Source organism: Cupriavidus pauculus (genome assembly GCF_008801835.1).
In the GTDB taxonomy this organism is placed as follows: Bacteria; Pseudomonadota; Gammaproteobacteria; order Burkholderiales; family Burkholderiaceae; genus Cupriavidus; species Cupriavidus pauculus.
On record NZ_VZOW01000008.1, the window covers coordinates 1 to 180,738 of the forward strand.

At 64.7% G+C, this 180,738-nt stretch carries 166 protein-coding genes, 2 pseudogenes and 1 riboswitch; of the genes and pseudogenes, 84 read left to right on the forward strand and 84 right to left on the reverse strand.

Features of this window, described 5'->3' with window-relative positions; translation table 11 throughout:
* The 3 genes from F7R19_RS10970 to pruA form a co-directional block, all read right to left on the reverse strand.
* The coding region (locus F7R19_RS10970; RefSeq protein ID WP_150980496.1) for an ATP-binding cassette domain-containing protein at nt 1-289 on the reverse strand (289 nt) is incomplete at its 3' end.
* Between the two features lie 98 nt (nt 290-387).
* Nucleotides 388-1,599, reverse strand: a complete 1,212-nt coding sequence (locus tag F7R19_RS10975; RefSeq protein ID WP_061959902.1) for an ABC transporter substrate-binding protein — start codon at nt 1,597-1,599, stop codon at nt 388-390.
* Nucleotides 1,600-1,721: 122 nt separating this feature from the next.
* Entirely contained in the window at nt 1,722-3,347 is a 1,626-nt protein-coding gene (pruA, locus tag F7R19_RS10980) for an L-glutamate gamma-semialdehyde dehydrogenase (RefSeq protein WP_150980501.1), read from the reverse strand.
* Between the two features lie 116 nt (nt 3,348-3,463).
* Here pruA and F7R19_RS10985 point away from each other — a divergent pair, with 116 nt between their 5' ends.
* Entirely contained in the window at nt 3,464-4,135 is a 672-nt protein-coding gene (locus F7R19_RS10985) for a GntR family transcriptional regulator (protein WP_061959904.1), read from the forward strand.
* 117 nt (nt 4,136-4,252) lie between these two features.
* Here F7R19_RS10985 and F7R19_RS10990 read toward each other — a convergent pair whose 3' ends face one another.
* Nucleotides 4,253-4,855, reverse strand: a complete 603-nt coding sequence (locus F7R19_RS10990) for a helix-turn-helix domain-containing protein (RefSeq protein WP_150980502.1) — start codon at nt 4,853-4,855, stop codon at nt 4,253-4,255.
* Between the two features lie 98 nt (nt 4,856-4,953).
* Here F7R19_RS10990 and kbl point away from each other — a divergent pair, with 98 nt between their 5' ends.
* The 9 genes from kbl to msuE all read left to right on the forward strand — a co-directional run bounded on the left by kbl (nt 4,954) and on the right by msuE (nt 13,982).
* Nucleotides 4,954-6,156: a glycine C-acetyltransferase gene (kbl, locus tag F7R19_RS10995; RefSeq protein ID WP_150980506.1), complete on the forward strand. Its 1,203-nt coding sequence runs from the start codon at nt 4,954-4,956 to the stop codon at nt 6,154-6,156.
* Nucleotides 6,153-7,145, forward strand: a complete 993-nt coding sequence (locus F7R19_RS11000) for an NAD-dependent epimerase/dehydratase family protein (protein ID WP_061959907.1) — start codon at nt 6,153-6,155, stop codon at nt 7,143-7,145. Before kbl ends, F7R19_RS11000 begins: the two co-directional genes overlap by 4 nt.
* Before the next feature lie 96 nt (nt 7,146-7,241).
* Nucleotides 7,242-7,706, forward strand: coding sequence for a MarR family winged helix-turn-helix transcriptional regulator (locus F7R19_RS11005; protein WP_061959908.1), 465 nt, complete (start codon nt 7,242-7,244; stop codon nt 7,704-7,706).
* Nucleotides 7,707-7,711: 5 nt separating this feature from the next.
* Nucleotides 7,712-9,688: an FUSC family protein gene (locus tag F7R19_RS11010; protein WP_150980509.1), complete on the forward strand. Its 1,977-nt coding sequence runs from the start codon at nt 7,712-7,714 to the stop codon at nt 9,686-9,688.
* Entirely contained in the window at nt 9,688-9,897 is a 210-nt protein-coding gene (locus F7R19_RS11015) for a DUF1656 domain-containing protein (RefSeq protein WP_061959916.1), read from the forward strand. The genes F7R19_RS11010 and F7R19_RS11015 overlap by 1 nt, the downstream gene beginning before the upstream one ends.
* The gene (locus F7R19_RS11020) at nt 9,894-10,871 is read left to right on the forward strand and encodes an efflux RND transporter periplasmic adaptor subunit (protein ID WP_170292588.1); all 978 of its coding nucleotides are present in this window, start codon (nt 9,894-9,896) and stop codon (nt 10,869-10,871) included. Before F7R19_RS11015 ends, F7R19_RS11020 begins: the two co-directional genes overlap by 4 nt.
* On the forward strand, nt 10,868-12,361 hold the full coding sequence (locus tag F7R19_RS11025) for an efflux transporter outer membrane subunit (RefSeq protein WP_150980512.1): 1,494 nt from the start codon (nt 10,868-10,870) through the stop codon (nt 12,359-12,361). The genes F7R19_RS11020 and F7R19_RS11025 overlap by 4 nt, the downstream gene beginning before the upstream one ends.
* Nucleotides 12,362-12,463: 102 nt before the next feature.
* A complete protein-coding gene (locus tag F7R19_RS11030) occupies nt 12,464-13,276 on the forward strand; it encodes a MetQ/NlpA family ABC transporter substrate-binding protein (RefSeq protein ID WP_061959911.1) in 813 nt (270 codons plus the stop codon).
* A 142-nt stretch (nt 13,277-13,418) separates the two neighbouring features.
* Nucleotides 13,419-13,982 (forward strand): FMN reductase, encoded by a 564-nt coding sequence (msuE, locus tag F7R19_RS11035; RefSeq protein ID WP_061959912.1) that lies wholly within the window; start codon nt 13,419-13,421, stop codon nt 13,980-13,982.
* Nucleotides 13,983-14,017: 35 nt separating this feature from the next.
* Here the strand turns inward: msuE and F7R19_RS11040 are convergent, their stop codons facing one another.
* From F7R19_RS11040 to F7R19_RS11060, 5 genes are all read right to left on the reverse strand, one after another.
* Nucleotides 14,018-15,493, reverse strand: coding sequence for an amidase (locus tag F7R19_RS11040; RefSeq protein WP_150980515.1), 1,476 nt, complete (start codon nt 15,491-15,493; stop codon nt 14,018-14,020).
* Nucleotides 15,494-15,574: 81 nt separating this feature from the next.
* A complete protein-coding gene (gene fghA, locus F7R19_RS11045; protein ID WP_150980519.1) occupies nt 15,575-16,423 on the reverse strand; it encodes an S-formylglutathione hydrolase in 849 nt (282 codons plus the stop codon).
* Nucleotides 16,424-16,434: 11 nt separating this feature from the next.
* The gene (locus tag F7R19_RS11050) at nt 16,435-17,541 is read right to left on the reverse strand and encodes an S-(hydroxymethyl)glutathione dehydrogenase/class III alcohol dehydrogenase (RefSeq protein ID WP_061959915.1); all 1,107 of its coding nucleotides are present in this window, start codon (nt 17,539-17,541) and stop codon (nt 16,435-16,437) included.
* A gap of 102 nt (nt 17,542-17,643) precedes the next feature.
* Nucleotides 17,644-19,032 carry an NTP/NDP exchange transporter gene (locus tag F7R19_RS11055; RefSeq protein WP_150980522.1) on the reverse strand — a complete coding sequence of 463 codons (1,389 nt, stop codon included), beginning with the start codon at nt 19,030-19,032 and terminating at the stop codon, nt 17,644-17,646.
* A 33-nt stretch (nt 19,033-19,065) separates the two neighbouring features.
* Nucleotides 19,066-19,986 (reverse strand): aldo/keto reductase, encoded by a 921-nt coding sequence (locus F7R19_RS11060; protein WP_150980524.1) that lies wholly within the window; start codon nt 19,984-19,986, stop codon nt 19,066-19,068.
* A 187-nt stretch (nt 19,987-20,173) separates the two neighbouring features.
* Here F7R19_RS11060 and F7R19_RS11065 point away from each other — a divergent pair, with 187 nt between their 5' ends.
* The 6 genes from F7R19_RS11065 to F7R19_RS11090 all read left to right on the forward strand — a co-directional run bounded on the left by F7R19_RS11065 (nt 20,174) and on the right by F7R19_RS11090 (nt 24,599).
* A complete protein-coding gene (locus tag F7R19_RS11065; protein ID WP_211922728.1) occupies nt 20,174-21,040 on the forward strand; it encodes a branched-chain amino acid ABC transporter permease in 867 nt (288 codons plus the stop codon).
* Entirely contained in the window at nt 21,037-22,035 is a 999-nt protein-coding gene (locus tag F7R19_RS11070; RefSeq protein WP_150980530.1) for a branched-chain amino acid ABC transporter permease, read from the forward strand. Before F7R19_RS11065 ends, F7R19_RS11070 begins: the two co-directional genes overlap by 4 nt.
* Nucleotides 22,032-22,784 carry an ABC transporter ATP-binding protein gene (locus tag F7R19_RS11075; RefSeq protein WP_150980533.1) on the forward strand — a complete coding sequence of 251 codons (753 nt, stop codon included), beginning with the start codon at nt 22,032-22,034 and terminating at the stop codon, nt 22,782-22,784. Before F7R19_RS11070 ends, F7R19_RS11075 begins: the two co-directional genes overlap by 4 nt.
* Nucleotides 22,777-23,484, forward strand: a complete 708-nt coding sequence (locus tag F7R19_RS11080; RefSeq protein ID WP_061956617.1) for an ABC transporter ATP-binding protein — start codon at nt 22,777-22,779, stop codon at nt 23,482-23,484. The genes F7R19_RS11075 and F7R19_RS11080 overlap by 8 nt, the downstream gene beginning before the upstream one ends.
* Before the next feature lie 217 nt (nt 23,485-23,701).
* Nucleotides 23,702-24,010 (forward strand): hypothetical protein, encoded by a 309-nt coding sequence (locus tag F7R19_RS11085; RefSeq protein ID WP_150980535.1) that lies wholly within the window; start codon nt 23,702-23,704, stop codon nt 24,008-24,010.
* Nucleotides 24,011-24,122: 112 nt separating this feature from the next.
* Nucleotides 24,123-24,599: a GNAT family N-acetyltransferase gene (locus F7R19_RS11090; RefSeq protein ID WP_150980537.1), complete on the forward strand. Its 477-nt coding sequence runs from the start codon at nt 24,123-24,125 to the stop codon at nt 24,597-24,599.
* 216 nt (nt 24,600-24,815) lie between these two features.
* Here F7R19_RS11090 and F7R19_RS11095 read toward each other — a convergent pair whose 3' ends face one another.
* The 7 genes from F7R19_RS11095 to F7R19_RS11125 all read right to left on the reverse strand — a co-directional run bounded on the left by F7R19_RS11095 (nt 24,816) and on the right by F7R19_RS11125 (nt 32,263).
* Nucleotides 24,816-25,115, reverse strand: a complete 300-nt coding sequence (locus F7R19_RS11095) for a c-type cytochrome (RefSeq protein ID WP_061956623.1) — start codon at nt 25,113-25,115, stop codon at nt 24,816-24,818.
* A gap of 5 nt (nt 25,116-25,120) precedes the next feature.
* Nucleotides 25,121-26,380, reverse strand: a complete 1,260-nt coding sequence (locus tag F7R19_RS11100; RefSeq protein ID WP_061956625.1) for a PQQ-dependent sugar dehydrogenase — start codon at nt 26,378-26,380, stop codon at nt 25,121-25,123.
* A gap of 199 nt (nt 26,381-26,579) precedes the next feature.
* The gene (locus F7R19_RS11105; protein WP_150980540.1) at nt 26,580-27,761 is read right to left on the reverse strand and encodes an ABC transporter substrate-binding protein; all 1,182 of its coding nucleotides are present in this window, start codon (nt 27,759-27,761) and stop codon (nt 26,580-26,582) included.
* 220 nt (nt 27,762-27,981) lie between these two features.
* The gene (locus F7R19_RS11110; RefSeq protein WP_061956629.1) at nt 27,982-29,337 is read right to left on the reverse strand and encodes a GntP family permease; all 1,356 of its coding nucleotides are present in this window, start codon (nt 29,335-29,337) and stop codon (nt 27,982-27,984) included.
* Nucleotides 29,338-29,475: 138 nt separating this feature from the next.
* On the reverse strand, nt 29,476-29,868 hold the full coding sequence (locus F7R19_RS11115; protein WP_061956631.1) for a RidA family protein: 393 nt from the start codon (nt 29,866-29,868) through the stop codon (nt 29,476-29,478).
* A gap of 14 nt (nt 29,869-29,882) precedes the next feature.
* Complete coding sequence (locus tag F7R19_RS11120) at nt 29,883-31,355, reverse strand: N-acyl-D-amino-acid deacylase family protein (RefSeq protein WP_150980543.1); 1,473 nt, start codon at nt 31,353-31,355, stop codon at nt 29,883-29,885.
* A gap of 2 nt (nt 31,356-31,357) precedes the next feature.
* Entirely contained in the window at nt 31,358-32,263 is a 906-nt protein-coding gene (locus tag F7R19_RS11125; RefSeq protein WP_150980546.1) for a MurR/RpiR family transcriptional regulator, read from the reverse strand.
* Between the two features lie 134 nt (nt 32,264-32,397).
* Between F7R19_RS11125 and F7R19_RS11130 the strand changes: the two genes are divergently transcribed.
* The 3 genes from F7R19_RS11130 to eda are packed head-to-tail and all read left to right on the forward strand — an operon-like array spanning nt 32,398 to nt 35,310.
* Nucleotides 32,398-33,666, forward strand: a complete 1,269-nt coding sequence (locus F7R19_RS11130; protein WP_150980549.1) for an amino acid deaminase — start codon at nt 32,398-32,400, stop codon at nt 33,664-33,666.
* Nucleotides 33,667-33,684: 18 nt separating this feature from the next.
* Nucleotides 33,685-34,620 carry a sugar kinase gene (locus F7R19_RS11135; RefSeq protein ID WP_150980551.1) on the forward strand — a complete coding sequence of 312 codons (936 nt, stop codon included), beginning with the start codon at nt 33,685-33,687 and terminating at the stop codon, nt 34,618-34,620.
* A gap of 48 nt (nt 34,621-34,668) precedes the next feature.
* Entirely contained in the window at nt 34,669-35,310 is a 642-nt protein-coding gene (gene eda / locus F7R19_RS11140; RefSeq protein WP_150980553.1) for a bifunctional 4-hydroxy-2-oxoglutarate aldolase/2-dehydro-3-deoxy-phosphogluconate aldolase, read from the forward strand.
* Between the two features lie 225 nt (nt 35,311-35,535).
* Here eda and F7R19_RS11145 read toward each other — a convergent pair whose 3' ends face one another.
* From F7R19_RS11145 to F7R19_RS11155, 3 genes are all read right to left on the reverse strand, one after another.
* Nucleotides 35,536-35,667: an entericidin A/B family lipoprotein gene (locus tag F7R19_RS11145; RefSeq protein WP_061956640.1), complete on the reverse strand. Its 132-nt coding sequence runs from the start codon at nt 35,665-35,667 to the stop codon at nt 35,536-35,538.
* Nucleotides 35,668-35,883: 216 nt separating this feature from the next.
* On the reverse strand, nt 35,884-37,218 hold the full coding sequence (locus F7R19_RS11150) for a GGDEF domain-containing phosphodiesterase (protein WP_150980556.1): 1,335 nt from the start codon (nt 37,216-37,218) through the stop codon (nt 35,884-35,886).
* A 476-nt stretch (nt 37,219-37,694) separates the two neighbouring features.
* Nucleotides 37,695-39,011, reverse strand: a complete 1,317-nt coding sequence (locus F7R19_RS11155) for a hemolysin family protein (protein WP_061956644.1) — start codon at nt 39,009-39,011, stop codon at nt 37,695-37,697.
* Nucleotides 39,012-39,342: 331 nt separating this feature from the next.
* Here F7R19_RS11155 and F7R19_RS11160 point away from each other — a divergent pair, with 331 nt between their 5' ends.
* The gene (locus F7R19_RS11160) at nt 39,343-40,236 is read left to right on the forward strand and encodes a helix-turn-helix domain-containing protein (RefSeq protein WP_150980557.1); all 894 of its coding nucleotides are present in this window, start codon (nt 39,343-39,345) and stop codon (nt 40,234-40,236) included.
* Between the two features lie 77 nt (nt 40,237-40,313).
* Nucleotides 40,314-40,475, forward strand: a riboswitch (FMN riboswitch).
* A gap of 126 nt (nt 40,476-40,601) precedes the next feature.
* On the forward strand, nt 40,602-41,297 hold the full coding sequence (ribB, locus tag F7R19_RS11165; RefSeq protein ID WP_150980560.1) for a 3,4-dihydroxy-2-butanone-4-phosphate synthase: 696 nt from the start codon (nt 40,602-40,604) through the stop codon (nt 41,295-41,297).
* Between the two features lie 293 nt (nt 41,298-41,590).
* Here ribB and F7R19_RS30615 read toward each other — a convergent pair whose 3' ends face one another.
* Nucleotides 41,591-41,722, reverse strand: a complete 132-nt coding sequence (locus tag F7R19_RS30615) for a hypothetical protein (protein ID WP_407648947.1) — start codon at nt 41,720-41,722, stop codon at nt 41,591-41,593.
* Between F7R19_RS30615 and F7R19_RS30620 the strand changes: the two are divergent.
* A pseudogene (locus F7R19_RS30620) lies at nt 41,721-41,957 on the forward strand (surface-adhesin E family protein); the annotation flags it as partial. The gene F7R19_RS30615 and the pseudogene F7R19_RS30620 sit on opposite strands and share 2 nt — an antisense overlap.
* Nucleotides 41,958-42,121: 164 nt before the next feature.
* Here the strand turns inward: F7R19_RS30620 and F7R19_RS11175 are convergent.
* On the reverse strand, nt 42,122-42,523 hold the full coding sequence (locus tag F7R19_RS11175; RefSeq protein ID WP_061956734.1) for an RT0821/Lpp0805 family surface protein: 402 nt from the start codon (nt 42,521-42,523) through the stop codon (nt 42,122-42,124).
* A gap of 221 nt (nt 42,524-42,744) precedes the next feature.
* A complete protein-coding gene (locus F7R19_RS11180; protein ID WP_150980563.1) occupies nt 42,745-42,942 on the reverse strand; it encodes a hypothetical protein in 198 nt (65 codons plus the stop codon).
* A gap of 156 nt (nt 42,943-43,098) precedes the next feature.
* Between F7R19_RS11180 and F7R19_RS11185 the strand changes: the two genes are divergently transcribed.
* Together F7R19_RS11185 and mdoH are read left to right on the forward strand one after the other, a co-directional pair.
* Nucleotides 43,099-44,613: a glucan biosynthesis protein G gene (locus F7R19_RS11185; RefSeq protein WP_150980766.1), complete on the forward strand. Its 1,515-nt coding sequence runs from the start codon at nt 43,099-43,101 to the stop codon at nt 44,611-44,613.
* Entirely contained in the window at nt 44,586-47,192 is a 2,607-nt protein-coding gene (mdoH, locus tag F7R19_RS11190) for a glucans biosynthesis glucosyltransferase MdoH (protein WP_084003964.1), read from the forward strand. Before F7R19_RS11185 ends, mdoH begins: the two co-directional genes overlap by 28 nt.
* A gap of 115 nt (nt 47,193-47,307) precedes the next feature.
* Here the strand turns inward: mdoH and F7R19_RS11195 are convergent, their stop codons facing one another.
* Nucleotides 47,308-47,889, reverse strand: a complete 582-nt coding sequence (locus F7R19_RS11195; RefSeq protein ID WP_150980567.1) for a hypothetical protein — start codon at nt 47,887-47,889, stop codon at nt 47,308-47,310.
* Between the two features lie 264 nt (nt 47,890-48,153).
* Between F7R19_RS11195 and F7R19_RS11200 the strand changes: the two genes are divergently transcribed.
* Nucleotides 48,154-49,377: a Bcr/CflA family multidrug efflux MFS transporter gene (locus F7R19_RS11200; RefSeq protein WP_061956656.1), complete on the forward strand. Its 1,224-nt coding sequence runs from the start codon at nt 48,154-48,156 to the stop codon at nt 49,375-49,377.
* 120 nt (nt 49,378-49,497) lie between these two features.
* Here F7R19_RS11200 and F7R19_RS11205 read toward each other — a convergent pair whose 3' ends face one another.
* Entirely contained in the window at nt 49,498-50,364 is an 867-nt protein-coding gene (locus tag F7R19_RS11205; RefSeq protein ID WP_061956658.1) for a mechanosensitive ion channel family protein, read from the reverse strand.
* A gap of 247 nt (nt 50,365-50,611) precedes the next feature.
* Nucleotides 50,612-51,814, reverse strand: coding sequence for an ammonium transporter (locus F7R19_RS11210; protein ID WP_061956660.1), 1,203 nt, complete (start codon nt 51,812-51,814; stop codon nt 50,612-50,614).
* 572 nt (nt 51,815-52,386) lie between these two features.
* Between F7R19_RS11210 and F7R19_RS11215 the strand changes: the two genes are divergently transcribed.
* From F7R19_RS11215 to F7R19_RS11225, 3 genes are all read left to right on the forward strand, one after another.
* Nucleotides 52,387-52,668, forward strand: coding sequence for an HU family DNA-binding protein (locus tag F7R19_RS11215; RefSeq protein ID WP_008651272.1), 282 nt, complete (start codon nt 52,387-52,389; stop codon nt 52,666-52,668).
* Nucleotides 52,669-52,870: 202 nt separating this feature from the next.
* Entirely contained in the window at nt 52,871-53,359 is a 489-nt protein-coding gene (locus F7R19_RS11220) for an acyl-CoA thioesterase (protein ID WP_061956662.1), read from the forward strand.
* Between the two features lie 71 nt (nt 53,360-53,430).
* A complete protein-coding gene (locus F7R19_RS11225) occupies nt 53,431-53,880 on the forward strand; it encodes a CreA family protein (protein ID WP_150980768.1) in 450 nt (149 codons plus the stop codon).
* A 60-nt stretch (nt 53,881-53,940) separates the two neighbouring features.
* Here the strand turns inward: F7R19_RS11225 and F7R19_RS11230 are convergent, their stop codons facing one another.
* From F7R19_RS11230 to F7R19_RS11240, 3 genes are all read right to left on the reverse strand, one after another.
* Nucleotides 53,941-55,707, reverse strand: coding sequence for a class I adenylate-forming enzyme family protein (locus F7R19_RS11230; RefSeq protein ID WP_150980570.1), 1,767 nt, complete (start codon nt 55,705-55,707; stop codon nt 53,941-53,943).
* 25 nt (nt 55,708-55,732) lie between these two features.
* Nucleotides 55,733-56,497 (reverse strand): SDR family oxidoreductase, encoded by a 765-nt coding sequence (locus F7R19_RS11235; RefSeq protein WP_150980572.1) that lies wholly within the window; start codon nt 56,495-56,497, stop codon nt 55,733-55,735.
* A 204-nt stretch (nt 56,498-56,701) separates the two neighbouring features.
* The gene (locus F7R19_RS11240) at nt 56,702-57,634 is read right to left on the reverse strand and encodes an arylamine N-acetyltransferase family protein (protein ID WP_150980575.1); all 933 of its coding nucleotides are present in this window, start codon (nt 57,632-57,634) and stop codon (nt 56,702-56,704) included.
* Nucleotides 57,635-57,786: 152 nt separating this feature from the next.
* Between F7R19_RS11240 and F7R19_RS11245 the strand changes: the two genes are divergently transcribed.
* A complete protein-coding gene (locus tag F7R19_RS11245) occupies nt 57,787-58,284 on the forward strand; it encodes an Mpo1 family 2-hydroxy fatty acid dioxygenase (protein WP_150980578.1) in 498 nt (165 codons plus the stop codon).
* A 261-nt stretch (nt 58,285-58,545) separates the two neighbouring features.
* The gene (locus F7R19_RS11250; protein WP_061956673.1) at nt 58,546-59,007 is read left to right on the forward strand and encodes an HU family DNA-binding protein; all 462 of its coding nucleotides are present in this window, start codon (nt 58,546-58,548) and stop codon (nt 59,005-59,007) included.
* Nucleotides 59,008-59,214: 207 nt separating this feature from the next.
* Here the strand turns inward: F7R19_RS11250 and F7R19_RS11255 are convergent, their stop codons facing one another.
* From F7R19_RS11255 to kdgD, 3 genes are read right to left on the reverse strand one after another with little or no spacing between them, the layout of a single operon-like run.
* On the reverse strand, nt 59,215-60,207 hold the full coding sequence (locus F7R19_RS11255) for an isopenicillin N synthase family dioxygenase (RefSeq protein ID WP_061956675.1): 993 nt from the start codon (nt 60,205-60,207) through the stop codon (nt 59,215-59,217).
* A gap of 12 nt (nt 60,208-60,219) precedes the next feature.
* Nucleotides 60,220-60,507, reverse strand: coding sequence for a hypothetical protein (locus F7R19_RS11260; protein WP_150980581.1), 288 nt, complete (start codon nt 60,505-60,507; stop codon nt 60,220-60,222).
* Nucleotides 60,508-60,548: 41 nt separating this feature from the next.
* A complete protein-coding gene (gene kdgD / locus F7R19_RS11265; protein ID WP_061956677.1) occupies nt 60,549-61,463 on the reverse strand; it encodes a 5-dehydro-4-deoxyglucarate dehydratase in 915 nt (304 codons plus the stop codon).
* Between the two features lie 428 nt (nt 61,464-61,891).
* Between kdgD and F7R19_RS11270 the strand changes: the two genes are divergently transcribed.
* Nucleotides 61,892-63,253: an MFS transporter gene (locus F7R19_RS11270; protein ID WP_150980583.1), complete on the forward strand. Its 1,362-nt coding sequence runs from the start codon at nt 61,892-61,894 to the stop codon at nt 63,251-63,253.
* 16 nt (nt 63,254-63,269) lie between these two features.
* Complete coding sequence (gene garD, locus F7R19_RS11275; RefSeq protein WP_150980586.1) at nt 63,270-64,862, forward strand: galactarate dehydratase; 1,593 nt, start codon at nt 63,270-63,272, stop codon at nt 64,860-64,862.
* Nucleotides 64,863-64,928: 66 nt separating this feature from the next.
* Here garD and F7R19_RS11280 read toward each other — a convergent pair whose 3' ends face one another.
* Nucleotides 64,929-65,297: a 5-carboxymethyl-2-hydroxymuconate Delta-isomerase gene (locus F7R19_RS11280; RefSeq protein WP_061956682.1), complete on the reverse strand. Its 369-nt coding sequence runs from the start codon at nt 65,295-65,297 to the stop codon at nt 64,929-64,931.
* Between the two features lie 99 nt (nt 65,298-65,396).
* Here F7R19_RS11280 and F7R19_RS11285 point away from each other — a divergent pair, with 99 nt between their 5' ends.
* The gene (locus F7R19_RS11285; RefSeq protein WP_150980589.1) at nt 65,397-65,891 is read left to right on the forward strand and encodes an MgtC/SapB family protein; all 495 of its coding nucleotides are present in this window, start codon (nt 65,397-65,399) and stop codon (nt 65,889-65,891) included.
* Nucleotides 65,892-66,003: 112 nt separating this feature from the next.
* On the opposite strand, the gene F7R19_RS11290 is transcribed toward F7R19_RS11285, so the two are convergent.
* Both F7R19_RS11290 and F7R19_RS11295 read right to left on the reverse strand, forming a co-directional pair.
* Nucleotides 66,004-66,906 carry an IclR family transcriptional regulator gene (locus tag F7R19_RS11290; protein WP_223506162.1) on the reverse strand — a complete coding sequence of 301 codons (903 nt, stop codon included), beginning with the start codon at nt 66,904-66,906 and terminating at the stop codon, nt 66,004-66,006.
* A gap of 7 nt (nt 66,907-66,913) precedes the next feature.
* A complete protein-coding gene (locus F7R19_RS11295; RefSeq protein ID WP_223506161.1) occupies nt 66,914-68,491 on the reverse strand; it encodes a class I adenylate-forming enzyme family protein in 1,578 nt (525 codons plus the stop codon).
* A gap of 298 nt (nt 68,492-68,789) precedes the next feature.
* On the opposite strand from F7R19_RS11295, the gene F7R19_RS11300 reads away from it, so the two are divergent.
* The 4 genes from F7R19_RS11300 (at nt 68,790) to F7R19_RS11315 (ending at nt 73,449) form a co-directional block, all read left to right on the forward strand.
* Complete coding sequence (locus tag F7R19_RS11300) at nt 68,790-69,089, forward strand: DUF3649 domain-containing protein (protein ID WP_150980591.1); 300 nt, start codon at nt 68,790-68,792, stop codon at nt 69,087-69,089.
* Nucleotides 69,089-70,723 (forward strand): PepSY-associated TM helix domain-containing protein, encoded by a 1,635-nt coding sequence (locus F7R19_RS11305; protein WP_150980594.1) that lies wholly within the window; start codon nt 69,089-69,091, stop codon nt 70,721-70,723. The genes F7R19_RS11300 and F7R19_RS11305 overlap by 1 nt, the downstream gene beginning before the upstream one ends.
* Nucleotides 70,720-71,112 (forward strand): DUF3325 domain-containing protein, encoded by a 393-nt coding sequence (locus tag F7R19_RS11310; RefSeq protein ID WP_150980597.1) that lies wholly within the window; start codon nt 70,720-70,722, stop codon nt 71,110-71,112. The genes F7R19_RS11305 and F7R19_RS11310 overlap by 4 nt, the downstream gene beginning before the upstream one ends.
* A gap of 123 nt (nt 71,113-71,235) precedes the next feature.
* Nucleotides 71,236-73,449: a TonB-dependent receptor gene (locus F7R19_RS11315; RefSeq protein ID WP_223506159.1), complete on the forward strand. Its 2,214-nt coding sequence runs from the start codon at nt 71,236-71,238 to the stop codon at nt 73,447-73,449.
* 121 nt (nt 73,450-73,570) lie between these two features.
* Here the strand turns inward: F7R19_RS11315 and F7R19_RS11320 are convergent, their stop codons facing one another.
* The 3 genes from F7R19_RS11320 to F7R19_RS11330 all read right to left on the reverse strand — a co-directional run bounded on the left by F7R19_RS11320 (nt 73,571) and on the right by F7R19_RS11330 (nt 76,605).
* A complete protein-coding gene (locus F7R19_RS11320) occupies nt 73,571-74,221 on the reverse strand; it encodes an HAD domain-containing protein (protein WP_061956692.1) in 651 nt (216 codons plus the stop codon).
* Nucleotides 74,222-74,545: 324 nt separating this feature from the next.
* Nucleotides 74,546-74,746 (reverse strand): hypothetical protein, encoded by a 201-nt coding sequence (locus F7R19_RS11325; protein ID WP_061956695.1) that lies wholly within the window; start codon nt 74,744-74,746, stop codon nt 74,546-74,548.
* A 254-nt stretch (nt 74,747-75,000) separates the two neighbouring features.
* Nucleotides 75,001-76,605: a methyl-accepting chemotaxis protein gene (locus F7R19_RS11330; RefSeq protein WP_150980599.1), complete on the reverse strand. Its 1,605-nt coding sequence runs from the start codon at nt 76,603-76,605 to the stop codon at nt 75,001-75,003.
* A 308-nt stretch (nt 76,606-76,913) separates the two neighbouring features.
* Between F7R19_RS11330 and F7R19_RS11335 the strand changes: the two genes are divergently transcribed.
* Nucleotides 76,914-78,746, forward strand: coding sequence for an EAL domain-containing protein (locus F7R19_RS11335; RefSeq protein ID WP_150980602.1), 1,833 nt, complete (start codon nt 76,914-76,916; stop codon nt 78,744-78,746).
* A gap of 129 nt (nt 78,747-78,875) precedes the next feature.
* Here the strand turns inward: F7R19_RS11335 and F7R19_RS11340 are convergent, their stop codons facing one another.
* A complete protein-coding gene (locus tag F7R19_RS11340) occupies nt 78,876-79,646 on the reverse strand; it encodes a response regulator transcription factor (protein WP_150980605.1) in 771 nt (256 codons plus the stop codon).
* 329 nt (nt 79,647-79,975) lie between these two features.
* On the opposite strand from F7R19_RS11340, the gene cls reads away from it, so the two are divergent.
* The 3 genes from cls to F7R19_RS29745 all read left to right on the forward strand — a co-directional run bounded on the left by cls (nt 79,976) and on the right by F7R19_RS29745 (nt 82,881).
* Nucleotides 79,976-81,409: a cardiolipin synthase gene (gene cls / locus F7R19_RS11345; RefSeq protein ID WP_150980608.1), complete on the forward strand. Its 1,434-nt coding sequence runs from the start codon at nt 79,976-79,978 to the stop codon at nt 81,407-81,409.
* Nucleotides 81,410-81,502: 93 nt separating this feature from the next.
* Nucleotides 81,503-82,150 (forward strand): TetR/AcrR family transcriptional regulator, encoded by a 648-nt coding sequence (locus F7R19_RS11350; protein WP_061956704.1) that lies wholly within the window; start codon nt 81,503-81,505, stop codon nt 82,148-82,150.
* A 254-nt stretch (nt 82,151-82,404) separates the two neighbouring features.
* Complete coding sequence (locus tag F7R19_RS29745; protein WP_170292589.1) at nt 82,405-82,881, forward strand: hypothetical protein; 477 nt, start codon at nt 82,405-82,407, stop codon at nt 82,879-82,881.
* 103 nt (nt 82,882-82,984) lie between these two features.
* On the opposite strand, the gene F7R19_RS11355 is transcribed toward F7R19_RS29745, so the two are convergent.
* The 5 genes from F7R19_RS11355 to F7R19_RS11375 all read right to left on the reverse strand — a co-directional run bounded on the left by F7R19_RS11355 (nt 82,985) and on the right by F7R19_RS11375 (nt 88,578).
* Nucleotides 82,985-83,410, reverse strand: a complete 426-nt coding sequence (locus F7R19_RS11355) for a hypothetical protein (RefSeq protein WP_061956745.1) — start codon at nt 83,408-83,410, stop codon at nt 82,985-82,987.
* 341 nt (nt 83,411-83,751) lie between these two features.
* A complete protein-coding gene (locus tag F7R19_RS11360; RefSeq protein ID WP_150980611.1) occupies nt 83,752-84,468 on the reverse strand; it encodes an endonuclease/exonuclease/phosphatase family protein in 717 nt (238 codons plus the stop codon).
* Between the two features lie 23 nt (nt 84,469-84,491).
* Complete coding sequence (locus F7R19_RS11365; RefSeq protein ID WP_150980613.1) at nt 84,492-86,732, reverse strand: VTT domain-containing protein; 2,241 nt, start codon at nt 86,730-86,732, stop codon at nt 84,492-84,494.
* 189 nt (nt 86,733-86,921) lie between these two features.
* Nucleotides 86,922-87,686, reverse strand: coding sequence for a helix-turn-helix transcriptional regulator (locus F7R19_RS11370; protein ID WP_150980616.1), 765 nt, complete (start codon nt 87,684-87,686; stop codon nt 86,922-86,924).
* Nucleotides 87,670-88,578, reverse strand: coding sequence for a DMT family transporter (locus tag F7R19_RS11375; protein WP_150980618.1), 909 nt, complete (start codon nt 88,576-88,578; stop codon nt 87,670-87,672). Before F7R19_RS11375 ends, F7R19_RS11370 begins: the two co-directional genes overlap by 17 nt.
* 261 nt (nt 88,579-88,839) lie before the next feature.
* Between F7R19_RS11375 and F7R19_RS11380 the strand changes: the two genes are divergently transcribed.
* Nucleotides 88,840-89,352 (forward strand): cupin domain-containing protein, encoded by a 513-nt coding sequence (locus F7R19_RS11380; RefSeq protein ID WP_150980621.1) that lies wholly within the window; start codon nt 88,840-88,842, stop codon nt 89,350-89,352.
* 30 nt (nt 89,353-89,382) lie between these two features.
* On the opposite strand, the gene F7R19_RS11385 is transcribed toward F7R19_RS11380, so the two are convergent.
* Nucleotides 89,383-90,255 carry a LysR family transcriptional regulator gene (locus tag F7R19_RS11385; RefSeq protein WP_061956714.1) on the reverse strand — a complete coding sequence of 291 codons (873 nt, stop codon included), beginning with the start codon at nt 90,253-90,255 and terminating at the stop codon, nt 89,383-89,385.
* Between the two features lie 95 nt (nt 90,256-90,350).
* Here F7R19_RS11385 and F7R19_RS11390 point away from each other — a divergent pair, with 95 nt between their 5' ends.
* Nucleotides 90,351-91,460, forward strand: coding sequence for an NADH:flavin oxidoreductase/NADH oxidase (locus tag F7R19_RS11390; RefSeq protein WP_150980623.1), 1,110 nt, complete (start codon nt 90,351-90,353; stop codon nt 91,458-91,460).
* Between the two features lie 150 nt (nt 91,461-91,610).
* Here the strand turns inward: F7R19_RS11390 and F7R19_RS11395 are convergent, their stop codons facing one another.
* From F7R19_RS11395 to F7R19_RS11405, 3 genes are read right to left on the reverse strand one after another with little or no spacing between them, the layout of a single operon-like run.
* On the reverse strand, nt 91,611-92,786 hold the full coding sequence (locus tag F7R19_RS11395) for an L-rhamnonate dehydratase (protein ID WP_061956718.1): 1,176 nt from the start codon (nt 92,784-92,786) through the stop codon (nt 91,611-91,613).
* 27 nt (nt 92,787-92,813) lie between these two features.
* Nucleotides 92,814-93,845 carry a 4-hydroxythreonine-4-phosphate dehydrogenase PdxA gene (locus tag F7R19_RS11400; RefSeq protein ID WP_150980626.1) on the reverse strand — a complete coding sequence of 344 codons (1,032 nt, stop codon included), beginning with the start codon at nt 93,843-93,845 and terminating at the stop codon, nt 92,814-92,816.
* A gap of 20 nt (nt 93,846-93,865) precedes the next feature.
* The gene (locus F7R19_RS11405) at nt 93,866-94,831 is read right to left on the reverse strand and encodes a Bug family tripartite tricarboxylate transporter substrate binding protein (protein ID WP_150980628.1); all 966 of its coding nucleotides are present in this window, start codon (nt 94,829-94,831) and stop codon (nt 93,866-93,868) included.
* A gap of 183 nt (nt 94,832-95,014) precedes the next feature.
* Here F7R19_RS11405 and F7R19_RS11410 point away from each other — a divergent pair, with 183 nt between their 5' ends.
* From F7R19_RS11410 to F7R19_RS11430, 5 genes are all read left to right on the forward strand, one after another.
* The gene (locus tag F7R19_RS11410) at nt 95,015-95,935 is read left to right on the forward strand and encodes a dihydrodipicolinate synthase family protein (protein ID WP_150980631.1); all 921 of its coding nucleotides are present in this window, start codon (nt 95,015-95,017) and stop codon (nt 95,933-95,935) included.
* Nucleotides 95,936-96,177: 242 nt separating this feature from the next.
* Entirely contained in the window at nt 96,178-98,532 is a 2,355-nt protein-coding gene (locus F7R19_RS11415) for a type VI secretion system Vgr family protein (RefSeq protein ID WP_150980634.1), read from the forward strand.
* Complete coding sequence (locus tag F7R19_RS11420) at nt 98,532-99,926, forward strand: DUF4123 domain-containing protein (protein WP_150980637.1); 1,395 nt, start codon at nt 98,532-98,534, stop codon at nt 99,924-99,926. Before F7R19_RS11415 ends, F7R19_RS11420 begins: the two co-directional genes overlap by 1 nt.
* Complete coding sequence (locus F7R19_RS11425; RefSeq protein ID WP_150980640.1) at nt 99,923-100,435, forward strand: DUF3304 domain-containing protein; 513 nt, start codon at nt 99,923-99,925, stop codon at nt 100,433-100,435. The genes F7R19_RS11420 and F7R19_RS11425 overlap by 4 nt, the downstream gene beginning before the upstream one ends.
* 2 nt (nt 100,436-100,437) lie before the next feature.
* Nucleotides 100,438-101,976, forward strand: a complete 1,539-nt coding sequence (locus tag F7R19_RS11430; RefSeq protein WP_150980644.1) for a T6SS phospholipase effector Tle1-like catalytic domain-containing protein — start codon at nt 100,438-100,440, stop codon at nt 101,974-101,976.
* Here F7R19_RS11430 and F7R19_RS11435 read toward each other — a convergent pair.
* The gene (locus F7R19_RS11435; RefSeq protein WP_150980649.1) at nt 101,924-102,850 is read right to left on the reverse strand and encodes a LysR family transcriptional regulator; all 927 of its coding nucleotides are present in this window, start codon (nt 102,848-102,850) and stop codon (nt 101,924-101,926) included. The genes F7R19_RS11430 and F7R19_RS11435 overlap by 53 nt on opposite strands.
* Before the next feature lie 158 nt (nt 102,851-103,008).
* Here F7R19_RS11435 and F7R19_RS11440 point away from each other — a divergent pair, with 158 nt between their 5' ends.
* The 10 genes from F7R19_RS11440 to F7R19_RS11485 all read left to right on the forward strand — a co-directional run bounded on the left by F7R19_RS11440 (nt 103,009) and on the right by F7R19_RS11485 (nt 111,580).
* Entirely contained in the window at nt 103,009-103,812 is an 804-nt protein-coding gene (locus tag F7R19_RS11440) for a MetQ/NlpA family ABC transporter substrate-binding protein (RefSeq protein ID WP_150980774.1), read from the forward strand.
* The gene (locus F7R19_RS11445; protein ID WP_223506157.1) at nt 103,809-104,969 is read left to right on the forward strand and encodes a methionine ABC transporter ATP-binding protein; all 1,161 of its coding nucleotides are present in this window, start codon (nt 103,809-103,811) and stop codon (nt 104,967-104,969) included. Before F7R19_RS11440 ends, F7R19_RS11445 begins: the two co-directional genes overlap by 4 nt.
* Nucleotides 104,950-105,603, forward strand: coding sequence for a methionine ABC transporter permease (locus F7R19_RS11450; RefSeq protein WP_150980651.1), 654 nt, complete (start codon nt 104,950-104,952; stop codon nt 105,601-105,603). The genes F7R19_RS11445 and F7R19_RS11450 overlap by 20 nt, the downstream gene beginning before the upstream one ends.
* Nucleotides 105,604-105,861: 258 nt before the next feature.
* Nucleotides 105,862-106,479, forward strand: coding sequence for a BON domain-containing protein (locus F7R19_RS11455; RefSeq protein ID WP_150980654.1), 618 nt, complete (start codon nt 105,862-105,864; stop codon nt 106,477-106,479).
* A 361-nt stretch (nt 106,480-106,840) separates the two neighbouring features.
* Entirely contained in the window at nt 106,841-108,181 is a 1,341-nt protein-coding gene (locus tag F7R19_RS11460; RefSeq protein WP_150980656.1) for a short-chain fatty acid transporter, read from the forward strand.
* A gap of 49 nt (nt 108,182-108,230) precedes the next feature.
* A complete protein-coding gene (locus F7R19_RS11465) occupies nt 108,231-108,527 on the forward strand; it encodes a YciI family protein (RefSeq protein WP_061954028.1) in 297 nt (98 codons plus the stop codon).
* 16 nt (nt 108,528-108,543) lie between these two features.
* Nucleotides 108,544-109,602, forward strand: coding sequence for a cyclase family protein (locus tag F7R19_RS11470; RefSeq protein ID WP_150980659.1), 1,059 nt, complete (start codon nt 108,544-108,546; stop codon nt 109,600-109,602).
* Between the two features lie 62 nt (nt 109,603-109,664).
* Nucleotides 109,665-109,949, forward strand: a complete 285-nt coding sequence (catC, locus tag F7R19_RS11475; RefSeq protein WP_061954032.1) for a muconolactone Delta-isomerase — start codon at nt 109,665-109,667, stop codon at nt 109,947-109,949.
* A 13-nt stretch (nt 109,950-109,962) separates the two neighbouring features.
* On the forward strand, nt 109,963-110,742 hold the full coding sequence (gene pcaD / locus F7R19_RS11480; RefSeq protein ID WP_150980662.1) for a 3-oxoadipate enol-lactonase: 780 nt from the start codon (nt 109,963-109,965) through the stop codon (nt 110,740-110,742).
* A 55-nt stretch (nt 110,743-110,797) separates the two neighbouring features.
* Nucleotides 110,798-111,580 (forward strand): YdcF family protein, encoded by a 783-nt coding sequence (locus F7R19_RS11485; RefSeq protein WP_223506155.1) that lies wholly within the window; start codon nt 110,798-110,800, stop codon nt 111,578-111,580.
* An 11-nt stretch (nt 111,581-111,591) separates the two neighbouring features.
* Here the strand turns inward: F7R19_RS11485 and F7R19_RS11490 are convergent, their stop codons facing one another.
* Entirely contained in the window at nt 111,592-113,187 is a 1,596-nt protein-coding gene (locus tag F7R19_RS11490) for an FMN-binding glutamate synthase family protein (protein WP_150980667.1), read from the reverse strand.
* A 294-nt stretch (nt 113,188-113,481) separates the two neighbouring features.
* Nucleotides 113,482-114,291, reverse strand: coding sequence for a sulfite exporter TauE/SafE family protein (locus F7R19_RS11495; RefSeq protein WP_150980670.1), 810 nt, complete (start codon nt 114,289-114,291; stop codon nt 113,482-113,484).
* Nucleotides 114,292-114,403: 112 nt separating this feature from the next.
* Here F7R19_RS11495 and F7R19_RS11500 point away from each other — a divergent pair, with 112 nt between their 5' ends.
* From F7R19_RS11500 to F7R19_RS11515, 4 genes are all read left to right on the forward strand, one after another.
* Nucleotides 114,404-115,174, forward strand: a complete 771-nt coding sequence (locus tag F7R19_RS11500) for an AraC family transcriptional regulator (RefSeq protein ID WP_150980673.1) — start codon at nt 114,404-114,406, stop codon at nt 115,172-115,174.
* Between the two features lie 61 nt (nt 115,175-115,235).
* Entirely contained in the window at nt 115,236-116,618 is a 1,383-nt protein-coding gene (locus F7R19_RS11505) for an FAD-containing oxidoreductase (protein ID WP_150980674.1), read from the forward strand.
* Nucleotides 116,619-116,759: 141 nt separating this feature from the next.
* Nucleotides 116,760-117,467, forward strand: coding sequence for a cysteine hydrolase family protein (locus F7R19_RS11510; RefSeq protein WP_150980677.1), 708 nt, complete (start codon nt 116,760-116,762; stop codon nt 117,465-117,467).
* Nucleotides 117,468-117,547: 80 nt separating this feature from the next.
* Nucleotides 117,548-118,495, forward strand: a complete 948-nt coding sequence (locus tag F7R19_RS11515; protein WP_150980680.1) for a LysR family transcriptional regulator — start codon at nt 117,548-117,550, stop codon at nt 118,493-118,495.
* Here F7R19_RS11515 and F7R19_RS11520 read toward each other — a convergent pair.
* A complete protein-coding gene (locus tag F7R19_RS11520; RefSeq protein ID WP_223506153.1) occupies nt 118,429-119,394 on the reverse strand; it encodes a LysR family transcriptional regulator in 966 nt (321 codons plus the stop codon). The two genes, F7R19_RS11515 and F7R19_RS11520, sit on opposite strands and share 67 nt — an antisense overlap.
* Before the next feature lie 132 nt (nt 119,395-119,526).
* Here F7R19_RS11520 and F7R19_RS11525 point away from each other — a divergent pair, with 132 nt between their 5' ends.
* From F7R19_RS11525 to F7R19_RS11535, 3 genes are all read left to right on the forward strand, one after another.
* On the forward strand, nt 119,527-120,750 hold the full coding sequence (locus tag F7R19_RS11525) for a CaiB/BaiF CoA transferase family protein (RefSeq protein WP_061954048.1): 1,224 nt from the start codon (nt 119,527-119,529) through the stop codon (nt 120,748-120,750).
* Between the two features lie 35 nt (nt 120,751-120,785).
* Nucleotides 120,786-121,781: a tripartite tricarboxylate transporter substrate binding protein gene (locus F7R19_RS11530; protein ID WP_150980683.1), complete on the forward strand. Its 996-nt coding sequence runs from the start codon at nt 120,786-120,788 to the stop codon at nt 121,779-121,781.
* A gap of 273 nt (nt 121,782-122,054) precedes the next feature.
* Nucleotides 122,055-122,429, forward strand: a complete 375-nt coding sequence (locus F7R19_RS11535) for a calcium-binding protein (RefSeq protein ID WP_223506151.1) — start codon at nt 122,055-122,057, stop codon at nt 122,427-122,429.
* Between the two features lie 93 nt (nt 122,430-122,522).
* On the opposite strand, the gene F7R19_RS11540 is transcribed toward F7R19_RS11535, so the two are convergent.
* The 4 genes from F7R19_RS11540 to F7R19_RS11555 all read right to left on the reverse strand — a co-directional run bounded on the left by F7R19_RS11540 (nt 122,523) and on the right by F7R19_RS11555 (nt 127,849).
* On the reverse strand, nt 122,523-123,311 hold the full coding sequence (locus tag F7R19_RS11540; RefSeq protein ID WP_061954052.1) for a hypothetical protein: 789 nt from the start codon (nt 123,309-123,311) through the stop codon (nt 122,523-122,525).
* A gap of 89 nt (nt 123,312-123,400) precedes the next feature.
* On the reverse strand, nt 123,401-124,780 hold the full coding sequence (locus tag F7R19_RS11545; protein ID WP_084003843.1) for a DUF1214 domain-containing protein: 1,380 nt from the start codon (nt 124,778-124,780) through the stop codon (nt 123,401-123,403).
* A gap of 176 nt (nt 124,781-124,956) precedes the next feature.
* Nucleotides 124,957-126,462 carry a DUF1254 domain-containing protein gene (locus F7R19_RS11550; RefSeq protein ID WP_061954054.1) on the reverse strand — a complete coding sequence of 502 codons (1,506 nt, stop codon included), beginning with the start codon at nt 126,460-126,462 and terminating at the stop codon, nt 124,957-124,959.
* Between the two features lie 214 nt (nt 126,463-126,676).
* Entirely contained in the window at nt 126,677-127,849 is a 1,173-nt protein-coding gene (locus F7R19_RS11555; protein WP_150980686.1) for a GGDEF domain-containing protein, read from the reverse strand.
* A gap of 420 nt (nt 127,850-128,269) precedes the next feature.
* Here F7R19_RS11555 and F7R19_RS11560 point away from each other — a divergent pair, with 420 nt between their 5' ends.
* Nucleotides 128,270-128,533 (forward strand): hypothetical protein, encoded by a 264-nt coding sequence (locus tag F7R19_RS11560; protein WP_061954058.1) that lies wholly within the window; start codon nt 128,270-128,272, stop codon nt 128,531-128,533.
* Between the two features lie 228 nt (nt 128,534-128,761).
* Here the strand turns inward: F7R19_RS11560 and F7R19_RS11565 are convergent, their stop codons facing one another.
* The 3 genes from F7R19_RS11565 to F7R19_RS11575 all read right to left on the reverse strand — a co-directional run bounded on the left by F7R19_RS11565 (nt 128,762) and on the right by F7R19_RS11575 (nt 131,965).
* The gene (locus tag F7R19_RS11565) at nt 128,762-130,234 is read right to left on the reverse strand and encodes a sensor histidine kinase (protein ID WP_150980689.1); all 1,473 of its coding nucleotides are present in this window, start codon (nt 130,232-130,234) and stop codon (nt 128,762-128,764) included.
* A 302-nt stretch (nt 130,235-130,536) separates the two neighbouring features.
* On the reverse strand, nt 130,537-130,971 hold the full coding sequence (locus tag F7R19_RS11570; protein ID WP_150980692.1) for a DUF3331 domain-containing protein: 435 nt from the start codon (nt 130,969-130,971) through the stop codon (nt 130,537-130,539).
* The gene (locus F7R19_RS11575) at nt 130,964-131,965 is read right to left on the reverse strand and encodes a helix-turn-helix transcriptional regulator (RefSeq protein ID WP_223506149.1); all 1,002 of its coding nucleotides are present in this window, start codon (nt 131,963-131,965) and stop codon (nt 130,964-130,966) included. Before F7R19_RS11575 ends, F7R19_RS11570 begins: the two co-directional genes overlap by 8 nt.
* 238 nt (nt 131,966-132,203) lie before the next feature.
* Here F7R19_RS11575 and F7R19_RS11580 point away from each other — a divergent pair, with 238 nt between their 5' ends.
* The 3 genes from F7R19_RS11580 (at nt 132,204) to F7R19_RS11590 (ending at nt 133,880) form a co-directional block, all read left to right on the forward strand.
* Nucleotides 132,204-132,590, forward strand: a complete 387-nt coding sequence (locus F7R19_RS11580; protein WP_061954066.1) for a response regulator transcription factor — start codon at nt 132,204-132,206, stop codon at nt 132,588-132,590.
* A 108-nt stretch (nt 132,591-132,698) separates the two neighbouring features.
* Nucleotides 132,699-133,358 (forward strand): response regulator transcription factor, encoded by a 660-nt coding sequence (locus F7R19_RS11585; protein WP_150980695.1) that lies wholly within the window; start codon nt 132,699-132,701, stop codon nt 133,356-133,358.
* Nucleotides 133,359-133,451: 93 nt separating this feature from the next.
* Entirely contained in the window at nt 133,452-133,880 is a 429-nt protein-coding gene (locus F7R19_RS11590) for a MarR family winged helix-turn-helix transcriptional regulator (RefSeq protein WP_150980698.1), read from the forward strand.
* A 78-nt stretch (nt 133,881-133,958) separates the two neighbouring features.
* On the opposite strand, the gene F7R19_RS11595 is transcribed toward F7R19_RS11590, so the two are convergent.
* Both F7R19_RS11595 and F7R19_RS11600 read right to left on the reverse strand, forming a co-directional pair.
* Nucleotides 133,959-134,735 carry an enoyl-CoA hydratase gene (locus F7R19_RS11595; RefSeq protein WP_061954070.1) on the reverse strand — a complete coding sequence of 259 codons (777 nt, stop codon included), beginning with the start codon at nt 134,733-134,735 and terminating at the stop codon, nt 133,959-133,961.
* A 78-nt stretch (nt 134,736-134,813) separates the two neighbouring features.
* Complete coding sequence (locus F7R19_RS11600) at nt 134,814-135,728, reverse strand: LysR family transcriptional regulator (protein WP_150980700.1); 915 nt, start codon at nt 135,726-135,728, stop codon at nt 134,814-134,816.
* 148 nt (nt 135,729-135,876) lie between these two features.
* On the opposite strand from F7R19_RS11600, the gene F7R19_RS11605 reads away from it, so the two are divergent.
* On the forward strand, nt 135,877-136,383 hold the full coding sequence (locus F7R19_RS11605) for a nucleoside deaminase (RefSeq protein ID WP_150980702.1): 507 nt from the start codon (nt 135,877-135,879) through the stop codon (nt 136,381-136,383).
* Between the two features lie 53 nt (nt 136,384-136,436).
* On the opposite strand, the gene F7R19_RS11610 is transcribed toward F7R19_RS11605, so the two are convergent.
* Nucleotides 136,437-136,961, reverse strand: coding sequence for a hypothetical protein (locus F7R19_RS11610; protein WP_150980705.1), 525 nt, complete (start codon nt 136,959-136,961; stop codon nt 136,437-136,439).
* Between the two features lie 456 nt (nt 136,962-137,417).
* Here F7R19_RS11610 and F7R19_RS11615 point away from each other — a divergent pair, with 456 nt between their 5' ends.
* Complete coding sequence (locus tag F7R19_RS11615; RefSeq protein ID WP_150980784.1) at nt 137,418-138,278, forward strand: transglutaminase-like domain-containing protein; 861 nt, start codon at nt 137,418-137,420, stop codon at nt 138,276-138,278.
* A 46-nt stretch (nt 138,279-138,324) separates the two neighbouring features.
* Here F7R19_RS11615 and F7R19_RS11620 read toward each other — a convergent pair whose 3' ends face one another.
* The 6 genes from F7R19_RS11620 to F7R19_RS11640 all read right to left on the reverse strand — a co-directional run bounded on the left by F7R19_RS11620 (nt 138,325) and on the right by F7R19_RS11640 (nt 145,222).
* A complete protein-coding gene (locus F7R19_RS11620; RefSeq protein WP_150980708.1) occupies nt 138,325-138,642 on the reverse strand; it encodes a hypothetical protein in 318 nt (105 codons plus the stop codon).
* 20 nt (nt 138,643-138,662) lie between these two features.
* Nucleotides 138,663-138,797, reverse strand: a complete 135-nt coding sequence (locus F7R19_RS30475) for a hypothetical protein (protein ID WP_263289883.1) — start codon at nt 138,795-138,797, stop codon at nt 138,663-138,665.
* A 241-nt stretch (nt 138,798-139,038) separates the two neighbouring features.
* The gene (locus F7R19_RS11625; RefSeq protein ID WP_061954272.1) at nt 139,039-140,334 is read right to left on the reverse strand and encodes an MFS transporter; all 1,296 of its coding nucleotides are present in this window, start codon (nt 140,332-140,334) and stop codon (nt 139,039-139,041) included.
* 310 nt (nt 140,335-140,644) lie between these two features.
* Nucleotides 140,645-143,527: a c-type cytochrome gene (locus F7R19_RS11630; protein WP_150980715.1), complete on the reverse strand. Its 2,883-nt coding sequence runs from the start codon at nt 143,525-143,527 to the stop codon at nt 140,645-140,647.
* A complete protein-coding gene (locus F7R19_RS11635) occupies nt 143,524-144,033 on the reverse strand; it encodes a (2Fe-2S)-binding protein (protein ID WP_061954082.1) in 510 nt (169 codons plus the stop codon). The genes F7R19_RS11630 and F7R19_RS11635 overlap by 4 nt, the downstream gene beginning before the upstream one ends.
* A 28-nt stretch (nt 144,034-144,061) precedes the next feature.
* On the reverse strand, nt 144,062-145,222 hold the full coding sequence (locus tag F7R19_RS11640) for an FAD-dependent monooxygenase (RefSeq protein ID WP_150980718.1): 1,161 nt from the start codon (nt 145,220-145,222) through the stop codon (nt 144,062-144,064).
* Nucleotides 145,223-145,552: 330 nt separating this feature from the next.
* Here F7R19_RS11640 and F7R19_RS11645 point away from each other — a divergent pair, with 330 nt between their 5' ends.
* From F7R19_RS11645 to F7R19_RS11660, 4 genes are read left to right on the forward strand one after another with little or no spacing between them, the layout of a single operon-like run.
* A complete protein-coding gene (locus F7R19_RS11645; RefSeq protein WP_061954086.1) occupies nt 145,553-146,305 on the forward strand; it encodes a maleate cis-trans isomerase family protein in 753 nt (250 codons plus the stop codon).
* A 12-nt stretch (nt 146,306-146,317) separates the two neighbouring features.
* Entirely contained in the window at nt 146,318-147,136 is an 819-nt protein-coding gene (locus F7R19_RS11650) for an alpha/beta fold hydrolase (RefSeq protein ID WP_150980721.1), read from the forward strand.
* 23 nt (nt 147,137-147,159) lie between these two features.
* On the forward strand, nt 147,160-148,227 hold the full coding sequence (locus F7R19_RS11655; protein ID WP_061954090.1) for a M29 family metallopeptidase: 1,068 nt from the start codon (nt 147,160-147,162) through the stop codon (nt 148,225-148,227).
* The gene (locus tag F7R19_RS11660) at nt 148,220-148,867 is read left to right on the forward strand and encodes an N-carbamoylsarcosine amidohydrolase (RefSeq protein WP_061954092.1); all 648 of its coding nucleotides are present in this window, start codon (nt 148,220-148,222) and stop codon (nt 148,865-148,867) included. The genes F7R19_RS11655 and F7R19_RS11660 overlap by 8 nt, the downstream gene beginning before the upstream one ends.
* Here the strand turns inward: F7R19_RS11660 and F7R19_RS11665 are convergent.
* Nucleotides 148,864-149,595, reverse strand: a complete 732-nt coding sequence (locus tag F7R19_RS11665) for a TetR/AcrR family transcriptional regulator (protein WP_061954094.1) — start codon at nt 149,593-149,595, stop codon at nt 148,864-148,866. The genes F7R19_RS11660 and F7R19_RS11665 overlap by 4 nt on opposite strands.
* Nucleotides 149,596-149,723: 128 nt before the next feature.
* On the opposite strand from F7R19_RS11665, the gene F7R19_RS11670 reads away from it, so the two are divergent.
* On the forward strand, nt 149,724-151,922 hold the full coding sequence (locus F7R19_RS11670) for a xanthine dehydrogenase family protein molybdopterin-binding subunit (RefSeq protein ID WP_150980723.1): 2,199 nt from the start codon (nt 149,724-149,726) through the stop codon (nt 151,920-151,922).
* Nucleotides 151,923-151,966: 44 nt separating this feature from the next.
* Here the strand turns inward: F7R19_RS11670 and F7R19_RS11675 are convergent, their stop codons facing one another.
* The 3 genes from F7R19_RS11675 to phnN form a co-directional block, all read right to left on the reverse strand.
* On the reverse strand, nt 151,967-153,070 hold the full coding sequence (locus F7R19_RS11675) for a porin (RefSeq protein ID WP_150980726.1): 1,104 nt from the start codon (nt 153,068-153,070) through the stop codon (nt 151,967-151,969).
* Between the two features lie 198 nt (nt 153,071-153,268).
* Entirely contained in the window at nt 153,269-154,261 is a 993-nt protein-coding gene (locus tag F7R19_RS11680) for a tripartite tricarboxylate transporter substrate binding protein (protein ID WP_061954100.1), read from the reverse strand.
* A gap of 43 nt (nt 154,262-154,304) precedes the next feature.
* Entirely contained in the window at nt 154,305-156,125 is a 1,821-nt protein-coding gene (phnN, locus tag F7R19_RS11685) for a phosphonate metabolism protein/1,5-bisphosphokinase (PRPP-forming) PhnN (protein ID WP_150980786.1), read from the reverse strand.
* A gap of 312 nt (nt 156,126-156,437) precedes the next feature.
* Here phnN and F7R19_RS11690 point away from each other — a divergent pair, with 312 nt between their 5' ends.
* Nucleotides 156,438-156,986 carry a MarR family winged helix-turn-helix transcriptional regulator gene (locus tag F7R19_RS11690; RefSeq protein WP_150980788.1) on the forward strand — a complete coding sequence of 183 codons (549 nt, stop codon included), beginning with the start codon at nt 156,438-156,440 and terminating at the stop codon, nt 156,984-156,986.
* A 130-nt stretch (nt 156,987-157,116) separates the two neighbouring features.
* Here the strand turns inward: F7R19_RS11690 and nadC are convergent, their stop codons facing one another.
* The 6 genes from nadC to F7R19_RS11720 all read right to left on the reverse strand — a co-directional run bounded on the left by nadC (nt 157,117) and on the right by F7R19_RS11720 (nt 162,842).
* Entirely contained in the window at nt 157,117-157,950 is an 834-nt protein-coding gene (gene nadC, locus F7R19_RS11695) for a carboxylating nicotinate-nucleotide diphosphorylase (RefSeq protein ID WP_150980729.1), read from the reverse strand.
* A 311-nt stretch (nt 157,951-158,261) separates the two neighbouring features.
* On the reverse strand, nt 158,262-158,762 hold the full coding sequence (locus tag F7R19_RS11700; RefSeq protein ID WP_061954106.1) for a MarR family winged helix-turn-helix transcriptional regulator: 501 nt from the start codon (nt 158,760-158,762) through the stop codon (nt 158,262-158,264).
* Between the two features lie 53 nt (nt 158,763-158,815).
* The gene (locus F7R19_RS11705) at nt 158,816-159,874 is read right to left on the reverse strand and encodes a vWA domain-containing protein (RefSeq protein ID WP_150980732.1); all 1,059 of its coding nucleotides are present in this window, start codon (nt 159,872-159,874) and stop codon (nt 158,816-158,818) included.
* Nucleotides 159,871-160,881, reverse strand: a complete 1,011-nt coding sequence (locus F7R19_RS11710; protein WP_150980736.1) for a DUF58 domain-containing protein — start codon at nt 160,879-160,881, stop codon at nt 159,871-159,873. Before F7R19_RS11710 ends, F7R19_RS11705 begins: the two co-directional genes overlap by 4 nt.
* Entirely contained in the window at nt 160,859-161,872 is a 1,014-nt protein-coding gene (locus tag F7R19_RS11715) for an AAA family ATPase (RefSeq protein WP_061954112.1), read from the reverse strand. Before F7R19_RS11715 ends, F7R19_RS11710 begins: the two co-directional genes overlap by 23 nt.
* Nucleotides 161,873-161,924: 52 nt before the next feature.
* Complete coding sequence (locus tag F7R19_RS11720) at nt 161,925-162,842, reverse strand: S1C family serine protease (RefSeq protein ID WP_150980739.1); 918 nt, start codon at nt 162,840-162,842, stop codon at nt 161,925-161,927.
* Nucleotides 162,843-162,915: 73 nt separating this feature from the next.
* Here F7R19_RS11720 and F7R19_RS11725 point away from each other — a divergent pair, with 73 nt between their 5' ends.
* Nucleotides 162,916-163,977: a VWA domain-containing protein gene (locus tag F7R19_RS11725; protein WP_150980742.1), complete on the forward strand. Its 1,062-nt coding sequence runs from the start codon at nt 162,916-162,918 to the stop codon at nt 163,975-163,977.
* Between the two features lie 9 nt (nt 163,978-163,986).
* Here the strand turns inward: F7R19_RS11725 and F7R19_RS11730 are convergent, their stop codons facing one another.
* The 5 genes from F7R19_RS11730 to F7R19_RS11750 all read right to left on the reverse strand — a co-directional run bounded on the left by F7R19_RS11730 (nt 163,987) and on the right by F7R19_RS11750 (nt 169,681).
* The gene (locus F7R19_RS11730) at nt 163,987-165,693 is read right to left on the reverse strand and encodes an ABC-F family ATP-binding cassette domain-containing protein (RefSeq protein WP_150980745.1); all 1,707 of its coding nucleotides are present in this window, start codon (nt 165,691-165,693) and stop codon (nt 163,987-163,989) included.
* A 202-nt stretch (nt 165,694-165,895) separates the two neighbouring features.
* Nucleotides 165,896-166,423 carry a hypothetical protein gene (locus tag F7R19_RS11735; RefSeq protein ID WP_084003858.1) on the reverse strand — a complete coding sequence of 176 codons (528 nt, stop codon included), beginning with the start codon at nt 166,421-166,423 and terminating at the stop codon, nt 165,896-165,898.
* Between the two features lie 435 nt (nt 166,424-166,858).
* On the reverse strand, nt 166,859-167,176 hold the full coding sequence (locus tag F7R19_RS11740; RefSeq protein WP_223506145.1) for a hypothetical protein: 318 nt from the start codon (nt 167,174-167,176) through the stop codon (nt 166,859-166,861).
* A 275-nt stretch (nt 167,177-167,451) separates the two neighbouring features.
* Nucleotides 167,452-167,808 carry a hypothetical protein gene (locus F7R19_RS11745; protein ID WP_150980748.1) on the reverse strand — a complete coding sequence of 119 codons (357 nt, stop codon included), beginning with the start codon at nt 167,806-167,808 and terminating at the stop codon, nt 167,452-167,454.
* A gap of 112 nt (nt 167,809-167,920) precedes the next feature.
* Complete coding sequence (locus tag F7R19_RS11750) at nt 167,921-169,681, reverse strand: sigma-54 interaction domain-containing protein (RefSeq protein WP_150980750.1); 1,761 nt, start codon at nt 169,679-169,681, stop codon at nt 167,921-167,923.
* Between the two features lie 174 nt (nt 169,682-169,855).
* Here F7R19_RS11750 and F7R19_RS11755 point away from each other — a divergent pair, with 174 nt between their 5' ends.
* From F7R19_RS11755 to F7R19_RS11780, 6 genes are all read left to right on the forward strand, one after another.
* Nucleotides 169,856-171,406 carry an acyl-CoA carboxylase subunit beta gene (locus F7R19_RS11755; protein WP_150980753.1) on the forward strand — a complete coding sequence of 517 codons (1,551 nt, stop codon included), beginning with the start codon at nt 169,856-169,858 and terminating at the stop codon, nt 171,404-171,406.
* A gap of 59 nt (nt 171,407-171,465) precedes the next feature.
* Nucleotides 171,466-174,783 carry an acetyl-CoA carboxylase family protein gene (locus F7R19_RS11760; protein ID WP_150980755.1) on the forward strand — a complete coding sequence of 1,106 codons (3,318 nt, stop codon included), beginning with the start codon at nt 171,466-171,468 and terminating at the stop codon, nt 174,781-174,783.
* A 47-nt stretch (nt 174,784-174,830) separates the two neighbouring features.
* Nucleotides 174,831-177,296 (forward strand): CaiB/BaiF CoA-transferase family protein, encoded by a 2,466-nt coding sequence (locus F7R19_RS11765; RefSeq protein ID WP_150980757.1) that lies wholly within the window; start codon nt 174,831-174,833, stop codon nt 177,294-177,296.
* Nucleotides 177,297-177,392: 96 nt separating this feature from the next.
* Nucleotides 177,393-178,388 (forward strand): Bug family tripartite tricarboxylate transporter substrate binding protein, encoded by a 996-nt coding sequence (locus F7R19_RS11770; protein ID WP_150980758.1) that lies wholly within the window; start codon nt 177,393-177,395, stop codon nt 178,386-178,388.
* Between the two features lie 238 nt (nt 178,389-178,626).
* Nucleotides 178,627-179,160 carry a metal-dependent hydrolase gene (locus tag F7R19_RS11775; RefSeq protein WP_150980760.1) on the forward strand — a complete coding sequence of 178 codons (534 nt, stop codon included), beginning with the start codon at nt 178,627-178,629 and terminating at the stop codon, nt 179,158-179,160.
* Between the two features lie 147 nt (nt 179,161-179,307).
* Nucleotides 179,308-180,285: a bifunctional helix-turn-helix transcriptional regulator/GNAT family N-acetyltransferase gene (locus tag F7R19_RS11780; protein WP_150980762.1), complete on the forward strand. Its 978-nt coding sequence runs from the start codon at nt 179,308-179,310 to the stop codon at nt 180,283-180,285.
* A gap of 74 nt (nt 180,286-180,359) precedes the next feature.
* Here the strand turns inward: F7R19_RS11780 and F7R19_RS11785 are convergent, their stop codons facing one another.
* Entirely contained in the window at nt 180,360-180,599 is a 240-nt protein-coding gene (locus F7R19_RS11785; RefSeq protein WP_211922727.1) for a hypothetical protein, read from the reverse strand.
* A gap of 45 nt (nt 180,600-180,644) precedes the next feature.
* Nucleotides 180,645-180,738 (reverse strand): annotated as a pseudogene (locus F7R19_RS11790) (MerR family transcriptional regulator); the annotation flags it as partial.

The window sequence follows — 180,738 nt, forward strand, 5'->3', positions numbered from 1 at the left end:
CGGTCAGGTGCGCGAACACGGCGGAGATCTGGAACGAGCGGATCACGCCGCGCCGCGCAATCTGTGCGGGCTTTTCGCGCGTGATGTCGATGCCGTTAAAGAGAATGGTGCCCGTGGTGGGCTCCAGAAATTTCGTGAGCAGGTTGAAGCAGGTGGTCTTGCCCGCGCCGTTCGGTCCGATCAATGCATGGATCGAGCCGCGACGCACGCACAGATTCACGTCGCTCACTGCGGTGAACCCCTTGAACGACTTCGTCAGGTTACGGACTTCCAGTACGTTGGTTGTCATCTGATACGCAAGGAATTGCCGCGCATGCAGCGCGGCAACGATTGGAAGACGAGATGGAAAGCCGACGGCGCCGCCGCCGGCAGGCCGCCCGGCGTGGCTTACTTCTTGACCAGCGTGCAGCGCGACTGCGACAGCGGCTGGAACGCCTCTTCGGCCGGCACCGTGGCGACGAGCTTGAGGTAGTCCCACGGCGACTTGGAATCCGCGGGCTTCTTCACTTCCATCAGGTACATGTCATGCATCATGCGACCATCGGCGCGGATGTAGCCGTTCTTGGCAAACGCATCGTTGATCTTTGCCTTTTTGAGCGCGGCCATCACGGTGTCCGAATCGTCGCTGCCGGTGGCCTGCACCGCCTTGAGGTACTGCAGAACGGCCGAGTAGGTGCCGGCATGAACCATGTTCGGCATGCGCTTCATGCGTGCAAAAAAGCGGCTGCCGAATTCGCGCGTCTGCGGGTTCAGGTCCCAGTACCAAGCGTCTGTCATCTTCATGCCCTGCGTGAGCTTCAGCCCCAGGCTGTGCACATCGCTGATCGTCATCAGCAAGCCGACCAGCGTCTGGTTCTTTGGCAGGCCGAAGTCGTTGGCGGCCTTGATGGCATTGATGGTGTCGCCGCCGCCATTGGCCAGCGCCACCACCTGCGCCTTGGAGGCCTGCGCCTGCAGCACGAACGACGAGAAGTCGGAGGCGTTCAGCGGATGCTTGACCTGGCCGACTACGGAGCCGCCCGACGCCTTGACGACGTCGGCGGTGGCAGTTTCCAGCGAGGCGCCGAACGCGTAATCGGCCGTCAGGAAATACCAGCTTTTCAGGCCCTGCTTGACCATCGCCTTGCCAGCCACGTTGGCCAGCGCGTAGGTGTCGTACACGTAGTGCACGATGTACGGCGAGCACTCTTCATTGGTGTGACGCAGATTGGCGCCGCCGGTGATCAGCGAGATGCGCTTCTTTTCGGACGCGATGCGCGAGACCGCCAATGCCACCGAGGAATTGGGCAGGTCGACGATGGCATCGACGCCGTCGCGGTCGATCCATTCGCGTGCACGGGCGCTGCCGATATCGGCCTTGTTCTGGTGATCGGCGGTGACCAGTTCGATCTTCTTGCCGGGCAGGCCATTGCCGAAATCCTCGATGGCCATCTTGGCGGCTTCGACGGAGCCCTTGCCGGCATAGTCGAGATACACGCCGGACAGATCGGTCATGACGCCGATCTTCACAACATCGCCCGAGATGGCTGCGCCGGCCGCGCCGGCAAATGCCGTCAGGCTCAACGCCAGGGCAGTGGACAACAGGGTGGCTCGCTTCATTTTTTCTTCTCCGTGGTGGTGTGGCTAGAAATCTGTTGCGCGGGCGACGTCGCCGTCCGCGCCATACGTCTCCATATGCCGTCCGTTGGCTTCAGGGGGTTCGCGGTTTGTCGATCCGCGCTTCAGGCCGCCATGTGCGCATAGCGGTAATCGCTGGGCGGCACGAACGTTTCCTTGACGGTGCGCGGCGACACCCAGCGCAGCAGGTTCAACGCGGAGCCCGCCTTGTCGTTGGTGCCGCTGCGGCGCGCGCCGCCGAAGGGCTGCTGGCCGACCACGGCGCCAGTTGGCTTGTCGTTGATATAGAAGTTGCCGGCGGCAAAGCGCAGCGCATCGGCGGCCTGCGCGATGGCGGCGCGCTCGGTGGCAAATACCGCGCCGGTCAGCGCGTAGGGGCTGGTGCTGTCGACCAGCGCCAGTACTTCGGGCCACTGCTTGTCGGCGTAGACGTAGACGCTCAGCACCGGGCCGAACAGTTCGGTTTCCATCAGCGTATGGCGCGGATTGTCGACTTCGAGCACGGTCGGCGCGATGAAATAGCCGACGCTGGCATCGGTCTTGCCGCCGGCCACCACCTTGACGCCGCTATCCGCCGCGGCGCGCTGCAGATGGCCGTCGATGCGGTCGAAGGCACGGCGGTCGATCACCGCGCCCATGAAGTTGGTGAAGTCGGTCACGTCGCCCATGCGAATGGTCTCGACCAGCGCCACCAATCGCGCGCGCACTTGCGGCCACAGCGATGCCGGCACATAGGCGCGCGAGGCCGCGCTGCACTTCTGGCCCTGGTATTCGAACGCTCCGCGCAGCAGGGCTACGGCAAGCGCTTCCACGTCGGCGGAGGCATGCGCCAGCACAAAATCCTTGCCGCCCGTTTCACCTACCAGGCGCGGATAGCTGCGATAGCGCGAGACGTTGCGGCCGACTTCGCCCCACAGCGTGTCGAATACCGCCGTCGAGCCGGTGAAGTGGATGCCGGCCAGTTCCGGGCGCGCCAGCACCGCGCCGCTGACGGCGACCGGATCGCCGGGCAGGAAGTTGATCACGCCCTTGGGCAGGCCGGCGGCTTCGAGCAGCTCCATAAACAGGAAGTTCGACAGCAATGCGGTTGCCGCCGGTTTCCACACAACGGTGTTGCCCATCAGCGCCGGAGCGATCGCAAGATTTCCGCCGATCGCCGTGAAGTTGAATGGCGTGACCGCATAGACGAAGCCTTCCAGCGGGCGGTATTCGAGATGGTTGCGCATGCCGGGCGACGAGATCGGCTGGCCGTTGGCCAGCTCATGGGCGAACTGCACGTTGAAGCGCAGGAAGTCGATCAGTTCGCACGCCGAGTCGATTTCGGCCTGGTAGGCGGTCTTGCTCTGGCCAAGCATGGTGGCTGCGTTCAGCCGCGCGCGCCACGGGCCTGCGAGCAGGTCGGCCGCTTTCAAAAAGACGGCGGCGCGCTCGGCCAGCGTTGCCTGGCTCCAGTCGCGCTGGGCAGCCACGGCTGCGTCGATGGCTGCGTGGATGGTGCCGGCATCCGCGTTGTGGATGCGGCCCAACTGCTGGTGGTGCGCGTGCGGCGCGCGCACGTCCGTGACGCTGCCGCTGGCGATGCGTTCGCCGCCGACGATCGCCGGGATTTCCAGCACGCGTGCCTGCTGCGCGTCCAGCTCCGCGATCAGCGCCTGGCGTTCGGCGCTGTCCGGTGCGTACGACAGTACCGTTTCATTAGTGAATTTTGGATGAAGATTGTGTGCAGACATATACGTTGTAAAGACTATTGGATATGTAAGTTTGTAAATTGGATCCAATATAGCAGCGCAAATATTCAGGCACAATAGGGGCCTCATTCGAATCGCACACCGATCTCCAGCACTCCATGTCCACGCAAACGGGCCGCGCAAGCGCTCCAACCAAGGGTTTACCCCAGATCATTCGCGATCAGCTCCGCTACGAAATCCTGAAAGGCACGCTGCCGTCGGGGGCGCAACTGCGCCAGGACGCGCTGGCCGAACGCTTCAATGCCAGCCGCATTCCGGTGCGCGAAGCATTGCGTCAGCTGGAAACCGAGGGCTTGGTGACCTACCAGCGCAACCGTGGCGCGGTGGTTTCAGGGATGGACGTCACGCAGATCTGCGAATTGCTCGATATCCGCGTGGCGCTGGAATGTCATGCGGCGCGACTGGGCGTGCCGAACATGGTCCAGCAGGATTTCCAGCAGATGCAGGAGATTCTGGATGCGTATTCCAAGTCGGAATCGCTGGTGGAATGGGCCGAATACAACCGGCGCTTTCACCTGGCGCTGTGCGCGCCGGCTAACAACAAGCGGCTGCGTCGCCTGATCGAAGAGTTCTGCCTGAATACGGACCGCTACACGCACGAGCAGATGTCGCTGGCCACGGGCAAGGATGGGCCGCAGGCTGACCACTACCGCATTCTTGAAGCGTGCAAGGCGCGCGATGCGCAACAGGTTGCCGCGCTGCTGGAGGAACACATTCTCGAGACCAAGCGCAACCTGCTGGCCAGCGAGCGCATGAAGGCCGAGGACTGATGCGCCAGTTCAAGGGGGCGGGCGCAATGCTGCGTTCCCTTGCCGCCGGCCGCTAGTCCCACGGCCGGCCGGTTTTGCCGACCAGTCTCCGCAGATCGCGGGACCGCGGCGGTTTTCTCAGCCCGGATGTACCACCACCAGCAAGGCCGTTGCCACGCTTTTGCCGGGATTGCCGATGGCATGGGCGACGTCCGCACCGTATCGCGCGGTTTCCCCGTGCTTCAGCTTTTTCTCTTCGCTCCCGGAGCGCACCGTCATCGATCCCGTCAGCACGGAAAGATGCTCCTGCGTGCCCGTGTCATGCGGCTCCGATGCCAGCACGCCGCCGGGCTGGATCGACAGTTCGTACCATTCAAAGCGTCCCGCCAGATCGATCGGCCCGAGAATGCGCAGCTCGCAGCGCGCGTCCGGGCTCTTCAGCGCGGGCACCGCATGCGCTGGCACCACGGCGATGGCCGGCGCCGCGGCCGCGGACGAGCCGTGCGCCAGGAAATCCGTCAGGCTCACACCCAGCGCGTTGGCCAGCCGCCACAACACCGCCACGGTGGGATTGGCCAGATTCCGCTCGATCTGCGAAAGCATAGACTTGGAGACACCTGCGCGGCGCGACAGGTCGTCCAGCGACAGGTGCTGGCTCTGCCGCAGGGCCTGGAGCGCGCTGCCTACTGCGGGCGGCCCGTCTGCGGTGGCGGGCGTTTTGGCGGAGGATGCTTGCGTCATCGATAGTCGTTCGTTATAGTGCACGAATCGTTCGTTATACAGAACGCGTTCGATTTATCGATCGAACGATCCGAGACACTACCACCGGGAGTCTGGCCATGTCGAGTACCGAGGCCTTTTACGCATCGATCCGCGCCGAGCTCGATGCGATCCGCGATGCGGGCCTGTACAAGCGCGAGCGCATCATCGCCACGCCGCAGGGCGCGCGCATCCGCACGGCGGATGGGCGCGATGTGATCAACCTGTGCGCCAACAACTATCTTGGACTGTCGTCGCATCCAAGCGTGATCGATGCCGCCCACGACGCCTTGCGCACGCACGGCTATGGTCTGTCTTCGGTGCGCTTTATCTGCGGCACGCAGGATCTGCACAAGACGCTGGAGCAGCGTCTGGCGCGCTTTCTCGGCACCGAAGATACGATCCTGTACGGCTCTGCGTTCGACGCCAACGGCGGCCTGTTCGAAACGCTGCTGGGACCCGACGACGCCGTGATCAGCGACGAACTGAACCATGCATCGATCATCGACGGCATCCGGCTGTCGAAGGCGCGCCGTTATCGCTACAAGCATAACGACCTGGAAGATCTGCGGGCGCAGTTGCGCCAGGCCGATGCCGATGGGGTGCGCTACAAGCTCGTCTTCACCGACGGCGTGTTCTCGATGGACGGCACCGTGGCGCGGCTCGACGCCATGCGCGCACTATGCGATGAATTCGGCGCGCTGCTAGGTATCGACGAATGCCATGCCACCGGCTTCATGGGCGCGCGCGGACGCGGCACGCACGAGGCGCGCGGCGTGTTCGGCAAGATCGACATCATCACCGGCACGCTTGGCAAGGCGCTGGGCGGCGCGTCGGGCGGCTTCACATCGGGGCGCAGGGAAGTGATCGACCTGCTGCGGCAACGCTCGCGTCCCTATCTCTTTTCGAACACAGTAGCGCCGGCGATCGTCGGCGGCAGCATCGCGGTGCTCGATATTCTCGAAGGCAGCACCGAATTGCGCGACAAGCTCGCGCAGAACACGGCATTTTTCCGCGCGGGCATCGCGCAGCTAGGCTTCGACATCAAGCCGGGCGACCATCCAATCGTGCCGATCATGGTCTATGACGCCGACAAGGCGCAGAAGCTGGCCGATCGCCTGCTGGAACTGGGCGTGTACGTGGTCGGATTCTTCTTTCCGGTGGTGCCCAAGGGCCAGGCGCGCATTCGCGTGCAGATGAGCGCGGTACACGATACGGCCACGTTGCAGGCGGCGCTCGATGCGTTCGCGCAGGCGGGCCGCGAACTGGGGCTGATTCGATGAGCGATCGGGGTCACACCAGTACTGCCACTATCGCGCCGAAGATCCTGATCGTGGGCGCGAACGGACAACTCGGCTCGGAGCTGGCATTGGCGCTGGCCGAGCGCCATGGCCGCGCGCAGGTCGTGACGTCGGACGTGGTGCCGACCGGCCGGCACATGCAGCTGTCCCACGAAATGCTCAATATCACCGACCGGGGCGCGCTGACCACCGTGATCGAGCGACATGGCATTACGCAGATCTATCTGCTGGCCGCGGCGCTGTCCGCCACCGGCGAAAAGGCCCCGCAATGGGCCTGGAACCTGAACATGACGGGCCTGCTCAATGTGCTGGAAGCCGCGCGTCATCACGGCATCGAGCGCGTGTTCTGGCCCAGCTCGATCGCCGCGTTCGGGCCCACCACGCCGCGCGTCGATACACCGCAGAAGACCGTCATGGAGCCCACCACCGTGTATGGCATCTCGAAGCTGGCCGGTGAAGGCTGGTGCCGCTGGTACTTCGAGAACCATGGCGTCGATGTGCGCAGCGTGCGCTACCCGGGTCTCATCTCGCACAAGACGCCGCCCGGCGGCGGCACCACGGACTACGCCGTGGACATCTTCCACCACGCCGTGCGTGGCGAAGCCTATACGTGCTTTCTCGACGCCGGCGAGCGCTTGCCGATGATGTATATGCCGGACGCGATCCGCGCGACGCTCGACCTGATGGACGCGCCGCGCGACGCCGTGCGCGAGCGCGGCAGCTACAACCTCGCCGGCATGAGCTTCACGCCGGAGGAGATCGCCGCGGCCATCCGTCGTCGTCTTCCCGAATTCGAGATCCGCTACCAGCCCGACTATCGCCAGGCCATCGCGCAGGGCTGGCCCGATTCGATCGACGACAGTGCAGCGCGTCGCGACTGGGGCTGGCAACCGGCCTATGGGCTGCAGGAGATGGTCGACGACATGCTGGCCAACCTGAGCGCCGTGGGCGGCACTGCGACGTCCGACTGAAATTCACTCGTTAAATGACGGCCGGATCACGCTTACAGAAACCATTCGTAAGGAAATCATTTGCATCCTAATTAGTTCAGGTCTATCATTTGACCTATGTCACAAATTGATGCCCTCCGATTCGCCTTCACCGGCCAGCTGATGCTGGCCGGTCGTCAATGGCGACAGATCAGTCAAGCCGCCGTGACCGCCCATGGCATTTCCGCGGCGGCCGCCGCGCCGCTGCTGTTTATCCGGCGCCTGGGCGGCGGGGTGCGTCAGGTCACGCTGGCCGACTATGTCGGTGTGGAGGGCGCCACGCTGGTGCGCCTGGTCGATCAGCTCAGCGCCGCCGAGCTGGTGCGCCGCGAGGTGGATCCCAGCGACCGGCGCGCCAATGTGCTGTCGCTGACCGAGGCGGGCGAGCGAATGGCCGAGCAGATCGAAGTGGAATTGAAGCAGTTGCGCGCCGAGGTCTTTGCCGACGTCAGCGAGGCCGATATGGCCGCCACGCTGCGCGTGCTCGAAGCACTGTCGCGCGCCGCTGCGGCGGCTTCCTCATCGGCCAGGCAGGAGTCCTGAGCAGCATGATGAGCTGGCCGTCTTCACGAGACTGGATCTTTTCCTTCAAGGCTTTTATCGCTGCGATGCTGGCCTTGTGGATCGCGATGTACCTTGGCCTGCCCCGTCCGTACTGGGCCATGGGTTCGGTCTACATCGTCGCGCATCCGCTGACCGGCGCCACACGTTCGAAGGCGCTGTACCGCGTGCTGGGCACGCTGCTGGGCGCAGCAGCTGCCGTTGCCATGGTGCCGCCGCTGGTCAATTCTCCGCCGTTGCTGATGGGCGCCGTGGCGATCTGGGTGGCTTGCCTGTTGTATGTGGCGCTGCTGCATCGCACGCCGCGCAGCTATCTGTTCATGCTGTCCGCGTACACGCTGCCATTGATCGCGCTGCCGGCCGTGGATAACCCCGTGGCGGTGTTCGATCTGGCCGTCGCGCGTTCCGAGGAAATCTGCCTCGGCATCCTGTGCGCCAGCGTGGTCGGCGCCATCGTGCTGCCGGCGAGCGTGGCCAACGTGCTGCGCGACAAGTCGCGGCAATGGATGGCCGACGCGGCGCTGTGGGCCGGCGACATGCTGTCGGCATCGCCGGGCGCCAAGGTTTCGCAGCACCATAGCCGCCATCGGCTGGCCGCCGATATCCTGGCGCTCGATCAACTGATCAGCCAGCTCTCCTACGATGCCGAAAGCGCCGAACGCGTGCGCGCCGCACGCGAATTGCGCGGGCGCATGACCATGCTGCTGCCAGTGCTCTCGTCGCTGGCCACCATCGTCGAATCTCTCCAGGCCGCGGGCGGCCTGCCCGCGGCACTGGCCGCGCAGATGCGCGCGGTCAAGGCATGGATCGAAGCCGGCGCGCCCGGCGACGCGCGGCCTGCGCTGACCGCCACGCCCGCGCAGGCGGGCTGGGACGCCGCGCTGGTGACCGCCGCCGAAGACCGGCTGCAGCAGATGGTGGTGCTCTGGCATGACTGCGTGTCGCTGTGCCGCCGCCTTGGCGAAAAACATATCGAAGGCAACTGGGTGCCCGAATTCCTGCGCTGGGAAGTGGGCCGCGCGCGTCACTACGACCACGGCATGCTGCTGTTTTCCACCGTGACGGTGGCGCTGGCGATCTTCGCCATGGGGATGCTGTGGATCCAGATGGGCTGGGCCGACGGCGCGGGCGCTGTCGCGCTGGGGGCGATCTCGTGCTGCTTCTTTGCCGCGCTAGACGAACCGGCGCCGATGATCCAGTCGTTCTTCAACTGGAACGTGGTCTGCCTGCTGATCTCGCTGGTCATGCTGTTTGCCATACTGCCGGTGGCACACGACTTTGAAATGCTGGTGCTGATGTTTGCCGTGCCGTACCTGATCATCGGCCTGCTGGTGGCGCAGCCCCGGCTGGCCATGATCGGCATGCCGCTGGCCGTGGTGACTGCCAACGATATCGGCATCCAGGGCGCATACAGCGCCAACTTCCAGGCGTTCTTCAACAGTAACGTGGCGGGCATTGCAGGCATCGCCTTTGCGCTGGCGTGGACGCTGGTGGTCCGGCCGTTCGGCACCAAAGCTGCCACGCGCCGGCTGGTGCGTGCGGGCTGGAGCGACATTGCCGAGAACGCGCTGGGCCGGCATCCCGATTCGCATACGCGCTTGCGCGCCCGCATGCTCGATCGCCTGGCGCAACTGGTGCCGCGACTGGCCGCCAGCGACAGCGAAGTATCGACCGACGGCTTCAGCGAAGTGCGCGTGGAACTGACGGCGCTGGCGCTGCAGCGCGAAATGGCCGACATGTCCGGCGACGAACAGCATGCGGTGCGCCGCGTGCTGCGCAGTATTTCCACCTACTACAAGGCGCGCCTCGATGGCTCGGCGGATGCGCCGCCGGCCGCGCTGCAAACGCGCCTGGCCCATGCGCAGCGCAAGGTGCGCTCGCGCGTGGCGCTGGCCGCATTGGTCGATATGCAGGTGGCCCTGTTTCCGCCGGCGTTGCCGGCACCCGTTTCCGCAAATGCATGATGCCCGGTGAATTCAGTATCTACGGCGTGTTCATCCCCAGCCTGCTGGTGTGGATGCTCGCGGCCTTTCTTGTCACCAGTGCGGCGCGCGCCGTGCTGACCCGCGTGGGCTTCTACAAGCTCGTGTGGCACCGATCCCTTTTCAATCTGGCGCTGTACGCCATCATCCTTGGTGGAGTGGTAGCGATGGCGCCGTGGCTGCAATCATGAAACTCAGACTCTCCTCGCTCGGGCCGATCGTGTTGACGTTGGCCGTCACCGCGGTTGGCGCGGTCGTTGTCAAACATCTGTGGGACTACTACACCGTGGCGCCGTGGACGCGCGACGGGCATATCCGCGCCGACGTGGTGCAGGTGGCGCCCGACGTATCGGGTCTGGTCACGCGCATCGCCGTGAAGGACAACCAGCATGTCAAGGCGGGCGATGTGCTGTTCGAGATCGACCACGAACGCTACGCGCTGGCGCTGCGTCAGGCGGAGGCCACCGCAGCCGCGGTGCGTGCGACCCTGGCGCAGGCGCGCCGCGAAGCATCGCGCAGCCAGAAGCTGTCCGACGTGGTGTCCAAGGAAATCATCGAAGAGGGCCTGGCCAAGGTGCAGCAGGGCGAGGCCCAGCTGGCGCAGGCCGAAGCAGCGATCGGCGTGGCACGGCTGAACCTCGAACGCACGCGCGTGGTGAGCCCGGTGGAAGGCTATGTCAACGACCGGCTGCCGCGCCTGGGCGACTACGTCGTGACCGGCAAGCCGGTGCTGTCGATGGTCGATTCGAAGTCGTTCCACGTGGAAGGCTATTTCGAGGAAACCAAGCTGCAGGGCATCCATATCGGCAGCCCCGTCGACATCCGCATCATGGGCGAAAAGCGCGTGCTGCCAGGCCATGTGCAAAGCATCGCGGCCGGCATCGAGGATCGCGACCGCACCAACGGGTCGAACCTGCTGCCCAATGTGAACCCGACCTTCAACTGGGTGCGACTGGCGCAGCGCGTGCCGGTGCGCATCCAGTTCGACCAGATGCCCGATGACGTGCGTCTGGTCGCCGGCCGTACTGCCACGGTGTCGGTCAAGGCCGATGGCAAGACGGCCGATCAGCCCGCCGCGCCGGCAGCGGCGGCTGACAAGAGTGCCTCGCAAGACAAGGTCGCGCTGGCCGGCAAGAGCGCGTCCGCAACCGGAGCCCTGCAGTGAAACGCTTTGCCCGCGCCACGCTTGCGGCCATGTTGCCGCTTGCCCTGGCTGCATGCATGACGGTCGGTCCCGACCACAAGGTGCCCGATGACGCCGTAGTCAAGGCGTCGGCCGCCAACGGTCCGTTCGCCGGCACCGAGAACGATGCCGTGTCGATTGGCGATGTGCCCAACGACTGGTGGCGCCTGTATGACGATCCGCATATCGACGATCTGGTCAAGCAGGCGCTGGTGGCCAACACCGATCTGCGCGTGGCCGCTGCCAATCTCAAACGCGCCATCGCCGTTTATCACGAGGTGGAAGCCGAAAACCTGCCCGAAGCGAAATTCAAGGCCAGTGCGGAACGTGGGCAGATTGCCGGCGAGCCGTTGCTGCATGAAGAAAAAATTCCGGCGATGAACTTTGGCGACATCGGCTTCGAGGTGTCGTACCTGATCGACTTTTGGGGCAAGCTCAAGCGTGCCGACGAGGCGGCGCTGGCTGCCGCGCAGGCCAGCCATGCGGCGCTGGACCAGGCCCGCGTGGGCGTGGTGGCGGAGACCGTGCGCGCTTATGTACAGGGCTGCACGGCCACGCATGAGCTGCACGTGGCGCAGCATCAGCTCGATCTGCAGGAGCGCGGCGTGCAACTGGCGCAGAAGCTGGTGGATGCGGGGCGCGGCCAGCCTACCGATCTGCTGCGCGCGCAGGCGCAGGCCGAAACGCTGCGCTCGGCGCTGCCGCGCTATCGCGCCGAGCAGGAAGGCGCCGCCTATCGCCTTGCGGTGATGTTGGGCAAGCCGCCTGCCGCGCTCGATGTGCGCAGCGTGGCGTGCGAGCACGTGCCTGCGCTCAAGCAGCCGTTGCCGGTTGGCGATGGCACGGCATTGCTCAAGCGTCGACCCGACGTGCGTCAGGCCGAGCGCGAACTGGCCGCCGCGACGGCCAAGATCGGCGTGGCGACGGCAGACCTGTTCCCGCAGATCCGCATTGGCGCTTCCGCCGGCTTCACCGGGATTCTCGATCACCTGGGCCAAGCGCCGACCGCGCACTGGGGCTGGGGACCGGCGATCTCGTGGACCATTCCCACCAGCGGCACGCGTGCGCGCATCCACAACATGGAGTTCGGCGCGGAAGGTGCACTGGCGCATTTCGACGGCGTGGTGCTCAAGGCGCTGCGCGAAACGCAGAGCGCGCTGTCGACCTACACGCACGAACTCGATCGCAACCGGTCGCTGCGCGCCGCGCGCGACAAGGCGGACGAAGCCGCGCGCCAGAATCGTCTGCTATGGCAGGCGGGACGTTCGCCGTATCTGCAAAGCGTCGACGCGGATCGCACGCTGGCCAACACCGATGCCGCGCTGGCCGCTTCGGACGCCCAAGTGGCGATGGACCAGATCAACCTGTTCCTGGCGCTGGGCGGCGGCTGGCAGGATGCGCCGGCGATTGCCAGCCATCCCGTGGGCAAGGCGGCCGGCGAGCCAGTCACGCTTCAGCCCGAAGCGCATTGAGGTAAAGTTCTGGCCTCGGCCGCGTCCCACTCGGCGCGGTTCGACCGCCATCATTGCGCACAACGCGATGGCGGCTTCTCGATTCCCAGGAAAACAAGACCTATGAAGATGCTCTCGATCACGAAGACCCTGGCCGCCGCAACCGTGGCGCTGGGTGTGGTTGCCGCCGGCAACGCCGCGGCGCAGGAACAGACGATTCGCGTTGGCACGGTGAGCGGGCCCGACGCCGAAGTCTGGCAGGTGGTGCAGAAGGTGGCGAAGAAGAACGGGCTGAACGTGAAGGTGGTGGAGTTCAACGACTACGTGCAGCCCAATGCCGCGCTGGATGCGGGCGACCTCGACGCCAACAGCTTCCAGCACCAGCCGTATCTCGATAGTCAGATCAAGCAGCGCGGCTACAAGATGGTCAGCGTCGGCTACACCTATATTTCGCCGCTGGGCATCTATTCGAAGACCCTCAAGTCGCCGAAGGACCTGCCGCAAGGCGCCAAGGTGGCGGTGCCCAACGATCCGTCCAACGAGAATCGCGCGCTGCTGTTGCTGGCCGCGCAGGGCGTGATCAAGCTGAAGCCCGGTGTTGGCACGAACGGTGTGAACGCCACGCCGCTGGATGTGGCCGACAATCCGAAGAAGATCAAGCTGGTGGAGCTCGACGCCGCGCAACTGGCGCGCGCGCTGCCCGACGTGGCCGCTGCGGTGATCAACACCAACTACGCGCTGGCCGCCGGCCTGCAGCCGACGACCAATGCGATCGCGCTGGAAGACATCCACAGCCCGTACGCCAACATCATCGTGGTGCGCACGCAGGACAAGGACAAGCCATGGGTGAAGAAGCTCGTGGCCGCTTACCAGTCGGAAGAGGTGCGCCAGTTCATGAAGGCGCAGTTCAAGGGCGCGATGGTGCCGTCGTTCTGATCCGGAACGCGCATCGTTGTGCACAGCGGAACGGCGGCCACGGGTCGCCGTTTTTGCATCTATCCATAGTCGAAATGCTTCGTTCGCATGCTGCGAGCGCAGCGCTAAGGTACGGAATCGAATCCCGCCCCGGAGTTACATTGTGTCCACACCGCTGAAAGTCGTCGCCGTGAATGGCAGCGCTCATCAACCGTCGCGCACGCTGGTGCTGATCCAGGCGCTGCTGGCAGAACTGGACCAGCGGCTCGTGCTCGATACGCAGATTGTCGACCTGAGCGAGATTGCACGTCCGCTCGGCGCGGCGCTGACACGCCAGGAACTGCCTGCCGATATCGAGGCACAGGTTGCCGCGATTGAATCGGCCGATCTGCTGATTGCCGCCGCGCCCGTGTACCGCGGATCGTTCCCGGGACACTTCAAGCATCTGTTCGATCTGGTGGGCATGGATGCGTTGATCGACAAGCCCGTGCTGCTGGCCGCCACCGGCGGCAGCGACCGGCACGCGCTGGTGCTCGAGCATCAGCTTCGCCCGCTGTTCAGCTTCCTGCAGGCACTGACGCTGCCGGTTGGCGTGTACGCGAGCACGGCGGATTTCGATGGCTATCAGGTCGGCAGCCAGGCGCTGGCCACGCGCATCGCGCTGGCCGCCGAGCGCGCCACGCCGTTGTTTGCGGCCTCGGCGCGCCAGCTGCGGCGAGTGGCCTGAAGCGAGTGATTTGACGGGCGAGCAGCCGCGCGCCCTCAGCTTTCCAGCGCCGGAGGCAGTCGGTCATTGACCCAGTCGCGCACCGCTTCATACGCGGCGGCCAGTTGCAGCACGCTCAGGTCGTCGCGCGGCCGGCCGATCAGTTGCATGCCCATCGGCAAACCTTCCGCATTGAATCCCACCGGGACGCTGATCACCGGGCAACCCGACAGCGTCCACGCCACCACCACCTCCATCCAGCGGTGATAGGTGTCCATGTCGCGGCCCGCAATCGATGTGGGCCAGTGCTGGTCCACATCGAATGGGAACACCTGCGCAGTGGGCACCGCGATGTAGTCGAAGTCGGCAAAGATGCGCTGCAGCGCCTGATGCCATGCGCTGCGCTGGACGCTGGCTGCATACAGGTCGCTGGCCTTGAGATCGAGCGAGCCTTCGATTTCCCAGATCGCCTCGGGCTTGAGCTGCGCGCGCGTGGCCGGGTTGGTGTACAGCGCCAGGCGCGCATTGCCCGTCAGGAAGTGCCGGTGCACCAGCCACATCTGCCAGATCTTCTCGGCAGGATAGGGCGGTGCGATGGCATCGACGCTGACGCCGAAATCCGGGAAGAAACGCAGCGCCTGTTCGCACAGCGCGAGGATGCCGTCTTCCATCGGCAAATAGCCGCCCCAGTTACCCAGCCACGCTACGCGCTTGCCCGACAGATCGGCGTCCAGCACGTCGCGCACATTGCGGGGCGTCAGCGAGGCCAGTATCGGATCGTGCGGCAGTGCCTGCGGAGTGCGCGCATCGGGACCGGCTTGCGTTGCCAGCAGCAGCGCCAGGTCCGCAACGTTGCGCGCCATCGGCCCCTCGCAGCCGAGCTGCGGCAGGAACAGTTCCGGCGCGGGGCCATACGGCACGCGGCCTGCCGATGGGCGGAATCCATAAACATTGCAGAACGCGGCCGGATTACGCAGCGATCCGCCAAAGTCGCTGCCATCGGCCACCGGCAGCATGCGCAGCGCCAGCGCGGCTGCCGCGCCGCCACTGCTGCCGCCGGCCGAACGCGTGCGATCGTAAGGATTGCGCGTTGCACCGTACACGGGATTGAACGTGTGCGATCCCAGGCCAAATTCAGGCGTGTTGGTCTTGCCGATAAGGATTGCGCCGGCATTGCGCATGCGTTCGACAATGACCGAATCGCTGGCCGGTACGTTGTCCTTGAAGATCGGCGACCCGTAGGTGGTGCGAATGCCGCGGGTCATGGCCAGATCCTTCGGCGCTTGCGGCATGCCATGCATCCAGCCGGCCGATTTGCCCGCCGCCAGCGACTGGTCGGCCGCGTCGGCTTCGCGCATCGACAGCCCGGAATCCTGTCGCGCAACGATGGCGTTGACGCCGGGATTGAGCGTGTCGATATGCGCGAGATAGGCCGCCATGACCTCGCGGCACGAGACCTCCCTGGCATGGATGGCGTGCGATAGCTGCCGCGCGGGCAGCATCACGATCGGGTCGGGTCGATAGGTGCTCATGGCAGGGGACGTTTTGCAGTCATTGGGGCAATCGCGGGGCGCTGGCAATCGGTGGCAGCGGTTGCCAGCCCTCGGCGTCGATCAGAGTCGTTCGGCGTGGTGCCGCAGATGATCGGCGATAAACGTCGTGATGAAGTAGTAGCCATGGTCGTAGCCGTCGTGCCGGCGCAGCGTAAGCGGCTGGCCCACGCTGGCACAGGCCGTCTCGAAGGCCTCCGGGTGCAGTTGCTCGGCCAGGAATTTGTCCGACAGCCCCTGATCGACGAGGATCCCGGACGGAAATGGCGCCGACGCCTGCGCCGCCATCAACGCGCTGGCATCGTGTTGCGCCCAGCGGCTGCGGTCCTCGCCGAGATAGCCGGTGAACGCCTTTACGCCCCACGGGCATTGCGATGGCGCGGCAATTGGCGCGAAGGCCGAGACCGAGCGGAAGCGCTGCGGGTAACGTTGCGCCAGCACCAGTGCGCCGTGGCCGCCCATCGAATGGCCGAAGATGCCGACGCGGCCCGCATCAACCGGCAGTTCACGCGCGACAAGGTGAAACAGTTCGTCGGCCACGTAGCTTTCCATACGCCAGTGCATGCGCCAGGGCGCTTCGATCGCGTCGACGTAAAACCCCGCGCCCACGCCGAAATCCCATGCATCGGCCTCGCCCGGCACATGCGCACCGCGCGGGCTGGTGTCGGGCGCCACCAGGATCAGCCCGAGGCGCGCGGCGTGCTGCTGCGCGCCAGCCTTGATCGCGAAGGTTTCCTCGGTGCAGGTCAGGCCCGCGAGGTAGAACAGCGCCGGCACGCGCGCGGCGTTGGCACCCAGCGCCTGCGGCGGCAGGAAGACCGAGAACCGCATCGGCAGCCCGATGGCGGACGACTGGTGCTGGTAGAAGCGCTGCACGCCGCCGTGACAGCCATGTTCGGAGAGCAGTTCCATGGCGCGCGTTCTCAGTACAGCACGACCGAGCGGATCGACTCGCCGCGCTTCATCAGGTCAAAGCCTTCGTTGATGCGATCGAGCGGCAGCGTATGTGTGATCAGGTCGTCGATGTTGAGCTTGCCTTCCATGTACCAGTCGACGATCTTCGGCACATCGGTACGGCCACGCGCGCCACCGAACGCCGAGCCCTTCCATTCGCGGCCCGTGACGAGCTGGAACGGACGCGTGGAGATTTCTGCGCCAGCCTCGGCCACGCCGATGATGATCGATTTGCCCCAGCCCTTGTGGCAGCATTCCAGCGCCTGGCGCATGACCTGGGTATTGCCGATGCATTCGAACGAATAGTCGGCGCCGCCATCGGTGAGCTGCACGATGTGGTCCACCACGTTGTCCACCTGCTTCGGATTGACGAAATGCGTCATGCCGAACTTGCGCGCCATTGCCTCGCGGCCCGGGTTGAGGTCGACGCCGATGATCTTGTCGGCGCCCACCATCTTCGCGGCCTGGATCACGTTCAGGCCGATGCCGCCCAGGCCGAACACCACCACGTTGGCCCCGGCTTCCACCTTGGCCGTGAACAGCACCGCGCCCACGCCCGTGGTGACGCCGCAGCCGATGTAGCAGACCTTGTCGAACGGTGCATCGGGACGGATCTTGGCCAGCGCGATCTCCGGCACCACGATGTGGTTGGCGAAGGTCGACGTGCCCATGTAGTGGAAAATCGGCTTGCCATCGATCGAAAAGCGCGACGTGCCATCGGGCATCAATCCCTTGCCTTGCGTGGCGCGGATGGCCTGGCACAGGTTGGTCTTGCGCGACAGGCAAAACTTGCACTGGCGGCATTCCGGCGTGTAGAGCGGAATCACATGATCGCCCGGCTTCAGCGACGTCACGCCGGGGCCGACGTCGGTGACAATGCCCGCGCCCTCGTGGCCCAGGATCGCCGGGAAGATGCCCTCTGGATCGGCGCCGGACAGCGTGTAGTAGTCGGTATGGCAGATGCCAGTCGCCTTGATCTCGACAAGCACTTCACCGGCGCGCGGGCCATCGAGGTCCACCTCTTCCACGGTGAGCGGGGCGCCGGCTTTCCAGGCGATGGCGGCTTTGGTTTTCATGAGGCAGCTCCTTACGTATGAGAGTGGGGCGACACGCGCGTGCGCCACCGAAAGGCCATGACTATACGGGCATCGACGCGGCGCGGCCAGCAGGCTGCGCGATTATCGGCTGCCTGTCGGGTCGCGCGCGAGCGCGGCGGGCAATGGCGTGCTTTGCTGCAGTTCGCCGTCGTGGCGCCGCCCGAGCCACCATCCCAGCCAGGCCCATGCAACGGCCAGCGCAGCGCCGGCCAGCGCCACGGTTGCGGGATGGCCGGACAGCGCGTCGATGGCGGTCTTGACCCACGCGCTTACCGCATCGCCGGCCCGATAGATCGCCGTGTCGATGACGTTCTTGGCATTGTACTTGGTTTGCGGATCGACCGCGGTGAACAGCATTTCGCGCCCCGGACGCAGCATCGCGTATTCGCCCACACGCCGCACGATCATCGCGGCAGCCAGCACGCCAAACACCGGCCACATCGACAACAGCAGGAACCCGCACATCACGGCCAGCGGCACGGCGGTGAGCAGCGCGGTGACGCCATAGCGCCGCGCCACGCGCCCGGAGAAAAAGATCTGCACGAGGATCGTCAGCGCCTGCACGCTGGCGTCCAGCGCGCTGAAGACCTGCGTCTGCTGCGCGCGCGAGGGAAACGCGGCCGACACCAGCCGCGCCTGCTCGAAATACAGGAACGTGCTCGACGTGGCCAGCAGGATCACAAACAGGCTGATGCCGAGCAGGTAGCGCGAGCGCACGATCAGCGCGAGGCCGGCCCACAGGCCGCCGCCCACGGGCAGCGCGGGATCGTGCCCAACCGCATCGGCGCCGGGCGGGGGCGGACCTGCGGGCGCCGGCGCCGCGCTGCGGGTTGCGTCATCGGCCGCGCCCGCGCCAAGCCGCTGCCGCCATCCGAACAGAAAGCCCACGATCGGCAATGTGGCGGCAAGCAATGCGGCGGACAGCAGCATCAATCCGGTCAGCCCGATCGGTTCAACCAGCCAGCCGCCCAGCACCGGTCCCGCCAGCCCGCCGGCGCTGGCACCCGCCGCGATCAGCGCAAACAGCCGGCGCGCCTGTTCGGGGCGGAAGACATCGGCCATCAGGCTCCATGCCACCGACACCACGAACAGATTGAACACCGACAGCCAGACATAGAAGGTGCGCGCCAGCCAAACGTTATCCGGCATCGCGCGCGTGGCCCCCGCAAAGCCCAGCAGATTGACGATGAAAAACGCATACACCCATGGCACGAAGCGGCGGCGCGGCAGCCATTTGCAGCACGCGCCGTATAGCGGGATGGCCGCCAGCATCACCACGAAGGTGGCGGTGAACAGCCATTGCAGATTCTTCACGCCGCCGGCGATGCCCATCGTTTCGCGCACGGGCCGCAGCATGAAATAGCTGGCGAACAGGCAGAAGAAGAACAGGAAGGCAGCCACCACGGCCGTCGTTTCGCCATCACGCACGCCCAGCAGTCTGCCGGTACGCGAGTTGTCGTGCGGGTTCATGAGCGGTGGCCGATGTGGGCGGAGGCGGCGGCGTTACGCGAGTGCCGCGGCAATGCGCGCGCGTTCGCGCGTGTCCGGCATGCGGCCGAACGCGGCGCCGAGATTGTCGGCCATGTTCTTCGGCTTCGAGGTGGCGGGAATGGCCGCCGTCACGGCCGGATGGCTGACGATGAATTTCAGGAACAGCTGGCCCCACGACGTGCAATCGATCTCGCCCGCCCAATCCGGCAGCGGCTTGCCCCTGACCGCGGCAAACAGGCGACCATCCTGGAACGGACGATTGATCAGTACCGCGACACCGCGCTCTTCACACAGCGGCAGCAGGGTCTTTTCGGCATTGCGCTCGGCCAGCGAATAGTTCACCTGCAGGAAGTCGACTTTTTCGGTGCGCAGTATCTGCGCCAGCGTGTCGTGCGCGTCCTCGCGGTAATGGGTGATGCCGATATAGCGCGTCTTGCCCTGCGCCTTCAACTGGCGCAGCAGCTTCAGGTTGTTCTGCCAGTCGATCAGGTTGTGCACCTGCAGCAGATCGACCACATCGCTGCGCAGGTCGGCGCGCGACTGGGTGAACTGCTCGATCGCATTGGGCGCACCGGAGGAAATCTTGGTCGCGACGAAGACGTTGCGCCGCGCGTTGGCGGCCTGCAGCAGGTCGCCGGTCACCACTTCGGCACTGCCATAGCTCGGCGCGGTATCGACTACGGCATGCGGAATGCGCTGCAGCAGCATCGCCAGGACCTCGCCGAGCGGCGCGCGCTCCTCGGACGTCCTGCCCACGTTGAAAGTGTCGGCGGTACCCATGCCGATCACGGGCAACTGCTCGTTGGTGCCGGGAATCTTGCGGCGCATCGGGGCTTCGACCGTGGCGGCCTGCGCGGCGGCCAGCGCGGGCGCGGCGCGCAGTGTGGCAAGCGCGGTGGAAATACCCAGAAAAGTGCGGCGGTCGATCGGCATGGCAACGTCCCGGCAGTCAGGTGCCAGAGACCTTAGCGCGCCCACCGGGCGATGTAAAGCCGTGCCCGCATGCGGGCCGGGTCACGCCCGATTGCAAATATGCGGCGTGCACTGAACAATCTGCGCCTTGGTTTCATGCAAAACCCCGTTTCCACGGCAGTGATCGACCTGAAAGGACCGGAACGTGATAGCGAGCCTGCTCGGCGTGCTGTTCGATGGTGTGACATACGGCAGCCTGCTGTTCCTGATCGGTATGGGCCTGTCGGTGACGATGGGACTGATGAATTTCATCAACCTGGCGCACGGCGCGTTTGCGATGCTGGGCGGCTATTTGGTGGTGGTGGCGATGAACCGGTTCGGCGTGCCGTTCCTGGCCGCGCTGCCGCTGGCATTCGCCGCCGCCGCGCTGGCCGGCGGCCTGTTCGAGCGCACGCTTTACCGGCGCCTGTATCGCGCCAGCCATCTCGATCAGGTGCTGTTCTCGATCGGCCTGACCTTCATGGCCATGGCCGGCGCCACTTGGTTGTTCGGGCCCGGGCAGCAGCCGGTGACGCTGCCTGCGTTCCTGCTGGGGCAGGTCAGGGTGGGCGGCCTCGAACTGGGCGCGTATCGGCTGTTCCTGCTGGCCGTCGTCGTCGTCATCACGCTGTCGCTGGGCTGGCTGGTGGCGCGCACCCGATTTGGCGCACAAGTGCGCGCGGCCGTGGACAACCAGCAGGCCGCCAGCGGGCTCGGCATCGACGTCGGGCGGGTCTTTAGCCTGACATTCGCGCTCGGGTCGGGGCTTGCCGGGCTGGGTGGCGCGCTTGGCATAGATGTGTTGGGGCTGGACCCGACGTTCCCCCTCAAGTACATGGTCTACTTCCTGCTGGTGGTCGCGGTGGGCGGCGCGGGCAGCATCCGCGGATCGCTGGTGGCGGCAATCGTGCTCGGCGTGGCGGATGTGGCCGGCAAATACTATGTGCCCGAGGTGGGCGCGTTCGTGATCTACGCGATGATGGTGCTGCTGCTGGTGGCGTTTCCCGCCGGGCTCTACGGGAGGCGCGCCGCATGAAACCGCTTGCGCGAGGCGTGCTGCCGGACGGTCGCTGGCATGCCGCGGAAATCGTTTTCTGGCTGGCGCCGGTCGCCGTGTTTTTCCTGCTGCCCGATTACCTGATTCTCGGCAGCCAGATCCTCATCGCCGGCTTGTTTGCACTGTCGCTCGATCTGATCCTCGGCTATGCGGGCATTGTCTCGCTGGGGCACGCGGCGTTCTTTGGCCTGGGCGCATACACGGCTGGCTTGCTGGGTGCGCATGGCTGGGGCGAACCGGTTTCCGGCCTGTGCGCCGCAGCCGGCGTGGCGGCCGTGGCGGGCTGGCTGTGCAGTTTCCTGGTGGTGCGCGGCGGCGACCTGACGCGCCTGATGGTGACGCTCGGCATCGGCCTGATGCTGTTCGAGGCGGCCAACAAGGCGGCATTCCTGACGGGCGGCGTCGACGGGCTTTCCGGCGTGGCGATGTGGCCGCTGCTGGGGCGCTTCGAATTCGATCTGTCCGGTAAAACCGCCTACGTGTACAGCCTGACGGTGCTGTTCGCGATGTTCGTGCTGATGCGCCGTATCGTTGCATCGCCGTTCGGCTTGTCGCTGCGCGGGGTACGCGAAGGCGCGCGACGCATGCCCGCGCTGGGTGCCGATGTGCCCAGGCGCTTGCGTACGGTGTTCACGATGTCGGCGGCCATGGCGGGCGTGGCCGGTGCATTGCTGGCGCAGACCACCCAATTCGTCGGCATGGATGTGCTGGGCTTCCCGCGTTCGGCCGAATTGCTGGTGATGCTGGTGCTGGGCGGCACGGGCAGGCTGTACGGCGCGCTGGTTGGCGCGGCGCTGTTCATGATCGCGCAGGACGTGCTCGCGGGGATCGATCCGGTTTACTGGCAGTTCTGGATCGGGCTGTTGCTGGTGGTGATGGTGTTGACGGCCAGGGGCGGCGTGATGGGCGCCGTCTCCGCGCTGGCAGCGCGCCGGCGGGCGGCCGCCATGGCGCATGACGGAGCCGACGCATGACGGCGACGCTGCGCACCGAAGGCCTGGGCAAATCGTGGGGCGCGTTTGCCGCCAACAGCGATATCTCGCTGACCTTTGCACCTGGGGCGCGGCACGCGCTGATTGGCCCCAACGGTGCGGGCAAAACCACGTTCATCAATCTGCTGACCGGCGCGCTGGCGCCATCGACGGGCCGCATCTGGCTGGGCGATCGTGACATCACCGCCTTGCCCCAGCATGCGCGCGTCCGGCTTGGCATGACGAGCACGTTCCAGATCAACACGCTGTTTCCCGGGCTGACGGTGCTCGAATCGGTGGCGCTGGCGGTGGCCGAGCGCGCCGGCGCGGCGCGCGTCTGGACGCGTACGGTTGCATCGCACACCGCGCTGCGCGACGAGGCGATGGCCGTGCTGGCGTTACTGCGGCTGGACCGCGATGCCGATAGCGAGACTCGGCACCTGCCCTACGGCAAGCAACGCCTGCTGGAAATGGCGCTGGCGCTGGCCACGCGTCCGTCGATCCTGCTGCTTGACGAACCGGCCGCGGGCATACCGGCTGGCGAGAGTGCGGAACTGTTCGCGGTCATCGCCGCGCTGCCGCGCGATATCACGGTGCTGTTCATCGAACACGACATGGATCTCGTGTTCCGCTTTGCCGAGCGCATCACGGTGCTGGTGGCTGGCGCCGTACTGACCGAAGGCACGCCGGCCGAAATTGCCGCGGACCGGAGCGTCAAAGAGGTCTATCTGGGGGAAAGCGCGCATGGGTGAGTTGCTGACGATGGCCGGCGTGAGCGCGGGCTACGGCGATGCCGTGGTGCTGGACCGCATCGACCTGGCACTGGGCGAGGGCGAAAGCCTGGCGCTGCTGGGGCGCAATGGCGTTGGCAAGACCACGCTGCTGGCCACGCTGATGGGCTTCACGCGCATGCGCGCCGGCACACTGCACTGGCGCGGGCGCGACCTGCTGCGGATGCCGCCTCATCGGCGTGCGCAGGCCGGCATCGGCTGGGTGCCGCAGGAACGCTGGATGTTCCCGTCGCTGAGCGTGGAAGAACACCTGAGCGCGGTGGCGCGTCCGGGGCCCTGGGACATCGCTGGTATCTATCGGACCTTTCCGAGGCTGGCCGAACGGCGGCGGCATCTGGGCAACCAGTTGTCGGGCGGCGAGCAACAGATGCTGGCAATCGCGCGGGCGCTGATGGTCAATCCCGCGTTGCTGCTGCTCGACGAACCGATGGAAGGCCTTGCGCCCATCATCGTGCAGGAATTGCAGCGCGTGATTGCGGGCCTGATCGCGGAAAGCGGGATGGCGGTGATCGTTGTGGAGCAGCATGCGCGCCTTGCGCTGGGCATGACGCAACACGCGGTGGTACTCGATCGGGGCCGCGTGGTGCAGCGCTGCCGCAGCGCCGACCTGCTGGCGGACCAGGCGCTGCTCGATCGGCTGGTGAGCGTCGGTCATGCGTGAGGTGTCGTGTCCGGGCATCGGACGCTTCTGACCTTTCAGATTCCTCTCATGGTGCCGGGGGCGCGCGGATTCCACAATGCACCTGTCGTCGCGTTGTGCGGCGCAGCGGGCGGCCAGCCCGCTTTCCATCACGATCCGAAGGAGTCAGCCATGCATTGCATCGAGGTACGCATCTTACCCACCTGTCCGGTCCCTCTCGCCGTGGGGAGGCCGGGCCATGGCTAAACCGGCATCGGGGTCCGCGCCGCGCAAGTCGGGCAGTGCAAGGCCGGTCGTCCATCATCATGCCGGGTTGCCGCCGTTGGCCGGGCTCTCGTCCGTCTGCGTGCTGGCGTTGCGCAAGTTGGAGCGGGTTCACGGCGCGATGGGCGTGATGACGGTGGCGCTCGAGCACGCAGCGTCACCCGAATTCTCGAACGAGGGCGCCGCGCTGATCCTGCGCATGCTGAGGCAGGAATCCGCCGCCGCGCTCACGGCGCTGGTGTCCGGCTCCGGTCCGCGCGACGCAGGGGCAACTGCGCAATGACCTGTCGCCGGGACGGCGGCGAGTCATGGCGTCGCTGTCCCGGCCGCCGGCAGACATGGCATTGGCCACTGTGCCGGTGTCGCTGTGTGATTCTTCATTTCTTCTTCGACACATGGACGAACTGCATACGCGGGCGGTAGGCCCGGATGATCTGGAACTGATCTGCAGACATCGCGAGGCGATGTTCCAGGAGGCCGGTTTCGCGGCCGATACGCTGCGCACGATGACCGTGCATTTCCGCGAATGGCTACAACCGCGGCTTATCGACGGCAGCTATTGCGGATTTCTGCTCATGAATGGGCCGCGCGCCTTGGCCGGTGTGGGGCTGATGGTGATCGACTGGCCGCCGCATCCCGCGCATCCCGCACAGGCGTCGCGCGGCTATGTGCTGAACCTGTATGTCGAGCCCGAGTCTCGAGGCCGCGGTGCGGCGCGTCGGCTGATGGCACTGGCCGAGGCGGAATTCGCGCGCCGCGGCGTGGACTTTGCCATCCTTCACGCCACGCAGGCCGGGCGGCCCATCTACGAACGCGACGGCTGGCGCCAGACCTCGGAGATGTCGAAGACGCTTTCGCCGCCCGGTGCATGACGATGCATGACGATATAGGGCAAGCCGCTGGCAGCGTCCCGCGTCTTATGCAGGGCAGGCTCGCGCATCGATCCCGCCTGGCACGCGAGGCAACGTGCCCGGAGGAAATGACCATGAAGCGATGACCACGCGGCGATGACCACGTGGCGACGACCAACGTTCACGTCGCAGTCCATGCCGCAGCGGCTACGCAGCAAGGACCACGCAGGCAAGGACCTAAGGCTTGAGACTGCTGTAGAACGCGGCGAGGTTGGCAATGTCGGCGTCGCTCAATGGCTTGGCCATCATGTTCATCATCTCGTCCTTGCGTGCGCCGCTCTTGTAGTCCTTGAGCGCCTTGGCCAGGTACTGCTCCACCTGACCGGCAAGATGCGGCGCCTCAGGCAGTTTCGACTTGCCGTCCAGCCCGTGGCAAGCCTGGCACTGCGTCGCCTTGGCCCGGCCCGCCTGTGCGTCGGCGGCCAGTGCGGGTGCACTGGCGCAGAGGCAAAGCCATGCGATGACGGCGATCCGCATGCCGATCATTTCGCACCCGAATACGAGATGCGATAAATCGCGCCGGCGAAGTCGTCCGAGACCAGCAGCGAGCCGTCCTGCAATTGCTGTACATCGACGGGACGTCCCATGTATTCGCCATTGGGCGTAAGCCAGCCTTCGGCAAACACTTCGGTCTCGCCGACCGATCCGTCGGACTTGACAGGGGTGTAGACGATGCGCGCGCCGATCGGCTTGGTGCGATTCCACGATCCGTGCTCGGCCGCAAAGACGCCGCCCTGGTATTTGGCCGGGAACATCTTGCCGGTGTAGAACGACATGCCGAGATCGGCCGCATGGGCTGCGTATTCCACCACCGGGAACACCACGTCCTTGGGTGGCTGTGCGTCCTTGTACTCGACGGTGCGGACCTTGCCACCGCCGTACCAGGGGAAGCCGAAGTTCTGGCCGGCCTTGGTCGCGTGGTTCAATTCTCCGGGCGGCTGGTCGTCGCCCATGCCGTCCACCTGGTTGTCGGTGAACCACAGCGACTTGTCGGCGGGATTGAAATCGAGCCCGACGGAGTTGCGCACGCCATGCGCATACACCTCGCGGTTCTTGCCGTCCTGGTCGATGCGGATGATGCCGGCCAGACCGGCCTTGTCCAGCGCGGCCAGCTTGTCCTTGGGCGGCACGTTCCAAGGCTGGCCCAGCGTGATGTAGAGCTTCTTGTCCGGCCCGACGCGGCAGGTGCGGGCGCCGTGATTGAAGCTCTCGAACTCGACCGGCACCAGCTTGCCTTGCGGCACCACCACGCCAGCGGCAACATCGGGCCCGCCTTCGCCAAAGAACTGCGCGGCGGGGAAGGCCAGCACGCGGTTCTGCTCCACCACATAGAGAATGCCGTCGGGCGAGAAACATACGCCATTGGGCACCTTGAAAGTGACGGCGCTGGCAAACTGCACGACATCGTCGGCCACGCGGCGTTTGGTGCGATCGGTAACCTGCCACACGCGGTTCTTGCGTGTGCCGACGAAGACTACGCCGGTTGAAGGCTCGATGGCCATGTGCCGCGCTTCCGGCACCACGGCATAGAGGTCGATCTTGAAGCCTTGCGGCAGCTTGATGGCTTTCAGGTTTTCGCGCAGCGCGTCGGCCTTCTGGCCCGTTTGCTGGACGGTTTCCGCCGGCGGCGCGCCGGTCTGCTTGAAACTCTGCAGCTTCTGCAGGTTGTCGGTGGGCGCTGCAAGGGCCGGCACGGCACCCACGAGCAACGCCGCGGCCATGGCAATGGCTGAGCTCTTCATCGTGATGTCTCCGAAAACTTCTTGTCTTTTAGTCGTTGCGCGGCGAGCGCAGCACCGCCAGACAAGGTTAGGTCAGCTTTCCCCGCAAGGGAAATGCAGATCTCAGATTTCACGCTGAAAGATTTCGAATACGCGCACGATGGCGGCCGACCGCACGTCCCGGCCCACAGGAGCGCGGGCCGGGGCGTGCGGCACGCGCTTATTTGCCCGAATCCTTGACGCCGTCGAACTTGTCGAACTCGACGTTGTAGAGTTCGCCGTTGACCTTTTCCACCTTGCGGATATACACGGTCTGGATCACATCGCGCGTGGCCGGGTCGATCGTGATGGGGCCGCGCGGACTTTGCAGCGTCATGCCCTTGAGCGCGGCGAGAAACTTGTCGCCGTCGGGCGCGCCATTGGTTCTCTTCAGCGCCTCGTAGATGGCGGCCATGCCGTCATAGGCCGCCACCGCCATGAAGTTGGGGCGGCCGGCGCCGGGGTTGGCAGCGGCAAACGCCTTCAGGAAGGCCTTGTTTTCCTTCGAATCGTGCGCGGCCGAATAGTGGAACGAGGTGATCACGCCAAGCGTGGCGTCGCCCATGGCCGGCAGCACGTGGTCGTCCGTCAGGTCGCCGGTCGCGATCACGCGGATGCCGGCGTCGGCCAGTCCGCGTTCGCGGAAGCCCTTCATGAAAGCCACGCCCTGTTCGCCCGCGGGCAGAAACAGGAAGACCGCTTCCGGTCGGGCATCCTTGATGCGCTGGATGAACGGCGCAAACTCGGGATTGCGCAGCGGCACGCGGATCGATTCGACAATCTGGCCGCCACCGCCGAGGAAATTGGTCTTGAATGCGGTTTCAGCGTCGATGCCGGGCGCGTAGTCGGCCACCAGCGTCACTACCTTCTTGATGCGATTGCGCACGGCCCAGGTGGCCATCGGCGCGGAAATCTGCGGCAGCGTCATCGATACGCGCGCGATGTAATTCGACTTGGTGGTGATCACCGACGACGCGGCGTTAAAGATCACCATTGGTTTTTTTGCCTGCTCGGCGATCGGCGCCACGGCTAGCGCTTCGGGCGTCAGGCCAAAGCCGGCCAGGATGTCCACCTTGTCGCGCACCACCAGTTCCTGCGCCAGACGCTTGGCGACGTCGGGCGCCGGGCCGGTAGTGTCCTTGACGATGATCTGGATCTTGCGGCCCGCCACGGTGTCGCCATGCAGCGATTGCCAGGCCTTGATGCCGCCCTCCATTTGCTTGCCATAGTCGGCAAAACTGCCGGAGAACGGCGCAATCAGTCCGATCTTCACAGGATCGGCGGCATGGCACAGCGTGGAATAGGCAAGGACGGCAACGGCGCCACAAGCCATCATGGCGCGGCGCAGCGGACTGACGATCATGGATGTCTCCCGGGAGTGCGGCATCGGACGGCCGCATCGATCAGGGAGTGTAGGGCGCGGGGCGGGGTGGAGCAATCCCCGCACGATATGGGGTATGCCCGGAGCCGCTGGCATGCGCCGAGCGGCGTTGCGATGACGTCCGCTTGCGTGCGGACGCGCACGGGCAGGCTGCCTTGCCGGCTCCGATACGCTGCTGTATCGGGAGCCGGCCGGGCGTGGATCAGACCACCGTGGCCAGTGCCAGCGTGAACAGCAGCGCTACCACCGAGATGATGGTTTCGGCGACCGACCAGGTTTTCAGCGTCTGGGTCACGGTCATGTTGAAGTACTCCTTGACCAGCCAGAAGCCGCCGTCGTTGACGTGCGAAAGGATCAGCGACCCGGCGCCCGTGGTCAGGACCAGCAGTTCCGGGCGCGTGCCCGGCACGCTGGCGGCGATCGGTGCGACGATGCCGGCGGCGGTGGTCATCGCGACCGTGGCCGAGCCCGTGGCGATACGGATCATCACGGCTACCAGCCAGCCCAGCACCAGCACTGACACGTTGGCGTGCGTGGCAACGTCGACGATGGCCGTCGAGATGCCCGAATCGCGCAGGATGCGCCCGAAGCCGCCGCCCGCGCCAACCACCAGCGTGATGATGGCGGTGGGCGCCACGCACTCGTTGGTCCACTTCAGAATCATCTCGCGCGTGAAGCCGCGCGACTTGCCAAACGTGTAGAAGCTGAACAGCGTGGCGATCAGCAGCGCCATCACCGAGTTGCCGATCAGCTTGAGGAAGTCGTTGGCAAAGGTCTTTGGCGTGGTGATCAGGTCCGCCCAGCTGCCGATCAGCATCAGGAACACCGGCAGCAGGATCGTCAGCACCGTAATGCCGAAGCCGGGCAGGTTGCCCTTGGAGGCGCCGGCTTCCTCGGTCAGCTGTTCGGCCAGCGGGTTGATGGCGGGCAGCGTCACATGCTTGTCGATCAGCTTGGCGAACAGCGGGCCGGCGATGATCGCGGTGGGAATGCCGACGATCAGCGCGTACAGGATCGTCTTGCCCATATCGGCGCCGTAGGCCTGCACGGCCAGCAGCGCGGCCGGGTGCGGCGGGATCAGCCCGTGCACCACGGACAGGCCGCAGACCATCGGGATACCCACCAGGATCATCGACGTGTTGGTGCGCTTGGCGACGTTGAACGCGATGGGAATCAGCAGCACGAAGCCCACTTCGAAGAACACCGGCAGGCCGACGATGAACGCGATGACCATCATGGCCCAATGCACGTTCTTCTCGCCGAAGAAATCGATCAGCGTCAGCGCGATGCGCTCCGCGCCGCCCGATTCGGCCATCATCTTGCCGAGCATCGTGCCCAGCCCGATCACCAGCGCGATATGGCCGAGCGTGCCGCCCACCCCGGCTTCGAACGACTTGATGATGTCGCCCATTGGCATGCCGACGGCAAAGCCGAGCAGCACGGAAACCACCACGAGCGTGATGAACGGGTTCAGTTTGAATCGGGCGATCAAGATCACCAGCGCGATCACGGCGATCAGCGCATATATCAAGAGCGTGGTTCCGGTAACGGCACCCATGTCTCGTCTCCTTTTGACGGTTGCTGTCCGCGAGGACAGTCCGCTTCCGCTATGAAAAAGCCGCTATGCCCGGTGCGTAGCGGCAGGTTGATAAAACTGTCGGAACATCGGCTGGCTCGCCGATGCCGGCGCCCGGTTTCAGGCTGCCGGTTTCTTGTAGGCGATGCAATCCACCTCGACCTTGCAATCGACCACCATGCTCGATTGCACGCAGGCGCGCGCGGGCGGATTGGCGCCGAAATATTCCTTGAAGATCTTGTTGAACGACGGGAAGTCGCGCGCGTCGTCCAGCCACACGCCGCAGCGCACCACGTGTTCGGGGCCGTAGCCCGCCTCGGCGAGGATCGCCATCACGTTCCTGATGGCCTGGTGGCTCTGCGTGACGATATTGCCTTCGACCACTTCGCCGTTGACCATCGGCACCTGGCCCGACACATAGAGCCAGCCGTCGGCCTGCACGGCGCGCGCGAACGGCATATGCGAGCCGCCCTGGCCCGTGCCGCCTTCGACGCCGAATCGTTTGATGTCCATGGAAACTCCTGTCTTCAGTTTGAGTGTTCGGAATCCCGCGCGGCGCGCGGCAGGAAGCGGCCAGCGCGCACGCCGGTCGCGGCGCGCTGCTGCCAGGTGAGTTCGCCGTTGACCCACACCGCGCCGATCCCTTCGGCCGGCTGCATCGGGTCGGTAAAGCTGGCGGCGTCGCGGATCGTGGCGGCATCGAATAGCACGAGGTCGGCCCAGTAGCCTTCGCGCACGAAGCCGCGTCCGGCCAGGCCGAAGCGCTCGGCCGACAGCCCTGTCATCTTGTTGACGGCGACCGTCAGCGGAAACAATTCGCGGTCCCGCGCGTAGTGGCCCAGCACGCGCGGAAAGGCGCCCCACAGGCGCGGATGCGGCAGCGGATCGTTGGGCAGGCCATCGGAGCCCACCACCGTGGCCGGATGGCTCAGGATGCGATCGACGTCGGCGTCTTCCATGCAGTGATAGACCGCGCCGGCCGGCTGCAGGCGGCGCGCGGCGTCGTGCAGATCGGTCTGCCATTCGGCGGCGATGTCGGCCAGAAGCCGGCCGCCCATTTCGGGATGCGGCTCGGACCACGTCACCTGGATATCGAAATCGCTGGTGACCTGTTTGAGATCGAGCGTCGACGAACTGGCCGTGTACGGATAACAGTCACACCCGACCGGTTGCCAGCGCTGCGCGGTCTCGAGCGACGCCAGAACTTCGGCGCTGCGTCCCCAGTTCGGCACGCCCGCGCATTTGAGGTGCGAGATCACAACCGGCACGCGCGCATGGCGCCCGATGCGATACGCCTCGTCCATGGCGTCGAGGATCTCGGCAAATTCGCTGCGCAGGTGCGTGGCGTACAGCGCGCCGGCATCGGCCAGCGGCTGCGCCAGCGCCAGCACTTCCTCGGTTGGTGCGCTGAAGGCATTGGCATAGGCCAGCCCCGTGGACAGGCCCAGCGCGCCATGCGCAAGCGCTTCTTCCAGCTGCGCGCGCATGGCCGCGATTTCGTCGGCAGTGGCGGCGCGATCGAAGCGGTCCATATGATTGCTGCGCAGCGCCGTATGGCCAACCAGTGCGGCAACGTTGACGGACGGCTGCGCGGCGTTGACCGCATCGACGTAGGTCTTGAAATCGGGATAGCAAAAGGCGTCGGCGCGGCCCAGCAGATTCATCGGGTCGGGCGGATCGCCGGGCAACGTCACCGGCGCGGCGCTGATGCCGCAGTTGCCCACCACTACCGTGGTCACGCCCTGCGAGATCTTCGGCGTCATGGCCGGATCGCGCACCACATTGGTGTCGTCGTGCGTGTGGACGTCAATGAAGCCGGGCGAGAGCACCAGACCGTGACCCTCCACGACGTGCGAGGCGGTGTCGGGATCGATCGCGGCGGCATCGTCGATGCGGGCGATGCGGCCATCGCGGATCGCCACGTCGGCCATGCGCGCTGCTGCGCCGGAGCCGTCGATCAGCAGCACGCAGCGGATCAGGGTGTCGAACAGATGTGGCATGGTCAGTCTCCCAGCGGCTGGCGGCTGTCCGGGCCGTCGCTGTCGTGGTTCACGCCGCGGTGGACGTCGAGCACATATTTCAGGCGGCGCAGCTTTTCCTTGCTCTGGTCCTGCTGCAGCAACGCGCAATGCGTGGCCAGCACATCCATCACCAGCATCATGGCGTAGCGCGATGCCGACGGCTTGAAAATGAAGTCGGTTTCCAGCGTGCGCACCGGCAGCAGGACGTCGGCGCGTGCCGCGAGCGGCGACCCGAGCGCGGTGATGGCGATCAGACGCGCGCCGTATTCGCGTGCGATATCGCAACTGGCCAGCATTTCCGGCACGCTGCCGCTGGCCGAGAACGCCAGCACAACATCGTCGCGCGTCAGCGTGGCGGCCACCATCTTCTGCAGCAGCGCATCGTGATAGGTCGCCACGGGCTGGCCCAGCCGCGCCAGGCGGTAGCGCGCCTCGTCGGCCATGAACGTCGATCCGCCACCCATGCCAAAAGCGTAGACCATGCGTGCGTCTAGCAACAGTCGCGCGGCAATGCCGATCCGCTCGGGATCGATCAGCTTGCGATTGACTTCGAGCGTGGTCAGCACGTCGGTGTGGATGCGCTCGGCCAGCGTGGCCGGGGTGTCGGTCTCGGAGGCAGCGGGCGCCGGCTGCAGGAAGCGCGAGCCGACCGCAGTGGCCTGCGCGAGCCGCAGCTTGAGGTCGCGCACGTCGCGGCAGCCGATGGCCTTGGCGAAGCGCGTCACGCTGGCCTCGCTGACGCTGGCGCGCCGCGCCAGCTCGTTGATGCTTGCCGCCGCCGCGCCCGCAAGATCCTCGAGGATCACCTGCGCCACTTTCTGCTCGGCCAGACGCAGCGACGGGCCACGTTCGGCGATGCGGGTCAGGATGTCGAAGGGAGCGGTCATGGGCGGAGCCAGGCTGGCGGCGGCCATCGTCGGGGCCATCGCGGGCACAGCGTGTTACTTTATAACAAGGATGAAATATCGTAGTTTCAAGGCTATGATTACGTCAATCGAATTTTTACAGGGTGATGTCAGCCATGCGTGAGACAAAGTACCAGACGGGAATGATCGATCCGCTGAACAAGGCGCTCGGCCGTCTGGACGCACCGCTGGCGCCGGCCGAGGCGAGCCGGCCCGACTGGCAGCTGCTGCAGGAAGACCTGAGCCTGCCCGCGGCCGTGCTCTACGAGGACCGGCTCGTTCACAACCTTCGGTGGATGCGCAATTTCATGGGCGCGTATGGCATGAAGCTGGCGCCGCACGGGAAGACGACCATGGCGCCCAAGCTGTTTGCGCGTCAGCTTGCCGAGGGCGCCTGGGGTATCACGCTGGCCACTGCGCAGCAGACTGCCGCCGCCGCCGCGCATGGTGTGAAGCGCGTGCTGATGGCGAACCAGCTGGTGGGCCGTCGCAATATGGAGATCGTCGCCGACCTGCTGCGCGCGCCTGATTTCGAGTTTTTTTCGCTGGTCGATTCAGCCGAACTGGTCGATCAGCTCGGTGCGTTTTTCCGCGCGCGCGGGCAGACCCTGCAGGTGTTGCTGGAGCTCGGTGTGCCTGGAGGGCGTACTGGCGTGCGCGACGCCGCGCAGCAGGCCGAAGTGCTCGAAGCGCTGTCGCGCTGGCCCGATGCGCTGTCGCTGGCCGGCGTGGAAGTCTACGAAGGCGTGTTGCAGCAGGAGTCGGGCATCCGCGCGTTCCTGCAGCGCACCGTGGCCGTCACGCGCGAATTGGCCGCCGCAGGCCGGTTCGCGCGCAGTCCCGTCGTCATGTCCGGGGCGGGATCAGCTTGGTACGACGTGGTGGCCGAGGAGTTCTCGCGCACCGAGATTGGTGTGCCGATCGATATCGTGCTGCGCCCGGGCTGCTATCTGACCCACGACGTCGGCATCTACCGCGCGGCGCAGGAGCGCATCCTGTCCAGCAATCCCGTGGCGCAGAAAATGCGCGAGGGACTGCTGCCTGCGCTGCAACTGTGGGCGTACGTCCAGTCGATTCCCGAGGCGACCCGCGCGATCATCGGCATGGGCAAGCGCGACGCCGCGTTCGATGCCGGCATGCCGATCCCCGCGCAGATCTATCGCCCTGGTACGCAAGCGCCGCGCGCAACGCCCGCGCACTGGCAGGTGACGGGCATGATGGATCAGCACGCCTATCTGGAAATTGCCGCTGGCGATGACGTGCGCGTCGGCGATATGATTGCCTTCGACATTTCGCATCCGTGCCTGACGTTCGACAAGTGGCGGCACATTCCCGTGCTGGACAGCCAGTTGCGCGTCATCGACATCGTGCAAACGTTCTTCTAAGACAGGAGTGGCACGCGCATGAGCATCGATATCCTCGCCTATGGCGAACCGCTGGTCGAATTCAACCAGCAGCCCGGCGACGCCACCCGCTATCTGCAGGGCTTTGGCGGCGACACGTCCAACTTTGCGATTGCCGCCGCGCGCCAGGGCGCCAGTGCGGGCTACATCAGCGCGGTCGGCGCGGACAGTTTTGGTGAGCGGCTGCTTGCGCTGTGGACGCAGGAACGCGTCGATACGCGGCATGTGAGCGTCGATGCCGCAGCGCCCACCGGCGTGTACTTCGTGTCGCACGACAGCCATGGCCATCGCTTCGATTACCTGCGCGCGGGGTCGGCAGCGAGCCGTTATCACCACGAACAGTTACCGCTTGCGGCCATAGCGCAGGCGCGATATCTGCATCTGTCTGGCATCAGCCTGGCCATCAGCACCTGTGCGTGCGATACGGGCCTCGCGGCGATGGAGCATGCGCGCAAGGCCGGCGTGAAGGTTTCGCTCGATACCAACCTGCGCCTGCGCCTGTGGTCGCTGGCGCGCGCACGCGGCATCATGCGCGAGGCGTTTTCCCTGACCGATATCTGCCTGCCAAGCTGGGACGACATCACGGTGCTGACCGGGCTGGACGATCGCGACGCCATCGTCGATCACCTGCTCGAATGCGGCGTGGGCGTGGTGGCGCTGAAACTGGGCGAGGAGGGCAGCTATGTGGCGACGCCCGAATCGCGCACGCTGGTGCAGCCGTATCCCGTCAAACCCGTCGACGCCACCGGCGCCGGCGATTGCTTTGGCGGCAGCTTTATCGCGCGGCTGTGCGCCGGCGACGACCCCTTCGAGGCCGCGCGCTACGCGAACGTGGCCGCCGCGTTGTCGACCACCGGCTATGGCGCGGTGGCGCCGATCCCGCACGCCGAAACCGTGCGGGCGCGCCTGGAACAAAACATCTCCGTGATTGCCTGACTTGCCATTGGTGCAATGTCGGCCCGGTCAACCTTTTCGAACCCAGTCATGCAAATTCAACCTTCCCCCTTGCTCGCGCGCCTGACCAATGTGCCGGTGATCCCGGTGCTGGAATTCCATTCGGTGGACGAAGCCCTGCATGTCAGCGAAGCGCTGGTGAGCGGCGGCCTGCCCATGCTCGAAATCACGCTGCGCACGCCGGTGGCCTTGCAGGCCATGGAGGCGGTGGCCAAGGCGCTGCCGCAGGCCGTGGTGGGCGCCGGCACCGTGCTCAGTGTGGAACAGCTGCACGCGGTGCGGGACGTCGGCGCGCAGTTCGCCGTGTCGCCCGGCCTGACCGAAAAGCTCGCCGTGGGCGCGCAGGGCGCGGGTATCTCGCTGCTGCCGGGCGTCGCGACGGCCAGCGAGGCGATGTTCGCGCTCGAATGCGGCTTTTCGTTCCTGAAGTTCTTTCCGGCCGAGGCGGCCGGCGGCGTGTCGATGCTGAAATCGCTGTTCGGGCCGTTGTCGCAATTGAAGTTCTGCCCAACCGGCGGCATTGACCTGGCAAAGGCGGCCACCTACCTGGCGTTGCCCAATGTGGTGTGCGTGGGCGGGTCGTGGGTAGTGCCGAAGGACGCCGTGGCAGCGAAGGATTGGTCGCGCATCCGCAAGCTGGCCGAGGAGGCCGCGCAACTGCGGCTGGGATGAAGAGTGGGATCGCGGCCACGGTAGGGCTTTTCGGGTACGAGCCGGTTGCCGTTGGGGAGCCGCGGTGCTCCGCGGGATAAGTGGCAATTGGTATGACTTTCCCTGCACGCGCGTTCCTTGCCTGTAAAAACTACAAGACGGCGTCGGTTTGACCTGCGGAACGTGGACCAATACAAAGGGGCGCCAGCGGCGCCCCTCTTTACTGCAACGGCCAAATCGAATCGATTACTTCGATTTTTCAGCCGAGGTTTCCAGCTTCTGACCGCCCTTCTGGACATCCTGGCCAAGGCCAGCCATGGTATTGCAGCCTGCCAGCAGCGTGGCAACGAGTACGCACCAGATCCATCCTTTTTTCACGAGTGGCTCCTTTCGGGATAGTAAGAAGTGGGCACATTTTAACGTCGCCCCAGCCGCAGTCGATGCAGGATGTGTGCCAATTTGTAAATACGAAAAGAACCGACAGACAGCGTGTGCGAAGCGGGGCGGACAAGATCGATTTAATCGGGCGTTTGCGGCCGGTGCGGTGGGTCCGATCGGCGTGGCCAATGCGCAGGCGTACTCGACGCGCGCCGGTTATGGCTTGAGCAACCGGGCCGCGCGTTCCGCGATGGCGGCGTGCGTCTGCGCCAGCCATTGCGCCGGGAACGGCTGGGCCAGCAGGTAGCCTTGCACAATGTGACATCCCCATTGGCGTACGAGGTCCAACTGGACCTGCGTCTCCACGCCCTTTACGCAGACCGCCGCGCCGTGCGCCGTGGCGAGCCTGCACGCAGCCTGCAAGGCGCTTGTCATGTCATGTTTCTGACGAGCATGGCCGAGGTTTCGGGCGTCGAGGGTCACCAGATCGGGTTCGACCAGTAGCAGCGCGCGACGGCTTTCCTCGTCGTCGGTGAAATCGTTTAGCGCGATGCGCACGCCGGCTTCACGAAGTTGTGCGGCTTTCGCGGAGGTTTCGGGAGAATCCGGGACGCTGCCAACGGGCACCTCGATGCAGATCTGACCCGGCGAGATGCCGTGGGCCTCGATGGCGCCGCGCAACATCGCGATGGCCTCGTCCGACTGCAGTTGTGAATCGGACACCAGGAGCGTGAACGTCATGCCCCGGACGCACTTCGTTTCGCGAACAAGTTGCAACAACTGCTGCAACGTCCAGCGGCCAATTTCGCTCATCAGGCCGATGGCGTCGGCAGCGGGCAGGAAATCCTGCGGCGCGACGCGACCCAGCACGGGATGCTGCCAGCGCAGCCGTACCGTGTAGCCGGTGATTGCGCCGGTGGAAAACGTGGCCCGAGGCTGCAGTTGCAGACTCAGTTCACCGCGTTCGATTGCGCCGGGCAGTGCGCTCAGCAAGGCGGCAAGCCGCGGTGCGGCAGGGCGCTGGGCCGAGCCGATGCCGTCGCCGCCGCGCCGGTTCACTTGCAGCATGGCGTCGAATGCTTGCTGTAGATGGCGTTCGGTGCCGGCATCGGGATGATCGATGGCGACGCCGATGCTGCACGAGAGAAATAGCTCGAAGCCATCGACCTGATAGGGTCGATTCAAAGCCTCGGCAATGGTCCGGCTCAGCGCATCGGGGTTTTCGACGTTGTCTGGCAATACGCAAGCAAGGCCGAGGTCCGCAGGTCCGAGCCATTGCATGACAACCGGCATCGCGGCGAGGCCGGCGACGCGCGACTTTACCTGTGCGCGGAGCAAATGTGCGCGATGTAGACCGATGGTGGCGCAGGCGTGCGCAAAGCGGTCCAGCCGCACCACCAGCACGGCCAGCGAATGCGCTGCGCCAAAGTGCGCGCGGTGTTCTTCCAGCGCGGCAAGGAACGCGGCCGGCTGAACCTCGGCGATTCGCCGATCGTCAAGTGACCCTTCGCCGGCCTCGTCAGCTGGCGCGTCGTTGTTTGTTCGATCCATCTAGACTCATGCTGGCAGCGAGGTCATCTCTGCAATGGCCACCGGCGATTCCCCGATATCCGGACTGCACCCCGTATTGGCTGCGCTTCGCGCGCCTATTTTTAAGCGTCTACGTAGTATTGCGGAACCCCTACGCGACATAGCCGGGATCATACGGCAGCAGCGGGGAAATTCGGATAACGACGATGTCGACGTGGCGCGCGCGTCGCACAGGTGTTTGATTTGGCGCAATGTTGCGAGTGTTGCTGGCCTTGTCGTCTTGACCAGTTGACCCGAATGGCGATAGGGCCTGCGAAATGCACGCTGTAAATGCGACAAGCGGGACAACTGCGGCGTCGGAGGTCTTGGATACCTTAGCGACAAGCAGCGCGGCTTGAGGGATCGCCTGCGACGGCTGTCGCAGTGCAAAAAAAATGGGCGCTCGATGCGCCCATTGGTTGTTGTTTCCCGCATGCGGGAATCGATCGTTGGCGAGATCAGCCAGTCGTTTCGGGTTCCGGACCGTCCTCGGGAGGGATGCGCGAAGCCAGCACCTTGTCGATGCGTTTGCCGTCCATGTCGATGATTTCGAACTTCCAGTCGGCCCACTGCACGGAGTCGGCAGTTTGCGGCAGGCGTCCCAGCAACAGCAGCAGCATGCCGGACAGCGTGTGATAACGCTCCTTGTCTTCCTCGGGAACCGAGCGCAGGCCGATGCGATCCTTGAGTTCCGGGATCGGAATCAGGCCGTCCAGCAGCCACGAACCGTCGTCGCGCTGCACCGCCCATTCCTCGCCCGCCGTTTCGGTCTTGAATTCGCCGGTAATTGCCTCGATCAAATCCTGCAGCGTGACCAGACCCAATACTTCGCCGTACTCGTCGATTACGAAAGCGATCTGCCCGCCCGAAGAGCGGAAGTTTTCGAGCAGCTCCATGCCGGTAACGCTTTCCGGCACAAATACCGCGGCCTGCAGCACAGCGGTCAGGTCGGCCTTTTCGCCGCGCAGGCGACGCGCCAGCAGCTGGCGTGCGCTGACGACGCCCAGGATGTCGTGCATGCCGCCGCGCACCACCGGAAAGCGCGAGTGATCGGATTCTTCGATGCGACGGATGTTCTCTTCTTCGGTCGCCTCGACATCGAGATAGACCACGTCACCGCGCGGCACCATCAGCGACGCCAACTGGCGGTCGTCCAGGCGGAATACGTTGCGCACCATCGTGTGCTCGTGGCGCTCGATCACGCCGGCTTCCGAACCCTCCACCAGAAGCGCGTGGATTTCTTCCTCGGTGACGGCGGGGCCCCGGTCGGTCTTGACGCCCAATAAGCGCAGCACCAGTTGCGTGGAGCCGGACAGCAGCTTGACGAACGGCTTGGACGCGACGGAAAGAAACGAGATGGGGCGCGCAGCCAGGCGTGCGATGGCCTCGGGCGCCATCTGGCCCAGGCGCTTGGGCACGAGTTCGCCCAGCACGATCGAGAAGTAGGTCAGGCCCGCCACAACGATGGCGGTGGCCGCGTAGCCGGCCGTGGTCGCCGGCAGGCCTGCCACGCCCTGCAGCCAGATGGCGAGCGGCGTGGCGAGCGTGGATTCGCCAACCACGCCATTCAGTACGCCGATCGATGTGATGCCGATCTGTACGGTGGACAGAAATCGGGTGGGATCTTCTCCAAGCTTCACGGCCGCCATGGCGCCGCGGTCGCCTTCGTCGATATAGCGCTGCAATCTGGCCTTGCGGGCCGTGACGAGCGCGATTTCGGACATGGCGAACAGGCCGTTGAGCAAAATGAGCGCCAAGAGTATGGCTATTTCCATCAGGGTGCGCGCCCTGTGCGCGCGGGAATTGAAAAATCAGAGCATACCATTCGCACCTTGCACCGCTGTGTCGTAGTGGCGTGCAAAGCACCTAAACACAGCAATATTCATGCCGTCCGTGGGGCCACTGCGGCAATGCCGGGCGATGTCCCCCGGACGGAGCCGGGCATGGCAAGCAATCCATCGCCAAGGTTAATCGCTGCTCCCGCACCGCCGCCATGCGAATTGTCTGAAAGGCGCGTGCCGCGTCCAACTCTGGCTTGTCGCTGAATTGCGCCAATTACGTTGCAGGTAGTCGCGCAGCATTACAGCCCGTGCTGTAATGCCAGCCATGGAAACGCTCACGCCCGGTTCTGAAACCGCTCTCGATTTTCCTGGACTCTTGCGCTACTGGCGCGGCAAGCGCGGCTATAGCCAACTGGCGCTGTCGCTGGCCGCGGGTGTTTCGCAACGGCATATCAGTTTTCTCGAGTCTGGTCGTGCGCGGCCGAGCCGCGAAATGGTGGTAGCGCTGGCCGATCGGCTTGGCGTGCCGCTGCGGCAACGCAATGCGCTGCTGCTGGCCAGCGGCTACGCGCCGGCATACAGCGAGCACACGCTGGCATCGCCGCCGATGCAGATGGTGCGTCATGCGATCGCGCTGATCCTGTCCAAGCAGGAGCCCTATCCGGCGGTTGTGCTCGATCGATTCTGGAACCTGATCGACGCCAATCAGGCGTACCGCCGCATGCTCGACAAGCTGCTCGCGGGGCGCGCGCCAACCACGCTGGACGATGCGCACGGGCGCATCAACCTGATGCTGGCGGTATTCGATCCCAACGGGCTGTGGCCGGTGATCGAGAACGCGCGCCAGGTGGGGCGCTACCTGTTGCGGCGTGTCTGGCAGGAACTGCAGGTGCAGGCGCATGATCAGGCCGCGCGCGAGATATTCCGGCGCATCGCGGCCTGGCATCCCGATATGGTCGGGCCGGGCGGCGTGCTGCTGGCCGACGACGATGCGCAGGAGAGTTCGCCCGGACCGCTATTGCCAGTGGTGGTGCACGCCGGGGATTTTCGTGCGTCGCTGTTTTCCACGCTGACCACGCTCGGCAATCCGCGGGACGTGACGCTGCAGGAAATACGCATCGAGTGTTTCTTTCCCGCCGACGATGCCACGCGGCAGGTGTTCGAAGCGCTTGCGAAGGCGCCATCCCCACCGGCGCCCGCCGCCGCGTCCGCCGCCTAGCGTCGTACTTCCGCCAGAAAAGCACACTCGTGCTAACATCACCCCGCCGCCGTGGCCGTCACGCCGCAGCGGCGTCGTTACGTCTTCAGGGCGGGGTGAAAGTCCCCACCGGCGGTATGTGGCAGGTGTCGAAAGATGCGTAGCCACGAGCCCGCGAGCGCCCGCATTCCCGTGCGGGGTCAGCAGATCTGGTGAGATGCCAGGGCCGACGGTCATAGTCCGGATGAAAGAAGATGGGCGAAATTCGCATGCATTCACGTACGCTCGCGGCCATGGTCGCGCGGCGTGCTGTTGTGTCTTGCGCGTTTTGCTGATCGTTCCCCTGAAACGCCCATGGAAACATTACTGCACGGAGCGTTTCACCAATGCTGACTCTTACCCAAACTTCCCCGTCCAATCTGTCGGAACTGCCTGGCGATAGCGTTGCCGCGTCCGATGCCGATGCGCGTCCGCTTGGCGAACGCATCGCGCAGGCGCTCGATGCCATGCGCGAAGGGCGGCCCGTTGTGTTGCTCGACGACGATGACCGCGAAAACGAAGCGGACCTGATTCTTGCGGCCGAATGCCTGACGCAGGCCAATATGGCGATGATGATCCGCGAATGCAGCGGCATCGTATGCCTGTGCCTGACCGCCGAAAAGGTGCGCCAGCTGGGCCTGCGCCCGATGGTCGAGAACAATCGCAGTCAGTACGGCACGGCGTTTACGGTGTCGATCGAGGCGCGCGAGGGCGTGAGCACCGGCGTCAGCGCGGCGGACCGCATCACCACGATTCGCGCCGCCATCGCCGACGATGCCGGCACCGATGCCGTGGTCAGTCCGGGCCATGTGTTTCCGCTGGTGGCCGTGGACGGTGGCGTGCTGCAACGCCGCGGGCATACCGAGGGCTCGGTCGAACTGGCCCGCATGGCGGGACTGGCGCCAGCGGCTGTGCTGTGCGAACTGATGAATCCCGACGGCACCATGGCGCGCCGCGCGGAAGCGCTGGCCTTTGCGCAGATGTATCAACTGCCGGTGCTGACGATTGCCGATCTGGTCGCCTGGCGCGAAATCCACGGTTGACGGGGCAGGGCGCGCGCCGCCCGCCGCGCGCCAGATCGCCTTCGAACCGCATCGGCCATGCTCGTTGAGGACAATTGTTCATCGCCTATCGTGCTGCGATGCGCCCATGCTGTGCGAAAATGCCGGGGCCTTTTTTCCCGTCCTTATGAGGGTTTCCCGATGTTTTTTCGCATTTTCTCGCGCGTGACGCTGCTTGTTGGCGCGTGTTTCAGTCTTGCCGCGCAGGCCGAATCGAATGGTGTGGCGCCTCTCAACAACGTCCCTGTGCGGCCAGCCGCGGCGAGCGCGCTGTATCAATGCCAGGGCGCCGCGGGCGGCACGGTGTTTCGTGCGTCGCCGCGCGATGGCTGCACGATGGTGGCTTCCGCCGACCCCGCGCCCCCGGATCCCCAGCGCTGGCTGCCGCTGATGGGCACCAACGGCATGATTTCCTATCTGGACCAGACGTCGATCCGCCGACGCGGTGTCGAGGTCGGCGTGGCATTGGTGCATAACGTGCCGCCTGGCGTGATCAAGACCACCAGCGGCGACACCATTCGCTCCTCTTTGAAGCGGATGGTGCTGAACTGTGCCACGTCGATGTACGCCGTGATCGAACAGACGCTGTACAGGAAGCGCTACGCGCGCGGCATTCGCTTTATACGATGCGCGGTCCCCAGTCCGGCATGCCACAGCCGGCGGCCTCCGGCACGCTGGCGGGCGATCTGGTCGCTCGCCTGTGCCGCTAGGCGCTCCGTTGCGCCGGTAAATCGGATCCGCGTCCCGGGCCTGATTTACCGGACGCGGCCGGAAATGCAGCCGGCAATCGCGGCGTTTGTCAGCCGTCAGTCCGCCACGTGGCGTGCTTTCCAGGTGCCGTCCGACTGCTTGCAGAACCAGCCCGACCACGCTTCGGTGGCGCTGCCGCGCTGCAATTCCGATTTCAAACGTCGGCAGGTCTGGCCGTTGTCGGTCTTGGTGGCGACGGGGCTGATCGTGCCATCCACGGCCTGACGCCGACCCTCGGCGGGGTAGTGCCATTCCACCACCTTGTTGTCCTCAGTGTCCTTGAGCGCAGTGCGCACGGCCTTCTGCAGCGACGCCGCTTCCTTCTGCGTCAGCGTGCCGACGATGCTGCCGGACAGGTAGTTCTCGAAATAGGCGAGCGCGGGCTGGGCGGAGCCGATAAGCAGTGCGAGGCCGACACCGGCGGCGACGGCGGGGCGGAATTGGCGCAGAACGGGCATGGCGGTTCCTTGTTGGTGAAAAGCCTTGATGCCGCCGATTGTAATCTCGGGATGTCGGCTTAGGCGCATTGCGATGCACAAAGTCGGGGGCGCGCAGTGCGGCGGACCGGTCCGCAAGGCGTCGATCTCGTCAAATATTGCCCGTGCCGATAGCGCCCATGGCATACGCGCACATGGCCTATGCTTGTCTTGCGCCCGCAAACCCACGCCGGATGCGGCTTTCAGCCCACCGGTGAGACATTTTGTTTCAAACGTTGCGGCACCGAAACGTGACTTTTAAGGCGCGGATTGATAAGGTTCGGCAATCGCAATGCAACAATCGCGACAAGCTCCATGCATCGTTTTTCCTCCAGGTTTGAGCACGCTTTCGACATCGTCACCGTCGTGTTACTGCCTGGTCCGTCTTTTGCTCCGGCCATCAGTTGAAATTTTCCGACGCACTCCGGGCGGCACGCTCCGTCCGGTGGCCTGATTTCCCACCAACCCTGCTATCGGCTTTCATGTCCGCTCACCCGACATCGCTCCATTCCGCCCATCGTCCGACCGCCGCGCCCGCGCGCCGATACGTCGGCAGGATGCCCGGGCTGGGACGATGGTTAAGTGGTGGCGTGCTGGCCGTGATGGCGCTTTCCGCGCATGCGTTCGACTTCGAAACGGTGGCGGCGCGTGCGCGGCAGTTGTCGGGCTCGCCGTACAAGCCGGTCAAGGCGCAGGAGTTGCCGCGCGAGTTGAAGGACCTGTCGTACGAGCGGTATCGCGAGATCGAATACAAGCCTGAGCGCTTTGCCTGGCGCGGCGCTCGCCTGCCGTTCGAGATCTCGTTCTTCCACGAAGGCATGGTGTTCGACCAGCCCGTCAGGATCAACGAGGTGGTCAACAACAGCGTGCGCGAATTCCGCTTCGATCCGGCGGCATTCAACTATGGATCGCACAAGGTGGACGCGGCCAAGCTCAAGGGGCTGGGATTTGCCGGCTTCCGGTTGATGTATCCGCTCAACCAGGGCAAGCGCAAGGATGAACTGGCGTCGTTCCTCGGCGCGAGCTATTTCCGCGCGGTCGGCAAGGACCAGTGGTATGGCCTGTCGGCGCGCGGTCTCGCGGTCGATACCGCGCTGAATTCGGGCGAGGAATTTCCACGCTTCGTCGAATACTGGATCGAACGTCCCGGCCCCAACGACAAGCAACTGACGATCTACGCGCTGATGGACTCGCGCCGCATGAGTGGCGCGTATCGCTTCATCATCAAGCCCGGCAACGAGACCGTGATGGAAGTGAAGTCGCGGCTGTTCCTGCGCGAGAACGTGACCAAGCTGGGTCTGGCGCCGCTCACCAGCATGTATCTGTTCGGCGAGAACCAGCCGTCCCAGACGGCGGACTTCCGTCCCGAAGTGCATGACTCCGACGGCCTGTCGGTGCAGCTCGGCACCGGGGAGTGGATCTGGCGACCGCTGGTCAATCCGAAGCGCCTGCTGGTGACGTCGTTCGGCGCCACCAATCCGCAGGGTTACGGGCTGATGCAGCGCGACCGCAGCTTCGACAATTACCAGGAAATCGGCGCGTGGTACGAGCGCAGGCCGAGCGCGTGGGTCGAGCCCAGGGGCAATTGGGGATCGGGCCGCGTGGAGCTGGTGCAGATTCCGACGCCCGATGAGACCAACGACAACGTGGTGGCTTTCTGGGTGCCCGACAACCCGCCCAAGCCCAAGCAGGCGTTCGACTACGAATACCGGCTGAAATGGCAGAAGGACGGCGAGAACCTGCCGCCGCTGTCGTGGGTCACGCAGACGCGCCGCGGACAAGGCATGACGCGCAAGCAGGACGACACCAGTTTTTCGCTGGTGGTGGACTTCGAAGGACCGGCGTTCAAGCGGCTGCCCGAAGAGGTGCGGCTGGATCCGGTGGTTTCGGCGGACGCCAATGGCGAAGTGCTCAAGACAACGGTCCAGCGCAATGAGGCCACGGGTGGCTGGCGCATGACGATGTTCATGCGGCGCAAGGACGAGAACAAGCCGGTTGAGTTGCGCGGCTATCTTCGCAACGGCAATACAACGCTATCCGAGACATGGAGCTACATCTTACCCCCCGGCTAAAGCAGCGCCCGGCCCAGGCGGCGGCAGCATGCGAGCGATATGTCGATCGGCTGCCGGCTTCGCCCGAACTGCGTAGCGAGTTGCTGGCCGATACCCCGAAGTCGCTGATGTCGAGCGTCCCGACCGAAGGGATCGAGGTGCCATCGGCCATGATTGAATTGCAGACGCGCCTGGCTGGGCGCGATCCGAAGGACAAGGACGCGAACGCTTTGAACCAAGGCAACGCGCCGGGCGGCGCCACATACGCATCGGTCGGACGCCGCTTCACGATGGCCTACGGCAATCCGCAGGTCGACGGCAAGCCGTTGCTGCAACGGCGCGACGACGGCACCGTGCATGTCGCCACCGGTCCCGAGCCGCAGCGCGCGTCGATGGTGCCGCGGCAATGGCCGCCGCACATCATCTGGGGCGGTCTGCGCAACGCGTGGCGCCGCATGCTCGGCCGCCCGCCGGTGCCCGAAACCTGGGATACGCTGCACGACGGCCCCGATGCCGAAGGCAAATGGCATCCGGCCGGCTCGCATCGCCGCTGGTTCCTGCTTGCGCTGGTAGTCGTCCAAACCATCATGGCCACCTATTTCATGGCCAAGGTGCTGCCCTATCACGGCGCCGATCCGCTCGAAGCGGCCATTCTTGCGCTGTTCGCCATCCTGTTCGCGTGGGTGTCCGCGGGGTTCTGGACGGCGATGATGGGATTCCTTGTGCTGCTAAAGGGCGGCGACCGGCATTTGATATCGCGCACCGCAGCCAGCGATGCGCCGATCCCCGCCGACGCGCGCACCGCAGTCATCATGCCGATCTGCAACGAGGACGTGACGCGCGTGTTTGCCGGATTGCGCGCGACGTACGAATCGCTGGAGCGCACGGGCGAACTGCAGCATTTCGATTTCTTCGTGTTGTCCGATAGCGGCAATCCCGACCTGCGCACCGCCGAACACGATGCGTGGATGGAGATCTGCCGCGCAGTGGGCGGGTTCGGCCGGATCTTCTATCGCTGGCGCCGCCACCGCGTGAAGCGCAAGACCGGCAACGTCGCGGACTTCTGCCGCCGCTGGGGCAGCAAGTATCGCTACATGATCGTGCTCGATGCGGACAGCGTCATGAGCGGCGAGTGCCTGGCCACGCTCACCCGGCTGATGGAAGCGAATCCCGGCGCCGGCATCATCCAGACCGCGCCGCTGGCAGTGGGGCGCGACACGCTTTACGCCCGCGTGCAGCAGTTCTCGACGCGCGTCTACGGGCCGCTGTTCACCGCGGGCCTGCACTATTGGCAACTGGGCGAATCGCACTACTGGGGCCACAACGCCATCATCCGCGTGAAGCCTTTCATGGAGCACTGCGGGCTGGCGCCATTGCCGGGCAAGGGGCCGTTGTCCGGCGAGATCCTCTCGCATGACTTCGTCGAAGCGGCCATGATGCGCCGCGCGGGCTGGGGCGTGTGGATCGCCTATGATCTGCCGGGCTCGTTCGAAGAACTGCCGCCGAACCTGCTCGACGAAGTCAAGCGCGACCGGCGCTGGTGCCAGGGCAACCTGATGAACTTCCGGCTGTGGATGAAGCAAGGGTTCCACGCGGTGCACCGCGCGGTGTTCCTCACCGGCATCATGGCCTATGTGTCGGCGCCGCTGTGGTTCCTGTTCCTGCTGCTGTCGACGGCCGCGCTGGCCAAGCACGCGCTGGTGCCGCCCGAGTATTTCACCAAGCCCTACCAGCTGTTTCCGACGTGGCCGGAATGGCATCCGGAAAAGGCGCTTGCGCTGTTCTCGGCCACGGCCACCCTGCTGTTTCTGCCAAAGCTGGCCAGCGTGATCCTGCTGCTCAGGGATGCCAGGCAGTACGGCGGTGTGGTCCGCCTGTTCCTCAGCATGTTGATCGAGATGACGTTCTCGGCGTTGCTCGCGCCCACGCGCATGCTGTTCCACACCAAGTTCGTGATTGCCGCGTACAGCGGCTGGGGCATCTCGTGGAAGTCGCCCCCGCGCGAAGACGCGGAGACCACCTGGGGCGAAGCGTTCCGTCGCCATGGCTGGCACACGGTGCTGGGTCTGGTGTGGGGCGCTGGCGTGTACTGGCTCAGCCCGGGTTTCATCTGGTGGCTGCTGCCAATCGTCGGTTCGCTGGCGCTATCGATTCCGCTTTCGGTGATGCTGTCGCGCGTGTCGCTGGGACGCGCCGCACGCCGAGCCGGCCTGTTCATGATTCCCGAAGAATCGGTCGTGCCGCGAGAAATCGTCGAGACGCAGCAGCATGTGGAGAGCGCGCAGGAGCCGCCGAAGTTTGTCGATGCAGTGGTCGACCCAGTAGCCAATGCGCTGATGTGCGCCACTGCCAGCGCGCGCACGATCCAGCCGCAGACCGCGCGCATGCAGCACGCGTCGCTGGTGCAGCACGCGCTGACCAACGGCCCGAACTCGCTGTCCGCAGCGCAGAAACACATCCTGCTTGGCGATCCGTTTGCCTTGTCGAAGCTACACGAACTGGTCTGGGGTTCGCCGCTGGCCGATGCGGCGTGGAAGGAGACACGGGTGCTGATGCGCCGCGCGCCCAACGTGTTGCCATTGCGACCACGCGCGGCATAAGCGCGCAGGGGCGCTTTCAGAGAAAAGGCAAGCCGGGTGCTTGCCTTTTTTATTGGGCGCGACTATCCGGAAGCCGTTGGCATAAGAACCGCAAAGTTTTAAACGACTCGGCGATTTATCGCAGTGCCGATACGCAGATCGGCGCGTTGATATAGACGTCGCCGACGCGGCGTTCGCCACGGTCGTTGCGGGTCATATATCGGAACATCATGCTCACGCCAAGCTTGGTGAGAATTTCGACGTCGCGATTGGCGCAGATGTTGCGCTGGAGCGGCGCAGCATAGCTGACCTCGAAGCTGGCCAGATCGAGCATCGGTCCGCGATAGTTGGTCAGTTCGAGCTGGAACAGGACGTGTTTGCCGGGGATCGACTGGCAACGCCGCAGACGCGTTTCGCCATCGATTTCCATGGGCAGCGCATCGTTGAGCTGACGGCAGGCGCGCGCCAGCACGCTGTCTGGCCGATTGGTATTGCGCAGCAGTTCGGGGACGCCGGCGCCGCCGGTGTTCTGGCCGGTGGCGGCGCCCTTGAGCATGCGCGGCAGTGCTTCGGCTTCGTCGACCACCACGGGCGCGGGCGACGGTGCGGATGCCACAGCGGGCGGCCTGCCCGGCGCGGCCCTTGCGGGCAGCGACGGCAAGGCTGCAAGGGCAACCAGGCTCAGCGTAGCGATAAACGGCTTGGGTCGTATGGTCATGCGGGATAACGGTGCCGGGGACGGTCCCGTGATGATCCGTCGCCCGCGATGCGTCTGACTCCGTGGACTGGATGACATCCGTCCCGACAGGCACGCATTGTACCCTCCACCCCGCTGCACGTGAAAGCCACGCCACCCAAGTTGCCGCGCGTGCAGACGCTGTGCAGCGGATTTTCCACGCTACTTCGGACGACTTGACGGGCGCGCCGCAACGCGCTGGCGTGCTATGCAACAATTGCGTCTTGCCTTTTGCGGATTCCCCCCATGACGTCCTCGACAAGCTCGCCTTCCAGTGCGCGCTTTCCCCTCTGGCTGCTGATCTGCGCGTCGCTGACCGCTATCGCGCCGCTTTCGATCGACATGTATCTGCCCAGCTTTCCAGCGCTGGCTGCCGATCTGCATACAGATATCGGCCAGGTACAGCTCACGCTGGGCACGTTCCTGGTGGGACTGGCAATCGGTCAGGCTTTTTACGGGCCGATCAGCGATCGCTTTGGCCGCAAGGCGCCGCTCTATATCGGACTGGCACTCTACGGACTGGCAGCGGCCGGATGTGCCATGGCGACGAGCGTCGAATCGCTGATGCTGTGGCGTTTTCTGCAGGCGCTGGGCGGGTGCACCGGGCTGGTCGTGTCGCGCGCGGTGATACGCGACAGGCTCGAGGCGCGTGAATCCGCGCGTGCGTTTTCGTCGCTGATGCTGGTGATGGGCCTGGCGCCGATCCTCGCTCCGCTGATTGGCGGCGCGGTGCTGGCGGCCAGCGGATGGCGCGCCATCTTCTGGATTCATGCCGGCGCGGCGGTGCTGCTGCTGTGGCTGGTGCATGCACGCATGGAAGAATCGCTCGATCCGCAGCGACGCCGCACCCTGCATCCGGGTACGGTGCTGCGCAGCTATTGGGAGCTGCTGCGCGATCGTGAATTCCTCGGCTATTCGCTGGCGGCGGGATGCGTGCAGGGTGGCATGTTTGCCTACATCGCAGGCTCGCCGTTCGTGCTGATCGAACTGCATGGCATCGATCCCTCCCACTACGGCTTCGTTTTCGGCGCCAACGCGTTTGGCCTGATCGCAATGTCGCAGGTCAACGCGCGGCTGGTGCGGGCGCGCGCGCTCGATGACGTGCTGCGCCACGCGTTGTTTGCACCATGCCTGGCGGGCCTGGTGCTGGCGGCCACCGCACTGGCGGGCGTGGCATCGTTACCGGTGCTGCTGCTCTGCTTCTTCGTATTCCTTGCCGGACTCGGCTGCATCACGCCCAATGCGTCGGCACTCGCGCTGGCGCACCAGAGTCATCGCGCCGGCACGGCTTCGGCGCTGATGGGCACGTTGCAGTTCGGCTTCGGCACTCTGGCCGGTGCGGCAGTGAGCCTGTGGCACGACGGCACGGCGTTGCCGCTGGCCGTGGTCATGGCGATCTGCGGCAGCGGCGCGGTGCTGTTGCGCCTCTATGGCCGGGCCGGCGTACACAGGCCCCGTCCTGCCGCATAGGTCCATGGCACATCGGCCGGTATGCACGTCAGGCACGGCGCGTCGCATGCGTTGCGCCGCGCCGGCTCTTCGTTGCTTATCCCGTCCGTTATGCCGTCCGTTATGTCGTCCCGTATGCCATCACGCGGCCTGGTTGGCGGGCTCGACAGGCGCGATCGACACGGCAGGCGCGCTTTGCATGACCACCAGTTGCGCGGGCATCGGCGCGGCAAATCCGGCCTGGCCGAAGCTGTCGCGAATGGTGCGATTGGTATCGAAATACACCTGCCAGTAGTGGTCGTTGTGGCAATGCGGCCGCACGGCCAGCACCGGGCCCACCAGCGTAAATTCCAGGATCTCCACGTCGACCGGCGGATCGCTTAGCACGTTGGGGATCGCGGCGATTTTTTCCTTGAGCAGCGCAATCGCGGCCATCGCGTCCGTGGTGCCGGCGAGTTGGGCTTTCAGTTCGACGCGGCGATACGAATTGGCGCTGAAGTTCTGGATGGTGTCGCTGAAGATCTTGTTGTTGCCGATCACGGTCATGACATTGTCAGGCGTGTCGATCGAGGTCGAGAACAAACCGATTTCTCGCACCGTGCCTGTGATGCCGCCAATGGTCACGAAGTCGCCGACCTTGAACGGACGCAACACCACCAGGAATGCACCGGCCGCGAAGTTGGCCATCAGGCCGGACCACGCCATGCCGATCGCCACGCCCGCCGCGGCAATCAGTGCGGCGAAGGTGGTGGTCTGGATGCCGAAGTATCCGAGGATGCCGATCACCAGCACGACATTGAGCGTGACCGTCACGATCGAGCCGACATAGCGCAGCAGCGTGGGATCGACGCTTTGCCTCGACAGCGATTTCTGGACCAGACGGACCACGAAATGGATCAGCCATCGGCCCACGACCCAGAACGCCAGGGCCGCCAGGACCTTTATGCCGAATACGGTGGCGTAGCCGTAGATGACATCGCGAATGCTTTGCAGTGAGGTGGTATCCATGGGACACGCTCCTGTGATGAACGGGCAGGGAAGAATCACGGACAGCGAAAGAGCAAACGCTGCTGATAATGTCAGGATCGCGAGACACGCGTGTGTCGGCGTTTCGGAACGGGCAAGGGCATTATTGGGCGCGTCGCCATGAAACTTCAAGGCAATCTTTGTGAATGGAAAGCAAAACGGCCGGACTCATGTCCAGCCGTTTTTCCTTGACGATCACCGTGTCCCTGGCGCGTGGCGCGCCATGCGGTTACCAGTTGGTTTCGCGCTCCGCGGTGGCGGAAATGCGGTGCAGCGTCAGGTCCGCGCCGTTGAACTCCTCTTCCGGATCCAACCGGATTCCCACCAGCTTCTTGAGCGCCCCGTAGACCACGGCGCCGCCCGCCAGTGCAATGACCACGCCCATGAGTGTGCCGATCAATTGCGCCAGCAACGATACGCCGCCAATGCCGCCCAGCGCCTTCGCGCCAAAAATGCCGGCGGCGATACCGCCCCACGCGCCGCACAGGCCGTGCAGCGGCCAGACGCCCAGCACGTCATCGATGCGCCATTTATTTTGTGCAAGCGTGAACATGTAGACGAACAGCACGCCGGCCACGGCGCCTGTGATCAATGCGCCCAGCGGGTGCATCAGGTCCGAGCCGGCACATACGGCCACCAGCCCGGCCAGCGGGCCGTTGTACGCAAAGCCGGGGTCATTGCGCCCCACGGCCCATGCCGCCAGCGTGCCGCCGACCATCGCCATCAGTGAATTGATCGCCACCAACCCGCTGATCTTGTCGATGGTCTGCGCGCTCATCACGTTGAAGCCGAACCAACCGACCGCCAGCACCCAGGCGCCGAGCGCGAGGAACGGGATATTCGACGGCGGATGTGCGCTGATGCGGCCATCCTTCTGATAACGCCCGCGCCGCGCACCGAGCAGCAACACCGCAGGCAGCGCGATCCAGCCGCCGACCGCATGCACTACGACCGAACCGGCAAAATCATGGAACGGTGCGCCTGCCACGGCGCTGATCCAGTCCTGAATGCCGAAGCGATTGTTCCAGGCGATGCCTTCGAAAAACGGATAGATAAAGCCCACTAGAACAAAGGTGGCAATCAGCTGTGGGTTGAAACGCGAGCGTTCGGCGATGCCGCCTGAAATGATGGCGGGAATGGCCGCCGCAAACGTAGCCAAAAAGAAGAACTTGACCAGTTCATGGCCGTTCTTTTGCGCCAGCGTTTCGGCGCCGGCAAAGAATTGCACGCCGTACGCCACGGTATAGCCGATAAAGAAATACGCCAGCGTCGATACCGCAAAATCGACCAGGATTTTCACGAGCGCATTTACCTGGTTTTTCTTGCGCACGGTACCCAGTTCTAGAAAGGCGAACCCTGCGTGCATCGCCAGCACCATGATTGCGCCGAGCAGGATGAACAAGGCATCCGTGCCAGTCTTCAAGTTGTCCATTGTGATCTCATGCTCAAAATGGGCGCATGAGTAAGCAAATACCGTTCCAGAAATTGTCCTTTATGGGGATTGGCGCGCAAAGACGGTGCGCGGCGCACCTGCATGGGGTGTTCGGGGACCATGGACGGCGGTGGCGGCCTGCCGGTTCTGGCGCCGTGGCCGATAACCGTCCGCATCGATTCGCCAAAACGATGCATGGGGTAGTCATCGGCAGAACCAATTCGGTGCGCCATGGTTTTTCGCACCGAATCCGGGCATTTGTGCGTTGCGCCTCATGTGGGTGTCCAAGCACATGAAAATTGCGCATTCGTGGCGCAAACGCCATTTTCCTGTCGCCTTGACGAAGTGCGCCGTTCGATGCGTCAACCGCGCCAAAAGTGACGAACCGATCGGGCAAATAAAGGGGTAAAACGCCCGCTAAGTCTTGTCAGAGAACGATTTCCGGCAGTTTTCGTTGCTTCGGTGCCACTAGGGATTGCCCAAGCCGCAAAGGGCAGATTAGACTGCGCCGATCGGACTTTTGCCAGCTGGCATAAAGGTTCGGTGACGACGACCAACAAGGGAAATCAGCCATGAATAAAGGTGAACTGGTATCGGCCATCGCCGCGGAAGCAGAACTCAGCAATGCCGCCGCCGAGCGCGCGCTGAACGCTGCGCTGGACAGTATCAAGAAGGCAGTGGCCAAGGGGGACTCGGTTACGCTGGTAGGATTTGGCAGCTTCAGCTCGGGCAAGCGTGCAGCCCGTACCGGTCGCAATCCGCGCACCGGCGAAACGATCAAGATTCCGGCCGCCAAGACGGTGAAGTTCTCCGCTGGCCAGGGTTTCAAGGACGCCGTGAACAAGAAGAAGTAAGCGCATCGTGTCCCAGCAGTAAAGAGAGCGGCCTGACGGGCCGCTTTTCTTTTTGGGCGATCCATTCCGAACCGCCGTCGGTGCATCGTTCCAATACCGGTTTATCGATGCCCGCCGCGCGATTGCAGCATTCGGCACGCCATTTGCGCGCGCGTCGAGTTACACTGCCCGCGCCTCAGGCTCGATTTCTGGATTTTCTGCGATGAACGATCTGTCCCACCAGCTTTCCATGACCGTGCTGATGACGCCGGACATGGCCAATTTCTCTGGCAACGTCCACGGCGGCACCATTCTCAAATACCTCGACATGGTGGCCTACGCATGCGCCAGCCGTTATGCCGGCCGCTACGTGGTGACGCTGTCGGTGGACCAGGTGGTGTTTCGCCAGCCGATTCATGTCGGCGAACTCGTGACCTTCCTGGCCGCGGTCAATTTCACCGGCCGCAGTTCGATGGAAATCGGCATCAAGGTGGTGACCGAGAATATTCGCAGCAAGGTCGTGCGGCATACCAACAGCTGCTATTTCACGATGGTGGCGGTGGACGACAACGGCACGCCGGCTGAAGTGCCGCCGCTGCAGCCGCGCGACGAGGTGGAGCGCCAGCGTTTCGAAGCGGCCAAGCAACGCCGCGCGCTGCGCCAGGAAATGGAAAAGCGTCACGACGAAATCAAGGGAGCGACGACAGAATGATGCGCAAGCTTGCCGTGCGGCCCGGCGGATTCGGCATGAGGGGCGCGTTTTGCGTTTTTGGCGTGTTGGGCATGATGGCCGGATCGGTGGCGCTGTCCGACGTTGCGCATGCCGAGGAAATCGCCAGCGTCTCCACCAACTTCCGCATGACCGGCTCCGACAAGGTCGTGATCGAGGCGTACGACGATCCGCTGGTCGAAGGCATTACCTGCTACGTATCGCGGGCGCGCACTGGCGGCATCAAGGGCTCGCTCGGCATGGCCGAGGACCCGCCGGAGGCGTCCATCGCTTGCCGGCAGGTGGGCACGATCGCCTTCAAGGGGCCGCTCAAGGCGCAGGAGGACGTGTTTTCAGAGCGGATGTCGATTCTGTTCAAGACGCTGCACGTAGTGCGCGCCGTGGATCGCAAACGGAACACGCTGGTGTATCTGACCTACTCCGACCGTATCGTCAGCGGCAGTCCGCAGAATGCCGTGACGGCGGTGCCGGTGCCCGCCGCAACGCCGATTCCAACGCGGTGAGCGACGGCGGCGCCCGGATCCATGCGATGGAGCCGGGCGCCGCATGCGGCGCGGGCGCGCCTACTCGAACAGCTTGCGCAGATTCGACTTGAGGATCTTGCCGTTGGGATTTCGCGGCAGCATCTCGTCACGCACGATGATCCGTACCGGCACCTTGAAGGCCGCCAGCCGCTCGCGCACGAATGCCTGCAATTCCGCTTCAGTGGCGTGCGCGCCGGGCTTCAGGCTGACCACCGCGCCTGGCTCTTCGCCCAGCGTGCGATGCGCGATGCCGACCACTGCCGCATCCATCACGGCAGGATGCGCATACAGCGCACTTTCCACCTCGATGCAGTAGATGTTTTCGCCGCCGCGGATCAGCATGTCCTTCATGCGATCGACGATGTAGAGAAACCCTTCCTCGTCGAGGCGCGCGATATCGCCAGTGTGCAGCCAGCCATCGACGAATGTCTTGGCGGTGGCCTCGGGCTTGTTCCAGTAGCCGTGCAGCACGTTGGCGCCACGCACCATCAACTCGCCGATTTCCCCGGGCGGCAGGGCGTTGCCGAAGCCGTCGTCGATCTTCATCTCGCCGATCGGCAGCGCGGGCCCGCTGCTGTCGGGGCGAAACACGTATTCCTCGGCGCTATGGCTGGTGAATGTGGCGGAGGTTTCGGTCATGCCCCAACCGATGCCCGGCGCGGCGTGCGCAAACGCTTCCTGGATGCGCCGCACCAGTTCCGGCGATGCGGGCGCGCCGCCGTAGTTGATGTTCTCCAGCGACGATAAGTCGAATTCGGCTCGTTGCGGATGCTCGATGATCTGCCAGGCGATCGTCGGCACGCCGCCAGCGGCGGTGCAACGCTCGCGCTCGATCAATTCCATCGCGCGCAGCGTGTCCCAGCGATACATCAGCACGATCTTGCTGCCCGACGCCAGCGCCCCGTTCAGCACCGACATGCAACCGGTGACATGAAAGAACGGCACGGCCAGCAGCATGCCTTTCTGCGGCGCATTGGGATCGGGTTCCGGAATCGGCTCGCCGCGCCGCAGCAGGTTGCGCATGGGACTGAACTGCGCGCATACGGCAACCGTGCTGGCGTTGCGATGGGTGCCGACTGCGCCTTTCGGGCGGCCGGTGGTGCCCGAGGTATAGAAGATCGTGGCGTCGTCGTCCGGATCCAGCGGCACGGCGGGCAGCGATTGCGAGGGCAGGGACGGCCATGCGTCCGATTCGCCGATCACGCCCGCAAGCGGCACGATGCGCGGATCGTCGAAGCGCGCGTCCGCGGGCGCGCGCGACACGTAGATGCGCTCCAGCGCCGGACAGTTAGGCAGATGTTCGAGGATACGGTCAAGGCGCTCGTAATCGACGATGGCGACGCGGCTGCCTGAATCGGTCAGCCCGTATTCGAGTTCCGGGCCGGTCCACCAGGCGTTCAGTGGCGTGACGATCGCGCCCGTAAGCAGCCCGGCATAGAACGCCACCGGCCATTCGGGCAGGTTGCGCATTGCCACCGCCACGCGGTCGCCCCGGCGCACGCCGTCCTTGACCAGCTGATGCGCCAGCGCGGTGGCGGCCAGTGCGAATGCGCGATAGCTGACGCGTTCGTCCTCATAGACCACGAACGTCTTGTCGCCCCACGCCGCGGCAATCAGGAACAGATCGCGCAGCGTGGGCGGCGCGTTCTTCCAGACCGTGGTGGGGATGCCGCGCACGACGCGCGTCTCGGTTTCGAACGGCGCGCCGGGCGCGGTCAGCCGCGCGTGGGCTTCGGCGATCGACATGGCCGGCCATCCTGCGCCGGCCTGCGGAAGTTGCTGCGGATGCTGCGATTGTTGCGACATGCATGGCCTCCCCGCAAGAAACAGCTCAGATGGTGACGCCTCCGTCGACGACCAGCGCCTGGCCGGTCATGAACGTGCTGGCCGCCGATGCCAGGAAGCACGCGGCGCCGGCAATTTCCACCGGCTCGCCGATGCGGCGCAGCGGCGCGTTTTCGGTCGACTGCTTGTAGCGCACCGGGTCTTCCCACAGCGCACGCGCGAAATCGGTCTTGATCAGTCCCGGCGCGATGCAGTTCACGCGCACGTTATGCGGCCCGAACTCCACTGCCAGGTTACGCGCCAACTGGAAGTCGGCGGCCTTGGAGACGTTGTAGACGCCGATCGTCGGCGAGCCGCGCAGTCCGCCGATCGACGACACGATGATGATCGAGCCGTCTTTCCGGTCGATCATCTGCGGCGCAACCATCTGGATCAGCCAGTGATTCGAGATCACATTGTTGTCGAGCACCTTGCGGAACTGATCGTCGGAGACGCCGCTCATCGGGCCGTAGTACGGGTTGGATGCCGCATTGCAGACCAGCACGTCGACCTTGCCGAACACGCGATTGGTTTCGTCGACCAGATGCTGCAGTGCTTCCTTGGACGAGATATTGGCAGCCACCGCGAGCGCCGTGCCGGCGCCGTGCTGCGCGTTGATGGCGTCCGCCACTTCCTGGCAGGCTTCGCCCTTGCGCGACGAGATGACGACCTTCGCGCCCTGCACGGCAAGCTGTTCGGCGATGGCGCGGCCGATGCCGCGCGACGATCCGGTGATGATGGCAACCTTGCCCGACAGATCGAACAATGACATGCGTGTCTCCAGGTGGGTGGCTGCGGTACATGCCGCTGCCTGATTCGTGAATTGGCCGGGACATTATGGGCAGGCGCTCGCGTCCAGTCCACAGCCGCAGACGTGCGCGGCAAGCTGTATCAGCAAACTTTCTGCCGGCAATTCATGCGATGCATGTCGCGTACCGCAGGGCGACGCGATCCCGGCGGCCCCGGTGCAAGCGCGCTAGTCCGACGCTGCCAGAAGGGCGCGAAGGCGCACCTGCAGTGCGGCGCGCAAGCCTTCGTCCAGACGGATGCCGAAGCGCTCCGACAGCAGTGCAATGACCGCATCGGGCGATTCCAGTTGCGTCCTGCGCACCGCACCATCGGTGCGGCGCTCGGCCAGACAGCCATTCGCCAGCGACAGCCGCGCACCGCTGTGGTCGGTGCGCGCCACCATCAACGTCTGTGTGAAATGGCTGTCCGGATGCGTGCTGACGTACCAGTTGCGCGCGACAAAATCGATCTGCGGCTGCGGCGTCAGGTCGAACCGGTACATCGCGCGCCAACTATCTGCAGCGTCAGCGGTCGTGCGGTCGGGCGGGTCCTGGTCGTCGTGCGCGTCCTCTGCGACGCGTACCGCAAGCTCGTACGTATGAAATGCCGCACCGCCCGTGGCGGTCGATGCAGGCGCGGGCTGCAGCCGATAACCGGCATTCCTGTCGATCGGCAAGGACAACGGCAGCGCAAAATCCGGCGTCGGGCCACCGAAGCCGACATCGGCGATATGGCTTTCGTGCGCCACATCGACGCGCAGCAGCATGTGCGAGAGCCCGGTCGGCGTGGTGTCGGGAACGTTCCAGCGCACGCGCGCGGCGAGTGGCGTGACGTGGAATCCCAGCGATTTCAGCCCGGCGCAGAACAGGGTATTGAGCTCGAAGCAGTAGCCGCCGCGGTGTTCGTCGACCAGTTTGCGGAAGACCGACGGCAGGTCGATGTCCACGCGTCTTCCCGTCAGCGCATCGAGGTTTTCGAACGGAATATGCGTCAGGTGCGCAGCGATCAGCGCGTCGAGCGCGGCCAGGGTAGGGGCTGGCGTGGCGTCGATGCCGATGCGCTGCAACCAGGCGGCGCGCTGGGGATCTGTCAATGCGGGAATCTCGTCGGCGGGCAGCATGATAAATAGGCAGAAATAGTGGGGCGGCTCGAACGGGCGTCAGGGGCCTTTGCGGCCGGGCGCGGCATCACTAATATAGGCCCACATCAAAACCGCACGCGCGGCGGGGTTTCACGCATGACGCCGTGGCCCCGAAAACAAGGAGACGCCCCGTGAAAACCCTGATCGATCATTTGTCGAACTACGCGGCCTATCATCGCGATCCGCGCAACGTGCTGACGCACTTCATCGGCATCCCGATGATCGTGCTGGCCGTCACGGCGCTGCTGGGCCGGCCGCAATGGCCGCTGGGCGATGGCGCGTGGTATCTGTCGCCCGCCATGATCGTCTACGCGCTGTCGTGTCTGTTCTATCTGCGTCTGTCGTTCGGATTCGGCCTGGCGATGGCAGCCATCCTGGCCGTCTTCGTCTGGGCGGGCGCGTGCATCGCAGCGCTTTCCACCGCTGCGTGGCTGCTGTCGGGCATCGGACTGTTCTTGCTTGGATGGGTGATTCAGTTCGTGGGCCACTACTTCGAAGGGCGCAAGCCGGCCTTCGTCGACGACCTTTCCGGCCTGATCGTCGGCCCGCTTTTCCTCGTGGCGGAAGCCGCTTTCGCAATGGGACTGGCGCGCGAAACACGCGAAGCGATGGTCGCGCACGCGCATTGAGCGAGGGAATTTTTCGCGGCAGCGCGTGCCTGACACACGCGAAAGTGGGGGGACGTCAGGCGTCTTGGCGTGTTTGCTGACGCAAACCAGCGACAAAACCCGGGGTTTTCACTTGGTTTGACCGATGCCACGTGAGAAAACCCCTTTACTTCTGGCCGTTTCCGCTATGATTCAGTGCGTGCCGGCCAGCACAGTCGCAACGCTGCAAACGCTGGCGTTGCAAGCAGCCGGGACTCTAATCTTCAACTCTCGTATATCGATATGGCGACCAAAGCGAAACCGACCGCGAAGACTGCAACCAAGCCTGCCGCCAAGAAGGCCGCAGCAACCAAGGCACCTGTGAAGGCTGCCGCAAAGAAGGCCGCCGCTCCGGCCAAGAAGGCTGCTCCCGCCGCTGCTCCGACCCCGAAGCCGCTGAAGGACACCTTCAACAAGTCGAGCCTGGTCGCTCACCTCGTGGCGCAAACCCAGCTCGAAGCCAAGGCCGTGAAGACGGTGCTGGCCCATCTCGAAAACACCATCGTTAGCGCGCTGAACAAGAAGGGCGCTGGCGAATTCACGCTGCCGGGCCTGCTGAAGGTCACCGCACAACAAGTGCCGGCAAAGAAGAAGCGCTTCGGCAAGGACCCGTTCACGGGTGAAGAGCGTTGGTTCCCGGCCAAGCCGGCCAGCGTCAAGGTGAAGGTGCGCCCGCTGAAGAAGCTGAAGGACGCCGCGGCCTGATCGCCCGATACTTTGGTAGTCGCCAGCCCGGCACCCACACGGTGGGAGTCGGGCGGCTTGAAACCCCGTGCTTGCAAGAGCGCGGGGTTTTTTGTTTGGTGCGGCGCGGTGATCGGAAATTTCGCCCCAACGCCGCGGGCGGGGCCGCAGCCCGGCGGCGGTGTTGCGCAGGCATGGCGCCGCGCCGCCGCACAACCTGGGCAAGCGTCAGTACGCCTTGAAGTTCGCGGCTACGCGCTGGCGTAGAAAATCGCCGGCCGTGATCGCCGGATACCGTGCCGACGGCCCTTCGATGATGGCGTTGCGATTGGCCTGGCAGAAAAACGCGAGGCTGTAACGCGGGCCCATGTACTCGCCCGGCGCAGGATTGCGTACGCGATGGAAGTTCGACGGCAGGCGGTCGTCGCTCCAGCGCATCAGCATGTCGCCGATATTGCAGGTGATCACGTCTTCGTCGGGCGGGATCGGCGTCCACGCCTGCGCTTCCATTTCCTTGCCGGGGCACACCTGGAGTCCACCTTGTCCCTGGCGCTGGAACAGCAGCGTCAGGCAATCGAAATCGGTATGCGCGCCGGCGCGCCAGAGGTCGAGCTTGTCCTGCGCTTCGGGCGGAATGGCGTAGTAGTGCAGCAGCCGCAGCGTGCTTTGATAGTCCGGCGCGGCGGGATCATGGGCGCGCGTGAAGAAATCGGCGTCGAATCCTAGCTTGTCGGCAAAGCAGGACAGCACCTTCATGCCGACCTCCCAGCATTGCCGTTCGAAGGCCAGCATGGTGGCCTGGAAATGCGGCAGCTCCGCCTCGGTGGGCCACAACGGCGCCATATGCGGACGCGTGATCTGGTACGACTCTTTCTGGTCAGGCGTGCCGGTGGACGGCCTGATCTGCGCGCGCGATTCCCAGCCGGCGTTGTTGGCCTTCTGCAGCGGATACTGGGCCTTGACGGCGTCCGGCAGTGCAAAGAACTGTTCGGTCATGGCAAACGCATTGCGCACGGCTGCCAGGTCGATACCGTGATTCTCCAGCTGGAAAAAGCCGATATCGACCGCGGCGTTCCAGAGTTGGTCCGCAATTTCAGATTTGCGTTGGGCAAAATCCGACAGGTCGATGCGCCGTACTTCGCGCGCGTCGGTCTCGTGCCCGTGCGCGCCCATGCGCGATTCGCGGGCCAGTTCGTGGAGGGATACGGAGGTGTTGGTCATGTCGTTCCGGGTTCAGGAAGGTGAACAGGTCCGGCCGACGGGGAACGCTTGATGCTTCAGGCTCTCGAGTTCCGGCGCGGGCACGGACATCAAGAGCAATTTCCTGCCGCCTTCCTTCGGGAAAGGAAAGGGCGGTTGAACGCTTCTACTCTTCGGGTATCGATAACGCAGGTTTCGGGCCAGCCGCCCGGGCCGCCAGAAATCGCTCGCCGCACGATGCTTTTCACCGCCATGGCGCATCGCCTGCTGCGCCATGGTGCAGACCGGTGGTCGGCAATGGTGCAAAAAAAGAGCCGACATCGTCGGCTCTCAATTCTTCAACACCGGGCGACCGGCAAGGCTTACTGCGGTCCGAGCTTGCGGATCAGCGCGTCGAGCTTGTCCAGTTCTTCGGCGGTCAAGTCGGTCAGAGGCGCGCGCACCGGGCCCGCATCGTGGCCCATCAGCTTGGCGCCGGCCTTCACGATCGACACGGCATAGCCTTGCTTGCGATTGCGGATATCGAGGTACGGCAGGAAGAAGTCGTCGATCAGGCGGCCAATCGTGGCGTGGTCGTCGGCGGCCACGGCGCGGTAGAACTCCATGGCCGTCTTCGGGATGAAGTTGAACACGGCCGACGAATACACGGGCACGCCGAGCGCCTTGTAGGCAGCGGCGTAGACTTCGGCAGTCGGCAGCCCGCCCAGGTACGCAAGGCGATCGCCGAGCTTGCGGCGTACGCGCACCATGGCCTCGATATCGCCCACGCCGTCCTTGAAGCCGATCAGGTTAGGGCACTTGTCGACCACCTTGGCCAGCAGGTCCGCGCCAATGCGCGAATTGGCGCGGTTATAGACGATCACGCCGCATTTGGTGGCGCGGCAGACTTCCTCGATATGGTTGGCGATGCCGTCTTCGCTGGCCTCGGTCAGGTAATGCGGCATCAGCAGGATGCCATGCGCGCCCAGACGTTCGGCTTCCTTCGCGTATTCGATCGCCACGCGGGTCGGGCCGCCGGCGCCGGCCAGGATCGGCACCTTGCCACGACAGGTTTCCACCGCAGTGCGGATCACGTTCGAATAGTCCTGCTGCGTCAGCGAGAAGAACTCGCCCGTGCCACCGGCGGCAAAAAGGGCCGACGCGCCGTACGGCGCCAGCCATTCCAGGCGCTTGGCATAGGTGTCGGCGCGGAAGTTACCCTGCGCGTCGAAATCGGTGACGGGGAACGAGAGCAGTCCTTCCGAGATGATCTGCTTCAGTTCTTGCGGTGTAGTCATGTCGCTCTTCCTGATCGCCACATGGCGAATGATGGTTGGTGTGGAACAAGGCGCTTGATACCTCGTGCCATCGTGTGGGATGTTTCGAGATAAGTCATCGTACAACTATCGATTCATGCACGCAAGCGGATGGTGATGAATTGAGGGAAAACCCCGGGTTGGTGCATCCAGATCCTACGGCCTGGAGCGCTTGCGCGACGCCTCGGTGTCATCCCCTTGCGGCCAGCAGCCAAGCCGGATCGCAAGGAAGATGAAAGATTTCCGGTAGATCGTATGCACCGGAGCGCGGCGCTTTGCACCGCCTTAGGGTAAACGCGCGCTGCAATGCGGGGAACCGCGTCTTTATAATCCTAGTCGTACGACGACATATCACAGAGGGGCGGCTGCGCATTTTCGCAACATGGCCCGCCGACTGTGAGGAGACCCAGATGACCGCAACATCCAATCCCAGCGCAGCGGTGTCAGCCGACACCCGCCGCACCAACGTCCGCTACTGGATCCTTGCCCTGATTTTCATTGTCACCACGATCAACTATGCGGATCGTGCCACGCTGTCGATCACCGGCCCCGCGATGCGCGAGGAGTTTGGTTTCACGGCGGTGCAGATGGGCTACATCTTTTCCGCCTTCAGTTGGGCCTACGTGATCGCACAGATTCCGGGCGGCTGGCTGCTCGACCGCTTTGGCGCGCGACGCATCTATGCGTTCAGCATTTTTGCGTGGTCCTTCTTCACGTTGTTGCAGGGCTGGATCGGCGTGTTTGCCGGAATCGGGCAGGCCATCGCCGTGCTGTTTGCGCTGCGCTTTGCGGTGGGCCTGGCAGAATCCCCGGCCTTTCCGGCCAATGCGAAGGTGGTGGCGAGCTGGTTCCCGACCGCGGAGCGCGGCACCGCATCGGCGATCTTCAATGCCGCCCAGTATTTTGCTGCGGTGGTCTTCACGCCGCTGATGGCCTGGATCGTTCATAGCTGGGGCTGGCATCACGTTTATCTGTGGATGGGCGTGATGGGCATGCTACTGGCGCTGGTGTGGCTCAAGGTGATGCGCAGCCCCGCCGCGCACCCGGGGGTGAACCAGGCCGAACTCGATCACATTGCCGAGGGCGGCGGTCTGATCCACATGGGCGAAGGCGAGGGCAAGTCACGCCAGGGCGCCAATCCGGCCGGCTGGTTCTACGCGCGGCAGTTGCTGACCAATCGCATGCTGGCCGGCGTCTACCTGGGCCAGTACTGCATCAACGTGCTGACGTACTTCTTCCTGACGTGGTTTCCTGTGTATCTGGTGCAGGCGCGCGGCATGTCGATTCTCAAGGCCGGATTCGTGGCGTCGCTGCCCGCCATTTGCGGGTTCCTGGGCGGCGTACTGGGCGGGGTGATTTCCGATGCGCTGCTGCGTCGCGGCCATTCGCTGACGCTGGCGCGCAAGGTGCCGATCGTGGCCGGCATGCTGCTGTCGGTGTCGATGATCGCGTGCAACTACGTCGACGCGGAATGGCTGGTGGTTGGCATCATGGCGCTGGCGTTCTTCGGCAAGGGCATCGGCGCGCTCGGCTGGGCCGTGGTGGCCGATACCGCGCCCAAGGAAGTGATCGGCCTGGCCGGCAGCATTTTCAATACGTTCGGCAATATCGCCGGTATCGTGACGCCCATCGTGATCGGCTATATCCTGAGCGCCACCGGTTCGTTCAACGGCGCGCTCGTCTTCGTCGGCGTCAACGCGCTGGTCACCGTGCTCAGCTATCTGGTGATCGTCAAGGACATCCGCCGCGTCGAACTGAAGCACCCCCAATAAGGAAGGAATTCCCATCATGTCGGATTTGTCGGTACAAAACGCGCAGACCCAACCGGCCGAACGCCCGCCGCTCTACATCCGGATCCACGCCAACGACAACGTGGCGATCGTCGCCAACGACGGCGGCCTGCCCGCCGGCGCCGTGTTCGACTGCGGCCTGACGCTCGTGGAACGCGTGCCGCAAGGCCACAAGGTGGCACTGGTGGATCTGAAGAAGGGCGACGCCATTACACGCTACAACGTGACCATCGGCTATGCGCTGCAGGATCTGCCGCGCGGCAGCTGGGTCAACGAGCGCGTGATCGAGATGCCCGTGGCGCCGGGCCTGACCGATCTGCCGATCGGCACGCGCGTGCCCGATCCGCTGCCGCCGCTGGAAGGCTATACCTTCGAGGGTTTCCGCAATCCGGATGGCTCGGTCGGCACGCGCAATATCCTCGCGATCACGGAGACGGTGCAATGCGTGTCCGGCGTGGTCGATTTTGCGGTGCGCCGCATCAAGGCCGAACTGCTGCCCAAATACCCGAACGTCGACGACGTGATCGGCCTGGAGCACACCTACGGCTGCGGCGTGGCGATCGACGCGCCCGACGCCATCGTGCCGATCCGCACGCTGCGCAATATCGCACTCAATCCGAACTTCGGCGGCACGGCGATGATGGTGAGCCTGGGCTGCGAAAAACTGCAGCCAGAACGGCTGCTGCCGCCCGGCACGATTCCGATCCAGACCGGTGCCGGCGAAGTGCAGGTAGGCGTGGTCTGCCTGCAGGACGACAAGCACGTCGGCTTTGCGTCGATGATCGAGTCGATCATGACGATGGCCGAGACGCATCTGGCGGCGCTCAACGCGCGCCGGCGCGAGACGGTGCCGGTGTCGGAACTCGTGGTCGGCGTGCAGTGCGGCGGCAGCGATGCCTTTTCCGGTGTGACGGCCAATCCGGCCGTCGGCTTTGCCACGGACCTGCTGGTGCGTGCCGGTGCCACGGTGATGTTCTCGGAAGTGACCGAAGTGCGCGACGGCATCGATCAGCTCACCTCGCGGGCGGCCACGCCCGAAGTGGCCGAGGCAATGATCCGCGAGATGGACTGGTACGACAAATACCTCGCTCGCGGCCGCGCCGACCGCAGCGCCAACACGACGCCGGGCAACAAGAAGGGCGGTTTGTCGAACATCGTGGAAAAGGCGATGGGATCGATCGTGAAGTCGGGCAGCGCGCGGATCTCTGGCGTGGTGTCGCCGGGCGAGCGCGTCAAGACCAAGGGCCTGATCTATGCGGCCACGCCCGCCAGCGATTTCATCTGCGGCACGCTGCAACTTGCGGCCGGCATGAACCTGCACATCTTCACTACGGGGCGCGGCACGCCGTACGGTCTGGCCGAAGTGCCGGTGATCAAGGTTGCCACGCGCAGCGATCTGGCACGACGTTGGCACGATCTGATGGACGTGAACGCCGGCCGCATCGCCACCGGTGAAGCCACCATCGAGGATGTGGGCTGGGAGCTTTTCCACCTGATGATCGACGTGGCCAGCGGCCGCAAGAAGACATGGGCCGAACATCATGGCCTGTACAACTCGCTGGCGCTGTTCAACCCGGCGCCGGTGACCTGAGGCGCGGGGTATCCGAGGCCGGCTCCGCCGGCGCTCTCGAAGCGCCGCAAAAGGCCCCGAGCCGAATCAGCCGCCGATCACCTGCTTGGCAAACGTCGCGCGTTCCATCTCGACCACGTTAGCGGTGATCTGGACGGTCTGGTCGGCCGCACCGGGGCGCACCATTTCCGCAATCGCGTTGACCACCAACTGGCCGAGCTGCTTGCGCACGCCTTGCTCGCGGCCGTCCAGGATTTGCAGCGTGGCATGCACGAACGCGCGTTCGGCCTGTTCCGTGCCCTGGCGGTAGGTGGTCAGCGTCACGCAGCGCGACTTGATATCGGGTTCCTGGAACTGTCCGCTGGAAAGCAGCGCCGCATTGCACTCGTCGAGCAATTCTTCCTGGGAACAGGTCAGGCGCGTGTTTTCCGTAATTTCGATAACGAGATGGGGCATGGCAGGGCGGTGATGTGAAAGCCGGGAAAATCGCATCGTACGGCAATCGGCAGCGGTTTGCCTCTGTCATGTCGATGCGCGGCGCGCTAAGCTTGCGCCATGGACCAATTTTCGCTCGAACTTTTCCTGCGGCTGGTGGGCGGCCTGGCGGCCGGCGCCATCATCGGCCTGGACCGCAACCTGCACGGCAAGGCCGCCGGCATGCGCACGCTCGGGCTGGTGTCGCTCGGCGCGGCCGCTGCCGTCTGCGTGGTTGCGCTCAACCAGCATCCGCCCGATGCGATGTCGCGCGTGCTCCAGGGGCTTTTGACGGGCATCGGTTTTCTGGGCGTGGGCGTGATCGCGCGCCATGGCAATTCCGACAAGCCGCAGGGACTGACCACTGCGGCTGGCATCTGGCTGGCGGCCATTCTGGGCGCTGCGGCTGGCGCGGGCTATTACGTCATCGTGGTGTTCTCGCTGGTGCTGGCGCTGTTGTTGTTGCGGCTCGGCGGCAAGCTGGAAAACAGCCTGCATGGCCGGTTCGAGGCCCGCCAGGCGGGCAAGCACGAAGAACGGCCGCACAACAATCCCGACGACCAGGGATTGCTCTGACCCGCGCCCATCGATCAGCGATTCAACGACGAACAACGAACCACGCACCACGAAACGTCATCGCGCGCCGGCCCGGCGGGGCTTCGGCGCGCGATGCGTCTGGGTCTGGCTGTCAGGCCGCCACGCCGAACGCGGCCTCGATCTTGCGGATGTGCTGTTGGAGCAGTGGGCGCACTTTGTCCAGCAGATGCGCGGGCGGCACCACGGCGTTGGGGCCGCTGCAGCTCAGCGTCATCGGCGGCAGCGACGGTCCGGGCCGGAATGCCAGCGCGATCGAGTTGATGTCCGGCAGCCATTCGCCGAACGACGTGGTGCAGCCCAGGCGCCGCGATTCGTCGCGACAGTTCGACAGCACGCCTTCGGCCATGGCCGCGCTGACCTTGTCATCGGTGCGGAACGCGGTGAGCGCCTGACGTTGTTCCGACGCCGGCAGCGCCAGCAGATAGGCGCGCCCGGCTGCCGTGTTCAGGCCCGATACGCGGCTGCCAACGGGCACGCGCAGCGTCAGATAGCTCTCGGCCTGGCAATTCTCGTAGATCAGCATACGGCCGCGGTCGCGCACGATCAGTGATGCGACGCCTTGCGACAGATCGGCCAGTTCCTGCATGAAGGGGCGCGCCACGGCCAGCACGTCCGCCCCTTGTTGGGCGGCCGGTGCCAGCGCCAGCGCGGAGCTGCCCAGGCGATAGCGCACGGGATCGGTCAGCGCCTGCAGGTAGCCGAGTTCGGTCAGCGTGTGCGTCAGCCGGGAAATCGTCGACTTGGGAAGTCCGCAGCGTTGGGCCAGTTCGGCATTGCCAAGTTCGCTGTCGAAGGCGCGGAAGCACGCCAGCACGTCCAGTCCGCGCGCCAGCGCGGTGACGAAGTGACGGTCTTCCTTGCGCTTGCTTTCCTTCTTCGCAGCCGCCGTCACGGACTCGGATGCGGTCGCGGGGTCGATGGCGGGCGTCGTATCGTTAAGGTCGGTCATATCGTTTGCGGCGATGCCGGTGCGGTCGATCGGATGGTCTGCCATGGCGCGCTCACATGTTGCCGGCTGCAAGCTGCTCGCGCAGCTTAGCCTTGAGGATCTTGCCCGATGGTGCGGCGGGCAACTGCGCAACGGTGCGGATTTCCGCGGGGATCTTGTAAGGCGACAGACGCTCGCGCAGGAACGCGCGCAATGCGGCCTCGTCCAGCGTCATGCCGCCGCGCACTTCCACGAACGCGATCACTTCCTCGTTGCCCTCGGTGGCGCGGCCGACCACGGCTGACTGCAGCACCGCCGGAAACGCATTGAGCGACTGCTCGACTTCCTCCGGGTACACGTTGAAACCCGAATGGATGATGATTTCCTTGGAACGCCCGACGATGCTGACCGCACCATCGGCATCGATCCGCGCCAGATCGCCGGTGTGCAACCAGCCATCGCTGTCGATGGTCTGCGCGGTCAGGTCGGGACGCCGATAGTAGCCCTTCATCACGTTCGGGCCGCGCACCAGCAGCTCGCCGCTGCCGTCCGGCAACGGCGTGCCAAGCCGGATCTCCACATCGGGCACGGCCGGGCCGACCGAACAGTCGCTGCGCGGATTGTCCACGCGGGTCTGGCATACGGTCGGCGAGGTCTCTGTCATGCCGTAGCCGTTGTGCAGCACGATGCCGAATGCGTCCTCAAAGGCCGCCTTCAGCGACGCGGTCAGCGGGGCGCCGCCAGACTGCGCGATGCGCAGCGACGGCGTGCGTAGCGATTGACCGTTGGCACGGCTCCATTCGACCACTTTCGCGTACATCGCCGGCACGCCGTGCAGCACGGTCAGTTGTTCGTCAAGCAGCGTGCGGGCGAGTTTTTCCGGGCGGAAGCGCGGCTCGTAATAGACCGTCGCGCCGTTCGACACCGGACCGACCAGCAGGACCGACAAGCCGTAGACGTGCGAGATCGGCAGCACGCCATAGACTCGATCGCCGGGCCTGACGCGCGATTGCAGGCGGTTGGAATGACCGATGAACATCAGGTTGGCATGCGTCAGCATGACGGCCTTCGATGCGCCCGTAGTGCCTGTGGTGTAGATCAGCGCGGCCACCTGTCTGCGCGGATCGGCTTCGACCGCTTCCGGCGTGGCGGCCTCATCGACGGCGCCTACCAGCAGCCGGCCCACGTGCGGCCATTCGGCCCACTGCGCACCGCGCGCCAGCCCATGCTCGCGCGCCTCGGCGAAATCGTTGTCCAGATACAGCGTGACGCGCGCGCCGGCGTGCTCGACGATATTTGCGATCTCGCGCGCCGACAGTCGCGCATTGACCGGCACCGACCACGCATCGATGGCGCTGAGCGCCAGCAGGATGACCGCGCAGCCAACGCTGTTTTCGGTGACGAGCACCACGCGGTCGCCGCCACGCACACCGAGCGTGCGCAGGGTTTCGGCGGTCTCGCGCACGGCGGCGTCGAGTTCGGCGTAACGCATCGCGCGATGCGCGTCCATGATGGCGATGCGTTCGGGATCGCTGGCGACCCATGGCGCCATGGTCTGGTGCAGACGTTCGAATTGGGGCTGGAATGCTGAAGGGGTGGGCGATGCGGACGCGGGCCGTGACTGGCCAGCGGGTGCGGCGGTACTGCGCATGAGGTCTCCGGGTAAAACTTCCGGCGTGGGGTCGCCGGTATTCGATGGCTTGGATCGTCCCATCGTTTTCACGTAAGTGTCAACCGCAGTACAGAATCGTAATTCTGCGATGCAGAATTTAAACTGAAAAACGTGCGAATATCGTCAGCGGTCCGACGGCGGCATCGCAGCAAATGGCGATGCCCGCAATGCCACCGGCCGTGTTGTGATGGGGGACGCGTGTCGTAATGCCGCTGCAGACAATGCAGATGAGAACGCTTATCATATGCGTCTACTCGTTCTCGACACTTAGCCAGACATGAAGCACGGCATCCCGGCCAGTTATCGCATTGCGGTCGCCTCGCGCGCGGTGGCCGCCATCCTGGGCGGCTACGGCGTGGCCGCGCTGGCCACTGGCTGCCTCTCGCTGGCGCTGGTGCGATGGGCCGGCATGGCACGGGCAGAGGCCGTGATGACCGCCACGCTGCTGTCGTTCGCGTGGTTTGCGCTGGCCGCGATCTGGGTGTTCGCGGCCGATAGCGCCTGGCGTGCTTGGTCGGGATTGATCGTGTCGGGCGTCGTGCTGGCGTTGGGCTGGGCCACCTTGGGTGGCGCGTGATGACGATGCTTCGCAAAGGCCAGGGATTGCGCCAGTCGATGGCGTGGCTGCACACATGGTCCGGATTGCTGGTGTGCTGGGTGTTGTTCCTCGTGTTTTGCAGCGGCACGGCCAGCTACGTCAAGGATGAAATCTCGTTGTGGATGCGGCCGGAACTCCATGCATCGCTCAACGAAAAGACCAGCCCTGCGCAAGCCGCGTCGCGCGCCTACGCCTATCTGCAACGCGAGGCGCCCCATGCGGAGCGCTGGTTCCTCTCGCTCCCCGACGCGCGCAACCCGGCGATTTCGCTGTTCTGGGTGCGTCCCGCCACATCGGAAGACGCGGGCAAGCCCGCGCGGGCGCGGCTGGTCTCGCGCACGCTCGATCCGGCCAGCGGTGCGCCGATTCCCGGCGCGCGCGAGACCCGCGGCGGCGAATTCCTTTACCGACTGCATTTCGACCTGCACTACATGCCAGCGGTATGGGGGCGCTGGATCATCGGCTTCTGCACGATGTTCATGCTGGTGGCCATCATCAGCGGCGTGATCACGCATCGGCGGATTTTCGCGGACTTCTTTACGTTCCGCACGCGCCGCGGCCAGCGGTCCTGGCTCGATGCCCATAACGCCGTGGCGGTGCTGGCGCTGCCGTTCCATCTGATGATTACCTATACGGGGCTGGTCACGCTGCTGTTTCTGTACATGCCATGGGGTATCCAGGCCGTCTACCAGGGCGACGAGAAAGCCTTCAACGCCGAGCTTGCAACGCGCGCGCCGCGCGTCAAGCCGTCGAAGGAAAGCGCGCCGCTGGCGCCCATCGAACCGATGCTCACGCAGGCCGTCACGCACTGGCAGGGGATGCCGCCGCAACGTATCACCGTCGACCAGCCGAACCGGGCCAACGCCGTGGTGTCGATCACGCGCGATGCGGGCCGCAATATCAATACGGCCGCGCCGACGATGGTGTTTGCCGGCGCCACCGGCGCCTTGCAGGCGTCCCTCGGCGACGCACAGGGACCGGCCAATGTCACGCGCGGCACGATGGTCGGTTTGCACGTCGCGCATTTCGCGCCGCCGTTGCTGCGCGCGTTGTTCTTCGCCTCCGGCCTCGCCGGCGCGCTGATGGTGGCGACGGGCGCGTTGCTGTGGGCTGTCAAGACGCGGCAGAGCCATGCCAGGATCATTGCCCAGACGGGACGTACGCCATTCGGCCTGCGACTGGTCGAGGCGCTCAATCTGGGCGCAATTGCCGGATTGCCGATCGCCTTTGGCGCGTATTTCTGGGCCAACCGGTTGCTGCCAATCGATCTGGCGCAGCGGCCTGACGCCGAGATCCAGGCGTTCTTCGGTGCGTGGGCGCTGGCCGCGCTGCTGGCGCAATGGCGGCCCACGCGCGCGATGTGGCGCGTGTTGCTGGCGGCGGGCGCCGTGCTGCTGGTGGCCGTGCCGGTCCTGAACGCATTGACCACATCGACGCATCTCGGCGTGACCCTGGTGCACGGACCCGTCGTGCTGGCCGGATTCGAACTGACGGTGCTGGCACTCGGCATCGCGCTGGGCGCGGCAGCCTGGATGCTGGGCAAGCATGCCGCGGCGCCTGTTCGGGCAGGCGCGCCGCGCGCCATGCGCAGTGCGGGCGAGGTATCGCAATGAGCGGCGCCGCATCGTTGCCGGTTGTGCCGGTATGGCCCGCCTGCGTGGCGGGTGCGGCGTTTGCCGTCGGCGGCTTCATATGGCTCGCGCACGCCATCGATCGCCATCATGCGGATCTGTTCGGACGCGGCGCGCAGCTCTCCGGCGCGCGCGTTGCGCGCTTGCGTTGTCAGGGCGCGCTGGCGCTGGCCCTGGCGCTGGCGGCGTGCGTACTGGCCGAAGGCTGGGCGTTTGGCGTCATCTATTGGGCCGGGTTGCTGACCGTGGGCGCACTGACCGTGGTCGGCGCCCTGACGTGGACGCCCCACGCCACACCGCGCCTTGCGCGCGCATCCGTCGCGGTGGGCGTCGTCGCCTCCATCGCGTCGCCATGGTTGATGCAGCCGTAGCAACACCTTCGAGCATTGCCGCCAGAGCAATGCCTTCACTCGGGTAGAGACGGGTCATGCCCCTGAGCCGCCGCGACATCGACGCGGCGCGGGGCGCCTTTTTTCTTTTTTGGGAGTGTCAACTTGTTGTTTGCCGATCTTCGCGCACGTTCGCGCGATTCGCGTTTTTCCCCGATGCGCCGCGGTTGCCTGATGACGGCGCTGGCTGCGGCAGGCGTTCTGCCTTCGCTGGCATCCGCGCAAGAAGCCGCCGTCGCGCCCGGACAATCTGTCCAGGCAGCCCCGTCGTCGGCCTTGCCGGCTGTGACGGTGCGCGCCGAAGCGTCGCCCGACCAGACACCTGCCCCGTATGCGGGCGGACAGGTGGCGCGCGGGGGACGGCTTGGTGTGCTGGGCAATCAGGATTTCATGGATGTGCCGTTCAGCATCACGTCGTACACGGCGCAGGCGATCCAGAACCAGCAGGCCCACAGCATCGCCGGCGTGCTGGCCGACGATCCGTTCATCCGCACCAGCTACGGCTTCGGCAATTTCGCTGAAACATTCATGGTGCGCGGCTTCCAGCTGGCCGGCGACGACCTCGCCTGGAATGGCCTGTACGGCATTGCGCCGCGTCAGCTGACCGCTACCGAGGCGGTGGACCGCGTCGAGACGTTTCGCGGTGCCAGTGCCTTTCTCAATGGGGTGTCGCCGACCGGCAGCGGGATTGGCGGCGGCATCAATCTCGTGCCGAAATACGCGACTGCCGCACCGATCACGCAGGCCACCATCGACTACACCAGCAACGCGCAGGTGGGCGGCGCCATTGATGTCGGACGTCGCTTCGGCGATGCCAGGCAATTCGGCGTGCGTGTCAACGCCATGGCGCGCGGCGGCGAAACGCCGATCGACAAGGAGGATCGCCAGCAGCGTTTGCTGAGTGTCGGCCTCGACTATCAGGGCGACAAGTTCCGCGTCAACGCCGATTTTGGCTACCAGCGCCAGATGGTGCAGCAAGGGCGCGCCACGATCAGCCTGGCGTCCGGCACCACGGCGCTGCCGCCGGTGCCGAAGGCGAGTTCCAGCTTCGCGCAGGACTGGACCAACTCGATGCTCGAAGATACGTGGGGCACGATTCGCAGCGAATACGACATCACCCGGGACTGGACCGCGTACGCCGCCTTCGGCATGCATCACACCAACGAGATGGGCAACTATGGGGGCGCCACCGTTGGCAACACCGGATTCGGCACGGCGTACCGACTGTCCGTGCCGCTCAAGCAGGACACCACGAGCGGTGAGGTGGGGATCCGCGGACGCTTTGTCACCGGGCCGATCAAGCACAGTGTCAATCTCGGCTGGTCCGGACTGGAGCAGGAGAAGCGCTCGGCGTACGAGATGTCGGCAAGCTATCCGACCAATCTTTATGACGCGCCGCCCGTCGCGCGTCCGGTGACGTCGATTGCGCGCAGCAGCATGACCGATCCGCAGACCACGGGGCGCACAAACCTCAATGGCGTGTCGATCTCCGACACGCTGTCGTTCCTGGACGATCGCGTGCTGCTGACCGCAGGCGTGCGCCGCCAGGTGATCAACACCCGCGCCTATGCGTACAACACCAACGCGGTCACCCCGTACAGCGATGCGGCCACGTCGCCGATGTTCGGGCTGGTGGTCAAGCCGCTGCGAAACCTGTCGGTCTACTACAACCATATCGAAGGTCTGACGCAGGGCCCCACGCCGCCCAGCACGGCGCTCAATCGCGATGCCGTTTTCGCGCCCATCAAGTCCAAGCAGGACGAGGCAGGCGTGAAGTACGACGCTGGCCGCTTCGGCACCACGCTGGCATTTTTCCAGATCCGCCAGCCCAACGGCATCACCGTCAACAACGTATTTTCGGTGGCTGGCGAGCAGCGCAATCGCGGCGTGGAATGGAGCGTGTTCGGCGAACCGCTGCGCGGCCTGCGCCTGCTAGGCGGCGTCGGCTATATCGACACGAAGATGTCGAATACCGGCAACGCGGCAACCGAAGGCAAACAGGCGGTGGGCGTGCCGAACTACACGGTGACCGCCAGCGCCGAGTACGATCTGCCGTTCCTGGCGGGCGCGACGGTTTCGGGGCGCTATATCCAGACGGGACGGCAGCAGGCCAATGCCACCAATACCATCAGCCTGCCGTCATGGCACCGCTTCGATCTGGGTGCGCGCTATGCGTTCAAGGCATCGCAGATGCGCTACACGGTGCGCGCGTCGGTCGAGAACGTCGCCAACAAAGACTACTGGGCGTCGTCGTATGGCGGCTACCTCGTGGTGGGCAATCCGCGCACGTTCAAGCTGTCGATGACGGTCGACTATTGAAGGTCGACGTATCGAACGTCAACGGCTGAGGCGTCAGGCGCCGAACTGCGTTTGCCAACGAAAAAGGCCGCAACGAATGGTTGCGGCCTTTGTTCGTCTCGCGACGTTGCGCGCCGTACTTTCAGGCGTGGATCGGGGCGGGCGTCAGTTGCTTGCCGGTCAGGCTGGCCACGGCCACAGCCATGGCCTGTTCGCGCGCCTCGGCGGCGGCGGGGGCCGGCATGAAACGTTCCGGAGCTTCGCGCGCCAGGCGTTGCAGATGGCGCAGCTTGGCTTTCAGGCCGGGTTCGACGCGCGAATCCGGCGTAACGGTGGACGGGCAGGCCACACCGAGCAGATCCAGCGCCTGGCGGAAGTTGTCGACCGCAAGGCCTTCGGCGGGATCGACCTGCACCAGATGCTTGCGCTGTTCGGCGCTGAACGATGCGGCAGGCGCCGCCGACACGATGATCCACGCGCCCGGCGCCGGGTGCTGGGCAAACCAGGCGTCGATCTCCGCGCCGTGGCCACCGGCCACCGCCGGGGTCATGCCTTCCACCTGCAGGTCCAACTGCTGGAAGATCGCTGCGGGCGTGCCGCGGCGCCACGCGTCGGACACCACAACCCGCGCACCGGCGATGCCGAACAGTCGACGCAGAAACCCAAGCGCGATCGGATCGAAAAACCTGACGTCGCGCAGGGTCCCCGAGGTTGGCGTACCGCCAAGACGGGCAGCGGAGCGGTCCGAATAGAGGACGCCGGGTACGTCCAGCATGATGAGGCGTTCAGACATGATTTTTCGTGGTCAATCGGTGATGGGATGAATCAAGCGTATCCGGCTTTTGCGTGAGAAAGGGGACACAAAATGTGCGCAAGTGAAACAGTTGTGTAACTTGCAGCCGCCATTCGTAAATGCCGGTTACCCCGTGCTCGCGATTGTTTCGGCCGGACACATCTGCCGCGTCAGGACTGGCTTTCCGAGCCGATGTTCGCGTGCGGATGCCGCCATGATGTTCGCCTCAACGGGCGATCGGCAAAGCCGGTTGACAGGAATTTGAAAGGAAATGTACTTCGTCCTGACACACCCGGACGACGAGACAACGCCGCGACGCGGCACTCAACGCTTCTGCAGCAACTGCATTTCGAAATGCTCAAAAGCGTATTGGCAGGCAATGCCGCAGAACAGGTCGGTCTTGCCGACCGGCTGCTCGCAGGCGTGGCATGTGCCGCAAGGCTTCAACCGCGGCGCCCAGTCCCGGCCGGCAGCCTCGAAATCCTCCTGGAACGACAGATCGTCCTGTACAACCTTTCGTAGCATGCTTGTCGACGTGGTCCGCGCTGGCGTTGATCGGCGTCCGATTGCGCCTGCGCGCCGCGCGCGTCGGCAGGCGGTGCCAAGGCGCTGGGCGCCACGGCACGCATCGCAACAGATCGGACTGACCGTATTTACGGCGGCGCGCGCAAAAAGCTGAGCGCCTTACGCGCAAGACGTGAAACGCAGCGCGTCGCTGCCGGGCACGATGGGCGGCGGAGGCCGTTTGCGGCAGTGCGGCAAAAATCGTCTCGACAATACTAGAAATGAAAGCGCGCCACGTCCGATTCAAGCGCCGCGGCCTGGTGATCGAGGCGTGCCGCCTGATCGCTGACCTCATCGACCAGCTTGGCGTTGTCCGCGCTGGTCTCTTCCAGGCGGGCCAGCGCATCGCCGACGATGCGGATGCCGGCGGCCTGATCGTCGGCCAGGGTGCGCAGCGCCTCGGCCAGTGCGTGGCTGTGATTGACCGCCGCCTCGATGCCGCTCATCGCCGTCTCCACGCGGCCGCTCAATTCCGCGCCGCGACCGATCTCCTTGGCCGCCTCGCCGATAATGCCGCCGATTTCGCGCGCGGCAGTGGCGCTGCGCTGCGCCAGCGCACGCACCTCCTGCGCCACCACCGCGAAGCCGCGGCCGGCCTCGCCCGCGCGCGCGGCTTCCACGGCGGCGTTCAGGGCCAGGATATTGGTCTGGAACGCGATGCCTTCGATCACCGTGACGATTTCGGAAATATTCCGCGATTGCGCATGCACGTTGGCCATCGCGCCGCTCATGTCGCGCACCGCGGCCATGCCCGCACTGGTGGCGCCGCGCGCGCGGCTGGCCATGTCGCTGGACTCTTGCGCCTGCTCGTGGGCCTGCTGGATCAGTGCGATAAGGCGCGCCACGTTGGCAGCGGCTTCGGCCAGCGCAGTGGCCTGCGTGCCGGTGCGCACGGCCAGAGCGCGATTGCCATCGGCAATGCCGTCGCTGGCCGCCGAAATCTCGTGCGCGCACTGCTGGATGCGTGCGAGCACGCCGGCAAGCTGATCGCGCATGCCGGACAGGTAGAACAGCAGGCTGTCTTGATCATGCGGGCGCAACGCGATGCGGGCGGTCAGGTCGCCGCCGGCGATGCGATTGGCGACCGCTGCCGCATCACGCGGTTCGCCACCGAGTTCGCGCGTCAGACTGCGGGCCGCGATCCAGGCCAGCAGCGCCGCGGCAACCAGGCTGGCGACGAGCAGCGCGGCCATCACCGTCTGCGCGGTGAGCTGCGCCGCGGCGACGCCCGCGACCGTATCGCCGGCCTGCTTCGCCAAGGCGGTGCGTGTGCCTTCTACCAGCGCACCCAGCTTCTGTAGTTGTTCGCCAAGAAAATGGCTGTCGATCGACACCGACGCGTCGAACTGCAAGGCGTCGAGTGGCTGCTTGCGGATCAGGGTGACGTAGTCATTCATCATCCGGCCCGCGGCGGCGCGCTCTTTCTGCAGCGCCTGCGCCTGTTGCGGGGCGGCGTTGCGCACGCCATCGACCGCTTCGTCGAGCTTCTTCATCGCCTGCGCGATGTCGCTCGCGGCGGTATCGCGCTCGGCGCCGCTGGTGGCCAGTGTCAGCGCAAGCTGCGCACGTCCCAGCTTGGCCAGTTCCGCCTGCGCGCGTTCGGCCGAGATCGCGCCGCGCATATCGCGCTGATACAGCGTGTCGGTATCGCGTTTCAGCTCGATCAGGTTGACGATGCCGGTCAGCCCGACCACGGCGCCGAATGCGTAAATCAGCACGAAGGCGGCAGACAGCCGCATCACCAGCGGCAGACGCGCCAGTCTTTGCCATACGGAATTGCCGCGCCGTCCCGGCAACCCAAGCTTGATGGCTCGCAACACGAGTAAGACTCCTTCGGGGCGCAGCCCCGGCATACATGACCCGATGCACCGCGCCAGGCCGGCCTCTCGACGATCGGCGCGTCGGACGATCGCGGGGCATGGTCCTGCTGCGGTGCAGCGTGATCGTCGTTCAGCCATGTGACGCCCGCGTGACGCGCCGGGGCGAAGCAGGTTGTCATACGGGCGACATAGTTTTGTCATGAAATGACGCGCGCTTCATTCTGAGCCCCGATTCCCTGGTTTGCCCGACATCACTGGTGCGAACCGAAATTGCGCAGGTGGGCCGCTATCCGGCCTGAATTCTTTCCATGCTTACCGTCGCCCCCGAGTCGGCCATGTTCGATGAGAACGTGCGCTCGCTACCGCTGCACGCGGTGTTCCAGCCGATCGTCGCCCTGGCGAGCGGCGACGTGCTTGGTTATGAAGCGCTGATTCGCGGGCCCGCCGGCTCCGCGCACGCCACCCCCGATGCGCTGTTCCGCATGGCTCAGGCCGCGGGCACGACCGTGGCGCTGGAAACCGCCGCGGCGCACACCGCCTTGTCGTCGTGGGCGGCGCTGCATTTGCCGGGCAAGCTGTTTCTCAATTTCAGTCCATTGACGCTGCGCCATCTGCTCGATCGACAAGGCCAGGGCATGGCGGCTTTGCTTGGGCTGAACGGCGCGCCCGACGCACGCGCCGCCATCGCGCCATCACGCGTAGTGATCGAAGTCACCGAGCAGACCGCGGTCGGCGACGCGACCAGCTTTGCGCGGGCCATGGGCGTGCTGACCGAACTGGGCCTGCAATACGCGCTGGACGATTTCGGCACCGGTCATGCCAATCTCGATCGGCTGGCCGAGCTGACGCCGGAGTTCGTCAAGATCGACAAGTCGCTGGTGCGCGGTATCGGCGCCAGTTCGCGGCGGCTTGAAGTGTTGCGTGCCGTGCTGCGGATGATGCATGGACTGGGCGGCGGCGTGATCGCGGAGGGTATTGAAGACGCCGAGGAGCTGGCGCTGGTGCGCGACCTTGGCGTGATGGCGGGGCAGGGCTACTTTCTCGGACGGCCTGCGCTGTCTCCGCCGCTGGAACCGTCGCCACAGGTGCGTGCCGTGCTCGATTCAAGCCAGATCGCAGTGTTTCCACAGACGCTGCGCACGGGACGCTCCGGCATCACCGCGGGCCAGTTGTTGCGTCCCGCGCCGGCAGTCAGTGCGCACACGTCCAACAACGAGGTGCTGGCGCGCTTTCATGCGCATCCCGACCTGCATGCGATGGCGGTGATCGACGACAGTGGCAGGCCACTTGCGCTGATCAACCGGCAAAGTTTGATCGATCGCTACGCCACGCCGTTTCATCGTGAGCTATACGGACGCAAGGCATGCATCGCGCTGGCCAATCCGGCGCCGCTGTGTTTCGATCGACGCGTGACGCTGGACGATATGGCGAGCCTGTTTGCGGGCGAGCATTCGCGCGCATTGGCCGACGGCTTCGTGATTACCGATGCGGACCGCTACGTCGGTCTGGGCACCGGCGCGGACCTGCTGCGCGCCATCACCGAAGTGCGCATGGAGGCGGCGCGCTATGCCAACCCGTTGACTTTCCTGCCCGGCAATATCCTGTTGAACCAGCACATCGACAGATTGATCGAGGCGGGCAGTCCGTTTCATGCATGCTACGTCGACCTGAATCATTTCAAGCCGTTCAACGACCGCTACGGGTACTGGAAAGGCGACGAGCTACTGAAGGGCGCGGCTGCGATCCTGGCGCAGGCGTGCGATGCGGCGCGCGACTTTCTCGGCCACGTCGGCGGCGACGATTTCCTGGTGCTCTATCAGGGTCTGGATTGGCGCGAGCGTATTGAGGATGCGATGGCGCGTTTCAATGACGGCGCGCTGGCGATGTACGCGGCTGCGGATCGCGTGGCGGGCGGCATTCACGGGGAAGACCGCTTCGGTCGCCCGGTGTTCCATCCACCGGTGACCATGGCGGTTGGGGTGGTCCGTGTGGGGGCCGAAGCGATGGCGACGCTGAGGCTGGGCAGCCAGCATATCGGCGCCGCCGCGGCGGTTGCCAAGCGTCGCGCCAAACGTCTGGCGCATGGCCTGGTGATCGTCGACATGGCCGAGCTGGCTGCGCAGGGAGAACTTGACGTTTGACGTTCGGCGGCTAGCGGCTAGCGGCTAGCGGCTAGCGGCTAACGGCTAACGGCTAACGGCTAACGGCTAACGGCTAACGGCTAACGGCTAACGGCTAACGGCTAGCGGCTAGCGGCTAGCGGCTAGCGGCTAGCGGCCGGCCGATGGCAGCAGGCGGTGAGGCATTTGGCGGGTCACGGAGAGCTCTTCGCGTGCGGCGTTGTCGAGGATGTCGAGCCGATAGCCCTTGGCGTAGACCACGGAGACCGTGACGCCGTTCTCCGGGCATAGATTGAGCGTGCGGCGCATGCGTGAAACCAGTCCCGCGAGCGCGCGCGAATCGGGCGGCAGGTCATGGCCCCAGATCGTGTTCTCGATGCGCGGGCTGGCAAGAATGCGGCCGGCGTTGGAGAACATCAGCATGGCGAGGTCGAATTCCTTCGGCGTCATCGGAATGCGCTCGCCGTTCAGCGTCGCGTAGCGGCCCGGGCTGTTCAGTTCATACGGACCCGCGCGCAGCGGCATCTGGCCGCGCAGCCGCGTGCCGGCCATGCGGCGGCGCAGCGCCGCGATGCGCGCGAGCAGTACGCGCGCGCTGAGCGGGCGCACCACGTAGTCGTCGGCGCCGGCGTCCAGTGCTTCAACCATGTCGTCGTCGCTGCTTTCACCGGAAAACATGACGATCGGCACATCGCGATTGCGCACCGCGCGCACCGCGCGGATCACGTCGATGGCGGAGATGTCCGGCAGCTCCTGATCGATCAGCAGCATGTCGTAGTTGTCGTGGCCCAGACCATGAATCAGGTCTCGACCGGCCTGGAAGGCGCTGCACTTGAAGCCTGCGATGGACAACAGTTCCTGCATCGGTTGAAGGGGAGAGGCGCGGCCGGCCAGCAGCGCGATATTAGCTTGGGCATTCATACGAAACTATCGAACAGGCGAAATGCATTGATATGGGCAAACACGTTGCAGCGTAGCCATCGGCCATACCATCAACAATCGCGGTTCCCTTAAATGGCCTGCCTCGACGTCGTAATGCAACGGGTAGGGATGGAAGAATTTTTATCCACAGATCTTGTGGATAACCGTTGCGAAATCTCGGCTGGCGCGGCGGTGCGGCGGGGTGCCGCCCGGCCTGACTAAAAATTAGGCATGGTTTGCGCGATGCGTCGTTGCGCACTGCGACGAAGTGACGCGCTATGCCAGAATAGAGGCCCTTGTTGTCCGGGCGCCCTCGGTGCCGGTCGTCTATGTTCACTCCTAGCGTGATTGCCGCAGTCGTGCTGACGTTCCACATCGTGGGCATGGTGGCGGCGCTGCACGCCGTGATGACGGTGCGCACCGCGCCCGGCGCCATCGCGTGGGCGGGATCGCTGGTGATGATGCCGTACTTCGCGCTGATCCCGTACCTGATCTTCGGCCGCAGCCGCTTCGAGGGCTACGTCAATGCGCGACGATTCAATAACGATCGCATGCGCGAGATCCGGCTCGGCATGGACGAACAGGGGCGCCAGGCGCTGCGCGCGAGCGTCGTGCATGCCCCGGCACAGGCGTGCATGCGCGCGCTGCCGCGGCTCACCGGCATCCCTTGCCTGAACAACAACGATGTGCGCCTGCTGATCAACGGCGAGGCCACGTTCGACGCGATCTTCGCCGCCATCGACGCTGCGCGCGAGCAGATCCTCGTACAGTTCTTCATCGTTCACGACGATACGCTCGGCCGCGAATTGCAGCGTCGGCTGTGTGAGCGCGCGCGCGCCGGCGTCAAGGTCCATTTTTTGTACGACAGCATTGGTTGCCATGCGCTGGGCCGTGGCTATATCCGTGTCCTGCACGAGGCCGGCGTGCAGGCGCGTGCGTTCTCGACCCATCCGGGTTTCGTCAACCGCTTCCAGCTGAACTTTCGCAATCACCGCAAGCTGGTCGTGGTGGACGGAGCGCGCGCGTTCGTGGGCGGGCACAACGTCGGCAACGAATATCTGGGTCGGCGCGCGCCGCTATCGCCGTGGCGCGACACCCATATCGAGATCCGCGGCGCAGCGGTACTCGATCTGCAGATGGCATTCGCCGAGGACTGGTACTGGGCCGCGCGCGAGGTGCCTTACCTGATGATGCCGCCGCCGGGCCCGACCGGAAACATGGTGTGCCAGATCGTGCCGTCCGGGCCGGCCGACGCGCAGGAAACCTGCTCGCTGTTCTTTGTCGAGGCGATCCAGTCCGCCACCCGCCGCCTGTGGATCACGTCGCCGTATTTCGTGCCGGACGAAGCGGTCTCCGCCATGTTGCGGCTGGCCGTTCTGCGTGGTGTCGACGTGCGCATCCTGATCCCGTCGCGCCCCGATCATCTGGTGGTTTACGCGGCGTCGACCATCTACGCGTACCAGGCGATTTGCGCTGGCGTGAAGGTGTATCGCTACGAGCCCGGGTTCCTGCATCAGAAGGTGATCCTGATCGACGACGAGGCGGCTGCGGTGGGCACCGCCAATCTCGACAACCGGTCGTTCCGGCTCAACTTCGAACTGATGGTGATGACCGCGCATCCGGCGTTTGCCGCCGACGTGGCGCGCATGCTCGAGGCCGATTTCGCCCAGGCCCGCCAGATCGGCCGCGACGACTTCCTCGATTCGCCCGCGCTGCTGCGCGTTGCGATGCACGTGGCCAAGCTGTTCGCGCCGATTCTCTGACGGCGGCGGTGCCCGTCACGCGATGCGGCATTTGTGTACACTGTCTACTATTATGCCAGGAAAATTGTGGACGACGTTCACATAGGAGCCGACATGACCCGCACGGTCGCCGCCACACCGCCTACGCGCACCACATACCGACACGGAGACCTGCGCCGCGCCTTGCTGGAAGCCGGTATCGATCTGGCCCGCGACGGCGGCCCGGACGCCATTGTGCTGCGCGAGGCCACGCGACGCGCCGGTGTGGTGCCCAATGCTGCGTATCGACACTTTGCCAGCCGCCAGGACCTGCTGCAGGCGGTGCGCGCGGCGGCGCTTTCGCGGCTGGCTCTGGCCATGGAGTCGGAACTGTCATCGATCCCCGGCGACGCCTCTCCCCAGGAGCGCGCGCGCGGCAGCCTGCGCGCGGTGGGCGCGGGATATCTGAAATTTGCCTTGGCCGAAACCGGACTGTTTCGCACGGCGTTCTCCACGCCGGACGAGGTGGAGGGCGACGTCGATCCGGCCAAGGCCGGTGACAGCGGCATGAACCCGTTCGAGTTGCTTGGCTCGGCACTGGATCTCTGGGTGGAGGCCGGGATGCTTCCGCCGGCGCGGCGGCCTGGCGCCGAATACATCGCGTGGTCCGCCGTGCACGGTCTGGCGATGCTGCTGATCGACGGGCCGCTGCGCGCGCACGCACGAGAACAGGCTTCGCTGCTTGGACAGCGCGTGATTGATATGGTGGAAAAGGGCCTGTAGCCGGCTCTGGCATGCCGAAAAAAAAGATGCCACGGGCGGGGATCCACGTGGCATCGGAAGAATGAGTATCAGGGAGGGGTATCCCCCGAAACTCGGTTGGGTCACCCATATTGCATGGGTGGCTCGCAGTGTAATTAGACGATTCTGATTTCTAAATCGGATTACCCTTAATTCAGGAGCGTTTCTGTACGTACGATGTCCAAGCACGGAAGGTCGTCGTCATGACCTCGGCAAAGACACGCGGGAGACAAATCATGGGTGGCATTCGTGGCCGGATGACGGGCCTGCTGGGCGCAAGCGTGCTGGCACTGGGCGGCTGCGTGGCATATCCCGGCTACGACGTCGCATCCGGCTATGGATATGGATATGGCTACGACAGCGCCAGCTATGCCGGCACGTTATCGAGCGGCTACTATCCGGCCACATCGTATGGCTACGCATATGGATATCCCTATGGCTACGGCTACCCATATGGCTATCCCTACGGATATTCGCCATGGCCGGTGTATGGCGGTGTGTGGATCGGCTCCGGCTACTACGGGTATCGCGGCGGCTATCGCGGTTACTACGGCTATCGCGGATACCACGGCTACTACGGATACCACGGTTATGGCGGATACCACGGCTACGGCGGTTACGGCGGGTACCGTGGATATGGCGGCGCTTACGGTGGCTACCGCGGCGGCGGCCGCGGAGGAGGGGGTGGGCGTGGCGGCGGAGGGCATCACTAGGTGCGTGCCCGTGCAGCGCCCGGCGTCATTGCCTGACGTGCCGCACCTCACCCAAGGCGACACCGCCATCGTCACCACCTCTACATCGGTGCAGTGAGCGACGTTACGGCAACTGACGCAACTGCCCGATCACCGACATCAGTCGGCCGTGCGCCACGGTCACTGCCGTTTCGTCCTGCAGCGCTTCCTGGTAGCGCTTGCGAAACGTCTGGTCGCCGCGCTCGCTGAACAATTTCTGCGTAGCGCCTGCCACGGCCCGGCAAGTCTCGTCGTGGTGTTCGTCGCCATCGAGTTCTTCATCGATTTCGATGATCAGGCGCGACAGCGGATCGAGCCAGCGGAAGAATGATTCTTCCGTGACGAGCTGCACAAATTGCCCTGCGGGAATCGGGCCGTGCAGTCTTTCATACTGGCCACGGTCATAACCGATAACTTCCTTGTGTACTTCGAGCAGTGCCGCGCGCAGGGCTCGTAACCCCGAGCGGCGGGTTTCCTGGATAGCAAGGAACTGTTCGCTGGGCATGCCCATCTCCACTTTCCTGTTCATGGGCAGGCAGTATGACTTGGCCCTTCGCGGCGTCCTCCCGAGGTCGCCCTTCGCCTGCCCGTTGTTGTTGGGGCACACGCGTGCATGCGCGATCGCTTGCACGGTGCGAATCCAGTATAGGCAGGCGCCATGCTGCGATCTAGCGTTGGGCTCTAGCGAAATACCCGTATTGCGGCCCTGCGGCAAAGCATGCGGGCCAAGCCATGCGCGCGTGCGCAGGCGGTGCGCGTTGCGGTGCAACGATGCTTCTGCGTGGTCAGACCGTTGATTGGCGCACCAGATATCGCTTGCAGACTTGCGGATGCCGCAGTGTGCCGCGCGCACTATCGTGATGTCAGCCGCATCTGCGCCACCAGAGGCAGGTGATCTGACGCCAGCCGAGCCAACGCGCTGCGGTGGCTTGAAACGCCCAGCAGATGCGCACGCGGGGACGTCCAGATGCGGTCGAGCGCGAGCAGCGGGTAGCGCGACGGAAACGTCGCAACGTGAGGCGTGCGTTCGAAATATGCGTGCAGCCAGCGCAGCGGACGGCCCCACAGGAACCATTCGTTGACGTCGCCGAGCAGGATGGTCGGTTGCGCGGGTGCTTCGGCCAGCGCAGTCAGCAGCCTGCGCACTTGCCAGCGGCGCTCGCTGGGCCGCAGCCCCAGGTGCGTGGCAATGACGCGCAGCGCGAAGGTGCCGGATTCGATTGCCGTGCATTCGAGCCACGTGTCGATCGCGCCGCGCGGCTCGCGTCCCTTGACGCTGAGGTCGATATGCCGAACCTGCATCGGCCGGTAACGCGACAACAGCGCGTTGCCGTAGTCGCCGTCGTCGCGCACGAGTGTCGGCCCCGGAATCGCATGAAGCCCGGTGCGTTGCGCAAGAAAGCGCAGCATGTCGAATCCCGTCGCGCGCGTTTCCACTTCCTGCAGCGCGATCAGGTCAGCGCGCAGTTCTGCAATCACGTCGCTGATGCGATTGGGAACGAAATGGCCGTCGGTGCCCACGCCGCCATGGATGTTGTAGCTGGCCACTGCGATATCGGCATGCAGCATGCGCGGATGCGCAGCCGGCGCATTCACCGGGCCCCCTTGCCAGACGGCGCGCCCTGGTAGTGCGAGTGGCGCGCGTCCGAGGCCTGGCCGCGCGCCGTACGAGCGTGCGCCGTCGATGCTTCGCGACGCTGGCGACGCCGCCGCAGGATCCACCAGACCGCCGCCGGAATCAGTAGCACCAGTGCCAACAGCGCGAATGTGCCTGCGCCAGGATTGCGCGCCACGGCCGCAATGCGATCGACCAGCGACGCGGACAGGATGATGCCCGGCGACATCCCAATCGCGGTACCTAGCAGGCAGTCGCGCAGACGAATGCGCGACGCGCCCACCACCAGATTGACCAGCGTGAATGGCGCGACGGGCACGAGCCGCAGCACGACCATCGCCAGCAGGCCGTGCTGGCTGACCTGCTGGCTCAGGCGGTTGAGACGGCGTCCGCCGAAGCGCTGCACCGCGTTACGGCCCAGCATGCGTCCGGCGCCATAGCCTGCCGCGGCGCTGGCGACGGTGCCGCCCAGCGCGATTGCCCCGCCATAGAGCGGCCCGAACACCACCACGGTGACAACGATCAGGACCGTCACCGGCAGCATCACCAACCCGCCAAGCACGTAGGCGCCCAACATGGCCAACGGTGCCAGCGGCATGTCGTCGACGCGCTCCACCAATGCCAGCAAATGCCGGAAATCGGCCCATTCGCGCAGTGGCGTATACCGCCAGGCAAACGCCACGCCCGCCAGCACCAGCAGGAAAGCCACCAGCATCGCCACGCGGCTGGCCACGCGCGGCCGTGCTTCGTGGCTGACGAACTCGGCCATGATCTGATCGGTGTCGATGGGTTCCATCGGATCGAGCAGCGTGGCGTCGGGCAGTGCCGCATCGATGTCGGCCGGCACGGTCGGCGCGAACGGTTGCAGCGTGCGTCCTTCGGGGCGATGCAGCGCCGCGAGCGTGTCGTTGAGACGCCCGTGCGCGGCCATTGCATCGGCCAGCGCATCGGACGTGACGGCCAGGTGCTCGCACAGCAGGCGGTCACGCATCGCACGGATGCCGTGGGCAATGCGCGGATCGCCGTTCGACTCGATCGCGAGATTGCATTCGGTATCGAGCCCAAACGACCGGTTGCTCAGGTTGGCCGAGCCAATGGTCAGCAGGCGGTCGTCCACGGCCATCACCTTGCTATGGACGTTGACGCAGGCATCACCCAGCCCCGGTATATGCGGGCAATAAAGCTGGAATCGCTCGCGCGGATCGACGGCGCGCAGTTGCCGATACAGCCGCGCGCGCAGCACGCCCATGCTGGCCTCTTCGAGCCACCCGCTTTCCGTGCGGCGCGACACCAGCGCGATGTCCGGCGCGTCCGGTTCTTGCAGCCGCGCGGCGAAGGCATCGGCAATCAGGCCGGAGCTGAAGTACTGGTTTTCAAGATAGATGCCGTCCCGGGCGGCGGCGATCGCGTCGACGTACAACTCGCGGATTTCATCGATCGTAGGCGCATCGTCCCGCGCGGGAAACGTGCGGCTGATGGCTACATCGATATCGGTCAGGTCGGGCGCGACGGTATCGTCCCACAGGTTCGACGTGCCATGGATACGGCTGACATCGGGCACGCGCGGATGACGCCCCGTTGCATCGCGCCAGCGCTGTGCCGCCATCTCGCCCAGCGAAGCCGCGGCGGCGCCTTCCACCATGCACTGCACGTCGTGGAACGGCGCATAGGGCTTGCCGTCTGGATCGACGCGACGCGGGTCGTCGGCCAGATGATGATGCGTGTCCCAGCGCCGAATGGTCAGGTCGAGTCCACCGACGAATGCCAGCCGATGGTCGATCACGACCACTTTCTGATGATGCGAAGCGCCAGCCGGATGGTTGCCGTCGAGATGAAACGACAGACGCCGATGCGCTTGCCAATGCTGCTTGGCCGCGGGCAGGAACTCGCGCTCGAATGCGAACACCATCGCAAAATCCCAGCTCAGCACGTAGATGCGCAGACCGCGCCGGCGCTTGCACAGCGCGTTGAGGAAGTCGCGCAGTTCCACCGGCAAGCCGTCGGCAGGGTCGTCGGCCGACAGGCGCATGCGGCTGTCGATATCCCAGCCAAGAATGAAAACGGTGTGTTCCGCATGCGCCAATGCGTGGCGCAGCGCGGAGAAATACGCGTCGGCATCAACCAGCATGGCAAGCCGCTGGCAAGGGTCGACGCGCCAGCAATTGTGGCCCGGACGCAATAGCGGGGTATCAGGGGGAATATCGGGTTGGGTCGACATGGCGAAAGGTTCGCTGCGCAAGTTTCGTACCGGTAGGCCCGATAACACGCAGGAAAGCGCCCTGGCCGCGCGCGCACGCCGCCAGCATGCGAGCGTCAGAGCCCCGGCGTCACGCTATTGCTGGCTGCGAACGCCACGACGCCGTGTGCGGCTTACTTTTCTTTGTAAAAGTTGCGCGTGTCAGCGGCGTCACGCCGATGCGCTGCGCCACGCGCCGGGCGGCATACCAAAGCGTCGCGAGAAGGCGCGAGTGAAGGTGGTCTGATCGGGATAGCCGACGCCAATGGCGATATCCGCCAGCGGCATGGTGCCTGCCATCAGCCACTGCACGGCCTGGTCCAGCCGCAGGCGCGTCTGGTAGCCATGCGGCGTGTCGCCGAAGGCCTGGCAGAAGAGGGTATGGAAGCGGCGTGCGCCCCAGCCGACGCGCGCCGCTAGCGCTTCCACGCGCAACGGTGTGCAGAGGTGCGCGCGCAGATAACTGTCGATCGCCGCCACCGGAAAGCGCGCCGCATCGTCCCGGTCATCGTCGAGACCGAGCATCGCGGATATCGCACCGGCCAACACGGCAGCATGTTGCCAGGCGTATTGCCGTGGGGCGACGGGCGCGCGCGGCGCGGTGGCCAGCCCGCGCACGCGCGAGGCGAACGCACCATCCATCGGCAGCAAGCGTGGCCGCGACATCAGCCGCGCGGGCAGCGCCACGGAGCTGGCGGGGAAATCGGCCACGAGCTGGAGGTTGTCGGTCAGTCCCGCACACAGGTGGTGGGCGCCGGCAGGGATCACCAGCCCGTGGCGGTCATCCACGCGGTATGCATGGCCGTCGATTTCCAGTTCGATTTCGCCATCGACGCCAAACAGCAACTGGTGATAGTCGTGCGCATGGCCGAACGGCCGCCGTGGATAGCGGCGCGGTTCCACCAAAGGGCAGGCGTGCTCAACGAGCTTGGGCATGACGCGGTTTCCCCGGGGTCTGGCACAGCCACACGCCAACGCCCGCCACACCCATACCCAGCCACTGGACCGGGCCGAGGCGATCGCCAAACAGCACCGCAGCTTGCACGGCTGCAAGGGGCGGCGCCAGGAACATCAGGGCCGCGGCATTGGCGGCCTGTCCGCGACGCACCAGTCCCAACAGCAGCCATGTGCCCGCGCCCGACAACACCACGGCGGCCCACGCCAGCGCGAGCCATAGTGTCGGTCCGGTCTGCCAGCGCATTGCGGCCGGCCCGCCCGATGCAGCGACAACCACCGCCGCCACCAGCAGCGCGCCAGTGTTCTGCCATGCCGAACTGGCACGGATATCGGCCTTGGCAATCGAGGTTTTTTGCAGGAGCGTTCCCATGGTGATGGAAAGAATGGCAAGCACGCCAATCGATACGATCCACGGCGATACCGCATGCGGCGCGCCGGCACGCATTGCGGGCAAGACTACCAGACCCACGCCGAGCGCGCCGAGCGCCAGCCCGCGCCACGTGCGTGCCGACGGCTGTTCCTTGAGCAGCGGGATCGCCAGCAGCGCGGTCAGCAACGGCTGCAGGGCGCCCAGCAGCGCCATGATCGACGGCGACAGTCCATGCGCCACCGCGCCATAGCCGGCACACAGGTAGACGCCCTGCATCAGTGCGCCGGCCAGCAGATGGCGCGGCACCTGATGCAGCGCGGGCCACGCGGCACGACTCGCCAGCGCCACCACGGCAAACATCGTCGCGGCCAGCGCAAACCGCGCCAGCAAGAACAGGCTGGTGTCGGCAACCGGCACCACGGCCTTGCCGACGATAAAGCCGGTGGACCAGATCAGCACGAAAGCCATGGCTGGCAGCCAGGCGGGAACAGGGCGGGGCATTGGTGGACGAGACAGCAATAGGGCGGGTGTGGGCGATCGGAAAATAACGTAGGCCGTGCCGCATCAGGCGTTTTGGCGGCATTCTCCATGAGACTAACGCGGCGCGGCAAGCGCCGTCTTGGCGTTTTCTGCACTGTGTGGACTGCGCGTGGGCTGCGACATCCTGGGCGCCGCGCATGCCTGCCGGCCTTTCGCATTGCGCGGCGATGGATCCGGTTTGCGGTAAGGTTCGGGCCATTGCACCACCCAATATCGAAAGCCATGACCCATGCCGCCGCCGCACCCCAGCACCGCCTGATTGCCGAACTCGGACTCGAGCCGCACCCGGAGGGCGGTTTCTATCGCGAGACCTATCGCGATGCGGCGCGCGTCACGCGGCTGGCCGACGGCGCGGAACGCTCCGCATCCACCGCCATCTATTACCTGCTGTGCGACGATGCGTGGTCCGCCTGGCATCGCATCCGGGCCGACGAGGCGTGGCACTTTTACGCGGGCGACGGCATCGACGTGCATGTGTTGATGCCCGATGGCGCGCTGGTCACGCATCGGCTCGGGCATCCGCTCACGCAGCCGGGCGCGGTGTTCCAGGCCGTGGTGCCGGCCGGATGCTGGTTCGCCGCCGAACGCCGCGCGGGCACCGAAGGTTATGCGCTGGCGGGATGCACCGTCGCGCCGGGCTTCGAGTTCAGTGAATTCCAATTGGCCGATACGGCGCAACTGGCGCGTTCATATCCGGCCCACGCCGCATTGATCGCCCGGCTCGGCCGTCGCTGAGGTGACGCAGCGACGCCGCAACGGCGTGCGTCAGCCGCCATTGACCTGCTGGCGCAGATAGTCGACCACGCGTGTCACGCGGGGCGGCAACTGCCATTCGGAACGGCGGATCAGCCACAGCGTGTCGATGACGGGCATCTCGCAGTTCATGACCTCGATCGCCGCTTGCTGCGCAAAGGCCTGGCGTGCATAGCGCGGAATGACGGTAAAGCCGAAGCCGCGCGCCACCGGCTCCAGCATCAGGCTGACCTGATTGCTGAAGCCGCGGCAGGGCAGCGTTTGCACGCCGGGATTGCCGGGAAAATGCCGGCTCAACAGCCGCTTCGCCATTGCCTTGCCATCGGGATGATCGACGAATCCGAGCCGTTCCAGGTCTTCCCAACTGCGCACTTGCTCGCCGGCCGGATACACCAGTTCAAGCGCTTCTTCGCTGAACGGGCTTGCCGCCAGACGCGGATCGTCTGGCTTGAGCGACACCAGGCCCACGTCGAAACGGTTCTGCAGCACGCCTTCGAGCACCTCCGCGTCCGGTGCGAAGCGATGCCGGACGATCAGCCCCGGCACCTTGGCCTGCAGATCCAGTAAGCGCGGATACAGGAACAGCCCGATGCTGCCGGGGGTGATCAGACCCACCACGCCGGATTCGCCATCCTCGGTCAGCCGTGCGCGCAGGCGCTCGTTGGCCAGTTCCATGTCGCCGCAGTATTCCAGCAGCGCCTTGCCGGCCGGTGTCAGTTCCAGCGCGCGCGGACGCCGGATCAGCAGCGGCCCGAGTGCGTCTTCCAGATGACGGATGTGCTGGCTGACGGCGGCCTGCGTGAGGCCGAGCGCATCAGCGGCACCGGTGAAGCTGCCGGCCTGCGCCAGCGTGGCGAACGAGCGCAGCCATTGCGGATTGAGCATAATGAAATCTTATCGAATCGATAACGTCGAGGTGGTTTTCATTATAAGCGTGTCGCCGTACCATTTGCTGCACAGCAACTCTCAGGACACGCAATATGACCACTCCAGCGCTTTTCACGCCGTTCCGTCTGAAAGACGTCTCCTTGCGCAACCGCATCGCGGTGCCGCCGATGTGCCAGTACAGCGCCACCGATGGCCTGACCAACGACTGGCATCTGGCCCACTACACGGGCCTCGCGCGCGGCGGCGCCGGCTTGGTGATCGTGGAAGCCACGGCCGTATCGCCGGAAGGGCGAATCACGCCGGGATGCACAGGGCTGTGGAACGACGAGCAGGCGCAGGGCATGGCGCGCATTGCAGCGGCCATCAAGGCCGGCGGTGCAGTGCCGGGCATTCAGATCGCCCACGCCGGCCGCAAGGCCAGCGCCAATCGGCCGTGGGAAGGCGACGACCATATTCCCGATGGCGATCCGCGCGGCTGGACGCCGATCGCGCCGTCGGCCAAGCCATTTGGCGCGAATTTGCCCAAGGTGCCGCAGGCCATGACGCTCGACGATATCGCGCGCGTGCAGGCCGATTTCGTGGCCGCCGCGCGTCGTGCGCGCGACGCCGGATTCCAATGGCTGGAACTGCATTTCGCGCACGGCTACCTTGCGCAGAGCTTCTTCTCGATTCACGGCAATGCGCGCACCGATGCCTACGGCAACGACGCCATCGGCCGCGGCCGCTTCCTGCTGGAAACCCTCGCGGCGGTGCGCGAAGTGTGGCCGGAAAACCTGCCGTTGACCGCGCGCTTCGGCGTGATCGAGTACGACGGCAATGACGCGCAGACGCTTGCCGAATCGATCGAACTGGTCCGCGCCATGCGCGAAGGCGGGCTCGACATGCTCAACGTCACCGTCGGCTTTTCTACGCCGGATGCGCAGATCCCCTGGGGCCCGGCGTTTCTGGCCCCGGTGGCCGAACGTGTACGCCGCGAGGCCGGCCTGCCGGTGGCCGCGGCGTGGGGCATCGACGATCCGGTGATCGCCAATCGCGTGGTTGAACAGCGTCAGATGGATCTGGTGATGGTGGGGCGCGCGATGTTGTCCAATCCGCATTGGCCGTATCAGACCGCGTTGAAGCTTGGGCTCGAACGTCCGTCGTGGGTGCTGCCCGCGCCGTATGCGCATTGGCTCGAGCGCTATCGCGTGCAGTCGGCCTGAAGCAAACTTGGTTGACATGGGCATCGCGGGCGCGCCCATGTCAAGCGAGCATGGCCGCGCGAAGGCCCGGTGCGATAGCGTTGCGCAGGGCGTGTTGCCGCGGCCATGCTGGCTGGCATGCGCGCCAGCGCGCCCCGCTGACGCTGCCCCTTACTCGATGATGTCGAAGTCGGGCAGGTAGGCGTCGTTCAAGGTCAGGCCCAGGCCCGGCAGGTTGTCGTCAAGCTGCAGAAAGCCGTTGTCCGGCGCCGGGTCGCCCTTGAAGATGTAGTAGAACAATTCGTTGCCCACCTCCACGTCGTGCACCGGAAAATACTCCGACATCGGCGATGCCGTCGACGCCATGGTCAGGTGGTAGTTATGCATTTGCCCCGCATGCGGGATCACGGGCACTGACCACGCTTCGGCCAGGGCATTGATCTTCTGTGCGGCGGTGATGCCGCCCACGCGATTAGTGTCGTACTGGATCACATCGACCGCACGGCGTTCCAGCAGATCCTTGAATCCGTATGACGTGAACTCGTGTTCGCCCCCGGAAATCGGAAACGGACTGATCTTCTTCAGTTCGGCATAGCCTTCGATGTCGTCGGCGATCACGGGCTCCTCCAGCCAGCGCGGATTGAATTCCGCCAGGCGCGGGATCATGCGGCGCGCGTATTCGAGCGTCCAGCCCATATAGCATTCGAGCATGATATCGACGCTGTCGCCCACCAGCTCGCGCAGCAGCCGCACCTGTTCGAGGTTTTTCTGCATGCCGGCTGGCCCATCCTTGGGCCCATAGCCGAAGCGCATCTTCATCGCCGTGAAGCCCTGGTCCAGGTAGCGCTGCGCCTCGCCCAAAAAGGCGTCGCGGTCATCGTTGTTGTACAGCTTGGACGCGTAGCACCAGATCTTTTCCTTGGTACGGCCGCCCAGCAGCTTGAACACGGGTTTGCCCGTGGCCTTGCCCATCAGGTCCCACAGAGCGATGTCGACGGCCGAAATGGCGGCCATGCCAATGCCCTTGCGGCCCCATGCGTGGGTGCGCCGATACATCTTCTGCCACAGGTATTCGTTGTCGAACGGGTCCTGACCGATCACGATCGGCGCCAGATACTGGTCGACGATCTGCTTGGCCACGCGCGGCGCAAGCGCACAGTTGCCGATGCCGACATGGCCGTCATCGGTTTCCACCTCGACTACCAGCCAGCCGTGAAAGCGGAACGACCCCATCGCATCGCCGCGATCGAATAGCAAATCGGTGGCATTGGTGCAGAAATGCGCTTGCGGCGGCACCGTCTTGCCTTTCCATTCGAATACGCGCGCACGGACGTTGGTGATCTTCATGGTGTGATGCCTCTTTCGAAAATTGGATCAGGCGGCGCTGGCCTGCGTTTGCGCCAGGCGTCGCGCACCCATCTGGCAGGCCAGGTGGAACGCTTGCAGTGTCGCGCCGGGATTTGCGCGCCCTTGCTGCGCGATGTCGAAGGCGGTGCCGTGCGCGGGCGTTGTGATCGGCACCGGCAGGCCGCCCTGCACGGTGACGCCGCGCGAGAAGCCCATCAGCTTGATGCCGATCTGACCCTGGTCGTGATACATCGTGACGATGGCGTCGAACTGCCGTTGCGCGGCGTCGCCCTGCACCTTCAGGAAGATCGTGTCCGCAGGGAAGGGACCCTGCGCCGCCACCCCGCGCGCCTGGGCGCGCTTTACCGCCGGCTCGATCACGTCGATTTCCTCGCGCCCGAAAGCGCCGTTGTCGCCGTTATGCGGATTCAGACCGCACACCGCGATGCGCGGGCGCGACAGTCCCGCGCGGCGCAATGCGTGGTCGATCAGGTCGATGGCATCGCCGACGCGCTCCGGCGTGATCATGGCCGGTACATCCCTGAGCGCCACGTGCGACGTGACGCGCGACGTCCACAGGCCGTCGAGCACGTTGAATTCGCAGAATGGCCCATGAAAATCGAGCTGTTCGGCAAACCAGTGCAATTCATCGTTGTGACCCATGCCCGCGGCATGCATCGAACTCTTGTTGAGCGGTCCAAACAGGATCGCGTCGGCCTGATCGGCCTGCGCCAATCCAAGCGCCACTTTAAGCGTGCCGAGACAATACCGGCCGCCTTCAGCGCTGGCGATGGCGCGCGGGTACGCCGGGATGTCGTCGAGCGTCCAGTGATAGAGGCGCGGCCCCGCTTCCGTGCCGTGAAAACCGGGGCGGTCCACTTCAGGCAGCGACAGGTCAACGCCTGCCACCGCCATGCCGCGCCGCCATTCTTCGCGGTCGGCAATGAGCAGGATGCGGGCCTGCGCGGCAGCCGGATCGGCCAGCAGCCGGGCGATCAGTTCGGGGCCGATGCCGGCAGGGTCGCCGAGCACCATGGCAATACGGGGTCGATGTGTCATGAGCAGTCGAGTCAGTCGATTCAGTCGAGTTTGACGCCGAGTTCGGCAATCAGCTTGCCGTAGCGCGCGTATTCACTGCGTGAGAATGCGTCGAATTGCGCGGGATCGAGTGTGCCCGGCACCGCGCCGACTTCGCCGAGCCTGCGGATGGTGTCCGGATCCTTCATCACGCGCGTCATGGCGGCGCTGATGCGCTGCAGCGTGGCCGGCGGCGTGCCGGCCGTTGCGTAGACGCCGTACCAGGTATTGGCCTGGATTTCCGGCACGCCAGCTTCGGCCAGCGTGGGAACGTCCGGCAGCAGCGCGGAGCGTGTGCTGGACGTGACCGCCAGCGCGCGCAGCTTGCCCGCCTTGATGTGGTTGATGACGGACGGCATGGTTTCAAAACTCATGTCGACCTGTCCACCCATCAGGTCCACCAGTGCACTGGCGCTGCTTTTGTAGGGCACATGCAGCATCTTGCCGTGGATGCGGTGTGCAAATGCGGCCGCGGCCAGATGCTGGGTGCTGCCTACGCCGGATGAGCTATAGCGGTATTTGTCGGGATTGGCCTGGATCTGCGCCACCAGCGCCGCAGCGTCGCGCGCCGCCACCTGGTTGTTTACCACCAGCACATTGGGCACCTGCGCCACCAGCGCCACCGGCGCCAAGTCCTTGAGCGGATTGAACTGCAGCTTGAGCAGATGTGGCGCGATGGCCTGTGAAGTGGAAACGCCCATCAGCAGCGTGTTGCCATCGGGCTGTGCCTTGGCCGTGATATCGGCGGCGATGGTGTTCGACGCGCCGGGCCGGTTGTCCACCACCACTGGCTGCTTGAGGATCGCGGCGAGCTTGTCGGACACGATGCGCGCCATGACGTCGGTGCCCCCACCTGGCGCAGCGCCCACCATCATGCGAATCGGCCGTGTGTCGTCGGCGCGGGCGGCGGGCATTGCCAGGCCGCACGCCGCAATGCTGGCCAGCGCGCTAGCCATCCATCTTTTCATGGTTGTCTCCGTCGTATGCAGTCTGTCGCTGCGTGAAGCCACTATACGGAGATCAGTGCCGAACGAATACTGACCTTTTCTGAAGCGGCGATAACCAGGAGTGATCGCCGCATAGCAACGTTTCAATATACGGCCGCACTGCCCGCGCCGTATATTTGCGCCCAGACATCACAAGGAGACAGCATGACGACGCCGGTCTATCGCGGAGTATTCCCCGTAGTCCCCACGATTTTCGACGCACATGGTGCACTGGACCTGGACGGCCAGCGCCGTTGCATCGATTTCATGATCGATGCGGGCTCGCACGGTCTATGCATCCTGGCGAATTTCTCGGAGCAGTTCGTGCTCAGCGACGACGAGCGCAGTCTGTTGATGACCACGGCGCTCGACCATGTGGCGGGGCGCGTGCCGGTGATCGTCACCACAACGCATTTCAGCTCGAAGATCTGCGCCGAACGCAGTCGCGCGGCGCAGGATGCCGGCGCCGCAATGGTAATGGTGATGCCGCCGTACCACGGCGCAACCATCCGCGTGCCCGAACGCGCCATCTACGAATTCTTCGCCACCGTATCGGCATCCATCGATATCCCGATCATGATCCAGGACGCGCCCGTCAGCGGCACCACGTTGTCGGCGCCGTTTTTGGCGCGCATGGCCCGAGAAATCGACAACGTGTCCTACTTCAAGATCGAAGTGCCGCAGGCCGCCGCCAAGCTGCGCGATCTGATCGAATTGGGCGGCGACGCCATCGTCGGTCCATGGGATGGCGAGGAAGCCATCACGCTGCTCGCCGATCTGGAGGCGGGCGCGACCGGTGCAATGACGGGCGCGGGATTTCCCGACGGCATCCGGCAGATCGTCGATCGCTGGCAGCATGGCGACGCCGACGGCGCCGCCGAACGCTACCAGCAGTGGCTGCCGCTGATCAACTACGAGAATCGTCAGGGCTGGCTGGCCACCGCCAAGGTACTGATGCAGGAAGGCGGCGTGATCCGGTCAGACGCGGTGCGCCATCCGCTGCAGCCCATGCATCCGGCAACCCGCGAGGGCCTGCTCAGGATCGCCCGAAAGCTCGATCCGCTGGTGCTGCGATGGGGGCGTTAGGGGGCGGTGGGGCGTTGTGGGTGAAGGGCGCGTGGGCGTGGCGCAAAAACGGGATGCTGGAAATAATAATGCCGGCATAAATGTTTGATTATTTTAATTAAAAATTGATGACTAACAAAATCTCGTAAGTGCGCAGTTTGCATCGATGAAAAAGGCTCTAAGGTTTGGCGCGCGAAGCATTGGATTTGAAGAAGGAATATCCAATGCGTTTCGCGCGACCACATCCACAACGGAGCCAGCGCATGACGGATCTAGGGAAGGATCTCAGCGATTTCAACGATGCCGTGCGAGCGGGACTGTCGAGGCATCAGGCATATTTTCTGAAGGTCCCCGGCACAGCCAGCGCCGAGGCACTGTCGGTGGTGTCGTTCGAGGCCGTGGAGCGGCTAGGCGAGCCCTATGTCGTGACGGTGCAACTGACGCATCCGCTGATGCTCGATCGCGCCGACTATCTCGGGCGGCAAGCCGCGTTCCTGATCGATCCTTCCGATGGATCCGAACCCCGCCGCTTTGCCGGCTGCATCACCCGCTTCTCGCAGACCCGCAAGACCCGGGATTTCTGCGGTTATGAAATCGTCATCGAGCCACTGGTCGCGCGGCTGCGATTGACGCAGGCCAGCCGCATCTACCAGCGCTGCACCGTCCCGGAAATCATCGAAGCGATCCTGCGACGGCATGAGCTGAGAGGCCACCAGTTCGAATTCCGCCTGCGGCGCAAATATCCGCAACTGGCATTCCGCATGCAGCACCAGACGTCCGATTGGGACTACATCCGTCTGCTGATGGAGCAATCGGGCATTTACTGCTTTTTCACGCCTGGAAAATTTGGCGAGTTGATCGTCTTTGGCGACGACATCGATCACTACATTTACCTGCCGGAATTGCGCGTGCCATACCGGGAGGCAGCGGGGCTGGAATCGGGAAGGGAGGCGATCTTCGCGCTGGAGACGCACGCGCGGACCATGCCCGGATCGTTCCGCGTGGCGGATTTCAATCCCGACAAGGCGTGGGAGCGCGTAACCGGCGAGGCCAACGTCGCGCGCACCGAGAAAACCAGCTATGGCGAATCGTATGTCTACGGCGCGCACGCGCTGGATTTCGACGAAGCCAAATGGGAGGCGCAGTTGCGTCATGAGGCCACGTTTGCCGGGCAACTTGTCTACACCGGGCAAACCAACGTGCTGGCGCTGTGCCCGGCGCGCATCCTGCGCATGGACCAGCCGTTGCCCGATGCGCCGCACGAACAGACGATCACCGAAGTGATCCACACCGGCGCGCGCGATGCGGCCTATCGCAACACATACAAAGCCATCCCGTGCGACCGCCGTTTCCGCCTGCCGATCGATGAGGAGAAATGGCCGCGCATCGGGGGGACGCTGAGCGCGCGCATCACGTCGCCAGGCCAATACAAGTATGCGTACCTGACGCAGGACGGTCGTTACATCGTCCGCTTCGATTTCGATTTCGACACATGGCCGAAGGGCGCGGAGAGTGTGCCGCTGGCATTCGCCAAGCCGTTCGCCGGCGCAAGGCAGACCGGCTTCCACTTCCCGCTGATTGACGGCACATACGTCGACGTGGCGTTCCGCGACGGCAATCCGAACAAGCCGTACATCGCGCACGTGCAGCACAACAGTCGCCACCCGGACCCGATCACAAACCGGGACCGATGGCTGTCGCGCAACGTCATCCGCACGCAAAGCAACAACAAGCTGCGCATGGAGGACTGGGAAGGCCAGGAAGGCATCAAGCTGTCTACCGAATACGGCAAGACGCAATTGAATCTTGGCTACCTGGTCGACCATACCAAGAAGAAGCGCGGCGATGGGTTCGAGCTGCGCACATCTGGCTGGGGCGCGATTCGCGGCGGGAAGGGGCTGTTTTTGAGTGCGGATGATCAGCCCGGCGCGGCAGGTCATCAGTTGCACATGGATGCCGCCCTGAAGCTCCTCCAAGAGGCGCTCGAGCAAGCGGAGGCGCTGTCGAGATCCGCCAAGGCCGCCAACGCGCTGGCCGACGACTGCGCGCGGCAAAAAGCGCTTCTGGCCGACACGTTGAAGCAACTCAAGGCGTCTGGCCTGTTGGCGAGCGCACCTGCGGGCATGGCGCTGGTTTCCGGTGCGGATTTGCAGGTGAGCGCTGCAAACAATCTCATGGCAACGGCGCGCGGCGATGCCGACATCGGTGTATTGCGCAAGTTTGCAGTTGCCGCGGGCAATGGGATTTCACTCTTCACGAAGAAGCTCGGCATGAAACTCTTCGCGAGCAGAGGCAAGGTGGAAATACAGGCACAGGGCGATGCGATGGCGTTGACCGCACTGAAGGACGTCACCATCAGCAGCGAGGACGGCAAGCTGGTGTTGTCGGCGGCGAAAGAAGTCTGGATCGGCGCGGGCGGCTCGTACATTCGCATTACACCGGGGCGCATCGAGAGCGGTACGCCCGGCGATATCTACCAGAAATGCATCGCCTGGAGCAAGCAGGGCCCAGCGTCCGAGAGGCTGGCCACGCTGCCCGTACTGCCAAAGCCGCAAGCCGCGCAATGTGCATTACGTGAGAGCCGTTCCGGAACCCCGTTTGCAAAGCTGGAACTCTGATGAAGTACCTGGACTACGAAAATGCGATGTTGGAACGCTTCCGCGCCAAGCATCGAGATCTTGTCGCTGCCGACACACCGGCGAACCTGTATGCGTTGGTTGATCCGGTTGCTCTGCGTTGGTACGAGGTCCCGGACCGATCTCGGTGGCTAGCGCCGCTGCAACGCATGCCGCTTTATGCCGGCTCGGGTCTGGAGGGGCTTGAAGCGACGGGGCCGGTGCTGCTGGCGATGCCGGACCTGCGCAGCACCGGCACGCTGACTGTCTCGAGTTTTTCTGCGCACGCGCCGACTGCCGCGGATGCGTTTGTCAATCTGCTGGGCCTCAGCACCCGCAATACATCGCATGTGACGTGGATATGGTCGCCACATCAGATGGCCGGGCTGGTGGAACACCTACAAACGCTGCTGCATGCGCGTCTGGGTCCGGACGACGAAGATGCTTGGTTTTTCTTCTATCAACCATCTCATCTGAGGGTCCTGCATGAACGGCTGCCCGAGGCAACACGCCGCTATATGTTCGGCCCCATTCACGCCTGGTGGATGCTCGATCGGCACCGTTCATTGGTGGAGTTGGCGGGCGAGAGCCTGCCGATCCCGACGCCATGGGAGGCGCTTCCTGTTCCCGCCGACGTGGTGACTGCGTTGCAGCGCGCAGCCATGCCCGCACAGGTACATGCATGGTTGCGGAAAACCCGGTTGAATCTGACAGGCATACCTTCCCACAACGAGCAGTTGGCGGAAATTGAGCCACTGGTCGACCGGGCGCTCAATTACGGCTTGGCCGGAAAGCAGGATGTGCAGACGTTTGTGGTCTACGGTTTGCGCTTCAAGGTGGACTACGACAAGCATCCGCGCCTTCAGGCGCTGCTGACCGATGCGGCGGCGAGGAGTCAGCCGCTGGAGAAGGCGTACCGCGATGTTCACCATGAGGTCTGGAGCGAACTCGCTGCCACTGCGCGGCAGCGTGTCGAGGCTAGCGAGATATGCGCCCGACAAGCCGCAATGAAGAAAGCCGGACACGTCCGACTGCGCGCTCGCATCGTCAATGACACAGGTGGAACGATTTACGGCCTGGTTATTGAACTACCCAGGCACGCCCAACGCCAGTTCCTTGGCAGCATCGAAGGCAGCCCACATCGCGAGTCCACGCTCGATAAAGATGCCGTGCTGTCGCCGCTTCCTGGCGACAAGCTGACCCTGAGGTGGGACGTGTCCACGGCATATGGGTCGGGACGCTCCATGTGTACGCCGCATCGGCTGGAGCTTGTTGTCAAGGGCGAGCTTCCCAATGATGAAAAATCCGGCGTGCTGGAAATTTACTTCGGAAAGTTCGGACAAGCCGTTGTCATGCACAAGGACGATCTCAATCACGCGAAGAAAGGAGAGGCATGACGGGATTTATCAAGGCGATCGCAGTGGCGGTTTTGCTGGTGATGTTGGGTGGATGTGCCATCGGGCAACCCCGCGGTTGGGTAGAGGCAGCAGCGTGGGCCGCGAACTATACAGAGGACTTTATCTATGACTTCTCGGTTCTAACGGTCGACGGAAAGCGCACTGGAGTGACCGGGGCTTTGGTTCGGGAGTTCTCCCGTGGGGGAACCACGGGGCAGGAGTGCTGTGGCTTGATGCCGGGCGTGGGTCAGACCGTCAAGGTGGTCTGGCGTGTGGGCGGGCGTCAGGAGGACAAGTCGCAGTGGAGAACGTATGAACGGGTCGTCGTTGTCACGGGACAAGTCTCGAGGAGCGCAAGCCGGCACAGCTATCTGATCGTGAGATTTTTCCCAGCTCATGAGGTGGAGGCGGAGTTTATTCCCGGAGACGATCCCCGTGGGGCGAGATATCCGCGTGTCGACAAATTGCTCTTTACAGGCCCGCGCGTGATGCGCCAAAAAGGAGAATAAAGATGCAGGACTGGTTCACAGACTCCCACGAGTCGTTTGCGAGGACGGTTGAAACCATGATCGGACTGTACGACGGAGACTTCGAGGCATGCGCGACCTGTGAGGAGCAGCCTTGGTTCAGCTTCTTTTTTGACGGCACTGGAAATAATCGTGATCTTGATGAGCCACTGAACAAATTGTCCAACGTCGCTCGCCTCTACCTGGGGCATGTGAAGAAGAGCGAAGATCCGCTTATCAACGACTTCTACTACCCCGGCGTTGGCACGCCGCTCAATGCGAGCGATCCGACCTGGTGGGAAAGGCTGCGCGATAGCGAGGTGCTTGGCGGCGGTGCTGGTCTGGGCTGGGATGTACGCCTATCAAAAGCTGAGGAGGACATGAGTCTTGCGTTGACCGCCAACCACCGAGTCACCCGCATTGACATCGCCGTATTCGGTTTCTCGCGCGGTGCGACGTTGGCACGCGCGTTCGTCAACCGGCTGCTTGCCAAATGCACGATGAAGGATGGTGTGCCGCACTGGCCGTGTGGGACCGCACTGGACGGAGAGTCCGCGCCGCTCCATATCCGCTTTCTCGGACTATTCGACACGGTGGAATCGGTGGGCCTGCCCGCGCACAACCTGAGCGACATGCTTGTGCATATTCCCGAACAGGTCGAGCGCTGCTGCCATATTGTCTCGGGCCACGAACTGCGTGCCTGTTTCCCGCTGACGCCGGTGGGCGATACAGCCGCAAGCTGCGACGAGCTGGTCTTTCCCGGCGTGCACTCGGATATTGGCGGCGGTTATCGTCCCAATGAGCAGGGTCGATCTGATCTGCTCGGCCGCCTTGCGTTGAATCGCATGCGGCTGGAGGCGGTCATGTGCGGGGTGCCATTCACACCGCCCACGGATCTGGCGAAAACAACCGCCGAGCTCTTCGAATACGACGAAGAGCTCAAAACGTTGTTCGATGAATACATGGCCACGATTGGCCGATGCAGCGGGATCGAGGATCAGGTCTTTCGGCACATGCGTCTTTTTTATGGCTGGCTGAAGGTGCGCTTTGGCCACGCGCCGTGCGAGCTGTACGAGAACATGTGTTCGACGGATCCCGAAATCCAGGAATCACTGCAAAGAATCCAGCAGTACCACGGACGCCTGAAGGTCGAGGCCGATACGATGAACTGGCGTTCCTATCTGACCCAGCTCTGGAACACCGACCGCAGCGAATACCTGCGCACAATCGAGACGGCGGGCGGGCGACGCGTGACAAACGAACCGCTCTCCGCAGATGAACTGGCGTACTGGAAGGCGTGGTTGAATCCGCCCGAACTGTCCGCGAATCTGATCCGATTCTTCGATCGGTACGTGCATGATTCGCGCGCCGGTTTTATCCGAATCGATGGTGGCGGATATTTGCTGCCACGCCAATTGGTCGCGGTCGCGTCGCCCGAAAGCGCGCCAGTGCCACCAAGCGACGGCGAAACGGCCGACCACGCCACTCCGATCAACCCGCGCTATTCCGCAGCGTATCAACCAGCAAGCTCATCGATGCAGTGATCGGCCGGCCGCGCCGCGTGATGATGCCGAATGGTCCAAGCTTGATCGGCAGGGGCAGCGGCAGCACCGTCAATGCGCCCAGTTGTGCGTAATAGTGCGCCACCGATTCGGGCAGCACGGCGATCAATTCGCTGTCGATCAGCAGCGAGGTGGTCATCAGCACGGCGGCGGTTTCGATCGTCGATGGCGGAGGCGCCACGCCCGCGTCTTCGAATGAGCGGTCCAGCAGCGCGCGCATCGGGCTTGGACGTGGTTGCATGATCCACGGGTAACGCGTCAGTTCGGCAAATTGTGGCTTGCGTTTGCGGGCCAGCGGATGCTGCGGGCCGACCACGATCGCCAGGCCTTCGTCGCCGAGCTGCTCGAAATCGACGGTCGCGCTGTCCCACCCTTCGGGCACGCGGCCCAGCACGATGTCGAGCTGGTCGCGCTCCAGCAGTGGCATCAATACGTCGCTGGTGTCCACCTGCACGGATATTTCGAGCTGCGGGTGGTCGCGGTTCAGGCGGCGGATCACGCTGGCCAGCAGGCCCGGCGTGGGGGCCATCACCGCGCCCACGCGCACACGGCCGGTCTTGCCCGATTCCAGCGCCACCAGTTCGTCGCGCAGCCCCGCCATGTCGGAAAAAACCAGCTTGGCATAACGCGTGGCGGCTGCGCCGAAGCGCGTGGCGCGCAGGCCGCGCGCGTGCCGCTCGAACAGGGCCACGCCAAGCAGGTCTTCCATGTCCTGCAGCATCTTGCTCACGGCCGGCTGCGACAGCGTCAGCGCGTCGGCGGCCTGGCGCAGCGATCCACGCTCTTCGATGGCCACGAGCAGGCGCAGGTGTTGCATCTTCAGGCGGCTGTGCAGCGCAAAGACGGATGGAATCATGGGCGGCGGGGCATTGGGAGCGAGGGCCAGCCATTCTAATGCGCGCCCGCGCCTATCGATATACGCGCCAACCCGACTAAGCATGCTCGGAATCGTTCGTAGCGATGGCTACGCCGCCATGCTGGAATGGGCGCTCTGCAACCATCGATTCGCTCATCATGCTCAAGAAGGGTTTCCTGATTGCGTGGCTGGCCACGCTGACCATGGGCGCCGCGCACGCCGCGCCGCTGACGATCGGTGTCACGCCGGGCTCGCTGGCCGATTCCGTGCAAGTGGCGGCCGACGAGGCCCGCAGGCAGGGGCTCGACGTCAAGGTGGTGGAATTCACCGACTGGACCACGCCTAACGTTGCGCTGGCCGCCGGCGATCTGGACCTGAACTACTTCCAGCACCAAGCGTTTCTCGACAACGCCGTGAAGGAGCGCGGCTACCGGTTTCGCAGCGTGGCGGTGGGCGTGCTGCCCAATATCGGACTGTATTCGGCGCGGATCAAGCGGTTCGAGGACTTGAAGGAAGGCGCGCGCGTCGGTGTTGCCAATGACCCCGTCAATCAGGGGCGTGGGCTGTTGCTATTGCAGAAGGCTGGGCTGATCCGGTTGCGCGATGGCGTGGGTGCGCGCGGCAGCGTCAACGATATCGTCGCCAATCCCAAGAAGCTCCGCTTCGTGGAGGTGGAAGGGCCGCAACTGGTGCGGGCGCTCGACGATGTGGATCTGGCGCAAGGCTATCCGGCGCACTTCGTCAACGCGGGCAAGCCGCAGATCGCCGGGGCCGGCTTGTTGTATTCCGGCTTGGACGACAGCTATTTTGCGATTCGCTTCGTGACGCGGGAGAACAATGCCAACGACGCGCGCGTGGCGCAGTTCGTCCGCATCTATCAACAATCGCCGGCTGTGCGCAAACAGCTGAGCGCGTCGTTTGCCAATAACGACAAGCTTTACAGCCTGCCGTGGACCAAATGAAGCAGAACGACGCCATGTTTGGCGCCCCGGCATGGTTGCGGCGCGATGGGGCCGCTGCACCCGCCGCCGCGCGCGCGCCAGCCCGCGCTGCGGCGCACGCGAGGGCCACGGCGCAAGCGCACGCCGGCGCCATCCGTTTCGAACAGTTGGGCAAGACGTACTCCTGCGCGGCCGGCCCGGTGCACGCGCTGCGCGATATCGACCTCGATATTCCGGCGGGGGCCATCTTCGGCATCATTGGCCGCAGTGGGGCCGGCAAATCGAGCCTGCTACGCACCATCAATGGCCTGGAGACGCCGACGCAGGGTCGGGTTCTTGTCGATGGCGTCGACGTCGCCACGCTGGCCGGCAAGGATCTGGTGGCCTTGCGGCGACGCATCGGCATGATCTTCCAGCACTTCAACCTGCTGTCGGCGCGAACCGTATGGGACAACGTGGCGCTGCCGCTCAAGGTGGCAGGGGTGCCGCGCGCGCAGATCGACGAGCGCGTGACAGAGGCGCTGCAGTTGGTTGGGCTGGAACACAAGGCGCACAGCTATCCGGGCCGACTGTCCGGTGGGCAGAAGCAGCGCGTGGGGATTGCGCGGGCCCTGGTGCACCGGCCCGCCATCCTGCTGTGCGACGAAGCCACTTCGGCGCTGGATCCGGAAACCACGCATGCCATTCTGCAATTGCTGCGCGATATCCACACGCGCCTGCGTATCACCATCGTGCTGATCACCCACGAGATGCGCGTAATCCCCGAGATCTGCGATACGGTGCTGGTGCTCGAAGCGGGCGCCGTCGCCGAATGCGGCCCGGTCTGGCAGGTGTTCGGCGATCCGCGCCACGATGCCACGCGCGCGCTGCTGGCGCCCATGGCGGCGCGCTCGCCCGACGACCTGACACTCCACGCGACGCCGCAAGGTCCCGGCAACTGGCATCGCGTACTGGAACTGCGCATGACCGGCGCGCACCGCGCTCCAGATCTGGCCGCGCTGTTGCATGCGTTGGGTGCCGGCGTCCGGCTGCTGCAGGGCGGCATCGACCGCATCCAGGGCCATACCCTCGGGACATTACGCGTGGCGGTCCCGGTGTCGCGCGAAGGCGCCCCCGCGCTTCCGGCTGTGCCGGATGCTCACATTACGGAGCTCGGCTATGTCTGCGATGCCGCTTGAGCGATTGTGGCTGGCGCTGCTCGATACGCTGATCATGGTGACGGCGTCCGCCACGTTTGCCGTGCTGGCCGGGCTACCGCTGGCGCTGCTGCTGATCGTGACGGCGCCGGATGGCCTACGGCCCGCGCCGCGTCTGCATCGGGTAATCGGCGCTTTGGTGAACGGTTTCCGGGCCACGCCGTTCATCGTGCTGCTGGTGGCCTTGCTGCCGTTTACGCGGCTGGTGGTGGGCGTCACGATCGGCGTGTGGGCAGCTGTGGTGCCGCTGGCGATCAGCGCCACGCCGTTTTTTGCGCGTATCGCCGAAGTGAGCCTGCGCGAGGTCGATCGGGGACTGGTGGAAGCGGCGCAGGCAATGGGCTGCGAGCGGCGGCATATTCTCTGGCATGTGCTGTTGCCCGAAGCGCTGCCCAGCATCATCGGCGGCTTTACGATCACGGTCGTGTCGCTGATCGGCGCATCGGCCATCGCCGGCGCGGTTGGCGCGGGCGGACTGGGCGACCTGGCGATCCGCTACGGCTACCAGCGCTTCGACACGACCACCATGGCCATCGTGATCGTGATCCTGATTGCGCTGGTAACTGGTGTGCAGGGCGCGGGCGACTGGGCGGTCAGGCGGCTGAGGGCGCGATAGAAGGGATGGGCGCGATGGCGGCTCGCATCGGCCATGGCGTTGAAGCAGAGTGCGGTGCGAGGTGGTGGTTGCGATGTGCCGCTGCCGCCCCGCCAGTAAATCTTCCACGACGAATCGAACCTACATGCGGCGCGGGCCGGGCCAGGTGCCTCAGGTGCCGTCAGCGTCGCATCTGGCGAGGAATGGAATTTGCGTGCGGCTGGCGACAGTAGGCATCGAAAAATCCGCGATCGATGCCATCGAATACTGGAGATCGCCATGTCCACACACAATCGATGGTTCCGCCCCGGCGTGCGCAACGAAGGCAGCGATTTCGCCGTTCATGACCAGACCGAAGATTTCGGTGGTCCCGAATCGTACCCGCGCCCGTGGGCGGACACGCGGCGCGAGCGGGTCGGCCATCCCGACGCGCATGCGCGCGTGTCGCCAGCCGCCTACGGCATCGCCGACGACGATGGCCTGCGCACGGCGCCGGGCCGCGCCAGCTGGCATCGCGCAGCGGACGTTAACTGGCAGGATCGGCACGAGGACGGCGCCTTGCGTCATCGGCCCGGCATTGGAGGCCGACCGGCGAGCGTGCCGCGCGAATCCGACCGGGGTTACGACGATGCGCCATATCGATCCCGGCCGGTCTGGCCCAAGGGATACGAACGTGCGGACGCACGTATCTGCGACGACGTCTGCGAACGCCTGGCCGACGACGCGCGTCTGGACCTGCGCGAGGTAGAGGTGAACGTGGCGGGCGGCGTGGTCACCCTGACCGGCGAGGCGCGCGACCGCAATCAGAAGTTGCGCATCGAGGAGATTGCAGACCATGTCGCCGGCGTGAAGGACGTCGACAACCGGCTGCGCGTGCGGACATCGCGATCCGAATGACGATGCCACTCGCTGCCAGCACGCCGATTGCACCGCTTCCACCCCAGTCGCTCATCGGCCAAACCTTTCAACGCGCTCTGTTCTGTGCGGATACCGGCTATGCGCTGATGCCGCTTCCCTAACGATTGATGCATCGCAAAATCCCCCAGCCCCGAAGTTTTCGGGGCTTTTTTCATGCGCGCGTTGCCTGTGTTGCGCTGCATCGCAACATCGAATCATTGCTTTCAATGAGCTTAATGCGGCGGTTTATCACCTTGACATTGCGTCCTACGAAGTCTTACGCTCCCGACCTTGCATAGAAGACGTTCGCATATAGAACGCTGGTTCGATATGCGGTCATTTCGAATTTAGGAGACACGCCTTGAACAAGGTCGCCGGGTTCTTTACGGAACTGATGCGCCGGTATTTGCCGGACCCCTTTGTATTTGCCATCGGCCTCACGTTGTTGAGCATGGTGATGGCTATGCTGGTGGAAGGCCAGGGCGCCAGCGCGGTCATCATGAACTGGGGCAAGGGGTTCTGGAACCTGCTTTCGTTCACCACCCAGATGGCCGTGATCCTGGCGATGGGCTATGTGCTCGCCACTGCGCCGCTGGTGGACCGATTCCTCGACAGCATCGTGGCACGCGTGCAGACGCCGCGCGGCGCCATCATCGTCGCCACACTGGTGGGCGGTATCGGCAGCTATCTGAACTGGGGCTTCGGTCTCGTGATCGGCGGCATCATTGCGCGCAAGCTGGCGCTCAAGGTCAAGGGCGTGCATTACCCGCTGATCATCGCATCGGCGTACAGCGGCTTCACGATGTACGGACTGGGCCTGTCGGCCAGTATTCCCGTGCTGATCTCCACGCCGGGCCATCCGATGGAAAAGCTGATGGGCGTGATCGCGCTGAAGGACACGATCTTCTCGACGCCGATGCTGCTGACCAGTCTCGCCGTGATCGTCACGCTGCCGCTGCTCAATGCGATGCTGCACCCGCGCGATACCCGCGACGTGGTGGAAATCCGCCAGGAAAATATCGCCGAAGACGGTCCCGCGGCAGGCGGCCATAGCATGGGCATCGAAAACACGCTGGCCGCTCGCATGAACAACAGCCGCGTGCTGAGCCTGCTGATCGGCCTGTGCGGCATGGCGTACGCGGTGCTGTACTTCACGCAGGGCGGCACGCTGGACCTGAACCTGATCAATTTCCTGATCCTGTTTATCGGCGTGCTGCTGCTGGGCACGCCCGCCAACTACGTTGCCAAGCTCAACGAAGGCATCAAGACGATTTCGGGCATCATCCTGCAGTATCCGTTCTATGCGGGCATCATGGCGGTGATGGCGGGCTCGGGACTGGTCGATACCATCTCGCGCGTGTTCGTCGATATCGCCACGCCGCAGACGCTGCCGTTCTGGGGGCTGGTCAGCTCGTTCGTGATCAACTTCTTCGCGCCGTCGGGCGGCGGGCACTGGGTGATCCAGGGGCCGTTCATGATCGACGCGGCCAAGGCCATCGGCAGTTCGGTGGCGCAGACGTCGATGTCGGTGATGCTGGGCAATGCCTGGAACGACCTGGTGCAGCCGTTCTGGATCCTGCCGGCGCTGGCGCTGTCCCGGCTCAAGCTCAAGGACGTGATGGGCTACACCGTGATCATGATGTTCTGGGTAGGCGCGATCTACATCGTGGCGCTGCTGGCCTGGGGCATGCTCACGCACTGACGTAGCGTCGTACCGCCATACCGCAGCCAACTGACAAGGAGACTTTCGCATGCCGTATTTCATCGAGACGTTCGACAAGCCCGATCATCAGCACGTGCGCCAGGCCAACCGGCCCGCGCATCTCGATTTCCTCGCGGCCAACAAGGCGCTGCTGCTGGCCTGCGGCGCCAAGCTCAACGACGACGGCACGGATGGCGGCGGCGGCGTCTACATCGTCGACGTCGATTCTCGCGAGGCCGCGCAGGCGTTTATCGAGCGCGATCCCTTCCATACGGCCGACCTGTTTGCGCAGGTGAAGATCGTGCGTTGGCGCAAGGCTTATCTGGACGGCGTTTGCCACATCTGAAGCGCGGACGGCAGTCATGAAACGATGGAAGCAACGGCCCGAAGGCGCCAACTGGGGCGACTTTGGCGATGACGACCAGCTAGGCCGCCTCAATCTGATCACCGCCGAGCGCGTGCGCGCGGCCGCGCAGGAAATCCGCACCGGCCGCACGTTCTGCCTGTCGCTGCCGCTCGATTTGCCGGGCGGCAACGTGCTGAATCCGCGCCGCCATCCGCCGGTGTTGCGCCCGACGTTCCGAGACGACGTGGCCTATGTGAATTTTCCGCTGGCCAAGGTCGATCCGCGCGCGCTCGATGTGCTCAGCGACGACCAGGTACTGCTGTCGATGCAGTACTCGACGCAATGGGACTCCCTGGCGCACGTTGGCGCGTTGTTCGACGCCGACGGCGATGGTGTGGCCGAACGCGTCTACTACAACGGCTTTCGCCCCAACACCGATATCGTCGGCCCGGTGGACTACGCGGAAGCCGATGCATTCGCGGCGCATCCGTGCGGGCATGATCACAGCCACGCCGACGCGCTCGGCATCGAGACATTCGCCACGCATGGCATCCAGGCCCGCGGCGTGCTGGTCGATCTGGCCGAGCACTATGGCCGTGAATGCCGCACGGTCGGTTATGACGACCTGATGCGTGTCATCGATGCAGACGGCCTGTCGGTCGGCAGCGGCGATGTTCTCGTGCTGCGCACCGGGTTTGCCGAAATGCTGGTCGAGATGGCCGGCAAGCCGGACGCCGAGCTGCTGCACAACAGTTGCTGCGCGCTCGACGGGCGCGACGAGCGGCTGCTGCAATGGATCACCGATTCGGGCATCGCAGCCATCGCGGCGGACAACTATGCCGTGGAGCGCTTTCCGGCGCGCGCGGTGGCGGCAGACAAGGGCCCGGTGCCAATGCTGCCGTTGCATCACCATTGCCTTTTCAAACTGGGTTTGCCGTTAGGCGAGCTCTGGTATCTGCGCGACCTGGCGGCGTGGCTGCGTGCCGAGCGCCGTCATCGCTTCTTTCTGTCGGCGCCACCCCTGCGCCTGCCCGGCGCGATGGGATCGCCGGTCACGCCGGTGGCCACCGTCTGATGTCCCGATGTTTTCGTCGTCCCCCGATCCACACGATCCATACGATCCAATAGGAGCCTGCCATGCTGTTCATGGTTGAAATGACCGTCCGTATCCCCCAATCGCTCGACCCGCAAGTGGCAGAGAAGATCAAGGCTGACGAAAAGGCGTATTCGCAGCAACTGCAACGCGAAGGCAAGTGGCGTCATCTGTGGCGTGTGGCCGGCCTGTACGCCAACGTCAGCATCTTCGATGTCAAGGACGCCGACGAGCTGCACGCGCTGCTGACTGCGCTGCCGCTTTATCCGTACATGGAAATGAAGGTCACCGCGCTGGCGCAGCACGGCTCGGCAATCGCCCAGAACTGAGGAGAGGATCGCCATGCCGTTTGCTGAGCTTTCCGACGTCACGCTGCATTACCGGCTCGATGGCGACGAAAGTCTGCCGGTGCTGATGCTGTCCAATTCGCTGGGCACCAGCTTCGAGATGTGGCAGCCGCAGATTGCCGCGCTGACGCAGCACTATCGCGTGCTGCGTTACGACACGCGTGGCCATGGTCAGTCGTCGGTTACCGAGGGGCCGTACAGCATCGCGCAACTGGGCGGCGACGTGATCGCGCTGCTCGATTACCTGAAGCTGTCGCGTGTGCATTTCTGCGGCCTGTCGATGGGCGGCATCACCGGGATGTGGCTGGGCCTGCACCATGCGGATCGCCTCAACAAGCTGATCCTGTGCAATACCGCCGCGTATATTGGACCGCCGGAAAACTGGACCAACCGCGCCGCAGCCGTGCAACGCGATGGCGTGGCATCGATTGCCGCTGCCGTGGTCGACAAATGGCTGACACCCGATTTTGCCGCGCAGCAGCCGGAACTGGTGCAGCACCTGCGCACGATGCTCGGTGCTACCGACGCGCGCGGCTATGCGGCCAATTGCCTGGCGGTGCGCGATTCCGATCTGCGCGAGCAGATCCAGCGCATCGTCACGCCGACGCTGGTGATTGCCGGATCGGGCGATATTCCCACGCCGCCCGCCGATGGGCGTTATCTGGCCGACACCATTCCCGGTGCGCAGTACGTGGAGCTGTACGCCGCGCATCTGTCGAACCTGCAGCAGGTGGACGGTTTCACGCAAGCGGTGCTGAAGTTTTTGGCTGCCTGATGGCCGATCGGTTGTAGCATCGTCGCCTGACTGATTTCGCGAGGACAGGTTGGCGATGGGCTTCAGAGGGTGGCAGTGGACGATGGCGTTGCTGGGCGTGGTGCTGCTTGGCGACGCCATTGCCTTGATGGGCTTGGGGCTGTTCAACTTCGGCGTGGTGCTGCCGGCGCTGATCGGCGTGGCCGCGCTGTGGCTGGCGTGGCGCTGGCACGCGTTGGCGCGCTGGCGAGCCGCGCGGCCGCAGAGGCAATGGCTGTGGCGCGCAGGCTGGATTGGCTTTGCCGTCTGCCTGGCGACGGTGGCGCTGTTCTTCCGTTTCATCGGCGGCCGCATCGACGCGCCGGCCGAACGCATTACTGATGCGGCGGCCATCGTCGTGCTTGGATCGGGCACGCCGCATTGCACGGCGTCGCCCACGCTGGCGGCGCGGCTGGACAAGGCGCTCGCGCTGGCACAGCGGATGCCTGCGATTCCGGTCGTCGTAAGCGGTGGTCAGGACTTCGGCCTGCATTGCAGCGAAGCCGACGTGATGGCGGACTATCTCGTCGCGCGCGGGATCTCGCCGCAACGGCTGCTGCGCGAGGACCGCAGCACCAGCACCGACGAAAACCTGCGGTTCAGTCGCCAGTTGCTGGCTGCGCAAGGCATCGACGCGAACGCGCCGCTGCTGTTGGTGACCAGCGATTTTCATGTCATGCGCGCCGAGCGCATCGCACGCAAGGCCGGATTGACCGCCGTAACTGGCGTCGCCGCGCCCACACCGCTTTATCTGCGCTATAACGCGTGGCTACGCGAATATTTCGCGTACATCAGCGGTTGGCTGCTGCGCGAATTCTGAGCGCCGGCCGCTCAGGCCGGCATGCCGAAGCGATCGGCCCGCGCCATCGGCCAGTATTTCTCCCACAGGCTGAAGCGCAGGTTGCCGTTGACCAGATCGCCGGGCTGCAGGAAATCGAACAACTCGGACATCGGCTTGACCTCGCTCGGCGATACGCGCCTGACGATATGATGCGGCGTCAGTTCCGCCGGCGAATGCAGGCCGGCGGCCTGCAGCAGTTCCTGTAGCGCATGTACGGTGTGGCGATTGAAGTTGGCCACGCGTTCCGCCTTGTCCGGCACCACGATGGCGCGCTGGCGAACCGGATCCTGTGTGGCAACGCCCACCGGGCAGCGGTCCGTATGGCATTTCTGCGCCTGCACGCAGCCCAGCGCGAACATGAAGCCGCGCGCGGCGTTGCACCAGTCCGCGCCCATCGCCAGTGTGCGTGCGATATCGAATGCACTGATCAGCTTGCCGCTGGCACCGATGCGGATCCTGCTGCGCAGATTTGCGCCGACCAGCGTGTTATGCACCAGCAGCAGGCCTTCCTGTAGCGGCACGCCGATGTGGTCGACAAACTCCAGCGGCGCCGCGCCGGTGCCGCCCTCGGAGCCATCCACGACAATGAAGTCCGGCAGGATGTTCGATTCCAGCATGGCCTTGACCACGCCGAAGAAATCCCACGGATGGCCGATGCACAGCTTGAAACCGGTGGGCTTGCCGCCAGACAGGTTGCGCAGACGATCGACGAACTGCAGCAATTCCAGCGGCGTGGAGAATTCGCTGTGCGCCGCGGGCGAAACGCAATCGACGCCCATCGGCACACCGCGCGTGGCGGCGATTTCCGGCGTGATCTTGGCCGCGGGCAGCACGCCGCCGTGTCCGGGCTTGGCGCCCTGGGACAACTTCACCTCGATCATCTTGACCTGCGGGTCGGCCGCCTGCCGCGCAAACAGTTCGGGATCGAAGCTGCCATCGGCGCGCCGGCAACCGAAGTATCCCGACCCCAGTTCCCAGATCAGGTCGCCGCCCTCGGCGCGGTGATAGGGCGAGATCGATCCCTCGCCCGTGTCATGCGCAAAGCCGCCGATTTTGGCGCCGCGATTGAGCGAGCGGATCGCATTCGCGGACAGCGCGCCAAAGCTCATCGCGGACACGTTGAACACTGACATCGAATAGGGCTGCGCACGGTCGGCGCCCACCGTCACGCGGAAATTGGCCGATGCGATGCGCGTGGGCGCCAGCGAATGGCTGATCCATTCGTAGCCGGGACGCTTGACGTCGAACTCCGTGCCGAACGGGCGGCTGTCGACTTCGTTCTTGGCGCGCTGGTACACCAGACTGCGCTGCGCGCGCGAGAAAGGCGCCTCCGAGGTGTCGTCCTCGATAAAGTACTGCCGGATTTCCGGGCGAATGAACTCCAGGAAGAAGCGTGCGTGACCCCAGATCGGGTAGTTGCGCAGGATGGCATGGCGTTGCTGCGTCATGTCGCGCACGCCCAACAGGCACAGCGCAAGCGGCGCCGCCGCCCACCACCACGACAGGCGATGTGTGGCGGCCAGACAGACAAGAACAATCAGGCCGCAGGCCGACAAGGCCACGGCGCCGTAACGACGCTCGATCATGGGGAGACTCGTTCGATTTTTGGATAACCCCGGATGATGGCGCTTCGGTAGGGCAATGTGAAGTCTCTGCGCTGGGATTCGCTGTTTCGGAAATGGGATAAATAATGCTATTAACCGCCAGGCGTTTGACGAAACCATGAAACGCGGCGCTTCTTGCGAAGCGTCGCGTTTTTAAGCGACATGACGAGGCTCCGATAATCCCCCCAAGAATTGCCAGCACTTGTTCTTCTCGACTGGGCCGCGGCCGAATGTGCGCGGCGCAACGCGGCACCGGTGCAATGACTGCGGTCGCGCTCAGACCAGCAGCATTACCAGCAACACGACGGCCAGCAGCGCAACATAAACAATCGCATGGATGCGGTCAGGAATCCGGCCGATAAACTGACTTGCCAGCCGGATGCCGGCCCACGATCCCAGCGCCAGCGTGGCAAACGCCAGCACGTCGACATAGCCCGCGTGGCCGGGGCCCAGCGCGGCACCCTGCCGCCATGCCAGCGCGACATAGGTGACTGTGCCGGCGATTGCCATCGGCAGCGACAGCGGGTTGGCCATGGCAGTGGCCTGCGTCATGGTTGCGCCGCGTCGCCGCATCAGCGGCACCGTCATCACGCTGCCGCCGACGCCCAGAAACGACGCGATGGTGCCGATGGCGACGCCGATGGCGGCCGTGGCGCCGCGTGACATCGGCGCCGCAGCCTCTTTCGATCCGATCATGAAGCCGGGGCGCAGCGTGCTGTCCAGGATGGTGATTGATAAATAGCCGACAAACGCCCAGCGCACCCATGCGCCGCTGAGCCAGGTCGCGGCGGCAGCACCAAGCACCGCGCCCACGGCGATATAGCCGCCAAGCATGCGTGCCTGGCTCCAGTCGACATTGCGCGCGCGATGATGGCGCCAGGTTGCCAGCGACGCGCCGAAGATCATCACGCATGTGGAGGTTGCCACCGCGATGTGCATGGCCGCGGCACCTGCCGCGCTGTCGGGACCGTGCAGTGTCCTGAGCATGGCGTAGAGCAGTGGCACCACCACAAAGCCGCCGCCGAAGCCGAACAGCACGGTCGTCACACCCGCCAAGCCACCGCAAGCCAGCAATACCGCATACATAGCGTCTCCCAAGTTGTTTCGAGCCGTCACGATAGACGCTGCGGCGCTGGCCGGCCTGCGAATGATGGACAATAATCTTCGTTCTTCAGCCAACCCGAGCGGATCGCCCCCCATGCTCAACATCGCTCTCGATAGCGTCGACGACAGCCCTTGCGCGGCGCTGGCCATTGGTACCGACTATGCGTTTGGCACGATGCTGGACACCCATCGTCACCGCCGCGCACAGTTTCTCTACGGCATGAGCGGGCTGATGGAAGTTGGGACCGACGACGGCGCGTGGGTGGTGCCGCCGTATACGGGCGTGTGGATTCCGCCCGAGACGCCACATCGCGTACGAATGAATGGCGTCAGCACGCGCAGTGTCTACGTGCTGCCGCAAGCGTCGCCGCGACCCTTCGACGGTTGTGAAGTGCTGGTGGTCAGCCCGTTGCTCCATGAATTGCTGCTGTCATCGGCCGGCGTGCCGGCCCACTACCGCCCGCAGAGCCGCGATGGCGCGCTGATGCGGCTGATTCTGCACGAACTGGCTGCCGCGCCGACGCTGCCGCTGTTTGCGCCGATGCCAAGGCATCCGCAACTGGCCGAGCTTTGCGCCGCGCTGCTGGCCAGGCCCGACATCCGTATGTCGCCCGACGACTGTGCGCGGCAGCTAAACATCAGTCCACGCACCTTCAGCCGGTTGTTCAGGCAGCAAACGGGCATGGCGTTTGGCGCGTGGCGCCAGCAGGCGTGCCTGCTGGCGGCATTGTCGCGCCTGGCGGCGGGCAACTCGGTCACCGCCGTCGCGCTCGACCTCGGGTATGACAGCCCCAACGCGTTTTCCACGATGTTCCGCAAGGCGCTGGGCGCACCGCCGTCGGCCTTTCAGCCCGGCTCCCGCTGAAAACCGACGCGCGTGATGGCGCTTCCTATAATCGATCGACCACCATCTGCCGGAGTGTTCGATGCCCGCTTCCGATTACTTTGACGCCATCCTGATCGGCACCGGTCAGGCGGCGCCCGCGCTGGCCGGTCGACTCAGCGCGGCCGGCATGTCGGTCGCCGTGATCGAGCGCGATCTGGTGGGCGGCACCTGCGTCAACGTGGGGTGCACGCCGACCAAGGCCATGGTGGCGAGTGCCTATGCGGCGCGCATGGCGGCGCGCGCCGCCGAATATGGGGTGATGCTCGACGCAATGCCGCGCGTCGACATGCAAGCTGTGCGTGCGCGCGTGCAGGGCATCGTCGCCAATAGCCGCAATGGTCTGACGCACTGGATCGAGGGCATGCCCCGCACCACGCTGATACGCGGCCACGCGCGTTTCGAAGATGCGCACACGGTGCGCGTGGGCGACCAGACGCTCAGCGCGGAGCGCATTTTCATCAATGTCGGCGGACGTGCGTCGGTGCCGGAAGCGATTCACGGTTTGCCGCAGACGCCGCACCTGACCAACGTCGACATGGTGTCGATGGCTCGCGTGCCGCGCCATCTGGTGGTGATCGGCGGGAGCTATGTCGGCCTGGAATTCGCGCAGATGTTCCGGCGCTTCGGCGCGGACGTCACCGTAGTGGAACGCGGTGCGCGGCTGATCGCGCGCGAGGACGAGGAGGTATCGCTGCAGGTGCGGCAGATACTCGAGGCCGAAGGCGTGACGATTCGCACCGACGCGAACTGCATCACGGTCAGGCCGCATGCACAAGGCGTCGAGGTGGGCGTCGACTGCGAGGCTGGCGAGCCTGCGGTGATCGGCAGCGACGTGCTGGTGGCGGTGGGACGCCAGCCGAACACCGATGACCTGGGGCTCGACAACGCAGGTATCCGCACCGATGCGCACGGCTACATCGTGGTGGACGACCAACTGCGTACCAGTGTCGAGGGCGTCTGGGCGCTCGGCGATTGCAATGGACGCGGCGCGTTTACCCACACGGCGTACAACGATTTCGAGATCGTCGCGGCCAATCTGCTCGATGGCGAACATCGCTCGGTTGCCGACCGCATTCCTGTCTATGCGCTCTACACGGACCCACCGCTGGGACGCGTCGGCATGACCGAGGCGCAGGCACGGCAGGCGGGGCACAACGTGCGTATCGGCAAGCGTCCGATGACGCGCGTGGCGCGTGCGGTGGAAAAGGGCGAGGCGCAGGGGTCTATGCGCGTGGTGGTGGATGCCGATACGCAGCGCATCCTGGGCGCCGCGATCCTGGGCCCCGGCGGTGACGAGGCCGTGCACGCGATTCTTGCCACGATGGCTGCCGATGCGCCGTACACGCAACTGGCGCGCACCATGGCCATTCATCCCACCGTGTCCGAGCTGATTCCGACCATGCTCGGCGAACTGTCGCCGTAGGCTGCGGCACTGGCATCCGACTGGGGCGCCGCAGCACCTGTGCGCGCGCCGAACAACTGCTGTGCGGGCCGCGCCGTTGTTGCGGGACCGGTGCAAACCTAGACTGGCGCCTCGCATTGCCATCCACGAGGAGCTTGTTCCATGACGTTCAGCTTGATTCGCTATTTCAAGATCGCTACCGCAGGATTTTCGCTGGCGGCGGTTGCCAGCGGTGCGGCGCACGCTGGGCCGTCCACACCGCAGCATCCCACCATTCGCACAATGCTGGGCGCTGCGCCGGTCGATCATCTCGATCCCGCATCGACGGCGCTGATTGTCGTCGATTTTCAGAAGGAGTACTTCTCGGGAAAGATGCCGATCGCCGACGGCCCCCGCGCGCTGGAAAACGTGCAACGGCTGGTGGCATTTGCCGATGCCGCGCGCATGCCGGTGTTCCAGATCCAGCATGTGGCGCCGGCCGGTTCGCCGCTGTTCGCGATCGACGGCGACACGGTGCAATTCCAGCCCGGCATGCTGCCGCGCGCGCGCGACATCGTGCTGCAGAAGGAAACGGTGAGCGTGTTTGCCAGCACGGATCTCGACCGCAGGCTCAAGGCGATGAACGTGAAAACCATCATCGTGGCGGGCCTGATGACGCATGCCTGCGTGGCCGGCGCGGCGCGCGATGCGGTGCCGCTCGGCTATCACGTTGTGGTAGCATCCGACGCCTCCGCCACGCGCGATATCGCGCGCGCCAACGGCCAGACCGTGAACAGCGACGCGTTGCATCGCGCCGCGCTGGCGGAAATCGAAGATACGTTTGGCGATGTGATGACCACTGCCGACATCACGCGGCTGCCGCTACGCTGACACGACGCGCTGTCGTCGATTTGTGCGAGATGTGCGATACGCCCCAAGGGGCGTTTTTTGTTTCCGAAGCGGAGTACGCCATGAACCCGTTGCAGTCGATGCGGATGTTCTGCTGTCTGGTGGAAGCCAGGGGATTTTCGGCTGCCGCCGAACGACTCGACATGTCGCATTCCACGGTCTCGCGCCAGCTCAAGCAGCTTGAGGCGTCTGTGGGCGTGCAACTGGTGAACCGCAATACGCGCCGCTTTGCGTTGACCGCGGCCGGCGAGCGCTACTACCAGTACAGCGTAGACATCCTCGCGCGCGTGGAGGCGATGTCGCTGGCCATGACCGACGAGCGGCAGCATCTTGCCGGCGCCTTGCGCGTAAGCGTGCCACTGGCGATCGGCACGCTGGAATTGCAGGATTGGCTGCCCGCGTTTCGCGAGCGCTTTCCCGACATCGCGCTCGAGATGTCATGCAGCGACCAGTTCGTGGATCTGGTGGCAGGTGGTTTCGACGTGGCCCTGCGTATCAGCAGCGCGCCGCTGGCCGACAGCAGCCTGATGGCCAAGGTGTTGACGGTGTCCGACACGGTGCTGGTGGCCTCGCCAGGATACCTGGCGCAGCACGGTGCGCCTGAATCGGTCGAGGACCTATCGAACCATCGACTGCTGGTGTTCACTGGCGCAGCCAGCGCCGGCGAGTGGACGCTGGTGGATCACCATGGCAAGACCGAGCGCGTGGCGGTGCGTGGCGCGCTATCGAGCGACGCGATTCCCGCGTTGCACGCCGCGGCGCTTGCCGGCGCGGGCATCGCCGCGTTCACCGCCCACACGGCGCACGCGGAAATCGCGCGCGGCGCACTGGTGCGGGTCCTGCCGCAACACCGCAGCGGTACCAGCCACTATTACGCACTGTATCCACATACGCGTCACCTGACGCCGCGCGCACGGGCGTTCATCGATTTCATGGCCGGGCACTATGCGGGGCGGTCGTCCCCTCCGGCCGACGATCCGGTGTTTTCGTCCGCAGCCGCTGCGGTCTGAGTCATCGGCGCGCGCGATGCCTTGTCGCGCAGGAATGCGATCAGCGTGGTAACCGCGCGCGTCTGATAGCGCGCCGGCATATAGAGCAGGTACATGGTGGTGCGCAAGAAGGCGAGGTCCTGCGCGGGCAGCGGCAGACGCAGCAGCGTGCCGCGCGCCAGATCCTGCGACACCATGTATTGCGGTACCAGGCCCACGCCAAGCCCCTGCAGGATGGCTTCGCGCAGAAAGAAAAAATTCGCCGACATCAGGCGCGGCCGGATCGGCGGCGGGCCCCCTGCGCTGGCGGCGCGCCCCGCCACATGGAGTTTCTGGCCCGTCAGTTCCGAGGTGATCAGCGGCAGGTCGCGGAACTGGTCGAGCGTTTGCGGCATGCCGTATTCACTGACCAGTTGTGGCGTTGCACAGGCCACGTAATCGACATCGCCCAGGCTGCACGCCACCGCATTGGTCGGCGTTTCGCCCATCACGCGGATCGAAAAATCGACTGCGCCCTTGATCAGGTCTTCGATGTCGTTGTCGAAGATGACATTGAGCGTGATCGCCGGGTACATGGTCATGAATTCGATAAACCAGGCCGACATCGTGTGCTGGCCGAAGCCGCTTGGCACGCTCAGGCGCACCGTGCCGCTCAGGCGCTTGCCCAGGCTCTGCACCGATTCCTGCGCCGCCTGCAACGTGTGGCGGATGGCGCGGCCATGCTCATACAACTGCCAGCCAAGTTCGGTGGGTTCGAGCTGGCGGGTGCTGCGGCGCAGCAGTTCCGCCCCGAGTTGTCGTTCGAAGTGATTGAGCCGCTTGCTCACATTGGCGCGGCTCATGCCCAACTGGTTTGCGGCGCGGCTCAGGTTGCCCGCCTCGATGATGTCGACCAGCAGGGACAGTGCATTTAAGTCCATTGTCAACTCGGAGTGTGCATATATCGTGAAAAGTCGTTGCAATTGTCAAACATAAATAACATATGGACAATCTCTCCCCAATCAAACAACCGGACCTCCGCTCAGGAAACGTCTGGGCCGGGGAGACAAGGCATGAATCAAGAACCTGTAGGTGCGCCGCCGCTGCCATTGCCATTGGCCGGCGTGCGCGTGCTGGACCTGTCGCGCGTGCTGGCCGGGCCGATGTGTGCGATGGCGCTGGCCGATCTGGGCGCGGACGTGATCAAGGTCGAGCATCCCGGGCGCGGGGACGACACGCGCGACTGGGGCGTTCGAATCGGCACGCGCAACACCTCGTACTTCAATAGCGCCAATCGCAACAAGCGCTCGGTCACGCTGGATCTACAGAACGAGGAAGGATTGGCGCTGGCTCGCCAGCTTGCCGCCCAGAGCGACGTTGTGATCCAGAACTTCAAGGTTGGCGGCGCGGAAAAGCTGGGACTCGGCTACGAGCAGCTTCGCGCGATCAATCCGCGCCTGGTCTATTGCTCGATTTCCGGTTACGCGCGATTCACGCCCGAGGCGCAGCGCCCCGGCTACGACCTCGTCGTGCAAGGTGAATCCGGCGTCATGGCGACCAACGGCGAAGCAGGGCAGGGCCCGTTGAAATTCGGCGTGGCCGCCGTCGACATGTTTACCGGCATGTACTCCGCGCAGGCCATCCTTGCTGCGCTCTATGCGCGTCAGTCGACCGGCAGCGGACGTCACGTGCAGATGGCGCTGTATGACAGCGGGCTGATGATCACGTCGTACTACGGCATGGAGGCGCTGCTCAAGGCCGGTGACCCGCCCAAGTTCGGCAATGCCCATCCGTCAATCGTGCCTTATGGCGTGTTCGAGGCCGCGGACGGTCCACTGGTGATCACCGTTGGCAACAATGGCCAGTTCCAGCGCTTTTGCCGCGAGGTGATCGGCCGCCCAGAGTGGGCCGAGGACGAACGCTTTGCGACCAACACCGCGCGCTCGGCGCATCGCGACATCCTGCTCGATCAGGTGCGCGAGGCGTTGCGCACGCACACGCGCGCCGATCTGCTGCAACGTCTGACGGCCGCGCAAATCCCCTGCGGCGAAGTGCTCGGCATGCTCGAAGCACTACAGTCCGAACGCACCGCGCAGGCCGGCCTGCTGCACCGCTTCGACGACACCGAAGCCGGTCCGCAGGCGGTACTGGCACCGCCATATGCGTTCGATGGACAACGCATGCCGGTGCGCCGTCCGCCGCCGCATATGGGCGAGCACACACGCGAAGTGTTCAAGGAATTGCTGCAACTCGACGACCCCGCCATCGCCGCGCTACAGGCCAAAGGCGTGATCTGACCACCAGAATTTTTCGATCGACAGGAGACAAGACAATGACCAAGCTGCTGAGCCGCCGACACGTACTCAAGGCAGGCGCTGCCGCGTCGCTAGCCGCGATGATGCCGGCCGCGATGGCCAAGGCCGGATGGCCCGACAAGTTCATCAAGATGGTGGTGGCCTTTCCCGCGGGCGGCCCGACCGACACCGCAGCGCGCATCGTGGCGCAGAAGCTGTCCGAGCGCCTTGGCCAGCAGGTCATCATCGAAAACAAGCCCGGCGCATCGGGGTCCATCGGCACGGCGCAGTTCATCAAGAGCCCCGCGGACGGGTACAACCTGTCGATGTTCGGCATGCCCGCGCTGCTGGCGCCGCTGATGTACAAGACCAACGCATACGACGTGAAGAAGGACTTCCTGTCCGTGGCCACCGTCTACGTATTGCCGATGGCCATCGTCATCAATCCTGGCGTCGTGCCTGGCGTGGAGACGCTGCCGGACCTGATCCGCTTTGCGAAGGCCAGCAAGACGCCGCTGAGCTATACCAGCTCGGGCACGGGCAGCTTCGGGCATCTGGCGATGGAGCAGCTCAAGGATCTCGGCGGATTCGACATGCTGCACGTGCCGTATCGCGGCAGCGCGCCGGCGGTGGCCGATCTGCTGGGCGGACAGGTTGGCATCATGTTTGCCGATGTGGTGGCCGCGCTGCCGCATATCCGCGCTGGCAAACTGAAGGCGATCGCGCTGAGTTCGCCGAACGCCCGGCAAATGCTCGCCGGTGTGAAAACGGTATCCGAGCAAGGCTTTCCGGGTTTCGACTTCGATTCGTGGGGCGGCCTGATCGCGCCGCTCGATACGCCGCAGGCCATTGTCGACCGCATCGCGAGCGACACGCGCGAGATCGTCGGCAATGACAAGGAGCTGCAACAGAAACTGATCAGCGCCGGCGCCATCGCATCGTTCCAGGACGGCAAGCAGATGCAGGCGCGCCTCAACAAGGATTTCGACCGCTGGAGCGCTATCGTCAAGAGCAAGGGCATCAGCGCGACCTGAGGGCGACGACGCGGTTGGCATCGTAAACTGCGCGGCGCAACAAGGCATCCGGGCGTGTCGACGTGCGCACGGCGGCATTTGCATGCGGCCGTTTTCGCTGCGCTGCAATGCGGGGTGCGGTCAGTGTCTGCAGAAACAATTCAGATCCGCGTCGCAAAACTTCATTACCCCTGCGCGCAAAAACTGCAATAGAGTCGGAAGGTTGGTGTGCCAACCTGCCGGCAGGACAGTGGCAGTCTGCCGCGCGTGATTCCATCCAGGGAGAAGACAACCGTGCTGATCAAGAAGACCGCATTGCTGTTTGCCGTGACAACGCTGGCGTCGATGTCGTGGGGCGCACTGGCTCAACAGGCGCAACCGGCGCCACAAGCTCAACCGGCGCCACAGGCTCAACAGGCGCCAGCCAAGCCCATGAACGCGCAGGAAATGAAGGCGGCCTTTGCAGAGAAATTCCGGCAGGCCGATGCCGACAACGACGGCAAGCTTACCCGGCAGGAGGCAGAGGCCGGCATGCCGGAAGTGGCAAAGAACTTCGACAAGATCGACACCAAGAAGAAGGGCTACGTGACGCAGCGGCAGGTGGGCGCGTATTTCGTGGCCAAGGCCAAGCAACGTCGCACGGCTTCCGATCCGGGATCGTTGAACTGATTCCAGGTCACTCGCCCTAGTAGCCGGCGGGCCCACGCCCGGCCGGTTGCGGTGGTTTCTGTCCTCTGAAGCCGCGAGTACTGTCGCCGCGCGTTAGAGCGGAAACTGCACGTTCAGGCCGAGGAATACCTGGAACTTGGGCACGCCCACGCCGTCGTGCGCCACCGTCCATTGCGGTTCCACGAAGACGTTGTAGGTCTCCTTGCCAGACTTCCAGATCTTGCCGGCGCCGATACCGACCGGCACCGAATAGTTGCCGCGCTTGACGTCGAAATTCCAGGTTGCCGTGCTGCGCAGATACCAGGCGTTGGGCAGGTTGTAGATCACGAACGGCTGCGCGGAAACATTGTCCTGCGATGGTCGATTGCCATCGCCAGCAAACGAGCGCTGCCACGTGACCAGGCCGCCGAGCAGGCCCCACTTGTGCGGAGAGATCACGACGCTTGCCAGGCCGGCCTGCCATTTTCCGGTGCCGGTCTGATCGTGCGAGGCGGTGGGAATCGTCAACTGCGGGCCGATGCCGAGTTCGACACCGCCGGCCTTGGTCAGGAACAGGTCAAACAGGTTCAGGTCGCCCAGGCCGGTCCGGCTGCCGCTGGGGGGTACGTTCGGCGACGTGGCGACGGGCATGGTGAAGCGCAGGATCTGCGGCAAGCCAAACAGCTTGTGCGGTAGCGTGCCGCGCAACAGCACCGCGTTGCTCTCCTTGTCGTCCAATCCATAAGAGCGGCCGACATACTGGTCTTGCAGATTCAGCGTGACCATCGGCGACAGCGGATTGTTGGACGCATTCATGTCGTCCGCGGACGGGCCATCGGCAAGCGCCATGGCAGGCAAGGTCAAGCCGGCGAGGGTGGCGGCAACGGCGCAGCGTAAGTTCATCGATTTCTTCAATACGGCCAGCGCGCGATGCGGCTGGCCGGGTTATGTGGAACGCGCCGGGCGACTGCCAGGCGCGCTTTGTCGAACAGTTAGTTCACGCGCCGGATCGGCGCAGGGAACCACTCGCCCTTCTGCACTTCCGCCTTCGGCACGTAAGTGCGGAAGTTCAGCGAGAAGCCCTTGCCCGGGGGCGTCGGCAGCCAGTTGCTTTCGGCCGCATTGGCGGGTCGCGTCGGCGCCAGCCAGATGCTGGTGCTGCCGTCTGCATTGGCCTTCAGCCCGGAATGGTTGTTGAGGTTGTAGCGCTTTGCGGGATTGGGCACGACGCGATAGTCGGGCACGCTGTACAGCGTGACGGACCAGAAGGCATTGACGTGCTTGTCAGGCATGCCGCCCTTGGGAAAGCGGATTTCGTACGTGTTGCTGCCGTTCAGCGGCTGCTTGTCGCTGTCGGCCAGGCCGATGAAATAGATCGCTTCGCTGATCGTGTTGGCCCACAGCCCGCCGTAGTTGACGATGTCGCGCGCCAGCACGTCGTCGCCGAACTTGCCGGCGACGTAGCTCACCGACCAGCCGTCCTTCTGCGTGCCAAAGCCCTTGGCGTAGGACAGGAATTCCGGCACGGCTTTGGACTTGATTACTTCGTCGACGCGGGCGCGTGCGGCGTCGCTGCTGTTGCGGTAGGCCGCCACCTGACGTGCGGCGGCCTGCATGGCGGGCGCCTTCGGCATGGCATCAGGGTACGAAGCCAGCACCGCGTCGAGGTTATCGAAAATCGCGCCGCCGATTGGTGCGTGCGCCGTGAACTTCGGCACCGGCAGCGGCGGCTCGATCTGGATGCCGGCAGGCACGTCGAGCGTGAACTCGCGCTGCAGCTTCTGCGCGACGGCGGGGCTGCGCTGAAGCTCCACGCGCGCCAGCATCTTGGTCTTGGCCGACGGCAGTTCGATCTTCTGCGCGCCAGCCGGGATCGGCGGATTGGTGCCCTTGATCACCAGTGCGAACTTGCCGGACGGATGATTGGGAAAGGTGCGTTCATTGATGTTGGTGATGACCTCGCCCCAACCGTCCAGCAGCTGCGCGGTGTAGTAGCGGCCTTTCACGTGCGGTACGTTGAGGATCACGGCGTGATCCTTATCGGCCGCAATCCACGCTTCCAGATAGGCCACGTCCAGATTCGGATTGACGAATTCTGCAGAGCCCAGCGGGTTGTACTTGATCTTGTTGTAGCCCACTTTTTCGACGTTGATATCGTAGTTTTCCTGCTGCAGCACCAGATAACGGCCGTACAGGTAGCTCCATGCGCCGACGATCTGTTCGTCGGTGACGGCTGCCGTGGCGGGCGCCTTGGTGGCCGCCGACGTCGCTGGCGACGGCGTGGCATTCTGGGTCGGGGCACTGCAGGCGCTCAGGCCCAGGACGAGCAGACCGGCGGCAAGCGAGATGGAAAACGGCGTGGGTGTACGCATGATTCTTGGGTTCCGTTGAATGAAAGACGAAATGCGCATGAAGCGCGAATCGTGAATGGGCGGACGGTGCGACGCAAAGCTCCAGGCATATCGGCGCGGAATGCTGCGGGCCCGCGCCTTTGGCGCCAGCCCGCGTCGGTCCATTACGCCAACAACGCCTATCGGGCCTATTACACCTATTGCACCTTGGTGACGACCGGCGGCACCCACTTGTTTTTCAGGATGTCCTCCTTGGGCCAATAGGCGCGCAAAAACAGCTCGAATTCGTCGGCAGGAGCCGGCAGCCAGTTGGCTACCTTGTCCGCGGCGGGGCGCTCGTGCTGGACGTAGAGCGTCAGCGATCCGTCTGCGCCGTACACCAGATCCTTGTTCTTGGTGCCGAGCGAGAATCGATTGAGCGCGTTGGGCGCGAAGAAGTGCGCTTTGTCGTAGAGCGTCATCGACCAGAAGCCATTGACCGGCGGCAGGTTGCCCTTGGCGAAGGTGATTTGGTACGACGAAGCGCCGTTCAGACGTTTCTGGTCGCCGTCGTATTCGGCGCCGTAGTAGGCCGATTCGCGCCGCGGATTGACGAAGATGTTGGCCTTCGCGGCGGCGGCGCGGCTGTAGTAGTCGGTGCCGAATTCCGCGCCGTTCATCGGTGCCACCCAACCGTTACCCACCGGCACGCCGGCGCGCGAGTACTGGTGCATCTCCGTCATCATTTCCTTGTCGGCGTCGATGGCGGCCTGCTTCAGCGTTTCGGCGATGCGGGGATCTTTTGCGGCGGCGTCCAGCAGCGAGCGGAACCAGCCGTACAGCGCTTCTTCGCCCGGCTGCGGTGGCACTTCCTTCATCACGGCGGGCAGCTCGGCAAAGAATGCTTCCGGCTTGACCCACTGGGTCTCGGCGCCGCTACCTTGCTTGCCGCCGGCCGGGTCTGCCAGCGTCGGCATCTTCGACCAGTCCTTGCTCTTCATCTTGCCGTCATATTCGCTCAGCGGATACGCCATGATCTGGCTGACCAGCGGCTGCACGGCCTTGCGGTCCTCGGCGGTGTCGTCCAGGAATGCGCGCGGAATGATGTAGGCGATATTGGTCGGCGAGCGGAACACTGCCTTGATGCCCTTGGGCACGGTGCCTTTCCAGTCCGGGCCCACTACCATGTAGAAGCCGGGCTTCGAGCCATACATCTTGCCCACGCCGCCCAGCGTGTCGGTGCGCTGATTGCCGAGCTGATATACCCAGAATCGGTTGCCGAAATCGGGCACCTGGAATACGGCCGGTCCCTTATCGAGCGAGAAAATGCCGAAGCCATAGACAACATCCTGATTCGGCGTGGCCACCGCGCGTTCTTCAGGCTTGATGTAATCGGTCAGCATGGTCAGCGAATTCAGCGGCGCCACCGGCAGCACGCCATCGCCGAGACCGTTTTCCGGAACCTTGGAGAAAACCAGATGGCGGTTGTGCAGATTGACCAGCGGCCAGCCCCATACGTAAGCCATCTTCGCGAGGTTGCGAATGTACGAGTCGGGCATGCTGGTGCCCGCGACGGGGCCGGGCGGCACGGTCTTGCTGACGGCGGCGGGGGGCTTGGCGGTTTGCGCCAGGGCCATCGGCGGGGCCGCGAGCAACAGCGATGCGGCGGCGATAAGCGTGCTATGCACAACGAGGTCGAAGCGATCGGAACGGAAACGGAGCATGGCGAACGGCACCCATTCTATGAGATGCGCTATGTTCTCCCAACGCCGTACCGATGAGAATTTAGAATAACTTCGCCGCGATATTAGAAAATTCGTTGTGGTGGGTGGCTGCAACGCTTTTGCGGATTTTACTTGACGCATGCGGTGAAAATGCCTGCGAATAATCGTGAATTCGCCGCCGGCATGCCACCATTTCCGCTTCGCAAATCGGTCGCTATGCGGTTATCGATTCTGATTCTTCTGCAAATTCGAGACGATTTCCGCCCAGCGCCTTGGCGCGATAAAGCGCCCGGTCGGCGGCGGCAAGTCCATCGGCAAGCATCGGCACGCCGTCCTGGTAAAGCGCCATGCCAATGCTGACGGTGGCGGGGACGTCCATGCCGTCGACGTGCTGCGCAATGGCCTCGGCGAAACGACGCGCCACGGCTTCGCCGACGTCCTTTGCATTGCGCGCCTTGTCCGCATGCAGCAGGGCGGCAAATTCTTCTCCGCCGATCCGTGCGAAAACCGCATCTTCGCCCATCACGCCCCGTGCAATATCTGCAAACGCCTTCAATACGCGGTCGCCGATTGCGTGGCCGTATACGTCGTTGATCGCCTTGAAGTGGTCGAGGTCGAACGCCAGCACCGCAAGCGGACCCCGGCCGCCGCGACTGTCAACCAGGCGCGCACCGTGTTCGAAGAACCAGCGGCGATTGCCAAGCCGTGTCAGATAGTCGGTTTGCGCTTCCAACAGTAGCTGTCGATGCGTTTCCTCGCGGATCAGCTTGAGCAGCGCCATCGGCAGGACAACGGAATAGAGAACCCCTTCATACACCGTGATCTTACTGGCCATCGATTGCAGCGCCGGACCGTATTGCGCCACCAGCCACGGCAGCACGAATGTCCGGGCGACATAGAACGATGCGTGCACGCTGGTAACCGCCACGATGATGTGGCGCGCATGCAGCGGCTTCATCGCATCGCACTTGTACATTTCCCACGCGGTCATCGCGCTGATCAGCCCGATCGGCAGCGCGCTGACATGGAACCAGACAAGGTCCTGCCAGCGTGTGCCGGAAACGGCCCAGACCAACGCCATGACCACCAGCACGGCGAGCGACGCGGTGCGGTACTGCCGGCCACGCAGCGATGCCACGCCTCCCAGCACCAGCAGATAGCCGCTGAGCATGATCAGGTTGCAGAGGGCCGATCCGAGCACGCCGGGCAGGCTGCGGCGCATCAGCGCGGCGGCGCAGCCCAGGGCCAGCGTAGCGAACCCCGCGGCCAGAATCCGCAGCGACCTGCCACGCGTCGGATTGGACCGTTGCTCCCAGAACATCATCGCGGCGCTGGCGAGCAGTGTGCCGGTGGCAAGCAGATAAAGGGTGAGGAGGTCGACGTACATCGGAAATGTAAAGACATTGCGCCGAGTTGGATCGCGGCCGCCGCCGGATTTTACGTGGGAAATCGGTCAAGCCTGCCGCAGGCGGAAAGCGAGCACTGGGGGCCTGACAGGCGAGCGCTGGAGAACGGCGAGGATGCCGCCGCCGCTGCGATCGCACCAATGGTTGCCGTGGGACTGCAACGGGTGCGGCAAAAGCGGCGACGGTGGGTTTTGCGGAAGCCCGGTCATTCGTCGAGCCGGCGCATCAAACCAAAGCATGATTTGTCCCAACAAATCGACTATTGGGGAACAACCGAGGTACGAATGCGCTGCGTGACGGCCCTGCATACCATGTGTTCACGGGCTTGCGCCGCAGGCCCCGGCGGAGGCTCCGGCATGGAGCCCGCCTTTCACAGATGAGATGGCATTCAGGAGTTCACCATGATTGCAAAACACATTCTGCCAGTCGTCGTGGCATGCGGCATTGCCGCCGTCAGTGCGATTGCCTCGGGCATGGCAAACGCTGCCGAGCCAGCCAAGCATCAGGCCTCGCAAGCTCACCAGACGTACAACATCGACCGTGCACGCGATGTGTACACCGAAGGCGCGCGCTATAACGTGTCGCCTGCCGATCAAGGGCGCTTCATTCGCACCGGGCAGGATCTGAGCGGTGTCTCTGCGCCTCCGGGCAACGCGCCGGCATGATAGAGGAGCTGGAGTTCGGCGCCCCTCTCGCCGCAGGCGCAGAGGGGCCAGCGCGGCCGACAGGCCGCCGGCTCGCGTCGCAGTTCGTACTGGGGGCCGCGTGGTGTGGCCTGTGCGCGGCAAGCTGCGCGATGGCCTATGTCACGGCGATATGGTCGGTGACGTGAAATTGCGCAGTCGGACCGTGCAGTCAGTTCCGGTATCGGGATGGCGCGATCGGACCGGCAGTCAGGCTGCCGCCTGTTCCGCGCGCTCGTCGTCCGCGGTACGCAGCGGCAGGCGCACGATGATCCTTGCTCCGCCTTCCGGCGGCGATTCGGCCTCGATGCTGCCGCCGTGCGAGACCACGATGTTTCGGCAGATCGACAGCCCCATGCCCATGCCGTCAGCCTTGGTGGTGAAAAACGCATTGAAGAGCCGTTCCATCGCCTGCGCCGGAATGCCAGGACCGGTATCGCTGACCACCACCAGCACGGTGTCGCCGGGCAGCACCCGGCTGGTCAGCGTCAAACGGCGACGGCCCGCCACGCTCGACATCGCCTGAGCGGCATTCACCATCAGATTGACCAGCACCTGCTGCAGTTGCGTGCGGTCGCCGTAGATGCGCGCGTCGTCGGCATCGAGATCGACGATCGCCGCTACCTGGTGGTCCTGCAGTTCGCGGCGCACCAGCTCGAGCGAATCGGCGATCAGCCTGTCGACCGCGATGTCGACGTACTTCGGTTCCGATTTCTGCGCCAAGGCGCGGATCTGGCGAATGATGTCGCTGGCGCGCGTGGCGTCGCGTATCACCTGTTCGATCGATTCGGTCGCCTCGGCAATCTCCGGCTGCGCACGCTGCAGCCAGCGCAGCGCAGACCCGCCGCAGGTGACGATGGCCGCCATCGGTTGCGTGACTTCATGGGCGATCGATGCGGCAAGCTGGCCCAGCGTCGTCACGCGCGATACATGCGCCAGTTCGGTCATGGTGCGATGCAGGGCCTGCTGGGTGTGGAAGGCGTTGGTGATATCCATCAGCGCGCCTACGTAGTCGTGCTGGTCTCCCATCGGGCCGGTCCGGCGCGCCACCAGGTGCACATATCGCGTGGCGCCATCGGGCATCAGCAGGCGATGCTGCAGGTCCACGGAAGGCGTGCCGCCCAGCATGGCGCCGTGGACCCGCTGCACTTCGGCCAGGTCGTCGGGATGTACACGCGCCAGCACCATGCTGAAATGCGGCTTCTCGCCGCGCGGGTAGTCGAAGATGCGATAGGTCTCGTCGGACCATGCCATCGAATTCGCCGGCACGCGGATGGCGATACTGCCGGTATGGCTCAGGCGCTGCGCTTCGGCCAGAAACGCTTCGCTGCGTGCCAGCGCCGCCTCGGTGCGCCGGCGGCGCTCCATGTCGGCCAGGTTGCGCAGAGCCAGCAGCGTGGTGGTGCCGATTGCCAGCAGGGCAAACAGGAAGCGGGCCAATTGGCCATGATCGGTGTCGGGATTTGGCGAGCACGCATACGCGATCACGGTCAGCACCAACGCCGCGCCCGCGGCGATCCGCGTGGCACGGATCGATCCGGTCAGCGCCGTCAACAGTATCACCAGCACGTAGACCACCGCGACGGCGAAATCCAGAGGCGTGAATGCGTCGATGACGAACACACAGACGCTCAGCGCGCCAGATGCAGCGAAAAGCAGCCGATTGGTGGTTGCGTTGTACATGCCCCTGCCGTTCACCTCTTGCTTGTTTTTGCAGTCACGCACCCGGTACCGGGGCATGTTCCGCAGCCAATACTAGCCCTGAATGACTGCTCGATAAATCATATGAAAGTATGAGTGATGTCTGGGCATTTTTGAAAGTATCGTCGTGCGGCAAAATCCCGGCCGTCGATGATGCGCCATGATGGGCCATATCGCATCGGTCGGGATGCTGGATGGTTCGGCGGCCGCGCCGTGGATGGCATGGCGGGCCTGGCGGCCGCCGTTCTGGGTCCGGCGGCGCGTGGCAGGGTAAAGATGGTGCGTCAGCGCGCCGTAGGCGCGGCGATAACGAGGCAGGCCTCGTGCATGGCTTGAGCCCGGATCATGGCGTCGGCATTGAGCGCGGGCGTGCGGGTGCGTTGCGGCCGGTACACGGTGTCGGCCTTTGCGATCGGCTGGCCGGTCAGCGCGCATACGCCGGCCGCGCGCGCCAGGCCAAGCGTCCAGACCTGTGCGCCGTAGCGGCAGTGCGTCGCATCGCGCCAGCTCACTACCGCCGTGGTTGCGCTGGGTCGTTCGATGACGGTGACGATGGGCGCGTGGGCGCGCGCCGCGTGGGCGCCGTCCCCGGTGCACGACGCGCGCAACGCGCTCTGCGGATGCAGCAGGGCGATCGTATGGAGCCACGCATGGCATGCGGCGTCGTGGGTTTCGGCATGTTCGCGGCGGCTGGGCCGCGCAGTCAGGGTATCAACCATGTGAGGGCTCCGCGTGAGAGGTGACCTTGACACGCCACGAGTAGGGCGTGTGACCGACAAACCGTTTGAACACCGTGGTGAAGTGCGCCTGGGATCGGAACCCGCAATGCATTGCCACTTCAAGCATGCTGCCGCGGCCATGGCGCAGCAGGTCCTGCGCGTGTTCGATGCGCCGGCGCACCAGGTACTCGTGCGGCCGCATGCCGGTGCTGAGCCGGAACTGCGCGGCAAAGTACATGCGCGTCAGGCCGGTGCTGCGTGCGATGTCGGCAAGCCCGATCGGTGCGGCCAGGTTGGCATCGATGAATTCCATCGCACGGCGCAGACGCCACTGGGGCAGCGCGATGCGCGCGCGCGCGGCCGATGCGGCGCGCTGGAAATGGTTTGCCACCACGCGGGCAACGATCGCCATGGCCACGCTATCGGCGAAGATCCGGCCCAGCCCCGGGTCCTGCGCGTGCGCGACGGCCAGGCCCTGGCCCAGCCGCTCCAGCGCGGGATCGGCGTAAAGGGACGGATCGTCGATGCGCGCCGCATCGTCGGGCTCTTCGCCAAACTGGTCCAGATAGCACGCGTCCAGCACCGCTTGCGGGACGAACAGGTGCAGGACATCGCTGGCGCTGCCATAAACGGCGCTGGCCGCCGTGCCGGGGGCGGTGACCTGGATGGCGCCAGCGCTGACGCGTCCGTCGAGGATCAGCTTGCCGCCGCATACCAGCCGCATCGACGTGGACCGCAGCACCAGCGTGATGCAATGGCGCTCGGGATCGCCGGGGTGGGACACCGATACCGGGGCGTCGCCGTCGCTGGTCCAGCGCGACACCACAATGGCGTCCTGCCGCGACGCTGCGCCCGGGGGCTGGCGCCACTGCCGTTCGCGCTGGACAAAGCCTGGTGCCGGCGCCGGGACCCTGCCTGGCGTTGCACCCGAACGGCGCATCCCGCGCTGGAGGGGCGCGGGCAGTTCAGGTTCTATGGTCGATGCATGTGTCATTACAAGCTCCCCTGGCGGCTACTGACGTGTCGATTAACCAGATCGTAGAAGCGGCGCGGGTTGCACACAATTGCCGACTGGGTAGTGCGGCATTAAACCAAGGTATGACCGGGGTCCAACGCAGGGTGCATGCACGGCCATCGACGGCGGCCTTGCCGGCCTCCTATACCAAGGCATAGTGTTGGGCGTGGGCCGAGGTGGTTAACATGGCCGCACAAGACAGTAGTGAGGTACCGGTTTGGCCAAGAACCTGATCGTCGCGATCGTTGACGACGATGATTCCATACGCGCTGCGACTTCCCGACTGGTGCGTTCACTGGGTTGGCAGGCGCAGACCTTCGCGTGCGCGCAGGATTTCCTGGACGCCAATGAAGCCACTCCGGTCACGTGCATCATTTCGGATATCCAGATGCCGGTGATGAGTGGATTGGAGATGCTGCGGATTCTGAATACGCGGGGCAGCGATGTTCCGGTAATATTCATCACCGCGTTTTGCACCGATGCCATTCGGCGTGAGGCGCTTCGCGCCGGCGCCGTGGCTTTTCTGTGCAAGCCCGTCGTCGGCGCGGAAATCCAGGACTGCCTGGAAGGCGTGCTGGCGGGGTCGCTGTCCCGCCGCCCATAAGAACGCCCCGCGACAGGCGCGCCGGGCAAGCGAGGCATCCCGACAAAACCGGGCCAGCCAGGCGCCAGCTTTCATATGGGGCTGCCGCTTCGGAACGAAGGTGAATCCATGAATACTGCGGCTTTTTCCGGCAGCCATCCGTCGATGGTGTACGTGGTGGACGACGACGAATCGATGCGCACGGCGGTGTCGATGCTGTTGCGCTCGGTCGGCTATCAGGTGGCGGCCTTCTCCAGCGCGGCCGATTTTATGGCCGCGCCGCTGGCGGACGCGCCCAGTTGCCTGATCCTCGATGTGCGACTCAAGGGGCAGAGCGGTCTGGCCGTGCAGGAGCAGTTTGCCGCCAGCAACATGCCGATCCCGATCATCTTCATGACCGCCCACGGTGACATCGCGATGTCGGTCAAGGCGATGAAGGCCGGCGCGACCGACTTCCTGGCCAAGCCGTTTCGCGATCAGGACATGCTGGACGCCGTGGAAAGCGCGCTGGCGCGTGATGTGGCGCGTCGCCATGCGCATCGCAGCGAGGCGGACCTGCGCATACGCTACGCCGAACTCACGCCGCGCGAGAAGGAAATCATGGCCTACGTGGTGCGCGGCCTGCTGAACAAGCAGATCGCCGCCGAATTGCAGCTCAGCGAGATCACCGTAAAGATCCACCGCGCGCAGGCGATGAAAAAAATGGGCGCCCGTTCGCTCGCCGATTTCGTCCTCAAGGCCGAGGCGCTGGGCATCGTTGACGCCGGCGGCCAGAGCGCCGTCCGATAACCCACCTTTCCACACAGAGACAGCTCGTGGCGCACTGGCGATGATATGATTCGCATGCGAATCAATTCACCGGCATCCTCGTCCAGCGCAAATATGAAACATCGGCTCGTCTATCTGATGAATGTCGGCCAGCGCCGCCTGCAACGCTTTTCTCAAGCGCGCGCGGCCACTGGCGGGGTGACGGCCGCGCAAGCGGGGTTGTTGTTCTACCTGGGCACCCATGACGGCGCGTTGATGAGCGAGGCCGCGGCCGCGCTGGACCTGGGAGCGCCCGGCATGAGCGGGCTGGCCGACCGTACCGAGAAGGCCGGCCTGATCGAGCGCCGCGCGGACGATGCCGACCGCCGCGTCTCGCGCCTGTGGCTGACCGATTCCGGCAGACTCGCGCGCCAGCGCTCCAAATCCCGCATGAAGGATCTGAACGAGATTCTGACCGACGGCTTCACCGAGGCCGAGATCGACGTGGTAGCGCGGTGGCTGACCAGCCTGCAGACCAAGTTCCCGGTGGCTGACGAGGGCTGAAGGCAGTGGTGCCTTTCTTCGCGTGCCCGGCGCAAACGCGCTTCGCTCACGCCGGGTTGACGCGCCTTGCCTCAATGCCTAGCGCTGGGCGATCTTCGAAAAATCCGGCTTGCGCTTCTGTGCAAAGGCCATGAACGCTTCCTTCGCTTCCGCGCTGCCCAGGCGCTCCTGAAATACGGCGCTCTCGGCATCCATCTGCGAAATCAACGCTTCCGCCTCGCGCATCAGCCGCTTCATCGCGCGCAGCGATCCGGCGGGCTTCTCGGCCAGTTGTTCGGCCACGCGCCGTGCATCGGCGCGCAGCGTCTGGTTGCTGCAGACCTTGTTTGCGATCCCCCATGCCACGGCCGTCTGTGCGTCGAGTGGGCCGCCGAGCGCGAACATCTCGAACGCACGCGCGTGTCCGATGCGAAACGGCAGCAAATAGCTCGACGCCGCTTCCGGTACGAGCGCAAGATTGACGAATGGCGTGATCAGTTCGGCATCCTCGGCCAGCAGGACGTAGTCGCAGTGCAGCAGCATGGTGGTGCCGATGCCGACTGCCTTGCCATGCACGGCGGCTACGATCGGCAGGGCCGATTTCGCCAGCGCATGAAGGAACCGATGCACATGCCGCTCGCCACTGTGCATGCCCGACGCAATCGCAGCAAACTCTCCGACGTCATTGCCAGCCGTGAAGCTGTCGCCTTCCCCCTGCAGCAGCATCACCCGCACCGCGTCGTCGTGCGCGGCCTGTTCGATCGCATCAGCGAGCGCCCCGTACATTGCATTCGTCAGCGCGTTCTTCTTGTCCGCACGATTCAACGTAATGGTCAGTACGCTGCCAGCCTGTTCAATCTGAATCTCCGAAGCCATCCGATTTCTCCAATGTTAAGTTCGCATGCGAAGTATATATGGTTTGCATGCGAAGTAAACGCCGGACTTTGGAGCTGCTCATCGGACTGTCTTTTGTCCGCCCGCACCGACCTCGAAAATCATGTGCTGTTGGAAGCGCTGCCGCAGCCAGCGCTCTGCACGGCTGCATTGGCCAGTGGCGCGCCATAACAGGTCCACGCCCACTAGCCAGTCGGTGTGCGGATAGGCAGCCAGTTGGAGTTCGACAAGCTCGCCCTTGGCAAGCGCTTCGCGGATCAGTTGGCGTGGCAGCGTTGCCCAGCCAAGACCGTTGCTGACCATTTCCATCAATGCAAGATAGCTTTCGGCCTGCCAGGTGCGGGTGGCCCGCAGATATTCGGTGGTGGGCAGCTTGTCGGCATGCGCGCTGAATGCAAGACGTCGATGGGCGTGCAAGTCCGCAAAGGTCACGGCATCGAGGCTGGCCAGCGGGTGCGCGGGATGGGTGACATGCGCCATGATCAGCTTGCCGAGCTGGACAAAAGTGAGTTCCGGCGGATAACCGGGCTGCGCGAAGGCGACCCCGAGGTTGGCTTCGCCGCGTTTCACCAGATCGCTGACATCGCCATAGGTGGGGTTGCGGATCGTGAGGTCGACATATGGAAACTCGCGCTCGAAGTCGACCAGTACCGGCATCACCGTGTTGTAGGGAATTTCGATCGCAAGCGTCAGTTCGGCGGGATTGGCGTCAGCCAGGCTGGCGGCGTGCGCTCCGAGCGACAGGCAGCGCTCGAGCACGGCGTGGGCTTCCGTCAGCAAGGTGCGCCCGGCTTGGGTAAGCGCGGGATTGCGGCTGGTGCGATCGAACAGCGTCACGCCGAGATCGATCTCGAGATTCGCGATGGCGCTGCTGATGGTCGATTGCGTCTTTCCCAGATGTCGCGCGGCTGCGGAAAAAGACCCGGTCTCGACCACGACGGTAAATACCTGAAGCTGGTCCATGGAAAATGGCATTGCGCGTTCCATCGAAAAAATCGATGTCTCCTGATTTGTCGTACCCATAAGTTTGGGGGGATGATGCCGCATCGTCGCGATCCGACGCAACATCGTTGACGGTCGATGACCGACCGCCGTTATCCCGCCTCAGTGACAGGAGCTTTGCATGACGACTCACGCGGACCTTGCCGATTCAGTCTCGCCGCTCGACCTTCAATTGCTGCGCCGTGCGATCGCGCTCTCGTATGAGTCGCGGCAACGCGGCCGGCATCCGTTTGCCGCGCTGGTGGCCGACGAGGCGGGCAAAATCATCACGTCGGCGGGCAACAATTCCATGCCGCCGGAAGGCGATCCCACGCAGCATGCCGAACTGGTTGCCGTGGCTGCCGCCTCGCGTGCATTGACACCCGAGCAACTTGCGCGCTGCACGCTGTACACCAGCGCGGAGCCGTGCTGCATGTGCGCGGGAGCGGTTTACTGGACAGGAATCGGCCGCGTGGTCTATGCGCTGTCGGAGCATGCGCTGCTGAATCTCACCGGCGACCACGCCGAGAACCCCACGTTTGCGCTGCCGTGCCGGGAGGTATTTGCGCGCGGCCAGCGCAAGATTGCCGTGGTGGGCCCGATGTTGGAAGAGGAAGCGGCCGCGCCGCACGCGGGATTCTGGCGCTAGAGAAGCGTTGCGATCTGGCGCGTCGATCCGGATATGGAGTCGGCCATGCGTAGTCACGCGCTCCACAAGGTCCATCTGGCGTGCGGCATCGGGGCATCGGTTTCGGCCACGCCGCTTTGCTCGCAAACCAGCGCGCGCACGGTCTCCCGCGATTCCGCGGCGCACAGCACAACCATCGCCATCTGACCCGGCATCAACTGGCGCCGTTGGCGCCGCAGCCCGGCGCGCTCGATCTTGGCGCCTGCCAGCGCGCCAATCCACCACCCAAGCATGGCGCCGAGCGTCAGGCCTCCCGCGTAGGCAAGGAGCATCGATCCCGTGCCGTGAAATACCCCGTAGTGAAATACCGCGAGCGTGCTGACGATGGCCCCGGCACACGCCGCGGCCAGCGCGATTTCATCGCTATAGGTGGTATGCGTGGCATGGATGCGCGGTAATCCGTCTACCGGTTGCCCATCTGCGCTCACAAACCACGGTTCGGCGTGATGCGTGGAGGTTTCGTCCAGCTCGCCGATTCGCGTGATGAGGGTGCGGGCGGTCGCGATATCGTCGAGTTGGAAATACAGCAGTGCTTTCATGGGGTGACCTCCGCTCGACGGGTGACGCCCGGCGATATCGCGCGCATCGCGCGTCGACCGCGCGGGCAAGCGACAAGTGGCCGGGTGGCTGAAAACCCGAAGCAGGCGTTGATGGGGAATATATGGAAGCGGGCGAGCATCGGTCGCCGCGCGGCATCTGGCATGTCGTTTTCCGAAAGTCCCCATGCGTGACGGAAATGGAGTCACGGGTCCGAGACGTCGTCGAGGGGGAATGCCCGGAAACGAGTGGGGGCGGGGCGCGAACCACCGGGATTCGCGCCCGCCACGCGTTTTCAGTATAGGCGGCGGATGGCTTACAAACGAGCTGCCCATAAGTCTTATTCATTCGGCCGGCGATGCGCGCGGAGAACGTCCTCGCACTACACTGGACCCCAGGCGTTCGCGGCAAGCCGCATCCGTCTCTTTCATCCGATCGCCGTGAACATAAGGGCCGCAATGATCCGTCTGCGCTACTCGGTGAGCCTCGCCTACGAAGTCATCGATCCTCAGGTGGACTTCCTGTTGAACATCGAGGCCGCCAAAACATCCCGGCAGTTTGTCGTCGGCGAGAAACTGGTGTTGCCGCCGTCGGCGCGCGTTGACCGTTTTACGGACCCTGTACTGTGCAACCGCATGCTCAGGATGCAGTTGCCGAAGGGAGAGATCGCGATCCAGTACGAGGCGGTTGTCGACATCGATCATCGCCTCGACGACAGCGAGCGGCTATCCGAAGTGCCGGTGGCAGAGTTGCCGTTCGATGTCTGGCCGTATCTGGCGCCGAGCCGCTATTGCCAGTCCGATTGCCTGATGGAATTTGCGATGCGGGAGTTCGGCGCGATGCCGCGCGGCTATGCGCGCGTATATGCCATTCGGGAATGGGTGCGCAATCATGTACGGTTTCTTTCGCGGTCCACCAACGAGCGCACGTCGGCAGTCGATACTGTGGTGGAGCGCACGGGCGTATGCCGGGATTTTGCGCATCTGATGATTGCGATCTGCCGGGCGCTGAGTATCCCGGCACGCATGTCAAGCAGCCTCGACTATGGTGCGGACCCCGGTGCTGGGCCGCCCGATTTCCATGCGGTCGTGGAAGTGTATTTGTCCCACCAGTGGTATCTGTTCGATCCATCTGGTGTGTCGATCCCCACGGGGCTGCTGCGCATCGGCACCGGCCGCGATGCCGCCGATATGCCGTTCGCGGCGATCTTTGGCAGAGTGGAATCGAAAGCGCCGCTGGTTAGCATCGAACCGATGACCGATGCGGCGGCGGGCATTGAATTACCGGTGTTCACGACAAAAGCCATTTCCACGTGGTAGCCGTGCCACGCGGCCGCGTCGGTCGGCGCCGGTGCGCCATGCGGGATCAGCGCTTGTCGCCTTTCATGGCTTCGGATTCCATCGCCGCTTGCCATTCTTCAAAGGCTTCAACGGGTTCCATATCCTGGTCGACAAAGCCGGCGGCCCGCTCGGCAACGGCCGATGATTGGGCTATCACATCGGATTCGCCGTCGTCGTCGACGCCAGGGGGCTGCAGCATATCCTCGATCATCTCGTCCAGTTCCGGCGTGTTCCACGGCTTTCCGAGTCGCTGCCGCTGGTGCTGATAGTGGCGGATGACGGATTGCTGTTCCGCCGTAAGCGGCAGCCCGCGGAACGTTCGTTCGGTGTGGCGATAGATCATGATGCTGCGCCCCGCTGAAATTACTTCTTCTTGCCCACGCCGTCATTGCCGACGCGCGAGTGCACCGCACCAAACGGACTGGCGGGTAGCACGGGCTTCTTCGGCTGTTTGGGCTTCTTGGCTTCGCGATTGCCGCGCAATTGACTCTTTGCCATGGTGCATCTCCTGATGTCGCTTCGATGATGCGCCCAGCATACGCTCTTAATCGAGCGGCAACGGGATATCTTTTTTGGCGGTCGCCTGCGTCCGATGACGAATCATGCGGGGCGACCGACGCGCGATACGACGATTCCGTTGAGGAAGCGCTGTATGACACACGTTCCGCGCCTCCGTCCGAGGCCAATCGTTTTGCTTCGTCGCCAGCCCGCGCTGAGGCGAGCCGGCAGACGCCGTCGCTCAATCGAGCGCGCGATCCTTGGATTCGACGTTGACCGCGCCAATCGCGAATGCGCCGATCAGCAGCATGGTGGAAATCATTACCAGTGCCAGCGTGAAGTGCGTGGCCATCACCGGCGCGATGATCGCCGGGGCGAACAGACCGCCGAAACGCGCGACCGCGCCGGCCGTGCCCATGCCCGTGGCGCGAAGGTCGGTGGGATAGACCTCGGGGGTAAAGGCGTACAGCGCGCCCCACGTGCCAAGCAGCGAGAAGCTCATGAGCAGCGTCGATCCGATCACCACTGTCGGCGCCGTGCCAAGGCTATAGAGCATGCAGCCGACCGCGCTGAGCAGCAGGAATCCGATCAGCGTCGGCTTGCGTCCCCAGCGCTCCACGCCATAGGCCGACAATGCAAAGCCCGGCAGTTGCACGATGGCCAGCACCACGAGGAACACTTGCCCGCGCATGAAGCCGAAGCCTTCCGCGCTGAGCTTGATGGGCAGATAGACGAATACGCCGTAGTAGGCGATCGAGATCAGCGCCCATGCCACCAGCAACGCGATGCTGCGTCGGCGGAAACTTCCCGAGAACAGCGCGAAGATCGATTTCGGCGCGGCGGCTTCCGATTGCAGCGGCGGGATCTCCACGTTGTTGCCATTCACCTTCGCCACGCGCTCCAGCACCTTGCGCGCCTGGTCGGACTTCCCGTTTCGATTCAGGAACATCGGCGATTCGGGAATGTAGAAGCGCAGCACCACGCCAATTAGCGCCGGCACGCCGGTGACCAGGAAGATCACGCGCCAAGCCTGATCACCGTAGGACAGTGCAGCCAGCGCCAGCAGCGCCAGGCAGATCGTGCCGATGGCCCAAAACGATTCGAGCAGCACCAGCCAGCGGCCGCGGCGGTCGCTGGGCAGGAATTCGGCCATCATCGTGTAGTCGACCGGCAGCGTGCCGCCCACGCCGATGCCCGTCAGAAAGCGCAGTGCAAGCAGCCATGCCATTTCCGGCGCGAAGGCCGACGCCACGCCACACGCGGCGTCGATGACCACAGCCATCATCAGCACGGGCCGGCGGCCGATGCGGTCTGCCAAGCGCCCGAACACGAACGCACCGATCAGCATACCCACGAAAAAGAACGTGCCGGTCTGCAGCGCCTGCGGCACCGTGATGCCGAACGTCTTGGCAATCGACGGCGCACTGAAGCCGATAGACAGCACCTGCATTGCATCGGCCAACCACACCAGGCCGAAGATCACGAACAGACGGTACTGGAACTTGCCGACGCCCGCAGCGCGGATGCCGCTTTCCAGCGACACGGCCGCAGACGACGCGCCATGCGCCGCGCGTTCGGAACGTGGGGTCGCAGCCGCCGCAGGGGGCAGGGCAGCTGCGAGGTCGTGATACGGGGATTGCATTGTCGCTCCTTATGGCGTGTCCGCCGTGGTTTGTCTACCCGAGATCTGGCCGTGCCGGGCGGTCTCGCTGTTCTCGCAAGGTCCGCGCCAGCCGTCATGCGATCGATTTGGCATCGATTCTCTCTACTGCTTCACTTCCAAACGTCTGCTGCTGGCGCCCGCGTTTTTGTGGTGCGCCAGCGCATCATTGCAACGCACGGCGTCCTCAATGCGTGGACTGCTTGCGAATCTTCGCGACCGTCTCCTCCACGCCATGCCAGCGCGGCTGGTCCGGCGCGAAGCGGTCGCGCAGGTAATGCACGAGCTGCGTGACTTGTGCGTCGTCGAGGCTGTCGGCAAAGCCCGGCATATAGCCGATACCCGCGTGCGGCGGCGCCGATACGCCGTGCAGCACCGCCTGAATCACATTGTCTGGCCGCGTGCTGTGCAGATTGCTGTTCAGCGCCAGCGACGGCTTGACGCCGAACTGCGGCACGCCGGCATTGCCTTCATGACATACCGCGCACGCGCTCTGATAGAGGCGATCGGTGGCGCCTGAAAGCCGCAGTGCTGCGGCATCGCTGCGCGCTTCCACCTCAGCAACCTGCGTCGTATCCGGCTCGTCCGCGGATTGGCTGGACGCCGTGCCGAACGACGCCACGTAATGCGCGATCGCCCGCACATCGCTTTCCGGAAGCTCACGCAGGCTTTCGACGACCGGTGCCATCGGGCCGGCGGCCGCACCGTGCCGCGCCGCATATCCCGTGCGCAGGTACTGGAACAGATCCTCCTCGGTCCACGGCAGTGGCGACTTGGACAGTGCCGTCAAGGCCGGCGCTTCCCATCCCTCGGCCTCTCCCCCGGTAAGATAGGCCTTGCCGCCTTTTTCGGCGCCCAGTGCGTTGCGCGGCGAGTGGCAGGCGCTGCAATGTCCCAGACCTTCGGCAAGATAGGCGCCACGGTTCCACAGTGCCGCGCGGTTCGCGTCGGGCGTGAACGGCTCGTTGCGATGGAACAGCGCGTTCCATCCGGCCAGTGCGGGACGCAGGTTGAACGGGAAATCGAGCCGTGTTTCGGGCGGCCGGGACACAACCGGTTCGGCCGCCATCAGATAGGCATACAGCGCCTGCATGTCGGCATCGCTGATTTTTGCAAAGGCGGTGTACGGGAAAGCCGGATACAGGTGCCGGCCGTCGCGATGAATGCCTTCGCGCATTGCGCGCTCGAACGCCGCGAACGACCAGTTGCCGATGCCGGTCTCGACGTCGGGCGTGATGTTCGTGCTGTAGACGGTGCCGAACGGTGTTTCAAGCGGCAGGCCGCCGGCGTTGCGGACCCCGCCGGGCGCCGTGTGGCACACCGCGCAATCGCCGGCGGCTGCCACCAGTCGTCCGCGTTCGAGCGTGGCGGCGGAATAGAAACCGGCTTCGGGCGGCGCCACCGGCGCGATGGGCGCCCGCCACGGCATGACCGTCGCGCACAGGCCGGCCAAGGCGGTCAACGGTGCCAGCGTGGCCAGCAGCCAGCGCCGCTTGGGCGGCTGGCCACGTGCCGCGGATTGATCGGCCAGCGCTTGCCGGATCTGGCCAGCGCTAAACGGGGGCTCGCGCAGGCGCACGCCCGTTGCATCGTGAATCGCGTTAGCCACGGCCGCGGCGGCCGGCAGCGTTGCCGCCGCGCCCCCCGCCAGCGCGCCAACGATCTCGACGCGCGGTTGCGCGGCAAGTGCGTGGCCGGGTTCCTGGGCGGCCAGCGCAAAGGTGTCTTCGGTGTCTTCGGCTGCGCCACCCGCGCCCCAATCGTCATAGCTGCGGCCGCCTGCCATCAGTTGCCGTGTAGCGGTGGTCACGTCGTCGCGCAGCGCGGTAGGGTGCGGCTGTGCGTCGGGTTGGCGCGCCTCACGCTCGTGCCCGACGGTGACGCGCGTGACGCTGATATCGCCGGTTCGCCCGTCGACCTCCACATCCGCCACCCATGCCGACCACGTGCGCGCTGGGCGGCCGTTCTCGATATCGATCACGCTGGCGTAGGCAAAGCCACGTCCGCGGCGAATGCCGGTGTCCGGGTGCGTATGGCCTTGCAGCGGCCCTTGCCAGCCGGATTGCGCGGCCACTCGTTCGATCAACTGGATGCCCTGGGCATCGTCGAGCCATTGCAGCCGTAGTGCCACGGGGTCCAGCTGCGACTGCGTCGCCAGTTCATCGAGCTGGGATTCATGAGCGAAGACATGGCCGCGCGCAGCAATATCAACGGGCACATCGAGCGGAAATGTCGCCGAGACATCGAGGTGCCGGACGGCATAGGGCGGGACCAGGCTTGGGTCAATCTGCGCCGCGTCCGCCAATGGCGGCACGACGCCGATCTGCTGGAGCGCGAGCGGAACGCTGCCTTGGTGCGTTGCCGACGCGACAACGCGGTACACCGCCTCCGGGGCCAGCGCGCTGGCGACGTCGAGTGTCAGCTTCGGACCGCGCATGCCGGCATCCGCGGCATGGAACGTGGCGTGCACCGCGCGTCCTGCTGCGTGCGCCATCAGCGCTGCGTCGGCAGCGGCCTGCTGTGCGCAGAAGTCATCGTGATGCGACGGCGGGTCCGCATCGCAGACGATCGACACGCGGGATTCCGCGATGCCGAGCAATGCCGCTAAATGGATGCGTAGCGCGCCAGGTTGGGAGCAGGCAAGCCATACGTGAAGTTCACCATCGCGCCAGTCGGCCGTGGCGGCGCCCGATGCGTCGGGGCGCGGACTGATCAATGGCCAGCGATAGGTGGCCTCCACCTGCTGCGCGCTGCGCGCGAGCGCATTGGCGGCATCGCCGTGTGAAGCCACGCGCTGGACATGCGGGGCCGCTGGCAGCGTCGACGTGGTGGCCGATTGCCAGACGGGCCGCAACGCTGCCGCGGCATGCCGGGCCTGCTCCGGCGTGGCAGCCACCACACCAAGAAAGTCGCCACGCACGACGATATCGACCACGCCCGCGCAGCGGCGCGCGGCAGCGGCGTCGAAGCGCTCCAGCCGGGCAGGCCCATCGGCGGGCCGTACGGCATATCCGGACAGCGCTGCCGCCGGTAGCGCGAGAGGTACCGATTCGCGTGTGCGGGCGTTCATCGGAGCGTCTCGAACTCGCGCGCCGCGCTCGACTCGCGTACCAGCACAGCCGCTCGACGTACGGCGCGCAGGATTTCCATGTGCGTGCCACAGCGGCACAGATTGAAGCGCAGCGCCTCGCGGATCTGGTCGTCGCTTGGGTCGTCATTCACTGCGAGCAGCGCCTTGGTGCTCATGATCATGCCGTTCAGGCAATACCCGCACTGGGCGGCTTGCTCGTCGATAAACGCCCGCTGCACCGGATCCGGCGCCTCGCGCGTGCCCAGTCCTTCCAGCGTGGTCACGGCGCGCCCCACCGCCGCGCCGGTAGGCACGACGCACGAGCGTGCCGCCACGCCATCGATCAGCACCGTGCACGCCCCGCACTGGCCCAGTCCGCACCCGTATTTCGGGCCGTTGCAGGCCAGGTCATTGCGCAGGATGTAGAGCAACGGCGTTTGCGGATCCACACATACGTCGTGTGTGTTCCGGTTCACGCGCAACTTCAGGGGGCGGGGCGCGGTCATCGGTGGTTGGGGGCGTTTGGATTACAGGTCAGGCAGCAGCCGGCACGGGCCGTGCCGTCGGCTCGCGCAGTGGCACCGAAAACACGTCATAGCCAAAGCACCAGTCGGGATTTTCGTTGGTGCGCAGCCACGTGTTGTCGTGCGACACCTTCTGCACCCTGCTGGCGCGTTCAGCGCGATTGGCCTCGTACAGCGCGAAAGTATAGGCGTGGTCGCTCAGCCCCGTTTCGACGAAGCAGCGCGTCAGCATCGCGGCGTCCTCGATGGCCATTGCCGCGCCCTGCGCCATGTGCGGTTTCATCGGATGGCAAGCGTCGCCGAGCAGCACCAGGCGGCCGCGGCTCCACAGCGGCAGCGGGTCGCGCTCCAACAGCGGCCACTTGGTGACTTCGACGGTGCCTTCGATCAGCGACTGCACGCCCTGGTGCCATCCGTCGAATGCGGCCCGCATTTCCTCGATACTGCTGGGAACCCAGCTCTTGCTCATGTCCCATTCGGGCTCGGGCACGCCGGTCACGTAGTAGATCTCGTCGTGCTGCTTGGTGTCGAAGTAGACCATCATATGGCGGTCGTCGGACCACCACTTGGTGCAGCGGTCATGCGTGAAGCCCTTGACGCGCGAGATCGGGAACACCGCGCGGTGCGCCACGTAGCCGGTGTATTTGGGCGGCTCCGCACCGAGCAGGTGCTCGCGGATGCGCGAATTGACACCGTCGGCGCCGATCACGATATCGGCTTCCTCGACAGATCCATCGGCAAACGTCAGTTTTACGACATCGCCGAGGTCCTCGACGCTTTCGAGCTTCTTGTTGAATACAAGACGCGCGGGTTCCACGGCCTCGGTCATCAAGGCGTGGAAATCGCCGCGGTGCACCGTCAGGTAGCTGGCGCCGTAATGCGACAGCGCGTAGTCGCCAAGCGGAATCTGGGCGATCACCTCGCCGGTCTTCCAGTCGCGGCTGTACCAGAAATCCGGATGGCAACCCATCGCGTTCATCGCGTCCTCGATGCCGATGCGGCGCAGGATCTTCATCACGTTGGGCCCGACATGGATGCCCGCGCCGAGGCGCGAAAAGGCCGGCGCCTGCTCATACAGCTTCACATTGAACCCTGCACGCTGGAGCAGGGCGGCTGCCGCCGTCCCGCCCAGGCCCGCACCGATCACTGCAATTCGAGTATTGCCTTGCACGACGTCTCTCCTGAGTTGGTCTGTCACGTTGAAATCGAGTGTACACACCATAAATTTCCAAGTAAAGAATGGTTTTGCCGTGCTAGTGGAAAACCCTGACGATTTAATCGACACATCCGGTGGATGCCCATAAATGGCGAAATAATGCGCCATTAAAGGGATTGATTCATTCAGAGGGCACTGAATGAGTGCGGGTTTTCCAGAATGAATGGTTGTTGTAAAAATAAGGTGTGTACACTAGAATTTTCCGGAAGGGCGCCAAGCCGCGCGCCATGCGTCCCGCGCCGCAGGGCGAGTGGGTAGACAACGACACAGACGATGGAGTGACAAGTGCAGAAAGTTTTCCGGATCGGACAGATCGTCCCCAGTTCCAACACCACGATGGAGACCGAGATTCCGGCCATGCTGGCGGCTCGCCAACTCGTGCGTCCCGAGCGCTTCACGTTTCATTCCAGCCGCATGCGCATGAAGACGGTCAAGAAGGAGGAACTGGCCGCCATGGACGCCGAATCCGACCGCTGCGCACTCGAGTTGAGCGACGCCCGCGTGGATGTGCTCGGCTATGCCTGTCTGGTCGCGATCATGTCGATGGGGCGCGGTTACCATCGCACGTCGGAAACGCGCCTGAAGTCGCGCACCGAAGAAAACGGCGGCAGCGCGCCGGTGGTGACCAGCGCCGGTGCGCTGGTCAATGCGCTCAAGGTCATCGGCGCCAAGCGCATTGCGCTGGTGGCGCCCTATATGAAACCGCTGACCGAACTCGTGGTCGATTACATCGAGCATGAAGGCTTCGAAGTGGTCGAATGGCGCGCGCTGGAGATCCCGGACAACCTCGAAGTCGGCCGGCACGATCCGTCGCGACTGCCGGGCATCGTTGCCACCATGAACACCAAGGATGTGGATGCGGTCGTACTGTCGGCATGCGTGCAGATGCCGTCGCTGCCGGTGGTGGAAAAGGTCGAGGCCATGACCGGCAAGCCGGTGATCACCGCGGCCATCGCCACCACGTATGCACTGCTCAAGGAACTCGATCTGGAGGCCGTGGTGCCGGGCGGCGGCACGCTGCTGTCGGGCGCGTACTGAACGGAGCCATCGATGAGCACCTTTCTCTACGGCGGCAATGTGCACGCCAACGGCATCCGCCAGCATTACCTGCGCTACGGCGGCGCACGGACCGGTCGCGATGCGGTCATCATCGTGCCCGGCATCACCAGCCCGGCCATCACCTGGGGCTTTGTCGGCGAGCAGTTCGGCAAGCAGTTCGATACCTATGTGCTGGACGTGCGCGGCCGAGGCCTGTCTTCGGCCGGCGACACGCTCGACTACAGTCTCGATGCCCAGGCGGCCGACGTCATCGCGTTTGCCCAGGCGCTGGGATTGGCGCGCTTCCAGATCGTCGGCCATTCGATGGGCGGACGCATCGGCATCCGCGCGGCGCGCTCGTCGCCTGCCGGACTGACGCGCCTGGTAATGGTCGACCCGCCCGTGTCGGGACCCGGGCGTCGCCCGTATCCCGCGCAGTTGCCCTGGTATGTAGACTCGATCCGCCTTGCCGTGCAGGGCACCGACGCCGAAGGCATGCGCCGTTTCTGCCCCACGTGGACCGAGGAACAGCGGCAGCTGCGCGCCGAATGGCTGCACACGTGCGATGAACGCGCCATGCTGGCGAGTTTCGAAGGTTTCCATGCCGATGACATCCACGCCGATTTGCCGCACGTGAGCGTGCCGACGTTGCTGATCACCGCGGCGCGCGGCGATGTGGTGCTGCCGGCCGATGTGGAGGAACTGCGCGCGCTGCGTCCCGGTTTGCAAGAAGTGCGCGTGCCCGACGCGGGCCACATGATTCCGTGGGACAACGAGCCAGGTTTCTATCAGGCGTTCGGCGAATTTCTCGGCGCACCGCTCACAGACTGAGCACTCACCGCAAGGAGCCAAGCATGGCTGTCAGTGACTACGACCTGACCTGCGCATGGAAGCAGGTTCTCACGCTGTCCAAACTTGAAGCGGGCCAGACGGTGACGGTGTTGACCGGCGCCGATACGCACCCGCAGACGCTGCGCACCGCGCTGGTGGCTGCCGCGTCGATGGGCGCCATCGTCAACCGGCTCGATCTTCCGCCGGTCAATGGCGAAAAGGCGCTGAGCCGCGATGCGCTGGCCTATCTCGGCACCACGCCGCTGACCGGCAATCGTGCCGCCATCGCCGCGCTCAAGGCCAGCGATCTGGTGCTGGACTTGATGACCCTGCTGTTCTCGCCCGAACAGCACGACATCCTGTCGGCCGGCACCAAGATTCTGCTGGCGGTGGAGCCGCCCGAAGTGCTGGCGCGACTAGTGCCCACCGAGGCGGACCGCACGCGCGTGAAGGCCGCCACCGCGCGGCTTGGGCGCGCGCGCAGCATGCATATCACATCGGAAGCGGGAACGGACCTGCACTGCGCGTTGGGCGAATTCCCGGCCATCAGCGAGTACGGCTTCGTCGACGAGCCCGGCCGCTGGGACCACTGGCCCAGCGGTTTCGTGCTGACGTGGCCCAATGAAGGCGGTACCAACGGCCACCTCGTGCTGGACCGAGGCGACATCCTGCTGCCGATGAAGTCCTACGTGCAGGAGCCGATCCACGTCACGCTCCGGAACGGTTACGTCACCGCTATCGAAGGCGGTCTGGATGCGGAGCTGCTGGCCGACTACATGGCGTCGTTCAACGATCCGGAGTCGTACGCGATGTCGCATATCGGCTGGGGCCTGCAGCCACGCGCGCGCTGGTCCACGCTGGCGATGTACGACCGCGAGGCCACCATCGGCATGGACGCGCGCGCCTTCGAAGGCAACTTCCTTTGCTCGTTCGGACCGAACAACGAGGCGGGCGGCAGTCGCACCACCGCTTGCCATATCGACATTCCTTTGCGCCGTTGCACCGTCAGCCTCGACGGCGAGCCGGTGGTGGCCGCCGGCAAGGTGCTGGACGGCGGCGCGCATGCCAGCCAGGAGTCTGCTCATGCATGATGAAGTACAAACCTATCGTCGCCAGGGCTTTGGCACCGCGATGGAGCCGAAGGCGCCTTACGGGCTGCTGATCATCGATTTCGTCAACGGCTTTGCGGATCCGGCGGTGTTCGGCGGCGGCAATATTCCAGACGCCATCGCCAATACCCAGCCGCTGCTGGCCACGGCGCGCAAGCTGGGCTGGCCGATCGCGCATAGTCGCATCGTGTTTGCCGACGACGACGCCGATCACAACATCTTCACGCTCAAGGTGCCCGGCATGCTGACGCTGAAGGAGGACGGCGTCACCAGCCAGATCGTGCCGCAGCTGGCGCCCGCACACGGCGAGCTGGTGGTGCGCAAGACTGTGCCGTCGGCGTTCTTCGGCACTTCGCTGGCGGCATGGCTGGCGCAGCGTGGTGTGCAGACGTTGCTGGTGGCCGGTTGCGTGACCAGCGGCTGCGTGCGCGCCAGTGTCGTCGATGCGATGTCGTATGGCTTTCGTCCGCTGGTGCTGTCCGACTGCGTTGGCGATCGCGCCATCGGTCCGCATGAAGCGAACCTGTTCGACATGGAGCAGAAGTACGCAACCGTGATGACGCGCGACGCTGCGCTCGCGTCGATCGGAGCGGTGCCGCGCGTGGCGTCGGCGGCGGCCTAGGCGGACATCGCGCGGCGCGGGCGGCCGCGTGGCCGGCGCACGTGGCCGGTCTCTGCGGCCGGGATCTGCGCACCGTGGCACACGGCGTTGAGCACGGTGCGCTGCATCACGTCACGCCAATGCGCGATGGCCGCCTCGCTCATGATCGGCTCGCCCAGAAAGGCGCTCAGCGTGTGGTGGTTCGAGTTGTAGAAATAGCCCAGCGACGCGATGATCAGGTAGACGTCGCGCGCTGTGAGACCAGGCTGAAACACGCCGGCGCCCACACCACGCGCCAGGATGCCGTCCAGCACCGACAGCGCGTACGCCGAGATTTCGTTCAGGCGTACCGACTTTTTGGCGTGACGGGCCCGGCTCAGGTTTTCGCTGTTGAGAATGGCGACGAACTCGGGATGATCGAGGTAGTATCGCCAGACAAAGTCGACCAGTTGCGTCAGCGCGCGGAGCGGGTCTTCGGGATCGAGTTCAAGTTTCTGCTCGGCCTCGTTGAGTTGCAGGTAGATGGTCTCCAGCACTTCGATAAACAGCTTTTCCTTGCTGCCGAAGTAGTAATAGATCATCCGGTCATAGGTATTGGCCAGCGACGAGATGCGCTCGATACGCCCGCCGTCGTAGCCGTGCTGGGCGAAAACCTTGGTGGCCGCCTTGAGGATCTTGGCGCGCGTGTCCTGGGCCTGGCGGGCCCGGGTGCCGGGCCGGGCGCGGGCGGTGGTGATGTCTTTGGGCATGCGGGCCGAGTTGGGGATGGTTTCCGACAGGTTCGAACAAATTCCAGCAATGCGCCGGCGCGTGGGCCGTCAGCGCGTTGCCAGTATAGCCGTGCGCCGCGCAGCGGCGCGGCAGTGAAGGAAGATCGATGCAACAGCCATCGCAAACACCGCGTGCATTGCGCGAAGCGTTGTTCCAGGAGCGCGGCGTACTGTTGGTGACGCGTCCGGCGGCCGCCGCGCCACGCCCATCGCCGGGCCAGCCGGGGGCCGCCTCGGATTTCATTTCCGATCTGCCCGATATCTTCGTGGCGATCCGGGCGTCGGGACAGATCCTCGCCTTCAACGGACACGTCGATCTCGGCACGGGCATTCGCACCTCGCTGGCGCAGATCGTCGCCGAGGAACTCGAAGTCGAAGCCAATGCCGTGACGATGGTGCTGGGCCATACCGAGGCCACGCCAAATCAGGGCCCGACCATTGCCAGTGCATCGATCCAGATTTCGGCGTTGCCGCTACGCCGCGCCGCGGCGCAGGCGCGCGCGTGGCTGGTGGCGCGCGCTGCTGGCGGCCCGATCGATGTCGCGGCGCTGCTGCGCGACGAACATGTCGAACTGCCGCTTGCCGATGATGTCCCGACCAAGCCCGCCGCGCAGTATCGCGTGGTCGGGCGCAGTGCGCCGCGCGTCGATATCCCGGCCAAGGCAACCGGCGAGTTGACGTTCGTTCACGATGTGCGCGTGCCCGGCATGCTGCACGGCCGCGTTATACGGCCGCCCTATGCGGGACGCGACAGCGGCGTTTTCGTCGGCTCCAGTCTGATTGGTATCGACGAGACATCGATTGCCTCGGTGCCCGGTGTCGTGCGCGTGTATGTGGAAGGCGATTTTGTTGGCGTGGTGGCCGAGCGCGAGGAGCAGGCAATCGAGGCCGCACGCCGGCTCAAGGTGCGCTGGAAGGCGGTGCCGCCGCTCGCCGATCTCAACACGCCCGAAGCCGCGCTGCGCGCCGTGCCGGCGCGACGACGTCAGCTGCTCCAGACCAGCGACACCACGGCCGCGCTGGCCGAAGCCGCGCATTGCATCGAACGCAGCTACGTCTGGCCCTACCAGATGCATGGATCGATCGGGCCATCGTGCGCGGTTGCCGATTGGCGCGACGATCATCTGACACTATGGTCGGGCACGCAGAATCCGCATGTGCTCCGCATCGACATGGCCCGGCTATCCGGGCTCGACGAAGGCGCGATCGAAATCGTGCGCATGGAGGCCGCCGGCTGCTACGGCCGCAACTGCGCCGACGACGTATGCGCTGATGCAGTGCTGCTGTCGCGCGCGGTGGGTCGGCCGGTACGCGTGCAATTGACGCGCGAGCAGGAACACCTTTGGGAACCGAAAGGCGCGGCACAGCTGATGGACGTACGCGGCGGCGCTGATGCTGACGGCGCGCTGACGGCCTACCAGTTCGTGACACGCTATCCGTCCAACGATGCGCCGGTGCTGGCGTTGCTGCTGACCGGGCGCCTGCCGGCCACGCCGCGCATGCTGGAAATGGGCGATCGCACTGCGGTGCCCGCCTATGGCTACGCGTCGCTCGATATCGCGTGCGACGACATCCCGGCCATCGCCCGGGCGTCGTGGCTGCGTGGGGTGTCCGCGTTGCCCAATACGTTCGCACACGAGTCCTTCATCGATGAAATGGCGCATCGTTGCGGCGCCGATCCGCTGGCCTTCCGCTTGCGGCATCTGCCCGATACGCGTGCGTGCGAACTCTTGGTTGCGCTGTCGCAGGCGGCCGAATGGCGCGAAGGTGCACGCGGATCACGCGGCCAGCCGGACGGCGATGGGCTGCTGCGCGGGCGCGGTATTGCGTATGCCCGCTACGTGCACAGCAAGTTTCCGGGCTTCGGTGCGGCGTGGGCGGCGTGGATCGTCGATGTGGAGGTGGATCCCGCCAGCGGCAACGTGCGGGTGACCCGGCTGTGCGTGGGACAGGACACCGGCATGATGGTGAACCCGGATGGTGTGCGCCATCAGATCCACGGCAATGTGGTGCAGACCCTGAGCCGCGTGCTGCGCGAGCAGGTGCGTTTTGACGACCAGGGCGTGGCCAGCCGCGAGTGGGGCAGCTATCCGATCATCGCCTTTCCCGATGTGCCCAACATCGAAGTCTTGCTGATGCCGCGCCAGGAAGAAAGCCCGCTGGGCGCCGGAGAGTCGGCATCTCTGCCCGGTGCGCCGGCCATTGCCAATGCGCTGTTCGACGCCACCGGCGTGCGATTTACGCGCGCGCCGTTTACCCCCGAGGCGGTCAGGCAAGGCTGCGCCACTGCGCTTTCCCTCGCCTGATGCGGTGGGCGTGGCCCTCTGCCGCGCGCGGCAGAGGGCCACTGTCAGAACTTGTGCCGGATGCCCACCACGGTGCCGAACTGATTGGTCCCAGCCGGGCCGATTGACGTAGCCGCGCCGTTCAGGCCGATGCGTGCGCCGTCGTCATTGCGGATGTAGGCCATCTGCGCATACACGTCGGTGCGTTTCGAGAAGGCATAGTCGAGCAGCAATGAAGCGCTCCACGCATCGCCGTTGCCACGCCGGTCGTTGAGCAGGTATCCCGCAGCACTTAACGACAGCGCGGGCGTCAGCTGATATCCCGCGCCAATCCAGAACAAGTCCGCCCGGCGCGACGGCACCGTTGCGGTGGCGCCGAGGTTGCCGTTGAACCAGCGATAGCCCGCAAACAGTTTCGCCTTGGCGAACGAATAGCTTCCGGCAACCGCCAGCCGCTGATCTTTCTGCGACGTGTTCTGCCCCGCGATGCCGCTGGTTCCCTGCTGCATGTCGTAGATCACCGTCATGCCCGCCTTGCCGACGTTGTATTCGACACCGCCGCTGACGGCCCGATCGCTCTTCGGGTCGCCGGGCACTTCGCCGGCCACCGCGCCGCCCGACAACGACGTACCGCGCGCGAACGAATAGAGACCCGTGACCGTGAAGCCGCCAAACTTGCCCACGTACTTCGCCGTGTTGTCATAGCGGCCCGCGGTCATCGCATCCATCGTGAAGATCGAGTAGCGCGGCGACACCGCCATTGCGTCGTAGTTGATCAGGATGTCGTAGAGGATATTGTTCTGCCGGCCCAGCGTAACGCGGCCGTACTGCGAAGAGATCCCCGTGAACGCCTGGCGACCGAACAGGCGGCCGCCTTGCGCCGCGGTGCCGGCGTCGATATCGAAGCCATTTTCCAGCACGAACAGCGCCTGGAGGCCGCCGCCGAGATCTTCTGTGCCGCGAATGCCCCAGCGCGAACCCGACAGGTTGCCGGACGTCATGCGCGTGAGACGGCGGTTGTTGGCATCGGCATGGGTCAGGAACTCGACGCCGACATCGGCCACGCCGTACAGCGTCACCGACGATTGCGCCTGCACACCGTGCGCGGCAAGCATGGCCGCGCCTGCCAGGGCCAGATGCGGAATGGAATGGCGAAGTGGTTGGCTCATTTCTTTTTTCTTTGCAATGGGGTTGGAATCGGGTGCCTGCCCCGCGAGCAGCGCGCACGCATCCAGCGCCTGAAGACCGAATGTCAGGACGCAGGGACGAACGCACTCTCACGGGGCCGGCTAGCGCCCGCGTAGCAGCGATTCAGTAAAAGGGGAGTTGGGGTGTGCCTGCTGAAGCCTCGGCGGGTCCCCGGTAAATCAGTCGACGAGCAGGTTGATCTTGGTCGCGAACTTCTGCCAGCGATCGATATCGTTGGTCACTAGTTTCTGGAATTCCGCTGGCGTGCTGGTGGTCGTGGCGAACCCAAGATGTGCGAGCGATGCCTTGATTTCCGGCTTGGCGATGGCCCTGGCGATTTCCGCGTTGAGCTTCTGTACGATCTCGGGCGGCGTGTTGGCGGGGGCCAGAATGCCGAACCATTGGTCCACGTCGTAGCCTGGCAGGCCAAGCTCGCTGACGGTTGGCACATCGGGCAGGAACGGCGAGCGCGCTTTCGAAGTCACCGCCAGCGCGCGCAGCTTGTTGCTCTTGAGGTACGGGATCGTATTGGTCAGTGTGTTGACGCTGACATCGGCCTGTCCGCCCAGCACGTCTGCCATCGCGGGCGCGCAGCCCTTGTACGGCACATGCAGCATTTCCATCTTTGCCGATACCTTCAGCAGTTCTCCGGCCAGATGTTGGGGCGTGCCATTGCCGCACGACGCATAGCTAGGCGGCGATGCGCTCTTGCCGGCCGCCACCAGATCGCTGAAGGTGCGGATCTTGGACTGGAAGGGCACCGCGATCACCGAAGGCACCGAGGCAAAGGTGATCACCGCGCTGAAGTCGGACTTCGGATCGAATTGCAGCTTGCGAAACACGCTGGGGTTGATCGCAAAGCTGCTGTTGACGATCAGCAGCGTGTAGCCGTCCGCCGGGCTCTTCGCGACAAACTCCGCGCCAATATTGCCGCTGGCGCCGGGGCGGTTGTCGACCACCACGGGCTGGCCCAGCGCCTTGCTGATGTCGGCGCCGATCAGGCGCGCGAGCACGTCCGTCCCGCCGCCGGCCGGGAACGTGACCACCATGCGGATCGGTTTCTGCGGGAAAGTGCTCGCGATGTTGGCTTCGGCACGGCCGGGCAGGGTGCCCAGGGTGCCAGCCACAAACAGTAGCGATGCCAGACTGCTGACGACGGATAGGGGTCTCATGGATAAGCCTCGTCGGTTAGGGTGAAGGAAAGGTAAAGACCGGTCAATCGGGAACAATGCGTACCGCCGGGTCGCACTCGCCGCTGGCCTGGACCAGTGCGGCATCGAGCGCCGCGTTGTCATCGGCGTGAATGCGATACAGCGGCTGGCCCTGCGCCACATGCGCGCCAATCGTGCAGAGCAGGTCGACGCCTGCACCGGCACTGCGCGGCGCGCCCGCTGCGCGTGCAACGCCGGAGATGCGCAGCCCGTTGATCGACTGCACGCGGCCCGCGCAGGGCGCGACGATGTCATGCGTATGCGCCCCAGGCATCACTGGTGCGGGCCGTTTGCCCTGCGCGACGGCAATACGTTCGAATGCCGCTTTCGCCTTGCCTTCATCCAGCAGCGCAGTCGCAATTCGCATGCCTTGCTCGGCGTTACCCACGCGCGGGTCGAAAGCGATAATTTCACTGGCGAAGCGCAGCGCCTTCGCGCGCAGGTCGGCCGGCGCATCGGGATCGTTATCGAGCACTTGCATTACGTCGCGGACTTCGAGGGCCGGACCGATGCCGCGGCCGATGGGGCGGCTGCCATCGGTGGCAAGTGCGCGCACCTTCATGCCAAGTCCGGCACCCACCCGCTCGAACAGGGCCCCGAGCTCACAGGCGTCGGCATGCGAAGCCAATTTCGTGTCCGGTCCATAAGGCAGATCGACCATCACGTGGGTGGCGCCGGCCGTAAATTTTTTCGACAGGATCGATGCGACGGCCCAGCGCCGCGAATCGAGCCTCAGTGGGCGTGTGATCCGGTTCATCACGTCGTCGATCACGGAATGGTTCAGGCGGCCGTTCCAGGCGATGCAGCCGCGCGCCAGCGTCACGCAGCGTCGCACGTCTTCCTGCGTCAGGTCGACGCGCGCCACGGTTTCCATGGCATCGGCGGTGCCGGCAGCGGAGGTGATGGCGCGCGACGACGTTTTCGGCATCGCCAATCCGTACGCCGCGACGATCGGCACCACGATCAACGTAATGCGGCTGCCCGGCACACCGCCCATCGAATGCTTGTCGACCACCAACGGCTCATCCCATTCGATGCGCGTGGCAAATGCGGTGCGCGCACGCGCCAGCGCCACGACTTCCTGGTCGTTCAGGCTGCCCGTGGCGGCGATCAGGAACGCGGTCAGCTCGGCGTCGCTGTAGCGGCCGGCGATTGCATCGCGCAATACGCCAACATAGGCGGCTTCGTCCAGTGCTTCGCCGCGCAGCTTGGCCCGCAGATTGACGCGGCTCGCGGGTGCGCTATCGGCGGGCGCCGATGCAAGGCAGACGGACGAGGGCGCCGCCTGCCGCAGCGCTGCGACGAAACGCGCCACGCCAACCTCCAGCGTGCTGTCGTTCGACACGGTTATGCATGCCACGCCGTCCGGCAGAGGCGCAGCCTGGCGTGCCACGCGCCGGGCCACCTGTTCGCCCGATTCACGGCCGCGTGCGGCGATGCGGCGGGCCAGTACATCCTGCGGCGCAGTCACCAGCACTACTGAAAAGCGCGGCAGGCTCGCCGACAGTTCCGCCACCACGCTGCGCGAGCCATTGGCGATGACATGCGTTCCGGCGGCCAGCGCATCGGTCAGCGACGTTGGCAAGCCATAGCGCAATTCGTGCGCGTCCCACATCACGAGAAATTCGCCTGCCTGCTGGCGTCTTGCGAACTCGATGTCCGACACGCCTTCATGGTCCTCGCCAGGCGATCCGCTGGGCCGCGTAATCACGCGCCGCGCAAAGTGATAGCCATTGCCCAGAATCGCGCGTGCACCGTCGATCAGGGAATCCTTGCCCGCGCCGCTGGGCCCTACCACCAGGAAGAATGTGCCGGTCTCGTTCATATTTAACTTAGACATCGAAGTTGTAGGGCTATGCTAGCACCGGTCCCGGGCCTGTCAAGAGAAGTTCGATGTCTAAGTTAATGCAAGGGGCGGGCCAGCGCCCGGAAATCCAGTGTGTACGCGGGATTGAGGGATTTCTCAGGGAAAACGCGCAGTGCCGGCCTGCGCGCTGACGGTGCCGCGTGCATCGACAACGCGCATCGCGCACTGATGTAGTGAGCGCTACATCGAGGGCGCGCGCGTGCGTGGCGGCGACGCCGCGCGCAAGGCGCTATCATGTGCGCTGCCTACGCCTATCGCCTGTCAAAAACCATGGCCACGAAAAAGAAGCTGGATAGCCCCGTCACGCTGACGCCTGAAGCAGAAATCGAAGAGGAACGCCTTGCGCATTTGGTCAAGGACGCCGCGCGCGCCTATATCCGCGCGCTGCAGCTGCGACTGGCCGAGCATTCGGTGTCGTATGGCCACTGGACCATCCTGCGGATCCTGTGGCGTCATGACGGACTGTCGCAACGGGAGCTGAGCGAGCGTGCCGGCGTCACAGAGCCCACCACGTTCGCCGCGGTCAAGGCGCTGGAGGCGCTGGGCTATGTCGAACGCACGCACCTGCCCGGCAACAAGAAGAAGGTGCACGTGTTCCTGAGCAAGACCGGACGCGCGCTACGGCGCAAGCTGGAGCCGCTGGCCACGGAGGTCAACACGCTAAGCGTGGAAGGGGTGAGCGAGGAGGACGTGCTGACCACGCGCCGCGTGCTGATTACGATCGCGCAGCGGTTGGTAGCCGATGAGATGGCGCTGGCAGAGCGCGGCCGGCGCGTGCCATCCACTCAGGAAGTGGGACGGCTGCTGGCCGACCTGTGACGCCGCCGCCGCTGGCCGTGGGGCGGAGCCCCTGTTCATGCGGCCAGCGCAAAAGCCCTTCGATGGCCATGCCATCGAAGGGAAAAGCCTCCCGGGTAGAAGGCGCGATCTTGCGGAGCGTCCGCGCGGATCAGGCGTCGTCCAGGCCGATATCGACGGCAGGGGCCGACTGCGTGATCTTGCTGGTGGAGATGTAGTCGACGCCGGTTTCGGCCACGGCCCGGATGGTTTCCAGGCGGATGCCGCCTGATGCTTCCACCTTGGTGCGGCCGGCAACGATCTGCACCGCCTCCTTCATGTCCGGCACCGACATGTTGTCCAGCATGATGACGTCGACGCCAGCAGACAGCGCTTCATGCACCTGCTCCAGGCGGTCGCATTCGACCTCGAGCTTGGTCAGCACCGGCAGCTTGCGGCGCACGCGCGCCACTGCCGCTGCAATGCTGCCGCACACGGCGATGTGGTTGTCCTTGATCATCACGCCATTGTCCAGGCTCAGGCGATGGTTCAGCCCGCCGCCGCACGTGACCGCGTGCTTCTCCAGCGCGCGCAGTCCCGGCGTGGTCTTGCGGCTGTCGATCAGACGCGCCTTGGTGTGCGCAATCGCTTCGGCATACTTCGCCGTGTGATTGGCGATGCCGCACAGACGCTGCATGATGTTGAGCGCGGTGCGCTCGGCGGTCAGCACGCTACGCGCGTTGCCGCTTACGTTCAGCAGCACGGCGCCTTTTTCCACCTTGTCGCCATCGGCCACGCGCACGTCCAGCGACAGGGTGGGGTCGTAGCGCGAAAAGATACGGGCGGCCACGTCGATGCCGGCGATCAGCATCGGTTCGCGCGCGTTCATGCAGAACGTGCCGGTCTCGCCGGGCTCGATCATGGTGTGAACGGTGAGATCGCAGATCCCGATGTCCTCGGTCAGCCAGAGGTCGATCAACTTGTCCGTGGCGAAAATGTCATACATGGATGTTGGCTCCTGAATGGTGGTTGCCGCACTTCTAATAACTTAGATATCGAAGTACATGGCGTAATACTAGCGCCTGCCAACGGCTTGTCAACTATTATTCGATCTCTAAGATAACGATGGCGAGCGGCGACCTCGTAGGAGGTTGGTCGGAGCGGGAAGTGGTTTGCATCGGCAAGGCGCTGCGTACGATGCGGGGCGGCGCCTGGGCGCGCACCGGGCCGCTCGATGCGGCGACTGGTGCTGGCGCGTGGGGTGCGGCCCGATGCGCCCGGAACCCGGGCGTAGCGAGCGCTGCCGGTACTGCGCAGTCAGTCGGCGGGGCTGTCGGCGTCCTGGGCGGCTTCGGCCGGTTCGTCGTCGAGATCGCTCATCTTGCGCAGCAGATAGAGCAGGGCGACGCGTTCGGCGGGATTCAACCCGCGCATGGTGCGTTCGCTGATATCCTGCGCAAACGGCACCACGTCGGCGATCAGCGCCTGCCCGGCCGGTGTCAGCAGCACCACCACCTTGCGGCGGTCGCGCGCGTCATGGGATACCTTGATCAGCTCGCGGGACTTCAATCGCTCGATGATGCCGCGCACTGTGGCCTGATCGATGGCCGTCGCGCGCGCGATCTCGCTGAGCGAACAAGAGGTATGCGCCTGAATGGCGCAGAGCACCACAAACTGGCCGGCGGTCAGTTGGGAATCTGGAATGGTTTGCTGAAAAATCGCCACATGCCGCTGATACGCGCGGCGCAGCAGATGTCCAACCTGCTCGGTGAAATCGTAGTCGTCGCGGTGAGGCGCGTGGCTCTGGCGTGTGCTCACAAGGGGCTATCCGAATTGGCGAATACCGCGCAGTATAGCCGCGCGGCTGCCGGCTAGAGCACGCGGCCAAACCACCAAAGCGACAGCAACCCCGCAAAGGCCGCCAGCAGTGCACCGGCGGCAGCGAACAGCGCGGTGATTTCAACCTGGTCGCGCTTGCCGAATGCCAGTGTGGTGCGCAGCGCGCGGTAAACCTGTTTCATGCCAGCGGCGTCGTCCAGCCGGAAGTATTGCGCGCCGGTAGTGTCGGCAATCTTCTTCAATACGGCTTCATCGAGCCTGACGCGGGACGACCAGCCGTCGGCCTTCAGCACTACGCCCTCGGTCGTGCCAACGCCTACGGTGTAGATGCGCACGCCGTAGTCGGCGGCCATCTGCGCCGCCTGCATTGCGGATGGTCCGGCATTGCTCTCGCCATCGGAAAAGACGATGATCGCGCCCGATGCGAACGATCCCGGCAATGGGGTGGCGCCGTCGCCCGTAGTTGGCCGCGTCGGCATTGGGGTGTCGTCGTCGCCCATCAGGAGCGTGGCGTCCACGCTGGCCTCTGGGACCAGCGTCGATAGCGCCACCAGCAAGCCGTTGCCGAGCGCGGTGCCGCCTTGCACCTGAAGCCGCTCGATGCTTTTGGCGACGTCGTCCTTGCTGCGCGTTGGCGCCTGCGCAACGGCAGCGGTGCCCGCTATCGACACCACGCCTACCTTGACGCCGGCCGGCTGCGCATCGAGCAGGATGTGCGCCGCCTGTTGGGCAGCGCGAAAGCGACTGGGCTTGATATCCTGCGCGCGCATGCTGCCGGAAAGGTCCATCACGAAGATAACGGTGTCGATGCGCGACGGTAGCGACAGCACCGCCTGCGGCCGGGCAACCGCCACCAGCAGCGCAATCAGCGCCGACAAGGCCAACAGCGGTCCGATGTGGCGGCGCCAGTCGGGCTTGCGGCCCGCGTGCGTGTACGCAGGCGGAAGGTGGGGCTGCGCGGCGCCCGCGCGTTGCCGCCGCGCGTCGAGCCAGAGATAGCCGAGCACCAACACCAGCGCCAACGCCAGCAGCCACAGCATGTTTGGCCACAGGAAGCTGAAGGTGGGCAGACGGCTGACGGCGTCGATCACGGCGTGCCCCGGATGGCGCCCTGGCGATGGCGACGTTCCCGCGCAAACTGGAGCAGCGTGAGATCCAGGCGCGAATAGGTGGAAAGGGTCAGGCAATCGACGCCCGCCCGGTCGAACCCCAGGCGCAGTTCCGCCTCGCGCGCCTCGGCGGCTGCGGCAAAGCGTTTGCGAAAGGAGGGGTCATGGGTGTCGACCAGCAACTGCTCGCCGCTTTCGGCATCCTGCATCACCACGAGGCCCAGATCGGGCATGGCGGTCTCCAGTGGGTCGACCAGCCGCACCGCCACCACCTCGTGGCGCCGCGCCAGCTTGTCGAGCGCGGCTTGCCAGCCCGGCGCGCTGAGGAAATCCGAGACGACGAACACCACCGAGCGCCGCTTGACGATGGCGCTGGCCGTGTCCAGCAGGTCGGCCAGATGCGTCTCGCCAGGCGATAGAGCCGACGTGCCGCGTATGCGATCGAGCACATGCAGCAGGTGGCGGCGCCCCGCGCGCGCGGGCACCGTGGCGGTGACGCCGTGCCCGGTGCCGCTGTAGAGCACCGCGCCCACGCGGTTGCCGTAGCCCGTCAGCAGCAGCGCCATCACGGCGGTGAAATCGCTGAGCATGTCGCGCTTGCGCGTGGTGCCCGATCCGAAATCGATCGATCCGCTCAGATCCAGCAGGAACCACACGGCAACTTCGCGATCCTCCTGATACTCGCGCACATGCGGGATCTGCAGTCGCGCGGTGACATTCCAGTCGATATGGCGCACGTCATCACCGGGATGATATTCGCGCAGATCGGCCAGATCGATGCCGAAGCCGCGAAACAGCGTGCGGCAGTCACCCTGCAGCAACCCATCGAGCCGGCGCACGACCGTCCATTCCAGGCGACGGACCAGCGCCTCGGTCTGGTTTGCGCTAAGGCCGGTGCCGGGCAGCGCGGCGAGGGCGTCGGGCGATGCCGCGGCCTGCTGCGGGCGTTCGTGCGCCGTCCGGCGTCTAGGCCACAGTCGCGCGAACATGGGAATCAAGCGGGCGTTCGGGTGCGGGCAGTGCGCGCACGATGCGCGTGACGATCTGGTCCGCGCTGATTCCGTCGGAGAGTGCCTCGTAGGACAGCGCCAGCCGATGACGCAGAATGTCGGGCACCAGATCGATCACGTCTTCCGGCAGCGCGTAATCGCGCGCCCGCAAGAACGCCAACGCCCGCGCGCCTTCGATCAGGCCGATGGTGGCGCGCGGGCTGGCGCCGAAGGACAGGTAGCGGTCGGTATCCGCCACGCCGTAGGCGCTGGGCCGGCGCGTGGCGGCTACCACGCGCACCGCATACTGCACCAGGCCCGGGTCGACATAGACCTTGCGGCATTGCTTCTGCAGGTCGGCCAACTGAGTGGGCGTGGCGATCGGGTTGACCTCTATGCGCGGGCCGGTGACGCGGTTGACGATCACCACTTCCTCCTCTTCGCTCGGATAACCGACCAGCACCTTCATCATGAAGCGGTCCACCTGCGCTTCGGGCAGCGGGTACGTGCCTTCGGTTTCGATCGGATTCTGCGTGGCCATCACCAGGAACGGCGACGGCACCAGATGCGTTTCTCCAGCGATGGTGACTTGCCGCTCCTGCATCACTTCCAGCAATGCGCTCTGTACCTTGGCCGGCGCGCGATTGATTTCGTCGGCCAGCAGCAGGTTGGCGAACACCGGCCCGCGCACCGTGGAAAACTCGCCGCTGGCCTGGTTGTACATGCGCGTGCCGACGAGATCGGCGGGCAGCAGATCGGGCGTGAACTGGATCCGCTTGAAGGTGCCGCTCATGGTGCGCGCCAGCGTGTTGACCGTCAGCGTCTTGGCCAGGCCGGGAACGCCTTCCACCAGCAGGTGGCCGCCCGCCAGCAGCGCCACCAGCACGCGTTCGAGAAAGTGGTCCTGGCCCACCACTACCCGTTTTACTTCGTACAGCAGGCGTTCCATCAGCCCGGCCTGGTTGGCGGCATGCGTCGCTTGGTCGTTCATGGGCGTCGATTCCTGTTAGTAAAGCGGGTGGGCGATTCAGAAAGGGCAATTCCTAGAATGGGGACGATCCGATCGAGGCCCCCGCGCTTTCGATAGTCATTGCAAAGCCGATACCGATGAAGGTGCCCGCCTTGCCGGGACTGAGAATGGCGGTGACGATGCCGACCACTTCGCCGCTCATATTCACCAGCGGGCCGCCCGAATTGCCGGGATTGGCCGCCGCGTCGAACTGGATCAGGTGTTGAAGCGTTTGCTTGCCATCGGGAGAGACGAACTGGCGATCGAGCCCGGAAACCACGCCGGCGGACACCGACGGGCCGATGCCGAACGGAAAGCCGACGGCCACCACTTCCGAGCCCGGCACAAGGTCGCGGCTCGATCCAAGCGTGGCCGCGGGCAGGTCATCGGGCAACGATCGGGCCTTCAGCACAGCCAGGTCTTTTTCGGGGATGGCCTGCAGCAGCGTGGCCTCGGAGGTCTCGCCAGTGTGAAACTTCACGTCGACGCGGCTGGCGTTGGCTACGACGTGATAGCTGGTGAGGATCACGCCGTCGTCGGTCACCACCACGCCGGAACCGATGTGATCGTCGCCGCCATCTTCGTCGGGCTGACCCTTGCGCTCGGGCGACTCGTCCTTCGCTTGGTCCTCGTGTGGCGGTGCAGGCGACCGCGGCAACGCCTTCGGGCGTGTCGATGGTGCATCACGCCGATGCTTGCGCGGATTCGACGCGACCACCGTCTGCTTGTCGTGGGTATAAATTTCAACGACCGATTCGCGCACGGCTTCGGCGGCGCGTGCGCTGCGTGCCGGGAGAGTCTTTGTCTGCAATGTATGGAGAACGGCCGCGTCGATATCGGCCTGCGTCAGTGCGCGGGGCTTTGGCTGCAGAAGCCATGCTGCGCCGGCGCCAGCGACGAAGACCAGCACGAGCGCCGTGAAGACTGCACCGAAGACCGTCACTCGTTTCATCGCAACTCCCGACGTCCGTCCAGCTCTGCAAAATACAGTACCATCGTCTCACCGATGCGCCAAGGAGCGGAGCATGCAGTTCATCTGGCCGCAAATGCTCTGGCTGCTGCTAGCGCTTCCGCTGCTGGTGGCCGCTTACGTGTACCTGCTTGCGCGACGCAAGAAGGGCGCGTTCGTTTATGCCAGCCTGGCGCTGGCCCGCGCAGCGATTGGCCCGCGCCAACGCATGCGGCGCCATATTCCTCCCCTGTTGCTTCTGCTGGCGCTGGGCGCGGCATTGCTGGCATGTGCGCGGCCCGTCGCCACCATTACTCTGCCTTCCGACGCCATCACACTAGTATTGGCGATGGACGTATCGCGCAGCATGGAGGCAACCGACGTGGCGCCCACGCGGATCCAGGCCGCGCAACAGTCGGCCCGCGACCTGATTGCCGGGCTGCCGGCGCGCGTGCGGCTTGGCATTGTTTCGTTCGCCACAACGGCCACGGTGGTATTGCCACCCACCGACAACCGGCGCGACATGCTCGAGGCGATCGACCGCTTTCAGTTGCAGCGCGGCACCGCTACCGGCAGCGGACTGATCCAGGCGCTGGCCGTATTGTTTCCCGATGACGGTATCGATCTGGAGGCCATCCTGTTCGACGGCGGAGCCGCGTCTTCGGGCCGGCCGGCGGTTCCCCTGGACGAAGCGGCGGCCGCGGACGCCCTGCGCAAGCGGCGCGCGGAGCGCGCGCCGGCGCAGCCGGGCTCGTACCGGCATGGCGCGGTAATTCTGCTCAGCGATGGCCGCCGGACTACCGGGCCCGATCCGCTCGAAGCGGCTCGGCTGGCGATGCAGCGCGGCGTGCGGGTCTATACGGTGGGATTCGGCGCGCGCCAGGGCGCGCCGTCCGAGCCGGGGCTGTCCTATTTCATGCAGCTCGACGAGCCCACCCTGCGCGCGCTGGCCACCATGACTGGCGGAGAGTATTTCCAGGCCGGATCGGCGGCGGACCTGAGCCGCGTCTACCAGCAGCTCAGCGCGCGCTTTGCGCTGGAAAGCCGCGAGACCGAGATAGGCGCGCTACTGGCCGCGGCCGCCATCGTCCTACTTATATCGGCGGGCACGCTGTCATTGCTGTGGTTCCGGCGCTAGCGGCGCGGATCAGAATCCGGTGTCGGCGGCCGATATGAGCCGCCACTGCCTGCCGTTCGATTCCAGCCGATGCGTCAACCTGAGCGACTCAAGAAAGCGTGCGTCATGCGATACCACGATCAATGCGCCGGGGTAATCGTCCAGCGCCTGCTCTATGGCCTGGCTCGATTCCAGATCGACGTGGTTGGTCGGCTCGTCCAGCAGCAGAAGCTGCGCAGGGTCGTTGCTCCACAGTACGCACGCCAGCGCGGCCTTCAGCCGCTCGCCGCCGCTCAAGGCGCCAGATGGCATGCGCACCAGATCGGCATGCAATCCCAGCAATGACAGATGACTGCGCAGCACGCCATCGGGCAGCGGCGTGCGCAACTGGTGCAGGCGATCGAGCACGGACAACTGCGGCGGCAGCAGGCTGGTGGCTTGCTGGTCCAGCCACGCGCTGCGCACGCTGGTTTCGCAAATGCCCGAAACCGGTGCGATGGTGCCGGCCAGCATCTTCAGCAACGTGGTCTTGCCGCAGCCGTTGGGCCCCGTGATCGCCACGCGTACCGGCCCGTTGAGCGTCATGCTCAGCGCCGCGCTGTCTTGCGGAAACGGCGCGACGGCGTCTTCCAGATAAATCACGCGCTTTCCCGCGGCAATGGCCGTGCCGGGGAGGACAAGCGCGACGGCCCGGTCCGCTTCGACACGGCGCGCCGCCAGTTGCACCGCGTCATCGAAGCGGGCCTGCGTGTCCTGCAAGCGTAGCCGCTCGCGTCCCGCAAACGCTTGCGCGCCATCCTTGCGGCGGCCCATCGCGATGCCGGGGATATTGGCGTCCTTCGCACTGCGCGATTGCTGCGCGGCACGGCGCTGCTGCGCATCATGCTGGCGATGCAGTGCGCGTTCGGCGGCGGCACGTTCGGCGCGCGCATGGTCCAGCGATGCTTGCGCGGCAGCGGCCTGCGCGCTGCGTTGCGCAAGGTAAAGCGTGTAGTTGCCGCCGTAGCTGCGCAGTCCATTCGGCGCCAGTTCTACGATCCGGTCCATCGCGTCGAGCAGTTCCCGATCATGGCTGATCAGAATCAGGCCGCCCGTCCAGCGTTGCAGGCGCTCATGCAGCCAGCGGCGGGCGTCGCGGTCGAGATGATTGGTCGGTTCATCAAGCACCAGGCCTTGCACGTCGGCCAGGAATGCGCCGACCAATGCCACGCGCGTCAGTTCTCCGCCGCTCAGCGATGCAGCCAGATCGTGCGGCTGCAAATGGCCCAGCCCGCTGTCCGCCAATGCCTGCCCCAGGCTGGCGCGTATGGTCCATCGCCCATCGAGCAGATCGAAATCGCTGGCAAGCGGCGCGCCGCTTTCCATGCGTTCCAGCGCATCGAGCAAAGCGGTCAGGCCGGCGACATCGGCCACCGTCGCGCCCGCGGCGGGCACGATTTCCTGCGGCACATATGCAATCGCACCGTGGCGCACCACCTGGCCGATATCGGGCGAAATCAGGCCGGCCAGCGTCCTGCCCAGCACGCTTTTGCCCGTGCCGTTTCTACCGAGCAGGCCGACGCGCTCGCACTGGAAGGTTTCATTGAGGTCATGCAGCAGCGCGCGGCCGTCGGGCAGCGTTACGCTGACGTGCCGTAGCGTGATGGAGAATTCGGGTGCGTCCGGCCCGACGGCGTCGGAGGAAACGGTCGGGGCCAGCGTCAATACCCCGGGGGCTGCGCCCCTGATTTGCGACATGAGCGATCCCGCTTTTTCGAATGTCGAAGTTCGGCATTCTCGCACGCATCGCCAATGCAACGAGCCCCGGCCATTGCTGGCGGGGGCTCGAATTCGACAATGATTGTCGAGGCGCGATCTGTCAAATCAGCCAGCCTTGCTCTGGGAAGGCTGGCGGTGCGGGCCGTCGGCACGATGGCCGGGGACCCGCGCAGACGCTGATTTAGGCGGCCACTGCGGTGTCGGCGGCCGGTGCTGCAGCCGGCGCGACCTTGGCGCGACGTGCCTTTGCCACCGGCTTCGCGGCCGGCTTGGCTGCGGCTTGCGGCTTGGCCGCCTTCGCGACCTTGGCTGCGGGCTTGGCAGCCTTCACGGGCTTTGCCACCTTGGCGGTCTTTGCCGGCGCCTTGGCTGCCTTCACCGGCTTGGCGGCTTTCACAGGCTTGGCTGCCTTGGCGGTCTTTGCCGTCTTGGCCTTTGCCTTGGCGGCTGCAGCCTTTTCCTTGGCGGCGGCCTTTTCTGCCACGACTGCGGCGCGCGCCGATTCCTTCAGCTTCTTCAGGTCGGCAACCGCCTTGACGATGGCCTTCTTACCGGCAGCAACCTGCTTGACCAGTTCTGCGCGCAGCTTGTCCAGTTGCTTCTGGGCAGCCTTCACTTCGCGGTCGAAGGCGCTTGCCTTCTTTACCGGGGCTGCAACTTTCTTCGTTGCGCGCTTGACGGGCGTTGCTGCAAGTTTCTTGATGGCCATGCGGATATTCTCCATAGAGTGATTTTCGATGGAGGCGGAGTGTAGCAGCGAACAGTAAAAAAAATCTCGCCTGCACAGTAATTTTTCTGGCAAACAGAGTGGTGAGTGTCGCTAATTTGTCCTGAATCGATCCAAGGCCAATCACGCGATCCGGATTTCCGGGTTATCGCCTCGCGATGCGATTGGCAAATTGCCGAGCGATTCGGCTGGCAGTTGCGCGCTGGCAATCTGGTTGGCGATGGCGCTGTAAGGGGTGCCGCAATGGGCGCGACGCCGCGGCGTCCGGCGTCGGCGTCTGTGAAATTGTCGGCAGAAAAGGTTGGCGGGAAAAGTCGGACGCGAAGGTTGGTTGCAAACGTTGGCCGCAAAATTCGATCGCAACGATTCGCGTGTCAGCGCTGTCGGAAAGGCGGTTCGGTTCCGGGCCGCCGGTTCCTATGCCGTCTGCGATCCGGTTGCGATGGCGCCCTGGCGACGATGCTGAACGGCGCGGCCGCTGCTGCCCATTGCCACCACGCGAAGGGCGCCGTCCCAGGCTGGCGTGGCAAGGTCCAGTACATAGTCGCCCTGTCCGGCCTTGTCATACAGGATGTCGCGCATGACCTGGCCAATCGCGATCCGACATAGCCCTTCGGTGGAGAGCGTGGCTTCGTCGGCGACAACTTCGTCGGGACCGAGAATCGCGAACGAGCGGCGGCAGGCGCCTATGAAGCTGGTGAAGCGGATAGCCAGCGGATGTCTGCTGACAGCCACATGGTAGGGAAGTCCGAGGCCATCTACGGTAAGCGTGCAAAGAAAACTGGATTGCGCGGTAGCAGGGGTCATGGCGGAAATGTTTTAGGGATTGGCATCGCCTTTCGATACCAGCATCCACGTTCCCGACTCTACTCCTTTCAACTCCTTTGCAGTGCATCGCGCGTTTTTATTCATCGCCCGTTCTGAAATGCGAAAGTGGAGGGCGATATTCATTAGCGTCAGATTCTGTGCCGTCTGCAGCGAATCGGCCGCGATGCCGTTGCGCAGTGTCCCTATTGCGTGCATTTGTCCTGATATACGCGCTGCAGCTGCCTGCGCGTGCGGTCGCGCTCGACGGTGGTGATGTCGTTGCCCTGGCTGTTCTCGACCGGTGCGCCCGACGGCCGGTAACTGCGGCGCGGCTCCTGGCCGATTTGCTGGGCCAGCCGATTGCATTGTTCGTCGAGCGACATCGGCTGCGAAGGGGAAGGCTGAAAGCGCTGGGTGCCGCCGCGCACGGCATCGGAGATCGCGTCGTTGATCGCGGCGTCGTCCGACGATGAAGTCGGCGGGGTCTGTGCATGTCCTTGAAACAGCGGCGTCAATGCCGCGAGCAGAACGAGTTGGCTTACGTGGCGGCGCAGCGGCATGAAATCTCCCCGGTTAATCGGCCAGAGCATGTTAGCGCCGCGGACGGAGCGCCGTCCATCCCTTCGCGCGATCTCTTTTCACATTCGCCCTGACCGTAGCGATGCAAAACCGCTAGGCGTCCCCATGCGCGGTACCGCCCGGTGCACCGCGCGCGAGGATCTTGTACAGGTGCGAACGCGAGATCCGCAACTGCTCGGCGGCGCGCTTCTTGTTGCCGCCGTGTCGTGCGATGGCGTCGATGACCGCGGCGTAGGCCAGTTCGCTCATGTCGGCACCGCCGTCATCGGCATACGACGCGCGCAACGGCTGCTGCTGCACGGTGTTGGACGCAAACGCGGCTGGGGTGGGATGCGCGGTAGCTTCGTCGAGCATCCCGGCACTTGCCGGGCCGTTCCGGGCCGCCTCGCCGCGCGCAAAATCGGCCACGCGCAGCGTGCGTCCATCGCAAAAGACCAGCGCTTCCTCGATCCGCTGGCGCAGTTGCCGGACATTGCCGGGCCACGGCTGGCCGGCCAGATAACGCGCCACGTCGTGGTCAATCCTTGGCGCAGGCATGCCGTTGCGGGCGCAGAAGGCATCGACAAAATGCTGCAACAAGGCGGGAATATCTTCCCTGCGCTGCCGTAGCGCCGGGATGCGCAACACCACGCCGCTGATCCGGTAGTAGAGATCCAGGCGGAAGCGGCCAGCGTCAATCAGTTCGGAGATATCGCGATTGGTGGCGGATACCAGCCGGAAATCGACGCGCTTTGGCCGTCCGCTGCCAAGCCTTTCGACCATATGGTCTTCCAGTACGCGCAGCAGCTTGACCTGCATTTCCATCGGGATATCGGCCACTTCGTCGAGAAATACCGTCCCGCCTGCGGCCATTTCGAGCTTGCCGGCCTGGCCCTGCCGGCGGCTGCCCGTGAATGCGCCCGGCGCATGGCCGAACAGTTCCGATTCGAGCAGCGTGGCCGGCAGCGCTGCCAGGTTGAGGCTGACCAGCGGCCGCTCGCTGACGGGTTCGATCCCCGAAGCATGGATCGCGCGCGCCACCAGCTCCTTGCCCGTGCCGCTTTCGCCGAGGATCAGCACCGGCACGTCCAGGCGCGCCACGGTATGAATTTCGCGACGCAGGCGCTGCATTGGCGCGCTTTCGCCAATCAGTCCGAGCGTGGCCGGCGCTTCGCGCAGTCCGTCGAACTGGCGCTGGTAGCGCGCCACCTCAGAGCGCAATGCCGACAACTCTTCATGCATGCGGATCAGCGCGTCCGGTCCCTTGAACATGACCTGTCCGATCGCCCCCACCACCTGCCCGTCGTGGCGGATCGGAAAGCGGTTAACCACGCGCGCGTCGCCGTTATTCATCTGCTGCAACTGCCCGATTTCGGCCTTGCCGCTGGCGACCACCTGCGGCAATCGCGAGTTCGGAATCACGTCGGCGGCATGACGGCCGATGCCGCCACCTGGTTCAAGGCCGAGGAATTTCTCGTGCACCGGACTCAGGAAGCGCATCCGGCCGTCCTTATCGACCACCGTGATGGCGTGGTAGGGATCGTTGAGGAAGTGGTCGAGGATCGCGCCCGCAAAGGGGACGGTTGCCAGCAGATCAAACAGCACCGCTTGCGCGTGCATCGCGTGGACGAGGATCACCCGATGCGCATCGTCTTCGAGCGACAGCCCGATGTAGCGCTGCGTGCCGGCATCGACGGGGAACAGACGGCGGCCGTCGGCCGCGTGGGCGGCATGATCGCAGGCCGCTTGCGCAGCGCGTGCCGTAACGGGATCAGTGCAGACGCCGATGGCGGCCACTTGCGCGCCATCGCGTGAAAGGATCAGGGCGCCAAGCGCGGGGGGCGATAAGGCGGGATGTGTTGTCTCCGAGGACACCGTTGTCTCCTGTCAGTGTCCATGCTGCGGACACTTTTTGTCGTTATGGCGGACATCATAGCGGCGCCGATTGGAATCCTCAATGAAATCAAGAGCTGCGCAGCATGCGCCACGCTGGCACGGGTTGTGCGGTGTTCTAGAGGTGAACACACCAAGAACAAAAACGGAGACACCGTGAGCTGGCAGCCCGAGATCGACGAACTGGCCCATCGGCGCCGCCTGGCCGACCGCATGGGTGGCGAGGAAAAACTGCAGCGCCACAAGGCCGCAGGGCGGTTGAGCGTGCGCGAACGCGTGGCGGCTATCGCCGACGCCGGATCGTTCCGCGAAGTGGGCGGCCTGAGCGGCAGTGGTCGCTATGACAGCAACGGCCGGCTGCTGGACGTGAAGCCATCGAATCTGGTGACCGGACGCGCGCAAATCGACGGGCGACCTGTGGTGCTGGTGGCCGACGATTTCACGGTCAGGGGCGGAGCCAACGAGGGCGCGGTCGGAGAAAAACTGATCCACGCCGAAAAGATGGCGCACGAATTGCGCTTGCCGATGGTGCGCCTGGTCGATGGCACCGGTGGCGGCGGCAGCGTGCGCAATATCGAAATCAAGGGTCACACGCTGCTGCCTACCATGAAGGTCTGGCAGCATGTCGTGCAAAACATGTCGACGGTGCCCGTCGTGTCGCTCGCGTTGGGTTCGGTGGTTGGCATGGGCGCGGCGCGGGTGGCGGCCAGTCACTATTCGATGATGGTGCAGGAGACCTCGCAACTGTTCAGCGAGGGTGCGCCGTCAATCGCGACGCGCAGCGGCCAGCCTGTCGACAGGAATGCGCTGGGCGGCAGCCATATCCATACGCGCAACGGCGTGGTGGACGACGAGGTGGCCACCGAGCACGAAGCGTTCGCGCGGGCGCGCCAGTTCCTGTCATACCTGCCGGGATCAGTGCACGAACTGGCGCCGCGCATGGCAAGCGGCGATGACCCGGCGCGCCGCGACGAATGGCTGCTGTCGGCGATTCCGCGCGATGGCCGCGTCGACTACGAGATTCGCCCGATCGTGCAAGCGCTGGTCGATGCCGATTCGTTCTTCGAGATCGGCCGGCATTGGGGGCAGGCCATCGTCACGGGCCTGGCGCGCATCGACGGCTGGCCGGTCGCACTGATTGCCAGCGATCCTGCGTTCCACAGTGGCAACTGGGATGGCGCGACGGCGCAGAAATTCACGCGTTTGGTCGATCTGGCGCAGACCTTCCATCTTCCCGTGGTCAATCTGGTCGATACCGCCGGTTTCCAGATTGGCATCGAAGCCGAGCAGGCCGGCGTGATGCGCGATGGCGTACGTGCGCTGGCGGCGGTCTATCAAGCCACCGTGCCGTGGTGCTCGGTGATCGTGCGACGCGCCTACGGCGTGGCCGCCGCGGCGCATCAGCACATGGGACGTTTCAATTTTCGCTACGCGTGGCCATCGGCCAACTGGGGCGCATTGCCGATCGAAGGCGGGCTCGACGTCGCGTACAAGGCCGAAATCGAAGGCGCCGACGATCCGGTGCAAAAGCGTGCCGAGATAGAACAGCGCGTGCGCAGCCTGACATCGCCGTTCCGCAGCGCCGAGGCCTTTGTCATCGAAGACATCATCGACCCACGCGATACGCGCGCGTTGCTCTGCGAGTTCGCCAATCTCGCGGCGCCGCTGCGCGAGCCTGGCATCAGCCGCTTCGGCATCCGGCCCTGAGCGGCCGTCGCCAAATCGATTGAGCGTGACTGCATTCCAAAATAAATAAGGAGACTGTTTTGAAAAAATTGCTGATTGCGAATCGGGGGGAGATTGCCTTGCGCGTACTGCGCGCGGCGCGCGATCTCGAGATTGGCACCGTGGCGGTCTATTCGCAGGACGATTCAAGCGCGCTTCATCGCATCCTGGCCGACGAAGCCGTTGCGCTCGATGGCGCCGGCCCCGCTGCATATATCGACATCGAAGGCATCGTCGCAGCGGCCAAAGGGTCCGGATGCGACGCCGTGCATCCGGGCTATGGATTTCTTAGCGAACGGGCCGATTTTGCGCAAGCCTGCGCCGATGCCGGCATCCTGTTTGTCGGTCCGACGGTGGAACAGCTGGCGTTGTTTGGCGACAAGGGCCGCGCACTGGCATTGGCGCGTGACGGTGATGTGCCGGTCATGCCCGCGACGCCAGGTGGCGCATCGTTGGAAGCCATTACAGAATTCTTCGATGCGCAGGGCGGCGCGGGCGTGGTGATCAAGGCCGTGGGCGGTGGCGGCGGCCGCGGCATGCGCGTGGTCCGGCACCGCGACGGCTTGCCCGAAGCCTATGCGCGCTGTCGCTCGGAAGCTGCATCGGCATTCGGTGTCGATGCATTGTATGCAGAGCGGTTGGTGGCGCGCGCACGCCATATCGAAGTCCAGATTGCCGGCGACGGCGAGCAGGTCATCGCGTTGGGCGAGCGCGACTGCACGTTGCAGCGACGCTTTCAGAAACTGGTGGAAATCGCACCAAGCCCGGTGCTGCAACCGCATCTGCGTGACGAAATCATCAAGGCCGCGCTGCGCCTGGCGCGCCGCGTCAACTATCGCAGTCTCGGCACTTTCGAGTTTTTGGTCGAAGAGACCGAAGATGGCGAGCAGAAGAATTTCGTCTTTATCGAAGCCAATCCGCGCCTGCAGGTCGAGCACACAATCACCGAGCAGGTAACGGGCGTCGATCTGGTGGCGCTGCAGATCGGCTTGGCCGCGGGGCGCACGCTGGCGGAGCTGGGTCTGAATCCCGCTTCGCCGCCGCTGCCGCGTGGCTTTGCAATTCAGGTCCGTGTGAACGCCGAGATGACCGATGCGCAGGGCCTTGCGCGGCCGGCCCATGGCAGACTTGAACGTTTCGATCCACCGACGGGGCCTGACGTGCGCGTGGACACGCATGCCTATGCCGATTACGAGCCGTCGCCCAATTTCGACACGCTGTTGGCCAAGCTGATCGTTAGCAGTGCTGCGCCGAAGTTTGACGCCGCGGTGCGCCGGCTGCAGCGCGCTCTGGCGGAGTTTCGCATTGTCGGGGTGCCTACCAATCTGGATTTGCTGCGCGCGCTTGTGCAGCGCGACGATTTCCTGACGCAGGATATTCATACGCGGCATTTCGAAGCGATTTTGCCGGAGCTGGCCGCAGCCGCGCAGTCGATTGCCCACGCGGGCCGCGCGCAGGACGCACTGCTCGGCGGTGCGGTGCGCCAGGCTGCGGCGCACGCGCCGCGCGCCGCCGAGCCGGAGGAGCAGATCGACGAAGGGCTGGTGGCCGTTCGCGCGCCGCTGACGGGCCGCGTTGTCGAGATTGCCGTGCAGTTGAACGACATCGTCAAGCCTGGGCAAACCGTGGCGGTGCTCGATGCCATGAAGATGGAGCATGCGATTGCTGCCGAATGCGCCGGCCGCGTCGTTGACTTGCGGCTTGAAAAGAACGCGCTGGCGTCGGAAAAACAGGTGCTGATCGTACTGGAGCAGACCGATGCCGATGGCGCTGCCGCCGATACCGCGCAGAGCCACGATCCAGCGGCCATCCGCGCGGATCTGCAGCGTGTGCTTGATCGCCATGCCTATCTCTACGATGAAAATCGTCCCGACGCGGTAGCCCGACGCCGGTCGCGCAATCAGCGTACGGCGCGCGAGAATATTGCGGACCTGTGCGATGCCGACACGTTTGTCGAATACGGCGCGCTGGCGCTGGCGGCGCAGGCTACGCGCCGTACCCGCGAGGACCTGATCGCCAATACGCCCGCCGATGGGCTGATCACCGGCGTGGGCAGCGTCAACGGCGACCTGTTCGGCAAGGATCGTGCGCGCAGCGCCGTGATGGCCTATGACGCCACCGTGATGGCAGGCACACAAGGCAAGCGCAACCATATCAAGACCGATCGCATTGTCGAGGTGGCGCTGCGTGACGAACTGCCGCTGGTGCTGTTCGGCGAAGGCGGCGGTGGCCGCCCCGGCGACATTGACTATCCGTCCGTGTCGGGTCTGTACCAGCCGTCGTTTGCGGCGTTTGCCGAACTGAGCGGCCAAGTGCCCGTGGTGGGCATCGTGTCGGGCCGATGCTTTGCCGGAAATGCCGCTTTCCTTGGATGTTGCGATGTGATCATCGCCGACAAATCCGCCAATATCGGCATGGCGGGTCCTGCCATGATCGAAGGCGGCGGGCTTGGCATTTTTCGCCCGGAAGACGTCGGACCCGCGCCGGTGCAGTACGCCAACGGCGTCATCGACGTGCTGGTGGAAAACGAGGCCGAGGCCACGCGCGTGGCGCGCCATTACCTGTCGATGTTCCAGGGACGGGTTGCCGACTGGAGCGCGCCGGACCCCATTCAGCTGCGTCATGTGGTCCCGGAGAACCGGCTGCGCGTTTACGACACGCGCAAGGCGATCGAAGGCATTGCCGATGCCGGTAGCGTGCTGATGCTGCGCGGCGGATTTGGCGCGGGGATCCATACCGCGCTGGCGCGCGTGGAGGGCCAGGCGGTGGGCGTCATGGCCAACAATCCGTATCACCTGGGCGGCGCAATCGACGCGGATGCGGCTGACAAGGCGTCGCGCTTCATGCAGCTTTGCGATGCGCATGGCCTGCCGATCGTGTCGCTGATCGACACGCCGGGATTTATGGTGGGGCCCGACGTGGAGGCGCGCGCGCAGGTGCGCCATGTATCGCGCATGTTCCTGACGGCAGCCAAGCTGCGCGTCGCGTTGCTGGCCGTCACGCTGCGCAAGGGCTATGGGCTTGGCGCGATGGCGATGGCGGGCGGCGGATTCCGCTCGGCGAGCTTCACGATCTCTTGGCCGACCGGTGAATTCGGACCGATGGGGCTGGAAGGCGCGGTGCGGCTCGGCTTCAAGAAGGAACTGGAGGCGCTGCCGGACGGCCCGGAGCGCAAGGCGTTGTTCGACAAGCTGGTGGCGCAATCGTACGAGCGTGGCCACGCCATCAACACGGCTGCAGCCGTGGAGATCGACGCCGTGATCGATCCTGCCGAAACGCGCAAATGGATTGCACAAGGCATCGCATCGGCGGAAGTGCGCGGCCGCCGCGCGCGCCGTGGCTTCGTCGACGCATGGTAGCCGCAGGCGCAATGACCACCGAGCCAGCAATGAGCCACGAGGTTTTCATGACCCAGAAAAATCCGGATCCATCGCAATTGGCGCTGGCAGGGCTGCGCGTGCTTGAAATCGGCGCAGGGCCTGCACTGGCCTACACGGGAAAGCTGTTTGCCGATTTCGGCGCCGAGGTCATCAAGGCCGAAAGCGCGGCGGGCGACGCCTGGCGGCAGATGCCCCCGCTGGTGGCCACGTCCGATGCGGCGCCGCCCGAGAGCGCGCTGTTCGCATGGCTGAACACCAACAAGCGCAGCATCACCGTGCACGAGGGCGACGCAGACGATGGCGCATGGCTGGCGCAGCTTGCCCAGACCTGCGATGTGGTGCTGGACGCGCGCGCACTGACTGAGGGCGTCGCGGTGCTGTCGCGGCCGGTATGGCGGACCGCCGACGCGGCGGGCCACGTGCCGATCGAAATCGTCCTGACATGGTTTGGCGAGAACGGCCCTTACAGCGAGTATGCGGGCGCCGAATCGGTGTGTCGCGCGCTGGCCGGCGCGGTGCATGGCAGCGGCCCGGTCGAAGGGCCGCCGCACATGCCGCACGACGTGCAGACCGCGATTGCGGCTGGCCTCTCCGCGTTCTCCGCTGCGGTGGCGGCGCTGGCAGGGGCTGCGCATGGCAGCCGGCGCTACGTGCTCAGCGTGCACGAATGCGCGCTGAGCGTGGTCGAAATGGAAGCCGGCATGGTGCCCGACAAACGGCATCCGCTACGGCGGCTGGGCGTCAATCGGTTCTGCGGCACGCATCCCGCCGGCATCTATCAGGCCGCCGAAGGCTGGATCGGCATCTTCACGCACACGTTGCCGCAGTGGCAGGCGCTATGCGAAGCGATCGGACGTCCAGACCTGGCGAACGATCCACGTTACGCCAGCGGCCCCGATCGCATGGCACGCGCCGATGAAATCGACGCGCTACTGATCCCCGCGTTCCGGTCGCGCACGGCAGCGCAGTGGTTCGAACTGCTTGGCGGCATGAAGCATCCCACGGTCATCGTTCCAACCATGGACGAGTTGCTGCGCCAGGATGTGCATCGGCAACGCGGCGCGTTTGTTCCGGTGCAAGCTGGCGATTCAGTGTTCGAAGGGCCGGTGGTGCCGTTGCGTCTCGATGATGCGGGTCCGCTGCCAGGCGGGCGCGCGCCGTCGAAGGGCGAGCACGATCGGCTGTACCGCACGTCGGGCCTCGATCGCGTTCCCGCGCGGCGGCTGGCGCGTGCGTCAGACGATCGGGCGCCGCTGAAGGGCATGCGCGTGATCGATCTGACGATGGGTTGGGCGGGACCGCTTGCGTCACGCACGCTGGCCGATTTCGGCGCGGAAATCATCAAGGTGGAAAGCACCGCGTACCCGGACTGGTGGCGCGGCGCACATTTCACCGAGGAGTTCTATCGCGACAGGCTTTATGAAAAGAACTCGAATTTCCATCTGATGAACCGCAACAAGCTCGGCATCACGCTGGACCTGACGCAGCCCGAAGGCAAGGCGCTGCTGCTCGATCTGGTGGCGCATGCCGATGCGGTGATCGAGAACTACTCGGCAGAGGTGCTGCCGAAGCTCGGGCTCGACTACGAGGCGCTGCGCGCGCGCAACGCGCGGCTGGTCATGCTGTCGATGCCGGCGTTTGGGCTTGGCAATGCGTGGAGCAATACCCGCGCTTACGGCGGCACGCTGGAACAGGCCAGTGGCCTGCCGCTGTACACGGGACATCCGGATGGACCGCCGGCGATGACGTCGTATGCGTATGGCGACCCGGTTGGCGGCCTCAACGCGGGTGCGGCGATGCTGCTGGCGCTGTTCGAACAGCAGCGCACGGGCCGCGGCCGGCACGTCAACCTGTCGCAGGTGGAAGCCATGCTGCCGATGGCTGCACCGTTCATCATCGAACAATCGGTAACCGGCACAGTCGCGCCGCGGCAGGGCAATCGTCATCCCATGGCAGCGCCGCATGGCTGTTACCGCTGCGCTGGCGAGGACGAGTGGATCGCGCTAAGCGTGGGCGATGCGCAGTGGCCGGCATTGTGCGCGGTGATCGGCGGTGGCGCTCTGGCCGACGATCCGCAGCTCGCGCACGCGGCAGGCCGCCGGGTTGCGCAGGACCGCATTGACGCCGCCATCGCGCAGTGGTGCGGCACGCGCGATGCGGAGACGGCCATGCAGCAGTTGCAGGAGGCCGGTATCGCCGCGGGCGTGGTGCGGCCGATGTGGCAGGTGCTGCAGGACCGGCATCTGCGCGCGCGCGGCTTCTGGCGCGACGTCGAGCGAGCGCATGTCGGCGCGTATAGGGCCAGCACGGCGTGGTTTCGCATCGGCCAACAACCGATGCCGATGCGGCATGTTTCGCCCACGCTCGGCCAGCACACCGATGAGGTGCTGAGCCGTGTGCTGGGACTCGACGGCGAGCGGCTTGCCGATCTGGAGCGGCGCGGCGTCACAGGACAAACCGCCAGGCCGAAGCGCCAGAAAGCGACCGCATAGCGCAGAACCAAGCCCGCGCTGCGCGAATCCGCGCTCGGGCGAACCCCAAACAGGACGATCAGATCCTTCCAGGCAACACCAGAATACGGAGACAACATGAACCAGCAACGACGCAAAATTGGACTGGCACTGGCCGCAATGGCGGCCATTCCCGCCATACTGTCCAGCGCGGCCACGGCGCAGACGGCGCAATGGCCCGCCAAGCCGATCCGCATGATCGTGCCTTTTCCGGCGGGATCGTTCACTGACACCGTGGCACGCGTGCTGTCCGAACGTCTTACCAAAGCGCTCGGACAGCCGGTAGTGGTCGAGAACAAGGCGGGCGCCAACGGACTGATCGGCGTGACGGAAGCGGCCCGGTCCGCGCCGGACGGATACACGCTGCTGGTGACCAATTCCAGCAGCATCACGATCAATCCGCATATCTACAAAAAGGGCACCTACAAGGCCAAGGATTTTGCGCCGGTGACGCTGGTGCTGGAGGCGCCGTTCATTCTGGTGACGAATCCGGAATGGTCGCAGAAGAACGCGGTGGGGTCGGTCGGCGATCTGGTTCGCTTTGCCACGCAGAATCCGGGAAAGATCAGTTACGGCTCCGCCGGCCCCGGCAACATCGCGCATCTGAGTTTTGCAATGCTCAACAACCGCGCGAAGATCAACACCACTCATGTGCCGTACAAATCCGCGGCGCAGGCGGAAATGGCGGTGATCAGCGGTGAACTCGATACGGCGTTCGACACGTGGAGCGCGCTGCCGCAGATCAAGGGCGGCAAGCTCAAGCCGATTGCGGTCAGTTCGACGCGGCGCATGACGCAGTTGCCCGATGTGCCCACTGTGGAAGAGGCCGGTATCGCGCCATTCAACGCTACGTTCTGGATTGGCATGCTCGCGCCGGCCGGTACGCCGCCGCAGATTGTTCAGAAGCTCCACGCCGCTGCGCGCGGTGTGCTCGAAGACGCCAAGGCAAAGGGCGCGCTCAGCCAGCAGGGCGACGTCGTGATGGTCGATCCCGAGAATTTCGGCAAACGGATCGAAAAGGAAGAAGCAAGCTGGGCCGTGGTGATCCAGCGCGAAAACATCACGCTGGACTGATCGGCCGACGTGCCGACGCATAAAAGAACGGGCGGAAATTCCGCCCGTCTTTCTACGTGAAAATTGCCGCTTACCGACTGGCAATTTCCCTTCCTGGTCTGTCCGAGCGCGCGAAATATCCGGTAAATCCGTCTGCCCTCATTGCATTTTGTCGCGCTTCGCCACTGGCGTTTGGCTTGCGCTTCTGCCAAGATTGCGGCCCTTCATCGACCACGGCCCACGTTGCTGCAGTTCTATCATGGCTTCGCGCAAAGCTCACCACGCCACCGGATGGGCGGCCGCCTTCATCGCTGCCGCGGTCATCGCGCGACACGGCGCGGGAACATGGCATTGGGCGAGCGTGGCCGGCTTTGTCGCCGCGCTGCCGGGCGCCACCGCGCCAGACTGGATGGAAGTGGCATGGTGGTCGAAGTCCCGTCGGCTATGGATTACGCATCGCAGCTGGACACATTGGGGTGTCATCTGGATCGGCCTGTTGCTTTGGTCCTATCACGCGCTTGGCACGCATGCGCTCGCCGCACCGGCTTTTGGCTTTGCATGCGGCGGCGTCATGCATCTGCTGGCCGACTGGCCCAATCCGCTAGGTGTGCCTTGGATCGCACGCCGTCACTCGCTGAACTGGTGGAAGAGCGGACGGTGCGATTTGATCATTGTGGCCGCGGCCTGGCTCGGCGCTTTTGCCGTGTTCGATGACGTCTGGCTGCACCGCACGCATATCGTCGAATTTCTGCGCTATGTGACAGCACTGCCTTTCAAGGTGCTGGTTTCCTGAGCGAGCTTTTAACTGGCTAGACGCTGAAAGTCGCGCCCGCCACCAGAACTAGCGGTTCCTTGTAAAAGTTGCGAAGCGCAATTATATTGGTTGCGTAGCGCAACCAAATAGCAGCCAAACAAGCGAATAGATCGGAGCCCGCCCGCTATGGATTTTGTCGATACCCCCGCACAATCGCGCGAGCAAACCGTTCTGGAATTACGGGAGTTTTCGCGCAAACTGGTCCGTGAATTGGGTTTTATGCGCAGTACGCTGGCAAACAGCGACCTCGCGCCATCGGCAGTGCATGCCATTATCGAAATCGGCGCGACCCCGGGCATTCAGGCGCGCGACCTTGCCAATATCCTCCGGCTGGACAAGTCGAATACGAGCCGTCAGATCGCCAAGCTCGAAGCAGGCGGTCTGGTTACACGAAGAGCATCGGACCAGGACGGACGATCGTCCGAGCTGTATCTGACGGATGCGGGCCAGGACTTGCGACGACGCATCGACGCCTTTGCGACCGACCAGGTGTCTCATGCGTTGCGGCGGCTGGCGCCGGCAGATCAGCGCACCTTGGTCAGGTCGATGTCGCTTTACGCCGATGCGCTGGCGCTGGATAACAATGGTGAAGCGTCGCTTGACGCCCGCGCGGAAACGGGCCGCATCGTGGAGGGTTATCAGCCCGGTTGTATTGGCGACGTGGCAAGCCTGCATGCGCGCTTTTACGCAAAACACTGGGGCTTCGGCGTATTTTTCGAACACAAGGTAGCGACGGAGTTGGCGACGTTTGCGCAGTCTTTGCCCAATTCCGACTGCGCGCTCTGGCTCTATGTTGAAAACGGCAGGTTCTTGGCGTCGGTGGCCATCGATGGCGATGCCACGACCCGCGTTGGGCATTTACGCTGGTTTATCGTCGACGATTCACTGCGCGGCTCGGGCATCGGGCGCCGGCTGATTGAACGGGCAATGGCGTTTGTCGATGCGCGCTTCGACGAGACGTATTTGTGGACCTTTAAAGGTCTCGATGCCGCGCGACATTTATACGAATCGGTGGGCTTCCGCCTGGCTGAAGAAGCGCAAGGGCAGCAATGGGGCACGCCGGTGATCGAGCAACGATTCACGCGCGCGCGACCGCGGGCATGACGACGGAACCCTGCGACGCGCGGGCGTCACGCCGCGCGCATCGCAGGGGCCACAGCTACTGCCAAGGTGGCCGCTTATGCGGGTTCGCCAAGCAACTCGGTTTTGCGGGCTTCCAGTTGTGTGGCGATCTCGCGCAGATCGACCTTCGCCTTGATCACGGCGCCAAACAGTTCGCCTTCTTCCTCTTCCACATGGTGGCCGACGTATTCGGTCAACACCTTGTAGTTGGCGTCCAGCATGTCCGGCTCTCCGCCTTCAATCTTCGCAATCAGCTCCTTCGCGACGCCATGCTCGACCTTCGCTTCATCGAGCATGTCGTCGATCTTGGGGTCGTCTCAGAAAACGGAAAATAAAGCACGCTAAGGCATAGCCGAACCTGCCAAGCTTGCTCCACCCTGTAGTGACGCGATCAGCGGGCAGGAAACGTTCCCCCTTCGCGCATGGCAGGCGCAC

Bases quoted from the DNA above. Each gene is read 5' to 3' on its own strand.
- F7R19_RS10975 (WP_061959902.1), bottom strand. From the start codon at position 1,599: ATGAAGCGAGCCACCCTGTTGTCCACTGCCCTGGCGTTGAGCCTGACG.
- pruA (WP_150980501.1), bottom strand. From the start codon at position 3,347: ATGTCTGCACACAATCTTCATCCAAAATTCACTAATGAAACGGTACTG.
- F7R19_RS10985 (WP_061959904.1), top strand. From the start codon at position 3,464: ATGTCCACGCAAACGGGCCGCGCAAGCGCTCCAACCAAGGGTTTACCC.
- F7R19_RS10990 (WP_150980502.1), bottom strand. From the start codon at position 4,855: ATGACGCAAGCATCCTCCGCCAAAACGCCCGCCACCGCAGACGGGCCG.
- kbl (WP_150980506.1), top strand. From the start codon at position 4,954: ATGTCGAGTACCGAGGCCTTTTACGCATCGATCCGCGCCGAGCTCGAT.
- F7R19_RS11000 (WP_061959907.1), top strand. From the start codon at position 6,153: ATGAGCGATCGGGGTCACACCAGTACTGCCACTATCGCGCCGAAGATC.
- F7R19_RS11005 (WP_061959908.1), top strand. From the start codon at position 7,242: ATGTCACAAATTGATGCCCTCCGATTCGCCTTCACCGGCCAGCTGATG.
- F7R19_RS11010 (WP_150980509.1), top strand. From the start codon at position 7,712: ATGATGAGCTGGCCGTCTTCACGAGACTGGATCTTTTCCTTCAAGGCT.
- F7R19_RS11015 (WP_061959916.1), top strand. From the start codon at position 9,688: ATGCCCGGTGAATTCAGTATCTACGGCGTGTTCATCCCCAGCCTGCTG.
- F7R19_RS11020 (WP_170292588.1), top strand. From the start codon at position 9,894: ATGAAACTCAGACTCTCCTCGCTCGGGCCGATCGTGTTGACGTTGGCC.
- F7R19_RS11030 (WP_061959911.1), top strand. From the start codon at position 12,464: ATGAAGATGCTCTCGATCACGAAGACCCTGGCCGCCGCAACCGTGGCG.
- F7R19_RS11040 (WP_150980515.1), bottom strand. From the start codon at position 15,493: ATGAGCACCTATCGACCCGACCCGATCGTGATGCTGCCCGCGCGGCAG.
- fghA (WP_150980519.1), bottom strand. From the start codon at position 16,423: ATGGAACTGCTCTCCGAACATGGCTGTCACGGCGGCGTGCAGCGCTTC.
- F7R19_RS11050 (WP_061959915.1), bottom strand. From the start codon at position 17,541: ATGAAAACCAAAGCCGCCATCGCCTGGAAAGCCGGCGCCCCGCTCACC.
- F7R19_RS11055 (WP_150980522.1), bottom strand. From the start codon at position 19,032: ATGAACCCGCACGACAACTCGCGTACCGGCAGACTGCTGGGCGTGCGT.
- F7R19_RS11060 (WP_150980524.1), bottom strand. From the start codon at position 19,986: ATGCCGATCGACCGCCGCACTTTTCTGGGTATTTCCACCGCGCTTGCC.
- F7R19_RS11070 (WP_150980530.1), top strand. From the start codon at position 21,037: ATGAAACCGCTTGCGCGAGGCGTGCTGCCGGACGGTCGCTGGCATGCC.
- F7R19_RS11075 (WP_150980533.1), top strand. From the start codon at position 22,032: ATGACGGCGACGCTGCGCACCGAAGGCCTGGGCAAATCGTGGGGCGCG.
- F7R19_RS11080 (WP_061956617.1), top strand. From the start codon at position 22,777: ATGGGTGAGTTGCTGACGATGGCCGGCGTGAGCGCGGGCTACGGCGAT.
- F7R19_RS11085 (WP_150980535.1), top strand. From the start codon at position 23,702: ATGGCTAAACCGGCATCGGGGTCCGCGCCGCGCAAGTCGGGCAGTGCA.
- F7R19_RS11090 (WP_150980537.1), top strand. From the start codon at position 24,123: ATGGACGAACTGCATACGCGGGCGGTAGGCCCGGATGATCTGGAACTG.
- F7R19_RS11095 (WP_061956623.1), bottom strand. From the start codon at position 25,115: ATGCGGATCGCCGTCATCGCATGGCTTTGCCTCTGCGCCAGTGCACCC.
- F7R19_RS11100 (WP_061956625.1), bottom strand. From the start codon at position 26,380: ATGAAGAGCTCAGCCATTGCCATGGCCGCGGCGTTGCTCGTGGGTGCC.
- F7R19_RS11105 (WP_150980540.1), bottom strand. From the start codon at position 27,761: ATGATCGTCAGTCCGCTGCGCCGCGCCATGATGGCTTGTGGCGCCGTT.
- F7R19_RS11110 (WP_061956629.1), bottom strand. From the start codon at position 29,337: ATGGGTGCCGTTACCGGAACCACGCTCTTGATATATGCGCTGATCGCC.
- F7R19_RS11115 (WP_061956631.1), bottom strand. From the start codon at position 29,868: ATGGACATCAAACGATTCGGCGTCGAAGGCGGCACGGGCCAGGGCGGC.
- F7R19_RS11120 (WP_150980543.1), bottom strand. From the start codon at position 31,355: ATGCCACATCTGTTCGACACCCTGATCCGCTGCGTGCTGCTGATCGAC.
- F7R19_RS11125 (WP_150980546.1), bottom strand. From the start codon at position 32,263: ATGACCGCTCCCTTCGACATCCTGACCCGCATCGCCGAACGTGGCCCG.
- F7R19_RS11130 (WP_150980549.1), top strand. From the start codon at position 32,398: ATGCGTGAGACAAAGTACCAGACGGGAATGATCGATCCGCTGAACAAG.
- F7R19_RS11135 (WP_150980551.1), top strand. From the start codon at position 33,685: ATGAGCATCGATATCCTCGCCTATGGCGAACCGCTGGTCGAATTCAAC.
- eda (WP_150980553.1), top strand. From the start codon at position 34,669: ATGCAAATTCAACCTTCCCCCTTGCTCGCGCGCCTGACCAATGTGCCG.
- F7R19_RS11150 (WP_150980556.1), bottom strand. From the start codon at position 37,218: ATGGATCGAACAAACAACGACGCGCCAGCTGACGAGGCCGGCGAAGGG.
- F7R19_RS11155 (WP_061956644.1), bottom strand. From the start codon at position 39,011: ATGGAAATAGCCATACTCTTGGCGCTCATTTTGCTCAACGGCCTGTTC.
- F7R19_RS11160 (WP_150980557.1), top strand. From the start codon at position 39,343: ATGGAAACGCTCACGCCCGGTTCTGAAACCGCTCTCGATTTTCCTGGA.
- ribB (WP_150980560.1), top strand. From the start codon at position 40,602: ATGCTGACTCTTACCCAAACTTCCCCGTCCAATCTGTCGGAACTGCCT.
- F7R19_RS30615 (WP_407648947.1), bottom strand. From the start codon at position 41,722: ATGCCGTTGGTGCCCATCAGCGGCAGCCAGCGCTGGGGATCCGGGGGC.
- F7R19_RS11175 (WP_061956734.1), bottom strand. From the start codon at position 42,523: ATGCCCGTTCTGCGCCAATTCCGCCCCGCCGTCGCCGCCGGTGTCGGC.
- F7R19_RS11180 (WP_150980563.1), bottom strand. From the start codon at position 42,942: ATGGCCGGAGCAAAAGACGGACCAGGCAGTAACACGACGGTGACGATG.
- F7R19_RS11185 (WP_150980766.1), top strand. From the start codon at position 43,099: ATGCCCGGGCTGGGACGATGGTTAAGTGGTGGCGTGCTGGCCGTGATG.
- mdoH (WP_084003964.1), top strand. From the start codon at position 44,586: ATGGAGCTACATCTTACCCCCCGGCTAAAGCAGCGCCCGGCCCAGGCG.
- F7R19_RS11195 (WP_150980567.1), bottom strand. From the start codon at position 47,889: ATGACCATACGACCCAAGCCGTTTATCGCTACGCTGAGCCTGGTTGCC.
- F7R19_RS11200 (WP_061956656.1), top strand. From the start codon at position 48,154: ATGACGTCCTCGACAAGCTCGCCTTCCAGTGCGCGCTTTCCCCTCTGG.
- F7R19_RS11205 (WP_061956658.1), bottom strand. From the start codon at position 50,364: ATGGATACCACCTCACTGCAAAGCATTCGCGATGTCATCTACGGCTAC.
- F7R19_RS11210 (WP_061956660.1), bottom strand. From the start codon at position 51,814: ATGGACAACTTGAAGACTGGCACGGATGCCTTGTTCATCCTGCTCGGC.
- F7R19_RS11215 (WP_008651272.1), top strand. From the start codon at position 52,387: ATGAATAAAGGTGAACTGGTATCGGCCATCGCCGCGGAAGCAGAACTC.
- F7R19_RS11220 (WP_061956662.1), top strand. From the start codon at position 52,871: ATGAACGATCTGTCCCACCAGCTTTCCATGACCGTGCTGATGACGCCG.
- F7R19_RS11225 (WP_150980768.1), top strand. From the start codon at position 53,431: ATGATGGCCGGATCGGTGGCGCTGTCCGACGTTGCGCATGCCGAGGAA.
- F7R19_RS11230 (WP_150980570.1), bottom strand. From the start codon at position 55,707: ATGTCGCAACAATCGCAGCATCCGCAGCAACTTCCGCAGGCCGGCGCA.
- F7R19_RS11235 (WP_150980572.1), bottom strand. From the start codon at position 56,497: ATGTCATTGTTCGATCTGTCGGGCAAGGTTGCCATCATCACCGGATCG.
- F7R19_RS11240 (WP_150980575.1), bottom strand. From the start codon at position 57,634: ATGCTGCCCGCCGACGAGATTCCCGCATTGACAGATCCCCAGCGCGCC.
- F7R19_RS11250 (WP_061956673.1), top strand. From the start codon at position 58,546: ATGGCGACCAAAGCGAAACCGACCGCGAAGACTGCAACCAAGCCTGCC.
- F7R19_RS11255 (WP_061956675.1), bottom strand. From the start codon at position 60,207: ATGACCAACACCTCCGTATCCCTCCACGAACTGGCCCGCGAATCGCGC.
- F7R19_RS11260 (WP_150980581.1), bottom strand. From the start codon at position 60,507: ATGTCGGCTCTTTTTTTGCACCATTGCCGACCACCGGTCTGCACCATG.
- kdgD (WP_061956677.1), bottom strand. From the start codon at position 61,463: ATGACTACACCGCAAGAACTGAAGCAGATCATCTCGGAAGGACTGCTC.
- F7R19_RS11270 (WP_150980583.1), top strand. From the start codon at position 61,892: ATGACCGCAACATCCAATCCCAGCGCAGCGGTGTCAGCCGACACCCGC.
- garD (WP_150980586.1), top strand. From the start codon at position 63,270: ATGTCGGATTTGTCGGTACAAAACGCGCAGACCCAACCGGCCGAACGC.
- F7R19_RS11280 (WP_061956682.1), bottom strand. From the start codon at position 65,297: ATGCCCCATCTCGTTATCGAAATTACGGAAAACACGCGCCTGACCTGT.
- F7R19_RS11285 (WP_150980589.1), top strand. From the start codon at position 65,397: ATGGACCAATTTTCGCTCGAACTTTTCCTGCGGCTGGTGGGCGGCCTG.
- F7R19_RS11290 (WP_223506162.1), bottom strand. From the start codon at position 66,906: ATGGCAGACCATCCGATCGACCGCACCGGCATCGCCGCAAACGATATG.
- F7R19_RS11295 (WP_223506161.1), bottom strand. From the start codon at position 68,491: ATGCGCAGTACCGCCGCACCCGCTGGCCAGTCACGGCCCGCGTCCGCA.
- F7R19_RS11300 (WP_150980591.1), top strand. From the start codon at position 68,790: ATGAAGCACGGCATCCCGGCCAGTTATCGCATTGCGGTCGCCTCGCGC.
- F7R19_RS11305 (WP_150980594.1), top strand. From the start codon at position 69,089: ATGACGATGCTTCGCAAAGGCCAGGGATTGCGCCAGTCGATGGCGTGG.
- F7R19_RS11310 (WP_150980597.1), top strand. From the start codon at position 70,720: ATGAGCGGCGCCGCATCGTTGCCGGTTGTGCCGGTATGGCCCGCCTGC.
- F7R19_RS11320 (WP_061956692.1), bottom strand. From the start codon at position 74,221: ATGTCTGAACGCCTCATCATGCTGGACGTACCCGGCGTCCTCTATTCG.
- F7R19_RS11325 (WP_061956695.1), bottom strand. From the start codon at position 74,746: ATGCTACGAAAGGTTGTACAGGACGATCTGTCGTTCCAGGAGGATTTC.
- F7R19_RS11335 (WP_150980602.1), top strand. From the start codon at position 76,914: ATGCTTACCGTCGCCCCCGAGTCGGCCATGTTCGATGAGAACGTGCGC.
- F7R19_RS11340 (WP_150980605.1), bottom strand. From the start codon at position 79,646: ATGAATGCCCAAGCTAATATCGCGCTGCTGGCCGGCCGCGCCTCTCCC.
- cls (WP_150980608.1), top strand. From the start codon at position 79,976: ATGTTCACTCCTAGCGTGATTGCCGCAGTCGTGCTGACGTTCCACATC.
- F7R19_RS11350 (WP_061956704.1), top strand. From the start codon at position 81,503: ATGACCCGCACGGTCGCCGCCACACCGCCTACGCGCACCACATACCGA.
- F7R19_RS29745 (WP_170292589.1), top strand. From the start codon at position 82,405: ATGGGTGGCATTCGTGGCCGGATGACGGGCCTGCTGGGCGCAAGCGTG.
- F7R19_RS11355 (WP_061956745.1), bottom strand. From the start codon at position 83,410: ATGGGCATGCCCAGCGAACAGTTCCTTGCTATCCAGGAAACCCGCCGC.
- F7R19_RS11360 (WP_150980611.1), bottom strand. From the start codon at position 84,468: ATGCTGCATGCCGATATCGCAGTGGCCAGCTACAACATCCATGGCGGC.
- F7R19_RS11365 (WP_150980613.1), bottom strand. From the start codon at position 86,732: ATGTCGACCCAACCCGATATTCCCCCTGATACCCCGCTATTGCGTCCG.
- F7R19_RS11370 (WP_150980616.1), bottom strand. From the start codon at position 87,686: ATGCCCAAGCTCGTTGAGCACGCCTGCCCTTTGGTGGAACCGCGCCGC.
- F7R19_RS11375 (WP_150980618.1), bottom strand. From the start codon at position 88,578: ATGCCCCGCCCTGTTCCCGCCTGGCTGCCAGCCATGGCTTTCGTGCTG.
- F7R19_RS11380 (WP_150980621.1), top strand. From the start codon at position 88,840: ATGACCCATGCCGCCGCCGCACCCCAGCACCGCCTGATTGCCGAACTC.
- F7R19_RS11385 (WP_061956714.1), bottom strand. From the start codon at position 90,255: ATGCTCAATCCGCAATGGCTGCGCTCGTTCGCCACGCTGGCGCAGGCC.
- F7R19_RS11390 (WP_150980623.1), top strand. From the start codon at position 90,351: ATGACCACTCCAGCGCTTTTCACGCCGTTCCGTCTGAAAGACGTCTCC.
- F7R19_RS11395 (WP_061956718.1), bottom strand. From the start codon at position 92,786: ATGAAGATCACCAACGTCCGTGCGCGCGTATTCGAATGGAAAGGCAAG.
- F7R19_RS11400 (WP_150980626.1), bottom strand. From the start codon at position 93,845: ATGACACATCGACCCCGTATTGCCATGGTGCTCGGCGACCCTGCCGGC.
- F7R19_RS11405 (WP_150980628.1), bottom strand. From the start codon at position 94,831: ATGAAAAGATGGATGGCTAGCGCGCTGGCCAGCATTGCGGCGTGCGGC.
- F7R19_RS11410 (WP_150980631.1), top strand. From the start codon at position 95,015: ATGACGACGCCGGTCTATCGCGGAGTATTCCCCGTAGTCCCCACGATT.
- F7R19_RS11415 (WP_150980634.1), top strand. From the start codon at position 96,178: ATGACGGATCTAGGGAAGGATCTCAGCGATTTCAACGATGCCGTGCGA.
- F7R19_RS11420 (WP_150980637.1), top strand. From the start codon at position 98,532: ATGAAGTACCTGGACTACGAAAATGCGATGTTGGAACGCTTCCGCGCC.
- F7R19_RS11425 (WP_150980640.1), top strand. From the start codon at position 99,923: ATGACGGGATTTATCAAGGCGATCGCAGTGGCGGTTTTGCTGGTGATG.
- F7R19_RS11430 (WP_150980644.1), top strand. From the start codon at position 100,438: ATGCAGGACTGGTTCACAGACTCCCACGAGTCGTTTGCGAGGACGGTT.
- F7R19_RS11435 (WP_150980649.1), bottom strand. From the start codon at position 102,850: ATGATTCCATCCGTCTTTGCGCTGCACAGCCGCCTGAAGATGCAACAC.
- F7R19_RS11440 (WP_150980774.1), top strand. From the start codon at position 103,009: ATGCTCAAGAAGGGTTTCCTGATTGCGTGGCTGGCCACGCTGACCATG.
- F7R19_RS11445 (WP_223506157.1), top strand. From the start codon at position 103,809: ATGAAGCAGAACGACGCCATGTTTGGCGCCCCGGCATGGTTGCGGCGC.
- F7R19_RS11450 (WP_150980651.1), top strand. From the start codon at position 104,950: ATGTCTGCGATGCCGCTTGAGCGATTGTGGCTGGCGCTGCTCGATACG.
- F7R19_RS11455 (WP_150980654.1), top strand. From the start codon at position 105,862: ATGTCCACACACAATCGATGGTTCCGCCCCGGCGTGCGCAACGAAGGC.
- F7R19_RS11465 (WP_061954028.1), top strand. From the start codon at position 108,231: ATGCCGTATTTCATCGAGACGTTCGACAAGCCCGATCATCAGCACGTG.
- F7R19_RS11470 (WP_150980659.1), top strand. From the start codon at position 108,544: ATGAAACGATGGAAGCAACGGCCCGAAGGCGCCAACTGGGGCGACTTT.
- catC (WP_061954032.1), top strand. From the start codon at position 109,665: ATGCTGTTCATGGTTGAAATGACCGTCCGTATCCCCCAATCGCTCGAC.
- pcaD (WP_150980662.1), top strand. From the start codon at position 109,963: ATGCCGTTTGCTGAGCTTTCCGACGTCACGCTGCATTACCGGCTCGAT.
- F7R19_RS11485 (WP_223506155.1), top strand. From the start codon at position 110,798: ATGGGCTTCAGAGGGTGGCAGTGGACGATGGCGTTGCTGGGCGTGGTG.
- F7R19_RS11490 (WP_150980667.1), bottom strand. From the start codon at position 113,187: ATGATCGAGCGTCGTTACGGCGCCGTGGCCTTGTCGGCCTGCGGCCTG.
- F7R19_RS11495 (WP_150980670.1), bottom strand. From the start codon at position 114,291: ATGTATGCGGTATTGCTGGCTTGCGGTGGCTTGGCGGGTGTGACGACC.
- F7R19_RS11500 (WP_150980673.1), top strand. From the start codon at position 114,404: ATGCTCAACATCGCTCTCGATAGCGTCGACGACAGCCCTTGCGCGGCG.
- F7R19_RS11505 (WP_150980674.1), top strand. From the start codon at position 115,236: ATGCCCGCTTCCGATTACTTTGACGCCATCCTGATCGGCACCGGTCAG.
- F7R19_RS11510 (WP_150980677.1), top strand. From the start codon at position 116,760: ATGACGTTCAGCTTGATTCGCTATTTCAAGATCGCTACCGCAGGATTT.
- F7R19_RS11515 (WP_150980680.1), top strand. From the start codon at position 117,548: ATGAACCCGTTGCAGTCGATGCGGATGTTCTGCTGTCTGGTGGAAGCC.
- F7R19_RS11520 (WP_223506153.1), bottom strand. From the start codon at position 119,394: ATGGACTTAAATGCACTGTCCCTGCTGGTCGACATCATCGAGGCGGGC.
- F7R19_RS11525 (WP_061954048.1), top strand. From the start codon at position 119,527: ATGAATCAAGAACCTGTAGGTGCGCCGCCGCTGCCATTGCCATTGGCC.
- F7R19_RS11530 (WP_150980683.1), top strand. From the start codon at position 120,786: ATGACCAAGCTGCTGAGCCGCCGACACGTACTCAAGGCAGGCGCTGCC.
- F7R19_RS11540 (WP_061954052.1), bottom strand. From the start codon at position 123,311: ATGAACTTACGCTGCGCCGTTGCCGCCACCCTCGCCGGCTTGACCTTG.
- F7R19_RS11545 (WP_084003843.1), bottom strand. From the start codon at position 124,780: ATGCGTACACCCACGCCGTTTTCCATCTCGCTTGCCGCCGGTCTGCTC.
- F7R19_RS11550 (WP_061954054.1), bottom strand. From the start codon at position 126,462: ATGCTCCGTTTCCGTTCCGATCGCTTCGACCTCGTTGTGCATAGCACG.
- F7R19_RS11555 (WP_150980686.1), bottom strand. From the start codon at position 127,849: ATGTACGTCGACCTCCTCACCCTTTATCTGCTTGCCACCGGCACACTG.
- F7R19_RS11560 (WP_061954058.1), top strand. From the start codon at position 128,270: ATGATTGCAAAACACATTCTGCCAGTCGTCGTGGCATGCGGCATTGCC.
- F7R19_RS11565 (WP_150980689.1), bottom strand. From the start codon at position 130,234: ATGTACAACGCAACCACCAATCGGCTGCTTTTCGCTGCATCTGGCGCG.
- F7R19_RS11570 (WP_150980692.1), bottom strand. From the start codon at position 130,971: ATGGTTGATACCCTGACTGCGCGGCCCAGCCGCCGCGAACATGCCGAA.
- F7R19_RS11575 (WP_223506149.1), bottom strand. From the start codon at position 131,965: ATGACACATGCATCGACCATAGAACCTGAACTGCCCGCGCCCCTCCAG.
- F7R19_RS11585 (WP_150980695.1), top strand. From the start codon at position 132,699: ATGAATACTGCGGCTTTTTCCGGCAGCCATCCGTCGATGGTGTACGTG.
- F7R19_RS11590 (WP_150980698.1), top strand. From the start codon at position 133,452: ATGAAACATCGGCTCGTCTATCTGATGAATGTCGGCCAGCGCCGCCTG.
- F7R19_RS11595 (WP_061954070.1), bottom strand. From the start codon at position 134,735: ATGGCTTCGGAGATTCAGATTGAACAGGCTGGCAGCGTACTGACCATT.
- F7R19_RS11600 (WP_150980700.1), bottom strand. From the start codon at position 135,728: ATGCCATTTTCCATGGACCAGCTTCAGGTATTTACCGTCGTGGTCGAG.
- F7R19_RS11605 (WP_150980702.1), top strand. From the start codon at position 135,877: ATGACGACTCACGCGGACCTTGCCGATTCAGTCTCGCCGCTCGACCTT.
- F7R19_RS11610 (WP_150980705.1), bottom strand. From the start codon at position 136,961: ATGAAAGCACTGCTGTATTTCCAACTCGACGATATCGCGACCGCCCGC.
- F7R19_RS11615 (WP_150980784.1), top strand. From the start codon at position 137,418: ATGATCCGTCTGCGCTACTCGGTGAGCCTCGCCTACGAAGTCATCGAT.
- F7R19_RS11620 (WP_150980708.1), bottom strand. From the start codon at position 138,642: ATGATCTATCGCCACACCGAACGAACGTTCCGCGGGCTGCCGCTTACG.
- F7R19_RS30475 (WP_263289883.1), bottom strand. From the start codon at position 138,797: ATGGCAAAGAGTCAATTGCGCGGCAATCGCGAAGCCAAGAAGCCCAAA.
- F7R19_RS11630 (WP_150980715.1), bottom strand. From the start codon at position 143,527: ATGAACGCCCGCACACGCGAATCGGTACCTCTCGCGCTACCGGCGGCA.
- F7R19_RS11635 (WP_061954082.1), bottom strand. From the start codon at position 144,033: ATGACCGCGCCCCGCCCCCTGAAGTTGCGCGTGAACCGGAACACACAC.
- F7R19_RS11650 (WP_150980721.1), top strand. From the start codon at position 146,318: ATGAGCACCTTTCTCTACGGCGGCAATGTGCACGCCAACGGCATCCGC.
- F7R19_RS11655 (WP_061954090.1), top strand. From the start codon at position 147,160: ATGGCTGTCAGTGACTACGACCTGACCTGCGCATGGAAGCAGGTTCTC.
- F7R19_RS11660 (WP_061954092.1), top strand. From the start codon at position 148,220: ATGCATGATGAAGTACAAACCTATCGTCGCCAGGGCTTTGGCACCGCG.
- F7R19_RS11665 (WP_061954094.1), bottom strand. From the start codon at position 149,595: ATGCCCAAAGACATCACCACCGCCCGCGCCCGGCCCGGCACCCGGGCC.
- F7R19_RS11670 (WP_150980723.1), top strand. From the start codon at position 149,724: ATGCAACAGCCATCGCAAACACCGCGTGCATTGCGCGAAGCGTTGTTC.
- F7R19_RS11675 (WP_150980726.1), bottom strand. From the start codon at position 153,070: ATGAGCCAACCACTTCGCCATTCCATTCCGCATCTGGCCCTGGCAGGC.
- F7R19_RS11680 (WP_061954100.1), bottom strand. From the start codon at position 154,261: ATGAGACCCCTATCCGTCGTCAGCAGTCTGGCATCGCTACTGTTTGTG.
- phnN (WP_150980786.1), bottom strand. From the start codon at position 156,125: ATGAACGAGACCGGCACATTCTTCCTGGTGGTAGGGCCCAGCGGCGCG.
- F7R19_RS11690 (WP_150980788.1), top strand. From the start codon at position 156,438: ATGGCCACGAAAAAGAAGCTGGATAGCCCCGTCACGCTGACGCCTGAA.
- nadC (WP_150980729.1), bottom strand. From the start codon at position 157,950: ATGTATGACATTTTCGCCACGGACAAGTTGATCGACCTCTGGCTGACC.
- F7R19_RS11710 (WP_150980736.1), bottom strand. From the start codon at position 160,881: ATGTTCGCGCGACTGTGGCCTAGACGCCGGACGGCGCACGAACGCCCG.
- F7R19_RS11715 (WP_061954112.1), bottom strand. From the start codon at position 161,872: ATGAACGACCAAGCGACGCATGCCGCCAACCAGGCCGGGCTGATGGAA.
- F7R19_RS11720 (WP_150980739.1), bottom strand. From the start codon at position 162,842: ATGAAACGAGTGACGGTCTTCGGTGCAGTCTTCACGGCGCTCGTGCTG.
- F7R19_RS11725 (WP_150980742.1), top strand. From the start codon at position 162,916: ATGCAGTTCATCTGGCCGCAAATGCTCTGGCTGCTGCTAGCGCTTCCG.
- F7R19_RS11730 (WP_150980745.1), bottom strand. From the start codon at position 165,693: ATGTCGCAAATCAGGGGCGCAGCCCCCGGGGTATTGACGCTGGCCCCG.
- F7R19_RS11735 (WP_084003858.1), bottom strand. From the start codon at position 166,423: ATGGCCATCAAGAAACTTGCAGCAACGCCCGTCAAGCGCGCAACGAAG.
- F7R19_RS11745 (WP_150980748.1), bottom strand. From the start codon at position 167,808: ATGCCGCTGCGCCGCCACGTAAGCCAACTCGTTCTGCTCGCGGCATTG.
- F7R19_RS11765 (WP_150980757.1), top strand. From the start codon at position 174,831: ATGACCCAGAAAAATCCGGATCCATCGCAATTGGCGCTGGCAGGGCTG.
- F7R19_RS11770 (WP_150980758.1), top strand. From the start codon at position 177,393: ATGAACCAGCAACGACGCAAAATTGGACTGGCACTGGCCGCAATGGCG.
- F7R19_RS11775 (WP_150980760.1), top strand. From the start codon at position 178,627: ATGGCTTCGCGCAAAGCTCACCACGCCACCGGATGGGCGGCCGCCTTC.
- F7R19_RS11780 (WP_150980762.1), top strand. From the start codon at position 179,308: ATGGATTTTGTCGATACCCCCGCACAATCGCGCGAGCAAACCGTTCTG.
- F7R19_RS11785 (WP_211922727.1), bottom strand. From the start codon at position 180,599: ATGCTCGATGAAGCGAAGGTCGAGCATGGCGTCGCGAAGGAGCTGATT.